Source organism: Mesocryomonas lacus (assembly GCF_055730105.2).
Genome location: NZ_JBUZWF020000004.1, coordinates 170,095 through 395,015 on the forward strand (window position 1 = coordinate 170,095; position 224,921 = coordinate 395,015).

216 protein-coding genes and 4 tRNA genes (2 of these 220 only partly in view) are annotated in these 224,921 nt (G+C 64.7%); 122 read left to right on the forward strand and 98 right to left on the reverse strand.

The genetic code is table 11. The annotated features are described in order from the left end of the window. Positions 1-1,226, reverse strand: the 5' portion of a protein-coding gene (locus tag ACZLZQ_RS15020; RefSeq protein WP_472950067.1) for a monovalent cation/H+ antiporter subunit A. It extends 1,687 nt beyond the left edge of the window; 1,226 of the gene's 2,913 nt are visible here — the first part of the coding sequence; the start codon lies at positions 1,224-1,226; its stop codon lies beyond the left edge, outside the window. 82 nt (positions 1,227-1,308) lie between these two features. Here ACZLZQ_RS15020 and ACZLZQ_RS15025 point away from each other — a divergent pair, with 82 nt between their 5' ends. Continuing rightward, the gene (locus tag ACZLZQ_RS15025) at positions 1,309-1,539 is read left to right on the forward strand and encodes a helix-turn-helix domain-containing protein (protein WP_472950068.1); all 231 of its coding nucleotides are present in this window, start codon (positions 1,309-1,311) and stop codon (positions 1,537-1,539) included. Between the two features lie 209 nt (positions 1,540-1,748). Continuing rightward, positions 1,749-2,114 (forward strand): hypothetical protein, encoded by a 366-nt coding sequence (locus tag ACZLZQ_RS15030; protein WP_472950069.1) that lies wholly within the window; start codon positions 1,749-1,751, stop codon positions 2,112-2,114. 27 nt (positions 2,115-2,141) lie between these two features. Here the strand turns inward: ACZLZQ_RS15030 and ACZLZQ_RS15035 are convergent, their stop codons facing one another. The 11 genes from ACZLZQ_RS15035 to ACZLZQ_RS15085 all read right to left on the reverse strand — a co-directional run bounded on the left by ACZLZQ_RS15035 (position 2,142) and on the right by ACZLZQ_RS15085 (position 14,257). Next, complete coding sequence (locus tag ACZLZQ_RS15035; protein WP_472950070.1) at positions 2,142-4,703, reverse strand: bifunctional diguanylate cyclase/phosphodiesterase; 2,562 nt, start codon at positions 4,701-4,703, stop codon at positions 2,142-2,144. A gap of 107 nt (positions 4,704-4,810) precedes the next feature. Continuing rightward, positions 4,811-5,479 (reverse strand): permease, encoded by a 669-nt coding sequence (locus ACZLZQ_RS15040; RefSeq protein WP_472950071.1) that lies wholly within the window; start codon positions 5,477-5,479, stop codon positions 4,811-4,813. A 378-nt stretch (positions 5,480-5,857) separates the two neighbouring features. Beyond that, complete coding sequence (locus ACZLZQ_RS15045) at positions 5,858-6,631, reverse strand: SDR family NAD(P)-dependent oxidoreductase (protein WP_472950072.1); 774 nt, start codon at positions 6,629-6,631, stop codon at positions 5,858-5,860. A 67-nt stretch (positions 6,632-6,698) separates the two neighbouring features. Next, entirely contained in the window at positions 6,699-7,463 is a 765-nt protein-coding gene (locus ACZLZQ_RS15050; protein ID WP_472950073.1) for an SDR family NAD(P)-dependent oxidoreductase, read from the reverse strand. A 60-nt stretch (positions 7,464-7,523) separates the two neighbouring features. After that, entirely contained in the window at positions 7,524-8,519 is a 996-nt protein-coding gene (locus tag ACZLZQ_RS15055; RefSeq protein ID WP_472950074.1) for a tagatose kinase, read from the reverse strand. Between the two features lie 250 nt (positions 8,520-8,769). Continuing rightward, the gene (locus tag ACZLZQ_RS15060) at positions 8,770-9,987 is read right to left on the reverse strand and encodes an ROK family transcriptional regulator (protein ID WP_472950075.1); all 1,218 of its coding nucleotides are present in this window, start codon (positions 9,985-9,987) and stop codon (positions 8,770-8,772) included. Positions 9,988-10,157: 170 nt separating this feature from the next. Then, positions 10,158-10,619 (reverse strand): heme-degrading domain-containing protein, encoded by a 462-nt coding sequence (locus ACZLZQ_RS15065; protein WP_472950076.1) that lies wholly within the window; start codon positions 10,617-10,619, stop codon positions 10,158-10,160. Positions 10,620-10,648: 29 nt separating this feature from the next. Further along, positions 10,649-11,545: an ROK family protein gene (locus tag ACZLZQ_RS15070; protein WP_472950077.1), complete on the reverse strand. Its 897-nt coding sequence runs from the start codon at positions 11,543-11,545 to the stop codon at positions 10,649-10,651. Beyond that, positions 11,542-12,348 (reverse strand): alpha/beta fold hydrolase, encoded by an 807-nt coding sequence (locus tag ACZLZQ_RS15075; protein WP_472950078.1) that lies wholly within the window; start codon positions 12,346-12,348, stop codon positions 11,542-11,544. Before ACZLZQ_RS15075 ends, ACZLZQ_RS15070 begins: the two co-directional genes overlap by 4 nt. Then, a complete protein-coding gene (locus ACZLZQ_RS15080) occupies positions 12,345-13,181 on the reverse strand; it encodes a sugar phosphate isomerase/epimerase family protein (RefSeq protein WP_472950079.1) in 837 nt (278 codons plus the stop codon). The genes ACZLZQ_RS15075 and ACZLZQ_RS15080 overlap by 4 nt, the downstream gene beginning before the upstream one ends. Further along, the gene (locus ACZLZQ_RS15085; RefSeq protein WP_472950080.1) at positions 13,181-14,257 is read right to left on the reverse strand and encodes a Gfo/Idh/MocA family protein; all 1,077 of its coding nucleotides are present in this window, start codon (positions 14,255-14,257) and stop codon (positions 13,181-13,183) included. The genes ACZLZQ_RS15080 and ACZLZQ_RS15085 overlap by 1 nt, the downstream gene beginning before the upstream one ends. A 211-nt stretch (positions 14,258-14,468) precedes the next feature. Here ACZLZQ_RS15085 and ACZLZQ_RS15090 point away from each other — a divergent pair, with 211 nt between their 5' ends. From ACZLZQ_RS15090 to ACZLZQ_RS15105, 4 genes are all read left to right on the forward strand, one after another. Beyond that, on the forward strand, positions 14,469-15,212 hold the full coding sequence (locus ACZLZQ_RS15090; RefSeq protein WP_472950081.1) for an ATP-binding cassette domain-containing protein: 744 nt from the start codon (positions 14,469-14,471) through the stop codon (positions 15,210-15,212). Positions 15,213-15,252: 40 nt separating this feature from the next. After that, a complete protein-coding gene (locus tag ACZLZQ_RS15095) occupies positions 15,253-16,227 on the forward strand; it encodes an ABC transporter permease (RefSeq protein WP_472931951.1) in 975 nt (324 codons plus the stop codon). A gap of 38 nt (positions 16,228-16,265) precedes the next feature. Then, entirely contained in the window at positions 16,266-17,276 is a 1,011-nt protein-coding gene (locus ACZLZQ_RS15100) for a sugar-binding protein (protein WP_472950082.1), read from the forward strand. Positions 17,277-17,357: 81 nt separating this feature from the next. Next, a complete protein-coding gene (locus ACZLZQ_RS15105) occupies positions 17,358-18,479 on the forward strand; it encodes a Gfo/Idh/MocA family protein (protein WP_472950083.1) in 1,122 nt (373 codons plus the stop codon). A 73-nt stretch (positions 18,480-18,552) separates the two neighbouring features. Here the strand turns inward: ACZLZQ_RS15105 and ACZLZQ_RS15110 are convergent, their stop codons facing one another. From ACZLZQ_RS15110 to ACZLZQ_RS15140, 7 genes are read right to left on the reverse strand one after another with little or no spacing between them, the layout of a single operon-like run. Further along, positions 18,553-19,629: an ABC transporter ATP-binding protein gene (locus tag ACZLZQ_RS15110; RefSeq protein WP_472950084.1), complete on the reverse strand. Its 1,077-nt coding sequence runs from the start codon at positions 19,627-19,629 to the stop codon at positions 18,553-18,555. A gap of 60 nt (positions 19,630-19,689) precedes the next feature. Then, complete coding sequence (locus tag ACZLZQ_RS15115; RefSeq protein ID WP_472950085.1) at positions 19,690-20,640, reverse strand: SIS domain-containing protein; 951 nt, start codon at positions 20,638-20,640, stop codon at positions 19,690-19,692. A 22-nt stretch (positions 20,641-20,662) separates the two neighbouring features. Further along, positions 20,663-21,505: a carbohydrate ABC transporter permease gene (locus tag ACZLZQ_RS15120; protein ID WP_472931952.1), complete on the reverse strand. Its 843-nt coding sequence runs from the start codon at positions 21,503-21,505 to the stop codon at positions 20,663-20,665. Between the two features lie 35 nt (positions 21,506-21,540). Further along, a complete protein-coding gene (locus ACZLZQ_RS15125; RefSeq protein WP_472950086.1) occupies positions 21,541-22,461 on the reverse strand; it encodes a carbohydrate ABC transporter permease in 921 nt (306 codons plus the stop codon). Between the two features lie 2 nt (positions 22,462-22,463). Next, the gene (locus tag ACZLZQ_RS15130) at positions 22,464-23,726 is read right to left on the reverse strand and encodes an extracellular solute-binding protein (RefSeq protein ID WP_472950087.1); all 1,263 of its coding nucleotides are present in this window, start codon (positions 23,724-23,726) and stop codon (positions 22,464-22,466) included. Beyond that, the gene (locus ACZLZQ_RS15135) at positions 23,723-24,700 is read right to left on the reverse strand and encodes an N-acetylglucosamine kinase (protein ID WP_472950088.1); all 978 of its coding nucleotides are present in this window, start codon (positions 24,698-24,700) and stop codon (positions 23,723-23,725) included. The genes ACZLZQ_RS15130 and ACZLZQ_RS15135 overlap by 4 nt, the downstream gene beginning before the upstream one ends. Then, on the reverse strand, positions 24,700-25,500 hold the full coding sequence (locus ACZLZQ_RS15140; RefSeq protein ID WP_472950089.1) for a DeoR/GlpR family DNA-binding transcription regulator: 801 nt from the start codon (positions 25,498-25,500) through the stop codon (positions 24,700-24,702). The genes ACZLZQ_RS15135 and ACZLZQ_RS15140 overlap by 1 nt, the downstream gene beginning before the upstream one ends. 190 nt (positions 25,501-25,690) lie before the next feature. Here ACZLZQ_RS15140 and ACZLZQ_RS15145 point away from each other — a divergent pair, with 190 nt between their 5' ends. Further along, entirely contained in the window at positions 25,691-26,971 is a 1,281-nt protein-coding gene (locus tag ACZLZQ_RS15145) for a D-tagatose-bisphosphate aldolase, class II, non-catalytic subunit (RefSeq protein ID WP_472950090.1), read from the forward strand. Between the two features lie 234 nt (positions 26,972-27,205). Here ACZLZQ_RS15145 and ACZLZQ_RS15150 read toward each other — a convergent pair. Beyond that, a tRNA-Val gene (locus tag ACZLZQ_RS15150) sits at positions 27,206-27,281 on the reverse strand. A 195-nt stretch (positions 27,282-27,476) separates the two neighbouring features. Between ACZLZQ_RS15150 and ACZLZQ_RS15155 the strand changes: the two genes are divergently transcribed. The 3 genes from ACZLZQ_RS15155 to ACZLZQ_RS15165 all read left to right on the forward strand — a co-directional run bounded on the left by ACZLZQ_RS15155 (position 27,477) and on the right by ACZLZQ_RS15165 (position 30,795). Beyond that, a tRNA-Asp gene (locus ACZLZQ_RS15155) sits at positions 27,477-27,553 on the forward strand. A gap of 661 nt (positions 27,554-28,214) precedes the next feature. Then, positions 28,215-28,688 (forward strand): MarR family winged helix-turn-helix transcriptional regulator, encoded by a 474-nt coding sequence (locus ACZLZQ_RS15160; protein ID WP_472950091.1) that lies wholly within the window; start codon positions 28,215-28,217, stop codon positions 28,686-28,688. A 553-nt stretch (positions 28,689-29,241) separates the two neighbouring features. After that, positions 29,242-30,795 (forward strand): sensor domain-containing diguanylate cyclase, encoded by a 1,554-nt coding sequence (locus ACZLZQ_RS15165; protein WP_472950092.1) that lies wholly within the window; start codon positions 29,242-29,244, stop codon positions 30,793-30,795. 82 nt (positions 30,796-30,877) lie between these two features. On the opposite strand, the gene ACZLZQ_RS15170 is transcribed toward ACZLZQ_RS15165, so the two are convergent. After that, positions 30,878-31,213: a hypothetical protein gene (locus ACZLZQ_RS15170; RefSeq protein WP_472933542.1), complete on the reverse strand. Its 336-nt coding sequence runs from the start codon at positions 31,211-31,213 to the stop codon at positions 30,878-30,880. 495 nt (positions 31,214-31,708) lie between these two features. Between ACZLZQ_RS15170 and ACZLZQ_RS15175 the strand changes: the two genes are divergently transcribed. The 25 genes from ACZLZQ_RS15175 (at position 31,709) to dnaE (ending at position 58,881) form a co-directional block, all read left to right on the forward strand. Beyond that, complete coding sequence (locus tag ACZLZQ_RS15175) at positions 31,709-32,074, forward strand: NADH-quinone oxidoreductase subunit A (RefSeq protein WP_472937884.1); 366 nt, start codon at positions 31,709-31,711, stop codon at positions 32,072-32,074. A 17-nt stretch (positions 32,075-32,091) separates the two neighbouring features. After that, positions 32,092-32,646: a NuoB/complex I 20 kDa subunit family protein gene (locus tag ACZLZQ_RS15180; RefSeq protein WP_472950093.1), complete on the forward strand. Its 555-nt coding sequence runs from the start codon at positions 32,092-32,094 to the stop codon at positions 32,644-32,646. A 48-nt stretch (positions 32,647-32,694) separates the two neighbouring features. Continuing rightward, entirely contained in the window at positions 32,695-33,288 is a 594-nt protein-coding gene (locus ACZLZQ_RS15185) for an NADH-quinone oxidoreductase subunit C (RefSeq protein ID WP_472950094.1), read from the forward strand. A 50-nt stretch (positions 33,289-33,338) separates the two neighbouring features. Then, on the forward strand, positions 33,339-34,529 hold the full coding sequence (locus ACZLZQ_RS15190; protein ID WP_472950095.1) for an NADH-quinone oxidoreductase subunit D: 1,191 nt from the start codon (positions 33,339-33,341) through the stop codon (positions 34,527-34,529). Between the two features lie 73 nt (positions 34,530-34,602). Further along, positions 34,603-35,139, forward strand: a complete 537-nt coding sequence (locus ACZLZQ_RS15195; protein ID WP_472950096.1) for a Uma2 family endonuclease — start codon at positions 34,603-34,605, stop codon at positions 35,137-35,139. A 127-nt stretch (positions 35,140-35,266) separates the two neighbouring features. Then, positions 35,267-36,307 carry an NADH-quinone oxidoreductase subunit NuoE gene (gene nuoE, locus ACZLZQ_RS15200; RefSeq protein WP_472950097.1) on the forward strand — a complete coding sequence of 347 codons (1,041 nt, stop codon included), beginning with the start codon at positions 35,267-35,269 and terminating at the stop codon, positions 36,305-36,307. A 27-nt stretch (positions 36,308-36,334) separates the two neighbouring features. Beyond that, positions 36,335-37,648 carry an NADH-quinone oxidoreductase subunit NuoF gene (gene nuoF / locus ACZLZQ_RS15205; RefSeq protein WP_472950098.1) on the forward strand — a complete coding sequence of 438 codons (1,314 nt, stop codon included), beginning with the start codon at positions 36,335-36,337 and terminating at the stop codon, positions 37,646-37,648. 2 nt (positions 37,649-37,650) lie between these two features. Then, a complete protein-coding gene (locus tag ACZLZQ_RS15210; protein WP_472950099.1) occupies positions 37,651-37,965 on the forward strand; it encodes a pentapeptide repeat-containing protein in 315 nt (104 codons plus the stop codon). 1 nt (position 37,966) lies between these two features. Further along, a complete protein-coding gene (nuoG, locus tag ACZLZQ_RS15215) occupies positions 37,967-40,042 on the forward strand; it encodes an NADH-quinone oxidoreductase subunit NuoG (protein WP_472950100.1) in 2,076 nt (691 codons plus the stop codon). Positions 40,043-40,053: 11 nt separating this feature from the next. Beyond that, the gene (gene nuoH, locus ACZLZQ_RS15220) at positions 40,054-41,103 is read left to right on the forward strand and encodes an NADH-quinone oxidoreductase subunit NuoH (protein ID WP_472950101.1); all 1,050 of its coding nucleotides are present in this window, start codon (positions 40,054-40,056) and stop codon (positions 41,101-41,103) included. Further along, positions 41,103-41,318 carry a hypothetical protein gene (locus ACZLZQ_RS15225; protein WP_472950102.1) on the forward strand — a complete coding sequence of 72 codons (216 nt, stop codon included), beginning with the start codon at positions 41,103-41,105 and terminating at the stop codon, positions 41,316-41,318. The genes nuoH and ACZLZQ_RS15225 overlap by 1 nt, the downstream gene beginning before the upstream one ends. Before the next feature lie 3 nt (positions 41,319-41,321). After that, entirely contained in the window at positions 41,322-41,813 is a 492-nt protein-coding gene (gene nuoI / locus ACZLZQ_RS15230; RefSeq protein ID WP_472933530.1) for an NADH-quinone oxidoreductase subunit NuoI, read from the forward strand. Positions 41,814-41,931: 118 nt separating this feature from the next. After that, entirely contained in the window at positions 41,932-42,546 is a 615-nt protein-coding gene (locus ACZLZQ_RS15235; protein WP_472950399.1) for an NADH-quinone oxidoreductase subunit J, read from the forward strand. 25 nt (positions 42,547-42,571) lie between these two features. After that, a complete protein-coding gene (gene nuoK, locus ACZLZQ_RS15240) occupies positions 42,572-42,880 on the forward strand; it encodes an NADH-quinone oxidoreductase subunit NuoK (RefSeq protein ID WP_472933529.1) in 309 nt (102 codons plus the stop codon). A 6-nt stretch (positions 42,881-42,886) separates the two neighbouring features. Next, positions 42,887-44,908 carry an NADH-quinone oxidoreductase subunit L gene (nuoL, locus tag ACZLZQ_RS15245; protein ID WP_472950103.1) on the forward strand — a complete coding sequence of 674 codons (2,022 nt, stop codon included), beginning with the start codon at positions 42,887-42,889 and terminating at the stop codon, positions 44,906-44,908. Further along, entirely contained in the window at positions 44,908-46,419 is a 1,512-nt protein-coding gene (locus ACZLZQ_RS15250; protein ID WP_472950104.1) for an NADH-quinone oxidoreductase subunit M, read from the forward strand. The genes nuoL and ACZLZQ_RS15250 overlap by 1 nt, the downstream gene beginning before the upstream one ends. 12 nt (positions 46,420-46,431) lie before the next feature. After that, positions 46,432-47,874: an NADH-quinone oxidoreductase subunit NuoN gene (nuoN, locus tag ACZLZQ_RS15255; RefSeq protein ID WP_472933526.1), complete on the forward strand. Its 1,443-nt coding sequence runs from the start codon at positions 46,432-46,434 to the stop codon at positions 47,872-47,874. Next, positions 47,871-48,623: a biotin--[acetyl-CoA-carboxylase] ligase gene (locus ACZLZQ_RS15260; RefSeq protein ID WP_472950400.1), complete on the forward strand. Its 753-nt coding sequence runs from the start codon at positions 47,871-47,873 to the stop codon at positions 48,621-48,623. Before nuoN ends, ACZLZQ_RS15260 begins: the two co-directional genes overlap by 4 nt. Before the next feature lie 116 nt (positions 48,624-48,739). Continuing rightward, entirely contained in the window at positions 48,740-50,398 is a 1,659-nt protein-coding gene (locus ACZLZQ_RS15265; RefSeq protein WP_472950105.1) for a ribonuclease J, read from the forward strand. Positions 50,399-50,520: 122 nt separating this feature from the next. Then, a complete protein-coding gene (gene mce, locus ACZLZQ_RS15270; protein WP_472950106.1) occupies positions 50,521-50,919 on the forward strand; it encodes a methylmalonyl-CoA epimerase in 399 nt (132 codons plus the stop codon). Between the two features lie 2 nt (positions 50,920-50,921). Beyond that, positions 50,922-51,191, forward strand: coding sequence for a DUF1467 family protein (locus ACZLZQ_RS15275; protein ID WP_472950107.1), 270 nt, complete (start codon positions 50,922-50,924; stop codon positions 51,189-51,191). A gap of 516 nt (positions 51,192-51,707) precedes the next feature. Beyond that, a complete protein-coding gene (gene proS, locus ACZLZQ_RS15280) occupies positions 51,708-53,030 on the forward strand; it encodes a proline--tRNA ligase (RefSeq protein ID WP_472950108.1) in 1,323 nt (440 codons plus the stop codon). A gap of 38 nt (positions 53,031-53,068) precedes the next feature. After that, on the forward strand, positions 53,069-54,334 hold the full coding sequence (locus ACZLZQ_RS15285) for a lipoprotein-releasing ABC transporter permease subunit (protein ID WP_472950401.1): 1,266 nt from the start codon (positions 53,069-53,071) through the stop codon (positions 54,332-54,334). Next, complete coding sequence (locus tag ACZLZQ_RS15290; protein WP_472937866.1) at positions 54,331-55,041, forward strand: ABC transporter ATP-binding protein; 711 nt, start codon at positions 54,331-54,333, stop codon at positions 55,039-55,041. Before ACZLZQ_RS15285 ends, ACZLZQ_RS15290 begins: the two co-directional genes overlap by 4 nt. Before the next feature lie 354 nt (positions 55,042-55,395). Further along, positions 55,396-58,881, forward strand: a complete 3,486-nt coding sequence (gene dnaE / locus ACZLZQ_RS15295) for a DNA polymerase III subunit alpha (RefSeq protein WP_472950109.1) — start codon at positions 55,396-55,398, stop codon at positions 58,879-58,881. Positions 58,882-58,911: 30 nt separating this feature from the next. Here the strand turns inward: dnaE and ACZLZQ_RS15300 are convergent, their stop codons facing one another. The 4 genes from ACZLZQ_RS15300 to ACZLZQ_RS15315 form a co-directional block, all read right to left on the reverse strand. After that, the gene (locus ACZLZQ_RS15300; RefSeq protein WP_472950110.1) at positions 58,912-60,285 is read right to left on the reverse strand and encodes a DNA polymerase IV; all 1,374 of its coding nucleotides are present in this window, start codon (positions 60,283-60,285) and stop codon (positions 58,912-58,914) included. A gap of 75 nt (positions 60,286-60,360) precedes the next feature. After that, a complete protein-coding gene (locus ACZLZQ_RS15305) occupies positions 60,361-60,660 on the reverse strand; it encodes a DUF1330 domain-containing protein (RefSeq protein ID WP_472950111.1) in 300 nt (99 codons plus the stop codon). An 89-nt stretch (positions 60,661-60,749) separates the two neighbouring features. Further along, entirely contained in the window at positions 60,750-61,415 is a 666-nt protein-coding gene (locus tag ACZLZQ_RS15310; protein WP_472950112.1) for a hypothetical protein, read from the reverse strand. Beyond that, positions 61,412-61,723: a DUF3572 family protein gene (locus tag ACZLZQ_RS15315; protein WP_472950113.1), complete on the reverse strand. Its 312-nt coding sequence runs from the start codon at positions 61,721-61,723 to the stop codon at positions 61,412-61,414. Before ACZLZQ_RS15315 ends, ACZLZQ_RS15310 begins: the two co-directional genes overlap by 4 nt. A gap of 128 nt (positions 61,724-61,851) precedes the next feature. On the opposite strand from ACZLZQ_RS15315, the gene ACZLZQ_RS15320 reads away from it, so the two are divergent. Both ACZLZQ_RS15320 and ACZLZQ_RS15325 read left to right on the forward strand, forming a co-directional pair. Further along, the gene (locus ACZLZQ_RS15320; protein WP_472950114.1) at positions 61,852-62,223 is read left to right on the forward strand and encodes a response regulator; all 372 of its coding nucleotides are present in this window, start codon (positions 61,852-61,854) and stop codon (positions 62,221-62,223) included. A gap of 8 nt (positions 62,224-62,231) precedes the next feature. Next, entirely contained in the window at positions 62,232-63,629 is a 1,398-nt protein-coding gene (locus ACZLZQ_RS15325) for a PleD family two-component system response regulator (RefSeq protein ID WP_472950115.1), read from the forward strand. A 464-nt stretch (positions 63,630-64,093) separates the two neighbouring features. On the opposite strand, the gene rpmG is transcribed toward ACZLZQ_RS15325, so the two are convergent. The 10 genes from rpmG to ACZLZQ_RS15375 all read right to left on the reverse strand — a co-directional run bounded on the left by rpmG (position 64,094) and on the right by ACZLZQ_RS15375 (position 76,286). Continuing rightward, the gene (gene rpmG, locus ACZLZQ_RS15330) at positions 64,094-64,261 is read right to left on the reverse strand and encodes a 50S ribosomal protein L33 (protein ID WP_472933512.1); all 168 of its coding nucleotides are present in this window, start codon (positions 64,259-64,261) and stop codon (positions 64,094-64,096) included. Between the two features lie 214 nt (positions 64,262-64,475). Further along, on the reverse strand, positions 64,476-65,675 hold the full coding sequence (locus ACZLZQ_RS15335) for an MFS transporter (RefSeq protein ID WP_472950116.1): 1,200 nt from the start codon (positions 65,673-65,675) through the stop codon (positions 64,476-64,478). Between the two features lie 5 nt (positions 65,676-65,680). Next, a complete protein-coding gene (locus ACZLZQ_RS15340; protein WP_472950117.1) occupies positions 65,681-66,268 on the reverse strand; it encodes an NUDIX domain-containing protein in 588 nt (195 codons plus the stop codon). 115 nt (positions 66,269-66,383) lie between these two features. Beyond that, positions 66,384-66,806, reverse strand: coding sequence for a DUF983 domain-containing protein (locus tag ACZLZQ_RS15345; RefSeq protein WP_472933509.1), 423 nt, complete (start codon positions 66,804-66,806; stop codon positions 66,384-66,386). Then, positions 66,803-69,073 carry a ribonuclease R gene (gene rnr, locus ACZLZQ_RS15350; protein ID WP_472950118.1) on the reverse strand — a complete coding sequence of 757 codons (2,271 nt, stop codon included), beginning with the start codon at positions 69,071-69,073 and terminating at the stop codon, positions 66,803-66,805. The genes ACZLZQ_RS15345 and rnr overlap by 4 nt, the downstream gene beginning before the upstream one ends. Positions 69,074-69,078: 5 nt before the next feature. Then, a complete protein-coding gene (gene topA / locus ACZLZQ_RS15355) occupies positions 69,079-71,883 on the reverse strand; it encodes a type I DNA topoisomerase (protein WP_472950119.1) in 2,805 nt (934 codons plus the stop codon). Positions 71,884-72,288: 405 nt separating this feature from the next. Further along, on the reverse strand, positions 72,289-73,425 hold the full coding sequence (gene dprA, locus ACZLZQ_RS15360) for a DNA-processing protein DprA (RefSeq protein ID WP_472950120.1): 1,137 nt from the start codon (positions 73,423-73,425) through the stop codon (positions 72,289-72,291). Continuing rightward, complete coding sequence (gene plsY, locus ACZLZQ_RS15365) at positions 73,422-74,027, reverse strand: glycerol-3-phosphate 1-O-acyltransferase PlsY (protein WP_472950121.1); 606 nt, start codon at positions 74,025-74,027, stop codon at positions 73,422-73,424. The genes dprA and plsY overlap by 4 nt, the downstream gene beginning before the upstream one ends. A 1-nt stretch (position 74,028) precedes the next feature. After that, the gene (locus ACZLZQ_RS15370; protein WP_472950122.1) at positions 74,029-75,336 is read right to left on the reverse strand and encodes a dihydroorotase; all 1,308 of its coding nucleotides are present in this window, start codon (positions 75,334-75,336) and stop codon (positions 74,029-74,031) included. Then, positions 75,333-76,286, reverse strand: a complete 954-nt coding sequence (locus tag ACZLZQ_RS15375; RefSeq protein ID WP_472950123.1) for an aspartate carbamoyltransferase catalytic subunit — start codon at positions 76,284-76,286, stop codon at positions 75,333-75,335. Before ACZLZQ_RS15375 ends, ACZLZQ_RS15370 begins: the two co-directional genes overlap by 4 nt. A 195-nt stretch (positions 76,287-76,481) precedes the next feature. On the opposite strand from ACZLZQ_RS15375, the gene ACZLZQ_RS15380 reads away from it, so the two are divergent. Together ACZLZQ_RS15380 and ACZLZQ_RS15385 are read left to right on the forward strand one after the other, a co-directional pair. Next, on the forward strand, positions 76,482-76,994 hold the full coding sequence (locus tag ACZLZQ_RS15380; RefSeq protein ID WP_472950124.1) for a hypothetical protein: 513 nt from the start codon (positions 76,482-76,484) through the stop codon (positions 76,992-76,994). Then, positions 76,991-77,317: a DUF6105 family protein gene (locus ACZLZQ_RS15385; RefSeq protein ID WP_472950125.1), complete on the forward strand. Its 327-nt coding sequence runs from the start codon at positions 76,991-76,993 to the stop codon at positions 77,315-77,317. Before ACZLZQ_RS15380 ends, ACZLZQ_RS15385 begins: the two co-directional genes overlap by 4 nt. Here the strand turns inward: ACZLZQ_RS15385 and ruvX are convergent. Beyond that, entirely contained in the window at positions 77,272-77,751 is a 480-nt protein-coding gene (ruvX, locus tag ACZLZQ_RS15390) for a Holliday junction resolvase RuvX (protein ID WP_472950126.1), read from the reverse strand. The two genes, ACZLZQ_RS15385 and ruvX, sit on opposite strands and share 46 nt — an antisense overlap. 142 nt (positions 77,752-77,893) lie before the next feature. Here ruvX and ACZLZQ_RS15395 point away from each other — a divergent pair, with 142 nt between their 5' ends. From ACZLZQ_RS15395 to ACZLZQ_RS15420, 6 genes are all read left to right on the forward strand, one after another. Beyond that, positions 77,894-78,595, forward strand: a complete 702-nt coding sequence (locus ACZLZQ_RS15395) for a metal-dependent hydrolase (protein WP_472950127.1) — start codon at positions 77,894-77,896, stop codon at positions 78,593-78,595. 116 nt (positions 78,596-78,711) lie between these two features. Beyond that, positions 78,712-78,999, forward strand: coding sequence for an Asp-tRNA(Asn)/Glu-tRNA(Gln) amidotransferase subunit GatC (gene gatC / locus ACZLZQ_RS15400; RefSeq protein WP_472933497.1), 288 nt, complete (start codon positions 78,712-78,714; stop codon positions 78,997-78,999). A gap of 9 nt (positions 79,000-79,008) precedes the next feature. Continuing rightward, positions 79,009-79,491 (forward strand): GNAT family N-acetyltransferase, encoded by a 483-nt coding sequence (locus ACZLZQ_RS15405; protein WP_472950128.1) that lies wholly within the window; start codon positions 79,009-79,011, stop codon positions 79,489-79,491. Between the two features lie 75 nt (positions 79,492-79,566). Further along, positions 79,567-81,048: an Asp-tRNA(Asn)/Glu-tRNA(Gln) amidotransferase subunit GatA gene (gene gatA, locus ACZLZQ_RS15410; RefSeq protein ID WP_472950129.1), complete on the forward strand. Its 1,482-nt coding sequence runs from the start codon at positions 79,567-79,569 to the stop codon at positions 81,046-81,048. Next, positions 81,042-81,647 (forward strand): TIGR00645 family protein, encoded by a 606-nt coding sequence (locus tag ACZLZQ_RS15415; RefSeq protein ID WP_472950130.1) that lies wholly within the window; start codon positions 81,042-81,044, stop codon positions 81,645-81,647. The genes gatA and ACZLZQ_RS15415 overlap by 7 nt, the downstream gene beginning before the upstream one ends. A gap of 10 nt (positions 81,648-81,657) precedes the next feature. Continuing rightward, positions 81,658-81,963: a chorismate mutase gene (locus ACZLZQ_RS15420; protein ID WP_472933494.1), complete on the forward strand. Its 306-nt coding sequence runs from the start codon at positions 81,658-81,660 to the stop codon at positions 81,961-81,963. Positions 81,964-81,979: 16 nt separating this feature from the next. Here ACZLZQ_RS15420 and ACZLZQ_RS15425 read toward each other — a convergent pair whose 3' ends face one another. Then, on the reverse strand, positions 81,980-82,567 hold the full coding sequence (locus tag ACZLZQ_RS15425) for a Uma2 family endonuclease (RefSeq protein WP_472950131.1): 588 nt from the start codon (positions 82,565-82,567) through the stop codon (positions 81,980-81,982). Positions 82,568-82,720: 153 nt separating this feature from the next. On the opposite strand from ACZLZQ_RS15425, the gene gatB reads away from it, so the two are divergent. The 3 genes from gatB to ACZLZQ_RS15440 all read left to right on the forward strand — a co-directional run bounded on the left by gatB (position 82,721) and on the right by ACZLZQ_RS15440 (position 85,327). Then, the gene (gene gatB, locus ACZLZQ_RS15430; RefSeq protein WP_472950132.1) at positions 82,721-84,217 is read left to right on the forward strand and encodes an Asp-tRNA(Asn)/Glu-tRNA(Gln) amidotransferase subunit GatB; all 1,497 of its coding nucleotides are present in this window, start codon (positions 82,721-82,723) and stop codon (positions 84,215-84,217) included. A 97-nt stretch (positions 84,218-84,314) separates the two neighbouring features. Next, positions 84,315-84,695 (forward strand): NADH:ubiquinone oxidoreductase subunit NDUFA12, encoded by a 381-nt coding sequence (locus ACZLZQ_RS15435; protein ID WP_472950133.1) that lies wholly within the window; start codon positions 84,315-84,317, stop codon positions 84,693-84,695. Between the two features lie 104 nt (positions 84,696-84,799). After that, entirely contained in the window at positions 84,800-85,327 is a 528-nt protein-coding gene (locus ACZLZQ_RS15440; protein ID WP_472950134.1) for a DUF2155 domain-containing protein, read from the forward strand. Here the strand turns inward: ACZLZQ_RS15440 and aat are convergent. The 5 genes from aat to ACZLZQ_RS15465 all read right to left on the reverse strand — a co-directional run bounded on the left by aat (position 85,267) and on the right by ACZLZQ_RS15465 (position 90,198). After that, positions 85,267-85,935 carry a leucyl/phenylalanyl-tRNA--protein transferase gene (aat, locus tag ACZLZQ_RS15445; protein ID WP_472950135.1) on the reverse strand — a complete coding sequence of 223 codons (669 nt, stop codon included), beginning with the start codon at positions 85,933-85,935 and terminating at the stop codon, positions 85,267-85,269. The two genes, ACZLZQ_RS15440 and aat, sit on opposite strands and share 61 nt — an antisense overlap. A gap of 8 nt (positions 85,936-85,943) precedes the next feature. Next, positions 85,944-87,293, reverse strand: a complete 1,350-nt coding sequence (gene accC, locus ACZLZQ_RS15450) for an acetyl-CoA carboxylase biotin carboxylase subunit (RefSeq protein ID WP_472933488.1) — start codon at positions 87,291-87,293, stop codon at positions 85,944-85,946. Positions 87,294-87,309: 16 nt separating this feature from the next. Beyond that, entirely contained in the window at positions 87,310-87,789 is a 480-nt protein-coding gene (accB, locus tag ACZLZQ_RS15455; RefSeq protein WP_472933487.1) for an acetyl-CoA carboxylase biotin carboxyl carrier protein, read from the reverse strand. 245 nt (positions 87,790-88,034) lie between these two features. Beyond that, positions 88,035-88,790, reverse strand: coding sequence for a DsbA family protein (locus ACZLZQ_RS15460; RefSeq protein WP_472950136.1), 756 nt, complete (start codon positions 88,788-88,790; stop codon positions 88,035-88,037). 40 nt (positions 88,791-88,830) lie between these two features. Beyond that, positions 88,831-90,198, reverse strand: a complete 1,368-nt coding sequence (locus tag ACZLZQ_RS15465; RefSeq protein WP_472950137.1) for a M48 family metalloprotease — start codon at positions 90,196-90,198, stop codon at positions 88,831-88,833. A gap of 224 nt (positions 90,199-90,422) precedes the next feature. Here ACZLZQ_RS15465 and ACZLZQ_RS15470 point away from each other — a divergent pair, with 224 nt between their 5' ends. Then, the gene (locus ACZLZQ_RS15470; protein ID WP_472950138.1) at positions 90,423-91,595 is read left to right on the forward strand and encodes a pyridoxal phosphate-dependent aminotransferase; all 1,173 of its coding nucleotides are present in this window, start codon (positions 90,423-90,425) and stop codon (positions 91,593-91,595) included. Between the two features lie 82 nt (positions 91,596-91,677). Here ACZLZQ_RS15470 and ACZLZQ_RS15475 read toward each other — a convergent pair whose 3' ends face one another. Next, on the reverse strand, positions 91,678-94,488 hold the full coding sequence (locus tag ACZLZQ_RS15475; protein WP_472950139.1) for an Rne/Rng family ribonuclease: 2,811 nt from the start codon (positions 94,486-94,488) through the stop codon (positions 91,678-91,680). 627 nt (positions 94,489-95,115) lie between these two features. Between ACZLZQ_RS15475 and ACZLZQ_RS15480 the strand changes: the two genes are divergently transcribed. The 3 genes from ACZLZQ_RS15480 to prfB all read left to right on the forward strand — a co-directional run bounded on the left by ACZLZQ_RS15480 (position 95,116) and on the right by prfB (position 100,264). Continuing rightward, positions 95,116-96,360 carry an N-acetylmuramoyl-L-alanine amidase gene (locus tag ACZLZQ_RS15480; protein ID WP_472950140.1) on the forward strand — a complete coding sequence of 415 codons (1,245 nt, stop codon included), beginning with the start codon at positions 95,116-95,118 and terminating at the stop codon, positions 96,358-96,360. Positions 96,361-96,579: 219 nt separating this feature from the next. Continuing rightward, entirely contained in the window at positions 96,580-99,021 is a 2,442-nt protein-coding gene (locus tag ACZLZQ_RS15485) for a penicillin-binding protein 1A (protein WP_472950141.1), read from the forward strand. Between the two features lie 114 nt (positions 99,022-99,135). Beyond that, a protein-coding gene (gene prfB / locus ACZLZQ_RS15490) for a peptide chain release factor 2 (RefSeq protein WP_472950142.1) occupies positions 99,136-100,264 on the forward strand; the annotation gives its coding sequence in 2 pieces (ribosomal slippage) (positions 99,136-99,204 and positions 99,206-100,264; 1,128 coding nt in all). A 63-nt stretch (positions 100,265-100,327) separates the two neighbouring features. Here the strand turns inward: prfB and ACZLZQ_RS15495 are convergent. After that, the gene (locus ACZLZQ_RS15495; protein ID WP_472950143.1) at positions 100,328-101,647 is read right to left on the reverse strand and encodes a peptidoglycan DD-metalloendopeptidase family protein; all 1,320 of its coding nucleotides are present in this window, start codon (positions 101,645-101,647) and stop codon (positions 100,328-100,330) included. Between the two features lie 174 nt (positions 101,648-101,821). Then, on the reverse strand, positions 101,822-102,295 hold the full coding sequence (locus tag ACZLZQ_RS15500) for a peroxiredoxin (protein ID WP_472950144.1): 474 nt from the start codon (positions 102,293-102,295) through the stop codon (positions 101,822-101,824). A gap of 295 nt (positions 102,296-102,590) precedes the next feature. Between ACZLZQ_RS15500 and ACZLZQ_RS15505 the strand changes: the two genes are divergently transcribed. After that, complete coding sequence (locus ACZLZQ_RS15505; protein ID WP_472950145.1) at positions 102,591-105,938, forward strand: AsmA family protein; 3,348 nt, start codon at positions 102,591-102,593, stop codon at positions 105,936-105,938. A gap of 46 nt (positions 105,939-105,984) precedes the next feature. On the opposite strand, the gene tyrS is transcribed toward ACZLZQ_RS15505, so the two are convergent. Further along, complete coding sequence (gene tyrS, locus ACZLZQ_RS15510) at positions 105,985-107,241, reverse strand: tyrosine--tRNA ligase (RefSeq protein WP_472950146.1); 1,257 nt, start codon at positions 107,239-107,241, stop codon at positions 105,985-105,987. Between the two features lie 92 nt (positions 107,242-107,333). On the opposite strand from tyrS, the gene ACZLZQ_RS15515 reads away from it, so the two are divergent. Then, positions 107,334-108,473 (forward strand): anhydro-N-acetylmuramic acid kinase, encoded by a 1,140-nt coding sequence (locus ACZLZQ_RS15515; RefSeq protein ID WP_472950147.1) that lies wholly within the window; start codon positions 107,334-107,336, stop codon positions 108,471-108,473. A 65-nt stretch (positions 108,474-108,538) separates the two neighbouring features. Here ACZLZQ_RS15515 and ACZLZQ_RS15520 read toward each other — a convergent pair whose 3' ends face one another. Then, on the reverse strand, positions 108,539-109,213 hold the full coding sequence (locus ACZLZQ_RS15520) for an alpha/beta hydrolase (RefSeq protein WP_472933474.1): 675 nt from the start codon (positions 109,211-109,213) through the stop codon (positions 108,539-108,541). Positions 109,214-109,423: 210 nt separating this feature from the next. Here ACZLZQ_RS15520 and ACZLZQ_RS15525 point away from each other — a divergent pair, with 210 nt between their 5' ends. The 9 genes from ACZLZQ_RS15525 (at position 109,424) to ACZLZQ_RS15565 (ending at position 117,225) form a co-directional block, all read left to right on the forward strand. Beyond that, entirely contained in the window at positions 109,424-110,611 is a 1,188-nt protein-coding gene (locus ACZLZQ_RS15525) for a cysteine desulfurase family protein (protein ID WP_472950148.1), read from the forward strand. 144 nt (positions 110,612-110,755) lie between these two features. After that, entirely contained in the window at positions 110,756-112,279 is a 1,524-nt protein-coding gene (gene sufB, locus ACZLZQ_RS15530; protein WP_472950149.1) for a Fe-S cluster assembly protein SufB, read from the forward strand. Then, the gene (locus tag ACZLZQ_RS15535; protein WP_472950150.1) at positions 112,279-112,500 is read left to right on the forward strand and encodes a hypothetical protein; all 222 of its coding nucleotides are present in this window, start codon (positions 112,279-112,281) and stop codon (positions 112,498-112,500) included. Before sufB ends, ACZLZQ_RS15535 begins: the two co-directional genes overlap by 1 nt. A 115-nt stretch (positions 112,501-112,615) precedes the next feature. Beyond that, positions 112,616-113,371, forward strand: a complete 756-nt coding sequence (gene sufC, locus ACZLZQ_RS15540) for a Fe-S cluster assembly ATPase SufC (protein WP_472950151.1) — start codon at positions 112,616-112,618, stop codon at positions 113,369-113,371. A 1-nt stretch (position 113,372) separates the two neighbouring features. Beyond that, positions 113,373-114,644, forward strand: coding sequence for a Fe-S cluster assembly protein SufD (gene sufD / locus ACZLZQ_RS15545; RefSeq protein WP_472950152.1), 1,272 nt, complete (start codon positions 113,373-113,375; stop codon positions 114,642-114,644). Positions 114,645-114,677: 33 nt separating this feature from the next. Further along, positions 114,678-115,922 carry a cysteine desulfurase gene (locus ACZLZQ_RS15550; protein WP_472950153.1) on the forward strand — a complete coding sequence of 415 codons (1,245 nt, stop codon included), beginning with the start codon at positions 114,678-114,680 and terminating at the stop codon, positions 115,920-115,922. Positions 115,923-115,996: 74 nt separating this feature from the next. Then, positions 115,997-116,347, forward strand: coding sequence for an SUF system Fe-S cluster assembly protein (locus ACZLZQ_RS15555; protein ID WP_472933566.1), 351 nt, complete (start codon positions 115,997-115,999; stop codon positions 116,345-116,347). A gap of 116 nt (positions 116,348-116,463) precedes the next feature. After that, positions 116,464-116,835 carry a Fe-S cluster assembly scaffold SufA gene (sufA, locus tag ACZLZQ_RS15560; protein ID WP_472933467.1) on the forward strand — a complete coding sequence of 124 codons (372 nt, stop codon included), beginning with the start codon at positions 116,464-116,466 and terminating at the stop codon, positions 116,833-116,835. An 18-nt stretch (positions 116,836-116,853) separates the two neighbouring features. Continuing rightward, positions 116,854-117,225: a TfoX/Sxy family protein gene (locus ACZLZQ_RS15565; RefSeq protein ID WP_472950154.1), complete on the forward strand. Its 372-nt coding sequence runs from the start codon at positions 116,854-116,856 to the stop codon at positions 117,223-117,225. 44 nt (positions 117,226-117,269) lie between these two features. Here the strand turns inward: ACZLZQ_RS15565 and ACZLZQ_RS15570 are convergent, their stop codons facing one another. The 3 genes from ACZLZQ_RS15570 to parE all read right to left on the reverse strand — a co-directional run bounded on the left by ACZLZQ_RS15570 (position 117,270) and on the right by parE (position 121,890). Beyond that, on the reverse strand, positions 117,270-118,859 hold the full coding sequence (locus ACZLZQ_RS15570; RefSeq protein WP_472950155.1) for a DEAD/DEAH box helicase: 1,590 nt from the start codon (positions 118,857-118,859) through the stop codon (positions 117,270-117,272). A 239-nt stretch (positions 118,860-119,098) separates the two neighbouring features. Next, entirely contained in the window at positions 119,099-119,707 is a 609-nt protein-coding gene (locus ACZLZQ_RS15575) for a hypothetical protein (protein WP_472950156.1), read from the reverse strand. Positions 119,708-119,838: 131 nt separating this feature from the next. After that, entirely contained in the window at positions 119,839-121,890 is a 2,052-nt protein-coding gene (gene parE / locus ACZLZQ_RS15580; protein WP_472950157.1) for a DNA topoisomerase IV subunit B, read from the reverse strand. A gap of 187 nt (positions 121,891-122,077) precedes the next feature. Between parE and ACZLZQ_RS15585 the strand changes: the two genes are divergently transcribed. Beyond that, positions 122,078-122,974 (forward strand): alpha/beta hydrolase, encoded by an 897-nt coding sequence (locus ACZLZQ_RS15585; RefSeq protein ID WP_472950158.1) that lies wholly within the window; start codon positions 122,078-122,080, stop codon positions 122,972-122,974. Positions 122,975-123,549: 575 nt separating this feature from the next. Here the strand turns inward: ACZLZQ_RS15585 and glnA are convergent. After that, positions 123,550-124,959 carry a type I glutamate--ammonia ligase gene (gene glnA / locus ACZLZQ_RS15590; protein ID WP_472950159.1) on the reverse strand — a complete coding sequence of 470 codons (1,410 nt, stop codon included), beginning with the start codon at positions 124,957-124,959 and terminating at the stop codon, positions 123,550-123,552. Positions 124,960-124,998: 39 nt separating this feature from the next. Beyond that, positions 124,999-125,337: a P-II family nitrogen regulator gene (locus ACZLZQ_RS15595; protein WP_472933460.1), complete on the reverse strand. Its 339-nt coding sequence runs from the start codon at positions 125,335-125,337 to the stop codon at positions 124,999-125,001. A 268-nt stretch (positions 125,338-125,605) separates the two neighbouring features. On the opposite strand from ACZLZQ_RS15595, the gene ACZLZQ_RS15600 reads away from it, so the two are divergent. Then, positions 125,606-127,117, forward strand: coding sequence for an NAD(P)H-hydrate dehydratase (locus ACZLZQ_RS15600; RefSeq protein ID WP_472950160.1), 1,512 nt, complete (start codon positions 125,606-125,608; stop codon positions 127,115-127,117). A gap of 13 nt (positions 127,118-127,130) precedes the next feature. Here the strand turns inward: ACZLZQ_RS15600 and ACZLZQ_RS15605 are convergent, their stop codons facing one another. The 3 genes from ACZLZQ_RS15605 to ACZLZQ_RS15615 all read right to left on the reverse strand — a co-directional run bounded on the left by ACZLZQ_RS15605 (position 127,131) and on the right by ACZLZQ_RS15615 (position 131,186). Next, complete coding sequence (locus ACZLZQ_RS15605; protein ID WP_472950161.1) at positions 127,131-127,961, reverse strand: DUF72 domain-containing protein; 831 nt, start codon at positions 127,959-127,961, stop codon at positions 127,131-127,133. 42 nt (positions 127,962-128,003) lie between these two features. Further along, a complete protein-coding gene (uvrA, locus tag ACZLZQ_RS15610; protein ID WP_472950162.1) occupies positions 128,004-130,889 on the reverse strand; it encodes an excinuclease ABC subunit UvrA in 2,886 nt (961 codons plus the stop codon). A gap of 63 nt (positions 130,890-130,952) precedes the next feature. Then, positions 130,953-131,186 carry a hypothetical protein gene (locus tag ACZLZQ_RS15615; protein ID WP_472950163.1) on the reverse strand — a complete coding sequence of 78 codons (234 nt, stop codon included), beginning with the start codon at positions 131,184-131,186 and terminating at the stop codon, positions 130,953-130,955. On the opposite strand from ACZLZQ_RS15615, the gene ssb reads away from it, so the two are divergent. Together ssb and ACZLZQ_RS15625 are read left to right on the forward strand one after the other, a co-directional pair. Next, entirely contained in the window at positions 131,185-131,739 is a 555-nt protein-coding gene (gene ssb, locus ACZLZQ_RS15620; protein ID WP_472950164.1) for a single-stranded DNA-binding protein, read from the forward strand. The two genes, ACZLZQ_RS15615 and ssb, sit on opposite strands and share 2 nt — an antisense overlap. Before the next feature lie 374 nt (positions 131,740-132,113). Continuing rightward, positions 132,114-133,256, forward strand: coding sequence for an alpha/beta hydrolase (locus ACZLZQ_RS15625; RefSeq protein WP_472950165.1), 1,143 nt, complete (start codon positions 132,114-132,116; stop codon positions 133,254-133,256). A gap of 8 nt (positions 133,257-133,264) precedes the next feature. Here ACZLZQ_RS15625 and ACZLZQ_RS15630 read toward each other — a convergent pair whose 3' ends face one another. Further along, complete coding sequence (locus ACZLZQ_RS15630) at positions 133,265-133,864, reverse strand: TetR/AcrR family transcriptional regulator (RefSeq protein WP_472950166.1); 600 nt, start codon at positions 133,862-133,864, stop codon at positions 133,265-133,267. A gap of 215 nt (positions 133,865-134,079) precedes the next feature. On the opposite strand from ACZLZQ_RS15630, the gene ACZLZQ_RS15635 reads away from it, so the two are divergent. Both ACZLZQ_RS15635 and ACZLZQ_RS15640 read left to right on the forward strand, forming a co-directional pair. Continuing rightward, complete coding sequence (locus ACZLZQ_RS15635; RefSeq protein WP_472950402.1) at positions 134,080-137,442, forward strand: acyl-[ACP]--phospholipid O-acyltransferase; 3,363 nt, start codon at positions 134,080-134,082, stop codon at positions 137,440-137,442. 327 nt (positions 137,443-137,769) lie between these two features. Then, entirely contained in the window at positions 137,770-139,794 is a 2,025-nt protein-coding gene (locus ACZLZQ_RS15640) for a PhoX family protein (protein ID WP_472933454.1), read from the forward strand. A 124-nt stretch (positions 139,795-139,918) separates the two neighbouring features. On the opposite strand, the gene ACZLZQ_RS15645 is transcribed toward ACZLZQ_RS15640, so the two are convergent. Beyond that, on the reverse strand, positions 139,919-140,785 hold the full coding sequence (locus ACZLZQ_RS15645; RefSeq protein WP_472950167.1) for an SMP-30/gluconolactonase/LRE family protein: 867 nt from the start codon (positions 140,783-140,785) through the stop codon (positions 139,919-139,921). Positions 140,786-141,467: 682 nt separating this feature from the next. Between ACZLZQ_RS15645 and gyrA the strand changes: the two genes are divergently transcribed. After that, positions 141,468-144,212, forward strand: a complete 2,745-nt coding sequence (gene gyrA, locus ACZLZQ_RS15650) for a DNA gyrase subunit A (protein ID WP_472950403.1) — start codon at positions 141,468-141,470, stop codon at positions 144,210-144,212. Positions 144,213-144,382: 170 nt separating this feature from the next. On the opposite strand, the gene ACZLZQ_RS15655 is transcribed toward gyrA, so the two are convergent. Beyond that, a complete protein-coding gene (locus ACZLZQ_RS15655; RefSeq protein ID WP_472933452.1) occupies positions 144,383-144,511 on the reverse strand; it encodes a hypothetical protein in 129 nt (42 codons plus the stop codon). Between the two features lie 185 nt (positions 144,512-144,696). Between ACZLZQ_RS15655 and coaD the strand changes: the two genes are divergently transcribed. From coaD to tgt, 5 genes are all read left to right on the forward strand, one after another. Next, positions 144,697-145,191 carry a pantetheine-phosphate adenylyltransferase gene (coaD, locus tag ACZLZQ_RS15660; protein WP_472933451.1) on the forward strand — a complete coding sequence of 165 codons (495 nt, stop codon included), beginning with the start codon at positions 144,697-144,699 and terminating at the stop codon, positions 145,189-145,191. Between the two features lie 46 nt (positions 145,192-145,237). Continuing rightward, on the forward strand, positions 145,238-145,783 hold the full coding sequence (locus tag ACZLZQ_RS15665) for a peptidylprolyl isomerase (RefSeq protein WP_472950168.1): 546 nt from the start codon (positions 145,238-145,240) through the stop codon (positions 145,781-145,783). Positions 145,784-145,927: 144 nt separating this feature from the next. Continuing rightward, on the forward strand, positions 145,928-146,398 hold the full coding sequence (locus tag ACZLZQ_RS15670) for a peptidylprolyl isomerase (RefSeq protein WP_472933449.1): 471 nt from the start codon (positions 145,928-145,930) through the stop codon (positions 146,396-146,398). A gap of 96 nt (positions 146,399-146,494) precedes the next feature. Further along, complete coding sequence (queA, locus tag ACZLZQ_RS15675) at positions 146,495-147,559, forward strand: tRNA preQ1(34) S-adenosylmethionine ribosyltransferase-isomerase QueA (RefSeq protein WP_472950169.1); 1,065 nt, start codon at positions 146,495-146,497, stop codon at positions 147,557-147,559. Further along, positions 147,556-148,686, forward strand: a complete 1,131-nt coding sequence (tgt, locus tag ACZLZQ_RS15680) for a tRNA guanosine(34) transglycosylase Tgt (protein ID WP_472950170.1) — start codon at positions 147,556-147,558, stop codon at positions 148,684-148,686. The genes queA and tgt overlap by 4 nt, the downstream gene beginning before the upstream one ends. 8 nt (positions 148,687-148,694) lie before the next feature. Here the strand turns inward: tgt and ACZLZQ_RS15685 are convergent, their stop codons facing one another. Beyond that, the gene (locus ACZLZQ_RS15685; RefSeq protein WP_472933446.1) at positions 148,695-149,114 is read right to left on the reverse strand and encodes a DUF4864 domain-containing protein; all 420 of its coding nucleotides are present in this window, start codon (positions 149,112-149,114) and stop codon (positions 148,695-148,697) included. Between the two features lie 219 nt (positions 149,115-149,333). Here ACZLZQ_RS15685 and ACZLZQ_RS15690 point away from each other — a divergent pair, with 219 nt between their 5' ends. Further along, positions 149,334-149,636, forward strand: coding sequence for a hypothetical protein (locus ACZLZQ_RS15690; RefSeq protein WP_472950171.1), 303 nt, complete (start codon positions 149,334-149,336; stop codon positions 149,634-149,636). 99 nt (positions 149,637-149,735) lie between these two features. Continuing rightward, the gene (locus ACZLZQ_RS15695) at positions 149,736-150,380 is read left to right on the forward strand and encodes a hypothetical protein (protein WP_472950172.1); all 645 of its coding nucleotides are present in this window, start codon (positions 149,736-149,738) and stop codon (positions 150,378-150,380) included. Positions 150,381-150,467: 87 nt separating this feature from the next. Here the strand turns inward: ACZLZQ_RS15695 and ACZLZQ_RS15700 are convergent, their stop codons facing one another. Continuing rightward, a complete protein-coding gene (locus tag ACZLZQ_RS15700; protein WP_472950173.1) occupies positions 150,468-150,776 on the reverse strand; it encodes a hypothetical protein in 309 nt (102 codons plus the stop codon). A gap of 529 nt (positions 150,777-151,305) precedes the next feature. On the opposite strand from ACZLZQ_RS15700, the gene ACZLZQ_RS15705 reads away from it, so the two are divergent. Continuing rightward, on the forward strand, positions 151,306-152,490 hold the full coding sequence (locus ACZLZQ_RS15705) for an OpgC family protein (protein WP_472950174.1): 1,185 nt from the start codon (positions 151,306-151,308) through the stop codon (positions 152,488-152,490). A gap of 37 nt (positions 152,491-152,527) precedes the next feature. Further along, positions 152,528-153,070: a DUF2062 domain-containing protein gene (locus tag ACZLZQ_RS15710; RefSeq protein ID WP_472950175.1), complete on the forward strand. Its 543-nt coding sequence runs from the start codon at positions 152,528-152,530 to the stop codon at positions 153,068-153,070. Positions 153,071-153,203: 133 nt separating this feature from the next. On the opposite strand, the gene ACZLZQ_RS15715 is transcribed toward ACZLZQ_RS15710, so the two are convergent. Beyond that, positions 153,204-153,713 carry a YciE/YciF ferroxidase family protein gene (locus ACZLZQ_RS15715; protein WP_472950176.1) on the reverse strand — a complete coding sequence of 170 codons (510 nt, stop codon included), beginning with the start codon at positions 153,711-153,713 and terminating at the stop codon, positions 153,204-153,206. 294 nt (positions 153,714-154,007) lie between these two features. Beyond that, a tRNA-Lys gene (locus tag ACZLZQ_RS15720) sits at positions 154,008-154,083 on the reverse strand. 201 nt (positions 154,084-154,284) lie between these two features. Between ACZLZQ_RS15720 and ACZLZQ_RS15725 the strand changes: the two genes are divergently transcribed. The 4 genes from ACZLZQ_RS15725 (at position 154,285) to ACZLZQ_RS15740 (ending at position 159,278) form a co-directional block, all read left to right on the forward strand. After that, entirely contained in the window at positions 154,285-155,040 is a 756-nt protein-coding gene (locus tag ACZLZQ_RS15725) for a cytochrome c biogenesis CcdA family protein (protein ID WP_472938146.1), read from the forward strand. A 101-nt stretch (positions 155,041-155,141) separates the two neighbouring features. Continuing rightward, positions 155,142-156,527, forward strand: a complete 1,386-nt coding sequence (glmU, locus tag ACZLZQ_RS15730) for a bifunctional UDP-N-acetylglucosamine diphosphorylase/glucosamine-1-phosphate N-acetyltransferase GlmU (protein ID WP_472950177.1) — start codon at positions 155,142-155,144, stop codon at positions 156,525-156,527. A gap of 112 nt (positions 156,528-156,639) precedes the next feature. Then, positions 156,640-158,466: a glutamine--fructose-6-phosphate transaminase (isomerizing) gene (gene glmS, locus ACZLZQ_RS15735; protein ID WP_472950178.1), complete on the forward strand. Its 1,827-nt coding sequence runs from the start codon at positions 156,640-156,642 to the stop codon at positions 158,464-158,466. 149 nt (positions 158,467-158,615) lie between these two features. Beyond that, positions 158,616-159,278: a DUF502 domain-containing protein gene (locus ACZLZQ_RS15740; RefSeq protein WP_472950179.1), complete on the forward strand. Its 663-nt coding sequence runs from the start codon at positions 158,616-158,618 to the stop codon at positions 159,276-159,278. A 233-nt stretch (positions 159,279-159,511) separates the two neighbouring features. Here ACZLZQ_RS15740 and recG read toward each other — a convergent pair whose 3' ends face one another. Next, positions 159,512-161,620 carry an ATP-dependent DNA helicase RecG gene (recG, locus tag ACZLZQ_RS15745; protein WP_472950180.1) on the reverse strand — a complete coding sequence of 703 codons (2,109 nt, stop codon included), beginning with the start codon at positions 161,618-161,620 and terminating at the stop codon, positions 159,512-159,514. A gap of 87 nt (positions 161,621-161,707) precedes the next feature. On the opposite strand from recG, the gene ACZLZQ_RS15750 reads away from it, so the two are divergent. From ACZLZQ_RS15750 to ACZLZQ_RS15760, 3 genes are all read left to right on the forward strand, one after another. Next, entirely contained in the window at positions 161,708-162,034 is a 327-nt protein-coding gene (locus ACZLZQ_RS15750) for an FAD assembly factor SdhE (protein ID WP_472937774.1), read from the forward strand. Positions 162,035-162,171: 137 nt separating this feature from the next. Next, positions 162,172-165,540 carry a transcription-repair coupling factor gene (mfd, locus tag ACZLZQ_RS15755; RefSeq protein WP_472950404.1) on the forward strand — a complete coding sequence of 1,123 codons (3,369 nt, stop codon included), beginning with the start codon at positions 162,172-162,174 and terminating at the stop codon, positions 165,538-165,540. Positions 165,541-165,621: 81 nt separating this feature from the next. Then, a complete protein-coding gene (locus tag ACZLZQ_RS15760) occupies positions 165,622-166,245 on the forward strand; it encodes a hypothetical protein (protein WP_472950181.1) in 624 nt (207 codons plus the stop codon). A gap of 15 nt (positions 166,246-166,260) precedes the next feature. Here ACZLZQ_RS15760 and ACZLZQ_RS15765 read toward each other — a convergent pair whose 3' ends face one another. Next, positions 166,261-168,102, reverse strand: a complete 1,842-nt coding sequence (locus ACZLZQ_RS15765; protein ID WP_472950182.1) for an extracellular solute-binding protein — start codon at positions 168,100-168,102, stop codon at positions 166,261-166,263. 263 nt (positions 168,103-168,365) lie between these two features. On the opposite strand from ACZLZQ_RS15765, the gene ACZLZQ_RS15770 reads away from it, so the two are divergent. Continuing rightward, entirely contained in the window at positions 168,366-168,962 is a 597-nt protein-coding gene (locus tag ACZLZQ_RS15770; RefSeq protein WP_472933561.1) for an invasion associated locus B family protein, read from the forward strand. A 72-nt stretch (positions 168,963-169,034) separates the two neighbouring features. Here ACZLZQ_RS15770 and hspQ read toward each other — a convergent pair whose 3' ends face one another. After that, a complete protein-coding gene (gene hspQ / locus ACZLZQ_RS15775; protein ID WP_472950183.1) occupies positions 169,035-169,358 on the reverse strand; it encodes a heat shock protein HspQ in 324 nt (107 codons plus the stop codon). 169 nt (positions 169,359-169,527) lie between these two features. Here hspQ and ACZLZQ_RS15780 point away from each other — a divergent pair, with 169 nt between their 5' ends. Continuing rightward, positions 169,528-170,493, forward strand: coding sequence for an AEC family transporter (locus tag ACZLZQ_RS15780; RefSeq protein ID WP_472950184.1), 966 nt, complete (start codon positions 169,528-169,530; stop codon positions 170,491-170,493). Here ACZLZQ_RS15780 and ACZLZQ_RS15785 read toward each other — a convergent pair. Next, complete coding sequence (locus tag ACZLZQ_RS15785) at positions 170,455-171,669, reverse strand: UbiH/UbiF family hydroxylase (RefSeq protein WP_472950405.1); 1,215 nt, start codon at positions 171,667-171,669, stop codon at positions 170,455-170,457. The genes ACZLZQ_RS15780 and ACZLZQ_RS15785 overlap by 39 nt on opposite strands. Before the next feature lie 155 nt (positions 171,670-171,824). On the opposite strand from ACZLZQ_RS15785, the gene pcsA reads away from it, so the two are divergent. Together pcsA and ACZLZQ_RS15795 are read left to right on the forward strand one after the other, a co-directional pair. After that, the gene (gene pcsA / locus ACZLZQ_RS15790; RefSeq protein ID WP_472933428.1) at positions 171,825-172,547 is read left to right on the forward strand and encodes a phosphatidylcholine synthase; all 723 of its coding nucleotides are present in this window, start codon (positions 171,825-171,827) and stop codon (positions 172,545-172,547) included. Positions 172,548-172,574: 27 nt separating this feature from the next. After that, on the forward strand, positions 172,575-173,549 hold the full coding sequence (locus ACZLZQ_RS15795) for a quinone oxidoreductase family protein (protein ID WP_472950185.1): 975 nt from the start codon (positions 172,575-172,577) through the stop codon (positions 173,547-173,549). Between the two features lie 89 nt (positions 173,550-173,638). Here the strand turns inward: ACZLZQ_RS15795 and ACZLZQ_RS15800 are convergent, their stop codons facing one another. The 6 genes from ACZLZQ_RS15800 to ACZLZQ_RS15825 form a co-directional block, all read right to left on the reverse strand. Continuing rightward, positions 173,639-173,794 carry a DUF1127 domain-containing protein gene (locus ACZLZQ_RS15800; RefSeq protein ID WP_472933426.1) on the reverse strand — a complete coding sequence of 52 codons (156 nt, stop codon included), beginning with the start codon at positions 173,792-173,794 and terminating at the stop codon, positions 173,639-173,641. 141 nt (positions 173,795-173,935) lie between these two features. After that, positions 173,936-175,606 (reverse strand): pilus assembly protein TadG-related protein, encoded by a 1,671-nt coding sequence (locus ACZLZQ_RS15805; protein WP_472950186.1) that lies wholly within the window; start codon positions 175,604-175,606, stop codon positions 173,936-173,938. Next, positions 175,603-176,076, reverse strand: a complete 474-nt coding sequence (locus ACZLZQ_RS15810) for a TadE/TadG family type IV pilus assembly protein (RefSeq protein WP_472950187.1) — start codon at positions 176,074-176,076, stop codon at positions 175,603-175,605. Before ACZLZQ_RS15810 ends, ACZLZQ_RS15805 begins: the two co-directional genes overlap by 4 nt. 374 nt (positions 176,077-176,450) lie before the next feature. Beyond that, complete coding sequence (locus ACZLZQ_RS15815) at positions 176,451-176,687, reverse strand: hypothetical protein (RefSeq protein ID WP_472950188.1); 237 nt, start codon at positions 176,685-176,687, stop codon at positions 176,451-176,453. 109 nt (positions 176,688-176,796) lie between these two features. Continuing rightward, positions 176,797-177,096: a YkgJ family cysteine cluster protein gene (locus ACZLZQ_RS15820; RefSeq protein ID WP_472950189.1), complete on the reverse strand. Its 300-nt coding sequence runs from the start codon at positions 177,094-177,096 to the stop codon at positions 176,797-176,799. Positions 177,097-177,185: 89 nt separating this feature from the next. Next, the gene (locus ACZLZQ_RS15825) at positions 177,186-177,377 is read right to left on the reverse strand and encodes a hypothetical protein (RefSeq protein WP_472933420.1); all 192 of its coding nucleotides are present in this window, start codon (positions 177,375-177,377) and stop codon (positions 177,186-177,188) included. A 368-nt stretch (positions 177,378-177,745) separates the two neighbouring features. Between ACZLZQ_RS15825 and ACZLZQ_RS15830 the strand changes: the two genes are divergently transcribed. Together ACZLZQ_RS15830 and ACZLZQ_RS15835 are read left to right on the forward strand one after the other, a co-directional pair. Beyond that, entirely contained in the window at positions 177,746-179,248 is a 1,503-nt protein-coding gene (locus ACZLZQ_RS15830) for an ATPase domain-containing protein (RefSeq protein ID WP_472950190.1), read from the forward strand. A gap of 70 nt (positions 179,249-179,318) precedes the next feature. Further along, positions 179,319-181,328 carry an ATP-binding protein gene (locus ACZLZQ_RS15835; protein WP_472950191.1) on the forward strand — a complete coding sequence of 670 codons (2,010 nt, stop codon included), beginning with the start codon at positions 179,319-179,321 and terminating at the stop codon, positions 181,326-181,328. A gap of 141 nt (positions 181,329-181,469) precedes the next feature. Here the strand turns inward: ACZLZQ_RS15835 and ACZLZQ_RS15840 are convergent, their stop codons facing one another. Continuing rightward, positions 181,470-183,644 carry a histidine kinase dimerization/phosphoacceptor domain -containing protein gene (locus ACZLZQ_RS15840; RefSeq protein WP_472950192.1) on the reverse strand — a complete coding sequence of 725 codons (2,175 nt, stop codon included), beginning with the start codon at positions 183,642-183,644 and terminating at the stop codon, positions 181,470-181,472. Between the two features lie 435 nt (positions 183,645-184,079). Between ACZLZQ_RS15840 and ACZLZQ_RS15845 the strand changes: the two genes are divergently transcribed. From ACZLZQ_RS15845 to ACZLZQ_RS15875, 7 genes are all read left to right on the forward strand, one after another. After that, positions 184,080-184,155 (forward strand) — tRNA-Thr (locus ACZLZQ_RS15845). Positions 184,156-184,316: 161 nt separating this feature from the next. Further along, on the forward strand, positions 184,317-185,492 hold the full coding sequence (locus tag ACZLZQ_RS15850) for a site-specific integrase (RefSeq protein WP_472950193.1): 1,176 nt from the start codon (positions 184,317-184,319) through the stop codon (positions 185,490-185,492). Positions 185,493-185,958: 466 nt separating this feature from the next. Next, positions 185,959-186,801, forward strand: coding sequence for a hypothetical protein (locus tag ACZLZQ_RS15855; RefSeq protein WP_472950194.1), 843 nt, complete (start codon positions 185,959-185,961; stop codon positions 186,799-186,801). Positions 186,802-186,870: 69 nt separating this feature from the next. Next, entirely contained in the window at positions 186,871-187,092 is a 222-nt protein-coding gene (locus ACZLZQ_RS15860) for a helix-turn-helix domain-containing protein (protein WP_472950195.1), read from the forward strand. An 83-nt stretch (positions 187,093-187,175) separates the two neighbouring features. Beyond that, complete coding sequence (locus ACZLZQ_RS15865; protein ID WP_472950196.1) at positions 187,176-187,562, forward strand: hypothetical protein; 387 nt, start codon at positions 187,176-187,178, stop codon at positions 187,560-187,562. A 1,090-nt stretch (positions 187,563-188,652) separates the two neighbouring features. Beyond that, a complete protein-coding gene (locus tag ACZLZQ_RS15870) occupies positions 188,653-188,856 on the forward strand; it encodes a hypothetical protein (RefSeq protein WP_472950197.1) in 204 nt (67 codons plus the stop codon). 116 nt (positions 188,857-188,972) lie between these two features. Beyond that, positions 188,973-189,179 carry a hypothetical protein gene (locus ACZLZQ_RS15875; RefSeq protein ID WP_472950198.1) on the forward strand — a complete coding sequence of 69 codons (207 nt, stop codon included), beginning with the start codon at positions 188,973-188,975 and terminating at the stop codon, positions 189,177-189,179. 561 nt (positions 189,180-189,740) lie between these two features. Here ACZLZQ_RS15875 and ACZLZQ_RS15880 read toward each other — a convergent pair. From ACZLZQ_RS15880 to ACZLZQ_RS15930, 11 genes are all read right to left on the reverse strand, one after another. After that, positions 189,741-189,851, reverse strand: coding sequence for a helix-turn-helix domain-containing protein (locus ACZLZQ_RS15880; protein WP_472950406.1), 111 nt, complete (start codon positions 189,849-189,851; stop codon positions 189,741-189,743). Between the two features lie 9 nt (positions 189,852-189,860). Further along, on the reverse strand, positions 189,861-190,187 hold the full coding sequence (locus tag ACZLZQ_RS15885; RefSeq protein ID WP_472950199.1) for a hypothetical protein: 327 nt from the start codon (positions 190,185-190,187) through the stop codon (positions 189,861-189,863). Positions 190,188-190,214: 27 nt separating this feature from the next. Beyond that, positions 190,215-190,670, reverse strand: coding sequence for a hypothetical protein (locus ACZLZQ_RS15890; protein ID WP_472950200.1), 456 nt, complete (start codon positions 190,668-190,670; stop codon positions 190,215-190,217). Further along, positions 190,667-191,164 carry an HNH endonuclease gene (locus ACZLZQ_RS15895; RefSeq protein WP_472950201.1) on the reverse strand — a complete coding sequence of 166 codons (498 nt, stop codon included), beginning with the start codon at positions 191,162-191,164 and terminating at the stop codon, positions 190,667-190,669. Before ACZLZQ_RS15895 ends, ACZLZQ_RS15890 begins: the two co-directional genes overlap by 4 nt. Further along, positions 191,164-191,349, reverse strand: a complete 186-nt coding sequence (locus tag ACZLZQ_RS15900; protein ID WP_472950202.1) for a hypothetical protein — start codon at positions 191,347-191,349, stop codon at positions 191,164-191,166. The genes ACZLZQ_RS15895 and ACZLZQ_RS15900 overlap by 1 nt, the downstream gene beginning before the upstream one ends. Further along, complete coding sequence (locus ACZLZQ_RS15905; protein WP_472950203.1) at positions 191,339-191,545, reverse strand: helix-turn-helix transcriptional regulator; 207 nt, start codon at positions 191,543-191,545, stop codon at positions 191,339-191,341. Before ACZLZQ_RS15905 ends, ACZLZQ_RS15900 begins: the two co-directional genes overlap by 11 nt. A 2-nt stretch (positions 191,546-191,547) precedes the next feature. After that, on the reverse strand, positions 191,548-192,510 hold the full coding sequence (locus ACZLZQ_RS15910; RefSeq protein WP_472950204.1) for a recombinase family protein: 963 nt from the start codon (positions 192,508-192,510) through the stop codon (positions 191,548-191,550). After that, positions 192,507-193,475: a YqaJ viral recombinase family nuclease gene (locus ACZLZQ_RS15915; protein ID WP_472950205.1), complete on the reverse strand. Its 969-nt coding sequence runs from the start codon at positions 193,473-193,475 to the stop codon at positions 192,507-192,509. Before ACZLZQ_RS15915 ends, ACZLZQ_RS15910 begins: the two co-directional genes overlap by 4 nt. Continuing rightward, positions 193,472-193,669 (reverse strand): hypothetical protein, encoded by a 198-nt coding sequence (locus ACZLZQ_RS15920; protein WP_472950206.1) that lies wholly within the window; start codon positions 193,667-193,669, stop codon positions 193,472-193,474. Before ACZLZQ_RS15920 ends, ACZLZQ_RS15915 begins: the two co-directional genes overlap by 4 nt. Continuing rightward, positions 193,666-193,926: a hypothetical protein gene (locus ACZLZQ_RS15925; protein ID WP_472934187.1), complete on the reverse strand. Its 261-nt coding sequence runs from the start codon at positions 193,924-193,926 to the stop codon at positions 193,666-193,668. Before ACZLZQ_RS15925 ends, ACZLZQ_RS15920 begins: the two co-directional genes overlap by 4 nt. A gap of 120 nt (positions 193,927-194,046) precedes the next feature. Then, positions 194,047-194,667, reverse strand: a complete 621-nt coding sequence (locus ACZLZQ_RS15930; RefSeq protein WP_472950207.1) for a helix-turn-helix transcriptional regulator — start codon at positions 194,665-194,667, stop codon at positions 194,047-194,049. A 352-nt stretch (positions 194,668-195,019) separates the two neighbouring features. Here ACZLZQ_RS15930 and ACZLZQ_RS15935 point away from each other — a divergent pair, with 352 nt between their 5' ends. The 5 genes from ACZLZQ_RS15935 to ACZLZQ_RS15955 all read left to right on the forward strand — a co-directional run bounded on the left by ACZLZQ_RS15935 (position 195,020) and on the right by ACZLZQ_RS15955 (position 201,537). After that, positions 195,020-196,414: a DNA-methyltransferase gene (locus ACZLZQ_RS15935; protein WP_472950208.1), complete on the forward strand. Its 1,395-nt coding sequence runs from the start codon at positions 195,020-195,022 to the stop codon at positions 196,412-196,414. Between the two features lie 2 nt (positions 196,415-196,416). After that, entirely contained in the window at positions 196,417-197,946 is a 1,530-nt protein-coding gene (locus ACZLZQ_RS15940; RefSeq protein WP_472950209.1) for a DEAD/DEAH box helicase, read from the forward strand. After that, positions 197,943-198,221, forward strand: a complete 279-nt coding sequence (locus tag ACZLZQ_RS15945) for a hypothetical protein (protein WP_472950210.1) — start codon at positions 197,943-197,945, stop codon at positions 198,219-198,221. The genes ACZLZQ_RS15940 and ACZLZQ_RS15945 overlap by 4 nt, the downstream gene beginning before the upstream one ends. After that, positions 198,218-198,652: a hypothetical protein gene (locus ACZLZQ_RS15950; protein ID WP_472950211.1), complete on the forward strand. Its 435-nt coding sequence runs from the start codon at positions 198,218-198,220 to the stop codon at positions 198,650-198,652. Before ACZLZQ_RS15945 ends, ACZLZQ_RS15950 begins: the two co-directional genes overlap by 4 nt. A 554-nt stretch (positions 198,653-199,206) precedes the next feature. Beyond that, a complete protein-coding gene (locus ACZLZQ_RS15955; RefSeq protein ID WP_472950212.1) occupies positions 199,207-201,537 on the forward strand; it encodes a toprim domain-containing protein in 2,331 nt (776 codons plus the stop codon). A 14-nt stretch (positions 201,538-201,551) separates the two neighbouring features. On the opposite strand, the gene ACZLZQ_RS15960 is transcribed toward ACZLZQ_RS15955, so the two are convergent. The 11 genes from ACZLZQ_RS15960 to ACZLZQ_RS16010 form a co-directional block, all read right to left on the reverse strand. Further along, on the reverse strand, positions 201,552-202,058 hold the full coding sequence (locus tag ACZLZQ_RS15960) for a DUF4760 domain-containing protein (RefSeq protein WP_472950213.1): 507 nt from the start codon (positions 202,056-202,058) through the stop codon (positions 201,552-201,554). Between the two features lie 276 nt (positions 202,059-202,334). Then, a complete protein-coding gene (locus ACZLZQ_RS15965; protein ID WP_472950214.1) occupies positions 202,335-202,619 on the reverse strand; it encodes an excalibur calcium-binding domain-containing protein in 285 nt (94 codons plus the stop codon). A gap of 13 nt (positions 202,620-202,632) precedes the next feature. Then, positions 202,633-203,322, reverse strand: a complete 690-nt coding sequence (locus ACZLZQ_RS15970; RefSeq protein ID WP_472950215.1) for a thermonuclease family protein — start codon at positions 203,320-203,322, stop codon at positions 202,633-202,635. 150 nt (positions 203,323-203,472) lie between these two features. Next, positions 203,473-205,119, reverse strand: coding sequence for a flagellin N-terminal helical domain-containing protein (locus tag ACZLZQ_RS15975; protein WP_472950216.1), 1,647 nt, complete (start codon positions 205,117-205,119; stop codon positions 203,473-203,475). Between the two features lie 136 nt (positions 205,120-205,255). After that, complete coding sequence (locus ACZLZQ_RS15980) at positions 205,256-206,206, reverse strand: hypothetical protein (RefSeq protein WP_472950217.1); 951 nt, start codon at positions 206,204-206,206, stop codon at positions 205,256-205,258. Between the two features lie 63 nt (positions 206,207-206,269). Continuing rightward, positions 206,270-206,614, reverse strand: coding sequence for a hypothetical protein (locus tag ACZLZQ_RS15985; protein WP_472950218.1), 345 nt, complete (start codon positions 206,612-206,614; stop codon positions 206,270-206,272). 163 nt (positions 206,615-206,777) lie between these two features. Further along, complete coding sequence (locus tag ACZLZQ_RS15990; RefSeq protein WP_472950219.1) at positions 206,778-207,032, reverse strand: hypothetical protein; 255 nt, start codon at positions 207,030-207,032, stop codon at positions 206,778-206,780. 193 nt (positions 207,033-207,225) lie between these two features. Continuing rightward, a complete protein-coding gene (locus tag ACZLZQ_RS15995; RefSeq protein ID WP_472950220.1) occupies positions 207,226-207,786 on the reverse strand; it encodes a 5' nucleotidase, NT5C type in 561 nt (186 codons plus the stop codon). A gap of 139 nt (positions 207,787-207,925) precedes the next feature. Then, a complete protein-coding gene (locus ACZLZQ_RS16000; RefSeq protein WP_472950221.1) occupies positions 207,926-208,102 on the reverse strand; it encodes a hypothetical protein in 177 nt (58 codons plus the stop codon). Between the two features lie 60 nt (positions 208,103-208,162). After that, positions 208,163-208,438: a hypothetical protein gene (locus ACZLZQ_RS16005; protein ID WP_472950222.1), complete on the reverse strand. Its 276-nt coding sequence runs from the start codon at positions 208,436-208,438 to the stop codon at positions 208,163-208,165. 44 nt (positions 208,439-208,482) lie between these two features. Next, positions 208,483-208,836 (reverse strand): hypothetical protein, encoded by a 354-nt coding sequence (locus ACZLZQ_RS16010; protein WP_472950223.1) that lies wholly within the window; start codon positions 208,834-208,836, stop codon positions 208,483-208,485. A 472-nt stretch (positions 208,837-209,308) separates the two neighbouring features. Here ACZLZQ_RS16010 and ACZLZQ_RS16015 point away from each other — a divergent pair, with 472 nt between their 5' ends. The 3 genes from ACZLZQ_RS16015 to ACZLZQ_RS16025 all read left to right on the forward strand — a co-directional run bounded on the left by ACZLZQ_RS16015 (position 209,309) and on the right by ACZLZQ_RS16025 (position 210,828). Further along, positions 209,309-209,551 carry a hypothetical protein gene (locus ACZLZQ_RS16015; protein WP_472950224.1) on the forward strand — a complete coding sequence of 81 codons (243 nt, stop codon included), beginning with the start codon at positions 209,309-209,311 and terminating at the stop codon, positions 209,549-209,551. A gap of 77 nt (positions 209,552-209,628) precedes the next feature. Further along, entirely contained in the window at positions 209,629-210,084 is a 456-nt protein-coding gene (locus tag ACZLZQ_RS16020) for a hypothetical protein (protein ID WP_472950225.1), read from the forward strand. A gap of 168 nt (positions 210,085-210,252) precedes the next feature. Next, positions 210,253-210,828 carry a hypothetical protein gene (locus tag ACZLZQ_RS16025; RefSeq protein WP_472950226.1) on the forward strand — a complete coding sequence of 192 codons (576 nt, stop codon included), beginning with the start codon at positions 210,253-210,255 and terminating at the stop codon, positions 210,826-210,828. A 417-nt stretch (positions 210,829-211,245) separates the two neighbouring features. Here the strand turns inward: ACZLZQ_RS16025 and ACZLZQ_RS16030 are convergent, their stop codons facing one another. Genes ACZLZQ_RS16030 through ACZLZQ_RS16040 form a run of 3 tightly spaced genes read right to left on the reverse strand, consistent with a single transcriptional unit; the run spans position 211,246 to position 212,341 of the window. Then, complete coding sequence (locus ACZLZQ_RS16030) at positions 211,246-211,404, reverse strand: hypothetical protein (protein WP_472950227.1); 159 nt, start codon at positions 211,402-211,404, stop codon at positions 211,246-211,248. Then, positions 211,401-211,691: a hypothetical protein gene (locus ACZLZQ_RS16035; protein WP_472950228.1), complete on the reverse strand. Its 291-nt coding sequence runs from the start codon at positions 211,689-211,691 to the stop codon at positions 211,401-211,403. Before ACZLZQ_RS16035 ends, ACZLZQ_RS16030 begins: the two co-directional genes overlap by 4 nt. Then, entirely contained in the window at positions 211,688-212,341 is a 654-nt protein-coding gene (locus ACZLZQ_RS16040) for a DUF3489 domain-containing protein (protein WP_472950229.1), read from the reverse strand. Before ACZLZQ_RS16040 ends, ACZLZQ_RS16035 begins: the two co-directional genes overlap by 4 nt. A 94-nt stretch (positions 212,342-212,435) precedes the next feature. On the opposite strand from ACZLZQ_RS16040, the gene ACZLZQ_RS16045 reads away from it, so the two are divergent. The 15 genes in view from ACZLZQ_RS16045 to ACZLZQ_RS16115 are tightly spaced (at most 24 nt apart) and all read left to right on the forward strand, a layout consistent with a single transcriptional unit that may run on beyond the window. Next, positions 212,436-212,999 (forward strand): hypothetical protein, encoded by a 564-nt coding sequence (locus ACZLZQ_RS16045; RefSeq protein ID WP_472950230.1) that lies wholly within the window; start codon positions 212,436-212,438, stop codon positions 212,997-212,999. Continuing rightward, on the forward strand, positions 212,996-215,023 hold the full coding sequence (locus tag ACZLZQ_RS16050) for a phage terminase large subunit family protein (RefSeq protein ID WP_472950231.1): 2,028 nt from the start codon (positions 212,996-212,998) through the stop codon (positions 215,021-215,023). Before ACZLZQ_RS16045 ends, ACZLZQ_RS16050 begins: the two co-directional genes overlap by 4 nt. Before the next feature lie 15 nt (positions 215,024-215,038). Further along, positions 215,039-215,254 (forward strand): phage head-tail joining protein, encoded by a 216-nt coding sequence (locus ACZLZQ_RS16055; protein WP_472950232.1) that lies wholly within the window; start codon positions 215,039-215,041, stop codon positions 215,252-215,254. Continuing rightward, positions 215,254-216,840, forward strand: coding sequence for a phage portal protein (locus ACZLZQ_RS16060; RefSeq protein WP_472950233.1), 1,587 nt, complete (start codon positions 215,254-215,256; stop codon positions 216,838-216,840). Before ACZLZQ_RS16055 ends, ACZLZQ_RS16060 begins: the two co-directional genes overlap by 1 nt. Next, entirely contained in the window at positions 216,830-218,245 is a 1,416-nt protein-coding gene (locus ACZLZQ_RS16065) for a S49 family peptidase (RefSeq protein WP_472950234.1), read from the forward strand. Before ACZLZQ_RS16060 ends, ACZLZQ_RS16065 begins: the two co-directional genes overlap by 11 nt. 22 nt (positions 218,246-218,267) lie before the next feature. Continuing rightward, a complete protein-coding gene (locus ACZLZQ_RS16070) occupies positions 218,268-218,621 on the forward strand; it encodes a head decoration protein (RefSeq protein ID WP_472950235.1) in 354 nt (117 codons plus the stop codon). A 24-nt stretch (positions 218,622-218,645) separates the two neighbouring features. Beyond that, a complete protein-coding gene (locus ACZLZQ_RS16075) occupies positions 218,646-219,728 on the forward strand; it encodes a major capsid protein (protein ID WP_472950236.1) in 1,083 nt (360 codons plus the stop codon). A gap of 18 nt (positions 219,729-219,746) precedes the next feature. Continuing rightward, complete coding sequence (locus tag ACZLZQ_RS16080; protein WP_472950237.1) at positions 219,747-220,064, forward strand: head-tail joining protein; 318 nt, start codon at positions 219,747-219,749, stop codon at positions 220,062-220,064. Continuing rightward, positions 220,064-220,666: a hypothetical protein gene (locus ACZLZQ_RS16085; RefSeq protein ID WP_472950238.1), complete on the forward strand. Its 603-nt coding sequence runs from the start codon at positions 220,064-220,066 to the stop codon at positions 220,664-220,666. The genes ACZLZQ_RS16080 and ACZLZQ_RS16085 overlap by 1 nt, the downstream gene beginning before the upstream one ends. Next, positions 220,663-221,139 (forward strand): phage baseplate assembly protein V, encoded by a 477-nt coding sequence (locus ACZLZQ_RS16090; RefSeq protein WP_472950239.1) that lies wholly within the window; start codon positions 220,663-220,665, stop codon positions 221,137-221,139. Before ACZLZQ_RS16085 ends, ACZLZQ_RS16090 begins: the two co-directional genes overlap by 4 nt. Continuing rightward, positions 221,136-221,408 (forward strand): PAAR domain-containing protein, encoded by a 273-nt coding sequence (locus ACZLZQ_RS16095; protein WP_472950240.1) that lies wholly within the window; start codon positions 221,136-221,138, stop codon positions 221,406-221,408. The genes ACZLZQ_RS16090 and ACZLZQ_RS16095 overlap by 4 nt, the downstream gene beginning before the upstream one ends. Before the next feature lie 16 nt (positions 221,409-221,424). Next, positions 221,425-221,766 (forward strand): GPW/gp25 family protein, encoded by a 342-nt coding sequence (locus ACZLZQ_RS16100; RefSeq protein WP_472950241.1) that lies wholly within the window; start codon positions 221,425-221,427, stop codon positions 221,764-221,766. Beyond that, positions 221,763-222,647, forward strand: coding sequence for a baseplate assembly protein (locus ACZLZQ_RS16105; protein ID WP_472950242.1), 885 nt, complete (start codon positions 221,763-221,765; stop codon positions 222,645-222,647). Before ACZLZQ_RS16100 ends, ACZLZQ_RS16105 begins: the two co-directional genes overlap by 4 nt. Beyond that, positions 222,644-223,279 (forward strand): phage tail protein I, encoded by a 636-nt coding sequence (locus ACZLZQ_RS16110; RefSeq protein WP_472950407.1) that lies wholly within the window; start codon positions 222,644-222,646, stop codon positions 223,277-223,279. The genes ACZLZQ_RS16105 and ACZLZQ_RS16110 overlap by 4 nt, the downstream gene beginning before the upstream one ends. Beyond that, positions 223,276-224,921 carry the 5' portion of a hypothetical protein gene (locus tag ACZLZQ_RS16115; RefSeq protein WP_472950243.1) on the forward strand. It continues 670 nt past the right edge of the window, so the window shows 1,646 of its 2,316 coding nt (coding positions 1-1,646); it begins with the start codon at positions 223,276-223,278; its stop codon lies beyond the right edge, outside the window. Before ACZLZQ_RS16110 ends, ACZLZQ_RS16115 begins: the two co-directional genes overlap by 4 nt.

Below are 224,921 nucleotides of genomic sequence, written 5' to 3' on the forward strand. Positions count from 1 at the left end.
GAGTTGGCATGCGTCTCGATCGCCTCGGCGAAGAACATTTCCTTCGACAGGAAGCCGTTCAGCAAGGGCACGCCCGCCATCGAGGCGCTGGCCACCATGGCCAGCGTCGCGGTCACCGGCATGAAGCGGAAGAGACCTCCGAGATGGCGCATGTCGCGCGTCCCCGTCTCGTGGTCGATCACCCCCGCGGCCATGAACAGCGAGGCTTTGAAGGTCGCATGGTTCATCATGTGGAAGATCGCGGCGACCGCGCCGAGCGGGCTGCCGAGGCTTAAGAGCAGCGTGATCAGGCCGAGATGGCTGATCGTCGAATAGGCGAGGAGGCCTTTGATGTCCTGCTGGAAGATGGCGAAATAGGCGCCGAGCACCATCGACATCATGCCGGCGAAACCGACGATCCAAAACCATTCATAGGTCCCGGCCAGCACCGGCCAGAAGCGCGCCATCAGGAATACGCCGGCCTTGACCATGGTCGCCGAGTGAAGGAAGGCCGACACCGGCGTCGGCGCCGCCATCGCGTTCGGCAGCCAGAACTGGAAGGGAAACTGCGCACTCTTGGTGAAGGCGCCGAGCAGCACCAGGATCAGCGTCGGCAGGTAGAGCTCGTGCGAGCGGATGAGGTTGCCCGAGGCCAGCACCACGTCGAGGTCATAGCTGCCGACGATGTGGCCGATGAGGAGGACGCCGCCGAGCAGGCAGAGGCCGCCAAAGCCGGTGACCGTCATCGCCATGCGCGCGCCATCGCGCGCACCGACGTTATGGTACCAGTAGCCGATCAGCAGGAACGAGAAGATGCTCGTCAGTTCCCAGAAGACGACGAGGAGGATCAGGTTGCCGGACAGGAGGATGCCGAGCATCGCCCCCATGAACGCCAGGAAGAAGGCGTAGAACCGGTGCACCGGATCCTCGGGCGACATGTAGTAGCGGGCGTAGACCGCGACGAGCAGGCCGATCCCGCCGACGAGGACGGAGAACAGCCAGGCGAAGCCGTCCATCCGCAGCTTGAAGTCGACGCCAAGGGTCGGGAGCCATTCGAGCCGGAAGACCGCGACCCCACCGGCGGAGACGCTGGGATAGGCGGCGATCGCCAGGACCAGCACGCCGAGGGTCGTCGCGACCGCGAGCGCTGCATGAAGGTCGCGCAGGCGCGAGGGCAGCAGCGGCATCGCGAGGCTGCCGAGGAACGGCAGTGCGATCATCCAGATGAGCAAGGCGCCCCCGGTCATGTCATCGATGATCCCCAAATCGTGTGTTTTGCTATTTCACCCAATATGGTTGATAATATCAAGGTTCAATAGGGCCAGCCGTATGCTTATTTTCCCGGAGCAATGCCGTGCCGCCCGCGGCCTGCTCAATTGGAGCCAGGAAAACCTGGCGCTCGCCGCCGGCATCTCGCGCAGCACGATCAAGGATTTCGAGGCGCAGCGGCACTGCCTGCAGCGGGCTTCCGAGAAGCTGCTGGTCGAGACGTTCGAGATCGCAGGCGTCGAACTCCTGTTCGACGAGACCGGCGGCCGCGGCGTTCGGTTCAAGCGCTGAGGGGAAGGTGGGCGGATGCCGATGCCGGAAGGCTCGGTGTCGAGTGGACCAACTAGTCAGAAAACACAGCGTGGCTTTGGCAGGACAAAGGATCCTGCTGCAGGCCTAGCGTCGGAGGGCAAGTGCCTTAAACGCCGCGTTGAGGTTTATCGCGGAGATTTGGCGGGTTGCCGATGTTCCTCTACCGCTCACGACCGGACGCCCCAGAAATGCGCAAAGCCCATCTCCTCGCTTTTTCCCTCTTCATCTCCGCGATCCCAGCAGTGGCGCAGGAAGACCGAGCCCTTTCCGGGGCGGAAGTCGCTAAAATCATCTCCGGCAATACCGTGCAGGGCAACATGGCGGCGGGCGGTCCCTACCGGGAGTTCTATCTGCCGGACGGGACGCTGCGGGGGTCGAATTATGACGGGCGCTGGAGCGTTGTCGGCGACACGCTCTGCTTCACCTATGATGCGACGACGCCCGCGCAGTGCTGGAGCGCGCGGATCAACCGGTCGAAGGAAATCTCCTGGATCAAGAACGGCATCGTCGACGGGACCGGCGTCATCCAGCCCGGCAACCCCGCCAACTTCTGAACGGGCACGGATCAGGGCGGCCTGAGATCAGGCGGCCTTGATCGCTGCGACCGAGCCCTCGACAAGGGACGCGCTCTGCAGCGCTGGCAAGGGACGGCCGAAGAAGAAACCCTGCACCTGCTGGCAGCCCTCGCGCCGCAGGAACTCGGCCTGCTCAGCGGTTTCGACGCCCTCGGCTGTGATGACCATGTTAAGGCTGTGGCCGAGCCCGATCACCGACCGAACGATCGCATTTGACTTCTCCGCCGACAGATCGGCGATGAACGATTTGTCGATCTTGATCTTGTCGAAGGGGAAGGAGTTGAGGTAGCCGAGCGAGGAGTAGCCGGTGCCGAAATCGTCCATGGCGATCCGGACGCCGAGCGCCTTCAGCCGGTTCAGCGTTTCTCGCGCTCCCGCCCCGTCGCGCAGCAGAACGCCTTCGGTGATCTCGAGTTCGAGCTGTGCGGGCGCCAGCCCGGTCTCCTCCAGGACTTGAGCGACGAGGGCGACGATGTCGCGCTGGATGAACTGCACCGGCGACAGGTTGACCGCGATCACAATGCCCGGCCATTCCGTCGCCTGGGCGCAGGCCGTGCGCAGCACCCATTCGCCGAGCGGCACGATCATCCCGGTTTCCTCGGCCAGCGGGATGAAGTCGTTTGGCGGAACGAGGCCGCGCGCCGGGTGGCGCCAGCGCACCAGCGCCTCCATTCCGAGAATGCGCTCGTCCTCCAGCGCCACCAGCGGCTGGTAGTGCAACTCGAACTGGTCGAGTTCGAGCGCCTTGCGGAAATCCTGCTCCAGCGCACGGCGGGCATCGCGGTCGAGGCCCATATGCGCCTCGTAGACCTGCGCAGTGCCGCGACCCGCTTCCTTGGCACTGTAAAGCGCAATGTCGGCATTGCGTAGGAGAAGGTCGCTGGACATAGCGCTGGCCTCGGGCATGGCGATGCCGATGCTGACGCCCAAATGGTGCTCGCGCCCCGCGATATCGTAAGGCGCCTTCAACGCAGCCTGGATCCGGCGCGACAGCGCCATGGCGTCGAGAGGCTGGGCAAAGCCTTGCTGGACGACGACGAACTCGTCGCCGCCGAGCCGCGCGACGGTGTCGTTGGCGTGGATGCAAGACTGCAGCCGCAGCGCCAACTGCTGCAGCAGGCTATCACCGGCCGCGTGTCCCTGGGTGTCGTTGACCTCCTTGAAATGGTCGAGGTCGAGGCAGAGGAGGGCGAGCTGAGTTTGCCCGAGCCTGTGGCTTTCCATCGCTCGGTCGAGGCGCTCGCGGAACAGCGCGCGGTTCGGCAGACCGGTCAGCGTGTCATGCAACGCAAGATGCTCCGCGCGCGCCTGTGCCTCGACTTCTCGGGTGATGTCGGTCGCCGTGCCGCGATAGCCCATCCACACGCCATCGTCGCGGATGATGGAGCGGGCCGAGACGCGCCCGATCCGCGGCCGACCCTCGCCGTCCTCGTAACTGTAGCGCAGATCCCGGACGCGGTGACCGGCTGACGACGAGGGAGATGGCCGCAGCCAGCCGGCCTCGGAACTATCGACTCGGAAGAAGGTCTCGAGCGGCATGCCGATCGCCGCCCGCTCGGAAAGTCCCGTTACCTCCTCGAAACGCAAGGACACGAAGACCAGCCGCAGGTCGCGGTCGCATTCCCAGATCCAGTCGGACGAGGCTTCCGCCACGTCGCGAAAGCGCGCTTCGCTCTTCTGCAAGGTTTCGGCATAGGCGTCGATCGTCCGAGCGGAAGATGTCAGCCGGTCGTTGGCACGTCTGGAGTAGCGATAGGTCAGTCCGGCCAGAACCGAGAACACCGCGAAGGCGGCTCCCATCGGCGGGAGAACGAACCCCATGAGCTGGTCGCCCGGCCGTTCCGGTATCCAGGTGACGTATCCGATGGTCCCGCCCGTCGGCGCGTGCAGCGCTAGCGACGCCCCGAGGTCGGCGCCCTCGTTCGGCCGGAGCCGGAAGCGGTTCAGCAGGTAGTCGCTGCCGATCCGGGACAGCAGCGGTCCGTTCAGCTTCTTCGAAAAAACGAGGACGGGGCCGCCGGGCATGGCAGCTGCGGTCTCCGCGCGAATGGCCGCGGCGGCTACCAGAAGAATGTCGTCGCCCGAGCGTAGGAGCCCGACCTCGGGCATGCTGCGGTCGCGCGCGCGGTCGACCAGCTCGCGCAGGCCTGCGGGGATCGCCGCGATGGCATCCAGCGCCACCGAACGGCCTTCCACCACCGCGTAGCGCGTCTTCTCGTTGTCCGACAGCACGAAGGCCATCTCGTAGCCGAGGCTGGCAAAGATGTTGGCGCCGAGATTGCCGTCGCCGGCCGCCCAGCCAAGGTCGTCGGAGTTGGCGAACCGCTCCCTAAAATCCTTGCGCTCGGTATAGTCCTTGAGGTTGCGGGCAATTTCCCGGTGCTTCACGCCGAGCGCCGTCTCGGCGAGCTTGACCGACGCCTCGATAGCGGCATGGTTCTGCCGATGGGCGCTGATCAGGACCAGCGCGGTACCGACCATCCCGGCAGCCGCCAGCATCGCCAGCAAGGTGCCCACGACCCGCCGGCTGTAGCCGCTCCCCACGAACTCACTTGCTTTGCTGCTCACCGCACGCTCCCGAACGCGCGGTGATGCTGCCAGATAGAGGTGAAACAATTGCCACCAGACCAGCTGCTAACGAGGGCCTGTCGTTTAGTTTTTGCAGCGCAACTGCGTCAGGCCGAAACGACCATCGGGGCGAGGGCCAAGGCGACGGCGATGAAGATCGCAGCCACTAGGAACAAGGTCGCCACCACCCGGGCGAGGGCGGCAAAGCATCCCATCCCGGCCCGCAGCACGAACCAGCGGACCTCGACAGCGACGTACCAGACAAGACCCGTGCCGAAGGCCAGGGCCGTCACGACGAAGGCGCTCGTCGTCGCGTAGCGAAGGCTCGTCATGGCAAGATCGAAGGACAGCGCGAAGGGGGCGGCGATGTAGCACTGGCTGTAGAAGGAAGGCCGCAAGGTCTCCCGTGTCAGCATCTGTCCGTTCCGATGGACGCGCTGTACCGCCAGCATCAGGGGAAACAGGCTGAAGGTGACCGCCCGAAACAGAAGAAGGTTGCGCTGATCGGCCATGGCGCCGGTCAGGGCGCGCTCGGGCAGGCCGAAACGCAACTCGACGAGATGCGCGATGATCAGCGTCAGGAAGAGAAAGATCGGCGGGCTGAGGGCGGCAGCAAAGCGGTTTTTCGGATCGGCGCTCAGTTCGCCCTCGGCATATTCCATCATCCGGATCGGCTGCCGGATGCATTTCCAGAACGTCAGCGGGTAGAAGAGGAGCCACGAGACGACTTCGTACAGCAGTTCCTCAATGGACTTCAGAAGGTTCATCAGGTCCATGCGCACGTCTTCCTGCTACCGCGACCACTGATGCCGGCATGCTCGTCACGCGCGTCTGCGAGCGCGGGCCATGCCTAGGCTCGGAGGCGGTAGCGTATAATCGTTGGTTTGGGAAAGACAGCAGAGGGGAGTCAGGTGAGGGTCTGCGTGCATTGGCCAGCAAGGCCGAAGGAGCCGTCAATGCCTGCCGCCCGCGCCCTCAAGCCGACCACCCTGACGCCGGCGTTTGCCAGCGCCAGCGCGGTGTTGAGCCCTCCGGGCAAGGCGACCGACGGGTTCTCTTAGACCAGACCGAGCAAGGCGGTCTGCGTCGTGATCTGACGCCCCGATCCGACGGTCTGCCGGGAAGGAGCCTGTGTGATACCGCGACGGGCCCGCCTACCAGCAGGTGAAGCCGCCATCCACCGCAACGATCGCCCCGGTCATCAGGCTCGCGGCGTCGGAGGCAAGGAAGAGCACGGCCGAGGCAACTTCATCGGGCTGGCCCATGCGGCCCATCGGCGTGTCGGCGAGCCAGCCGGGAATGCGGTCGACGTTCAGCGGATTGGCCTGCACCATCGGCGTCTCGATATAGGTCGGCGCCACGGCGTTGACGCGAACGCCATGGTGCGCCCATTCGGCGCCCATCGACTTCGTCAGATGGTGCACGGCAGCCTTGGAGACGTTGTAAGGCGTCTGCGGCTGCGGCCGGTTGGCGATCGTGCCGGACATCGAGCCGATGTTGACGATCGCCCCGCGCCTGGCGGCGATCATATGCCTGCCGAAGGCGCGCGAGCACCAGAACACGCCGTTGACGTTGACGTTCATCATCCGAAGCCAGCCGGCATCGGTGACGTCCTCGGAGGGAATGCCGCTCTCGCCGATGCCGGCATTGTTGACGAGGATGGTCGCCGGCGTGCCGCGCGCCGCCAGCATGTCGGCGATCTCCGTCATCCGCTCCGACGAGGTGACGTCACCGACGATGGCCTCGACTTTGAAACCCTTGGCCTCGAGAGCCGCCACGCCGGCGAGCCCAGCCTCTTCGGTCGGCTCGATCAGCACCAGCGTCGCACCCGCCTCGGCGAACACTTCGGCGCAGGCAAGGCCGATGCCCCGGCCGCCGCCGGTGATCACCGCGACTTCGCCGTCGACCCTGAAACGTTTCATCTGCATGTCGCTACTCCCATAACGAAATTATCGAGGCCGGACCGCCCGGGGCGGACGCCCGGCCAGATCAGCGTCAGCGCGTGGTGTAGCCGCCGTCGACGAGCAGCACCGAACCGGTGACGTAGGCCGAAGCCGGCGAGACGAGGAACAGCACGCAGTTGGCCACTTCCTCGGCGCTGCCATAACGGCCCATCGGCGTCCGGCCGCGCCAGACCGGATCCCATTCCGGATTGGTGAAGCCGCCGCGCGACATGTCGGTGTCGATATAGCCCGGCGCGACGGCGTTGACGCGGATGCCCTCGGCGGCGAACTCGCTGGCGAGGCTCTTGGTCATCATGTGCACGGCGGCCTTGGACGCATTATACATCACCTGGCGCTGCGGCATGTTGGTGGCAAAGCCCGACATCGAGCCGACGTTAAGGATCACGCCTTCACCCTGGCTCTGCATGGTCGGCAGGACCGCGCGCGAAAAGCGGAAGACCTGGGTGATGTTGGTGGCAACGAGCTCGTCGACCCGCGCATCGTCGAAATCGGTGGTGTCGCCGTGCCGGGCAATGCCGGCATTGTTGATGAGGATGTCGATGCGCCCGTATTTGTCGAGCGTGTGCTTCACCAGCCGCTCCGGCGTATCGTCGGCGGTCGCGTCGGCGGAGACGAAGTCGTATTCGTAGCCCTTCGCCTTCATCAGCGCGTCGGCTTCCGGATTGTCGCGCCGGGCGGTGAGCACGGACTTGGCGCCCGCCTCGCCGAACAGCTCGGCACAGGCAAGGCCGATGCCGCGGTTGCCGCCGGTGATCAAGGCCACCTTTCCATCGAGACGAAATTGACCGAGTGACATGGATCCCTCCCAGGTGATGTCCGTCCCGGACGGCTGTCCGGAACGCAGGTTAAGCTTCGCTTAGTCGGCGCAGGCCGTCCGGGCGATGAAATCGTCGAGCTCGGCGCGCGAGCCCGTCCCCTCCATAGGGCCGCGCACGCCGACATTGCGGGCACCGGCGGCGTTGGCGTAGTCGAGCGCTTCGGCCGGCGGGAGGCCAAGCCGCCGGCAAGCGACATAGGCCCCGCCGAAGCAGTCGCCGGCGCCGGTCGGGTCGACTTCCTCGACAGTGAAGGCTTTCGCGTCGATGCGGCTGCCGTCGGCGCCGAAGACGGTGGCGCCGTGCTCGCCGCGCTTCAGCGCAATCTCGCCGATTCCGCCGGCGAACAGCGCTGCAACGGCTTCTGCCTCGCCCTCGACGCCAGCGGCGACGTTGAGTTCCTCGCCGGACGGCAGGAGCAGGTCGGCGACGTCGATCAGCTTCTGGAAACGCAGCTGCGTCTGGCCGTGGCCGAGCAGTTCCTTGCGCAGGTTCGGGTCGAAGGACACGCTGCCGCCGCGGGCCTTGATGGTGCCGATGGCGCGCTCGGTCAATTCCCAGGCGCCGGGGATGGCGAAGGCGGTGCCCATCACATGCAGATGGCCGGCGCGCGCGAACAGCGCCAGTGCCGCCTCGGTCGGGCCGATCTCGGCCGCTGCCGAGGTGGCGATGTTGTAGACGAAGTCCCGCGCGCCATCGCCGCGGTAGCGCACGAAGGCGCTGCCGGTCGGCAGAGTCCGGCTGACGGAGATGGCGGAGATGTCGGCGCCATCAGCGCTCAGCCGCGCGATGTTGAGCCGGCCAAAATCATCGTCGCCGACGCTCGCGACGATGCCGGCCTGGCCACCGATCTTGGCGCACTGGTCGATGAAGATCGCCGGCGCACCGCTGGGATAAGGTCCGACCAGCTGCAGGGGCTCGAGGAAGCCGAGACCGGGCTCGATCGCCATGATCTCGACCAGGATTTCCCCGATCACCACCGTCGGCCCAAGCGCGTCCGGCGCCAAGAGGGAAGGGCGGGCCGCAGCGCTAGCCATCGAAGGCGGTGCTTCCGTACCAGGCGTCTTGCATGACGATCCTCCCTTGTCGGCCATTCTCTGCTGCCCCGCGACGGCGTCGGGGCAGAGCGCTGCCGTGACGAGGGTCACGGCGCGCGCAGGTGCCGCTTTTCAGTCAGGGGTAAACAACTTTGTTTTGGCGTGCAACATATTCCATGGGGACGACCAAATTCAGGATCGAAAGCTGGTCTCACTCTCGCAATTTTGCGAGCGGCACACCCGCGGTTGCCTACTCAGCCGCTTCGATTGGTGTCGCATCCTCGACGTAGCGGGCGGCCTCCACCGACAGAAAGCGCTGGTGCATCATGCAGGCCGCGCCGAAAGCGCCCCCGAAGGCCGCCTCCTGGTTGACGCTGATCTCGGGGCTGGGGAAGCTGCCTTCCTGCGCCTGCTGCATGTAGGCGGCGACGCGCTTGGCGACGAGCGGGTAGAGCGCAGCGACCGAGCCGCCCAGCACGATCCTGTCGGGGTCGATGATGCGGCAGGCCTGCACCAGGCCGAAGGCCAGCGCCTTGGCCCACTCCTCGGCGATGGCGATGGCGCGAGGCACCCGGTCGCGGACATCGGCGACCAGCTTTTCGAAGCCGGGCAAGGCGGCGGTACGCGACTCGCGGTAGGCGGCGATCAGCGTTTCGAGGCCGATCGCCTGCTCCAGCGTGCGGCCGGGCTCGCCGTCCAGCACCTTCAGATGGCCGATCTCGCCCGCCAGCCCATGCGCGCCGCGCAGTAGCACGCCGTCGACGATGATGCCGCCGCCGACGCCGCTCTCCAGCACCAGGAACAGCGTGACGCCGGATTCCGGCGCCGCACGGCCATAGGTGGCGCCGATGGCGAAGGCGTTGGCGTCGTTCTCGGCCATGACGGCGACCGGGACGGGCAAAGCCTTATCCAGAAATTCAGCGGGATAGAGGTTGCGCCAGCCGAGCAGCGGCGCGATGCGGACGAGGCCGTTCTTGTCCATCTGCCCGGGCACCGACAGGCCGACCCCCTCGCAACGTCCCCAGCGATCTGCAGGGATCATCCTCTCGGCCTGCTGCACGGCTTTAGCCACGGCCGCCTCGATACCGATCGAGGGGCCGTCCAGCGGCTCGACGCTGGAGGAGACGATCCGTGCCGCGAGATCCAGCTCGACGATGCTGATGTGCTCGACGCCGATCTCGATGCCGAGGAAGAACATTGCTTCCGGTACCAGCTGCAACAAAATGCCGGGCCGGCCGGCCCGGGCATAGCTCGGCCGCTCCACGGCAGCCTGCGCCACCTCGCGCACCAGTCCGCTCGCCGTCAGCCCGGCGATGATGTGGCCGGCGGACGAGCGGTTGAGCTTCAGCTTGCGCGCGAGCTCCGCCCGGCTGAGATGGCCGAACTGGTGCAGCGCCTGCAGGGCGGCGACCTCGTTGCTCTGCCGCACGCGGCGCGGGGAACTGGCGATCGCGGCGGGATCGGACAACGGCGTTTCCTTGACCACGGGGCGGCGCGGCGGACGGGTAGGAGGCTTCCTGCATAGAGCCGGTACCGAGAGGTCACAACCCCCGTGCCGGCGGAACGTCATGGCGACGCGCCCCGGCATGTTCAGCCGGTTGCAGGTCGGCGGCCGAGCCTTCGTTCGGCAGCTGGATGCTAGCGCTGAAATGCCTGTAGCGCCTCCACCACCAGTGCGTGGTCCTCGACGTCCGGCAAGCCGCTGACCACTGCGGCGCCGATGCAGCCGGTGCCGGTGAGGATGATCGGCACGCCGCCGCCGCTGGCGGCATAGTCGCTATCGGCCAAGCCATAGCGCTCGGCCAGCGACTTGCCCTTGAGCTCGCACAGCAGGCGCATGGCGAGCGAGGAGCGGCGAAAACGCATCACCGTGTTGCGCTTGCGGCGGATCCAGAAGGCGTTGTCCGGCGTCGCACCGGGCAAGGCGGCGGCAAACAGCACGTGCTCGGCGACACTGATCTCGACCGCGATCTTCAGCTGTCGTTCGGCCGCCTGCGTCCGGATCCATGAGCCGACCTTCCAGGCGAGATCGGCGTCAAAGGCGGAAAAGCCGAGGCTTGCCTCCTGCCGATCGACATCCTCGAGGGTCAAGACCGCCATCCGTGTCTCCGCGCTGCTCTGCCGGCCGGTCAGGCCGCCGGCGGTTCCGCCGTGCCGTCCGCATCGAGGGCAAGGGCGCCCCAGATCGCCGCCTGCCAGCCCAATCGGGTATAGACGATCTCGGGCGGCTGGACACCGGTCTCTCCCGGCAAGCAGGCGCGGATGTGATCCGCAAGGGCTGTCCGCGGGAACCCATCCATCTCGGTGACGCCGCCGCCGATCAACAGCCGGCGCGGCGAGAACAACGCGAGGGCGGTGACGATGCCCAGCGCCTGGTCGCGCACGAGCTGGTCGAGCGCTGCGCGAAAGGCCGGATCGCCGCCGCCGAGAAAAGCCTTTGCGACAGCGATGCCGGAGCTTTCGGCGAGCGCTGCGAGGGCCGCGCCGGAAGCGTGGTGCTCGAGGCTGTCCGGCCGGTTTTCCGGCATGGCAGGGCGCACCGGGATGTGGCCGATCTCCAGCGCCCAGCCGCCGCCGCGAAAAATGCCATCCCGTCCGAGATAGGCCGCGCCGATGCCGGTGCCGATGTAGACGGCGAGAACCTCCGTCTCGCCGACGACGGCGCCGGCCTTGGCTTCGCCGAGGAGCTGCAGCACGACATCGCGCTCCAGCCGCACGGGAATGCCGAGGGCGGCGGAAAGCTCCGTCGCCAGCCTGTGGCCGTCGAGCTCGGGAACATTCTTGGCGTGCAGTACGGTATCGAAGTCGTGGTCGAGGAAGCCGGGCACGGTCGCCACCACGCGGGTCGGGGCGAAGCCGGCATCCGCGCCGGCCTCGCGGATCAGGGCGGCAAGGGCGGCAGCGGGATACGGGATGCGGATCCGCATGGTCGGATAGGTCCGCGTGACATCGCTCGGTCGGCCATTCTCGGCAAAGCCGATCTTCACCGAGGTGCCGCCGATCTCGACCACCGAGAGGACGCTCACACCAGCCGCTCCAGGAAGGTGGCGAGCGCGGTCCGAAAGTCGTGGGCGTAGCGGTCTCGGTCGACCGATTTCGGCGTGATGCGGACGAGTTCGGCGCCGGGGATTAACGCCGCCAGCTTTTCGGCCATGGCTTCGGGGTGAGCGAGATCCTGGCCGTGGCCGATCACCAGCACCGGCAGGTCGATCGCGGCGATCTCCGCTTCCGTCACGCCGGGCCCGTCGGCGGCGATGGCCGACAGCAAAGCGCCGAAGGTCTTCGGCTCCGGCCGGTCGAAGAAGCCGGTGAGGCTCGCGAGATTGTCCGGCGCGAGGCGGTTTAGCTTGGCTGCCGAGTCGCTGGCGTCGAAACGCCGGCGCGCTTCCTCGGGCGTGTGCTCCTGCATCAGCGCGCCGGCGAGGGCGTAGGGCGCCATGTTCGGCGGACCGGGCTCGGCGACCCAAGCAGGGCGCGCGAGGATCAGGCCGCGCAGCCGGTCCGGCTGTCGAACGGCGAGCCGGAGCGCGATCGCCGCACCCATCGAGATGCCGCCGATCACCGCCGGCCCAAGGTTCAGACTGTCGGCGAGGGCGGCGAGGTCGTCGGCGAAGATGGCGATCGAGAAACGCTCGGCGGGGCCGAAAGGCGAACCGCCCTGGCCGCGGCATTCGAGGGTGATGCGACGCACGGCGGGTGCGGCGGGAAAGATGCCGGCCACTTGCGCCTCGTCACCGCCAAGCCCGTGCTGGAAGAGCACTGGCGGGCCGCTGCCGACGTCGCGGTAGCGCAAGGCGATACCGTCGCGTGGGAAGCTCGCAAAACTCATCGGCTGCCGCTCTCGGCCAAGACGCCGCGGAGATAAACCGCGACACCCTTCGCCTCGGCTTCCGACAGGCCATGCGTGACGAGCGGACCCGCAAAGCCCGCGCTGCGCAGCCGGGCGACGAAATGCGGGAAGTCGATGACGCCGCTGCCGGCGGCGGTGAAGTCACCTTGCGGGTCGCGGTCCTTAGCGTGGGCCATGGCGATGTCGCCGGCGAGAAGGTCGATGGCCTCGTCGACGAGGCGCCGGCGCTCAGTCGGCTCGGCGACCTCGAAGAGGTTGGCAGGGTCGAGCACGACGCGCAGCCGGCGGCTTCCCATCGCCGCGATCAGCCGCCGCGCATCGGCGGCCGAGGCGACGACATTGGCTAGCTCCGGCTCGATGCCGAGATCGACGCCGTGTGTCTCGGCGATCTCGAGGGCTTTCGCCATTTCGGTGCTGAGATCGCGCCTGGCCTCAAGCGCCGCGTTGTCGGGGTGGAAGCGCCATTGGTCTTCGGCGTCGCGGGTGCCGGTGCAGAGCGTTACCAGCCTCGTGCCCATCGCCGGGGCGGCGGCGCAGAGCACCTCCAGCCGAGCGAGCCCTTGCCGACGTACGGCGGGGTCCGGGTGGATCATGTTGTAGGTGCCGGACACCGCCTCGATGACGACGCCCGTGGCGCGCGACGCTGCGCCGATCGAGGCGGCGATCTCGGCGTCGATCGCGTCCGGCATCGAGGGGAGGCCGAGGCAGGCGAGATTGAACTGCGCGCCCGCATAGCCGGCGGCGGCAACCGCCTGCAGCGACGGCTCGGCGCCGACGGCGGCAAAGGTTTTCGCGAAAATTCCGAGCCGCATCAGACGGCTCCCGTGACGTCGGCGAGGCGGACGAGCTTGCCGCCGGCCTCGGCCGAGCGGGCGACGGCGACCATGGCCCGCACTGAGGCGAGGCCCTCGTCGATGTCGGCGCCGACCATCGGTGCGCCATCGAGGATGACGCGGGCAAAGGCCTCCACCTGGCGGCGGTAGAAATGCCCGTCGGCGCCGAGCGTCCGGTGCCAGCCGCCGTCCGCCTCGCGAAAAATGTCGACGTCGCTGCTCTTGTAGAACCAGGGATTATAGATCTTGCCGAGCACGCTGCCGTTCTCGCCGTAGATCTGGAAGCCCTCGTGCCAGTCCATGCGCACGGCGACGGTGAGGTCGAGCTGGCCGATGGTGCCGTCGGCGAAATGGGCGGTGACGAACCAGCAATGGGCGCCGAAACGCTGGGTGAGGTGGGCTTCCACCGCCTCGATCGGGCCGCCGAGATGGCGGGCGGTGTCGAGCATGTGGCAGCCATGCGCCAACATGTAGTAGCGCTTGAGGTCGGCTTTCGGATTGACCGCCGGCTTTCTGGCCTTCGCCGATGTGACGATCAGCGGCTGCACCGCGTCGGTCATCGCGTAGCGGTGGGTGTTGTCGCAGTACCAGCCCTTGTAGCCGAGCTTCTCGCCCATCTCGGCGTCGACGAAAGCCTTGGCCGTTTCGATACCGGGGTCGAAGCGCTTCATATGGCCGACCTGCAGCACTTTGCCCGAGGATTCCACCGCCGCCCTGAGGCCCTCGACCTCCTCGACCGCGACGCCGATCGGCTTCTCGCACAGGACGTGCTTGCCCGCCTCCAGCGCCATGCGCGAGGCCTCGACGTGGAAACTGTCGGCGGTCGCGATGATCACCGCGTCGACATCGGGATCCTCCAGCATGGCGCGGTAGTCGGAGAAGGCGCGGGTCGGCGCGAAGGTCGCGGCCATGCGCTCGCGCAGATCGTCGGCGACATCGCAGATCGCGTAGAGCTCAGCATTGCGGGCCTTGGTGCAGGACTCGAAGTGCGCGGCCTGGGCGATCGGTCCGCAGCCGAGAACGCCTATGCGCAGCCGCCTGTCGTCTTTGTTCATCGTCCGAATTCCTCGTTCGATCCTAAACGCACCGCAACACGAGCAGGTGAGTGCATATTTGTTTAGAGAAGCAACTAATATGCAGGTCGTTCGCCGTCAACCATTCAGCCATGCTGCGGCGCACGCATCTGCGGATGCGCTGCGAAAATTGACGCCCGCTGTTTTGTCTGGTTTGTAGAAAGAAAAGACAAATAAAGTGGGAGGGGATAACTTGGCGGTGCTGGCCAGTCTCAAGAACATCGTCATGGTTTTCGGCGCCATCCGTGCGCTGAACGACGTCTCGCTGGACATTCACCAAGGTGAGGTGCTGGGCCTGATGGGCGACAACGGCGCCGGCAAGTCGACGCTGGTGAAAACCATCGCCGGCAATTTCCAGCCGACCTCCGGCACCTTCATTATGGAGGGCAAGCAGCTTTCGCTCTCCGGCCCCGCCGATGCTCGCCGGCACGGGATCGAGGTGGTCTATCAAGACCTTGCGCTCTGCGACAACCTCACTGCCGCCGCCAACGTCTTCCTCGGCCGCGAGCTGATGAAGCAGGTCGGCCCGTTCCGGGTGCTCGACCGGCCCCGCATGAACGCCCGCTCGGCCGAGCTCTTCGCCGAGCTGAAGTCGGAGACGCGGCCGGCCGACCTCGTCAACCGCATGTCCGGCGGGCAGCGCCAGGCCGTCGCGATTGCCCGCACCCGGCTTGCCCAGTCGAAGATCGTGCTGATGGACGAGCCCACCGCGGCGATCTCGGTGCGGCAGGTGGCGGAGGTGCTGGCGCTGATCCGGCGGATGAAGGACCAGGGCCTGTCGGTGATCCTGATCAGCCACCGCATGCCGGATGTCTTCGACGTCTGCGACCGCGTCGTGGTGATGCGCCGCGGCCAGAAGGTCGCCGACAAGGCGATCGCGCAATCGAGCCCCGAAGAGGTCACCGGCCTCATCACCGGCGCCATCGCCACGGCCTGACCGCCCCCATTCGGAGCATGCAATGTCCTCTCCCAACCATATGCAGGTCGACCTCGGCGCCCCCAAGCGTTCACTGGCGAAGCGCCTCGTCGGCACGCAGGAAGCCTGGATCGCGCTGGCCATCCTGGCGCTCGGGCTCGTCGTCTCGCTGATCGCGCCGCGCTTTGCCACCTCCGGCAACCTCCTCAACGTGTTCCAGAACGCCTGCTTCATCGGCCTCATGGCGCTCGGCATGACGCCGGTGATCATCTCCGGCGGCATCGACATCTCGGTCGGCTCGATCCTTGGCCTCTGCGGCGTGACGCTCGGCATCCTCTGCAATGCCGGCTGGCCGCTCGGCGCCGCGATCCCAGCGGTGCTGCTCCTCGGCATTGCCTGCGGCATGGTCAACGGCGCCGTCATCGCCTATCTCCGGCTGCCGCCTTTCGTGGTGACGCTGGCGACGCTGTCGATCGGCCGAAGCCTTGCGCTGGTCGTCAGCAACAACGAGGTTTTCTACGAGTTCGGCACCGCCACAGACGCGCTGCTGGCGCTCGGCGGTGGGGCAACCTTTGGCCTGCCGAACGTCGTCTATGCGCTGATTCTCGGCGTCATCGTGCTGCACTTCCTGCTGACCATGACGCGCTGGGGCCGCTACATCTTCGCTGTCGGCGGCAATGAGAACGCCGCGCGCCTTTCCGGCATTCCGGTCGAGCTGATCAAAATTTCGGCCTACGCCTTTTCCGGCCTGATGGCCGCCGGCACCGCGATCTTCCTTGTCGGATGGCTGGGCGCCGTCACCAATGCCATCGGCACCGGCTACGAGCTGCAGGTCATCGCCGCGACGGTGATCGGCGGCGCCAGCCTCGTCGGCGGCTTCGGCACGGCGATCGGCGCCGGCATCGGCGCGATCCTCGTCGAGGTCATCCGCAACGCCCTCCTGATCGCGGGCGTCAATCCTTTCTGGCAGGGCACCTTCGTCGGCAGCTTCATCCTCGCCGCCGTCCTGCTCGAACGCATCCGATCCTCGCGCTGACGGGGACGGAGAAACAAACGAAACCTGGGAGAGAAACGATGTCCAAACTGAAAAGCCTGGCGACGGCGCTGTCGGTCGCCTGCGTCACCTTAAGCCTCGGCATGCCGGCCAAGGCGGCCGACCGCGAGTTCGCGCTGGTGTTCAAGGTGCTGAACAATGCCTTCAGCCCGCCGATCGACGCCGGCTGCAAGGCCGCAGCCAAAGAACTCGGCGATGTCACCTGCACATATGTCGGCCCGACCGAATACGATGAGGCGAAGCAGGTGCAGCTGGCGCAGGACATCATTACCCGCGGCGTCGCCGGCCTTGGCATTTCCGCCGGCAATCCCAAGGCGATGGCGCGTATCCTGAAGCTCGCCAAGGCCGCGAACATTCCGGTGGTGACCTTCGACACCGACGTGCTGCCGGAAGATGCAGGCCTGCGCTCCACCTATATCGGCACCGACAATTACGAGTTCGGCAAGGTCCTGGGCGAGAAGGTGCTGGAGTCGAAGAAGAAGGGCGGCACCGTCTGCATCCAGTCCGGCGCGCCGGCTTCGGAAAATCTGAAAGCCCGCATCCAGGGCATCCGCGACACGCTCGCGGGCGCTTCGAAGGACAAGCCGGTCGGCACGCTTGCCGGCGAGAACGGCTGGACCGAGCCCGCGGGCTGCCCGGTCTACAACAATGACGACATCACGCTCGCCGCCCAGCAGGTCCGCGACGTCATGACCAACAATCCCGAGCTCGACGCCTTCGTCGCCGTCGGCGGCTGGGCGCAATACGCACCGCAGGCCTATACCCAGGCGATGGAGCCGCTGAAGGCTCGGCTCGATTCGAAAGAACTCGTCGTCGTGTTCGGCGATAATTTCGGCCCGCAGTTGCCGCTGCTGGCCAAGGGCCTCAGCCACTACAATGTCGGCCAGCGCCCCTACGACATGGGTTTCCAGACCATCATGGCGCTGGACAAGCTGACCAAGGGAGAGACCTTGCCGCCGATGATCATCACCGGCACCGAGGTCTGCACGCCCGAGAACGCCCAGACCACCTGCGGCAAGTCCGGCAGCTAGCCCGGCCGACGCCGATCAGTGATCAACGCTTAAAACATCCGCGCCGCCGCGATGGCGGCGCGGGCGCAGGGAAGGAAGACCATGTCCCGACGTCTGAGGCTCGCGATGATCGGCGGCGGGCAAGGCGCCTTCTTCGGCGCCGCGCACCGGGCCGCCGCCCGGCTGACCGACCGCTTCGAACTCGTCGCCGGCGCCTTCTCGTCCGATCCCGCCCGCGGTGCGGCGAGCGCTGCAGGGCTGCATGTCGATCCGGCCCGCAGCTATGCCGATGTCCACGCGCTGTCCTCGGCGGAGGCGGCGCGGCCGGATGGTGCCGAGGTGGTGACGATCGTAACGCCCAACCATTTGCACCACGCCGCCGCCCGCGCCTGCCTGGAAGCGGGCTTGCACGTGATCTGCGACAAGCCGGTGACGACGACGCTGGCGGATGCCCTGGATCTTCAAGGGCTGGTGGAGGCGACCGGGCGGCAGTTCGGCGTCACCTATACGAATGCCGGCTACGGCCTCGTGCGCGACGCCCGTGCGATGGTGGCGGAGGGCCGTCTCGGCGCGATTCGAATCGTTCGGGTCGAATTCCCGCAGGAGTGGCTGGCCGGGCCGGTCGAGAGCGCCGGCAACAAGCAAGCGGAATGGCGCACCGATCCGGCGCGCAGCGGTGCTGGGTGCCTCGCCGACATCGGGACGCATGCCTTCCATCTCGCCGAATATGTCTCGGGCCTTCGCTGCGAGGCCTTGTGCGGCGAGGTGCGCAGCGTGGTTCCAGGACGGCGGGTCGACGACCAGGCCGACCTCCTGCTGCGCTTCGAGGGCGGCGCGACCGGCGCGCTCTGGGCGAGCCAGGTTGCGATCGGCCAGAGCGTCGGCTTGAAGCTGCAGGTCTATGGTGACCGCGGCGCGCTGCAGTGGCGGGCCTCGGAGCCGAACAGTCTTCTCCTCTCCGAACTCGACGGCAGGACGGAAGTGGTCGAGCGGTCAGGGCGCGGCACGCGGTTCCCCGGGCGGCTGCCGGCGGGCCATCCGGAAGGGTTCCTCGAGGCGCTGAGCCAGCTCTACGAGGACATGGCGGAGAAGATTTTTGCGGCGCAGGAAGGGCGGACGGCCAGGCTTGAAGCGCTGGCCTCGCCGGGAATTGTCGAGGGCGTTCGCGGGTTGAGGTTGGTCGAGGCGGCGCTGCGGTCACGGGGCGAGTGGACGTCTCTCTAACGACCGGACCGGTCGGCTCGAGGGCTCCTCGGCTCTGCAGGCTGAGCTTGGTCGGCCATCCCACGACTTTGCGTCAGAGGCGAAGCCCCGTATTGGCGTTGAAGACATGCGCTTCCCCCGGCATCGGCGTGACGAAGGCGGTGTCGCCGGGCGCGTGGCGGGCGCGGCCGTGCACAGCGATGACCGCCGCCTGGCCGGCAAGGCGGCCGTAGAGGTGGGATTCGGCGCCCGTCGGCTCGACGAGATCCACGGTGAAGGGCAGGCCGGTCGCGGCGGTCTCGGCCGAGACGAGGTCGGCGTGTTCCGGCCGGATGCCCAGCATGACGGCCGTGCCGGTGGCGGCGTCAGCCCCGCCTTCCAGCGCCAGCTGCGTCTCGCCGATCTGGACGAAGGTCCGTTCTCCGCCGCGCCCGAGAACGCCCGGCAGAAGGTTCATCGCCGGCGAGCCGATGAAGGTCGCGACAAAAAGGTTGGCGGGGCGGTCGTAGACGTCGAGCGGCGCGCCGGTCTGCTCGATCCGGCCGCCGTTCATGATGACGATGCGGTCCGACATCGTCATCGCCTCCATCTGGTCGTGCGTCACGTAGATCGACGTGGTGCCGAGCCGCTTCTGCAGCGACTTGATCTCGACCCGCATCTGCACGCGCAGTTTTGCATCGAGGTTGGACAGCGGCTCGTCGAACAGGAAGACCTGCGGCTGGCGGACGATCGCCCGGCCCATGGCGACGCGCTGTCGCTGGCCGCCGGAGAGAGCGCGGGGCAGACGGTCGAGATAAGGTCGCAGGCCGAGAAGCTCGGCCGCATCTTCCACCGCCTTGCGGGTCTCGGCCTTGGAGACGTTCCGCAGGCGAAGCGAAAAGCCCATGTTGTCGGCGACGGTGAGGTGCGGGTAGAGCGCGTAGTTCTGGAACACCATCGCGATGTCGCGGTCCTTCGGCGCGACGTCGTTGATGACGCGGCTGCCGAGCGAGACGGTGCCCTCGTCGATTTCCTCGAGGCCGGCGATCATCCGCAGAAGGGTGGACTTGCCGCAGCCGGAGGCACCGATCAGCGAGACGAACTCGCCGTCGGCGATCGACAGGCTGACGCCGTGGATCACCTTTTGGAGGCCGTAGGCCTTGCGCACGTCGCGAATTTCAACCGTCGCCATGATGCTCTTCCGCTTGTTGCAGGCGTATGCCGCGGTGTCGCGGCAAACGAAGGCTCGCCCTCAGGCGAGGACGACGACCTTCGAGAGATGGCGCGGGGCCTCGGTATCGACGCCGCGCATCTCGGCGACGCGCTCCCCGAGGATCTGCAACACCGCAAGGACCGCGAGCGCCCGGTCGGCATTGCCAGCCGGAACGTCCAGCGACAGGTCGCCAGGGCCGCCAAAGCCGAGGACGAAGGCCCCCTTCGACTGCACGTCCCGGATCACGCCGGCTTCCTCCTCGGCGGTGTCGCCATTGTAGATCGCGACGACGAAGGTCTTGTCGTCGACGAGGCTGATCGGGCCGTGCCGGTATTCCATGGGGTGGAACGACTGCGAGTAGCTGAGGCTCATCTCCTGCAGCTTCAGCGCGCCCTCGGTGGCAAGCCCGTAGAGGAGGCCGGCGCCGAGATAGACGAAGTGCGAGCGGCCCTGAATGATGCGCGCGATGTCGGCGTCGGCCTCCAGCATCAGCGCCTCGGCGGTCGCCGCGATGCCGGCATCGATCACGATGCCGGCCATTCGCAGGCCGAGGAGGAGCATGATCGAGGCCGAGGAGGTCATGACGATGCCCTCGTTCGGGTGCGTCGGCGCAAAGACCACGACCTCGGCCGCGCGGGCGATCGAGCTGTCCTTCTCGCAGGTGATGGCGATGGTCTTGATGCCGGCCATCCGACTGACCTCGACGGCCTGCACCGTCTCGCTGGATTCACCGCTGCGCGACAGAGCGATGACGGTGGGGTTCTGCCAGGCGGCGTAGTTCTGTCGGCGGCGCGCCCATTCTGCACCGGGCACGGCGATCGCCATGTGGCCGCGGCTGTTGAAGGCGGCAGCGATGCTCATCGCGAGATAATAGGACGTGCCGCAGCCGACGATGACGTTGAGGCCGTTGCCGGGGGTTGGCAAGGCGATGTCGAGAGCGCCGTTCCAGAAAGGGAACTGCTCGCGGATGACGCGTTCGGTGACGTTCATGAGATCGGTCCTTGAGGGGAAGCTATTTGCCGGCACCGGCCATCAGGCCGCTGACGAGGTATCGGTTGAGGAAGAGGACGACGAGCACCGGGGGAATGATCGCCAGGATGCCGGCAGCGTTCATCAGCCCGTAATCGACGTAGTTGCGGGTGACGAATTCGGGGATCAGCACGGTCAGCGGCTTGGTCGCCAGCGTCGGCGAGAACACCAGCGGCACCATGAACTGGCCCCAGGCGCTGAGAAACGTGAGGATCGATGCGGCGATCAGCCCGGGCGCCGCGAGCGGCAGAACGATGCGGATCAGCGTGTAGGTGCGGCCCGCGCCGTCGAGCCATGCGGCTTCCTCGAGCGACAGCGGCAGCGACTGGTAGACGCTGCGCATCAGCCACAGCGCCAGCGGCAGGAAGGCCGAGACGTAGATCAACGTGACGCCGAGATAGGTGTCGATCAGCCCGAGCGCGATCATCAGCCGGTAGAGCGGGATCATCACGGTGTAGGCGGGGATCGCCAGCGTCGCGACAACGAGGACGAAGAGCACGTCGCGGCCGGGGAAACGCAGGCGCACGAAGGCGTAGCCGGCGAAGGCAGCGAGAACGATCGTCACCACGGTCGACGCGAGCGAGGTGATGAGGCTGTTGAGGAAGGCCGCGGAGACCTGCGGCCAGATCGACTGCGTCTCGTTGCCTTGCGAGGTGCTCGTCGCCCCGAACAGTTTGGCATAGTGCTCGAAGGTGACGTTCGGCGGCCAGAAATGCGGGGTCCGCGAGACGAGGTCGGACGGCGTCGACAGGCTGGTCACTAGGGCCCAGTAGATCGGGCCGAGCGACCAGAACAGCAGCACGAGGACGGCGGCGGCGATGCCGATCTTGCCGGCGAGGCGGGAGAGGCTGCGCTGGGTCATCATTCGTACCGCGTCTCGCGGTAGACCCGCAGCACATAGATCAGCGACACCAGCAGCGAGGCGATCATCGCCAACACCGACAGCGCCATGCCGAGCGAGAATTTGAGGTTCTGGAAGGCGGACATGTAGACCTGGATGATCACCGTCCTCGTATCGAGGCTCGAGCCGGCGAGGATCCAGGCCTCGTCGAAGAGGTTGAAGGCGAACACGGTGGACTGGCTGAGCGCGATCGCGATGCCGCCGGAGATCAGCGGCAGCGTCACCATGCGGAACGCCTTGACGGGGCCGGCGCCATCGAGCTTGGCGGCCTCGTAGAGCTCCTTCGGGATGCTTTGCAGCGCGGCGAGGAGAATGATCGCCGTCAGCGGCAGCATGCGCCAGACATGGACGAGGGCGATGAGGAAGAGCGCGGTGGTGCGGTCGTTGAACCAGACCTTGTTGGTCTCGATGATCCCGAGCGTCTGCAGCACGGAGTTCAGGAGGCCGTAGCTCGGGTTGTAGATCCACAGCCAGACGAGGGCGTTGACCACCGGCGGCAGGCACCAGGGCAGGACGAGCGCGGCGAGCAGCCAGCGCCGGCCGGTCCGGATCCGGTTGAGCAGGAGCGCGGCCCCGAGGCCTCCGACCGCCTGCAAGGCGACGGCGATGACGACATAGACCAGCGTGTTGAACCAGGCCTGGCGGACATTCGCGTCGCCGGCGAGCGCGGTGTAGTTGCCGAGGCCGATGAAGGGCGTCCCTACCTTCATCGGGTCGATGCGGTAAAGGCTGTCGATCACCGTCGAGATCACGGGCAGGAAGACCAGCCCGCCCATGATCGCGATGATGGGGACGACGAAGGCGAGGCCGAGCCAGGCCTCGCCGTTCAGGCGGCGAGGCCGTCGGGTTGACGGAGGGGATGTGACGGCCTCGCCGGACATGGCTATTCCTGCGCCGTCTTGGCCGCGTCGGCGATCTGCGTGACGGCCTCGGCCACGGTGATCTGGCCCTTGGCCGCCTGGTTCAGGAAGGTGGCGACCGCGCTGGAGAATTCCGGGTACCAGCCGGGCGTGCCCTGTGCGAACAGGGGCTCGACGGTTGCGGCCTGCTGCAGGAGAACATCGCCGCTGGCGAGCTTGCCGTCGGCGTTCAGCTTTTTGAGGACGCTGGTTCGCGTCGGCAGGTTGCCGAGCTGCAGGTAGCTCTGGGTCTGGTTCTCCGGCTTCAGCAGCCAGGCGATGAAGGCCAGGCCCGCTTCCGGATCGGCAGCAGAGACCGGAATGCCGACGGCACCAGGCAGGCCGAAAGTACGCGACTTGCCGGTGACCGATGGCATCAGCGCGGCCTCGACATGCTCGGATACCTGCGACTTCGCCTTGTCGGAATAGACGGCGACGTTGCCGGCCCAGCCGGCGACGTCGAACGAGATGCGGCCACTCTTGAAGAGCTCCTGGATCTCGACGTCCTTCAAGCCGGTGGCGGCGGGGTCGATCAGCCCGGCCTTCAGCGCCTCGATCTCGAATTCCATCGCCTTGTAGCCGGCCGAGTCCGGCGCGGTGAACTGCGGCGCGAAGGACGCGTCGAACAGCTCGCCACCGAAAGCCTTGGTCAGGAGGTACCAGGCGGTAGCACTCCCTTCGGTCGCCGAGAGCGGCAGGCCGATCGGGTAATCTGCGATGCCGGCGGCCTTGATCGCCTTGGCGGCGGTCAGCAACTCGTCCGGCGTCTTCGGCGCCTCGGTGATCTTGGCGCGGGTGAGATGATCGCGGTTGAGGATCAGGATGCGAAAGTCGTTGTTGTAGGGGACGGCGAGCAGCTTGCCCTCGAACTCGAAGATCTTGGCGGTCGGCAGGTCGGCGAGGAGCGCCGGATCGACCTTGTCGGCGAGCAGCGAGTACCAGCCGGCCGAGCCGAACTGCCCGACCCAGGACCAGTCGACCTCGGTGACGTTCGCTGGGGCGGTGCCGGCGACCATCGAGGTGACGATCTTGGTGCGGATGTCGTCCCAGCCGAGCGTCTGGGTCTCGAGCGCGACGCCCGTCTCGGCGGTGAAGCGGTCGGTCATGTCCTTCGGCAGCGTCTCCCACGGGGGAAGCAAAGCGGAAATCGCCTTGCCGGACAGGGGTTTGGCATCCTGACCAAAAGCGGGAAGCGAGAAGACGAGCGGCATGGCGGTCATGGCGGCGAGAAGCGAGCGTCGGTTCATGGCATTTCCCTTTGGCTGCGGTTGCGGAGGAGAAGCGGATGGTCGTCGAGCGCTGTGGCGAGCCGGTCGATCCAGGCCTCGTCGATCGGCCAGCCGGCGCGCTGGGCGGCCCTCAGCAAGGCGCCGCCGATGGGGGGTAGACGCGGCGCAACCGGGGCGGTGCCAAGATTTTCGGTGACGGCGGCGAGGAAGGTGGGGCTAGCGAAGACGCCGCCGGCATAGCTCCAGACGAGGGGCGATGCTTCGCCGACCATGCGCCAGGCGGCGCCGGCATGGGCGGCGAGGTGCGCCGCCGCAGCCTGGATCAGGCGCAGGGCATCCGGGTCGCCGGTCTCGCAAAGCGCTGCGACGATGCGGGCAAGCGCCGCAAATCCCGCGCGGCGGCTTTCGAGGCCGGCGGCCCAGGAGAGGATCTCCTCCGGGCCGATGTCGAGGCTGTCGACGAGGGCGGCGGCGAAAGGCAAGGCATCGCTGCGGCCGTCAAAGGCGCGGGTGGCAAGGCTCAGCGCCTCGCGGCCGATCCAGAAGCCGCTGCCCTCGTCGCCGAAAGCCTCGCCCCAACCGCCGACGCGGACCTGCCGGGCCTCGGGGCCGCCGGCGCTGGCCCAGGCCATCGAGCCGGTGCCGGCGAGCAGCAGCACGCCACCGGCGCCGGCGAGAGCGCCATCGAAGGCGATGCGCACGTCGTTCTCGACCAGCGCGCCGTCGCCTGCGAGCGCTGCGACGACGCTCTTCTGATGATCGCTCTGGGCGTCGATCTCGCCATAGGACGACAGGCCGAAGACAGAAGCATCGATCTCCAGCGCGGGAGCGCGGGCGGCGACCATCATGTCGCGCAGGCGGATGCCCCAGTCGGGGTCGGCGGCCGGGTCTGTCCCGGCGCCGGTCTCGATCCAGACGATCTCGGCCTCGCGGGTGGCGAGCGCCAGCAAGGTCTTGCTGCCGCCGCCGTCGACGCCGAGGATCAGGCCCATCAGCTCGGCTCCCCGTCAGCGACCGCGGCGAGCGGAACCGATGCGACCGTGACGGCGCATTGCAGCTCGCGCAGCCGTCCCCGCCAGTCCGGCGAAAGCGCTTCGTCGGCCACGAGGTGGAGCGCGGGGCCGAGCGCGGTGACGAGATAGGTCAGGCGCTGGCCGAACTTCGTCGCATCGACAAGCAGCACGGTCTTTGCGGAACGCGCCATCATCCGCTCGTTCAGTCGTGCCTCGCTCTCGTCCAAGCTGTAGAGCCGGCCGTCACTGGCAATGGCGCCGGCGCCGAGGAAGAGCTGATCGAACCAGAGCCGGTCGATCATCGCCTCGGCCGCGGCGCCGACCATGGACGCGTTCTCGGCGCGCAGCCGTCCGCCGATCACCGTGACCGACAGGCCGGGGATCTCCATCAGCGTCTGCGCGACGACGAGTCCGTTGGTGAACACCGCGAGCGGCATCGGGTCGAGCCTTAGGCGCCGGGCCAACTGCAGCACGGTGGTGCCGGCATCGAGGAAGACCGAGCTGTGCGGCTTGATCATCTCGAAGGCGGCGTCGGCGATGGCGCGCTTGGCCGCGAGGTTTTCCTGCTCGCGCAGGGCGAAGGCAACTTCGACGCCGCTGCCGCTGGAAATGCGGGCGCCGCCATGGGTACGGGCGACGATTCCCTCGGTTTCCAGCGCCAGCAGGTCGCGGCGGATCGTGGCGAGCGAGGCGCCGACGGCATCGGCGATGTCCTGCACCGAGCTGAAGCCGTGCGAATAGAGGTGCTGGCGGATGGCCGTCAGGCGGTCGTCCTTCATCTGGCGGGTCTCCTTCCGCGGTCTCGCCACCGCTGGGGCTGTCACGGCCGCTGGCACCGTCAAAAACTCTCAGGCATCATTGATGACCGGCTAAAAGATCATCGTCAATCAGAAAAATGACGAAGCTTGATCGTTTTGATTCGCCGGGCTAGCTTCTCTGATGGATCGCGTCTGGAGGGGGAGATTGGGAATGCTGCAGGCACTGAAGGCGTTGGCGGGACGCAGCGCGGGAGAGACGGGCTGCGGTATCGTCTCCGTCTGCTCTGCGCATGAATGGGTGATCGAGGCGACGCTGCGCCATGTGATCGGCGGCGCCGGGCCTGTCCTCATCGAGGCCACTTGCAACCAGGTGAACCAGTTCGGCGGCTATACCGGCATGACGCCGGCAGATTTCCGCGCTTTCGTCGAAGGCATTGCTGCGTCGGTCAGCTTTCCGCTTGAAAGGCTGATCCTCGGCGGCGACCATCTCGGCCCCAATCCTTGGCGAGACAAGCCGGCAGAGCTCGCGATGCGGCATGCCGAGGCGATGGTCGCCGCCTATGTCGAGGCCGGTTTCGGCAAAATTCATCTGGATGCGAGCATGGGCTGCGCCGGCGAACCCGAGGCCGTGGGTGACCGCCTTGCCGCCTACCGCGCGGCGCGCCTTGCTGTCGCGGCGGAGGCGGCGGCCGACCGGTCGGGCGTCACGCCGCCGCTCTACATCATCGGCACCGAGGTGCCGACGCCCGGCGGCGCGCTGGAAGCCCTCGACCATGTTCTGCCCACCGCGCCCGGAGCAGCCCTCGAGACGCACCGCATCCATGCCGAGGCCTTTGCCGCTGCCGGTCTTTCCGACGCCTTCCACCGCGTCGTCGGCCTGGTGGTGCAACCGGGTGTCGAGTTCGGCGATGCCGACGTCCTGCATTACCGCCGCGAGCGCGCCGCCGACCTCAGCGCAGCGCTGACGCAACTCCCAGGCCTCACCTTCGAGGCGCATTCGACCGACTACCAGAGCGAAGCGGAACTGACGGCGCTCGTCGACGACGGGTTTCAGATCCTAAAGGTCGGACCATGGCTGACTTTTGCCCTGCGCGAAGCGCTGTACGGCCTCGACGCCATCGCCTGCGATCTCGGCCTGTCCCGTCCCGGCGAAGGGCTGGAATCCGCGATGGAGCAGTTGATGCTGGCGGAGCCGGCATATTGGGCGAAGTACTATGGCGGCAGCGCCGAGCTGCAGCGGGTGAAACGCCACTTCAGCTTCAGCGACCGCATCCGCTATTACTGGCCGCATCCGGAGGCGCAAGCGGCGCTGGCGGCGCTGCTCAGTCGGCTGGAGGGCGTCACCCTTCCGCTGCCCTTGATCAGCCAGCATCTCGGCCGCATCGCCGGGCGTTTCGAAACCCCCGAAGAGCCGGTGACGGCAAAGGCGCTGGTCTTCGCCTCGATCGAGCGCGTCCTCGACATTTATGCGACGGCTGTTCGCGCGAGGTGATGCAGGTCCGCGCGGCATTGATGTCGTGAATCACCCCGTGGCCCGCGGCCACTTCAGAGGTTTTTGCCGTCAGGCCGCGGACAGCGCCAAACGACTTGGGTTCTCTGTTGGGCCTAGCCGGTCAGCTCTCATCGATCGGACGTCGTGAAGAGCTTTGGGACCGGTAGTGGAAGACCAGGATCAGAATCATCGAAGGCGGGGGAGAGGGGAAACCCGCTATCCCCTGCGGGGATATGGTGGGCGATGACAGGCTCGAACTGCCGACATCCTCGGTGTAAACGAGGCGCTCTACCAACTGAGCTAATCGCCCTCTGCGAGGTGCTGCCCGCATAGGCAATTCCCGCCGAGCGCGCAAGCCGGTGCGGACGTTTTCCACACGCACATGGTGCTGTTTTTCTGTTTATTCGGAAGAATTGCGATGATCGCATGTTTCCGTTCGAACGCGCTTGACAGGGAAGGGGGGCTCTCGTAAATCACCGCCATCAGCCGCGACGAGCGGTGGAGCGCGGGTGTAGCTCAGTCGGTTAGAGTGCCGGCCTGTCACGCCGGAGGTCGCGGGTTCGAGCCCCGTCACTCGCGCCAGTTTTAACTCCTTGCTGAAAAGCATGGAATTAGAACTGAAACTCCAGATACTGAAACAGTAGTTCAACTCTACTGATCAGTCCGAGGCAGAGCCTCTTTCGATCATCTCACATTCTTTGAGGCCACCGCTCCTTACGGAGAAGGTTCTTGTCGCGTAGAATGCGCTGAGCGGACCTGGCGGTCATCTTCGATGCCCGAAACGAGTCGCGGTGAGCAGTTGGCGGCGCTTGCCGGGTCGTCTCTTTTTCCCTTTCAAGCATCGCCCGCTGCCGCCGGTCCCAACAAAACTGGTAGCCACCTAATATAGTAGCTGGCTATAAAACATGAGCTTGGTATTCGAGTTTCGTCACGGCATGATCTTCATGGTTCGGTCGGAGTCGTAATCATGACCCGGCTCCTTCTGCGTTTCCTGTCGATTGCCCGGGGTGCCACACCCTCCAAGAGCGGAAATGGCGATGTCTGACAAACTCCCCAGAGCCGGCGCTTGGCCAGGGTTGGCTTCAAATCATCCGCCAATCGGCGGAGGTTTGCATGGGTCGGCCAACTGTGCCGAGGGCGGCCAGATACAGTCTCGCGGGTCCGTGCCTTCTACGTATTGCGAATGCTTGTTAGCAAGTGCACCAACCCTTCCAGTATTCGCACCGTAGAGGTAGGATTAGAGATGAGCTTGTTTTTACCAATCAACGCTGTCGACTATTCCGCGAACGATAACCGTGACGTCAATGTCGTCTCTGCGCTGATCGCCTTGTCGAAATCCACCAGCGCCTTGCTGGCGCTCCGGCTATCGGCGATCGGGCTAAAAACTGGCCAGGATGAGGTGCTGATGGTGCTGAGCCCGGTCGAGCCGGTGGAGATCAGCACGGTCGCTGACCGGTTGTGCATCCGCGTGGCGACGGCGACGGCGGTCCTGCGCCACCTCGCGGAGAAGGGGCTTGTCCGTTACGGCGGCGGCTTGAAAGCGGAAGAACTGGTTTTTGTCACAGCCGCCGGCGCTGCGCTTCAGCACAAGATCCGGCAGGTTCACGCGCAGCTCGAGCAAGATCTGATGGCGCCCGAGGGAGTCCCCGGGCCGTTGCTGGCGGATCTCGCCAACCTGCAGAAGCGCCTCTCGAGCCTGCTCTATTCCGTCGGCTAGCCCGCTCGGCTCCCGCCTTTGACAGGCGCGGGCGCGGTCTCTGTCCATCTTCAGATGGTAGGGGCGTTAACATCCGGCTTGGGCGGTCCCATCACGGTATTCCTTTGGGCCTGGCAAAAGCCCGGCATCCATTTTGGAAAGGGATGGGTATCGATTGGGTGCCTAACTTCAGCGGGGCACTGGATGGTCAGGATGCGACAGAAGCGAAGGGCGCACCCTGCTCTGTCGGCGGAAGAACATTCCTTTGTTTCCCAGTGCTCCCTCATCCGCGAACCCCAGGGTGGGTACACGTTCCAACCCCGCCGAACGAAGCTTGACCGTGGGTGACCACTCGCACGAAGTCGACAGCCGGCAGTTGCAGGCCAACGCATAGCATCTCTCAGTAGCTAGCTATATTTTTCGAGCCGATACGTAGCCGCGTATGTGAATTTCTCGTGAGGCGAGAGATTTTCCCCGTTCATCTGTTGCCGCACGACAGTCTTCCTCATCCAACGCACGAGATGTTAAGATGAGTTCACTAGCCTCCCCGGCGGGTGAATGGATTGTTTCGACCATGGCGCATACTCTTTCCAGCCTGACGTCGCTGAAGCTTTCGCGCTGGATCAGGGTCTGCACCGGCGGACTACTCATTCTATTCGCCGCCGGCGCGTTCCTGATGGAACGGCAAGGGACTGAAGAAACGCTCCAGCATGCGGAAGATCAGTCCGAGACGATGGCGCGTTCACTTGCGCAGCATGCCGGCGATACGTTCCAGATGGCGGACCTTGCGCTCGTCTCCTTGTCCCGCATCCTCGGGACCGAGCCCCCGACGCGGTCGAAGCTGCTGTCGGTGCAAACGGATATGCGCGAACTGCTCTCGCGGGTGCCGCGTCTGCATGGTCTTGCCTATTACGAAGAATCGGGTTGGCGGCTCGCGGGCTCCGAGAAGGATGCGAGCGAGGTCGTCAACGAGTCCCGCAGCGCCTTCTTCCAGTTCCACCGCCGCCAGACGCACGCCGGATTGTTCGTCGGCCCGGCGATCCGGGAGGCCGACGGGACCTGGGTGATCACGATCAGCCGGCGCATCGCCAAGGAAGACGGCAGCTTCAACGGCGTGCTCGTTGCCACCATCGAGGCGCGCTACTTTGCCGAATTCTACCAGAGCTTCGACACCGGAATCGACGTCCGCGTCGTCATGCTGGGGTCCGATGGCGCGGTGATGGCCCGCAACCCCTACGATACCCAGCTCATCGGGAAGTCACTCGCAAACACACCTGTCGTCTTGGCGGTTCAGGCGGGCGATCGTTCCGGCGTGTTCCGCATGCCGTCGCCGCTCGACGGCGTCGAGCGTCTTTCGGCGTTCCATGTCGTCGAGGGGCTCGGGGTGACCATCGTCTACAGCCTGTCTCGCAAGACCGCGCTCGCGCCTTGGCATCAGGGAATCTACGGTCGCGCGGCGGTGTTCATTCTCCTGGCGACGGCCCTCGTGCTTGGCGGCCTGCGTCTGGCGCAGCAAGCCGAGCGACGCCATGCTTCCGAAAAGAGCCTGCTGCAGCTCTCGCTCACCGATTCCCTGACAGGTCTTCTCAATCGCCGGGGATTCGATCAGGCGATGTCGATGGCGTGGCGGCAGAGTGGCGAGGCCGGCATGCCGTTGTCGCTGCTGATGATCGACGTCGACTGCTTCAAGTCGTTCAACGACACCTATGGCCATCCCGCCGGCGATACTTGCCTGCAGCTCGTTGCCCTGTCGATCTGCAGCAACGTGCCGTTTTCGGAGGAGCGCGTTGCCCGCTATGGCGGCGAGGAGATCGTGGTCATCCTTCCCGACACCTCCGCGGCGGCGGCGGTCGCGGTGGCGGAGGCGATCCGGTCCTCGATCTCGGCGCTGAACGTCCAGCACGCCAAGTCGGCGGCGGCGAGCCACATCACCGTCAGCATCGGTTGCGCGACCGAGCGTCCGGCCGCCGATATCAGGACGGCGCCCGCCGAACTCCTCGCCGATGCCGACAGGGCTCTCTATGAGGCCAAGCTGTCCGGCCGCGACCGGGTCGTCGCCTTTGATAAGATTGAATTTGAACGGCAGCGGACAGGACCGCCGCTGCGCCTTGTCACGGCCAGCGGCTGAACGCGCTCGTCCGGGGAATGGGCTGGCGAATAGCGTCCGCTCTCATGTGACAGACGCGCTCAACCTCTTGCGGTTACCCGCGTCAGGCTGAAACGGCGTAGTAGGCCACTTCCTCCTGCCATTCTTCCTCGTACCATTCGTCGAAGCCCGTCACGAAGACGATCTCAACGCCCTGCGCGCGCAGGATATCGAGGGAGGTGACGTCGGCCGTATCGAGGAGGGGGGCGGCCATCATAGCGCAGTCGACCCGAAGGCCGGTCGCGAGAAAAGCCACAGCAGCCGCGATGCCGGGAACCGCCCCGACCAGCGTACCGCCGCTGTTCTCGATGTCCCGCGCCATGTCGGCCGCAAGGTCGAAATCGGTCTCGATGGTGAGAACGCGGCGTCCGATCAGGGACGTGGTGGCCAGACGGAACATTCATTACCTCTATAGCGGGGACCGTCCGGACTTCCGGCGACGGAAAGTGGTGAGGAGAGCGGATAAGCCGACGGTTAACGCCGACGCCCTTAGCCCCCTATGCTCAACAATCTCGTTCCGCTAGCTTTCGTGACGCTTACTTGTGTAGCAGGCTGTCGTTATTTATGTCTAAATAGCTAGCTAATTCACATCGGACGATTTGCTGTGTTGGGTTGGAATGGAATAGTTACAAAAAGGGACCGGCACTTGCGCCGACCGGTGGGCGATGCCCGCGGTCGACAACCCGCTGTGGCAGGCCCCTGCGCCTTGCTTCCGGGCGTGGAAGGGTTTAGGTCTCGCCGCATTGCGAAGAGGGCGATTTTACGAGCCTGCGACGCATTGACCCTGACGACGGCACTGTTCGCCAACCGCCTGGTTCATATATGAGATACATGTGCAGTTTGAGTGGCTTAATCGGAAACCCTCAAACTCCTTTTGCACCAAGGGTCAGCCGCGATGCCTGAGCTTCTCGCTTCCTATCTTCCGATCATCATCTTCGTCGGCGTCGCGCTGTTCATCGGTCTTGCGCTGCTGGTGTCGCCGTTCCTGGTCGCCTTCAAGGCGCCGGACGACGAGAAGCTGTCGGCGTACGAGTGCGGCTTCGACGCATTCGACGATTCGCGCATGAAATTCGATGTGCGGTTCTACCTCGTCTCGATCCTGTTCATCATCTTCGACCTCGAAGTGGCCTTCCTGTTTCCTTGGGCGGCGTCCTTCGGTGCCGTGGGTTGGTTCGGGTTCTGGTCGATGATGGTTTTCCTCGGCGTCCTGACCGTCGGCTTCATCTATGAGTGGAAGAAAGGCGCCCTCGAATGGGATTGACCGATAGAGAGACCTTCATGCGGGCTGCTGCGGTGGAAGCGGGCAGCCGGTCGTCGGCGCTCCAGGTGCCGCCAGCGCAGGACCGGTTTCTGACGGACATCAATGATGAGCTGGCCGACAAGGGCTTCCTCGTGACCTCGACGGACGATCTCATCCAGTGGGCACGCACGGGCTCGCTGATGTGGATGACGTTCGGCCTTGCCTGCTGCGCCGTCGAGATGATGCAGATGTCGATGCCGCGCTACGATGCCGAGCGCTTTGGTTTCGCGCCGCGCGCCTCACCACGGCAGTCGGACGTGATGATCGTTGCGGGCACGCTGACCAACAAGATGGCCCCGGCGCTGCGCAAGGTCTACGACCAGATGCCGGAGCCACGCTACGTCATCTCGATGGGCTCTTGCGCCAATGGCGGCGGCTACTACCATTATTCCTATTCGGTTGTTCGCGGCTGCGACCGCGTCGTACCCGTCGATATTTACGTGCCGGGCTGCCCGCCGACGGCGGAGGCGCTGCTGTATGGCGTGCTCCTGCTGCAGAAGAAGATCCGCCGAACGGGGACGATCGAGCGCTAGGCGCTCTTTCCCGTCATGGCGTCCTGAGAGAAGAGGCCCGCGCGTCCGATGAACGAACTCGCCGAACACATCAACACTTCACTCGGCGTCAAGGTCGGCGAGTCGAGCATCCGCTTCGGCGAACTGACGCTGATGGTTGATCGCGCCGATATCGTTGCGGTCCTGACCTTCCTGCGCGACGACCGCAAGGCGCAGTTCCTGAACCTTACCGACATCTGCGGCGTCGATTATCCGGAGCGCGAGCAGCGCTTCGACGTGGTCTATCACCTCTTGTCGCCGCATCTGAACCAGCGCATCCGGGTCAAGGTTCGCACCAACGAGGACGACCCGGTTCCGTCGGTGACCGGCGTCTATTCTGGCGCGGACTGGTTCGAGCGCGAAGCATACGATCTGTACGGTATCCTGTTCACGGGTCACCCTGATCTGCGCCGGATCCTGACCGACTACGGTTTCGAGGGACATCCGCTGCGCAAGGACTTCCCGCTGACCGGCTTTGTCGAAGTTCACTATGACGAAGTCCTGAAGCAGGTGGTCTACGAGCCGGTGGCGCTGCGACAGGAGTTCCGAAATTTTGACTTCCTCTCGCCATGGGAAGGCACCGAATACGTGCTGCCGGGCGATGAAAAGTCCAAGGCGAACTAAAGCGTCCGACAGGGCAGGGCAGCGACAACTGCCGAACAGGATACACAGCCATGGCTGAAATCGACGTCCGCAACTTCAACATCAACTTCGGCCCGCAGCATCCGGCGGCGCATGGCGTTCTTCGGCTCGTTCTGGAGCTCGATGGCGAGATCGTCGAGCGCGTCGATCCGCATATCGGCCTCTTGCACCGCGGCACGGAAAAGCTGATCGAGGCGAAGACCTACCTGCAGGCGATCCCCTATTTCGACCGGCTCGACTACGTCGCGCCGATGAATCAGGAACATGCCTTCTGCCTCGCGGTCGAAAAGCTGACTGAGGTAACAGTTCCGATCCGCGCGCAGCTGATCCGGGTGCTCTACTCCGAGATCGGCCGCATCCTGTCGCATCTCCTCAACGTCACCACGCAGGCGATGGACGTCGGCGCGCTTACCCCGCCACTCTGGGGTTTCGAGCAGCGCGAGAAGCTGATGGTATTCTATGAGCGGGCGTCCGGCTCGCGCATGCACGCCGCCTACTTTCGGCCGGGTGGCGTCCATCTCGATCTGCCGCCCGAACTGGTCGATGACATCGGCGCCTGGTGCGACCCGTTCCTCGCGACGCTCGACGACATCGACGAGCTTCTGACCGGCAACCGAATCTTCAAGCAGCGGAACGTCGACATCGGTGTCATCGGCATCGAGGATTGCTGGGCGCTCGGCTTCTCCGGCGTTATGGTGCGCGGGTCCGGCGCGGCTTGGGATCTGCGCAAGTCTCAGCCCTACGAGTGCTATGCCGACGTGGATTTCGACATCCCGATCGGCAAGAACGGCGACTGCTACGATCGCTATCTCATCCGCATGGTCGAGATGCGCGAATCCGTGAAGATCATGAAGCAGTGCGTCGAGCGCCTGTCGGGCAAGGAGCGGCTCGGGCCGGTGTCCTCGACCGAGGGCAAGGTCGTACCGCCAAGCCGCGGACAGATGAAGCGTTCGATGGAGGCCCTGATCCATCACTTCAAGCTGTACACCGAGGGCTTTCACGTACCGGCGGGTGAGGTTTACTGTGCCGTCGAGGCGCCGAAAGGCGAGTTCGGCGTCTACCTCGTCGCGGATGGCACGAACAAGCCGCACCGCTGCAAGATCAAGGCACCGGGCTTTGCGCATCTCCAGGCGATGGACTTCATGTGCCGCAAGCACATGCTGGCCGACGTCTCCGCCATTCTCGGCTCGCTCGACATCGTTTTTGGAGAAGTGGACCGTTAATTCGCCAGTCCTTGGCTGGCTCTGGATGTGATAAGGTGAAGGCATGAGCGCCGGAGCCGCCAGAACAGCCGCGATGAGCGCGGACGAATTCTTCACCTGGGCCGAAAGCTGGGGTGAGGGCGAACGTTATGAGCTCATCGAAGGAGCTGCCGTCCGTCTGCAGTCGGAGCGGGTCAGCCATGCCGAGCGCAAGGCGAACATCTGGCTCGCCTTGCGGCAGGCGATCCAGATGGGTGGACTCGACTGCCGCGCTTTCCCCGACGGGGTCAGCGTTAGAGTCAGCGACCGAACGGTCCGAGAGCCGGACGCTTTGGTGCAGTGCGGGTCTTATGACCCCGACAAGACTTACGCCCCGAACCCGGTCGTCGTGGTCGAGGTCGTTTCGCTCTCCAGCGTTCGGACGGATGTCGACCGAAAGCTGATCGATTACTTCTCGGTACCGTCGATCCTGCACTACCTCATCGTCTACGACGACCGGCGGGTGATCCATCACCGGCGGGACTGCGCGGACGGCGAGATCACCACCCGATTGCTCGGGGCCGGCAGCACCATTCTGCTGACGCCACCGGGCATGGAACTGACCGTCGAGAGCCTGTTCGCAGACCCGTGACGATAAGTCCGACAATTGATTTCCGATAGGCCGATGCTGCGGCTTTCGGACACTGGCCTTTTGCGGCGCGTATGTTAGAACGCGCCGCAACATCACGTTTAGAAACAAACCAAAAAGCCGAGGTCCGATGTCAGTCAGACGTCTCGCGGAAGACAGTGTCCAGCCCGCCAGCTTCGCCTTTTCGGCCGATAATTCGACCTGGGCGGAAGACACGATCCGTAAGTATCCGGAAGGGCGCCAGCAGTCCGCCGTGATTCCGCTGTTGATGCGGGCTCAGGACCAGGATGGCTGGGTCTCCAAGCCCGCGATCGAGCACATCGCCGGCATGCTGCAGATGCCGCTGATTCGGGTGCTCGAGGTCGCGACCTTCTACACTCAATTCCAGCTGAAGCCGGTGGGGACGAAGGCGCACATCCAGGTCTGCGGCACGACGCCGTGCATGCTGCGTGGCTCGGACGAGCTGAAGCGCGTCTGCCAGTCGAAGATCCACCACGACCAGTTCCATCTCAACGCTTCCGGCACGCTGTCTTGGGAAGAGGTCGAGTGCCTCGGCGCCTGCGTCAACGCGCCGATGGTCATGGTGTTCAAGGATACCTACGAGGACCTGACGCCGGAGCGGCTGGAGCAGATGATCGATGCCTTCGAGCGTGACGAGACTGTCAAGGTCGGTCCGCAGATCGATCGGCATCTGTCGGCGCCCGAGGGCGGCCTGACATCGTTGACGTCTGAGGACAAGCCAGAGGGCGAAGCGGCGACGCAGGATAGCGGCTCGCAAGAGGGTGCGTCTAGCGAGACGGTGCCTTCAAACGCAGGTCGTCCGACGACGCATGCGCCTGAGACCGATCCGAGCATCGCAGCGCCAGGCAAGGCAAACCAGAACAACGTCCCACAGTCGGTCGAGACGGCCGAGAGCATCGACCCGTCCAAGGGCGCGCACGTGCCGGGCGCCGGCCATACCGGAGGCTCCGAGGGCGGGCCGACGGGCGCGGGCGACAAGGAAGACGACGCCACCAAGGCGGCGACGACCGAGGCGTCGGATAAGGGTGGCCTGGAGCCGGGCCAGTCGGCAGCGGCACCGTTTGCGAAGAAGCGCAACGACGCCGATGCGCCGACGGAAGGCGCACGCGTCAGCGATGATGCTTCGCCGGCGCCGGAAAAGGCCAAGTGATGCGGGCGACAGGACGGGGAATCTGAGATGCTTCAGGACAAGGATCGCATCTTCACCAACATCTACGGCCTGAAGGACAAGAGCCTGCAGGGCGCGATGTCGCGCGGCCATTTCACCGATACCGCCGATTTGATCGGCAAGGGCCGCGACTGGATCATCAACGAGATGAAGGCCTCCGGCCTTCGCGGCCGTGGCGGCGCAGGCTTCCCGACCGGGCTCAAATGGTCGTTCATGCCGAAGGAGTCGGACGGTCGTCCGCACTACCTCGTGGTCAATGCGGACGAGTCCGAGCCGGGCACCTGCAAAGACCGCGACATCATGCGCAACGATCCGTTCACGCTGCTGGAGGGCTGCGTGATCGCCGGTTTCGCGATGGGCGCCCATGTCTGCTACATCTACGTCCGCGGCGAGTACGTCCGGGAGCGCGAGGCGCTGCAGCTGGCGATCGACGAGCTGTACCAGGCCGGCAAGCTCGGCAAGGATAACGGCTCCGGCTGGGACTACGACATTTACGTCCACCACGGCGCCGGCGCCTACATCTGCGGCGAGGAGACGGCGCTGCTTGAAAGCCTCGAGGGCAAAAAGGGCCAGCCGCGGCTGAAGCCGCCTTTCCCGGCCAACATGGGTCTCTACGGCTGCCCGACGACGGTCAACAACGTCGAGTCGATCGCCGTGGCTCCGACCATTCTGCGCCGCGGCGGCGCCTGGTTCGGTGCGCTCGGCCGCGCCAACAACACCGGCACCAAGCTCTTCTGCATCTCCGGTCACGTCAACAAGCCGTGCACCGTCGAGGAAGAGATGGGCATTACTTTTCGCGAGCTGATCGACACGCATTGCGGCGGCATTCGCGGCGGCTGGGACAATCTGCTTGCCGTCATTCCTGGCGGTTCCTCGGTGCCGCTCGTGCCGGCGGCCGACATCATCGACTGCAAGATGGACTTCGACGGTCTGAAGGACATCAAGACCTCGCTTGGCACCGCGGCGGTGATCGTCATGGACAAGTCGACCGACATCGTTCGCGCGATTGCCCGTCTCAGCTATTTCTACAAGCACGAGAGCTGCGGCCAGTGCACGCCGTGCCGCGAGGGCACTGGCTGGATGTGGCGGTTGATGGAGCGCATGGTCGTCGGCAATGCCGAGAAGCGCGAGATCGACATGCTGCTCGACATCACCAAGCAGGTCGAGGGTCACACCATCTGCGCGCTCGGCGATGCGGCGGCTTGGCCGATCCAGGGCCTGATGCGTCATTTCCGTGCCGAGGTGGAGCGCCGCATCGACGAGTTCTCGGCCAACAAGGCGCCGGGCGTGAATCGTCCGCTGATCCTCGAAGCGGCGGAGTAGAGATGACGGAGATCATCGGCCGCGCCGACGTTCTGACGGTCCAGAAGGCGGACATCTCGCATTCGGCGTTTTCCGACGCGGACCTGTCGGAAGCCCGCTTCGAGAACGTTGATTTGTCGGGCGCCGAGATCACCAATGCGGATCTGGCGGGCGCCTTGTTCACCGACGTCGACATGACCGAGGCCCGGTTCAAGAACGCCAACTTCACGGACGCCGCCTTCGACAACGTCAATACGGATGGCATGACGATCAACGGTATCGCCGTCGCCGAACTGTTCGCTGCGTACACCGCGGCGAAAGACCCACGAGGCAACTGACATGGCCAAACTCAGAGTCGACGGCACCGAGATCGACGTTCCCGATCACTACACGCTTTTGCAGGCGGCCGAAGAGGCCGGTGTAGAAATCCCGCGCTTCTGCTTCCACGAGCGGCTGTCGATCGCCGGCAATTGCCGCATGTGCCTGATCGAGGTGAAAGGCGGACCGCCGAAGCCGGCGGCCTCCTGCGCCATGAACGTGCGCGACCTCAGACCCGGTCCGAACGGCGAGAGCCCGGAAATCTTCACCAACACCCCGATGGTGAAGAAGGCCCGCGAGGGCGTGATGGAATTCTTGCTGATCAACCATCCGCTGGATTGCCCGATCTGCGATCAGGCCGGCGAGTGCGACCTGCAGGATCAGGCCATGGCCTTCGGCGCCGACAACTCGCGCTACCGCGAGAACAAGCGCGCCGTTGAGGACAAGTATATCGGTCCGCTGGTCAAGACGATCATGACCCGCTGCATCCACTGCACGCGCTGCGTCCGCTTCACGACCGAGGTCGCCGGCATTTCCGAGCTGGGCCTGATCGGCCGCGGCGAGGACGCCGAAATCACGACCTATCTCGAGAACGCGATGACGTCGGAGTTGCAGGGCAACGTCATCGACCTCTGCCCGGTCGGCGCGCTGACCTCGCGCCCCTACGCCTTCCAGGCGCGCCCGTGGGAGCTGACGAAGACCGAGAGCATCGACGTGATGGATGCCGTCGGCTCGGCGATCCGCGTCGACACGCGCGGACGCGAAGTCATGCGCATCCTGCCGCGCATCAACGAGTCCATCAACGAAGAGTGGATCTCCGACAAGACCCGCTTCGTCTGGGACGGCCTGCGCACCCAGCGTCTCGACAAGCCCTATGTCCGCAAGGACGGCCGCCTTGTCGCGGCCTCCTGGTCGGACGCGTTCGCCGCGATCAAGGCCAAGGTTTCCGCCGCCACCGGCACCAAGGTCGGTGCGATCGCCGGTGATCTCGCCTCGGTCGAAGACATGTGGGCGATGAAGCGGCTGATGGGCGAACTCGGCTCGTCCAGCATCGACTGCCGCCAGGATGGCGCGGCGCTCGATCCGGCCGACGGCCGGGCGTCCTACATCTTCAACACGACGATCGCCGGCATCGAGGATGCCGACGCGCTGCTGATCATTGGCGCGAATCCGCGCTACGAGGCATCCGTGCTCAACGCTCGGATTCGCAAGCGCTGGCGGATGGGCGGCTTCCCGATCGGCATGATCGGCGAAAAGATCGACCTCCGCTACGACGCCGTCTATCTCGGCGCAGGTCCGGACACGCTGTCGAACATCGAGGGCGCCAACCGCGGCTTCTACGAGGCGCTGATGGCGGCCAAGAAGCCGATGATCATTGTCGGCCAAGGCGCGCTCACCGGCAGCAACGGCGCAGCCGTGCTGGCGGCGGTGGCGGCGCTCGCCCGCGAGATCGGTGCTGTCGGAGAGGGCTGGAACGGCTTCAACGTCCTGCACAACGCGGCGTCGCGCGTCGGCGGCCTCGACATCGGCTTCGTGCCAGGCGAGGGCGGCCAGACCGCGGCCGAGATGGCGCGCGGCGGTGTCGACGTACTCTTCAACCTCGGCGCCGACGAGATCGACATCGCGGCTGGTCCCTTCGTCGTCTACATCGGCACGCATGGCGACAAGGGTGCCCACCGCGCCGATGTCATCCTGCCGGCTGCGGCCTACACCGAGAAGTCGGGGACTTGGGTCAATGTCGAGGGCAGGGCGCAGACCGGCAGCCGGGCGGCTTTCCCCCCAGGTGACGCGCGTGAAGATTGGGCGATTCTGCGGGCGCTGTCGGCGGTCATCGGCAAGACCTTGCCGTTCGACTCGCTCTCGGCACTCCGCGCCGATCTCTACGGGAGCCACGCGCACCTCCGCTCGAACGCGGTGGTCGCTGCCGATGCATCGGTCATCACGACGCTCGCTGATCGTGCCGAGACCCTGTCCGGTCCGTCCTTCGTGTCGGGCACCGGAGATTTCTATCTGACCAACCCGATCGCCCGCGCCTCCAAGGTGATGGCGGAGTGCTCGCAGCTCGCGCATGCCGAACATTTGCAAGCCGCGGAATAGGGAGAGGGACCATGACTGACTTCTTCTCCGTCTACGCCTGGCCCGCGATTGTCATCATCGCCCAGTGCCTGCTCTTCCTCGTCGTCCTGCTGGTGCTCATCGCCTACATCCTGCTTGCCGATCGCAAGATCTGGGCGGCGGTGCAGATGCGCCGCGGACCGAACGTCGTTGGCCCCTGGGGACTGTTCCAGTCCTTCGCCGATCTCCTGAAGTTCGTCCTGAAGGAGCCGGTGATCCCGGCCTCTGCCGATAAGGCAGTGTTCCTTTTGGCACCGCTCGTGGCAGTGACGCTTGCACTCGCGACCTTCGCCGTGGTGCCAGTCGCCGACGGCTGGGTGATCGCCGACATCAATATCGGCATCCTCTACATCTTCGCCATCTCCTCGCTCGAGGTGTACGGCGTGATCATGGGCGGCTGGGCCTCGAACTCCAAGTACGCCTTCCTCGGCGCGCTTCGCTCGGCCGCGCAGATGGTGTCCTACGAGGTCTCGATCGGCTTCGTCATCGTCACGGTGCTGCTCTGCGTCGGCTCGCTGAACCTTACCGACATCGTCCTCGCCCAGCGCGACGGCGTCGGCACGATGATCGGCCTGCCGAACACGTTCCTCGACTGGCACTGGCTGTCGCTGTTCCCGATGTTCATCATCTTCTTCATCTCGGCGCTCGCCGAGACGAATCGGCCGCCCTTCGATCTGCCGGAAGCGGAGTCCGAGCTCGTCGCGGGCTTCATGGTGGAGTACGGCTCGACCCCGTACATGATGTTCATGCTCGGCGAGTACGCCGCCATCACCTTGATGTGCTGCCTGACGACGATCCTCTTCCTCGGAGGCTGGCTCCCGCCTTTCGCCTTCGCGCCTTTTACCTGGGTTCCCGGCATTATCTGGTTCCTCACCAAGGTCGCGCTGGTGTTCTTCATGTTCGCCATGGTCAAGGCCTTCGTGCCGCGCTACCGCTACGACCAGCTGATGCGGCTGGGCTGGAAGGTCTTCCTGCCGATCTCGCTCGGGATGGTCGTCCTCGTCGCCTTCGTGCTGAAGCTGACGGGCTGGGGTCCGGCGTGATGACCGCCGCCATCATCGGCGCGATCGTCGGCCTTCTCGTCGGTATCGCAGACTTCGTGGTCCTCGGGGCAGCCGGCCGCGCCAATGCGCGCGCTGCCGCCTCGGGACCGCTGAAGCTGATCCGCATCATGTCGCTTTTCGTCTTCCCGATTGTCGGCTGGTTCGTCGGCCCGATCGTGGCGGAGAGCCTGTCCGCTTCAAGCCTTGGGGGCTGATCCATGACCGCCGTCACCCAGACCATCAAGTCGCTGTTTCTCGTCGAGTTCGCCAAGGCGTTCGTGATGTCGATGCGCTACTTCTTCGCGCCGAAGGCGACCATCAACTATCCCTTCGAGAAGAACCCGCAGAGCCCTCGCTTTCGTGGAGAGCATGCTCTGCGCCGCTATCCCAACGGCGAAGAGCGTTGCATTGCCTGCAAGCTCTGCGAGGCGATCTGCCCCGCGCAGGCGATCACCATCGAGGCCGGCCCGCGCCGCAACGACGGCACCCGCCGCACGGTGCGTTATGACATCGACATGGTGAAGTGCATCTACTGCGGCTTCTGCCAGGAAGCTTGCCCGGTCGACGCCATCGTCGAGGGCCCGAACTTCGAGTTCTCGACCGAGACGCGCGAAGAGCTCTACTACGACAAGGACAAGCTCCTCGCGAACGGCGATCGCTGGGAGCGGGAACTCGCACGCAATATTGCACTCGACGCGCCGTACCGCTAATCCGGGGCGGTGACGGGGAGGGCGCTTCGATCTCTCCCCGAATCCCCGACATCGACAGACACGCAAGACGGCCAGTGGCAAAAGCCTTTGGCGAACGACGACAAGGAGCCCGACGATGCTGGGCCTGCAGGCACTTTTCTTCTACGTCTTTGCCGCCGTGACCATCGGCGCCGCCATCATGGTGGTGCTGTCGCGCAATCCGGTGCACTCGGTCCTGTTTCTGATTCTGACCTTCGTCGCTGCAGCGGGGCTGTTCCTGCTGACCGGTGCAGAGTTTCTCGCGCTGATCCTGATCGTCGTCTATGTCGGCGCGGTGGCGGTGCTCTTCCTGTTCGTCGTCATGATGCTCGATGTCGACTTCGTCGCGCTGAAGCGCGGTGCCCTCGACTACGCGCCGATCGGCGCGATCATTGGCATCGTGTTGCTCGCGGAACTCGTCATCTCGGTGACCGGCAATGTCTACTCGCCGAACCTTGCCACCGCGACCGCCTACCCGACGCCGGCGCTTGCGACGACCTCGAACATTGAGGCGCTCGGCTTCATCCTCTACACACGCTACGTCTACTTCTTCCAGATCGCCGGCTTGATCCTGTTCGTCGCGATGATCGGGGCGATCGTCCTGACGCTGCGCCACAAGGTGGGCATCCGCCGCCAGTCGATCCCGGAGCAGGTGGCACGCACACCGGAAACCGCGATCGAGATCCGCAAGGTCAAGAGCGGGCAGGGCATCTGATGTCGTCGGGGCAAGGATAAAGAACATGGAAGTCAGTCTCGGCCACTACCTCACCGTCGGCGCCATCCTCTTCGTGACGGGCGTCTTTGGCATCTTCCTCAACCGGAAGAACGTCATCACCATCCTGATGTCCATCGAGCTCATCCTGCTCTCGGTGAACCTCAACCTCGTGGCGTTCTCGGCTTTCCTGAACGATCTCGTCGGTCAGGTCTTCGCGCTGTTCATTCTCACGGTCGCGGCTGCGGAAGCGGCCATCGGCCTTGCAATTCTCGTCGTCTTCTTCCGGAACCGCGGCTCGATCGCGGTCGAAGACGTCAACACGATGAAAGGCTGATCGTCGATGTATCAAGCGATCGTCCTCCTGCCGCTGGTCGGCTTCCTGATCGTCGGCCTGTTCGGCAATCAGATGGGTGCCAAGGCGTCCGAGTACACGACCTCCGGCCTTCTCATCGTTTCGGCCATCCTGTCGTGGATCGCCTTCATCTCCTTCGGCTTCGGCGAGGGCGAGACGCTGCGCGTGCCGCTGCTGCAGTTCATCCAGTCCGGCACGCTTGACGTGTCCTGGTCGCTGCGGATCGACCGGCTGACACTGGTCATGCTGGTGGTTGTGAACACGGTCTCCTCGCTCGTGCACGTCTATTCCATCGGCTACATGCACCACGACCCGCACCGGCCGCGTTTTTTCGCTTACCTGTCGCTCTTCACCTTCGCCATGCTGATGCTGGTGACGTCGAACAACCTCGTCCAGATGTTCTTCGGCTGGGAGGGCGTCGGTCTCGCCTCCTATCTGCTGATCGGTTTCTGGTACAAGAAGCCGTCCGCCTCGGCGGCGGCGATGAAGGCTTTCATCGTCAACCGCGTCGGTGATTTCGGCTTCGCGCTCGGCATCTTCGCGATCTTCGTGATGTTCGGCTCGGTCAACCTCGACACCATCTTCGCCGGCGCGGCCGATATGGCCGCACAGCTGGGTGCTGGCGCGGCGCATGGTGCGGAGGCTGCCGCCGCCACCGCCGAGCCTGCCGCCAACGCGATGTCGCATGCGATCTTTACCTTCGCCGGATACTCGCTGACCACCGGTGGTGCGATGACCGTCATCTGCCTCCTGCTGTTCATGGGCGCCATGGGCAAGTCGGCGCAGCTCGGCCTGCACACCTGGCTGCCGGACGCGATGGAAGGCCCGACCCCGGTCTCCGCGCTGATCCATGCGGCAACGATGGTCACCGCGGGCGTCTTCATGCTGGCGCGCATGTCGCCTTTGTTCGAGCTGTCGCATTCGGCGCTGACCTTCGTCACCTTCATCGGCGCGACGACGGCGTTCTTTGCGGCGACGATCGGCCTCGTGCAGAACGACATCAAGCGCGTCATCGCTTACTCCACCTGCTCGCAGCTCGGCTACATGTTCGTCGCGCTCGGCGTCGGTGCCTATGGCGCGGCGGTTTTCCACCTCTTCACGCACGCCTTCTTCAAGGCACTGCTGTTCCTCGGCGCCGGCTCGGTGATCCACGCGGTGGATGGCGAGCAGGACATGCGCCACATGGGCGGCCTTCGGAAATACATTCCGAAGACCTATTGGATGATGGTGATCGGCACGCTCGCGCTGACCGGCTTCCCGTTCACTGCCGGCTACTTCTCCAAGGACGCGATCATCGAGAGCGCCTTTGCCGGCCACAACGCCTTCGCGGGCTACGCCTTCGGCATGACGGTGATCGCCGCGCTGATGACGAGCTTCTACTCCTGGCGCCTGATTTTCCTGACCTTCCACGGCAAGCCGCGCGCCTCGCACGAGGTCATGCACCACGTGCACGAGTCGCCGATGGTCATGCTGGTGCCGTTGTTCATCCTGGCCGCCGGCGCGCTTCTGGCCGGCATCGTGTTCGAGCCGTACTTCCTCGGCGAGGGCTACAACGAGTTCTGGCGCACTGCGCTGTTCTCGGGACCGGAGAACCATATCCTGCACGACCGCCACGAGGTGCCGGGCTGGGTCATCGCGTCGCCGTTCGTCGCGATGGTCATCGGATTCGCTTTGGCCTGGCAGTTCTACATCCGCTCGCCGGGCACGCCGAAGGAGATCGCCGAGACGCACCGCGGCCTCTACGCCTTCCTCCTCAACAAGTGGTACTTCGACGAGCTCTACGACTTCCTGTTCGTCCGGACCGCCAAGCGCGTTGGCCGCTTCCTCTGGAAGACCGGTGACGTGAAGATCATCGACGGCTTCGGTCCCGATGCCATCTCCGCCCGCGTGCTCGACGTCACTGGTCGCGCGGTCAAGCTGCAGAGCGGCTACCTCTATCACTACGCCTTCGCCATGATGATCGGCGTCGCGGTCCTCGTCACCTGGATGATGGTCGGAGGAGCAAGCTGATGACCGGTTGGCCGATCCTTTCTGCTGTTACCTTCCTGCCGCTGGTCGGCGTCCTTCTGATCATGCTGGTCAAGGACGACAACGAACTCGCGCGCCGCAACGTGCGCAATATTGCGCTGATCACCAGCGTCTTCGTCTTCCTGCTGTCGCTCCTCATCTGGATCGACTTCGACAACAGCGTGACCGGCTTCCAAATGGTCGAGCAGGCGCAGTGGCTGGGCGAGGGCGGCATCAGCTATCACATGGGCATTGACGGCATCTCGATGCTGTTCGTGATCCTCACGACCTTCTTGATGCCGATCTGCATCCTTGCGAGCTGGGAGACCATCCAGACCCGTGTGAAGGAGTACATGATCGCGTTCCTCCTCCTGGAGACGCTGGTCGTCGGCGTATTCTGCGCGCTCGACATCGTCCTCTTCTACGTCTTCTTCGAAGGCTCGCTGATCCCGATGTTCCTGATCATCGGCGTCTGGGGCGGCAAGCGGCGCGTCTACGCCAGCTACAAGTTCTTCCTCTACACCTTCCTCGGTTCGGTGCTGATGCTCGTCGCCATCATGGCGATGTCCTTCACCGCTGGTACGACGCAGATCCCGGATCTCCTGGCCTACAACTTCCCGGCCTCCATGCAGACCTGGCTGTGGCTCGCCTTCTTCGCATCCTTCGCGGTGAAGATGCCGATGTGGCCGGTCCACACCTGGCTCCCGGACGCGCACGTCGAGGCGCCGACGGCAGGCTCGGTGATCCTCGCCGGCATTCTGCTGAAGCTCGGCGGCTACGGCTTCCTGCGCTTCTCGCTGCCAATGTTCCCGCTGGCATCCGCCGACTTCGCGCCGCTGGTGTTCACGCTGTCGGTGGTGGCGATCATCTACACCTCGCTGGTCGCCCTGATGCAGGACGACATCAAGAAGGTCATCGCCTATTCCTCGGTGGCGCACATGGGCTTCGTGACCATGGGCATCTTCTCCGGCAATGATCAGGGCGTGCAGGGGGCGATCTTCCAGATGCTCTCGCACGGTCTCGTCTCCGGCGCGCTCTTCCTCTGCGTCGGCGTCGTCTACGACCGCATGCACACCCGCGAGATCTCCGCCTATGGCGGCCTCGTCAGCCGCATGCCGAAATACGCGACGGTGTTCCTGATCTTCACCATGGCAAATGTGGGCTTGCCGGGCACCTCCGGCTTCGTCGGCGAGTTCCTGACCATGCTGGGCGCCTACCGCGCCAACACCTGGGTGGCGATCTTCGCGACGACGGGCGTCATCTGGTCGGCCTGCTACGCGCTGTGGCTTTATCGCCGGGTGATCTTCGGCGAACTGGTCAAGGACAACCTCAAGGACATCCTTGATCTCTCGCGCCGCGAGAAGATCCTGCTCTATCCGCTGGTGGTGCTGACGATCTTCTACGGCGTCTACCCGATGCCGGTGTTCCATGCGACCGCAGCCTCGGTCGACGCGCTGGTGTCGAACTACACCGCTGCGATCGAGGCGGCCCATTCCCTCGCGCTGGCGCAGTAGCCGGAGACGATGATGACACCCGATTTCCTCTCCGCCAGCCTGCCGATGATCGGCCCCGAGATGATCCTCGCGGTGGGTGCGATGGCTCTCCTGATGCTCGGCGTCTTCATTGGCGAGAAGAGTGCCCGGCTGATCACCAAGCTGGCCGTGGTGCTTCTCCTCGTGTCTGCGCTCTGGCTGATGTTCGTGGCGCCCAATGGCGTCGCCTTCGGCGGATCCTTCGTGCTCGATCCGTTCGCGCGGTTCATGAAGGTTCTGGTGCTCATCGGCTCGGCTGCCGCCGTGGTGATGTCGGTGGGCTTTGCCGGCAGCGACCGTCTGGACCGCTTCGAGTTCCCCGTTCTCATCGTGCTGGCCACCGTCGGCATGATGCTGATGGTCTCAGCCGGTGATCTCATCGCGCTCTACATGGGCCTCGAGCTGCAGTCGCTCGCTCTCTACGTCATCGCCGCCTTCAACCGCGACAATGTCCGCTCCACCGAGGCGGGACTGAAGTACTTCATCCTCGGCGCGCTTTCCTCGGGCATGCTGCTCTACGGCGCGTCGATGGTCTACGGCTTCACCGGCCAGATCGGCTTCCAGCAGATCGCCGCCGCCCTGTCCGCCGAGGGCCGGTCTTTCGGTCTCGTTGTCGGCCTTGTCTTCGTGATCTCGGGCCTTGCCTTCAAAATCTCGGCCGTGCCGTTCCACATGTGGACGCCGGACGTCTACGAGGGTGCGCCGACGCCGGTGACGGCGTTCTTTGCCGCGGCGCCGAAGGTCGCGGCGATGGCGCTGCTGACGCGCTTCACCGTGCAGGGTTTCGGTCCCTATACCGGTGACTGGCGACAGGTCATCGTCTTCATCTCGATCGCCTCGATGGTGTTCGGCGCCTTCGCCGCGATCGGTCAGCGCAACATCAAGCGGCTGATGGCCTATTCGTCGATCGGCCACATGGGCTATGCGCTGGTCGGCCTTGCCGCCGGCGATGCGCTCGGCGTGCGCGGCGTCGTCATCTACATGGCGACTTATATGGCAATGACCCTCGGCACGTTCGCCGTCATTCTCGCAATGCGCCGGAAGAACGGCATGGTCGAGGAGATCCAGGAACTGGCTGGCCTGTCGCGGACCAATCCGATGATGGCGCTGGGTCTCACGGCGCTCATGCTGTCGCTGGCAGGCCTTCCGCCGCTCGTCGGTTTCGTTGGCAAGTACTACGTCTTCATGGCGGCTGTCGGCGCTGGGCTGGTTCCGCTCGCGGTCATCGGCGTCGTCGCGTCGACGGTGAGCCTTTTCTACTACCTGCGCATCGTGAAGGTGATGTGGTTCGACGAGCCGGCTGAAGGCTTCGTGCCGATGACGATCGAGTTGCGCGCCGTCCTCCTGATCTCGGCACTCTTCGTCTTCCCGCTCTACATCGTCATCGGACCCTCGCTTCTCTCGGCGGCGACGGCGGCTGCGGGGACGTTCTTCTGACCCTGGCCCACCGGCCGCTTCGCCGGCGCCTCGCGCTCGACGAAGTCGGGTCGACCAACGTCATCGCCCTCGAGGCGGCGCGGTCCGGGGATCCAGGTCTCTTGTGGATCACGGCCGAACGCCAGTCGGCCGGAAAGGGCAGGCGGGCGCGCCCTTGGGTTTCCGAGCGGGGTAATCTATATACCAGCCTACTGCTGATCGATCCGGCTCAGATGGAGCATGTTTCGAACCTTCCGCTGGTCGCGGCGCTGGGTGTCCGGAACGGACTGGCATCGCTGGATAGCGGGGATCGCCGGAACATCCGGATCAAATGGCCGAATGATATCCTGATCGAAGGAAAGAAAACTGCCGGCATTCTGGTCGAAAGCGAACGCCTTTCCGATGGGCGCCTGGCGACGGTGATTGGCTGCGGTGTGAACGTCGCGAATGTTCCGGAAGGAACACCTTATCCGGTCACCGGACTGCGGCGCGAGGGGATGAGCGCCGAGGTGGCCGATGTGTTTGCCGCTGTGGCAACGGGCGTTGAGGACGCGATCGCCCTCTGGCGACGCGGATCGAATTTTGCGGCCGTCCGGCAAGCATGGATCTCCCATGCAGCCGGTATCGGCAGACCCTGCACCGTCAACCTGCCGGACCAGTCGGTTGCCGGGATCTTCGCCGATCTCGATCCGAGCGGTCGGCTGGTGTTGGACGAGGCTGACGGCAACCGCCGTCTGGTATCGGCAGGCGATGTGTTTTTGCTGGGCTGAACGCGTGCGGGCACTGCGCACCTTCGGACCAAACGACGATTGGCGCATGGCGCCCTTAAGATGAACGACCCCACTGAAACGGCGGAATCGCCTTACGAAGATGAAGTGACAAGATATTGACAGAACTGGTATTTGTGCCGCTCGGCGGCATTGGCGAAATCGGTATGAATTTCGCCTGCTACGGCTACGGTCCCGAGCATAACCGCGAATGGATCATCGTCGATTGCGGCGTCTCCTTCGCCGGACCGGATCTTCCGGGCGTCGACCTGGTGTTCCCCGACATCCGCTTCATTCAGGAGCAGCGCGGTGCCCTGAAAGGCATCGTCATCACGCACGCGCACGAAGACCATTACGGCGCGCTGATGGACCTTTGGCCGATGCTGAAGGTGCCGGTCTATGCGACGCCGTTCACCGCGGCGCTGCTGTCGGCCAAGCGCGAAGGCGAGGCGGGTGCTGCCAAGATCCCCGTCACAATCTTCAATGCCGGCGATCGCTTCAAGGTAGGCCCGTTCGACATCGAGGCAGTGAACGTCACGCACTCGATCCCGGAGCCGGTGGCGCTCGCCATCCGCACGCCGCTCGGCACCGTCGTCCACACCGGCGACTGGAAGATCGACGCGACCCCGTCGCTCGGCAAGCCGACCGACGAGAAGCGGCTGCGCGAGATCGGCGAAGAGGGCGTTCTCGCCCTCATCTGCGACTCCACCAACGCCATGCGCGAAGGTGTCTCGCCGAGCGAGAAGGACGTGGTGAAATCGCTGCGCGAGGTGATTCAGGAAGCCAGCGGCCGTGTCGCCGTGACAACCTTCTCGTCAAACGTAGGCCGAATCCGGTCGATCTCGACCGCGGCTGAAGAGGCGGGCCGACAGGTCCTGCTGCTCGGCCGTTCGATGAAGCGGGTCGCCGATGTCGCGGGGGAGCTTGGCTACCTCGAGGGTCTGCCGGAGTTCCTGGGCGAGCAGGATTTTGGCTATATCCCGCGGGAAAAGGCAGTGATCATTCTGACGGGCAGCCAGGGCGAAGCCCGCGCGGCTTTGGCCCGCCTGTCGCGCGACGAGCATCCGTCGGTCGCCTTGTCTAAGGGGGATACGGTCGTGTTCTCGTCGCGGGCCATCCCCGGCAACGAGCGGGGCATCCTTGAGATCAAGAACGCACTGATCGACCGCGGCATCCTCATCGTCGAGGACAGCGACAAGCTGGTGCATGTTTCCGGCCACCCACGCCGCAACGAACTGCGCCAGATGTATGAATGGGTGAAGCCGAAGATCGCCGTTCCGGCGCATGGTGAAGCCGCCCATCTTTCAGCGCATGCCGAGCTCGCGCGCAGCCTTGGCGTTCCCGAGGTCGTGTCGATCCGCAACGGCAAGATGGTTCGGCTCGCGCCGGGCCGGGCCGAGGTGATCGACGAGGTGCCGGTCGGTCGCATCTACAAGGACGGCAACCTGATCGGTTCGATCGAGGAGATGGGCATCGGCGAGCGCCGCCGCGTCGCCCAGGTTGGCCACGTCACGGTGCTGATCGAGCTGACCAGCAAGCTGGAACTGCGCAACGATCCCGACGTCGTCTGCCTTGGCCTGCCGAAGTTCGACGTCGCCGGCGAGGAACTAGAGGAATTGCTGATCGATGCGGTCGCCGAGGCGATCGGCAGCATTCCGCGCGGTCGTCGCAAGGACCTGGAGTTGGTGCGCGAATCGGCGCGCCGGGCAACGCGTTCGGCGGCCTATTCGCACTGGGGCAAGAAGCCGATCGTCACGGTTTTCGTGACGCAGTCGTAAAAGCCGCTAATCTTTGAAATGATGGATGCCCGGGCGCAGTGTCCGGGCATCTTGCTGTCGGCGGGGTGGTTCGATTGCCCTTGCGCTGCGGCGGGCGTGACTTGGGCGAGGGGAGAGACGCAATGCTGGGCAGGCTGAACCACGTGGCCTTGGCCGTGCCGGATCTTTCGGCCGCCATTGCGCGCTACCGCGATGCGCTTGGCGCCAGCGTCTCGGTGCCGCAGTCTCTGCCTGAGCATGGGGTGACCGTCGCCTTCGTTGACCTCGTCAACAGCCGGATCGAGCTGATGGAGCCGCTGGGCGACGCATCGCCGATCGCGGCTTTCCTCGCAAAGAATCCCCGCGGCGGGATGCACCATGTCTGCTATGAGGTGGACGATCTGGCGCGGGCGCGCGAAAGGCTGCTGGCCGAGGGTGCCAGGGTGCTGGGTGAACCGAAGATCGGTGCCCATGGCCGACCGGTGATCTTCGTCCATCCCGCCGACATGCTGGGAACGCTGATCGAACTCGAGGAGATCTGAGAATGGGCTGGCCGACCGGATTGGCGATCTACTTCATCATCTGGTGGACGGTTCTGTTCGCCATCTTGCCTATCGGTCTGCGCTCGCAGGCGGACGACAACCAGATCGTCGACGGCACGCCGGCGAGTGCGCCGACTCATTTCAGCTTTGCCCGGACGGCGCTGTGGACATCGGCGGTATCGCTGCTGGTGTTTGCGTTGTTCTACTGGGTGACCGAGGTTCTCGGCGTCGGACCCGCGAGCTTTCCAAACTTCCTGCCCGGGGCTGGTTGAAGTCGCGCCCAGCCGGCGGCAGACGACCGCTATCTCAGCTTCGCTAAAATGCGCACAAAAAAAATGCAGAGCGCGAGCCCTGCATTTCCTGAAATGACGGTCCGGATTTTCTACCAGCTACTCCGGCTGGGGCGCGAACCAAAGTTGCGCCGAAAACCACGTCCTCCCGAGACTGGACCGTGTTTAGAGCGTCTTTCCGACGTCCTTTTATGACCTGACGTTAGCGGCCTAAAAAGCGCTTGTCACGATAAATTTCAGTTTTATGACGGATGATATACACAGCTGGCGTCTGATTAAGCTTCTTCCGCCTCTTCCTTGTGCAAGGTTGCCGTGGCTTTTCAAGCGGTCAGTGGCGGGTTAAGAACCGTTTAAGAAACGGGTGGCCGGGGCGAAATGGGGACGCTGATTCCGGTTGGCACCGTCCGACATCCAGAAGTTTTCCCCTGTCGCCTTGTTCCAGCCCCATCACGGCAGCACGAGGCAGTCCTCGTCACATTCGGAAAGTGCGGTCCCAGCATGCGCATGTCGCGTTACTTCCTGCCGATCCTCAAGGAAACCCCGAAAGAGGCTGAGATCGTCTCGCACCGGCTGATGTTGCGGGCCGGCATGATCCGCCAGCAGACCGCCGGGATCTACTCCTGGCTGCCGCTTGGCAAGCGCGTGCTCGACAAGATCTGCCAGATCGTGCGCGAGGAGCAGGATCGTTCGGGCGCCGTCGAGATGCTGATGCCGACGATCCAGTCAGCCGATCTCTGGCGCGAGAGCGGTCGCTATGACGACTACGGCAAGGAGATGCTGCGGATCGAGGATCGGCAGAAGAAGGATCTGCTCTACGGTCCGACGAACGAAGAGATGATCACCGACATCTTCCGCTCGTATGTGCGGTCCTACAAGGACCTGCCGCTCAACCTCTACCACATCCAGTGGAAGTTCCGCGACGAGGTGCGGCCGCGGTTCGGCGTGATGCGCGGGCGCGAGTTCCTGATGAAGGACGCCTATTCCTTCGACGTCGACTACGACAAGGCGAAGACAGCCTATGACCGGATGTTCGTCGCGTACCTCCGCACCTTCGAGCGGCTGGGCGTCAAGGCGATCCCGATGCGCGCCGATACCGGCCCGATCGGCGGCGAGCTCAGCCACGAGTTCCTGATCCTCGCCGCGACCGGCGAGAGCGGCGTCTTCCTGCACCGCGACTATCTCGACCTTGCGCCGCCGGGCGACGGGGTGGATTTCGACGATGCCGCCGGGCTTGCCGCAGTCGTCGAGGCCTGGACGACGCCTTACGCCGCGACCGAAGACATGCACGACGCGGCGGCCTTCGAGGCCGTGCCGGAGGCGGACCGCGTCGAGGCGCGTGGGATCGAGGTCGGCCACATCTTCCACTTCGGCACCAAGTATTCCGAGCCGATGAAGGCGCTGGTGACCGGCCCGGACGGCAAAGACACGCCCGTCTTCATGGGCTCCTATGGTATTGGCCCGAGCCGTCTTGTTGCGGCAGTCATCGAGGCCAGCCATGACGAGGCCGGCATCATCTGGCCGAAGGGCGTTGCGCCGTTCGATGTCGGCGTGATCAACATGAAGCCGGGCGACGCCGACTGCGACAAGGCCTGCGAGGATCTCTACCGCGATCTCGGCGCCGCCGGTTACGACGTCCTCCTCGACGACGAGGACACGCGGGCCGGCGCGAAGTTCGCGACGATGGACCTCATCGGTCTGCCGATCCAGGTGATCGTGGGCCCGCGCGGTGCCAAGGCCGGAGAGGCGGAGATCAAGATCCGCGCCACCGGGGAGCGCTTCGCCTTGCCGCTCGCCGACGTCCTCGCCCGTATCGCCGCGTGAGCGCCTTGGCGGAGACCGAGGTGAAGGGCCCGGCGCCGATGATCGGGGCGACGAAACCCTTCGCCCGGTTCGAATGGATGATCGCCGGACGCTATCTCCGCTCGCGGCGCAAGGATGCCGGCGTCTCGGTCATCGCCGGATTCTCCTTCATCGGCATCCTCCTCGGTGTCGCGGCGCTGATCATCGTGATGTCGGTGATGAACGGCTTTCGCACGGAGTTGCTGACACGCATTCTTGGCGTCAACGGCCACGTCATTATGCGGCCGATCGATACGCCACTCAACGACTTCGCGGAGGTCACTGACCGCATCGCGAAGGTGGCGGGCGTCACGAACGCCATGCCGCTGGTGCAAGGCCAGGCGCTGGTTAGCGGCAGCGGGGCGGCGCGGTCCTTCGCGCTGGTCAAGGGCGTGCGCGGCGACGATCTGATGAAGCTCGGGCCGGTGGCGAACAACGTCATTCTCGGCACCATCGGCAATTTCGACGCCAGCGGCGGCGTCGCCATTGGCAGCCGCCTGGCGCAGACGCTCGGCCTCAACCTCGGCGACCAGATCACGCTGATCTCGCCGGACGGCGACACGACGCCGCTCGGCACCGTGCCGCGCGTCAAGGCCTATCCGGTGGTGGCGATCTTTGAGATCGGCCTGTCCGATTTCGATGCGGCCTATGTCTATATGCCGTTCCCAGAATCCCAGCTGTTCTTCAACGTCGAGGGACAGGCGCAGTCGATCGAGATCTTCGCCTCCGACCCGGACGACGTGCGCAATCTGCAAGGGCCGGTCGAGCAGGTGGCCGGGCGGCCGAACTACACGACCACCTGGCAGCAGGACAACCAGTCCTTCTTCTCGGCCCTGCAGGTCGAGCGCAACGTCATGTTCATTATCCTGACGCTGATCGTGCTGGTGGCGGCACTCAACATCATCTCCGGCCTTTTCATGCTGGTGAAGGACAAGGGCCGCGACATCGCTATTCTCCGTACCATGGGGGCGACGCGGGGCTCGGTGATGCGGGTGTTCTTCATCACCGGCGCGTCGATCGGCGTGTCGGGAACGCTCGCTGGCCTGTTCCTCGGCGTGGTCTTCTGCCTCAACATCGAGAACATCCGGCAGTTCTTCTCTTGGGTCTCAGGCCGCAGCCTGTTCGATCCCGAGTTCTACTTCCTCAGCCGGCTTCCGGCGGAGATCGACGTCAGCGAGGTGGTGCTGGTCACCGCCATGGCGCTCGGGCTCTCCTTCCTCGCGACGATCTTCCCATCCTGGAAGGCGTCGACACTCGATCCCGTCGAGGCACTGCGCTACGAATGACCGAACAGCCGCATTCCCTCCGCCTCGACAAGGTGAGCCGCCACTACGCCCAGGGCGAAGAGAAGCTCGTCATCCTCGACGCCGCCGACTTCGAGATCCAGCCGGGCGAGATGGTGGCGCTCGTCGCGCCGTCCGGCGCCGGCAAGTCGACGCTTCTGCACATTGCCGGCCTGCTCGAGCGTCCGACCGAGGGCGAGGTCTTCATCAACGGGGAGGCTTGCGGCAGCCTCGGCGACCAGCGACGCACCCAGATGCGGCGCCAGTCGATCGGCTTCGTCTACCAGTTCCACCACCTCCTGCCGGAGTTCTCGGCGTTGGAGAACGTCATGCTGCCGCAGCTGATCTGCGGCCTCGGGCACAAGGAAGCGGCCGAGCGGGCGCAGCAGCTGCTCGACTACATGCGCGTCGGCGCACGGGCCAGCCATCGTCCGGCCGAGATGTCCGGCGGTGAGCAGCAACGCGTCGCCATCGCCCGTGCGGTCGCCAACAGCCCTTATGTGCTCTTGGCCGACGAGCCGACCGGCAATCTCGACCCGACCACCGCCGGCTACGTCTTCGACGCGCTGACGGCGCTCGTGCGCCAGTCGGGCGTCGCTGCCCTCATCGCCACGCACAACCATATGCTGGCCGCCCGCATGGACCGGGCGATCACCCTGGAGGGCGGCAAGATCGTGCCCTTCGTGCTCGACGACGCGCACCGCTTCTAGTCCGCCCCTCTTTACAGTCGCGAGGACGCGTCCGCTGGACAGATTCGGCGGACGCGTCGTTGCGTCCTTAACCATGTCTCGCATGTCGAGGCCCGTCAGCTACCGGACGGACCAACACGGCTTGACTCAGCGGCCACAAAGGAACAAAAAGAGAACATAGAACAAGTAGGGAACATTCCGATGCTGCTTTTCGCCAAAGACCTCGCCTCGCTTGCTGCCATCGCCCTCTTCATCGCCAGCTTCTCCCTGATCCTCAATTCGATCTGATCCTTCGTCTGTTGATAGGCCCTGCACCGCCCTCGACAGGCCGGTGCGGGGAGACGAAGGTGCCGACCGACGGACCGGGAGAAGAACATGGGCGAGAACACCAGCGGACCATCGACCCTCAAATTCGTCCACCTGCGCAGCCATAGCGCCTTCTCCTTGCTCGAGGGCGCGCTGCGGATCGAGCAGATCGTCAAATACGCCAAGGCCGACGGCATGCCCGCCGTCGGCATTGCCGACACCAACAACCTCTTCGGCGCGCTCGAATTCTCCGAGAAGGCAGCGAAGGCGGGGATCCAGCCGATCGTCGGCTGTCAGCTCGACGTCGACTTCGACGACGCGGACCCGGAAGCCGGAAACTCGCACCGCGAGCGGGCGACCCTTGCGGCTCACGCGGCCATGGTCTTCATCGCCGCCACCGAGCGCGGCTACGAGAACCTCGTCGAACTGGTTTCGCTCGCCTACCTCGAACACGATGGAAACGTCCGTCCGCACATTCGCCTCGACTGGCTGCAGGCGCGGTCGGAGGGGCTGATCGTCCTCACCGGCGGATCGCTCGGTCCGGTGGGCGCGGCGATCCAGGCGGGCCGGGGGCAGGTGGCGCGTGAGCGTCTGGAAAGCCTCTGCGCAATCTATCCGGGCAACCTCTACGTCGAACTCCAGCGCCATGCCGGCCGTGGACGCCGCATCGAGAGCGAGATGGTGGCGCTCGCCTACGATCTCGAATTGCCGCTGGTGGCGACCAACGAGCCGTATTTTGCCTCGCCCGAGGATTTCGACGCGCATGACGCGCTGATGGCGGTGGCGAGCAACCGGCTGGTCAGCCACGAGGATCGCCGCAGGATGACGCGCGACCACTGCCTGAAGAGCCAGGCGGAGATGGCGGTCCTGTTCGCCGACCTGCCGGAAGCGCTCGAGAACACCCTCGAGATCGCCCGCCGCTGCTCGTTCCGGCCACGGACCCGCAAGCCGATCCTGCCGCGCTTCGCCGGTGCCGACGTCGACGCGGCGGAGGCCGAGGAGGCCGAAATTTTGGAACTCCGCCGTCAGGCGGAGGAGGGGCTTGAGGCCCGACTCGCGGCGCACGGTCCTTGTCCCGGGCAGACCGCCGAAGTCTACCGCGACCGGCTCGCCTTCGAGCTCGGCGTCATCGAGCGGATGAAGTTTCCCGGCTACTTCCTGATCGTTGCCGACTTCATCAAGTGGGCAAAGGCGCAAGGCATCCCCGTCGGACCCGGCCGTGGTTCTGGCGCCGGCTCGCTCGTCGCCTATTCGCTGACCATCACCGATCTCGATCCGCTGCGGTTCTCGCTGCTCTTCGAGCGCTTCCTGAACCCCGACCGCGTCTCGATGCCCGACTTCGACATCGACTTCTGCCAGGACCGTCGCGGCGAGGTGATCCGCTACGTTCAGGATAAATACGGCCGCGAGCAGGTCGGGCAGATCATCACTTTTGGAACGCTGCAGGCCCGCGCTTGCCTGCGCGACGTCGGCCGCGTGCTCGAAATGTCGTATGGCCACGTCGACAAGCTCTGCAAGATGGTGCCGGCCAACCCGGCCAATCCGGTCACGCTGGCCCAGGCGCTGATCGAGGAGCCCCGGCTGCAGGAAGAGCGCGAGAAGGAGGAGATCGTTGACCGGCTGATCACCATCGCGCTGAAGCTTGAAGGCCTCTACCGCCACGCCTCGACGCATGCCGCCGGCATCGTCATCGGCGACCGTCCGCTGTCGAAGCTCGTCCCGATGTACCGCGATCCGCGCTCCGACATGCCGGTGACGCAGTACAACATGAAATGGGTCGAGCAGGCCGGCTTGGTGAAGTTCGACTTCCTCGGCCTAAAGACGCTGACCACGCTGAAAACGGCAGTCGACCTCATCGCGCGGCGCGACGTCGCCATCGATCTCGGCAGCCTGCCGCTCGACGACAAGCTCACCTTCGACATGCTGACACGGGGCGAGACCGTCGGCGTGTTCCAGGTCGAATCGGTCGGCATGCGCAAGGCACTGATCGGCATGCGGCCCGACCAGTTCGAGGACATCATCGCGCTGGTCGCGCTGTATCGGCCGGGCCCGATGGAGAACATCCCGACCTACAACGCCCGTAAGCACGGCGAGGAGGAGGCTGACTTCATCCACCCGATGATCGAGGTGGTGCTGAAGGAGACGCAGGGCGTCATCATCTACCAGGAACAGGTGATGCAGATCGCGCAGATCCTGTCCGGCTACTCGCTCGGCGAGGCCGATCTTCTGCGCCGCGCGATGGGCAAGAAGATTCGTGCCGAGATGGACCAGCAGCGGGTGCGCTTCGTGGAGGGCGCGGTCAAGAACGGGCTGACCAAGCCACAGTCGAACATGATCTTCGACCTTCTGGCGAAGTTCGCGGACTACGGCTTCAACAAGAGCCATGCCGCCGCCTATGCGCTGGTCGCCTACCAGACGGCCTACCTGAAGGCCAACTACGCGACCGAGTTCCTCGCGGCGTCGATGACGCTCGACATTGGCAATACCGAGAAGCTGAACGATTTCCGGCTGGACGCCATGCGCCTTGGCATCGAGGTCGTGCCGCCGTCGGTCCAGACCTCGCACAAGGCCTTCGAGGTCGAGGACGGCCGCATCTTCTACTCGCTCGCCGCCATCAAGGGCGTCGGCGAGCAGGCGGTCGAGCATATCGTCGAACGCCGCAAGCAAGGCGGGCCCTACAAGAGCCTTGAGGATTTCTGCGCGCGGATCGACCCGAAGGTCGTGAACAAGCGGACGCTGGAAAGCCTCGTCGCCGCCGGTGCGCTCGATCTCTTCGGGCACGACCGGGCGCGGCTGACAGCCAACCTGGAACTGCTCTCAGGCTATGCGTTGCGCCTGCACGAGGCGCGCATTTCGGGACAGAACGACATGTTCGGCGCGGCGGCGGGCGGCGATCCCGAGCGGCTGCGGCTGAACGATGCGGCCCTGTGGACGTCGACCGAAAAACTCATGCGCGAGTTCCAGGCGATCGGCTTCTACCTCTCCGCCCATCCGCTCGATGAGTACAAGGAAACGCTGAAGCGGCTGAGGGTGCAGACCCATGCGGAGGTCGTGGCGAGCGTGCGCCGCGGTGCCGCCGCCGGCAAGCTCGCGGGCACAGTCACCTCGCGGCAGGAGCGCAAGACCAAGAGCGGTGGCAAGATCGGCATCGTCGCCTTGTCGGATCCGAGCGGCCAGTACGAGGTCGTGCTGTTTACCGAGGCGCTCGTGCAGTTTCGCGACTTCCTCGAGCCCGGCGCCTCGGTGATCCTGATGGTCGGTGCGGAAGAGAGGCCGGAAGGCATTTCGCTGCGGGCGCAGAGCGTGCAGTCGCTGGAGGACGAGGCGGTCCGCATGCAGAAGTCGCTGCGGGTCTTCATGCGCGATGCCGGGCCAATGAAGGCGTTCCGAAGCCAGTTGCAATCCGGTGGCGATTCCGAAGTTTCGGTGGTGCTGATTCGGGCAGGCGGCGAACGGGAGATCGAGATCGCTCTGCCCGGCCGCTACCGGGTCTCGCCGCAGATGGCGAGCGCGATCAAAGCGGCGCCTGGTGTTCTCGACGTCGAACTCGCCTGATTCAGAATCTGAGGCGGTGGACTCAATCTCTTAGCGTTTGGTCGGCGGCCTCTGTGCAGCCTGGCCTTTTTCGTCCTCGAGAACCCGGAGCGACGTCTCCGGCGCGTCGACAGGCTTCGCCCTGAACGTATAGCCGGTCTCGATCGCCGCGAGGCCGAACTTGGCACGGAGGCGATCGAAGGCGCCTTCGGCCTTGGCGCGCTTTTCCGCCAGCGGATCGACCAGATCAGCGGGATCGGCTAGGGCCGCCTCGGCAAAGTCGTTGCATCCGATGCCGATCAGACGGAAGCGCGTGCCGTCGAGTTCCCTTTCGATCAGCTGTCGTCCGGCCTCGAAAATCCGGTCTGCCAGACGCGTCGGGTCGGCGAGCTTGCGGCTGCGCGTGCGCGTCTTGAAGTCGGCCGTCTTCAGCTTCAGCACGATCGTCTGCGCCGCCATGTCGGTCGCCTTCAAGCGCCGCGCGACCTTCTCGCTGAGGCTGCGCAGGATCGGGATCAGGTCCTCGCGGTGTGAAAGGTCCTCGTTGAAGGTGGTTTCGGCGGAGATGCTCTTCATCTCGCCGACCGGATTGACGGCACGTGGGTCGATCCCTCGGGACAGGCGGGCGAGACGCTGGCCCATCACCCCATAGCGGCGCATCAGGACGCTTTCCTCCATCGCCTGCACCTGGCCGATGGTGCGCAGATTGTCGCGCGCCAGCGTCGCGTCGGTAGAGGCGCCGACGCCCCAGATCATCGAAATCGGCTTGTCATGCAGGAAGGAGAGCGTCTCAGCCTTCCCGATCACCGAAAAGCCCCGGGGCTTGTCGAGATCGGAGGCGATCTTGGCGAGGAACTTGTTGTGCGACAGGCCGATGGAGACGGTGATCCGCAGGTCCCGCTGGATCTCCGCGGCGAGCCGCGCGAGCGTCAAGGCCGGTGGGCGGCCGTGCAGGCGGGCCGTTCCGTTGAGGTCCATGAAGGCTTCATCGATCGACAGGGGCTCGACCAGCGGGGTGATCGACCGCATGCGCTCGCGCACCTCGCGGCCGACCTCGGCATACTTCACCATGTCCGGCCTGATGATCACGGCTTCCGGGCAGAGCTTCAGCGCCTGGAACATCGGCATGGCGGAGCGCACGCCGGTGATGCGGGCGATGTAGCAGGCGGTCGTCACCACACCGCGTCGGCCGCCGCCGATGATCACCGGCTTGTCGGCAAGATCCGGACGGTCTCGCTTCTCGACCGCGGCGTAGAAGGCGTCGCAGTCGAGATGGGCGATGGCGAGATTGAAGAGCTCGGCATGGCGGGCCACCCTTGGGCTGCCGCAAGCCTCACAGCGCCGTCCGCTTCCCCGCTGGATGGCCAGACAGTCGCGGCAAAAGGCCGGGATCGCGTCGGGGCTGGGGGACTCGCTAGTGGCCATGGCGGAGTTTATTCCCCGCGCATGGGCGTCCGCAAGCACCGACTTGACGGGCACCCGCGCCCGAACGGTGAAAGATTAGTCTTCCACATCAACGCCTTCGATGATGAAGACGCGGTAGTCAGCAGCTTTCAGCCGGTGCTGCATGGCCGCCTGATAGGCGGGGCTGCGGTACCACGCCTCTGCCGCCGCCCGGTCGGGGAAGCTGAGGATGACGCTGCCCTCGATCGGATCACCCTCAAGGACCTCGAAAGATCCGTAGAAGGCGAGCGGCGTGATCGCGTGCCCCTCCATCGCGGCGCCCGCCATTTCCCCGTAGCGCTCGAATTCGGCGGTATCGTGCATGCGCTCGCGGGTCAGGACGATGTAGGCGGTCATGTGCTTACTCCTTCGGATCAAAGGCCGGTTTCCAGCCCGCGCCTTGATCTAGCGGCGACAGGAAGCAAAGCGAGCACAGGCGCCTGTCTTCAGGGAGCCTTGCCCGCGAGCAGGCTCTCGATGAGGGCCTCCGCCTCGTTCCAGTCGGCAGCGCTCAGCGCGCCCTCGGGCAGCGGCGGAAGATGCGGGCGAAAGACCTCGTTGGCCATCAGGTGGATCAGCCGGGCACGCGGCAGGCTCCGTCCAGCGGAGACGAGATTGGGTGGCAGATCATCGGCGAAGACGATCGTCCCGGGCCAGCGCGCAGAGAGCTCCGCCAGCACGCCGCCCTTGGCGCGCTCCGTGGCGATCATCGGAAAGCCGAGGCCAGCAGCATCCAGCAGCCGCCGGCGCTGCGGATAATAGGCCGGCGTCATCGCGGTCAGGAACACGATGTCGGCCTTCTCGGACAGGCGTGCGAGCGCCGCCTGGACACCATGCACAGGCAGCTGTCGAACTTCCTGTTCCTCGTAGAGCCGAACGGTGACCTTATCCAGTTCACTGCCGCTGATGGCCGCGCCGGTCGAGAGGGAGCGTACATTGCCGGTCAGCCGGAAGCTGTCGACGTGAAGCCGCGCGCCGAACTCCTCCAGGAGCTCGCAGAAAGGAGAGATGAAGTGCAGCACCACCTCATCGATATCGAGCACGATCAGATCGGACCGGCTGACGCTGAGATCCGCGATGGCGGGTCCCGCCGTGACAAGCGCCCGGCTCACGGCGCGGCCGTGCCGAAAGACTGGCTGAGGGTCTGCCGCGCAGCCATCACAGCGGCAGGAGACAGGTCGGCGTCCGCTGCGAAGGCGAGGAGCGTCGGCTCGTGCGCCAGCATGAAATCGAGGAGGCCGGCGAAGAACGCCGGCTGGGCCGCCGCCGCCCGCAACTGGCCGACGTCGAGGCCGGAGAGGTCGAGGAAGCGATGCAGGTGCACCGGATCGCCCGCGAGGAACTCAAGCGCCTGGACGCCGATCGCCAGTGCGGCTTCCGGGCCAGGCTGTGCTGCTTGCCCTCGATCAGTTTTCAACATTCACCCGGTCCTTCAGCCTGCCCATGATCCGATTCCCAATTCTTAAATCAAATTGCGATAGGTCTCGATGAACCTGGCGCCGAAACATCGGCGAACGGGCCGCATTTTTGCAAAGTGGAGTGTCGCGGATGCCAAAGACCGTGATGATCGTTGAAGACAACGAACTGAACATGAAGCTTTTCCGCGACCTGATCGAAGCCCATGGCTACCGGACCGTTCAGACCCGCAGTGGCCTGACGGCCGTCGATCTGGCACGCCAGCACCGTCCGGATCTCATCCTGATGGACATCCAGCTACCGGAAATTTCCGGCCTCGACGTGACGAAGACGTTGAAAGCCGATCCCGAGCTGCACAAAATCCCGGTGATCGCCGTGACGGCCTTTGCCATGAAAGGCGACGAGGAGCGGATCCGGCAAGGCGGCTGCGAGGCCTACATCTCCAAGCCGATTTCCGTCACCAAGTTCATCGAGACCATCAAATCCTTCCTTGGCGACGCCTGAGAGAAACCATGACCGCGCGAATCCTGGTCGTCGACGACATCGAGGTGAACCTTCGGCTGCTGGAGGCGCGGCTTCACGCCGAGTATTTCGAGGTGATCACCGCGTCCAGTGGTGACGAGGCTCTGGCGATCTGCGCCCGCGAGACCATCGACCTCGTCCTCCTCGATGTCATGATGCCGGACATGGATGGCTATGCCGTCTGCCGCGCTCTGCGGCTGAATTCCCGCACGCAGCACTTGCCGATCGTGATGATCACCGCGCTCGACGAGGCGAGCGACCGGCTCAAGGGGCTCGAGGCCGGCGCGGACGATTTTCTGACCAAGCCGGTCCGCGATCTCCAGCTGTTCAGCCGCGTGCGCAGCCTCACCCGGCTGAAGCTCCTGACCGACGAGCTGCGGGCGCGGGCGGAGACCACGGTCGACCTGATGGCCGGGACGGACATCCTGGCGCGGATCGCCAATGGCGGATCTGGGGGGCGGGTACTGGTGTTCGGCGAGAGCGACGGCACGGCGGGCCGCGTGCGGAAATATCTGCGCAGCGACCACGAGGTGGTCGGGGTTGCCGACCCGTCGACCGTCCTCAAGGAAGAGGCGACCGGCAGCTACGACATCTTCATCATCAGTCTCTCGGCGGTTGGCTACGATCCCCTGCGGCTTTGTTCGCAGATCCGGTCGAGCGATCACCTTCGCCAGATCCCGATCCTGCTCCTCACCGATCCGGCCGACGAGGCGAGGACTGCCAAGGCGCTCGAGCTTGGCGCAAACGACTATCTGGTCCGGCCGATCGATCGGAACGAGCTTTCCGCCCGCGTTCTCACGCAGATCAAGCGGCGGCGTTACGACGAGGGCCTGCGGCAAACGCTGAAGGCGACGATCGAGATGGCGGCCATCGACCCGCTGACCGGTCTCAACAACCGTCGCTTCTTAGAGACCTATGTTCCGAGCGCCATTGCGCGCGCGCGCGCCGATGGCAAGCCGCTCGCGGTTCTGATCGCCGACATCGACCATTTCAAGCGCATCAATGACGGCTGGGGGCATGACGCCGGCGATGCCGTCCTTCGGCAGTTCGCTGCGCGGCTGAAGGAGAGCCTGCGCGCCAGCGATCTCGCTTGCCGTTTCGGCGGCGAGGAATTCGTCATCGTCATGCCGGAAGCGGACACGCGGGTGGCGTTCACCATCGCCGAAAGGCTGCGGGAGCTGGTCGCCGGGCATCCTTTCGAGATCTCGCAGGAGAAGATCACGGTCACCGTCAGCATCGGGATCGCGGTCCTCGACCAGGCGAGCGACGATCGGCAGAGGCTCCTGCAACGGGCCGATCTCGGCCTCTACGCGGCCAAGCGCGACGGCCGCAACCGGGTGATCAGCCTTGGCACCGAAGAAGAGCGACGATTGTCAACCGGCTGTTGATCCGACACTCGCCGACTGGTTGCTTTCCGCTCCGAATCGCGTGACCTTCCTCGTCGGAAGAAACGTCGCCGGCCCTTGCCGGCGCGGCTGATTCTCCCTTGGCCGGCTCAGCTTCGTCACAACCTCTGGGCTATCCATCGGGTGGTCGGTCGGCTTGCACGGCCCATGGCGGTGTCCTCGCACCGCCGCCGGAAGCCGACCGATCCGCTTCCGTCTTCAGGCAACCCAGATCCGCCTCCCAGCATGCCCGCGCAGACATCCCTGGAAATAGCCGCGTCTTCTTTCGCCACTGCGGCGGAATGTGCTTACCCCCTGACGTAAGCGCGAAAACGGGACTACCTTGCATCTGGCTCAGCGAGCGGCCGATCCGGCGGCAGTTGCCAGCAACCGTTTCAGCCCCCCAACGCAAAACGCCGCCCCGAAAGGAGCGGCGTTTTCAGTGACCGATCAATAAAGCCAATGGCTTACTTGATCTTGGTCTCCTTGAACTCGACGTGCTTGCGCACGATCGGGTCGTACTTCGTCTTCGTCATCTTGTCGGTCATCGTGCGGCTGTTCTTCGTGGTCACGTAGAACGAGCCGGTGTCAGCGGTGCTGAGCAGCTTGATCTTGATGGTGGTCGCCTTCGCCATATCCGTATTCCATTGTCTTCAGAAGGAGGTCTAGCAGGTCCCGGCCGGTCGGGGACCGTGCATGAGGCTTGCGGCAATGTCGGGTTTGACCGGGAACCCGATCCGGAAGCAGACGTGCCTCCAAGAGCGCGGCAGCCTGTCTCCAAGGCCGATCAGACGAATGTCCGCACCGACCCACTATTTCGCGCGAACACTAGCCGAGCCGCGCGCGAAGTCAAGACTGCTTCCGGTGCAGCACCAGTCGTGCCAAGGTCAGGATGACATAGGCGGCGAAGAAGAACGCCAGCGCCCAGGCAAATCCGGACGGGCCGAAGAGATCGAGCGAGCTGCCGATCGTCTGCGGTCCGATCAGCATGCCGGCGGAATAGCAGAAGATGAAGGCGGCATTCGCCGAAGCGAGCTCCGAGCCTTTGAGCTCCGAGCCGAGATGCGCGAGGCCGACCGTGTATAGCCCCGCTACCACGCCGCCCCACAGGAACAGGACGCTCGCCATCATCCACCAGCTGTTGATCAGAAGGGGAAGGCAGAGCGAGCCGACAAGGCCCACGGTCGCGAAGAACAGGAGCAGCGAACGGCGGTCCTTCACCCGGTCGCTGAACAGGCCGATCGGGATCTGCAGGAGCACGTTGCCGAGACCGATCGCGGTCAGCAGCTGGGCAGCGCTGGCCTCGGAGAAGTTCATCATCTGCCCGTAGATCGGGAACAGCGCGAAACCACCGGCCTCGACGGCGCCGAAGATCAGTACCGCGCCTGTTGCCGTCGGCACGGCGTAGAGATAGCGCCAGAACGCGCCGGGACGGTGTCCGCCGATCTGCGGTTGGCGGTTCCAAGCGAGCGCCAGCGGCAGAAGCGCGGCGAGAATCACGCCGGCGGCGATCGCGAAGGGCAATATTCCGGTCGAGCCGATCTGCGAGAACAGCCAAGGACCGAAGGCAAAGCCAAGCGATAGGAAGGTCGCGTAGATGCCAAGCATCAGGCCGCGTTTCTCAGAGGGCGCGGCCGCGCTGATCCAGAACTCGGAGAGGATGAACAGAGCGGTGATGGCAAAGTGGAACACCAGCCGCAGCGGGAACCACATCCAGAATTCGGTCAGGAAGTAGAAGGCGAAGGCCGAGGCGGAAGCCGCGACGATCGACAGCGCCATGGTCAGCCGAACGCCGACGCGCCGGGCGATGGGCGTGATCAGCGGGGCGGCGGCCAGCGAGGCGATGCCGGCGACGGCGGTGTTGGCGCCGATCATCGTCGCCGAGATGCCGCGCTGCTGCAGGATCACGCTGAGCAGCGGCAGACCAAGTCCCAGCGCGATGCCGACCGCGCTGATCGAGGCGATGGCCGCGCCGGCAGCCACCCAGTCGACGGCCTCGAGCTCCGTCTCGATGTCCTCCGAGAGGCTCGTTTTGTGTCCGTTGTCCATGGGAGTCAGATCATCTCTCGAACGGGACGGCCATGGCGCGTCCGATAGAAGGGCATCGCCCGGCTGGTATCACGCCAGCTGCCGTCGCGCAGCCTGGTATCGATATCGGCGAGGACGTGCCGGGTTATGCCGGGAAGATCAAGCGTGTCGAGCCTGTCGAGGCGAAACCAGTCGACATGATCGAACTCGTCATCGGCGCGCATAACAAAGGATTGCGGCGCAACGACGCTGTCGGCCGACACGCAGAAGAAGCGCGTGTCGAAACGACGGATGTGACCGGGCGGCGTTATGGCTCGGGCCACCGGCGCCAGACCGGAAACGTCGACGATCACATCGCCATCGACAGAGCTGCCGACGCGGACCCCGACTTCCTCGAACGTCTCGCGGACGGCGGCGCGCGCGATGGCGATAGCTCGCCGCTCGGTGAAGCCGGATGCGGTCGCGGCCATCAGACGTTCGCGCGTCGGGGCAGGGAGCGTCATGCGCCCGGATGAGCCGAAATCGCCGATCTCCACCCGGCCGCCTGGAAACACGTATTGGCCGGGCAGAAAGGCGAGCCGCGCGGCGCGGCGCCCCATCAGGAGGCGCGGCATGCCGCAACTCTCGTCGATAATGAGAAGCGTGCCGGCATCGCGTGGCCGCAGCGGCAACCGCGAGCCGGGGTTCGCAGGCGTCAAACGATCCGTATACGAGGACACCGCAGCCGACCTAGTGGTCGGCGCCATCGGGCGATTCGCCGAAACCATGCATGCGCATCGCCCATTGCAGCCCGATCGTCGCCCCCTTGAACGGGCGGAGAAGGGCAAGGCAGAGGACCAGCGTGATCGGGATCCAGATCGCAAGGTGGGCAATGAGCGACAGATCAGCCATCTGCTCGGCCGCCATGAAAAGCGCGATCACCAGATGTCCGACGACGAAAACCGTCAAGTAGGGCGGCAGATCGTCGGCGCGATGATGGGTAAATTCCTCATGGCAAACAGCGCAATGGTCGACGCTCTTGAGGTAACCGTCGAACAGTTTTCCCGTCCCGCATTTCGGGCAGCGGCAGAGAAAACCGCGTCCGATCGAACGCCACAGCATGCGGTCGCTGATATCCGGCATGCCGGTGGCCGGTGAGGCGCCGTCGGTCATCGCTTGTTCCTTCGGCCCGCGACGTTTCTGTCCGACCGACCCGGGCGGCCAGAGGCCCGAGGCCGTCCCTTGTGGAACGAGGCCGTGGAGCCCGGCAAGGGCCGCGGCTCGCTCAGCATCTCGAACCGCATCGAGCCTGCCAGCGGCACCGCCTCGGCCAGCCGGACCTCGACGGTGTCGCCGAGCCGATAGCCGGCGCCGGAGCGGCTGCCGACCAGCGAATGGCTGACTTCGTCATAGTTGAAATACTCGTTGCCGAGCGTCGAGATCGGCACGAAGCCATCGGCGCCGAAGGCAGGCAGCTGGACGAACAGGCCGGCCTTGGTCACCCCGGAGATGCGGCCGTCGAAACCTTCGCCGATCCGGTCCGCCAGATGATGGGCGATCAACCGGTCCACGGTATCGCGCTCGGCCGACATGGCGCGCCGCTCCGCGCGAGAGATTTCCTCCGCGACCTTGTCGAGCTCCAGCGATTCCTCGCGGCCGAGGCCGCCTTCGCCAAGGCCAAGCGCCGTCACCAGCGCCCGGTGGACGATGAGGTCCGCATAGCGCCGGATTGGGGAGGTGAAGTGCGCGTAGCGCATGAGGTTCAGGCCGAAATGCCCGATATTCTCCGGCGAATAGGCTGCCTGGCTCTGGGAGCGCAGCACCACCTCGTTGACGAGACTTTCGTGCTCGGTGCCCTTCACCTGGTGGAGGATGCCGTTGAAGTGGAAGGGACGCAGCGTGCCGGACCTGGCGAGGCTGATGTCCAGCGTGCGCAGAAAGTCGCGCAGCGATTCGAGCTTGGCGAGCGAGGGCGTGTCGTGCGCGCGGTAGATCAGCACCTGGCGCTTGGACTCCAGCGTCTCTGCCGCCGCGACATTGGCGAGGATCATGAACTCCTCGATCAGCCGGTGCGCGTCGAGGCGTTCGGGGATCATCACCGTCGCCACCCTGCCGTCGGCGCCGAGGATGATCTTCTTTTCCGGCAGGTCGAGATCGAGCGGCTGGCGCTTGGTCCGAGCCGTTTTCAGCAGTGCATAGGCTTCCCAGAGCGGCCGGAGCACGGTGTCGAGGATGACGGGCTCGACCGTCGTCGTCTCGCCGTCCACGGCCTTCTGTGCGACGGCATAGGCGAGCTTGGCGTGGCTGCGCATCAGGATGCGGTGGAAGGAGTGGCGTATCTTTTCGCCCGAGGCGTCGATCGTCATTCGGACCGCTATGGCCGGGCGATCCACGTCCGGCTTCAGCGAGCAGAGATCGTTCGAGATGCGCTCCGGCAGCATCGGCACGACGCGGTCGGGGAAGTAGACGGAGTTGCCGCGCAGCCGCGCCTCGGCGTCGAGCTTCGAGCCGGGCCGGACGTACCAGGAGACGTCGGCGATGGCGACGGTCAGCACCATGCCGCCGGGATTGGCCGCATCGTCGTCGCGTCGTGCATGGACGGCGTCGTCGTGGTCCTTGGCGTCGGCGGGGTCGATGGTTACCAGCGCCAGCTTCCGCCAGTCCTCGCGGTCGGTCAGCGGCACCGTCGAGGGCGCTTCTTCAGCCTCGGCGATCACCGGCTTCGGAAAGACATGCGGGATGCCGTGGACGTGCAGAGCGATGGTCGAGATCGCCTTCTCGCTGGTCAGCGAGCCGATGATCTCGGTGACCCGGCCGACCGGCAGGCCGGCGCGCGAGCGCTCGGACGGCTCGACCTCGACGAGGTCGCCGTCCTTGGCGCCGTTCGTCTGGTCGGGGCCGATGATGTATTCGAGCTGCCGGCGCTCGACCGGCTCGATCCGGCCACCGCCGCCGGGGACCTCGCGGAAGACGCCAAGGGCGATGGTCTTCTTGCGCTCGAGCACGCGGATGACCGAGGCGGTCTGTTCTTCGGGGTCGCTGCGGTCGAGTTTCGACAGGATCTGGTCGCCGATGCCGGCGACGGGTCCCTCGCGCTTCTGCCGAACGACGAAGACGGGGCGAGGGCCGTTGGCCGTCACGTCCCAGCCGAGCGGCTCGGCGAGCAGTCCGCCCTCGTCGTCGCGCCGGCGGATTTCAAGGACGGTGATGTCGGGGAGGGCGCCGGGCCTCGAGAACTGCTTGCGACCGCCCGCGAGCAGGCCATCGGCCTGCAGGTCGGCGATGATGTCCTTCAGGAGGATGCGGTCGTCGCCCTTCACCCCGAAGGCCTTGGCGAGTTCGCGCTTGCCGGCTTGATCCGGGTTCTCGGCGACGAAGCGCAGCACCGCCTCGCGCGTCAGCACCGTCCGCATGTCGAAGGGTTTGTCGCGCTTGGCCATTCCGTCTATTCCGCTGCCGGCTTGGCGGCCTTGGGCGCCTTGATCAGCGTCATCGTCGGCGCCGCCTTCACCGGCGGCGCGGCTGCGACCTCCGCCTTGGGCTTGGGCTTGGCACGCGCGCTGGTCTTGGCTGCGCCCTCGGCCGCAGGCTTCTTGGCGGCGGGCTTCTTTGCCGCCGCGGTTTTCGTCCCGGCCGCCTTGGTCGTGGCAGCCTTCGCCTTGGTGCCGTCAGCCTTCGCGCCGGCGGCCTTCTTGGCAGGGGCCTTCTTCTTCGGCGCCTTGCCAGTCTTCTCGGCCCGCTCGTTTAGAAGGACGATCGCCTCCTCCAGCGTCACGCTGGTGGGGTCCTTGCCTTTCGGCAGCGTGGCATTGACCTTGCCGGCATTGACGTAAGGCCCGAAGCGGCCCTCGCGCACGGTGATCTCACCGCCGAGGTCGGGATGCTCGCCGAGCGTCGCCAGGGCCGCAGGCTTCGCCCTTGCACTGAAGCGATCCTTCTTCTCCGCGATCACCGTCACCGCGCGGTTGATGCCGACGGTGAAGACGTCCTCGATGGTCTCGAGATTGGCGTAGGCACCATCATGCTGGAGGAATGGACCGTAGCGGCCGAGGCCAGCGAGGATCGGCTTGCCGCTTTCCGGATGCAGGCCCACCTCGCGCGGCAGGCTGAGCAGCTGCAACGCCTTGTCGAAGTCCATCTCCGCCGGCATCCAGCCCTTCGGCAAGGACGAACGCTTGGCTTCCTTGCCTTCGCCGCGCTGCACGTAGGGACCGAAACGCCCCGAGCGCAGGGTCACCGGCTCGCTGGTATCGGGGTCTACGCCGAGTTCGCGCGGCTCGTCCGAACCGCCATCCGCGGCTTCCGCCGACAGGTTGCTGCCGAGCTGCCGGGTGAAGCCGCAATCGGGATAGTTGGAGCAGCCGACGAAGGCGCCGAACTTGCCGAGCTTCAGGCTGAGCTGGCCGTTGCCGCAGCGCGGACAGGCGCGCGGATCGGTGCCGTCTTCCTTCGGCGGGAAAGCGAGCGGTGCGAGTTCAATGTTCAGCGCATCGAGAACGTCGGTGACCCGCAGCTCCTTGGTGCCGTCGACCTGGGCGGAGAAATCCTTCCAGAACTCGCGCAGCACGTCCTTCCAGGCGAGCTCGCCCGAGGAGATCCGGTCGAGCTGCTGCTCAAGATCCGCCGTAAAGTCGTATTCCACGTACTTCTCGAAGAAGTTGTGCAGGAAGGCCGTGACCAGCCGCCCCTTGGAGTCCGGGATCAGCTTGCGGTTCTCGTTGATGATGTATTCGCGGTCCTGCAAGGTCTGCAGGGTCGCGGCATAGGTCGAAGGACGGCCGATGCCGAGCTCTTCCATCTTCTTGATCAGCGAGGCCTCGGAGTAGCGCGGCGGCGGCTCGGTGAAGTGCTGCGAGGACAGAATCTCGCGCTTGTCGGCCTTCTCGTTCGCCTCGATGCGCGGCAGGCGGGCCGACTCGTCGTCGTCCTCGCCGCCTGCGGGCGCGCTGTCGTCGCTGTGCTCGACATAGGCGCCGAGGAAGCCGTCGAAGCGCACGGCCGAGCCCGTCGCCCGGAGCGTCGCGCTCTCGGCGCCGCGGCTGGCGGCGATCTCCACCGTCGTCCGCTCGATCTCGGCCGACGCCATCTGGCTGGCGATGGTCCGCTTCCAGATGAGGTCGTAGAGCCGCGCCTGGTCACGGTCGAGATACTGCTCGACGTCCTTCGGCAAGCGGAAGAACGAGGTCGGCCGGATCGCTTCGTGCGCCTCCTGGGCGTTCTTGGCCTTCGAGGTGTAGATGCGCGGCTTCTCCGGCACATACTTCTGGCCGAAGGTCTCGACGACCGCGTTGCGGGCCTCTTCGATCGCCTCGGGCGCAATCTGCACGCCGTCGGTTCGCATATAGGTGATGAGACCGACCGTCTCACCCCCGATTTCCATGCCCTCGTAGAGCTTCTGGGCGATCTGCATGGTGCGCGAGGCCGAGAATCCGAGCTTGGCGGAGGCCGCCTGCTGCAGCGTCGAAGTGGTGAAGGGCGGGCCCGGATTGCGCTTGGTCGGCTTGGCCTCAACCGAGGCGACCTTGAAGCTTGCGCCATCCAGCATGTCGCGGATGCGACCGGCGCGCTCGCTATTGTTGACCGACAGGCGCTGCAGTCTGTCGCCCTCGAAGCCGGTCAGGCGGGCGGTGAACTCGTCGCCGCGCGGTGTCGCGAGCCGCGCGGCGATGTTCCAGTACTCTTCTGGCTTGAAGCGCTCGATCTCGCTCTCGCGGTCGCTGACGAGACGCAGCGCCACCGATTGCACGCGGCCAGCCGAACGGGCACCGGGCAGCTTGCGCCACAGGACTGGCGAGAGCGTGAAACCGACGAGATAGTCGAGCGCGCGGCGGGCGAGATAGGCGTCGACCAGCGGCACGTCGATCTCGCGCGGATTGGCCATCGCGTCGAGAACGGACTTCTTGGTGATGGCGTTGAAGACGACGCGGCTGACCGGCTTCGTGCCGATGACCTTCTTGGCCTTCAGCACTTCCAGCACATGCCAGGAAATCGCCTCGCCCTCGCGATCCGGATCGGTCGCGAGAATCAGGCGGTCGGCGGTCTTCATCGCCTGGGTGATCTCAGTGAGGCGCGGTCCCGACGACTTGCCGATCTCCCAGCTCATCGAGAAGTCGTCATCGGGCAGCACCGAGCCGTCCTTCGCCGGCAGGTCTCGGACATGGCCGTAGGAGGCCAGAACCTTGAAGTTCGAGCCGAGATACTTGTTGATCGTCTTCGCTTTTGCCGGCGACTCGACGATGACCAAATCCATGTGCTGCCGGTCCTAGATTCTCGATGTCAGTGGGGGTTGCTCGGAAGGGTTGTGCGTCGCTTCAGAGCCGAACCATCTCCGCACACATGGACAGCGAAGAACGAGCGGTCAAGCCCCGCCGAGGGGGTGGACGGGAACGCTCTTGCAACCTAAGATAGTTTTGTAGAAATCATGGCAACCAGTAAGTGCTATATTGGTGCCGTCTCGCTCCCGATTGCCTGTGAGTTTCGACAAGCCGATGGATGAACCACCGCAACATCGTCCGCCCGGCGGAAACCTTCGCTACGTCAGCGATATGCTATCGCAACTAAAGGTTGTTTCGGGGCGGGAGGGTGGTCCGTTTCTCGCCTACCTCCTCGAACTGGCCCGGGCCGAGGCGATCGAGCGCCTCACAAAGGCCGGCGCTCATCCCGCCAGCGACACCCTTCCGTCGGAGTGACGCTCCAGTCGGCCCGCAAGGTCGAGTTCCAGCAGCGTCAGTTGCACCACGCCCGGCGACGCGCCGGTATGGGCGATGATGTCGTCGATCGCGATCGGCGTCATTCCCAGGGACTCGACGATACGGGCCCGGTCGGTTTCGCTCGGCACGTCCGCTGCCATCTCGCTTATCTCCTCCTCGACGAGGTCCGCACCGCCCTTTCGTATCCGCTCGTCGAAGGGCCGCAAAGCGTCGATGATGTCGGATGCGGTCGTGACGAGCAGGCTGCCGTCCTTCAGCAACTGGTTGGTGCCGGCAGCCCGCGGGTCGAGCGGCGAGCCCGGAACGGCGAACACGATGCGGCCCATCTCGGCGGCGAGCCTTGCGCTGATCAGCGAGCCGGAGCGGGTCGCGGCCTCCACGACGAGAAGGCCATGCGCGAGGCCCGCGACGATGCGGTTGCGGCGGGGAAAGTCGGCCGCCCGCGGCTCCCAGCCGAAAGGCATCTCCGACACGAGGCAGCCGCCGGAATCGACGATGCGCCGCATCAAGGGGCGGTTCTCCTTAGGATAAGGTCGGTCCAACCCACCGGCAAAGACGCCGACCGTGCCGCTGTCGAGGCTCGCCTCGTGCGCTGCCGTATCGATGCCGCGGGCGACCCCGGAGACGACGACAAAGCCCGCACGGCCGAGTTCCGCGGCGATGTGCTGGGCAAACTTGATGCCTGCAAGGGAAGCGTTGCGGGCGCCGACAATGGCGACGCTCGGGCGGTTCAGCGGCTCGGCCTTGCCCATGACGGCGATGACCGGCGGTGCGCCGTCCGCGGCGCGCAGCAGCGCGGGATAGTCGGGCTCGCCGAGGCAGACGAAGCGCGCACCGAGCCGGTCGGCCTGCGCCATTTCCGACTCGACCTCGGCAATCCCCGCGATCCTCAGCGATCGCTCCGAGCCGCCGCGTCTGGCGAGATCCGGCAGCGCCTCAAGCGCTGCATCGGCACCGCCGAAGCGGTTGATCAGCGTCCGGAAAGTGACCGGACCGACGTTTTCGCTGCGGATCAGCCGCAGCCAGGCCAGCCGCTGGGCGGGAGTCAACCGGATGCCGGACGGGGCATCCGCGCCGCTCACCCCTTGCCGCCAAGCCGGCCTTCCGTGCCAGCGATCAGCCGCTCGATATTCGGCCGGTGCTTGAGGTAGACGATCACGGTGAGGACAGCTGAGAGGATGGCGGCCGTCTTATTGCCGAGGAGGGCATAGCCGATCGGCACGACGAGCGTCGCGGCCAGAGCTGCGAGCGAAGAGAAACGAAAGGCCGCAGCCGTCGCGATCCACACAGCGGCAAAGATCAGCACGCCCACCGGGGCGAAACCGAGGAGGACGCCAATGTAGGTCGCGACGCCCTTGCCGCCCTTGAAGCGGAGCCAGACCGGGAAGAGGTGCCCGAGAAACGCCCCGACGCCTGCCGCGGCCGCCGCCAGTTCACCGAAGTGCCAGCCGATGAGGACCGGGACCGTGCCTTTCAGGAGATCACCAGCGAGGGTCAGCGCGGCCAGCAGCTTGTTGCCGGTACGCAGCGCGTTCGTCGCGCCGATATTGCCGGAGCCGATGGCCCTCAAATCGCCGAGCCCGAAGAGACGCGTCAGGATCAGGCCGAACGGAATGGTGCCGCAGAGGTAGCCGAGGAAGAACAGCCCGGCGATCACGGTGGCGCTGGCGGAATCCTGCAGCATGCTAGCCCCTGTCGTCGCCGCGTTCGTACACCGTGCGGCCTGCGACGATAGTGCGCAAGACCTTGCCCTGGAAGCGGGCGTTCTCGAAGGCCGTGTTCTTCGATTTCGAGCGGATATCGGCCTTGGAATAGATGAAGGGCGCGTCGAGATCGACGATCGCGACATCGGCGACGCTGCCCGGTCGCAGCGAGCCGCGCTCGAGCTTCAGGAGCTGCGCGGGCGCCAGCGTCAGCGCCTCGACGATCCGCATCAGCGACACTTCGCCGGAGTGGACGAGGCGCATCGCCGCCGGCAGCAAGGTCTCCAGCCCGATCGCGCCGACATCGGCCTCGGCGAAGGGATGGCGCTTGCCGTCTTCGTCATGCGGATCGTGCGAGGAGACGATGATATCGATCGTGCCGTCGGCGAGGGCCGCCACCATCGAGAGTCGGTCGTCCTCGGTCCGCAGCGGCGGCGAGAGGCGGAAATAGGTGCGGTATTCGCCGACATCGTTCTCGTTCAGCGAGAGATGGTTGATGGAGACGCCGGCGGTGGCGTGCGCGCCGCGCCGTCTTGCGGCGCGCATCACCTCGGCCGAGGTCGAGACCGAGAGCTTCGAGGCGTGGTAGCGGCAGCCCGTCAGTTCGGCCAGACGAAGGTCGCGCTCCAGCGGGATGATTTCCGCCTCGCGCGGCGCGCCGGAGAGGCCGAGCCAGGATGCGACGAGGCCCTCGGTCATCACGCCGGCGCCCGTCAGGTCGGCATCCTGCGTCTCGTGCATCACCAGCGCGTCGAAGTCGCGGGCATAGGTCATTATCCGACGCAGCAGAGCGGGATTGCGGATCGTCTTGCGGCCCTCGGTGAAGGCCCGCACGCCGGATTCGCCGAGCAGCCCGATCTCGGTCATCTCGGCGCCGGCCAGTCCACGGGTGAGGGCGGCGGCAGGAAAGACGTTGATGTCGGCAGTCTCGCGGGCGGTGCGCATGACGAATTCCGCCAGCGCCACATGGTCCACCACCGGATCGGTGTCGGGCATGGTGAGGATCGAGGTGACGCCGCCGGCGGCGGCGGCCCGGCTCACGGAGCGGATCGTCTCCCGGTGCTCGCCGCCGGGCTCGCCGATGAAGACCTGCGCGTCGATCAGTCCGGGCAGCGCGACAAGGCGCGAGCCGTCGACCACTTCGGCGCCATCCGGCACGCCCTGGCCGAGCGCATCCGGTCCGGCGGCGCTGATGCGGCCGTTCTCGATGATCAACGTCCCGACGCTATCCAACTGACGCGCGGGATCAACGATTCGGATGTTCTGATAGACGAGGGGCGAGGGGCTCATGTGTTGCTCCCGGCCATCGGCAGCAGCGCCTGGATGACCGCCATCCGCACCGCGACCCCCATCTCCACTTGCTCCTCGATGACGCTCTGCGGCCCGTCGGCAACCTCGGAGGAGATCTCGACGCCGCGGTTCATCGGGCCGGGGTGCATGACCAGCGCATCGGGCTTGGCGTAAGCGAGCTTCTCCGCGTCGAGGCCGAAATAGTGGAAGTATTCGCGGACCGACGGCACGAAGGATCCCGCCATCCGCTCGCGCTGCAGCCGCAGCATCATCACCACGTCGGCGTCCCGCAGACCCTCGCGCATGTCGTGGAAGATCTCGACGCCCATGTTGGCGATGCCCGCCGGCAGCAGCGTCGAAGGGGCGACTACCCGGACGCGGGCGCCGAGCGCATTGAGAAGGAGGATGTTGGAGCGGGCGACTCGGCTGTGCAGCACGTCGCCGCAGATCGCCACCGTCAGCCGGGCGATCTTGCCCTTGTGGCGGCGGATGGTCAGCGCGTCGAGGAGTGCCTGCGTCGGGTGCTCGTGGGCGCCGTCTCCGGCATTGACCACCGAGCAGCCGACCTTCTGTGCCAGAAGCGCCACGGCGCCGGCGGCATGGTGGCGCACCACCAGGATGTCGGGATGCATGGCGTTGAGCGTCATCGCGGTATCGACGAGCGTCTCGCCCTTCTTCACCGAAGAGTTCGACACCGACATGTTCATGACGTCGGCGCCGAGCCGCTTGCCGGCCAGCTCGAACGAGGCCTGGGTTCGGGTCGACGCCTCGAAGAACAGGTTGATCTGGGTGCGGCCCTTCAGCACCCCTTTCTTCTTGTCTTGTCGTCGCCCCACCTCGACTTCGGCTTCGGCAAGATCGAGCAATTGCTCGATCTCGTGCGGCAACAGATTCGCCATGCCGAGGAGATGGCGATGGGGAAAGACGGGAGGAGTGAAGGGCGCGCTCATGTCAGGTGCGGGCTATAGGGAAAAGCGGGGAAGGCGGCAAGCGATGCCTCCACCGGAACGCCAGAGTTCACCGATCTTGCCGGGCTTCGGCCCGGGCCAAGCCGGCCGGTTAAGCTTCTTCGGCGAATGCCGTTGCCCTCGGCTGCGCGAAAGCGGAAGATCGCTTAACGATCCGCTAACCATGATGATGGCCTCATGCGACGTCTTCCCACAACCCTCGCCTTCGGCGCCTGGATCGGCTTCCTGGCGGTCGAGGTCTTCCAGCGCGCGTCCGGACTGGGCGACATCCTGCGGTCGTCCCGTCCCGTCGTCGAGGCGACGGCCGTCCTCACGCGCATTGAGCTGCCGACCTTTCTCATGCTGCTGGCTGGAGCGCTGCTCGCGTCGGGCCTCCATTTCCTCATCGAGGAAAGGATCGACCGACGGCTTACCGGGGAACGGCTTGGAATGGTTGGGCTCGGCGTTCTGGCGCTGCTGGCGTCTGCCCCCGGCCTCGGTGCAACGGCATCCATTGGCACATCTTTCGGCTTCTGGGCGGCGCTGGCGGCGACCGTGGCATTTCTTGCCTTCGACCATTTTATCACCGACGAAGCCCCGGACGACGAGGCGGAGTTTCGCGCCGGGATCGCCGTCATCGCCGCAGCCATGGCGCAGCAGACCCGTCTTTATGCTGAGCCGGCTGGGGAACACGAGGACCGCCGCCGTTGATCCGGAAGCTCGCCCTCTGCTGGGTCTGCCCGGTCGCCGGCTTCTGGCTCTGGCACTACCTGGCCATGCTTGACATCGGGCCGGGCATCTTCTCCCGCGCCTTTCACCATTGGCTGCTGTCGGCCCTGTCTAATGTCGTCGGCGTCGAGCCCGAGCTATTCTTGCCGATGCTGGCCAAGGGCATTCTCGCCGATGCGCTGATCGTCGGCGCGGTCCTTGCCTTTGCCCGGCGTCGCAAGCTGGTGACGCATTACCGGCGCTGGCGGCTGGGCCAGTCTCAGCCGGCCATGTCGGGCCGGGAAAGCCTGTCCAACGCGCCCTGAAGAATGAAGGCGGCCGCCGCTGAGTCGATCCGCTCCGCCCGTTGTTTGCGCGAGACGTCGGCGTCAATCAGGCTCCGCTCGGCCGCGACCGTCGACAAGCGTTCGTCCCAGAAGGCGATCGGCCGCGTGTCCACGCGCAGGAGGTTGCGCACGAACGCCCGGGTCGACTGGGCACGCGGCCCTTCGGAACCATCCATGTTCAGCGGCAGCCCGATGACGATTCCGCCGCAGCGCTCCAGCTGCAGCATCTGCAGCAAAGCCTCCGCGTCGGCGGCGAACTTCTTGTTGCGCCGAATGACCTTTCGCGGGGTCGCAAACCGCAGCCCGAGATCGGAGATCGCCACGCCGATCGTCTTGGTGCCGAGATCCAGGCCGGCGACGACCGTGCCAGCCGGCAGCATCGCTTTCAGGGCGGTGATATCGACGATGCTCATACGACTTCTCCGATGACGGGCATGGCTTTGCGCCGAGCCCCCGACCGGTCTTGACGCCGCTCCAGAACCGGTCACTTACCGGCGAGATGGACCGGGTGATAGTCCCCGCCGCACCATAGCCGTCTGAGAAGCAAGGATTTCCATGAAGATCACCTATTTCGGCCATTCGGCCTTCCGGATCGAAACCGGGGCGTCGGTCATCCTCATCGACCCGTTCCTGACCGGAAACACGCACTTCAAGGGCGACATCGGCGAAGCGGCAAAAGGCGTGACGCACATCGTCCTCAGCCATGGTCATGCCGACCATGTCGGCGACACCGTCGGCCTCGCCCAGCAGCACAACGCCAAGGTCGCCGCGACCTATGAGCTGTGTCTGTGGCTGAACAAGAAGGGCGTCGCCAACATCGAGCCGTCCAACACCGGCGGAACGCTGAAGTTCGACGACTTTTCCGTCACCTTCACCCAGGCTTTCCACTCGTCCGGCCTTCTCGAGGACGACGGCACCGTGACCTATCTCGGCATGCCGAACGGCCTCGTCTTCCACTTCAACGACGGCCCGACGGTCTACCACATGGGCGACACCGACATCTTCGGCGACATGGCGTTGATCGAAGAGCTGCACCATCCCAAGATCGGCCTCGTTCCCATCGGCGATCGCTTCACCATGGGCGGCGCCGTCGCGGCACTCGCCTGCCGACGCTACTTCGATTTCGATACCATCGTCCCCATCCACTACGGCACCTTCCCGCCGCTGGATCCCGATGCGAACAAGTTCGTCGAGGCGATGGAAGGCGACGGTCGCAGAATCCGCATGCCGAACGTCGGCGAAGCCTTCGAGGTCTAACCACGAACGGTCGGGCAGGCGGGTTTCTTGCCTCGCCCGACCAGCCTCGCTATAGCCAGTCACCACGCGGTCGCCTCGGGCGGCCGCTGTCGTTTCCAGCATTTTCGGGGAATCCCATGTCCGTCGACACCGCCACAGTCCGCCGAGTCGCGCGTCTCGCGCGCATCGCCGTCAGCGAGGAGGACGTCGTCGCGATGCAAGGCGAGCTCAACGCGATCCTGGGCTTCGTCGAGCAGCTCGGCGAAGTCGACGTGTCCGGGGTCGAGCCGATGACTTCCGTCATTCCGATGGAGATGCGCAAGCGCCAGGATGTGATCGACGATGGCGGGAAGGTCGCCGACATCATGCTGAATGCCCCGGCGCACGACGAGAACTTCTTCATGGTGCCGAAGGTCGTCGAGTAGGAGCAGAGCGTGGCCATCGAGATCGCCGTGGAATCACCGCTTCAGGATGATGTCCGCCGCCTCATCGCGGCGTTGAACGCGGCGCTGCTCGAGCTGTCGCCGCCCGAGCATTGCTACCACATGACGGTCGAGGAGATGGCGGATGCCGCGACCACCGTCTGGATCGCGCGGCGCGACGGTGAAGCCGTGGGCTGTGGCGCTCTCCGGCGGATCGCCGGCGTCGACGGCCCCCGGGCCGGGGATGGCGAGGTGAAGCGGATGTACGTGCGCCCCGACCTCCAGGGTCAAGGCATTGCCGGACGGATCATCGCGGAAATCGAGGCCATGGCCCGCGCCGAAGGGCTGTCGCGGCTGGTCCTCGAGACCGGCGACAGACATCCCGCGGCCTGGCGCGTCTACGAGCGGGCCGGCTTCAGCCGCCGCGGCCCGTTTGGCGATTATCCCGACAGCGGTTTTTCGGTATTCTACGAGAAGCCGCTCGCCGCCAACTGAAACAGACCAGAATTCGCTCTCGGAAATCGATCATCCGATCCCGACAGACCTCAGATCCGACGAAACGGACCCCTTATGACCGACCTTACAGCCCTCAGCATCGCCGAAGCCCGCGACGCGCTGCACCGCAAGGCCGCGAGCGCTGTCGAACTGACGGAGGCCTATCTCGGCGCGATCGAAGCTGCCAACGGTGCGCTCAACGCCTATGTCGCGGTTACGGAAGAGCCGGCCCGCGCGATGGCCAAGGCGTCAGACGAGCGGATTGCGCGCGGCGAGGCCGGCGCGCTGGAAGGCATCCCGCTCGGCATCAAGGACCTCTTCGCCACCAAGGGGGTCCATACCCAGGCAGCGAGCCACATCCTCGACGGCTTCAAGCCGCCCTACGAATCGACGGTGACGGCCAATCTCTGGGCCGACGGTGCGGTGATGCTCGGCAAGCTGAACATGGACGAGTTCGCGATGGGCTCGTCGAACGAGACCAGCCATTACGGCGCGGTCATCAACCCGTGGCGCCGCAAGGGCTCGAACCTTGACCTCGTGCCGGGCGGCTCGTCCGGCGGTTCGGCGGCAGCTGTGGCAGCGCACCTCTGCGCGGGCGCGACGGCGACCGACACCGGCGGCTCCATCCGCCAGCCCGCCGCCTTCACCGGCACGGTCGGTATCAAGCCGACCTATGGACGCTGCTCGCGCTGGGGCACCGTCGCCTTCGCCTCCTCGCTCGACCAGGCCGGTCCGATCGCCCGCGACGTCCGTGACGCGGCGATCCTGCTGCGGTCGATGGCCTCCGTCGATCCCAAGGACACGACCTCCGTCGATCGGCCGGTGCCGGACTACGAGGCCGCCGTCGGTCGCTCGGTCAAAGGGCTGAAGATCGGCATTCCCCGCGAATATCGCGTCGAGGGCATGCCGGAGGAGATCGAGGCGGTCTGGCAGAAGGGCATCGCCTTCCTGCGCGAGGCCGGCGCCGAGATCGTCGATGTCTCGCTGCCGCACACCAAGTACGCGCTGCCGGCCTATTACATCGTCGCCCCGGCGGAGGCCTCGTCCAACCTCGCGCGCTATGACGGCGTGCGCTTCGGCTTGCGCGTTCCCGGCCGCGACATCACCGAGATGTACGAGAACACCCGCGCCGAGGGCTTTGGCCGCGAGGTCAAGCGCCGGATCATGATCGGCACCTACGTGCTCTCGGCGGGCTATTACGACGCCTATTACCTGCAGGCGCAGAAGGTGAGGACGCTGATCAAGCGCGACTTCGAGACCGTCTATGCCGACGGCATCGATGCCATCCTCGCGCCCGCGACGCCCTCGGCCGCCTTCGGCATCGCCGACGAGGACATGGCTTCCGACCCGGTCAAGATGTACCTCAACGACGTCTTCACCGTCACCGTCAACATGGCGGGCCTGCCGGCCATCGCGGTTCCCGCCGGTCTCTCCGGCGAGGGCACGCCGCTTGGTCTGCAGCTGATCGGCCGGCCTTTCGACGAGGAGACGCTGTTTGCGACGGCCTCGGTCATCGAGCAGGCGGCGGGTCGTTTCGCGCCGGCAAAGTGGTGGTAAAGGTGATCGGCGACAACGCGCCGGCGGAGGGCGCTGCGGCGCCTGGCAGCGCTCCTGCGCCGGCGGCCGCGGGGCTACCGGAGGATCGCGGTCGACGTCGCGTTATCGAGAAAAAGATCGAGCACGGCATATTTCTCAGCCGTTGGATTCTCGCGCCCTTCTACGTCGGCCTGCTGATCGCCGCTTTCGTGCTGCTGCTGCATTTCGTCATAGAGCTCGTGCACTTCGTCACCCACAGCTTCTCGGCCACGGAGACCGAGATGATCATCGGGATCTTGACGCTGGTCGATCTGACGCTGATCTGCAGCCTGGTCCTTATCGTCGTCTTCTCCGGCTACGAGAACTTCGTTTCACGCATTGATCCAGCCGAGCATCCGGGCTGGCCGGAATGGATGTCGAAGATCGACTTCGTCGGTCTGAAGCAGAAGATGATGGGGTCGATCGTGGCGATCTCCGCCGTGCAGCTGCTGAAGGCCTTCATGACCCTCGGGGAAGCCACCAATTCGACCCAGATGTCCTGGCTCGTCGGAATCCATGTCGTCTTCGTCGTGTCGGCCGTGATGCTGGCCCTCAGCGATCGCATCTCCGGCGACCACTAGGAGGCCCTTGATGAGCCAGACGCCCCGAACCGCCCCCGCCCAGTGCCAGTCGATGGCCGAGCTTCGTGCAGAGATCGACTCCCTCGACGCCGAACTGTTCGAGCGCTTCGCCGAGCGGATGACCTACATCCACCGTGCCGCCGAGCTGAAGCGCAGCGCCGGCATTCCCGCCAACGTGCCGGAGCGGGTCGACGAGGTCGTCGCCAATGCCCGCCAGCGAGCAGTTTCGCACGGCCTCGATCCCGAACTCTACGGTGCCTTCTGGCAGCAACTCGTCGCCGCCGCTATTGCGGAAGAGGAGCGGCTGGGGGTGTGAACGTCAGATCCGGCGCTCATCGGACGTTTCGGTAAATGTCCTCGAAGCGCAGTTCGGCGCCGATTCCGGGGATCGCGACTGCCGCGTCCGGCTCATCGAACAGGTCCGGCGACCCTGGCCAATCGCCCTCGGCATCGCGGCTCCAGCGCCACGCATAGCGCCTCTCCTGATCGATGATCAGATAAGTCGTCAACAGAGGCAGGGCCATGTACTCCCGCGCTTTCGGACCGAAGTCGATATGCGCGGTGCTGGGCGAAAGGATCTCGATGAGGACGACTGCAGCATCGGCCAGTCGCCCATCCAGAGCGTCCCCCAGCGGCTCGACCAGCACATCGGCATACCGAATGCTCTCCGGTCCCGTTGCGACTGCGAAATCACCCTGGTGAACAGCGTAAACGGCTCTATCCAGCTGCGTCTGCAACGCGAACGACACATTGCCAGCAATCAGCGAATGGCTACTCTTGACCCATGGCTGCAAGCTCGGAACTCCGTTTACGAGCTCAAATTTTCTGTCACGCGTTTCCGCCCAGCGAAAAAATGCCTCGACCGACATCTTGGGTGGGGCGTCGCCTGTCGGATCGATCAACCTGGATTGGAAAGTCATCTCGTCTCCAATCGGCGATATGGGTGCAAAGGAGGCCTGTCTGAGCCAGAAGGATAGCCCTTTTCCCCGCCTGATGCAGCCCCTCCTTGAACCCCCGACGCCTTTGCTCTAGCGCTTTGCCAAGCCTTGCCGACCTCTTGAAAGCTCGCCCCCATGCTCGTCGACACCCGCATTCCTGATCCGAAGAAGTTCATCGCCGGCGCCACCGGCGATTGGGAGATCATCGTCGGCCTCGAAGTCCATGCGCAGGTGCTGTCCAACGCCAAGCTGTTCTCCGGCGCCTCGACGACCTTCGGCTCGGCCCCGAACGACAATGTCAGCCTCGTCGATGCGGCGATGCCCGGCATGCTGCCGGTGATCAATGAGGAATGCGTGCGCCAGGCGATCCGCACCGGTCTCGGCCTGAAGGCGAAGATCAACCATCGCTCGGTCTTCGACCGGAAGAACTACTTTTACCCCGACCTGCCGCAAGGCTATCAGATCTCGCAGTTCAAGGATCCGATCGTCGGCGAGGGCGTCGTCCAGGTCGCTGTCGGCCCGAACAACAAGGGCGAGTTCGACGACGTCGAGATCGGCGTTGAACGCCTGCACCTCGAGCAGGATGCCGGCAAGTCGATGCACGACCAGCATCCGTCGATGTCCTATGTCGACCTCAACCGCTCGGGCGTCGCGCTGATGGAGATCGTGTCCAAGCCCGACATGCGCTCGGCCGACGAGGCGAAGGCCTATCTCACCAAGCTGCGGACCATCGTGCGCTATCTCGGCACCTGCGACGGCAACATGGACGAAGGCTCGATGCGCGCCGACGTCAACGTTTCCGTCCGCCGCCCCGGGGGCGAGTTCGGCACGCGCTGCGAGATCAAGAACGTCAACTCCATCCGCTTCGTCGGCCAGGCCATCGAGGCCGAGGCGCGGCGCCAGATCGAGATCATCGAGGACGGCGGCACGATTGACCAGGAGACGCGTCTGTTCGACCCGGTGAAGGGCGAGACGCGGGCGATGCGCTCGAAGGAAGACGCGCACGACTACCGCTACTTCCCCGACCCGGACCTGCTGCCGCTGGAGTTCGACCAAGCCTATGTCGACGCGCTGGCGAAGGATCTGCCCGAACTGCCGGACGACAAGAAGGCGCGGCTCGTCGCCGATGCCGGGCTTTCGGTCTACGACGCTTCGATCCTCGTCTCGGAGAAGGCGATCGCCGACTATTTTGAGGCCGTCGCCAAGGGGCGTGACGCCAAGCAGGCGGCGAACTGGGTCATCAACGACCTCCTGGGTGCGTTGAACAAGTCCGGCAAGGACATTGAATCGACTCCCATTTCGGCCGACCAGCTCGGCGGCATCCTCGACCTGATCCGAGCCGAGACGATCTCCGGCAAGATCGCCAAGGACCTGTTCGAGATCGTCTGGAACGAGGGCGGCGACCCCGCCGAGATCGTCGAATCGCGCGGCATGCGGCAAGTGACCGACACCTCCGCCATCGAGAAGGCGGTCGACGAGATCGTCGCCGCGAACCCGGACAAGGTCGCGCAGGCGCAGGCCAAGCCGACGCTGGCGGGCTGGTTCGTCGGCCAGGTCATGCGCGCCATGGGCGGCAAGGCCAACCCGGCGGCGGTCAACCAGATCGTCAAGGACAAGCTCGGACTGGAATAAGACGCTTTGCCGCGGTGTCCGAACCGAGGCCAGCCATATAGACTTTTCCCCTCCGCGGCAGCATAACGGCCGCAATGTCGGCAATGGACGCGATCCCATGAAGAGCACGCTGCTTCAAATCTTTACCTGGTGGCAGAGCCAGACGATCGGCACGCGCTTTCACACCTGGCGCTTCGGCAAAAAGGTGGGCGAGGACGAGGCCGGCAACGTCTACTACCAGTCTGCCGACGGCGTTCGCCGCTGGGTGATCTACAACGGTCCGGCGGAGGCGACAGCGATCGGGCCGGGCTGGCACGGCTGGATGCACCATCGCGTCGACGTGGCGCCCTCGCAGGAGAGCTACACGCCGCACGCCTGGCAGAAGCCGCACCAGCCGAACCATACCGGCACCGCTGCTGCTTATCGGCCGAAGGGCTCGCTGCTGAACACCGCCGAGCGCCCGCGGGTCACCGGCGACTACGATGCCTGGCAGCCCTGAGCCGATCCGCCACAGCAAAGTCTCATCCTCGGCTTAGAGCCGTCCGCACGGCCAATCCGGGCAGGGGCCTTCGGGCATCGGCGAACGCCGCAGGAAAACATTCGATGAAGCGACTCCTCGTTCCCATGCTGGCGGCCATGCTGACCGCCGGCACCGCCATGGCGCAGGAGGATGTGCAGCAGTACGATTTGCCGCCGCTCGATGCCCCCGCCGAGGACCTGCCGCCCGCGGGCGAACCGCTCACGGCGCCGCAGCCCGATGCGCCCGTCGAGGGTGTCCCGGCGCCAGCGCCGAAGGTCGACCGCATCAAGAACAAGGTCGCCGAGTTTTCCGGCATCGACAAGATCACCGGCCGCATTACCAGCTTCGACGTCTATATCGACGAGACCGTACAATTCGGCGCGCTGCAGGTGACCCCGCGGGTCTGCTACACCAGCCCGATCAGCGAGACGCAGAAGACGGACTCCTTCGTCGAAGTCGACGAGATCACCCTCGACCGCGAAATTCGCCGCATCTTCACCGGCTGGATGTTCTCTGACTCGCCCGGCCTGAACGCCGTCGAGCACCCGGTCTATGACGTCTGGCTGAAAGGCTGCAAGACCGACTCGACGGTGCCGGCGCCCGCCGGCTGAAACGTCGCAGTCCGCTGGATCGCCTGTTCGAGCAGCAGGTGGTAGTCGTCCCGCGAGATCTCGACGGCGCCAAATTGGGCAAGATGCCCCGTGATGAACTGAGTGTCGAGCAGGCGGTAGCCGCCGCGCCGAAGCCGGTCGACGAGATAGGCGAGCGATACCTTCGAGGCATCGGTCTTGCGCGAGAACATGCTTTCCCCGAAGAACGCTGCCCCGAGGCTGACCCCGTAGAGACCGCCGACGAGATGGCCCTCGTACCAGGCCTCGACCGAATGGGCATGGCCCTCTCGGAACAGCGACAGATAGAGTTCGCGGATCTCGGCATTGATCCAGGTCTGCTTGCGGTCCGGCGCGGGTTCGGCGCAGCCGTCGAGCACGGCCGCGAAAGCCGTGTTGACGCGCATTTCGAAAAGACCCTGGCGGATCGTCTTCCGGAGGCTTCGCGGGATGTGGAAGCCATCGAGCGGCAAGATGCCGCGCTCGGTCGGATCGACCCAGAACATCGCCGGGTCGTCCGCCGTCTCGGCCATCGGGAAGATCCCGCAGGCATAGGCCTTCAAAAGGATCGCCGGGGTGATCTCGAAGCGTTGGTTGCCCCGTCTGGCCATGTCCGCCGTCAGGCCGGCTTGTCGCCGGCCAGATACTTCTCCAGCCAATGGATGTCGTAGTCGCCGGCGGCGATGTCGGCATTGTCGACGAGGTCGCGGAACAGCGGCAGCGTCGTCTTGACGCCATCGACGACGATCTCGTCGAGCGCCCGGCGCAGCCGCATCATGCACTCCTGCCGGGTGCGGCCGGAGACGATCAGCTTGCCGATCAGGCTGTCGTAGAAGGGCGGGATCGAATAGCCCTGGTAGATGCCGCTGTCGACGCGCACGCCGAGGCCGCCGGGCGTGTGGTAATGGGTGATCGTGCCAGGCGAAGGCGCGAAGGTCTTCGGATCTTCGGCATTGATCCGGCACTCGATCGCGTGCCCGGAGAAAACGATCTCCGACTGCTTCAGCGACAGACCGAGGCCGGCGGCGACGCGGATCTGCTCGTGCACGAGATCGAGGCCGGTGATCGCCTCGGTCACGGGGTGCTCGACCTGCAGGCGCGTGTTCATCTCGATGAAGTAGAACTCGCCGTTCTCGTACAGGAACTCGATCGTGCCGGCGCCGCGATAGGAGAGCTTGGCCATCGCCTCGGCGCAGATCATGCCGATGCGGTTGCGCTGCTCGTCGGTGAGAGCGGGGGAACGGGCCTCCTCCCAGACTTTCTGGTGGCGCCGCTGCAGCGAGCAGTCGCGCTCGCCGAGATGGATGGCATTGCCCGCGCCGTCGCCGAACACCTGCACTTCGATATGGCGCGGCTTCTCAAGATATTTTTCGATGTAGACGGCATCGTCGCCGAAAGCTGAACCCGCTTCGGTCCGCGCGGTGGCGAGCGCCAGCGAGAGATCCTCTGCAGTGCGGGCGACCTTCATGCCGCGGCCGCCGCCGCCGGCAGAGGCCTTGACGATAACCGGGAAGCCGATTTCCTTGGCGATACGGGCCGCCTCGCCATCATCGGTGACGGCGCCGGGCGAGCCCGGGACGACCGGAATGCCGAGCCGCTTGGCGGTACGCTTGGCCTCGATCTTGTCGCCCATGATCCGGATGTGATCGGCGGTCGGTCCGATGAAGGTGATCTTGTGGGCGTCGAGAATGTCGGCGAAACGCGAGTTCTCGGACAGGAAGCCATAGCCGGGATGAACGGCGTCGGCACCGGTGATCTCGCAGGCCGCCAGGATCTGGGGAATGTTCAAGTAGCTGTCGCGCGAGGGCGGCGGGCCGATGCAGACGCTTTCGTCGGCAAGGCGCACGTGCATGGCGGCATTGTCGGCGGTGGAATGAACGGCGACGGTCGGGATGCCGAGTTCCTTACAGGCGCGCAGCACCCGCAAGGCGATCTCGCCGCGATTGGCGATCAGGATTTTCTTGAACATGAAAAGTCTCTCCGTCTCAGCCGATGACGACGAGAGCTTCGCCGTATTCCACCGGCTGGGCGTTGTCGACGAGGATCTTCTTGATCTTGCCGGCGCGCGGGGCGGGGATCTGGTTCATCGTCTTCATTGCTTCGATGATGAGAAGCGTCTCGCCCTCGACCACCGTCTGCCCGACCTCGATGAAGGGCTTGGCGTCCGGGCCGGAGGCGAGATAGATGGTGCCGACCATCGGCGAGGGAACGCTGCCGGCCTCGGGTCCGCTCGACGCCATGCTGACAGGAGCCGACGGAACGCCAACCTCCTGCATTGGCATCTGCCCGGCATAGGGCTGCATCTGCATCTGCGGCATGTAGTTGCCGGAGAATTCCTTCTGACGCGAGACGCGGATGCGCAGCGTGCCCTGTTCGACCTCGATCTCGGTGAGATCGGTGTCCTTCAGGATGTCGGCGAGTTCGCGCACGAGGCCGCGGTCGACGATGTTGTCTTCATTCGACATGGTTTTCTTTCCGAACTTCATGCCGCAGTTTCATCAGCGGCTGCAGGTGGCCCATCGGCCGCACGGGGAATGATCTGGCCGGGGCCATGGTTGGGTGTCGTGCCGACCATTCCGGTCGAGAAGGTCTTGCGGCATTCTTCAGACGAGGTAGAGCACAGCGAGCCATACGTCACCTCTGGAGTCGGCAGGGTATAGACTGCGCGAGAGACTTCGAAAAGCCGAAACCGTGCAGGAGCAATGGCTGTTCAGCAGCTTGTCTTGCCGCACTCCCGGACGCTGGCGATCTTGGCGGCCAGCCCGTCCGCACCGATGGCACCCGGCACGACCTCGTTCCCGATGACATAGGAAGGCGTGCCGCTGATCTTCAGAAGACCGGCAAGCCGCTCGTTGTCGGCCAGCACCGCGGTCACCTCCGGAGACTTCATCGCCTCGCGCAGCGCCGGCTCCGCGACGCCGAAGTCGGCCGCGACGGCGATCGCGCGGTCGGCATCGGCAATGCCCTTGGAGGCCAGGAGCTTCTTGTGGAAGTCTCCGTACTTGGCGGGGGCTAGGTGACGGAAGGCGGTGCTGACATGGCTCGCCGCGACAGACTGCTCGCCGAGCACCGGGATTTCCTTCAGCACGAAGCGCAGCTTCGGATCGTTCTCGACCAGCGTCTCCATGTCGCCGAGCGCATGCTTGCAGTAGCCGCAATTGTAATCGAAGAACTCGACGACGGTGACGTCGCCGCTCGGATTGCCAAGGACGGTTCCTTCCGGCGAGGCGTAGAGGCTGGATCCGGCCCCGGCGATGGCGCCCTTCTGGGCCGCCTGGTCCTCCGCGGCGCGCTTGGCCTGCAGTGCGTCCATCGCCTCCAGCAACACCTCGGGATTGCGGATGAGGTAATCGCGGACAATCCCCTCGATATCGGTCTTCTCGGCGTCGTTGAAGGCCAGCGCCGGCGGCGTGGCAGCCGCCGTCACGGCCAGAAGCGCGGCGCCGAAGAGGTATGTGCGGATCACGTGTCTTCCTTCCGGATGTCCCGCGCGAGGCGGGCAAGACTCACTTGCTGTCGATGATGTCCTGCGCCTGCAGCCAGGCGGGGGATTTCGGCTTCAGCTTCATCTGGGCACGCGCGGCGAAGATCCGCGCCTGCAATGTCGAACCGGCATGCCAGTAGCCCTCCGCCGTGGCAAGCTCGGCCAGCGGTTCTTCGCCGGTGCGGCCATAGGCCATGGCAAGAAAACGATAGGCATCGGAATTCGACGGATCGGCCTCGAGCCCGCGTTTGATAAGGCCGATCGCCTTCTTCATCTCGGCGGGATCGCCGGTCGTCACCATGGCCTTGCCGACGGACGCCTGCAGCATGCCCGAATTGGTACCGTCGAGCTTCACCGCCTTGGAGAAGGCGGCAGCGGCTTCCTTGCCGCGCCCGGCCTCTAGCAGGATTTCGCCGCGCATCTCGTGAAACCACGGGCTGTTCGGCTGCTTGGCGATCAGTTGATCGATCTTCTGCAGAGCCACCGCCGGCGCGTCGTCGAGATGGGCGGCGATGGCGTCGCCGTAGGTTGCGGGCAGGCCGCGCGGATCCTTGCGGAAGAGCCGGCGCACCGAATTGGCCCCATCGGCATAGGCGGCAATCTTGGCCCGGGCGAGGTCGTGCCGCATCTGCAGCTCCGGGCTGTCGGTCTTCTCGTAGAACGGGCTCTGCTTCGCCTGGGCCTCCAGCCGCGAGATGCGGTCGCGGGGGGCGGGGTGCGAGGTGATGTAGCGGTTCGGCGAGACGCCGGACAGAAGGTTGCTGCGCTCGAGGCCCTCGAAGCTTTCCATCAGCCCGCGGCCCGACTGGCCGGTCTTCTCGAGATAGACCAGTGCAGAACCGTCCGCGGTGATTTCCTCCGACCGCTGATAGGCCCGCAAACCGTTGACCGCCGCCGCGCCGCCGCCGGAGAGAATGCCGGTACCGGCTCGGGCGACGTTGGAATCGCCGGCGACCGCACCGGCCGCGGCAACGCCCATGCCGACAAGACTTGCGATCATCGCGATACGCTGCGCCTGTTCCATCTGCTGGCGCAAGCGCTGCTGGTGACCGCCTGCGAGATGACCGATCTCATGCGCGATCACGCCGATCAACTCGTTCGGGCGGTCGGAACCGAGGATCGTGCCCGTGTTGACGAAGATTCGCCGCCCCGACACGAAAGCGTTGAACTGCATGTTGTTGACCAGGACGACCTCGATCCCCGCCCGCGACAGGCCGGCAGCCTTCAGTAAGGGTCTTGTGTAGTCCTCGATCAGGCCCTCGATCTCGGCGTCCCGGATCACCGGCACGTTGGGGCCGGGCGAGCGGGCGGCCACTGCCGGCAGCGGCAGGACGGCGACGGCGGCCGCCAGAAGCAGCGACATCAGGCGGCGGGGGAGGCGATCGGTCATCGGCGGTCCAGCTAACCCTATGTTCCCCAGCGGCATCAGGCCTCTGGACACATCCATTTCGGCGAATATGAGGCTCGCGCAGAGCCGGTTCGAAAAATCCGGTCGCGCCGCCCTAACATCGCCCGCTTGGCGTGTCGGCGCTGCCGTCGACGCGGCGCGCCAAACCGTCTAGGCCGCATCATCGCCGGGTGACCGGCCAAGGGACAAGTCCGAGGGACATCACAATGCAGGAAGATCGCCGCCTCCGCGGCTCCGCGCGTTCGGCGGTGGAGCCGTTCCATGCCATGGACATCCTCGCCGAGGCAAACCGGATGATCGCCCGCGGCCAGAGCGTCATCTCGCTCGCCGTCGGGCAACCGGCGGCACCCGCGCCTCAGGCAGCGCTCGCCGCCGCCCGGGCGATGCTCGACCACGGCCGCATCGCCTATACCGACGCGCTCGGCCGTCAGGATCTTCGCCGCCGGATCGCGCGCTACTACACCGAGGCGCACGGCGTCGACGTTCCCATCGAGCGGATCATGATCACCACCGGCTCGTCGGCCGGTTTCAACCTCGCCTTCCTCGCCGCCTTCGACCCGGGCGAGCGCGTCGCCGTCGCCGCCCCCGGATATCCCGCCTACCGCAATATCCTGAAGGCGCTCGGCCTAGTGCCGGTGGAGATCGAGGTCGACGCCGACGACGGCTATATCCTGACCGCCGATCGCCTGGCGGCCGAGCACGCTCGCGCGCCGCTGCATGGCGTCCTCATCGCCAGCCCGGCCAACCCCACCGGCACGGTAACCCCGAGAGACGAGCTGCGGCGCCTCGTCGAGTTCGCCGACCAGGCGCGGCTGCGCTTCATTTCGGACGAGATCTACCATGGACTGGTCTACGGTGCGGGCGAGGCGACGGCGCTGGAGTTTTCGACGAGCCCGATCGTCGTCAATTCCTTCTCGAAATTCTACTGCATGACCGGCTGGCGGATCGGCTGGCTGGTGCTGCCGGAGCCGCTGGTTCGTCCGAGTGAGCGGATCGGGCAGAGCCTCTACATCTCCGCGCCGGAGCTCTCGCAGGTGGCGGCGATGGCGGCGATGGACGCGACCGCCGAGCTCGTCGCCGTGCGCCACACCTACGAGCAGAACCGCGATCTCCTGATGACGGCACTGCCGGCCCTCGGCTTCCGCGACATCGCGCCGATCGACGGCGCCTTCTACGCCTATGCGGCGATCCCAGAGGGCTATTCATCGTCGACCGCCTTTGCCCGCGAGATCCTCGAGCGCTGCCATGTGGCGATCACACCGGGCATCGACTTCGATCCGCGCCGCGGGGAGCGTTTCGTCCGGCTGTCCTATGCCTGCGACACGCCTTCGCTGGTCACGGCGCTGGACCGACTGCGCCAGCACATGCCGTCCGCCTGATCCCATACGCCGACAAGACGCAGTTCAAAGAAAAAGGGCGGGGAAATCCCCGCCCTTTTCGCATTCTGGATCGTGGTGGCTTCTAGAAGAAGCCGCGCGACCACCAGCCGGTGCGCTTCGGCTTCGCCTCGCCGGTCTCGTCTGCCGCAGGCTCGGACGGCTGGCTTGCCCCAACAGGTGCCTCGGCAGGCCGGCTCTCTTCAACGACGACGGCCGTCGGCGCCGGGGCCGACGTCTCGGTCGCGACCGGCGCGGCATCGGCAGCGGCGTGCGCGACTTCTGCTGCCGGCTCGAATGCCGCCGGCTCCGGCTGGGCGTAGACCTCCGCCGGTCTCTCGGCGTGCGTTTCCGCGGCGAGCGCCTCGACGATGTAGGAACCCGCCGGGGCGGCATCCTCGTGCACAGCGGCTGCCGGCTCTTCGAAGGCCGAGACCGGGACGGCCGCGTCTGATGGCGCGTCCTCGGTGGCGTCGACGTCCTGGGACTCGCTCTCGGCCGTCACCGTCTCCTCGCCATCGCGATTCTTGCGGCCCCCCCGACGGCCGCGACGCCGACGCTTGCGCGCCCGTGCCGCCTCGTCGTCACCCTCGTCGGTGCCGATCTCGCCAGCGACGGCCTCATCGCCTTCGCTCTCTGGCTCGGCCGATGTCTCGCTTTCGGCGACGTCCGCGTCGGAGCCCGACACTTCGAAGCCGTCCCCGGCCTCTTGGCCGTCCTCGGACGTCTGGTCGTCCGAGCCGCCACGCCGGCGCCGGCGCCGGCGCTTGCGGCGCCGCTGATCGTCACCCTTGTCGCCGCCGGCGTCATCGCCCTTTTCGTCGGACGCCTCGACCTCGGTTTCATCCGCGACAGCAAGCGCCTCGGCCTCGTCGGCGATCTCCGGCTCGACGTCGTCTTCGTCGTCATATTCCGGGAAGGCGACGGGGCTGAGAATCGGCGGCTGCGGCTCGCGGCGGACTGCTTCGGCGCCGTGCTCGATCGCGACGTGCTGGTGCCCGTGCGAATCGTCGGCCTCGATGGTGATACGGAGGCCGTGCATCGCCTCCAGTTCCTCGATCGTGCGGCGCTTCTCGTTGAGCACGTAGAGCGCCGTGGCGGTCGGCACCTTGACGATGATGTCGTGCGTCGACTGCTTCTGCACATGCTCCTCGATCGCGCGCACGACGTGCAGCGCCAGCGACGAGTTGGAGCGGATGTGGCCGACGCCGTCGCAGGTCGGGCAGACCCGCGTGGTCGACTCTAGAACGCTGGCGCGGATGCGCTGGCGGCTCATTTCCATCAGGCCGAAATGCGAGATACGGCCGACCTGGATACGGGCGCGGTCGTCCTTCAGGCAGTCCTTCATCTTCTTCTCGACGGCGCGGTTGTTGCGCTTCTCGTCCATGTCGATGAAGTCGATGACGATGAGGCCGGCGAGATCGCGCAGGCGCAGCTGGCGCGCCACTTCCTCGGCTGCCTCGAGATTGGTCTGGTAGGCGGTGTCCTCGACCGAATGCTCGCGCGTCGAGCGGCCGGAGTTGACGTCGATGGCGACCAGCGCCTCGGTCTGGTTGATGATGATGTAGCCACCGGACTTCAGCGTGACATGCGGCTGCAGCATGCGGTCGAGCTGTGCCTCGATGCCGCCGCGGGCAAAGATCGGCATGGTGTCGCGGTAGGGCTGCACGACCTTGGACTGGCCGGGCATCAGCATGCGCATGAAGTCCTTGGCCTCGCGGTAGCCGGCTTCACCGGCGACGAGAACCTGGTCGATGTCCTTGTTGTAGAGATCGCGGATCGACCGCTTGATCAGGCTGCCTTCCTCGTAGACGAGGGTCGGCGCTGCGGAGGCGAGGGTGAGGCTCCGCACGGTCTCCCACAGCCGCATCAGGTACTCGTAGTCGCGCTTGACCTCGGCCTTGGTGCGCATGGCGCCGGCGGTGCGCAGGATGATGCCCATGCCCTTCGGCACGTCCAGCTCGCGCGCCACTTCCTTCAGCCGCTTGCGGTCGGCCATGTTGGTGATCTTGCGCGAGATGCCGCCGCCCCGGGCGGTGTTCGGCATCAGCACGGAATAGCGCCCGGCGAGCGACAGGTAGGTGGTGAGCGCCGCGCCCTTGTTGCCGCGCTCTTCCTTGACGACCTGCACGAGCAGGATCTGCCGGCGCTTGATGACTTCCTGGATCTTGTACTGCTTGCGCGGCACGCGCGGCTGACGGACGGGGACTTCCTCCATCGCATCTTCGGCGCCAATCTCGTCGACGATTTCCTCATCATCGTCGGAGGAGGGCGCCTCTTCGGCGTTCGACGAACCGCGGCGCGAGCGCGAACGGCGCTGGCGCTTCTGGCCGCTGGCGGAGACTTCCGTTTCACCCTCGGTGCCCTCATCCGAGGTGTCCTCGAAACCGTCCTGATCGTCACCGATCAGCTCGGGCGCCTCGTGCTCGTCATGGGAAAGCTCGTGCGCGTCATCGCCCTCGCTGGCCTCGTCGGACGACAGCGATTCGGAGACGGTGTCACGGTCGGAGGCTTCAGCGGACCGGATCGACTTGCCGCCGCCCGGACGGCGCGGGTTGCGGCGGGGGGCGGCGAGCTTGCGCTCCTCGTCCTCTTCTTCCTCGCGAACGCGGGCGATCTCGTCTTCCATCAGCGCCTGACGGTCGGCGACGGGGATCTGGTAGTAGTCGGGGTGGATTTCGCTGAAGGCGAGGAAGCCGTGGCGGTTGCCACCGTATTCCACGAAAGCCGCCTGCAGGGACGGTTCGACGCGCGTCACCTTGGCGAGGTAAATGTTGCCCTTGATCTGCTTCTTGTGTTCGGACTCAAAATCGAATTCTTCGATCCGGCTACCCCGGACGACGACGACCCGCGTCTCTTCTGGATGAGACGCGTCGATCAGCATCTTGTTTGGCATGGCGAAGGTGCTCCCGGACATCCGCCCTGGCGCGCATGCCGGCGTCATGCGCCGAGTACGATGCGGGGGAAGGCGCGTCCGCTGAGGGCGCTCGATAGCGGCGGTGCTCTGCACGGGACGGCCGGAGCCAAGCCCGAAGGGGCTCAGTCGATGGCGTCAATATTCCGATGGAGGCTGGCGACACTACGAGGCGACCTGCAACAAATGACTGGCCACCAAGGCGGCGACCGATGGATATGGCGTTCAGGCGAACCTAATTTCGGCCCGGATGAACGGTGAAAGACAGATGTCCGGGGGAAATCCGACGGACGAAAAACATCTTCGAGGTTGGGAAACCTTGGAATTCACCGTCTCACGATCGCCACGCTCTGATCTCGACCCATGGGGGCGACCTCGACCGGCTCGCGGGCCAGAACATCGTTCCGCGGCCCTTGCGTGTCGTGGACGGGAGCTTTCAAAGGTGTGTGAGTCTTCCCGGCCTCACTTCTGCTTTTATGATGCGCGAGGCGGAGAAACAAGTGTAAAGCCCTGCACCGGCTTGCTCCAGACCGTTTAACCCACCGCTTCTCCGGTTTCGCGCAAGGAGAATACGGGGTGTTGCGGCGAAATCGCCTTTCTCGGGATGCCATGCACCAGGCAAGTCTTCTCCACCATCGGCGCCTCCTTCTGATCTGCGGGGCGATGCTCCTCCTTGTCGCAGCCGTCTTCAGCGGCCGGGCGCACGCGCAATCGGCGGCGTCGGTGGGAGGGGAGGCGGGCGACAGCGTCCTTGTCGGCCTCCGCCAGTCAGTATCGCCCAAAGGCTTCACCGCGACGCTCGATCTTCGCGGGACACCGCGCTCCAAGCTGATCCTGCTGCGCAACCCCAACCGGGTTGCAATCGACCTGTTCGATACCGTCTCGGCGCTTGAACCGGTGGAGGTCGAGAAGAATCCGCTGGTCTCGGAGATGCGACAAGGTCTCGTCGCGTCCGACCGTTTCCGCATTATCCTGACGCTGAAGCAGCCGGCATTGCCAAAGGCGTGGTTCGAGATGAAGGACGGTCACACCATCCTCAGCCTCGCCTTGACGCAGAGCGATGCGAAGAGTTTTGCAAAGGCCGTGGCGACCCAGCCCGTCGGCCACGGCCCGGATCCCGTTCCCGTGTCAGCGAGTGCTCCGGACGACGATGTGACGGTGGTGATCGATCCCGGCCACGGCGGCATCGACACCGGCGCACGCGGCCGGAACGGCACCCTCGAAAAGGACATCAACCTCCTTTTCGCCCTCGCTCTGCGCGACCGCCTGAAGTCTGAAGGTCACCTCAAGGTCATCATGACCCGTGAGGACGACCGCTTCATCTCGCTCGGCGAGCGCTCGGCGATTGCCCGCCGCGCCAAGGCGAACCTCTTCATCTCGATGCACGCTGATTCGATCCGCTATGCCGACATTCGCGGCGCCACCGTCTACACGCTGTCGGGCCGCGCCTCGGACGCTTTGTCGAGCGAAGTCGCAGAGAGCGAGAACTCCTCCGACCGCTTCGTCAATCCGGAATGGCAGAAGAACGAGCCGGAGGTCTTCGACATCCTGATCGAGCTCATGCGGCGCGAGACCGACAGCTTTTCCGAGCATTTTGCCGCCGGGCTGGTGCAGGAACTCGGCCGCCACAAGATTCGGCTGATTCGCAATCCCAAGCGCTCGGCTGGCTTTAAGGTGCTGATGGCGCCGGACGTGCCTTCGGTGCTCGTCGAGATCGGCTACCTCTCCAACATCGACGACGAGAAGCTCCTGGTCGACGAGTCCTGGCGCAAGGATACCGCCGACGCCATCGGCAGCGCCGTGGCGGACTTCTTCCGGCTGAAGCAGGCCAGCGACAAGGCGGCGCGCGACTGACGCCAAGCTGTGGGATCGCTGCCACACTGCCGCGTCAAGTCGGCGTCGGAACCCCTTATGGGTCATGCGCTTGCCGTATTTCGAGAGCATCCGCAGGACGACGGTCGCCATACCAGCTATAGCGGGTGAAACGGGGCCCGAGGGCTCGACGGGCCTTTGCCCGAAACGTAGGAGCCCAGCGGCAAGGCGGATCGGTCCGTGCGCGGGGACGGAGCTCAGATGATCAGACTGCTCGGCTATTTCTTCGGGATCGGCACGGTGATGTTCCTGATCGTGGCCGCGGGTGTCGCGCTCTACGTCCAGAACATGAGCGAGGACCTGCCGGACTATCAGGTGCTGGCCGCCTACGAGCCGAAGGTCACCACGCGCTTCCAGGCGTCCGATGGCTCGCTGATGGCCGAATACGCCAAGGAGCGCCGGCTGTTCCTGCCGATTCAGGCCATCCCCGACCGTCTGAAGAACGCCTATCTAGCCGCCGAGGACAAGAACTTCTACGAGCATCCCGGCATCGACATCCAGGGTCTCGGGCGCGCTGTACTGATGTTCGCCAAGGGCGGCCCCCGCCAGGGCGGCTCGACCATCACCCAGCAGGTGGCGAAGAACTTCCTCCTCACCAACGAGCAGTCGATCGAGCGCAAGGTCAAGGAAGCCATCCTGTCGCTGCGCATCGAACAAGCCTATTCGAAGGACCGCATTCTCGAGCTTTACCTCAACGAGATCTATCTCGGCCTCGGTTCCTACGGCGTTGCCGCAGCTTCGCTCGCCTACTTCGACAAGTCGGTGAACGAGCTGGAAATTCAGGAAGCGGCCTATCTCGCCGCTCTGCCAAAGGCCCCCAGCAATTACGACCCGTTCCGCCATCCCGACCGTGCGCTCGAGCGCCGGAACTGGGTGATCGACCAGATGGAAGCGAACGGCGTCATCACGCACGCCGAGGGCGCGGAAGCCCGCGGCAAGCCGCTCGGCATCAACCCCAAGCGTACCGGCACCTATCTCTTCGCCGGCGAGTATTTCACCGAGGAAGTCCGCCGCGAGGTCATCCAGCGCTACGGCGTGAAGGCGCTCTACGAAGGTGGCCTTTCCGTCCGCTCGACCCTCGATCCGGTGCTCCAGGTCGAAGCCCGCGGTGCCCTTCAACGTGCGCTGCTGCGCTATGACGAGGCCCGCGGCTACCGTGGCCCCGTCACCAGCATTGACATCGACGGCGACTGGGTGAAGCCGCTCGGCGCCGTGCCGGCCTTCTCCGACGTGCCGGAATGGCGCCTGGCGGTCGTGCTGTCGGCCGAGCCGGACAGCGTCAGCCTCGGCCTGCAGTCGACCCGCGCTTTGTCCGGTGCGCCCGGTCAGGACCGCGATCTCGGCACGCTGGCGCTCGCCGACATGAAGTGGGCGCTGCGGATGAACACCGCCGGCAAGACCTCGTCGGTCCGTTCGGCCGACCAGGTGCTGAAGCGCGGCGACGTGGTGTTCGTCGAGAAGAAGGCCGAAGGCGAGGGCTACCGCTTGCGCCAGCCCCCGAAGATCCAGGGCGGCCTGATCTCGATGGACCCGCACACGGGCCGCGTGCTGGCCATGGTCGGCGGCTTCTCCTACGCGCAGTCCGAGTTCAACCGCGCTACCCAGGCCTATCGCCAGCCCGGCTCGTCGTTCAAGCCGATCGTCTACTCGGCGGCGCTGGACAATTTCTACACCCCGGCCTCGGTGATCATGGACGGCCCTATCTCGATCCCCGACGGCAACGGCAACATCTGGACGCCGAAGAACTACGGCGGCGAATCGGCGGGTCCCTCGACCTTGCGCTCGGGCATCGAGCACAGCCGAAACCTGATGACGGTGCGCCTCGCCAAGGACATGGGTATGAAGCTCGTGGCCGAATATGCCGAGCGCTTCGGCGTCTACGACAAGATGGGCCAGTATTTGCCGATGGCGCTGGGCTCAGGCGAGACCACGGTGATGCGGATGGTCTCGGCCTATTCGGTCATGGCCAATGGCGGCCGCTCGATCGAGCCCTCGCTGATCGACCGGGTGCAGGACCGTTACGGCCGCACCATCTACAAGCATGACAACCGGGGCTGCGAGACCTGCAATGCGCAGACCTGGCAGGATCAGGCGGAGCCGGAACTCGTCGACAACCGCGAGCAGGTGCTCGATCCGATGACCGCCTACCAGATCACCTCGATGATGGAAGGCGTCGTCCAGCGCGGCACCGCGACCAGCGTCAAGGCCCTCGGCGTGCCGGTCGCCGGCAAGACCGGAACGACCAATGACGAGAAGGATGCCTGGTTCGTCGGCTACACCCCGGACCTCGTGACCGGCGTCTACCTCGGCTACGACAACCCGCAGCCGCTCGGCAAGGGCCAGACCGGCAGTGGCCTCGCCGCTCCCGTGTTCACCGATTTCATGAAGCAGGCGCTGGCCGGAAAGCCGGTCGCGAACTTCCGCGTGCCGGAGGGCATGACGCTGATCTCGATCAACCGGAAGACCGGCATGGCCGCCAAGGGCGAGGGGACGATCGTCGAGGCCTTCAAGCCGGGCACCGGCCCGTCCGACAGCTACCAGGTGATCGGCGACGACGAGATGGCCTATGGCTCGGCACCGGCCCCGGTCTCGCAGCAAACGCAGGACGCTATCGTCCAGGGTGGGGCCGGCGGTCTTTTCTGACCGTCGGAACCACCGCGTTACGGCGGCAAGGCGAAGGGTCCGCTGCTTTACAGCTGCCGACCCGGGTCCTATACCCGCCGCCATCCTTTCCATCCCAAGCAGCGGGGTAGCGGCATGCGTGCCGAGTTCGAAACCATGACCTCCGACATCAAGCAGGCCATAAGCCTGCTGAGGAGGCATCTTTGACTGGGACGCTTCCCTTAAGCGCCTAGAAGTCCTCAACGCGCAGTCCGAGAACCCTAACTTCTGGAACGATGCCGCCGAGGCGCAGAAGCTGATGCGCGAGCGTCAGTACATCGAGTCCTCGATCGACGGCATCAACAAGATCGAGCAGGGCCTGCAGGACAACATCGACCTCATCGCCATGGGCGAGGAGGAGAACGACTCCGCGATCATCGACGAAGCCGAAGCCGCCATTCGGGCTATCAAGGCCGATACCGACAAGCGGCAGATCGAGATGCTGCTGTCGGGCGAAGCCGACAAGTTCGACACCTATGTCGAAGTCCACTCCGGCGCCGGCGGCACCGAGAGCCAGGACTGGGCGTCGATGCTCCTGCGCATGTACATGCGCTGGGCCGAGCGCGCGGGCATGAAGGTCGAGCTGCTGGAGCAGCATTCCGGCGAAGAGGCGGGCATCAAGTCGGCGACGGTGATGTTCAAGGGGCACAACGCCTATGGCTGGATGAAGACAGAATCGGGCGTCCACCGTCTGGTCCGCATCTCGCCTTTTGACAGTCAGGCCAAGCGCCATACCTCGTTCGCGTCGGTCTGGGTCTATCCGGTCGTCGACGACACCATCGACGTCGAGATCAACGAGTCGGATTGCCGGATCGACACCTACCGCGCCTCCGGCTCGGGCGGGCAGCACGTGAACACGACCGATTCGGCCGTGCGTATCACCCATATGCCGAGCGGCATCGTGGTGCAGTGCCAGAACGAGCGCTCGCAGCACAAGAACCGCGCGACGGCCTGGGACATGCTGAGGGCGCGCCTCTACGAGGCCGAACTTCAGCGCCGTGAAGAGGTCGCGAACAAGGAGGCCGCGTCGAAGACCGACATCGGCTGGGGCCACCAGATCCGGTCCTACGTCCTGCAGCCCTATCAGATGGTCAAGGACCTCCGGACCGGCGTGCAGAGCACGGCCCCGCAGGACGTGCTCGACGGCGAGATCGACGAGTTCATGGAAGCAGCGCTCGCGCACCGCGTCCATGGCGGCAGCGTGGATGTCGCCGACGTCGACTGAGGTCGCGACGAAAACCTTTCGGCCATAGGCCGGCTGCAGATCACTGCAGCCGGCCTTTTTCGTTCAGGTGACCGCGTCGAGCTTGCGTCCGGCGCGCAGAAAGCGCGAGGGATCGATCGGGCTGCCGTCGCGCCGGACCTCGTAGTGGAGATGCGGCCCGGTGCTGCGGCCGGTCGAACCGACACGGCCGACGATGGTGCCGGCCAAGACCTTGTCGCCAACACCGACAGCAATGCTCGACAGGTGGCCGTAGCGCGTCACCATGCCGCCGCCATGGTCGATCTCGACCATGTTCCCGTAGCCGCCGTTGGAGCCGGCTTCCGTGACGGTTCCCGCCGCGGCCGCATCCACCGCCGAGCCGCTCTCGGCCACGAAGTCGATGCCGGTGTGCATGGCCGCTTCGCCGAGGAACGGGTCGCTGCGCACGCCGAAGGCCGAGCTGATCAGCTTCGACGCGACGGGCGAAGCGAGCGGCAATCTTGTCGTGCGCTGCTTCAGGAGCTGCAATTCGGTGAGCGCGCGGTCGAGTTCCTGGAAGCTTGCATCGAACAGCTGGTCGGTCGGGGCGGCAACGAAGGGACCGCCTTCGCCGCCAGCAAAGGTCGTCAGGTCCGGGACGGCAATGCCTTCCGAGCGCAGCACCGAGGCGATGTCGACCGCCTTGCCGCGTGCCTTCTCGGCCAGCGTGGTGAGGTCGGCGATCTGGGTATCCTGAACGCTGTCGATCGACTTGCCTATCTGGCGGATCAGGTCGTGCGCAATGCCGGGGACGGGTTTGGCCGCCTGAACGGCTGCATCGCGCCGGAGCCACGGCCCTGCGCCGGCGGAGCCATCGACGAGATCGAAGCGGGCGAGGGCGGCGTTCGGCGTGGACCCGAGAAAGGCCAGCGGCTTCGTTTCGGCTGCCGGCGGAGGGGAGGCAGCATCGGCAGTCGAAGGCTTCGGCTGGGGCACCGGCACTGGCGCGGGCAGTAACCCGCTGTCGCGGGCGCGGTCGAGCAATGGCTGCAGCTTGTCGTAGCGTGCGGAAAGCTCGACCTGCTGTCCGATCAGCGCATCGACCTTGCTCTCGACGATCTGCTGGTCGAGCATCTGGCGGCTGACAACGCGATCGAGCTGGGAGCGGAGGGATGCGATCCGCTCCTCATAAGATTGCTGGAGCTTCAGCTGGGTATCGCTGGCCGACGAACGGAGGTCGTTTTCCAGCAGCAGGTAGCAAGCGGTCGAGGCACAGCCGATGAAGAGGGCCATGGCGAGGGCGCCTGACATGCCGACCAACCGTGCGGACACCGTGAAATGCCGGACCTTCTCGCCCCGCGCGATGATGACGGTGTGCGGTTGCTTCTGCTGGCCAAAGGTATTCTGCAGCTGAGCCGAAGTCATGATGGGTCCCGATCAGGAGCGGCTCACCAAGCCGCGTCCTGTCGGAGTAGACCTTGTTAGGGTTAACAAAGCCTGACCGGTCGCGCGCAGCCACTTCATATCAGGCTGCAGAATTGAGCCGTAACACGTTGGGAGCGAAGAGATGATCTCTCCGAAAGCCCGGCCGAAAATTGATCAGGCCGACAGGGCGCGGGCGGCCGACAGAACCTCCTCGGCGTGACCGGGCACCTTCACCTTCGGCCAGAGACCGACGATGGTGCCAGACGCGTCGACCAGCGCGGTGGTGCGCTCGACGCCCAGGTAGGACTTTCCGTACATGCTTTTCGTCACCCAGACGCCGAAGGCCTCAAGCAGCACCTTATCCTCGTCCGAGAGGAGCCGGACGCCAAGATCGTGCTTGTCACGGAACTTGGCATGCTTCTTCACCGGATCGGGGGAGACGCCGATCACCTCGACACCCGCTGCGGCAAAATCGCTCTGCAGGCTGGTGAAGTCGATGGCCTCCTGAGTGCAGCCGGAGGTGTCATCCTTGGGATAGAAGAAGAGGACGAAGGGTTTGCCTTTCAGATCGGCCAGCGCGACCGGTGCGCCGGTGTGATCGGGCAGCTGGAAGTCGGGGCAGGGCGTTCCGATGCTGAGCTTGGACAAGATGCCATCCTTTCGGCCAATTGGATTGTGATGGGTCGCGCGGCAATACCGCAGTCGCCGACCTCAGCCTAGAGCCGTGGCCGCCATTTGGCGACCGGCGGCGCGGGCGTCGATGCCGGTGTATTGTTTGCCGAGGTCATGTCGGAGTGAGCTTCGCGTGGCAAGGATGTGTGTGCTGCTGTGGGGTGGCGATTCGCGATGGCGGTAGCCTTGGGTGGTTCGAACGCATGACGAAGACACTGACACCGCTTGGCGCGATCAACGGCGATCGCCCTGATGTCAGCGGAACTCGCGTTTGAGACGCCTCGGTCGCATCTCCTGCGCGGTTCTCAGCACCAGCATGACGTTCGGTGTCCTGGTCGGCAGCTTCGTCTTCCTGGCGCTCGGGACCGATCGGGGACAGGACCTGATTCGGCGACAGACCGAGGCGGTGGTCGCCGATGTGCTGGGTGCCGACCTCTCCGCCCAGTTCGGCGATCAGCGTATCGGCTTTGCCGATGACGGCAATCTTGCCTTGGAATGGTCGGACATCCGCCTGATGCGCACCGGCCTGCCACGGGCGCGCGTCGATTCGGTCAAGGTCGGCCTGCGGATCCTGCCGCTCCTGACTGGTCGCGTCCTGTTCAAGACGATCGAGGTTCGCGGCAGCCGGATCGACCTGACCGGCTTCCGCTCGATGCTTGGCGCAACCCGCCCGGGCGTCGGCGCTCAGTTCGCCGCGACGGCGCCGGTGCCGACGCTGCCGAAACGCTCCGCGCGTGCGTTGCAGGTGATCGAAAAGCAGCTCGGCACCCTGCAGCGGGTCGGCATCGAGCGCATCGTCCTCGGCGACATCGAGGTCATCGTGCCGCTGGGGACCGAGGGCGACACGATCACCGGGCGGCTCGAGCGCGGCAACTTCCAGCTCTCGAACAACCGGGCCCTGACCGCCACAGCCGATCTCCGGGTGCGCGGCATGTCGGTGCCGGTGACCGGGCGCGCCGACTACGATGCCAAGAGCGCCCGCTTGCAGTCGCTGCAGCTGTCGGCCGGCCCCGTTGCGCTCGGCGATCTGCTGCCCGCCGCACCCGCGAGCGACACGCTCGATATGCGCCCGATCGGCATCGAGGCACCTCTTACCGTCGCGCTGGATGTCAACACCCGCAACGAGGACGATGCGCGGGTCGCGACCCTCTCGCTCGATCTCGGTGCCGGCGATCTTCAGGCCGGTCGCGGTCACACCAGGATCGAGAAGGTGAAGGCCAAGCTCCGCTATGTCGAAGGCGAGGAGTCGGTCGAGGTCGCCGACACCCATGTCGCCTTCGACGGCATGTCGATGGGCCTCGAGGGGCGCGCAGTGGCGCTGTACGACCGTCCGATCACCAACGAATTCAACGGCTTTGGCTTTTCCCTTCAGACCCGGGACATGGCCTCGTCGATCGGCGCGACCGCTGGCAAGACGCTGGACGGCAGCCTGCTAATCGAGGGGCGCAACAACATCGCGGCGAACGAGGCCGTGCTGTCGAAATTCGCGCTGGAGACCGGAGGCGGCACCCTCAGTGGAAACGCGGCGCTGCGCTTGAGCACGCCGGACGCGCGCACGGAACTGAAACTGGCGGCCACCGACCTTCCGGCTGCGAACATCAAGGCGTTCTGGCCCTTCAACCTCGCCGTCAACACCCGCCGCTGGGTGCTCAGCCATCTCGGCGACGAGGGCACCGTGCCGAGCGGCACCATCGCCCTCGACCTCCGCCGCGATCGCCTCGGTCCGGCCTTCAAGCCCGGCAGTCACCCGACGCCGGAGGAAATGGACCTCGCCTTCGCCGTGGAGGGGGCGAGTGCCCAGACGGTCGGCGACCTGCCGCGCCTGACGGACGCCAAGGGAACGATCCACACCTCCGGCGGCGATACGCAAATTTCCGTCGCCGAGGCCAAGGTCGACGGTCTGCCGAACGTCGTCATCGCGCCCAGCAGCATCGCGTTCCTGCGCGCCGCGGAGCCGGCGCTGCAGGACATCGACGGCCAAGTCGACCTCGCTGTCAGCGGCGACGTCCCGGATCTCCTCGAGATCGCCTCACGCAAGCCGCTCGACGCGCTGCGCAGCCTGCCATTCAAGGCGACGGAAGCGACGGGCAAGGCGACCGCTACCGTCAGCCTGCCGTTCATCCTCGGCGACGACGTGCCGAAGGACCGGCAGTTCGGCGCATGGAACGTTGCCGTTTCGCTCACCGATACCGGCCTTTCAGTCCCCTTCGAGGGTCGCAAGATTGGTGGCATGACGGGTTCGGTCGATATTCGGCCGGGTGCTGCCACCGGCGAGCTGGAAGGCAAGGTTGACGACATTCCGTCCCGGATCGCCTTCACCCAGCCTTTCGGTCCGACGTCGGAAGCGAAAAGGCTTCTCGAGGTCAGCGTTTCGCTGGGCGATGACGAGACGCGGAAACTGTCGCCGCAGCTGGCCGAGATCGTCGACGGCCCGATCGAGGGAAAGCTGCTGCGAGATGGCGATTCGCCGATGAGAGGCAGTTTTAACCTCAAGGCGACGACGCTGAAGCTGCCCTGGGTCGGCTGGCGCAAGGGCAAGGGGGTCGCGGCCGCGCTCGCCTTCGATATCGTGCCCGGCGACAACGGCGTCGATCTGCAGAACGTGTCCCTGACAGGCGACGGTTTCTCTGCCGCGGGCGACGTCGCCCTGGACAAGAACGGCATCCGCAAGGCTCAACTGAGCGAAGTCGCGCTCAACGAGGGCGATGACGTGGACGTCGGCTTCGAGCGGGTCGCCAACGGGTTCAGCATCCGCGTCGACGGCAAGCGCTTCGATGCGCGGCCCTTCCTCAACGACCTCAAGGCCAATCTCGGCGCCAAGGCCGCCAACCCCACGACCGCCAGCAAGCAGCAGGTCGACATTGGCATCTCGCTCGACAAGGTCCTGGGCTTCGGCAACCAGACCATCGGCGGCTTTTCGCTGAACTATGCCGGCAGCGGCGGCAAGGTTGCGGCCCTGTCGATTTCCGGTTCGACCCGAAGCGGCGGCTTTTCCGCCGATATGTCGCCGCGCGGCGACGACCGGTCGATTGCCTTGCGCGCGCCGGATGCCGGACTGCTCGCCGCCTTCACCGGCATCTACGGCCGCATGCAAGGCGGACAGGTCGCGCTCGATCTTCTTGGCTCGACCGAAAGCGGCTACCGCGGCACGCTCAATGCCGAAAACTTCACGCTGGTGGACGAGCCGCGGCTCTCGAGCCTCGTCGGCACTTCGCCCGCGCCGAACGCCGCCAGCCTCTCGCAGGCCGTCGGCAAGAACCTCGGCACCGAGAGGGCCTATTTCGACCACGCCTCGGTCGGCATCGACTATGGCAAGAACGGGCTGCGCGTCTCGAACGGCATCATCCGCGGCCCGGTCTTCGGCTCCAGCTTCTCCGGCACGGTCTACGACTCCGCCAACCGCGTCGACGTCGTCGGCTCGTTCATGCCGGCCTATGGCGTCAACCGCATCTTCGGCGCCATCCCGCTGGTAGGCCAGATTCTCGGCAACGGTAATGAAGGCGGCCTGATCGGCATCACCTATCGCCTCGACGGGGCTTTCGCCTCGCCGAAGCTCACCGTCAACCCGATCTCGGCCATCGCCCCCGGCATCTTCCGCAGCATCTTCGCCTACCAGTAGGCGTCGTCTTCCATCATCCCGGCGCATCCGCCAGGATGGTCCAGGCTCAGCCGACGGGGCGGATGAGCACGTGCTTCTTGCGGCCGAGCGAGATCTTCACGACATCACCCGCCACGAGGTCGGCAGGGCCGACGATCCGCTTCTCGTCGGCGACGGCGGTGTCGTTGATGCGCACGGCGCCGCCCTGGACGTGGCGGCGAACCTCGCTGTTGCTGGCGGCAAGACCCGCGCGGACGTAGAGCGTCAGAAGGCCAATGCCGGCCTTGAACTCGTCCGCCGGGATCTCGACGGTCGGGAGGTTCGCTGCCAGCGCGCCTTCCTCGAAGGTCTTGCGGGCCGTCTCGGCGGACTCGAGCGCGACAGCTTCGCCGTGCAGCAGCGACGTCACGGCATTGGCCAGCAGCTTCTTCGCCTCGTTGATCTCCGAGCCACCGAGGGCTTCCAGCCGGGCGATCTCGTCCATCGGCAGCGTCGTGTAAAGTTTCAGGAAGCGACCGACATCGGCATCCTCGGTGTTGCGCCAGTACTGCCAGAACTCATAGGGGTTCAGCATGTCGGCGTTGAGCCAGACCGCGCCATTGGCCGACTTGCCCATCTTGGCGCCGGACGACGTCGTCAGCAGCGGCGAGGTCAGCGCGAACAGCTGCGGCGTGCCCATGCGATGGCCGAGGTCGAGGCCGTTGATGATGTTGCCCCACTGATCGGAGCCGCCCATCTGCAGCCGCACGCCGTAGCGCTTGTTCAGCTCGACGAAGTCGTAGGCCTGCAGGATCATGTAGTTGAATTCGAGGAAGGAAAGCGACTGCTCGCGGTCGAGGCGCAGCTTCACCGAATCGAAGGCGAGCATGCGGTTGACCGAGAAGTGGCGGCCGACGTCGCGCAGGAACTCGACGTAGTTCAGCCCGAGCAGCCAGTCGGCATTGTTAACCATGATTGCGTCAGTCGGGCCGTCGCCAAAAGCGAGGTAAGGTGTGAAGGCCTGGCGGATGCCGGCGAGATTGCTCTCGATGCCTTCCGGCGTCAGCAGCTTGCGCGCCTCGTCCTTGAACGAGGGGTCGCCGATCATGCCGGTGCCGCCGCCCATCAGCGCGATCGGCTTATGGCCGGTCTTCTGCAGCCAGTGCAGCATCATGATCTGGATCAGCGAGCCAACATGCAGGCTGGTGGCGGTCGGGTCGAAGCCGATATAGGCGCTGACGGTCTCGGTCGAAAACAGCGCATCGAGCGCCTCGTCATGCGAGGTCTGCTGGATGAAGCCGCGCTCGGACAGCGTGCGCATAAACTCGGACTTAAAGCCGGACATGGAGAATGATCCTTGACGGGGCCGGACGCATCCGGCCGATGAAGGCTGCGGTTTACCAGCATTCCCGTGGATTTAAAGAGCGAGCGACCGGATTGACCGACAGAGCCTCCCTGCGCGCCATCGGCCTGATGAGCGGAACCTCGATGGACGGAATCGACGTCGCCTTGCTGGAGACCGACGGCATCTCGTCGCCCAAGCGCGGCCCGGCACGGACCTATGGTTTCGATGAAGGCTTTCGCGGCCGTCTCGCGGCAGGGCTGGAGACGGCGAAGACGATGACCCACCGCGACGAGCGGCCGGGCGCGCTGGTCGCCCTAGAGCGGGAGATCACCGAACGCCACGCGGAGGCGCTTTGCGCCTTCGCGGCGGAGACCGGCATCGCCCTCGGCAGCGTCGACGTCATCGGCTTCCACGGGCAGACGGTGCTGCACCGGCCCGCCGAAGCGCTGACGGTGCAACTCGGTGACGGGCAGCTTCTGGCCGATGCCGTCGGCTGCCGTGTCGTTTCGGACATGCGCGCGGCCGACATGCGGGCGGGCGGGCAAGGGGCACCGCTGGTGCCGGCCTACCACGCCGCGCTCGCCGGCGCGCTGCCGGCGGCGATGCAGGCGATGCCGGTGGCCTTCGTCAACATCGGCGGCATTTCCAACATCACCTGGCTCGGCGACGCCGAGGCACCCATCGCCTTCGACAGCGGTCCCGGCAATGCGCTGCTCGACCAATGGGTAGCGCGCGAGGCCGGCATCGCCTTCGACGCAGAAGGTGCCATCGCCGCCGGGGGCGCGATCCTGCAGCCGCTGGCCGAGCGCTATCTCGGCGCTGCCTTCTTCGAGCGGCCCGCCCCCAAATCGCTCGACCGTTTCGACTTCGAGGCGCCGACTTCTGAAGACGGCACCCTCGAAGACGTCGCGCGCACGCTCTGTTTCGTCGCGGCAGAGGCGATCCTGAAGGCTGCCGACCATCTCCCGGCAGCGCCAAAACTCTGGATCATCTGCGGCGGCGGACGGCGCCATCCCGTCATCATGCAGGATCTGACGAACGGCGCGGCGCGGACCGGCGCGCGGGTCGTGTCGGCGGATGAGGCAGGGTTCGACGGCGACGCCATGGAGGCGGAGGCTTGGGCCTTCCTCGCCGTTCGTGCATTGCGCGGCCTGCCGCTGACCTGGCCGACGACGACCGGTTGCCGGGCTCCGACCACCGGTGGCGTCGTCTCGAAGCCTCAACAGAAGTAGCCTCAATAGAAAACGGCGCCCCTGGGGACGCCGTTTGTCATATCTGCAGATCCAGATGCGTTGAATTAGCGCAGGCGCTTGGGGCGCACGTCGACCAGCTCGCCGGCGAGGCGGCGGTCGAGGTAGTCGGCGCATTCCGCCATCAGCTCCTCGGAATGCTCGCCGTAGAAGTGGTTGGCGCCGGCGAGGATCTTCTGGGTGATCAGGATGCCCTTCTGCGTCTTCAGCTTCTCGACGAGGACCTGAACGTCCTTCGGCGGCGCGACCCGGTCCTTGTCGCCGTGGATGATCAGGCCGGACGAGGGGCAAGGCGCGAGGAAGGAGAAGTCGTAGGAGTTCGGCTGCGGCGAGATCGAGATGAAGCCCTCGATCTCCGGACGGCGCATCAAAAGCTGCATGCCAATCCACGAGCCGAAGGAATAGCCTGCAACCCAGCAATGCTTGGAATCGGGGTGCAGCGACTGGACCCAGTCGAGCGCTGCCGCCGCATCAGACAGCTCGCCCGACCCGTGATCGAACTCGCCCTGGCTGCGGCCGATGCCGCGAAAGTTGAAGCGCAGCGTCGTGAAGCCACGCTCTACGAACATGTAGAACAGCTGGTAGACGATCTGGTTGTTCATGGTCCCGCCGAAACGGGGATGCGGGTGCAGAATGATCGCGATCGGCGCGCTCTTTTCCTTGCCGGCCTGGTACCGGCCTTCGAGACGACCTGCCGGACCGTTGAAGATCACTTCGGGCATATGCTTATCCTATCCAGCCTGACGCGCGATCGGAGGGCGCGCCTTGACGAAGAACACGCGGCCTTTTAGGTTCTACTTTAGAACAATTCAAAACTACACGCTTCCACTGAAGGCGCTACATAGGCCATTCAGGGGTCGGAATTCAAGATTTTTGCGCTTTGCGGCGGGCAGACATAGGTTGGCTCTGTCGGAGCCGCCAACACGGATGAGATGACCGTTCGAAACCCGCGCATCTATCTCGACTACAACGCCACGGCGCCGCTGCTGCCCGAGGCGGGCGACGCCCTGGTGTCGGCTCTTTCCCTCACCGGAAATCCCTCTTCGGTCCACACAGAAGGACGAGCGTCTCGCGCCGTCGTCGAGGAAGCCCGCCGCAACGTCGCACGGATGCTGCACGCCCTGCCCGAAAACCTCGTCTTCACCAGCGGCGCGACGGAAGCGGCGAACACTTGTCTGACCGACCGCTGGCTGATCGGCGGTGCGCCGCTGGAGCTGGCAGGCCTTGCCGTCGCCGACAGCGATCACCCTGCGACCCGCGAGGGCGGGCGGTTCGATGCGGGCAAGGTGCGGCGGCTGCCGGTCGATGCGGCTGGCGTGCTGAAACCTGTCGAGTTCGACGCCTGGGTCGGCGAGAGCGACGCCCCCCGAATGCTCAGCCTGACGCTTGCCAACAGCGAAAGCGGCGTCATCCAGCCCTTGGACGAGATCGCCCGCCGCCTGGACGGCACAGGCATTCTTCTCGTCCTCGACGTCGTGCAGGCGGCGGGCCGCATCGATCTCTCGGAAGCGGCGGCCTTAGCGGATGCCTTGTTGGTGTCCGGCCACAAGCTTGGTGCCGCCAAGGGCATCGGCGCCTATGCGCTGCGCGACGGCAGCACGCGTCCGTTTGCGCTTCTGACGGGCGGCGGCCAGGAGCGCCGACACCGCGGTGGCACGGAGGCCGTTCCGCTCATCGCGAGTTTCGGCGCGGCGGCAGTCGTCGTCGAGGGACGCTGGCCTATGGCGTCCGCCAGAATGGCAGGGTTGCGCGACCGGCTTCTCGGCGCGCTTAACCGCAGCGGTCTGCGATTCGTCACTTTGGGCGCTGCTGCGACGTGTCTGCCGAACACCGTCGCCATCGCCGCTCCGGGGCTTCGCGCCGAGACGGCGCAGATCGCGCTCGATCTCGCCGGTTTCGCCGTTTCGTCCGGCTCGGCGTGCTCGTCCGGCAAGGTTGGCCCGAGCCATGTCCTCAGCGCAATGCAGGCCGGCGGGCTCGCCATCGATGCCGCTGCCGGTGCAATCCGCGTCAGCTTCGGCTACGAGACCAGTGAATTGGAGATTGATGCCGTTGCCGTCGCGCTCGTCGGCCTGCTGGAGAGGGCCGATGCTGCGTCATCGAGCCGCCACGCCGCCTGAATGAGACGAATTTACGGTCTTATTGCTTCGAAGGCTTCTAATTTGGGCCAAGAAAGACCATCTAACACCCAACGCTAACGTTGATAATGACGCTGGCAGAACCAAACCACCGGACCTTGAATCCGGCGAGGGCGGAGACATCCCATGGCTGCAGTCCAGGAAACCATCGACCAGGTCCGATTGATCGACGTCGACCAGTATAAATACGGCTTCGAGACCATCATCGAGTCCGACACGGCGCCTAAGGGCCTCGACGAGAGCACCATCGCTTTCATCTCGGCCAAGAAGGACGAGCCGCAGTGGATGCTCGACTGGCGCCTCGAGGCCTTTGAGCGGTGGAAGACGCTGGAGAGCCCAAGCTGGGCGAAGCTCGACTACCCGCCGATCGATTTCCAGGATCTGCACTACTATTCGGCGCCAAAGTCGATGTCCGGACCTGCCTCGCTCGATGAGGTCGATCCCGAACTGCTGCGCACCTATGAGAAGCTCGGCATCCCGTTGCGCGAGCAGGAAATGCTGGCCGGCGTTGTCAAGCCGGTTGCTCCGATCGAGTATGACGAGAACGGTGACGCCATCGAAAGCGTCGAGCGCCGCGTCGCCGTCGATGCCGTGTTCGATTCGGTTTCGGTCGCCACGACCTTCCAGAAGGAGCTGAAGAAGGCCGGCGTGATCTTCATGCCAATCTCGGAAGCCATCCGCGAGCATCCCGATCTCGTGAAGAAGTATCTCGGCTCGGTCGTCCCGGTGTCCGACAACTTCTTCGCGACGATGAACTCGGCCGTCTTCACCGACGGGTCCTTCGTCTACGTGCCGCCGGGCGTGCGCTGCCCGATGGAGCTGTCGACCTATTTCCGCATCAACGAGCGCAATACCGGCCAGTTCGAGCGCACGCTGATCATCGCCGACAAGGGCTCCTACGTCTCGTATCTCGAAGGCTGCACGGCACCGCAGCGCGACGAGAACCAGCTGCATGCGGCCGTGGTCGAGCTCGTCGCGCTCGAGGACGCCGAGATCAAGTACTCGACCGTCCAGAACTGGTATCCCGGCGACAAGGAAGGCAAGGGCGGCATTTACAACTTCGTTACCAAGCGGGGCGACTGCCGCGGCGACAATGCCAAGATCTCCTGGACGCAGGTCGAGACCGGCTCGGCGATCACCTGGAAGTATCCGAGCTGCATCCTGCGCGGCGACAATTCGCGTGGCGAGTTCTACTCGATCGCCGTGTCGAACGGCCGCCAGCAGATCGACTCGGGCACCAAGATGATCCATCTCGGCAAGAACACGTCGAGCCGCATCATTTCCAAGGGCATCGCTGCCGGCCAGTCGAACAACACCTATCGCGGCCAGGTGACGACGAACCGCAAGGCGTCGAACGCGCGCAACTTCACCCAGTGCGACTCGCTGCTGATTGGCGAAGAGTGCGGCGCGCACACCGTGCCCTACATCGAGGCAAAGAACGCCACCGCTCAGTTCGAGCACGAGGCGACGACCTCGAAGATTTCCGAGGACCAGCTGTTCTACTGCATGCAGCGCGGCATCCCGCAGGAGGAGGCAGTCGCGCTGATCGTTAACGGCTTCGTCCGCGACGTCATCCAGCAGCTGCCGATGGAGTTTGCCGTCGAAGCGCAGAAGCTCATTGGCATCAGCCTAGAGGGTAGCGTGGGGTAATGTCGGACGCCGCCGCCGTCCAGATCCTAGAGCTTGTGCAGCTGTTGCGCGCCGATGTGTCGGCGCTCAAGGATCAGGCTTCGACGGTGTTGTCCGATGTACTGCAGATCGGTCCGCAGTTGGCCATGGTTGCCGAGACTTCCGCTCGACATGCCATCGAAATAGCCTCGATAGCGGTTCGCCTCGATCGCATCGAAAAGCGTTTGGAACTGTGGGACTGAGGCTGGCGGACCATGTGTCCGAGGAGCCTGTACCGTCTCTGCATGCCGACCAGACCGTAAACATTGACGATGACCCGCACTACAGACGTGCGCCGTTCAAAGAGCAGAATTGACCATGCTGGAAATCAAGAACCTTCATGCCCGCGTGGCGGGCACAGATACCGAGATCCTCAAGGGGCTCGACCTCACCGTTCAGGACGGCGAAGTCGCCGCGATCATGGGGCCGAACGGCTCGGGCAAGTCGACGCTATCCTACATCCTCGCCGGTCGCTCGGACTACGAGGTGACGGACGGCGACATTCTCTACAACGGCGAGTCGATCCTCGAACTGGACCCGGCGGAGCGCGCGGCCGCCGGCGTGTTCCTTGCTTTCCAGTATCCGCTGGAGATTCCGGGCGTCGCGACCATGACCTTCCTCAAGACCGCCGTGAACGCTCAGCGCAAGGCGCGCGGCGAGGGCGAGTTGACGACACCCGACTTCATGCGCCGGGTGAAGGGCGCGGCGGAAGATCTGAAGATCGACTGGGCGATGCTGAAGCGGCCGCTCAACGTCGGCTTTTCCGGCGGCGAGAAGAAGCGCGCCGAAATCCTGCAGATGGCGCTGCTGGAGCCGAAGCTCTGCGTCATGGACGAGACCGATTCCGGCCTCGACATCGACGCGCTGAAGATCGTCTCCGACGGCGTCAACGCGCTGCGCTCGGCCGATCGCTCGTTCCTTGTCATCACGCACTACCAGCGCCTGCTCGAACACATTGTGCCGGACACGGTGCACGTCCTCTACAAGGGCCGCATTATCAAGTCGGGCGGCAAGGAACTGGCGTTGCGCCTGGAAGACCAAGGCTATGCCGAGATCATCGGCGAGGCGGCCTGAGATGACCGTTCATCAGTTGCGTCGCCTGACGCCGCCAGAGGAAGCCCTGATCGCCAATGCCGAGGCCGGTCTCGTTGACGGCGACGAGACCCGGCGCAATGCCATCGCAACGCTGCGCCGTGACGGCCTTCCGCACCGCCGCATCGAGGCCTGGCACTATACCGACCTGCGTTCGCTCGTTGGTGGCACCCAGCGCGGGCTGATCGGCAAGATCATCGACGCGGTCCTGCCTTCTTCCGAGCCGACGCTCGTCGCGCCGCTTTTGTCCGGCAGTGTTGTCGTCGACCTCGGCGCCGAGGCAGCCTTGCCGACGCACCTGCCGGAAGGCGTCACCGCGTCCCGCTCTGCGGAGACACCGGACTGGCACCAGGTGGTCAACCACCTCGACCGCGACGTCGACACGATCCGCCTCGTCAGCGCCGCTTTCGGCGCGACGGCGACGCACCTCTCGATCGCCGCCGGTTCGAATGTCGAGCAGGCGATCGAACTCCGCGCCGAGCCGCTCGACGGCGGCGACCGCGGCTACGTCCGCTGTGACGTGGGAATTGGCGCCAAGGCGCTGATCGTCGAGCGATTGTCAGCCGGTGCTGCCGGTGCCCTTTCGACGGGCGTCGCGCATCTGACGATCGGCGAGGGCGCCGAGGTGCTGTGGATCATCGATCAGGCGAAGGGCAAGGGAGAGACCCATCTCGGCCAGCTCAATGTCAGTGTCGGCAAGGATGCGCTGTTCCGGCTGTTCGTGCTCAACGCTGGCGGCGCTTTGGTGCGGATGGAAGTGCATACCGAGACGGCCGGCGAGGGCGCCGACATTCAGATGCGCGGCGTCAACCTGCTGCATGCGAACCAGCACATCGACGTCACCACGACGCTGAACCACACCGTGCCGAACACGACCTCCACGGAGACCTTCCGTAATGTCGTCACCGGCGGCCACGGCGTCTTCCAAGGCATGATCAAGGTGTCGCGTGGCGCGCAGAAGACCGATGCGCGGATGGCCTGCAACAGCCTTCTCCTCTCCGATGACGGTGACTTCTCGGCCAAGCCCGAGCTTGAGATCTTCGCCGACGACGTGCAGTGCGGCCATGGGGCGACGGCGGGCGAGATCGATGCCAACCATCTGTTCTACCTGATGTCGCGCGGCATTCCGGAGCGCGAGGCGCGGTCCTTACTCGTCAAGGCCTTCGTCAAGGAAGTCGTCGAGGAGCTCGAGCACGAGGGCGCCATCGATGCGCTCGAGGCGCGGATCGACGCCTGGCTGGCGACGGATCACTAGGAGCCGGCACACCCGGTTCGGAAGGGAAGCAGCATGAACGCGGAAAGCTCGATCAAGGCTGGCTACGACGTCGAGGCAATCCGGCGCGACTTCCCGATCCTGTCGAAACAGGTCTACGGCAAGCCGCTGGTCTATCTCGACAACGGCGCTTCTGCACAGAAGCCGAAAGCCATGCTGGACGCCATCCAGAAAGCCTATTCGGAAGACTATGCGAACGTCCATCGCGGCTTGCACTACCTGTCGAACAAAGCGACGGAAGAGTTTGAGAACGCGCGGGAAACCGTTCGCGGCTTCCTGAACGCCGGGAGTGTCGACGAGATCGTCTTCACCTCCTCGGCCACGGAGGCGATCAATCTCGTCGCCTATGGCTACGGCATGCAGGAGATCGGCGAGGGCGACGAGATCGTCCTGACGATCATGGAGCACCACTCCAACATCGTGCCCTGGCACTTCCTGCGCGAGCACCGCAGCGCCAAGCTCGTCTTCGTGCCGGTCGAGGACGACGGATCGATCTCGGTCGAAGCGTTCGAGCGCGCGATCACCCCGCGCACCAGGCTCGTCGCGATGACGCACATGTCGAACGTACTGGGTACCGTGACGCCGGTGAAGGAAGTCGTCGCCCTTGCACAGGCGCGCGGCATCCCGGTGCTGGTCGACGGCAGCCAAGCGGCAGTGCACTTGCCCGTTGACGTTCAGGATCTCGGTTGCGACTTCTACGTCGTCACCGGGCACAAGCTCTACGGCCCGACCGGCATCGGCGTGCTCTACGGCAAGGCGGCAATGCTGGAGCGGATGCGTCCCTTCAATGGTGGCGGCGAGATGATCGTCGAAGTCACGGAAGAGGGCGTGACCTACAACGCCCCGCCACATCGCTTCGAGGCGGGGACGCCGCAGATCGCGCAGGCCATCGGCCTTGCGGCATCGCTTCGCTACATGGAAGGGCTTGGGCGAGAGGCAATTCTGTCGCATGAGACCATGCTGCGGGATTACGCCACCGATCGACTGTCGGCCATCAATTCGCTGCGGATCTACGGCAGCGCGCCTGGCAAGGGCGCGATCCTGTCGTTCGATCTCGAGGGCATCCATGCCCATGACGTCTCGATGCTTATCGACCGCGAGGGCGTCGCCGTTCGTGCCGGGACGCACTGTGCCCAGCCGCTGCTAAAGCGCTTCGGGGCGACTTCGACCTGCCGCGCTTCGTTTGGCCTGTATAATACGACGGCAGAAATCGATATCCTGGCTGCGGCCCTGGAAAAGGCGAGACGATTTTTCGCTTGAAGGACAATATCATGATCGAAGATCTCAAGCTCGACACGGCAATTGCGGACGATACCGCCGAAGCCAATATCGGCATGGCATCCGGCGGGACGAAGGTCTCCGCGATTCCCGCCGACGAGTTGACCCGGATGACCGACGACATCATCGCGGCGCTGAAGACCGTGTATGATCCGGAAATTCCGGCCGACATCTACGAACTCGGCTTGATCTACAAGATCGACATCGAGGACGACCGCAGCGTCGGTGTCGAGATGACGCTGACGGCGCCGGGCTGCCCAGTGGCCGGCGAGATGCCGATCTGGGTGGAGAATGCCGTGTCCTCGGTCGGCGGCGTCTCGCACGTGACGGTGAACCTTGTCTTCGACCCGCCGTGGACACCTGACCGCATGAGCGAAGAGGCTCAGGTCGCTGTCGGTTGGTTCTGACGCAAGGCTTGCCGACGCGCGGCTGGTGCCCCGGCACTGCTTGCGCCGGGGCTGAATAAGGCCCATTTTCGGAGTGGCCATCGCTCGGCCACTTCGACTCTTGAAAGGATGCCATCATGAGCCGCTTTGCCGTGATGAACCTCACCGATGCCGCAGCGCTTCGCGTTCGCTCCATCCTCGCTGGCCGGGAAGCGCTCGGCCTGCGGATCGGCGTGAAGAAGGGCGGCTGCGCCGGGATGGAGTACACCGTCGACCTCGCCACCTCGACCAAGCCGTTCGAGGACGTCGTCGAGAAGGACGGTGCGCGCGTCTACATCGCTCCGGAAGCCGTGCTGTTCCTCCTGGGGACGGAGATGGATTACGAGGAGACGACGCTCCGGTCCGGCTTCACCTTCAAGAACCCCAACCAGACCTCCGCTTGCGGTTGTGGTGAGTCAGTTGAGCTGACGCCGGCAGATGCCTCCGTGCTGGAAGCCCGCGCCAACTAAAGCGCGGGGACGTCTCCTTTGGACCCGGAGCTGCTGCACGAACTCTTCGCAGCAATCGGTCCAATCCGGATCAGCCGACTGTTTGGCGGACAGGGGATCTACGCCGACGGCTTGATCGTCGCCATCGTGGTCGGCGGTGAGCTCATGCTGAAAGTTGACAGTGTTACCGCAGGCGAGTTTGCCGACGCCGGCAGCCGGCGATGGCACTATGCCCGCTCCGGCAAGACGCCGGTCGCAATGCCCTATTCCACCTTGCCAGACGAAGCCTTCGAGGACAGCGACAGCGCCGCCTACTGGTCGCGCCTCGCCCTTGCGGCAGCCCGCCGCGCCAGCGCCGCGAGGCCGGCGCGCGAACCTTTTCATCGCCGAACAGCCCATGAAAAAGGGTGACGCCCGCTGGGAGCATCACCCTTTCTCGTTCGACGTGATGTGAGCTAGGCTTCGCTGCTGGCCAGCATGCCCGTTTCGATCAGCATGAAAGCCGGCGTGTCGTCGCCGAAGCCGATCGGCGAGGGGCCGCCGTCATCCGACCGGCCGCGGCCGCCACGTTCGCGGTTCGGAGCGTCGCCATAGGCGTTGCCGCCCCGAGGCTGCTGCTGACGGGAAGACGCAACGGGCGCAGCAACAACCGGCACTGCCGCAGGGGCCGGCTCAACCGCACGGGGCTCCATGATCGGCGGCTGCAGGAAGACAGGCGCTTCCACCTCGACATGTGGCGCATCGACCGTCGGCGCCGACAAGACTGCCTCGAGGGGAACGTCATCCTCGGCAACGGCCTCGATGACGCGCGGCGCCCGCGGACGGCGGGTCGTCCCGCTGGCGCTCTTGCGACCGCCGGCCCGCTTCTCCGGACGCTCCTCGCTTGCCGTCTCGGCCGCGATCACGGCGGGAAGGTCGGATACGTTCCCGTCGAGCCATGGCAGTTCGAGGCCCAGCATCTTCTCGATGGCATCGAGGTGCTTCTTGTCCTTCGACGTCACCAGAGTGAAAGCCTTGCCGGAGCGACCCGCGCGACCGGTGCGGCCGATGCGGTGGACGTAGTCCTCGGCATGGATCGGGACGTCATAGTTGAAGACGTGGCTGACGGCGGGAATGTCGAGCCCGCGCGCGGCGACGTCGGACGCCACCAGCAGCTGCAGCTTGTTCTCACGGAAATTGTGCAGCATCGTCATGCGCGCCCGCTGCTCCATGTCGCCATGCAACGCGCCGGCGGAGAAGCCGTGCTTCTCGAGCGACCGGAAGAGCGAGGCCACGTCGATCTTCCGGTTGCAGAAGATGATGGCGTTGGTGATGTCGTCCTGGCTGCGCAGCAGCTTGCGGAGCGTCTCGCGCTTGGCGAAGTCCTCCTTCTGCGACGCCACGACCTTCTGCTCGACCGTCAAAGCCGCCGAAGAAGCCTTGGCTACCTCGATGCGGACCGGGTTCTGCAGGAACTGCTCGGTCAGGCGGGTGATCTCCGGCGGCATGGTCGCCGAGAAGAACAGCGTCTGCCGGGTGAACGGGATCATCTTGCAGATCCGCTCGATGTCGGGGATGAAGCCCATGTCGAGCATGCGGTCGGCTTCGTCGATGACGAGGATCTCGACGCCGGTCATCAGGAGCTTGCCGCGCTCGACATGATCGAGCAGACGACCCGGCGTCGCGATCAGCACATCGGCGCCACGGTCGATCACCTTGTCCTGCTCGCCGAAGGACATGCCGCCGATGAGGAGGGCGATGCTGACCTTCTGGTCCTTGCCGTACTTGGTGAAGGTTTCCGCCACCTGCGCAGCGAGTTCGCGCGTCGGCTCGACGATGAGAGTGCGGGGCATTCGGGCCCGGGCACGGCCTTTCTCGAGCCGTGTCAGCATAGGAAGGACGAAGGAGGCGGTCTTTCCTGTTCCGGTCTGGGCGATGCCCAGCACGTCTCGGCCTTCCAGCGCATGCGGAATAGCCTGGGCCTGGATCGGGGTCGGCTCGGTATAGCCGGCGGCTTCCACGGCAGCGAGAACCTTGGCGCTGAGGCCCAGTTCGGAAAATAGCATTGAGCTGTGTAATCTCGCGATTGACGAAGGGTGAGGTCGGACGCCTCGATCCGCCCGTGTCTAGCATGGGCGATACGGCGTAGGCTTTTTCAAGTCAACCTCCCAGCCTATATAGGAGGCCTTCCGAGGTTTCACATGCTTAAGCGGTACAACTGTTCAGATTGTCGTCCGCCGGAGACAGCATCCGACCGTTAGTCGGCGAAGGCAGCACTTGCCGAGCCTTCGCCAATTGCCGGAGTTCAGTTCGTCGAAGGACCGAAAGTGTAGGTCCGATCCTCCTGGAAGTGCAATTCGTAGGTCTCGGCAATTTCGCCGTCGCTTGGAACGATGTCGAAGAAGAGGGTCAGTCCGGTCGTGTCACCCTCGGTCGGTTCGTCCGCGCGGTAGCCGACGATGGACCCATTGACCCCTGTGACTTCCTTGATCTCGGTCGAGGTCAGAACCGTCGCCACTCCCGCGGCCTTCTCCACTTGCTGGATGAAGAAGCGATAGTTTTCCTTATCGCCAGTGCCGACCTGAACCATCGCGGTGCGCCAGACGCCGCTCTTGTCGCCGTCGATCCAAGGCCCGACCACCTGCACGTCCTCAATGCCGGTCGGCAGGCTGGCGATGGCAGCGGCCACCGCATCGTCGGCGGCAGGCAAGGGCGCAGCCGCCGTGTCAGCGGGCGCGGGTGCTGCCGGAGCGGCGGGCTCGGCAGGGGCCGCCGCTGGCGGGGTGTAAGGGGCGGGCGCTGTCGGCGCCGCCGGTGCCGGCGCGGCAGCGCCCGGTGTTTCCTGCGCCGAGGCGGCGCCAAGTCCGAGCGCGAACACTGCGATGCCAGCGAAAAGGCGGGTGCGGTGGGTCATGGTTTCATTCCCTGCTCTGGCGGCTCGTGTCCCGACGGTCGGCTTGGCGGAAAGCCTGTCGTCGATCCTATAACGGACGAGCATGTCGTTTGATGGCGTGTCCGGCACTGATTTCCAGCGCCGACGAAAGACTATACGTCGAGATCGACAGCGAAGGCAGCCCGGTCCTGGATGAACCGGAAGCGCAGGTCGGGACGGTTGCCCATCAGCGCATCCACCGCATCGGCCGTGCCGATCTCCGGCGTCTCATCAATCGCCACCTGCAGCAGCGTCCGCTTCTTCGGGTCCATCGTGGTCTCCTTCAGCTGCGACGGCAACATTTCGCCAAGGCCCTTGAAGCGGCTGACCTCGACCTTGCCCTTGCCTTTGAAGTCGCGCGCCATCAGCCGTTCGCGGTCCTTGTCATCCCGCGCATAGGCCACCTTGCCACCTTGGGCGAGACGGTAGAGCGGCGGCACGGCGAGGAAGAGGTGGCCTTGCCGGATGAGGTCGGTCATCTCCTGATAGAAGAAGGTGATGAGCAGCGAGGCGATGTGGGCGCCGTCGACGTCGGCGTCCGTCATGATGATCACGCGCTCATAGCGCAGGTCCTCTTCGCGGTAGCGCCCCTTGGTACCACAGCCAAGCGCCTGGATGAGGTCCGAAATCTGCTGGTTGGCCCCGAGCTTTTCGCGCCCGGCACTCGCGACATTCAGGATCTTGCCGCGCAGCGGCAGGATCGCCTGCCGCGCGCGGTCGCGCGCCTGCTTGGCCGAGCCGCCGGCGGAGTCGCCCTCGACGATGAAGAGCTCGGCTCCAGCGGCGCCGCTCTGCGAGCAGTCCGCGAGCTTGCCCGGCAGACGCAGCTTGCGCGTCGCGCTCTTGCGGTTGACTTCCTTCTCCTGGCGCCGCCGCAGCCGCTCGTCGGCGCGGTCGACCACCCAGTCGATCAGCTTGGCGGCGTCCTGCGGGGAGGAGGCAAGCCAGATGTCAAAACTGTCGCGCAGCGCGTTTTCGACGATGCGCTGGGCCTCCGTTGTCGCCAACCGGTCCTTCGTCTGGCCGACAAATTCCGGCTCGCGAATAAACACCGACAGCATCGCGGACGCGGTGATCATCACGTCGTCGGCGGTGATCACCGAGGCCCGCTTGTTGCCGGAGACCTCGGCAAACGCCTTCAGGCCGCGCAGCAGCACGGCGCGCAGGCCCGCCTCGTGGGCGCCGCCCTCGGGCGTCGGAATGGTGTTGCAGTAGGAGCGAACAAACCCGTCGCCGCCGGTCCAACTCACCGCCCACTCGACCGCGCCGTGGCCGGAAAGCTTCGCGGTCCGCCCGGCAAAGCTTTGCGAGGTGATCCGCTGCTCGTCGCCGAGCGAGCCCTCGAGATAGTCCTTCAGGCCGCCGGGGAAATGGAAGGTGGCGCGGGCAGGGGTCTTGCCGTCGGCGGGCAGCAGCGAGGCGTCGCAGGACCAGCGGATTTCGACCCCGCCGAAGAGGTAAGCCTTCGACCGCGCCATGGCGAAAAGGCGCGCCGGATCGAAAGCCGCCTTGGCGCCGAAGATCTGCGTGTCCGGCAGGAAGCGCACGCGGGTGCCTCGGCGGTTCTGGATTTCGCCGACCTCTTCCAGCTCGGTCACGGCGACGCCGCGCTCGTAGACCTGGCGGTAGAGCTTGCGGTTGCGGGCGACCTCCACCTCGAGGCGCGACGACAGCGCGTTGACCACCGAGACGCCGACGCCGTGCAGGCCGCCGGAGGTCTCGTAGACCTTGGAGTCGAACTTTCCGCCGGCATGCAGCGTCGTCATGATGACTTCGAGCGCCGAGCGGTTCTTGTATTTCGGGTGCGGATCGACGGGAATGCCGCGGCCATTGTCGGACACGGCGAGCATGCCGTCGGCCTCCAGCGCCACCTCGATGAAGTTCGCATGGCCGGCGACGGCCTCGTCCATCGAGTTGTCGATCACCTCGGCGAAGAGGTGGTGCATCGCCTTCTCGTCGGTACCGCCGATGTACATGCCAGGGCGGCGCCGGACCGGCTCCAGCCCTTCGAGCACCTCGATGTCGGCGGCGGTATAGTTCGATCCCGAAGTGTCGACGGCATCCGCAAAGGCCGCCCGCAAAGGGTCGACCGGCTTCGGCCGCGGCGCTGCCTTCGGCGCGCGGACCTTGGCGGCAGCGGCGCCGGAGAAGAGATCGTCGCTCATGGGGACCTGAAAGCCGCCTTGCGACGGACGTCGGGGGCGAAGGAGAATGCCATGCCTTGGAGCTACACTTTCACGAAATGTTCTTCAAGGCGATGCGGCCCACAAACGCCGAAAGAGCGGGGTTAACCAACAGGTTTTCGCCCTCGCGTGACTTGCAAAACACGCTGAACACGGCAAGGACGTTCACATGTCCGGACACGCCATCAGACGCTCCCTTCTCGCCGGCATGCTCGGTGGGCTCCTCGCCACCGCCGCGGCGGCAGGCCCTCCGCCGCTGGCGCCGTTCAAGGATGCGCTGTTCGCCTATCCGCGACTCACCGCCATCCTCGACGGCGGCGCCGAGATCGACGTCGACTATTCCGAGAAGCGCGATATCGACGACCGCGACGAGATCCCGGAGCGGCGGGTGAAGCCGGCCTATGTCGATCTCGCGCCATTGCGAAGCCAGGCGGAGAGCGTGGTTCAGACGCCCGCCGGCCCGCTGAAGATCATGACGGTCGGCGACACCAAGGCGCCGACGACGATCGTTCTCTTCGTCCACGGCCGCAATGGCGACCGCCGCCTCGGCATGAACGACCGCAGCTTCGGCGGCAATTTCAACCGGCTGAAAAACCTGATGCAGCGCGCCGGCGGCCTCTACGTCACCGCCGATGCCGGCAGCTTCTTGGGCCAGGACATGGCCCGGATCGGCGCGCTGGTCGAGGGGTTCGGCCGAGATCATCCGACCGCCACGATCGTCCTCGCCTGCGCCTCGATGGGCGCCGAGTTCTGCTGGGACCTTGCCGGCGACCCCGCCGTCATCGGCGTCGTCGACGGCCTCGTAATGCTCAGCGCCAACACCCCGCCGGCCAAGCTTGCCGCCATGCGCAAGGCGGCCGGTGCCCACCGCGTGCCGCTGGTGCTGGCACACGGCACCCGCGACAAGGTGTTCGCCTGGGACCGCGCCAAAGCCGTCTACGCGGCGCTGCGGGCGGAAAGCTACCCCGTCCGGTTCGTGTCCTTCGATAGCGGCAACCACGGGACGCCCTTGCGCATGCTGGACTGGCGCGACACGCTGAACTGGCTCTTCCAGCGGATGGACTGACTCAGACGGTTGGCGTCGATCCCCAAGGCGACGCCAGTTCTGGACACCAGTATTGCCTGCTGAGAGGCCCACGAACACCCAAAGTTCGTCATCCCGGACTTGATCCGGGATCCATGCCAAACCGTCGAACGACGCCGTGACGGTCGACATTCCCTTCCGCCGCGGACCATCCGCCTCAGTGCGGAGGAATGGATCCCGGCTCAAGGCCGGGATGACGAAATTGAGAGGTCTGCTCCCGATGGCAGGCCTCGTCACGGGCGTCCAGAATGACCTCTTCTGGCCATGACCGTTTCCCGTTCGTCATCCCGGACTTGATCCGGGATCGATTCCAAACCGTCGAACAAGGCCGGGAGGGCCGACATTCCCTTCTGCAGCGGACCATCCGCCGCGGCGCGGAGGAATGGATTCCGGCTCAAGGCCGGGATGACGAGCTGAGAGATGGACCTCCCAACGTCAAGCGTGGTCACGGCCATACAAAACCACGCCTTCTCGACACGACCGTCAGTCAAGTTTCCATCAAAAAAAAGCCCCCGCCGAAGCGGAGGCCCTCATCTTCGTCACCGCAAGCGAAAAACCTACAGCGAATAGTACATGTCGAACTCGACCGGGTGCGGGGTCATTTCGAAGCGCAGGACCTCGGCCATCTTCAGCTCGATGAAGGCGTCGATCTGGTCGTCGTCGAAGACGCCGCCGGCCTTCAGGAACTCGCGGTCGGAGTCGAGGTTTTCCATCGCTTCGCGGAGCGAGCGGCAGACGGTCGGGATCTGCTTCAACTCTTCCGGCGGCAGGTCGTAGAGATCCTTGTCCATGGCTTCGCCCGGGTGGATCTTGTTCTTGATGCCGTCGAGGCCGGCCATCAGCATGGCGGAGAAGGCGAGATACGGGTTCGCCATCGGGTCGGGGAAGCGGACCTCGACGCGCTTCGCCTTCGGCGACTGGCCGAAGGGGATGCGGCAGGAGGCCGAGCGGTTGCGCGCGGAATAGGCGAGCAGCACCGGCGCCTCGTAGCCCGGGACCAGGCGCTTGAACGAGTTGGTCGACGGGTTGGTGAAGGCGTTCAGCGCCTTCGCGTGCTTGATGATGCCGCCGATGTAGAATAGCGCCGATTCCGACAGGCCCGCATATTCATTGCCGGCGAAGGCCGGCTTGCCGCCCTTCCAGATCGACTGGTGCACGTGCATGCCCGAGCCGTTGTCGCCGAAGATCGGCTTCGGCATGAAGGTCGCGGTCTTGCCATAGGCATTGGCGACCTGGTGCGTCACGTACTTGAAGATCTGCATGTTGTCGGCGTTCTTCACGAGCGTGTCGAACTTGATGCCGAGCTCATGCTGAGCGGCCGCCACCTCGTGGTGGTGCTTCTCGACCTTGACGCCCATCTCGGCCATCACGGTCAGCATTTCCGAGCGGATGTCCTGGCAGCTGTCGATCGGCGGCACCGGGAAGTAGCCGCCCTTGACGCGCGGACGGTGGCCGAGGTTGCCGGTCTCGTACTCGGCGTCGTCGTTCGACGGAAGTTCGGTCGAGTCGAGCTTGAAGCCGGTGTTGTAGGGGTCGGCCTTGTAGCGGACGTCGTCGAAGATGAAGAACTCGGCCTCGGGGCCGAAATAGGCGGTGTCACCGACGCCGGACTGCTTCAGATAGGCCTCGGCCTTCTTGGCGGTGCCGCGCGGATCGCGGTTGTAGGATTCGCCCGAGATCGGGTCGAGGATGTCGCAGAGGAGAACCATCGTCGACTGCGCAAAGAACGGGTCCATGTGTGCCGTCTCGGGATCGGGCATCAGCACCATGTCGGACTCGTTGATCGCCTTCCAGCCACCGATCGAGGAGCCGTCGAACATCGAGCCTTCCGAGAACATGTCCTCGTCGACGATGGTCTGGTCCATGGTGACGTGCTGGAGCTTGCCCTTCGGGTCGGTGAAGCGCAGGTCGACAAACTTTACGTCGTTGTCCTTGATCTGCTTCAGAATGTCATTGGCGGTCGTCATGGCGTTCCTTCCCTAGTGAACCACGGTGTTTGGATGAAGTCAGATCGCGTCGTTGCCGGACTCGCCGGTGCGGATGCGGATCGCTTCCTCGATGTTGGAGACGAAGATCTTGCCATCGCCGATCCGGCCGGTCTGGGCGGCCTTGCGGATCGCCTCGACGGCAGCGGCAACGCCTTCGTCGGCGAGCACGATCTCGACCTTCACCTTTGGCAGGAAGTCGACGACGTATTCGGCGCCGCGGTAGAGCTCGGTGTGGCCCTTCTGGCGGCCGAAACCCTTGGCCTCGGTCACGGTGATGCCCTGGAGGCCGACTTCCTGCAGCGCTTCTTTCACCTCATCGAGCTTGAACGGCTTGATGATCGCCTCGACTTTTTTCATCGACATTCCTTCTCGACGTTGCCCTGCAAGGCGGCTGAAGCCCATCTTGCAGGGTGCAGGGGCCATGCCAGGCGGAATGGCGAGCGGACGGCGCGCTTGCGGCGCTTCCCTCGCATGGATAGGCGTTTAAGACACGGCGGGCAACCGAACCCTCGCGAGATCGCACGCGTTCTCGCCGATATGACGCCGTTCTGCGCCCGCCGTGAAACCGCCGGACGCCAAGCCGTCGCCAACCCGCCTTCCGCTTCTGCAAACGAGAGCCTGCTCCATGACCATGCCCGCCTCCGTCGCAGCGCTCGCCCTCCTCGAACCAGCGGAGATGGCTGAAGCCGATCGCCTGACGCTCGCCGGCAAGAGCGATCACCCGCTGATGGAACGAGCCGGGGCTTTTGTCGCCGCGACGATCCGCGTCCATTTTCCGGCGGCCGCCCGGATCGCGGTGCTGGCCGGGCCCGGTGCGAATGGCGGCGACGGGTTCGTCGCGGCCCGGTTGCTGGCGGAGGCAGGGCTGGAGGTCGCGCTGTTCCACCTTGCCGGCACAGCCGCGCCGGATGCCATGACGGCGGCGGCTGCCTCGGCCTTTTGCGGTCCGGTCCTGCCGCTCGACGCCTTCGCACCCGACGGGTTCGATCTCGTCGTCGATGGCCTGTTCGGCGCGGGCCTGTCGCGGCCGGTGTCGAACGCGGTCGGCGACGTGATCGACCGCGTGCGGGAAAGCGGCGTGCCGGTGGTTGCCATAGACCTTCCCTCGGGCGTCTCCGGCCTGTCCGGCGCGATCCTCGGGAAGGCGTTCGGCGCCGCGCTGACGGTCACCTTCTTCCGCCGCAAGCCCGGACATCTGCTGTATCCGGGCCGGGGTCTCTGCGGCGCAGTCGTGGTCGGGGACATCGGCATTGAGACCGGCGTGCTCGACAGCATCCGTCCGGTGACCTTTGCCAACGGCCCGGCGCTTTGGCCGCGTCTGGCGCAGGGTCCGGCTGCGGAGGGCCACAAATACGACCGCGGCCATGCCGTCGTCTTCTCCGGCGGCGCCAGCAAGACGGGGGCCGCACGCCTGTCGGCTCTCTCGGCGCTGCGGGCAGGGGCAGGGCTGGTGACGGTGTTCTCGCCAGGCTCGGCGCTGCAGGTCAACGCCGCGCACCTCACCGCCATCATGCTGCGGCGCTGCAACGACAAGGCAGAGCTCGAGACGCATCTCGAGGATCGACGCCTAAGCGTCTTGGTGCTCGGTCCGGGCTTCGGTGTGGGTGAACTTGCCCGGAACTATGCGTTCGCAATCCTGTCGGCCGGGCGCAGCTTCGTCCTCGACGCCGACGGACTGACGTCCTTCGCCAATGATCCGTCGGAGCTGTTCGATGCGATCCACGCTGCGGCCAGCGCCGTAGTTCTGACCCCGCACAGCGGCGAATTCGCAAAACTGTTTCCCGACATCGCCGCCGACGAAACGCTCGCCAAGCCCGCCAAGGCGCGGGCCGCTTCCGCGCGGTCGGGGGCGACGGTCATCCTGAAAGGCGCGGACACGGTCATCGCCGAACCGGGCGGGCGGGCCGCGATCAACGCGACGGGCACGCCCTGGCTGGCAACAGCGGGAAGCGGCGACGTGCTGGCCGGCATCACCGCCAGCCTTCTGTCGCAGCATTTTCCGCCGTTCGAGGCGGCAGCGGCGGCGGTTTGGCTGCACGGCAAGGCGGCGGAGGCCTTCGGCCCCAACCTCATCGCCGAGGATTTGCCGGGCCTTCTGCCGCAGGTCTACAGGGACCTTGCCAACGCGAAGGGCTGAGGGAAACGGACGGCTAGTCCGCGACCTTCGGCTGTGCCCAGGCCGGAACGCGCTTCTGAAACGCCATGGCCGCCTGCGGCGCCCGCACTTTGCCCTCGTGGATGAAGTAGACGAACACGTCGCGCTTCACCTTCTTCGGCGGATCATCCGGCGCGACCAGCGGCAGGTCGTCCGGCACGCCGCCGGCGGCCCAGACAGTCGCCCGCTTCGCCCAGGCGTCGAGGGCGTCTGCCGGGTACGCCGTCGGCTCGGTATCCACGCCCTTTTGTAGACGGGAATAGACGATGCTGCCGGTCACGTCGGCGATCTCCGGATAGGTCGCGTGCTCGGCATGGACGATGGCGACACCCTTCTCCCTAGCTAGAGCTATGAAGTCCGGCACCGCGAAACTGGGATGACGCACCTCCAGCACGTGCTGGAGCGGAATGCCCTCAGCCTCAGCCGGAAGAAGCGCGAGAAAGGCGCCAAAATCCTCGGCGTCGAACTGCTTGGTATTGGCGAACTGCCAAAGCAATGGACCCAGCTTATCGCCGAGCTCGGCAATGCCGGAATCGACGAAACGCTGGATCGACTCGCCGGCCTCGCCGAGGATCTTGCGGTTGGTCGCAAACCGCGGCGCCTTCAGCGCGAACACGAAGCCATCCGGCACCTCGCTCGCCCATTTAGCAAAAGTCGCGGGCGTCTGAGAGCGGTAATAGGTGCCGTTCACCTCGATCGTCGCCAGCTGCCGCGAGGCGAAGCCAAGCTCCTTGGCATGGGCGAGCTTCTCCGGGAAGAACGTCCCGCGCCAAGGCTCGAACGTCCAGCCGCCGATCCCCGCCCTGATGATGCCGCTCGCCGCCATGCCGCCCATTCCCTTACGCTGAAGACCCTGCGGCGGCCGCGGTTATTCCGCCGCCTGCTGCTTTTCGATGGAAGGGCGACGCTCCAGCAATTCCTTGAGGAACTGGCCGGTCCAGGAGCGCTCGACCTTGGCGATTTGCTCGGGCGTGCCGGTGGCGACGATCTCGCCGCCGCCATCGCCGCCCTCGGGGCCAATGTCGACGACCCAGTCGGCGGTCTTGATGACTTCGAGATTGTGCTCGATCACGACGACGCTGTTGCCTTGGTCGACCAGCTCGTGCAGCACCTCGAGCAGCTTGGCGACGTCGTGGAAGTGGAGGCCCGTCGTCGGCTCGTCGAGGATGTAGAGCGTCTTGCCCGTCGCCTTGCGCGACAGTTCCTTGGCGAGTTTTACCCGCTGCGCCTCGCCGCCGGAGAGCGTCGTCGCCTGCTGTCCGACCTTGATATAGCCGAGGCCGACGTCGAGCAGCGAGCGCAGCTTGTCGCGCACGGCCGGGACGGCGGCGAAGAAATCGACGCCTTCCTCGACCGTCATGTCGAGCACGTCGGCGATCGACTTCTCCTTGAAGGTGACGTCGAGCGTCTCGCGGTTGTAGCGCTTGCCGTGGCAGACGTCGCAGGTGACGTAGACGTCGGGCAGGAAGTGCATCTCGATCTTGATGACGCCGTCGCCCTGGCAGGCCTCGCAGCGGCCGCCCTTGACGTTGAAGGAGAAGCGCCCGGGCATGTAGCCGCGCGCCTTGGATTCCGGCAGGCCGGCGAACCAGTCGCGGATCGGGGTGAAGGCGCCGGTATAGGTGGCGGGGTTCGACCGCGGGGTGCGGCCGATCGGCGACTGGTCGATGTCGATGACCTTGTCGAGCAGCTCCAGCCCGTCGATACGCTCGTGCGGGGCCGGCACGTCGCGGGCATTGCCGATGCGCCGCGCCGCCGCCTTGAACAGCGTCTCGATGAGGAAGGTCGACTTACCGCCGCCGGACACGCCGGTGACCGCGGTGAAGAGCCCGAGCGGCACCTCCGCCGTGACGTTCTTCAGATTGTTGCCGGTGGCGCCGACGACCTTCAGCCGCTTGCCCTTGACCGGCTTGCGCCGCTTGGCCGGCACGGCGACGCCGAGTTCGCCCGACAGGTACTTGCCGGTGGTCGAGCGCGGGTGCGCCTTGATGTCTTCGGGCGTGCCATAGGCAATGATCTCGCCGCCGTGGATGCCGGCAGCCGGGCCGATGTCGACAACGAAATCCGCCTGCAGGATCGCGTCCTCGTCGTGCTCGACGACGATGACGGTGTTGCCGATGTCCCGCAGGTGCTTCAGCGTGATCAGGAGCCGCGCATTGTCGCGCTGGTGGAGACCGATCGAGGGCTCGTCCAGCACGTAGAGCACGCCGGTAAGGCCGGACCCGATCTGCGAGGCCAAACGAATACGCTGGCTCTCGCCACCGGACAGCGTGCCGGACGAGCGCGACAGGGTGAGGTAGTCGAGGCCGACATCGTTCAGGAAGCGCAGCCGATCGCGGATCTCCTTGAGGATGCGTATGGCGATCTCGTTCTGCTTTTCGTTCAGCTCGGCGGGCAGCGCCTCGAACCAGGTCAGCGCATTGCGGATCGACAGTTCGGTGACCTCGCCGACATGCTTGCCAGCGATCTTCACGGCCAGCGCCTCGGGCTTCAGCCGGTAGCCCTTGCAGGCCGGGCAAGGCGTCGCCGACATGAAGCGCTCGATCTCCTCGCGCATCCAGGCGGAGTCGGTTTCCTTCCACCGGCGCTCGAGGTTCGGGATCACGCCCTCGAAGGTCTTGGTGGTCTTGTAGGCGCGCAGGCCGTCGCTGTATTTGAACTCGATCTTGGTGTTGCCGGTGCCTTGCAGGATCGCATACTGCCCCTCGAAGGGAATGTCGGACCAGACGTCGGTGAGCTTGAACTTGAACTGCCGGCCGAGGCCTTCCAGCGTCTGCGCGTAGTAGGGCGAGGTGGACTTCGCCCACGGCGCAACGGCACCTTGCTTCAGCGTCAGGCCCTCGTGCGGCACGATGAGCTTCGGATCAATCGAGTTCTGCGAGCCGAGGCCGTCGCATTTTGGGCAGGCGCCGAACGGGTTGTTGAACGAGAACAGCCGCGGCTCGATCTCGGAAATGGTGAAGCCCGAGACGGGGCAAGCGAATTTCTCGGAGAACAGCAACTGCTTCGGCTTGCCGTTCTCGTCGAGGCCTTCGGCGAACTCGGCAACCGCGATGCCATCGGCAAGGCGCAGCGCCGTTTCCAGCGAATCCGCAAGGCGCGCGCCGATGTCGTTGCGGACCACAATGCGGTCGACCACGACGTCGATGTCGTGCTTGAACTTCTTGTCGAGCTCGGGCGCATCGGCGATGTCGTAGAACTCGCCATTGATGCGGACGCGCTGGAAACCCTTTTTCTGGAGCTCGATCAGCTCCTTCTTGAACTCGCCCTTGCGGCCGCGCACCATCGGCGCCAGCAGATAGAGGCGGGTGCCTTCCTCCTGAGCCATCACGCGGTCGACCATCTGGCTGACGGTCTGGCTCTCGATCGGCAGGCCGGTCGCCGGCGAATAGGGCACGCCGACGCGGGCGAACAGGAGGCGGAGATAGTCGTAGATCTCGGTGACCGTGCCGACCGTCGAGCGCGGGTTCTTCGACGTCGTCTTCTGCTCGATCGAGATCGCCGGCGACAGGCCGTCGATCTGGTCGACGTCCGGCTTCTGCATCATCTCCAGGAACTGCCGGGCATAGGCCGACAAGCTCTCGACATAGCGACGCTGCCCCTCGGCATAGATCGTGTCGAAGGCGAGCGACGACTTTCCGGAGCCGGACAGGCCGGTCATCACGATCAGCTTGTCGCGGGGAATGTCGATGTCGACGTTCTTGAGATTATGCTCGCGGGCACCGCGAATGGAGATCATTTTCAGTTCGGGCATCGTCCGCCGCTCAAATAGCTGGAAAGGGCGGGCGTCACTGCCGCTATGCGGCGCGCCCGAGCCTTAGATAAAATGTCCTGGCCGGATGTCGAGAAGCCGGGGACCGGAATCGGCGATATCGCGCGGCACCGCCTTGAAGAAAGAACATAGTACGAACATAAAGGGTTTGGAAAGCCCGGCGGCCGTGCCGCGGCTGTGGAAAGTCTCCAGCAGGCCGGGCGCGACGGGGGCAAATGCACTATCGTCCGCGCGAAGCTGCGGAACGGCGGCACAGATTTGGACGGAGACGAACGTCATGGCGGGTAGCGTCAACAAGGTAATTCTCGTCGGCAATCTCGGGGCCGATCCGGAAATTCGCCGGCTGAACTCCGGCGATTCCGTCGTCAACATGCGCATCGCGACGTCCGAGACCTGGCGCGACAAGTCCTCGGGCGAGCGCAAGGAAAAGACCGAGTGGCACAACGTCGTCATCTTCAACGAGAACCTCGTGAAGGTGGCCGAGCAGTACCTGAAGAAGGGCTCGACGGTCTACATCGAGGGCCAGCTGCAGACCCGTTCCTGGGAAGACCAGTCCGGCGTGAAGAAGTTCACCACGGAAGTCGTCCTCCAGCGCTTCCGCGGCGAACTGCAGATGCTGGGTGGCCGTGGCGACAATAGCGGCGGCGGCGGTGGCGGCGATGACTACGATCGTGGCGGTGGCGGTGGCGGCGGCGGCGGTGGTCGCGGCGGCCCGAGCCGGGGTGGCGGTGGCGGCTACGACCGCGGCGGCCAGGACGACCGCGGCAGCTCCGATCGCGGCGGCGGCGGCGGTGGCTCCTCGCGTGACCTCGACGACGAAATTCCGTTCTGACGCCTGTCGGCACAGCCATGCGGGGGAGGGAGCTAGGAGGCTCCCGACCCCTGTTTTGGCTCCTGCTCCGAAGGCACTATCCGGCTTCTATCACGCTACCGGGCGCGCCTGCGCTCCTCTGCCACAGGATGATCGCATTCGATCGCCACAGGCTTTAACCAACGGGTAACGGTGCCTTTGAGGGAGGGTCCGATCGTTCTCGCCTTCGTCGTCTGTCCTGGCAGGTGGTCGTGTCGCCCTGAAAGATCTTGCCCATGCAGCGTGCCGCTGAAACTCCGCCGATCCGTCGTCCCAGATTTCTGCTGATCGTCGGGCTTGCTCTTGTCGCGAGCTTCTCGAGTTGTGCGTCCCGCCCTTATGCGACATTGCAGCCGGTGGCTGGGACGGTTCCGGGGGCCCATGTCGTCGACATGCTGGTGGCCACGACGCGCGCCCGGTCCGACGTGCCGGGCGTGGTGTTTTCCGGCGAGCGGGGTGCTGGACTCACCATGGAGAACATCATCGTCTCCATTCCGCCGGATAGCGTGCGCAAACCCGGCGCAGTGATCTATCCCAAGCGCAATCCCGGCAATCCTGCCAACGAATTCGTGGCGCTGAAGGTCGAGCCGCTCGACAAGGCCGGGTCTGTCGACTGGTTTCGCCGCGTTGCCGGGCCGAAAGGCCGACTGCTGATCTTCGTGCACGGCTTCAACTCGACCTACGAGGAAGCGGTCATGCGCTTCGCCCAGATCAGTTACGACACCCGCGTGAACGCCGCGCCCGTGCTGTTCACCTGGCCGTCGAAGGGCAGCATTTTTGGCTACCTGTACGATCGCGAAAGCGCGAACTTCTCTCGCCGCGCCTTGGAATCATTGATCGAGCAAGCGGGCAAGGATCCGCGTGTCGGGGAAATCACCATCATGGCCCACTCGATGGGCAGCTGGCTGGCGATGGAAGCCTTGCAGCAAGTAGCGATCCGCCAAGGCAAGCTGCCGGAGAAGCTGCGCAACATCGTCCTTGCCTCGCCCGATCTCGACGTCGACGTCTTCCGCGAGCAGCTCGACGAGATCGGCCCCGAGCAGGCGCGCATCACCATCTTCACCTCGCAGGACGACAGGGCGCTCCTCGTCTCGCGGCGGTTGGCGGGCGGCGTCCAGCGTCTGGGATCGGTGGACCTCACGCAGCCCGACGTTCAAGCGGCTTTCGACAAGCGCGGCATCGACGTGGTGGACCTCACGCAAGTGCGGGCCGGCGATAGCCTCAACCACACCAAATTTGCCGAGAGCGCCGATGTCGTGCAGGCCATTGGGGCGCGGCTGATCGCCGGCGACAAGGTGTCGGATACGCGCCTAAGCCTCGCCGACACGATCGGAGCCACAGCCATCGGTACGGCGCAGGGCGTCGGTTCCGCCATCGGCGCGGCCGTCAGCGTGCCCGGCGCGATCGTCAGCCGGGACGAGCGGGAGCGCCTGGGGACACGTCTGGAGGATGTCGGACGCAATCTCGGCGGTTCGCTGCAGACCGCGACCGGCAACTGACGGCTGGCCTATTGGCCAAGTCCCCGGCAGAGGGCGTCGACAACCGTTTCCAGCTGACGACCCAGCTGGGCGAGCGGGACCGAGACAACGGTTTCCTGCAGCCCGATCGAGACGATGCCGTGGACCATCGAGAACATCGACAGCGCGAGTTCGGCGATGGCGTCCTCGGACCAGGACGGCAGCAGGGCGCGGAGCGGAACGATGATGCGCGCGACGAGGGCAAGATGCTCGGCGCGGTGCCATTCGGGCGCCGCCTTGCCGGAAACCGCGGCCCGTTCGAACAGCGCGGCCCAGGCATGGCGGCGGGTGTGGGCGAAGTCGAGATAGCCCCGCGCCAGCGAGACGAGCACGGCCGTCGGCGCCGCCGCATCAAGCGACAGCGCGTTCTCGGCGAGATGGGCATCGAGTTCGGCGATGGTCCGCGAATTGACGGCGACCATCACGGCATCGATGTCCTCGAAGAACGTATAGACCTGCCCGAGCGAACAGCCGGCGACGCGCGCGACATCCTTCACGCGCAGCGAGGACATCCCGCCGTTTTCGACAGCCTGCACCGCCGCATCGATAAGCCTAACCCGCAGTGCTTCGCGCTTTTCCGCGACCGTCATACCATACCCTAGTTTTTTGAACCACGTTCAATTTTGCACTTGCAGGCATCCCTGCTTCGTATAGATATGAGCTCTGTTCAATATTGAACCGTGCTCAAATATGGATAGCACCCATGATCAGCGCCATCAAGTCCGCGCTCTCGGCCGATCCCTATGACGACCTAGCCTCGATCGAGGTGACGGCGTCATTGAACCAGCCCGCCGTTCCCCAGCCGATACCAGGCTCGCTGCTCGGCTCGCGGCGTTTCCTGCCGCTCTTCATCACGCAGTTGCTTTCGGCCTTCACCGACAACTTCCTGAAGAACGCCGTCGTCCTCTTGATCCTGTTCGGACTCGCGGGAGAGGGGGGTGCTGCGCTGGTGCCGTTGGCGGGCGCTGTGTTCATCCTGCCCTTCGTGCTGCTGTCGGCGCTGGGCGGGCAGATCGCCGACCGGAACGATAAGGCGCTGGTGGCACGCTACCTGAAGCTCGCCGAGATCGGGGCGGCGACCGTGGCCGTCGCGGGGCTCTATCTTGTCTCGCTGCCACTGATGTTCGGCGCGCTGTTCGCCTTCGGCGTCGTCTCGGCGATGTTCGGTCCCGTGAAATACGGCATCCTTCCCGATCACCTCAGTCCCGAGGACCTGCCCCGCGCCAATGCCTGGATCGAGGGCGCGACCTTCTTCGCGATTTTGACGGGCACAGTCGGCGCCGGTCTTCTCTCGGGAACCGAAGCGGCGCGCAGCCTTGTCGGGCCGGCCATCGGCGTCCTCGCCATCGCCTGCTGGGCCTGCAGCTTCGCCATCCCCCGGACCGGCACCGGCGACCTGACCGCACGGCTCGACCCCAACATCTTCCGTTCGACCTGGCATGAGGTCGCGACGCTCCGGCTCGACAACCGGCTCTTCACCGTCGCCGCGATGCAGGCTTGGTTCTGGACGATCGGCGCGGTCTGCCTCTCCATTCTTCCCGTGCTCGTCCGCGACTCCTTCGGCGGCGAGCAGAGCGCCGTCACGCTGTGCCTCGCGACCTTCGCCATCGCGGTCGCGGTCGGCTCGGCGGTCGCCGCCGCCCTCGTCAAGGGACGGGTGGTCCTCCTTCCCGTGCCGCTCGGCGCACTCCTGATGGCCGGTTTCTCGGCCGATCTCGCCTGGTCCACCTGGTTCATGGACGGCACGGCCGCCACGGGATTGCTGGCGGGCGCCGGCGGCCTGCGTTCGCTCATCGATCTCGCCGGCATCGCCTTTTCCGGCGCGCTGGTGGCCGTGCCGTCGGCGGCCGCTCTCCAGGCCTGGTCGGACAGCCGTCGCCGCGCGCGTACGGTGGCGGGCTCCAACATCCTCTCCGCCGTCGGCATGGCGCTGGCCGGCATCGCCGTTGCGGCCGGACAAGCCGCAGGCCTGTCGGTCCCCGCCATCCTTGGCGTGCTCGCGGTTCTCAATCTGGTCGCGGCTGTGTTGATGTTCATTAAGCTGCCGACAAAGCCGCTCTATGATGTCGCCTCGATGTACTTCCGCGTCTTCCACCGCATGGAAGTGCGCGGCCTCGACAACGTCGCCAAGGCGGGCAGCCGCATGATCCTTGCGCCCAACCACACCTCGTTCCTCGACGGACCGCTGGCGCTCGCGCTGACCGATCTAAACCCGGTTTTTGCCGTCAACACCGAGATCGCCCAGCGCTGGTGGGCAAAGCCGTTCCTCAATGCCACCCGCGCTCTGCCGATGGACCCGACGAAGCCGATGGGAACGCGCACCCTAGTGCGGACCATCCAGGGCGATGATCCGGTCGTGATCTTTCCCGAGGGACGGATCTCTGTGACCGGTAGCCTGATGAAGGTCTATGACGGCGCGGCGATGGTGGCCGACAAGACCGGCGCAAGCGTCGTCCCCGTGCGGATCGACGGACTCGAGCGTTCGCCTTTCTCGCGGATGAAGGACACGCAGGTGCGGCGCCAGCTCTTTCCCAAGGTGGTCGTCACGGTCGGCGAGCCGCAGTCCATCAGTGTGGATCCGGCGCTGCGCGGTGCCCGCCGCCGCGCCAGTGCCGGCGCGGCGCTCTACGAGCTGATGTCGAGGACGGTCGTCGACGCCTCCGACACCGACCGCACCGTGGCTCGCGCCGTGGTGGACGCGGCGCAGAAGTTCGGCATGTCGACGAACGCCGCCGAGGATCCGCGGGCAGGGCGCATGTCCTACGGCAAGCTGCTGGTCTCTTCCGCCGTCCTCGCCCGCAAGCTCGATGCCCTGCTCAAGAAACAGTCCACCGTCGGGCTGATGCTGCCGAGCTCGATCGGCGCACTCGTGACCTTCCTGGCGCTGACCCGCTCGGGCAAGGTGCCGGCGATGGTGAACTTCACTGCGGGCGCCGCGAACGTCGCGTCCGGCATGCGGGCGTGCAAGGCCGAGACCATCCTCACCTCGAAGGCCTTCGTCGAGCAAGGCAAGCTGCAGCCGCTGGTCGAGGCCCTGTCCGCAGAGTTCAAAATTGTCTGGCTCGAGGAAGTCCGGGAAAGCATCGGCTTCCTCGACAAGCTCTCCGGCTTCCTCGGCAGAAAACGGATCGCCAGCCGGGCGAAGGCCGACGACGGCGCCGTTGTCCTGTTCACGTCGGGATCGGAAGGCAAGCCAAAGGGCGTCGTCCTCAGTCACCGCAACATGCTGGCGAATGCCGCGCAGGCGGCGGCGCGGATCTCGTTCGACCGGTCCGACAAGGTGCTGAACATCTTGCCGATGTTCCACTCTTTCGGCCTAACCGCGGCCACCATCCTGCCGCTGACGCATGGCGTACCCGTCTACTTCTACCCGTCGCCACTGCACTACCGGATCGTGCCGGAAATCGCCTACAATTCGAACTCGACCATCATGTTCGGCACCGACACCTTCCTGGCCGGCTATGCCCGCACGGCCAACGCCTACGACTTTCGCTCGATGCGCTACGTCTTCTCAGGCGCCGAGCCGGTGAAGGACTCGACGCGCAAGGTCTGGTCCGAGAAGTTCGACGTCCGGCTGCTCGAGGGCTACGGCGTGACCGAGTGCTCGCCGGTGGTGGCGCTCAACACGCCGCTGTTCAACCGGCCCGGCACGGTCGGCCAGCTGATGCCGGGCATGGAGCATCGTCTCGAGGCCGTCGATGGCGTGGAGACGGGCGGCCGGCTGCACGTCCGCGGACCCAACGTCATGCTGGGCTATCTCCGCGAGGAAAATCCGGGAGTGCTCGAGACCCTCGTCGACGGCTGGCACGATACCGGCGACGTCGTCGACATCGATGCCGAAGGCTTCGTGAAGATCCTTGGCCGCGCCAAGCGCTTTGCCAAGATTGGCGGCGAGATGGTCTCGCTGGCGGCCCTCGAGGCCCTCGCAGCGGAGTTCTGGCCCGGGGCCGCGTCGGCGGCCGCCGTGGTGAAGGACGCCAAGAAGGGCGAGGCGATCGTGCTTCTCACCGAGGCCGAAAATGCCGACCGTCTGGAGTTCGCCCGCTTCCTGAAGTCACGCAACGCCTCCGACCTGATGGCCCCTTCGAAGGTCGTCGTCGGCAAGATCCCGCTCCTCGGCACTGGCAAAATCGACTTCACCGAAGTGGGACGGCAGGTTCAGGCCTGATGCGGCTGGCGCGGTGAAGCCTTTAGGGGAAGGTGGGACGCGGGCGACGGTGACTGACGTTCCACCGAACCCGGCGGTGTCCGCGAGACAATGAAGTGCCTCCGGGCCGGAAATCGCGCCGGTACGCGAACGGCCTTTGCATCGCGGGCCGTCGTGGCGGACGATAGGGAGGCTGGATCGAAGAGGCCATAAGGGGTGGGGAGGGCCGCGATCGATGTCATGGACCTGTTATCTTTCGCTCGTATTGCTCCTTGGAATGGTTCGAAACCGGATGCCGACAGCATTTCGGATCGAGCCTGCCACATGCCGTCGAACAGGAAACGCACCATGAGCAAGCCGACCGTGCAAGGCGCCGTCTTCCGGACCAGCCAGCTGGAAGCGGAAGAGGGCGAAGGCCACAATCCGACGTCGAACCGCACCATGGGTGAGATCATCGCGGTGCGCTTCTCCCGCCGCGACTTCCTGCGCGGTTCGCTGGCCGCCACCGCGATCGCCGCGACGGTGAGCCCGCTGGCGCTGGTCGCCGCCGACGACGCACGGGCCGAGGGGGCCGGGTCCCGCTTCACCTTCAAGGAAGTCGAGGCCGGGATCGACGCCCACCACCACGTCGCCGAGGGCTACGACGCGGATATCCTCCTGCGCTGGGGCGATGGCCTCTTCGCCGACTCGCCGGCGTTCGACCCGACGAAGCAGACGGCGGAATCCCAGGCCCGTCAGTTCGGCTACAACAACGACTATGTCGGCTACATCCCGATCGACGGCTCGTCCGAGCACGGCTACCTCGTGGTGAACCACGAATACACCAACGAGCATCTGATGTTCCCCGGGATCGTCAAGATCGTCCAGTCGCCGGACGAGAAGAACCCGGGCAAGACGCTTGCCAAGATCGAGATGTCCGATCCCGACCAGAACCGCGTCGACGTCGAGATGGCGGCTCATGGCGGCACGGTGGTCGAGATCCGCAAGGCCGACGGCAAGTGGCAGGTCGTTCGGGATGGCGCCAACAACCGGCGCATCATGTCGACGACCGAGATGGCCCTCAGCGGCCCGGCCGCCGGTCACGACCGCCTGAAGACATCCGCCGATGCGACCGGCCGCAAGGTCTTCGGCACGATCAACAACTGCGCCGGCGGCGTGACGCCCTGGGGCACCTACATCATGGCCGAGGAGAACATCCACGGCTACTTCATGGGCGAACTGCCGGCGGGACATCCCGAAGCCGCCAACTACAAGCGCCTCGGTATTCCCGAGGGCACCTATGCCTGGGGCAAGTTCCACGACCGTTTCGACGTCTCGAAGGAGCCGAACGAGCCGAACCGTTTCGGCTGGGTGGTCGAGGTCGACGTCAACGATCCCAACTCCATCCCGAAGAAGCGCACGGCGCTTGGTCGCTTCAAGCATGAAGGCGCCGACAACGTCGTCAGCCGCGACGGCCGCGTCGTCTTTTATCTCGGCGACGACGAGCGCTTCGACTACGTCTACAAGTTCGTCACCGCCGGAAAGTACAATCCGGACGATCGCGCAGCGAACATGGATCTCCTCGACGAGGGAACGCTCTACGTCGCGAAGTTCGAGGATGACGGCAAGATCGCCTGGCTTTCCCTTGTCCACGGCGACGGTCCGCTGACGCCGGCGAACGGCTTCGCCAGCCAGGCCGACGTCCTGATCGAGACGCGCCGCGCCGCCGACCTTCTCGGCGCGACGCCGATGGACCGCCCGGAGGACATCGGTCCGGACGAGAAGACCGGCCGCGTCTACGTGATGCTGACGAACAATACCAAGCGCAAGGACGACCAGGTCGACGCCGCCAACCCTCGCGCCAAGAACGCGTTCGGCCACATCATCGAGATCGCTGAGGAAGGCGGGGACTTCGCCGCGACCACGGGCACGTGGGAAGTTCTGTTGAAGTGCGGCGATCCGTCGGTCGCGGCGGTCGGCGCCACCTTCTCTACCGAGACCACCAAGAACGGCTGGTTCGGCATGCCCGACAACTGCGCGATCGACACCGACGGGCGGCTGTGGGTCTCGACCGACGGCAACTCGCCGAAGGACACCGGGCGTGCGGACGGCCTCTGGGCCGTGGATACCGAGGGCGCTGCGCGTGGAACCTCGAAACTGTTCTTCCGCGTGCCGGTGGGCGCGGAAATGTGCGGCCCGCTGCTCCTGCCCGACATGCAGACGGCTTTTGTCGCCGTCCAGCATCCCGGCGACGGCGGCGAGGACTGGGACGGCTTCGGCCGGCTCTCCTACTACGAAGACCTGTCCACCCGCTGGCCGGACTTCAAGGACGACATGCCGGTTCGGCCATCGGTGCTCGCCATCACCCGGCAGGGCGGCGGCAAGATCGCCTGATCGTAACGCCCCCAGGACTTTTCAAGGCTTCCCGCACAATTGAAAGGCGGCGCTTTCGGGCGCCGCCTTTCTGTGTCGGAGCCTCCAAGGGGAGGCAGGCAGCGAAGCTTTCAGCGGCCGCAGATCATTCGAGCTGTATGGCGACGAGCTTGCCTTCGGTCGACAGCGGGACGTAGGCCACCTTGCTGGCGAAGTCGTAGGCGAGATCGGCAGCGCCCGGCGCAAAATCCATCAGCCTGTCGACCGCGCCGTTCTCGTAGATCCGGTAGAGCGGCCCCTTGACGATGTCGGTCGACAGGTAGGTTCCGTCGCCGACGATGGCGAGGCCATCGAGGAAGCCGACCGCCGTGCCGTCGCCGAGCGCATGCGGCTCCTTGTCGCTGAACGAAATCTCGACGAGATGGGTGGGCGCACCGGGCTTCCCATCCTTCGGCACCTGGCCGAGCCCCGCGACTAGAAGGCGGTCCACATCGACGGCGATGCCCTCGGGTGCGTTCAGGACGTCGCCCTGCAGCCACGGCTTGAAGCTGCCCTTCTCCAGCAGCCAGATCGTGTTGGTGGCGGTGTCGGAGACGAAGACGCGTCCGTCACGCGCCGTCGACACGTCGTGCAGAGCCACGGCACCGGGCGCTGGGTAGCGCTGGGTGATCTTGCCGGTCTCGATATCGACCGCCACCAGTTCGTCGATGTCGGCGACGTAAAGCGTTCCCTCGACCCGCCCGATACCCTTCGGCGCATTGAGGCCGGACACCCATCCTTCCTCCAGCATCTTGCCGTCCGGCGAAACCTTGGAGATCGAGCCGAGGCCGTCCTTCGCCTGCCGGTCGCCGGCCATCTCGGTGACGTAGAGAATGCCCGCGGGAAGGTCCGGTTCTACCGCAGCGGGGTTCTTCAGCCCGTCGAGCGTCCAGATCGGCTCGGCCGTCGCCGCGCCCGCCAGCGCGGTGCCCACCAGCGCGGCTAGAAGGACGGTCTTGAAAAGGCTAGGCATCGACGAGCTCCAGTCGTTGGGGTGTTGGGATGTCCGGCATGTCCGGCTTGTCTTTCAGGCGATCTTCCGTCCAGTCCTCGGTATCGGCCGATCCTTGCGCAAAGGGCAACCTGCACCGAAGCTCGGCGGAATTACGATAGGGTTCAAGATCCCGCCAAGACCTGCCGCAATGGTTTCACAGCGAAGATGGGCATCGCGTCTTTACTTGGACTGGGGAAGGACAGGGCGCTTTCTCGCGTGCGGAGGGATAGCCGTAGGCCATCGGCCACGCGGGCTCTGAACGAGCGGCGGCAAATCCAGCCGGAAGAGGTAACCTTCAAGGGCGACCGAGCCTTCCTCTTGTGTGGTATTCTGGCAATTCAGGCCGGATGCCGCCTCAATATGGGCGCCACGGGGCTGCGGGACGGGCAATACCCCCGATTTGACCGGCAAAATCACCGGATTCGCAGGCGTTTATCGCGCTTGTCCGCAGGTTTCTTTACCGGCTCAAGCAAGAGGCTGTAATCACACGAGTATTAGCACCTTGCTGCGCCGCGGCAGATTTGCCCAATGGCCAGGGGAAGCGCTATAAACGGCAACAGATTCGAGCACACATCAGGATAAAATCTTGGCAGAAGACGAGATCGCAGCAGTCCCACCGGAACGCCCTCGCGGCATCGATACCATCTCCATCGTCGAGGAAATGCAGCGATCCTATCTCGATTACGCGATGAGCGTGATCGTCAGCCGCGCCCTGCCGGACGTGCGCGACGGGTTGAAGCCGGTACACCGCCGCGTGCTCTACGCCATGCACGAGATGGGCCTCGTCTGGAACCGGCCTTTCCGAAAGTCGGCCGGTGTTGTCGGTGAAGTGATGGGTAAGTTCCACCCGCACGGCGACGCCTCGATCTATGACGCCCTCGTGCGCATGGCGCAGGAGTGGTCGCTGCGGGCGCCGCTGATCAACGGACAGGGCAATTTCGGTTCGATCGACGGCGATCCGCCGGCGGCCATGCGCTACACCGAGGCGCGGCTGCAGAAGGTGTCGGACGCGCTTCTCGCCGATATCGACAAGGAAACCGTCAACTTCCAGGAGAACTACGACGGCCGTGAGATGGAGCCGGTCGTGCTCCCCGCGCGCTTCCCGAACCTCCTCGTCAACGGCTCCGGCGGCATCGCCGTCGGCATGGCGACGAACATCCCGCCGCACAATCTCGGCGAGATCATCGACGGCTGCATGGCGATGATCGACAATCCGGCGATCACCCTGGACGAGCTGATGGAGTTCATTCCGGGGCCGGACTTCCCGACAGGCGCGCTGGTGCTCGGCCGTGCCGGCATCATGTCGGCCTACTCCACCGGTCGCGGCTCGATCCTGATGCGCGGCAAGGTGTACATCGAGCAGATCCGCGGCGAGCGCGAGGCGATCATTGTCACCGAGGTTCCGTACCAGGTGAACAAGGCCTCGATGATCGAGAAGATGGCCGAATTGGTGCGCGAGAAGCGCATCGAGGGCATTTCCGACATCCGCGACGAGAGCGACCGCGACGGTTACCGCGTCGTCGTCGAGCTGAAACGCGACGCCACCACCGACGTCGTCCTGAACCAGCTCTACCGTTTCACACCGCTGCAGACATCGTTCGGCGCCAACATGGTGGCGCTGAACGGCGGCAAGCCCGAGCAGATGACGCTGCCGGACATGCTGTCGGCCTTTATCGCCTTCCGCGAGGAAGTGGTGAACCGGCGCACCAAGTTCCTGCTGCGCAAGGCGCGCGAGCGGGCGCATGTCCTCGTCGGCCTCGCCATCGCCGTCGCCAACATCGACGAGATCATCAAGCTGATCCGCCAGGCGCCCGATCCGCAAACGGCACGCGAGCAGTTGATGGAGCGGCACTGGGAGGCGAAGGACGTTGCCCCGCTGATCCGGCTGATCGACGATCCGCGCCACCGCATCACGGAAGAGGGCACCTACCGCCTGTCAGAGACGCAGGCGCGCGCCATTCTCGACCTCCGCCTGCAGCGCCTTACCGCGCTCGGCCGGGATGAAATCGCCGACGAGCTGAACAAGATCGGCGAGGAGATTAAGGAGTACCTCCTGATCCTCTCGTCGCGCTCCCGCGTGCGCGAGATCATCAAGGAAGAGATGACCGAAGTGCGCAACGAGTTCGCGACGCCGCGGCGGACCGAGCTCACCGAGGGCGCCGCGGACATGGACGACGAGGACCTCATCCCGCGCGAGGAGATGGTCGTCACCGTCAGCCATGGTGGCTACATCAAGCGCGTGCCACTCGCGACCTACCGGGCCCAGCGCCGCGGCGGCAAGGGCCGCTCGGGCATGTCGCTGAAGGGCGATGAGGATTCGGTGACGCGGCTGTTCGTCGCCAACACCCACACGCCGATCCTGTTCTTCTCCTCGCGCGGCATCGTCTATAAGGAGAAGGTCTGGCGCCTGCCGCTGACGACGCCGCAGTCGCGCGGCAAGGCTCTCGTCAACATGCTGCCGCTGGAGAAGGACGAGCGGATCACCTCGATCATGCCGCTGCCGAACGACGAGGCGCAGGCGGGCGAGCTGAACGTGATGTTCGCGACCACCAAGGGCACCGTCCGCCGCAACAAGCTAGCCGACTTTATCCAGGTCAACCGCAACGGCAAGATCGCGATGAAGCTCGAGGATGCCGGCGACGAGATCCTCGCGGTCGCCACCTGCTCGGAGGACGACGACGTGCTGCTGATGGCCTCGTCCGGTCTCTGCATCCGCTTCCCCGCCACCGACGTCCGTGTCTTCGCCGGGCGCAACTCGATCGGCGTGCGCGGCATGGCGCTTGCGGAGGGCGACACGCTGATCTCGATGGCGATCCTGCGCCATGTCGACGCGACCCCGGCCGAGCGGTCGATCTACCAGCGCATGCGGCGCGCGGTCGATCCGGATGAGGTGGCGGTTGACGAAGTGCCCGCGGACGAGGAGGCGAGTGCCGAGGACCAGACCGCCCAGGTCGGGCCGGAGCGCTACGCTTTCCTCAACGCGCAGGAGCAGTTCATCCTGACGCTCAGCGAGTTCGGCTTCGGCAAGCGTTCCTCGTCCTACGACTTCCGCACCAGCGGGCGTGGCGGCAAGGGCATCAGGGCGACCGATATCTCCCGCACGGGCGAAATCGGCAAGCTGGTGGCTGGCTTCCCGGTCGAGACGGGGGATCAGGTGATGATGATCTCCGACCGGGGCCAGGCCATCCGCGTGCCGGTCGAGGGCATCCGCATGGCCAGCCGCGCCACCAAGGGCGTCACCATCTTCAAGACGGCGGACGGGGAGCGGATCGTTTCCGTCGAGCGCATCCCGGACCAGGGATCGGAGGTTGTCGACGAAGCTGATGCCGAGGCAGTTATCGCCGACGAGCCGCCGGCCCCGCCAACCTCGGACGTCCCGCCAGGTGACGAGCCGACAACTGAGTAACGCTAAAACCGAGGGATGATCATGGCCCGCGCTGTGCCGCGGGCCATTCCACAGCGCGAATAAAATCTGAAGGCGGTTAAGATGGTCACGAAAAAAGCCGCCCTTTCGAGCGGCTTCGACTGTCTTGGTTTACTTCTGCGGATACTGAGCGACCGTGCCCAGGGCTGCGGTCAGTTCATCGGACGATGGCGCCGCGCGACCACCTTAACCCGCGAATTCTCTGCTTCGTTGTGCAGAGCGACGGCGGTGGCGGTGCAGAGGCCGGCGGCCATGGCGAGGGCAAGCGCAAAAACCAGCATGTTACTTCTCCGATTGTCCTGGAATTAACGAAGTCTTACGCTGATCGTTCCACGACCTAGAATTTAGTGCAGAACCGAGTGTTGGGCGCTGACCTTCCGCGCTTTCCTTGTAGCGGAAAAGGCATTGAGCCTTGGTTTCGCAACATGCTGAAGAAATTACAAAAATGAAGGATGTGGCCGTCCCGATGCCGTCCCGTACCGCGCTTTACCCAGGTTCTTTCGACCCGCTGACCTTGGGGCATCTCGACCTCATCCGGCAGTCGATACGGTTGTTCGACCGTCTTGTGGTGGCGATCGGCGTCCACCCCGGCAAGCAGCCTCTCTTCAGCTTCGAGGAACGGGCAGACCTGATCCGGTCAGTGCTCGATGCCGATCCGAAGTCAGCCTGCACGGTGGACATCGTCTCCTTCGATGGCCTGGTGGTCGACCTTGCCAGCCGCGAGGCGGCGACTGCGCTGGTGCGCGGCGTGCGCGATGGGTCGGATCTCGACTACGAGATGCAGATGGCCGGCATGAACGACACGCTTGCGCCGGCGCTGGTGACGCTGTTCCTGCCGGCGCGCCCGGCATTCAGGCCCATAACCGCCACATTGGTCCGCCAGATCGCCGCCATGTCGGGCGACGTGTCGCCTTTCGTCCCGCCGGCGGTCGCCGCCGCGCTGAGGTTGAAGTTCGCCTGACGACGCTAGTTTCCACGCACCAGATCAATCATCCCGGGAAGACACCATGAAGCGCCTCGCCCAGTTCGGCCTCGCCGCCGCGATCACCCTCTCGAGCCTTGCCGGCGCGGTTTCCGCCGCCAGCGCCAAGGACACCTTGGTCATCACCACCAAGGATGGCGAGATCGACATCGCACTGCGTCCGGACATCGCGCCGAACCACGTGAAGCAGATCGAGGCGCTCGCCAAGAAGGGCTTCTACGACGGCATCGTCTTCCACCGCGTCATCGACGGCTTCATGGCCCAGACCGGCGATCCGACCGGCACCGGCGCCGGCGGCTCGGACCTGCCGGACCTGAAGGCCGAGTTCAGCAAGGAAGAGTTCAAGCGCGGCGCAGTCGGCATGGCCCGCTCGTCCAGCCCGGACTCGGCGAACTCGCAGTTCTTCATCATGCTCGACGACGGCGACTTCCTGAACGGGCAGTACACCGTGGTCGGCAACGTCACCAAGGGCATGGACGTCGTCGACAAGATCAAGAAGGGCGATGCGGCCGACAATGGTTCGGTCAGCAATCCCGACAAGATGCTGAAGGTTACCGTCAGCGACAAGTAAGGCACGGATCGTGCCGCCGGGCTTGTTTCCGGGCGGCCGATCGTCCATTTGCTGACCATCGTAATGCCGGGCGGCGCCGAGAGGCGGGTCCGGCATGCCTTTTATCCCGGGCGGCAAAACGCCGCCGCACAGAAGGAGACAAACGTGGCCTACGAAAATCCGGAAGACACGCTCGTCCTCGAGACCACCAAGGGCAAGGTCGTCATCAAGCTTCGTCCCGACCTCGCACCGGGCCACGTCGCCCGGTACAAGGAGCTGGCGCGCGAGAAGTTCTACGACGGCGTGGTGTTCCACCGCGTCATCGACGGCTTCATGGCGCAGACCGGTGATCCGACCGGCACCGGCGCCGGCGGCTCCGACAAGCCCGACCTCAAGGCCGAGTTCTCGGCCGAGCCGCACAAGCGCGGCACCGTCTCGGCGGCCCGTACCGGCAACCCGAACTCCGCCAACTCGCAGTTCTTCGTCTGCTTCGAACGCGCCCCTTGGCTCGACAAGCAGTATTCGGTCTGGGGCGAGGTGATCGAAGGCATGGATGTCATCGATCAGATCAAGAAGGGCGAGCCCGTGCGCGACCCCGACTCGATCACCACCATGCGCGTCGCCGCCGACCTCTAAGGTCTGGGCAACTTGCACGCCGTACGGCGTGACGGGTATCTCCATCCGCTCGGCCGACAAGGCCGGGCGGTTTTTTCCTTTTCAGAAGAGGGCGCCATGCGCGTCGACGCGTTCGATTTCGATCTGCCGGAGACGAGCATCGCGCTCCGTCCCGCCGTGCCCCGCGCCGCCGCACGGCTTCTCTCGGTAGAGCCTGCCGGGATGCTGGCGGACCGGACCATCGCCGACCTGCCGCAGCTTTTGCGGCGTGGCGACGTCCTCGTCTTCAACGATACCCGCGTCATCCCCGCCCGACTGACGGGCCTGCGCCACCGCGGCGACACCGCCGCCAAGGTCGAGGCGACGCTGCATATGCGCGTGGCGCCGGACCGTTGGCAGGCCTTTCTGAAGCCGGGCAAGCGCATAAATGCCGATGAGACCCTGGTGTTCGACCCCGCACCCGGCGGCCTTTCCGCTCTCCTTGCGGAGAAAGGCGAGGGCGGCGAGGCTCTTCTCGTCTTCGACCGAGGCGGCCCGGCGCTCGATGCGGCCCTGGCCGAGACCGGCATCCTGCCGCTGCCACCCTACATCGCCTCCAAGCGCCCCGTCGATGCGCAGGACACCGCCGACTATCAGACGATCTACGCCCGCGAGAACGGCGCGGTCGCCGCGCCGACGGCTGGCCTCCATTTCACGCCGGATCTTGTTGCCGCGCTGGATGAGGCTGGCGTCAGCCGCGAATACCTGACGCTGCATGTCGGGGCGGGGACGTTCCTGCCGGTGAAGGCCGACGACACCGAGGCGCACCGCATGCATGCCGAGATCGGCCGCATCGACGCCGAGACCGCCGCCCGCCTCAACGCCGCGCGGGCAAGCGGCGCACGCATCGTCGCAGTGGGCACGACGTCGCTGCGCCTCCTCGAAAGCGCGGCGACGGAGGACGGCGAGATCAGGCCCTTCGACGGCCCGACCTCGATCTTTATCACGCCCGGCTACCGGTTCCGCGCGGTCGACGTGCTGCTCACCAATTTCCATCTGCCGCGCTCGACGCTGTTCATGCTGGTCTCGGCCTTCTCCGGCCTCGACACCATGCGGGCGGCCTATGCGCATGCGATTTCCAGCGGCTATCGCTTCTATTCCTATGGCGATGCCTGCCTGCTCGAACGAAGGACCGACCGGTGAGCGATAGCTTCCAGTTCCGCCTGCTGGCCACCGACGGTCTCGCCCGCCGCGGCGAGATCACCATGCCCCGTGGCACCGTCCGCACTCCGGCCTTCATGCCGGTCGGCACCGGCGGCACGGTCAAGGCGATGTATCTCGACCAGGTGCGCGACCTCGGCTCAGACATCATTCTCGGCAATGTCTACCACCTGATGCTGCGGCCCGGCGCCGAGCGCGTGGCGCGGCAAGGCGGCCTGCACGAATTCGCCCGCTGGCCGCACCCGATCCTCACAGACTCCGGCGGCTTCCAGGTGATGTCGCTCGCGAACCTCCGAAAGCTCGACGAGACCGGCGTCACCTTCCGCTCGCACATCGACGGCTCGGCGCATGCGCTGACGCCGGAGCGTTCGATCGAGATCCAGAACCTCCTCGATTCCGACATCCAGATGCAGCTCGACGAATGCGTTCGGCTGCCCGCCGAGCGCGCCGAGATCGAGCGGGCGATGGAGATGTCGCTGCGCTGGGCCGAGCGGTCCGCCAAGGCATTCGGCACGCAGCCGGGCAAGGCGATGTTCGGCATCGTCCAGGGCGGAGACATCCCGGACCTGCGCCTGCGCTCCGCCCAGCGCCTCGCCGCCATGGACCTCAAGGGCTATGCGATGGGCGGCCTGGCGGTCGGAGAGCCGCAGCATGTGATGCTGAAGACGCTCGACGAGACGCTGCCGGCCCTGCCGCACGAGAAGCCGCGCTACCTCATGGGCGTCGGGACACCCGACGACATCGTCCAGTCCGTCGCCCGCGGCATCGACATGTTCGACTGCGTGATGCCGACCCGGGCCGGGCGCCACGGCCTCGCCTTTACCCGCTTCGGCAAGGTGAACCTGAAGAACGCCCGCCATGCCGACGATCACCGGCCGCTCGACGCTGCGTCGAACTGCCCCGCGAGCCGCGACTACAGCCGCGCTTACCTCCACCACCTCGTCAAATCCGACGAGGCGCTGGGGGCGATGCTGCTCACCTGGAACAACCTCGCCTATTACCAGAGCTTGATGGACGGCCTTCGCACGGCGATCTCAGCCGGAGGCTTCTCGGATCATGTCGCTGCGGTCAGAGAGGGCTGGATCCGCGGGGATCTCGAGAAGCTCTAGCCTTTCCGTCAGGCCGATACGTCGTTACCCTTGCGGATGGCACAGCCGGTGATCTTCAGCGATCCATCCGGCTGGCGCTCGAGCGTATAGCTTGCGACGTAGCTTTGGCCGGAACTGTCGGTGAGATAGACCTCCTGCCGAAAACCCTTGCCCTCGGCGGTCATCGTGCCGAAGACGGCGTTGCTGGAGCGGAACACCGGGGCGTAGCCGCCCTCGACCATCGCCATGAAGGCCGACTCGCTCGGAAACATCTGCTTGATGTTGGGCGCCGCGTAGGAGTAAGCCGCGCCGCCATCGCCGGCTTTGAAAGCCTGCAATTGACCTGAAATGACGGACTTGATGTCGCCGGCATCGTCCGCCCGCGCGGCCAGCGATTGGGCCGGCAGAAGCAGCGCGGCTAGGGCGAGGGCATAAAGGGTCCGTCGCATATGGCCTCCTTCCGGTCGATGGGACAGCGTCCGACGAAAGTGCTTGGCTGGCCATCCCCGGCCCATCAACTTGACGTGACGCCGCGGCCGAACAACCGCCAGCCGACCGATGGTCGGTGCGCGGTCCCGTCTCAAGAGGAGTTCAACGCCGCGCATAGGAAAATGCTCAGCATGCACTAGCTAGGTTCAAGACCGAATTCCCGGTGCAGGTGCTTTCCCATGAAGTCGACGATCCTCCTTCTCAGCCTCGGGCTCTGCTCGCTGGCGCTCTCCGGCTGCGAAACCAACAACCGTGGCGGCGCCTACGACCGCGCCATCAACGAGGGCCCGGTCGGCCGCGGCCCCATCATCGTCGACAACCGCCAGCCCGACTACCGCGACGATCGCGGTCCGCGCGGACGCTATGACGGGCGTGACGACCGAAGCGACCGCCGCGATGGCCGAAGCGACCGCTACGACCGCCGGGACGATTGCCGCAACGGCCCGAACGACGATCCGCGCTACAGCCGCTGTAACCGCTAAGCCAGCCAGCACAAACCGGTGTCATCACCGGCTTGTGCGTCGCATCGCCGAGGCGATCGTGCTCAGTCGAAGTCCTCCCAACAAAGCGAGTGGAAGACCATGTTCACTACACAGATGCGGCCGCTACGCCGCCTGCTGGCGGCTTCGGCCGTCGCAACCCTCGTCGTCGCGACCGTCGCCCCGGCCTTCGCCCAGGCGCCGCCGGCGAACGCCGTTCGCGTCCGCGGCACGATCGTTTCTCTCGACGGACCGGTCCTCAACGTGAAGTCGCGCGACGGTTCGGACGTCAAGGTCATTCTGAAGGACGGCTGGAAGGTCGGGACCGTGACGAAGGCTTCGCTCGCCGAGATCAAGGCCGGCGACTTCGTCGGCGTCGCAGCGGCACCCAAGGCTGACGGCTCGTCCGGCGCGCTGGAGGTCCTGGTATTTCCCGCCGGGATGGCCGGGACGGGCGAGGGGCACTATCCTTGGGACCTCCAGCCTAACAGCACGATGACCAATGCAACGGTCACCAATGCCGTGAGCGCGGTCGACGGTCGCAACCTGACGCTGACCTATAGCGGCGGCAATGAGAAGGCCGTGTCGGTCCCGGAGAACACACCGGTGGTGACGTTCGCACCGGCCGAAAAGGCAGATCTCGTCGCGGGCGCTACCGTCTTCATTCCGACCCAGAAGCAGGCCGACGATTCGCTTCAGGCTGCGTTCGTTGTCGTCGGCAAGAACGGTGTCGTTCCGCCGATGTAAGACTGCGACGGGAAGGCGGGCGGCAGCGATGTATTCCCGCGATCCTGAGGGAAGCACTGGCGGCATCCAAACCCCGCCGGCCTTCCCTTAGCTTTCCTCGTCGTTGAGGAACCAGTCGTCCCAGGTGGTGACGACGACCAGACGTACGCACCGGTCCTGGAGCCATTCCGGTACAAAAATGGGCGCCTGTGCCAAGGTATGAGCGTCCAGCATCACGCAGTCGATGTGTCGCGGGTATTCAAAGGCCGCGAGCATGGCCGCAATATCCTTTACTGTGGCGATCACGTCCCCGCCTGAAATTGTGACATCTCTAGCCATGCGGCTGGCCGTGTCGGCGTTACCTTCGACGATGAGAACGCGTTTGTTGCTGAGTTCCACCGAAGCAAGCCTGAACATAGCTTTATCGCTCCCGCCCCATGACGGGACGTCGGCAACCGGCGGGTCTGACGCAAGGACACCTCGACCGTCCCAGCTTTGTCCGTATCCAATCGACATGACGCAAGAAGCCACCTTTACCGCCTCACCGTCATCACCGACGACACGAAGGACCGTTTGAAGACTATATTTGCCATCACATCTATAAATTACGATTTGTCCAGTGCGGATTCATCAGATTTTATAATGAGGCAAACTTTTTAAAGCTTAACAAAACTGAGAGTGGCCACCGGAGATGTGGTTGGAAGCGAATGCTATGGCAGCAAGTAATGATGATCAATAAAGCGAAGGGTTCGGCCAGGCGCGGGACCTACGTTTTTCTTTGCTCAGGCACCTCCTGAATCTGGAGGCCTGCAAAACCGCAAGGCAAGCCTTTGTCACCGCTCGAGTGGGCAGGCCGGGTTGCCGCCACGCGGGGGGTGGGGTACTCGACCGGCCTGCCTTACGGCCGGTCACCCCTGCGCCGGTCCGCGCGAAGCAGGATGGCATGATGAAGCGACTGGATCTCATCGATGGGCTGCGGGGCTATTTCCTCGTCTTCATGCTCATCAACCACTTGGCCTTCGACGGGGGCTACTGGCTGGTAGAGATTAACCATCGCCAGCTGGCCTTTGTCGAGGACGCGCAGGGCTTCGTCTTCCTCTCGGGCCTCCTCGTCGGCATGGTCTATGCCGGCCGGATGGAGCGCAAGGGCTTCCTGACGGCAGCGCGCGGCGTCTGGTCGAGGGCAGGGGACCTCTACCGCCAGACCCTCTTCCTCCTGGCCTTTGCGATGACGATGGCGCTGCTGATCCCGGCGGCCAAGCTCGGCTGGGTTGACTGGATGGCCGACCTCGACTGGCGCAACCCTTTCCGCGCGGTGAGCGCCGCCTTGCTGCTGTTCCAGCCGACCTACATGGACATCCTGCCGCAATACATCGTCTACATGCTGATCTCGCCCTTCCTGATCCTCGCGTGCCTGAGGGGGCAGTGGCACCAGGTCCTGATCGGCTCCTTCCTGCTGTGGCTGGCGGCGCAGTTCGGGGTCCAGCGGCCGCTGACGGCCCCGCTCAACACATGGCTGGCCGGCGACACCGGACACGGCCTGCGGGTCAACTTCAACCTGATGGCCTGGCAGATCGTGTTCGTCTTCGGCCTCGTCTTCGGCGTGCTGACCGCCATGAACCGCGTCGACTGGCAAAAGGTTTTCAGGCCTGGCGACACCCTGCTGCCGATGACCGCTTTGTCGGTCTGCCTGTTTTTCCTGCCGTTCCGCTTCGCGACGGCCCACGACTATATGCCGATCGACATTCTCGGCACCTTTCAGAGCTACGAGAACCGCTCCGAGTTCGGCCTCGTCTATCTCCTGAATTTCACGGCGGTCGCGTCGGGCCTGGCTTGGCTGCTGGTGGCGGGCCCGGAACATGCTTCCACGCGCGTTCGCCGGTTCGCGGGCTTCCTGTCCTGGCTGTTCCGGCTGCCGTTCCTGCGTCTCCTCGGCCGGCACTCGCTCCAGGTCTACGTCTGGCACGTCGTCATCGTCTATCTCGTCCGCTTCGTGGACTTCGAGACCCCGCGGTTCAGCCAGTTGCTGAAAACGACGATCGCCTTGGGCTGCATCGCCCTTCTCTCGCTGCCGGCCGTCTACCGAGAGCGCGCCCGCCTCTTCGGACGGGTGGAAGGAACAGCAGCATGATCCGGGCTCAATCCCGCAAAGCCCGGCAGCGTTGCGCATGAAATGGCTGCAGCGCTTCGTCGTCTCCCGCGAGACGATCCTCGCAAGCCGCTGGATCAGCCCGTTCGCCCATCGGCTGGCGCACCCCTCCTTGTGGCACTTCAACCGGCGGTCCGTCTCCCGCGGCGTGGCGCTCGGGCTTGTCGCCGGCTTCATGATCCCGGTGGGTCAGATCATCGTCGCGGCGGTCCTGGCGCTGAGCGTTCGGGCCAACATCATCGTCGCGGCGAGCTTTACCTTCGTCACGAACCCGCTGACCTTTCCGGCGATTTATTACGCCGCCTACCGCGTCGGCAACTTTCTCCTCGGTTCGGGCGCCGGCGGCGAACTGACCGAGGATCAGGTGATGGCCATGGCGGATGATGTGGCCTTGGACGAGACAAGCTGGAGCTTTGGTGGCTTCCTGTTGCCACTGGCGATCGGGCTGTCGGTCTTTGCCGCGGTCTCCAGCATCGCGGGCTTCTTCCTTGCCCGCTTCTACTGGACCGTCCGCGTCCGCCGCCGATGGCGGCACCGGGCCCTGGTCCGCGCAGCCCGGTGAACTCGACGGTCGGTCCAGTAAAACGGGGTGAGGGCACTCGCCTCGCCCTCGGACCGAATCGATCGCGCGACGCCATAAAAAGGGCCGCGGCGAACCGCGACCCCCTTTGCAATCTCATGAAGAAGCGTAGCGCTCAGGCTGCCTTCTTGGACGCCTTCGGCTTCGCCGGGGCCGAACCGCTGGCGATCTTCGTCAGCAACTCGTCCGCCTTCTTTTCCTCCTGCAGGGTTTCGTCGAAGAGCGCGGCTGCCTCGTCATAGCCGAGCTTGGTGGCCCAGGCCTTCAACAGGCCGTAGCGGGCGATCTCGTAGTGCTCGATGGCCTGCGCGCACCCGATCAGCACGTCATCCGACGCCTCGGTCCCACCAAAATCCTCGAGGTCCGATTCCATCTCGCTGGTGATGCCGACCATCGCCTCGCAGGTCTTGGCGCGCGCCGGCTTGCCGATGATCTCGAAAGCCTGCGTCAGCCGCTCGACCTGGGCTGCCGACTCGTCGGCATGGTCGAGAAAAGCCTGCTTCAACTCGGGCGACTGTGCCGCCTTCGCCGACTTCTTCAGCGCTTTCACCGACTGCTTCTCGGCGAAGTACACATCCTTCAGCGTCTCGTAGAAAGCGTCTTCGAGCGTCTTTTCCTGGGCCATAGTCTTCTCCGATAATTGCCGCGTTCTGGCGGTCGCGGAGTTGAACCTGCGGCCTGTGCAACCGTTCCGGCGTTTGGCTGACCGCGCTAAAGCGTACGCAGACGCAAGTTACGAAGCGCTGCAAAGGCTTTGGTGGAGAAGTGGAACATTGTGGGCTGTAAGCTACGCAGACAGTCCAGACGACCCAGCAGGGCTCGATCGCTTAACACGGTAACCCTCATCATCGACCACATGCCGGGGCACCGAGCCCATGAGACGCAGATATGAAACTGGTTTCGGGAAATCAGAGCTGATTGGTGAGCGCGCCGGGGCTCGAACCCGGGACCTACAGATTAAAAGTCCGTTGCTCTACCAACTGAGCTACGCGCTCGTCCGTCGATGGCCGAGGCCGATCGCTGAATCGCGCGGAACATAGAAAGCAGAGATCGAGCGGTCAACCGCTAAAGGCGTCGACCCCCAGCCTTTTGACGAGATCACGCAGGGATGTCCCAGTTCGGTTTGCCGCTCGCGCTTTCGCCAGCTAGGAGACGGGCGAGGGGGCTGACGTCTTCGCCCGAAAGGAACCTGCGTGATCGACGATCTGTCCTATCCGACCGCTGTCCTCGCCGGCGCCCTATCCTTTCTGTCACCTTGCGTGCTGCCGCTGGTGCCGCCCTATCTCTGCTACATGGCCGGCGTCTCCATCGAGGACCTGAAGGCCGGGCCGCAGATGAAGGCGACCGGCCGCGGCTATGTCCGGGTGCTGGCGACGGCCCTGGTGTTCGTGCTCGGCTTCTCCACCGTCTTCATCCTGCTGGGCGCCGGCGCGAGTTCGGTCGGGCGTCTGCTCCGGCAGAACCTCGACTGGCTCGGCATCGTCGCGGGCATCGCCATCATCGTCATGGGCCTCAACTTCCTCGGCGTGTTCCGCATCGCCTTTCTGTCGGGCGAGAAGCGCTTCCGCTCGCCGGACAAGCCGCGCAGCGTTCTCGGCGCCTATCTGATGGGGCTTGCCTTCGCCTTCGGCTGGACGCCCTGCATCGGACCGGTGCTCGGCGCCATCCTCGGGCTTGCCGGTGCGCGCAGCACGGTGGCCGAGGGCGCGACCATGCTCGCCTTCTATTCCGCCGGCCTTGGCATTCCCTTCCTTCTGGCCGCCGCCTTCTCAGGCGTCTTCTTGCGGTGGATGGGGCGCTTCCGGCAGCATTTCGGCAAGGTCGAGAAGGTGATGGGCGGGCTCCTGGTGATCACCGGCATCCTCTTCCTGACCGGCGGCATGCAGGCGGTCTCGTTCTGGCTGCTCGACACGTTTCCAGCCCTGATGGACGTCGAACGCCTGGCGACGTGACGTTCGCCCGCCCGGCGCGGCAGCCGAGGCGCGGCATTCACCGCTTGCTCAGGAACGCCTGCTAAGGCAGGTGATCCAGGCCTCAACACCGGAAGCCCGCCATGTCCCGTTCCTGCCTCTCGATTATCCTCGCCGCAGGCGAGGGCACGCGGATGAAATCGGCGATGTCGAAGGTCCTGCACCCCGTCGCCGGTCTGCCGATGGTCTGCCATGCCGCGCTGACCGCCGCGACCGCCGGCTCCGACCGCACGGCGCTGGTGGTCGGACGCGGCGCCGAGGCGGTGCAGGCGACCGTCGCCGCAGCGCTGGCCGGCACGACCGGCCATGTCAGTTCCCACCTCCAGACCGAGCGCCTCGGCACCGGCCATGCGGTGCTCGCCGCCCGCGCCGCCATCGAGGAGGGGTATGACGACATCCTCATCCTCTTCGGCGACACGCCGCTGGTGCGGCCGGAGACGCTGTCGCTGGCCCGCGAGGCGCTGGCCGCCGGCGCCAGCGTCTGCGTCGTCGGCTTCCGGACGCCAAACCCGACCGGCTACGGCCGCCTGATCGAGGCTGGCGGCGAGCTCCTGGCGATCCGCGAGGAACGCGATGCGAGCGAGGCCGAGCGGCGGATCGACTTCTGCAATGGCGGCGTGATGGCGATCGCGGGCGAGCACGCCTTGGCGCTGCTCGGCCAGATCGGCAACGCCAATGCCAAGGGCGAATACTACCTCACTGACGTCGTCGAGATCGCCCGCGCGGAAGGGCGGAGCGTGCGGGCGATCGAGGCGGAGGCGTCAGAGGTGCTGGGCGTCAACACCCGTGTCGAGCTCGCCGCGGTCGAGACACTGTGGCAGCAGCGCCGCCGCCGCGAGGTCATGCTCTCCGGCGTCAGCCTGATCGCGCCGGAAACCGTCTTCCTCGCTTTCGACACCCAGCTTGCCGCCGACGTCCTGATCGAGCCGAACGTCGTCTTCGGCCCCTGCGTTTCCGTCGGCGCCGGTAGCGTCATCCACGCCTTCTCGCATATCGAGGGCGCCGAGATCGCCGAGAATGTCGCGATCGGCCCGTTCGCCCGGCTGCGGCCGGGGACGGAACTTGGCCAAGGCGCCAAGGTCGGCAATTTCTGCGAGACCAAGAACGCCAAGCTTGGCCAAGGCGCGAAACTCAACCATCTCAGCTACATCGGCGATGCCGAGATCGGCGCGAATGCCAATATCGGCGCCGGGACGATCACCTGCAATTACGACGGCGCGCTGAAGCATCATACCGAGATAGGCGAGGGTGCCTTTGTCGGCTCGAACTCGGCGCTGGTGGCTCCGGTGCGGATCGGCGAGGGTGCCTATATCGGCAGCGGCAGCGTCGTCACCGAGGACGTCCCGGACGGTGCGCTCGCCATCGCCCGCGGGCGCCAGGTCACGATGCCCGACCGCGGCCGGCAGATCGCCGCCCGCAATGCCGCGGCGAAGGCCGCAAAGCTCGCCAAGGCGAAGACGCCGCACTGAGCCTGTTGCCGGCGGCAATCAAACTTGTGTCGACGGCGGCGGGGCGGAACCGCTACCTCCGGTGCCAGCGGCTTTCGGCCGCAACCATTTTGCTCTTCAGGAGATGCGCTGCATGTGTGGCATCATCGGTATCGTCAGCCGTCAGCCCGTGGCCGGGCGCCTCGTCGACTCGCTGAAGCGGCTGGAATACCGCGGCTATGATTCCGCGGGCATCGCGACGCTTTCCGCCGACGGGCTCGACCGGCGGCGCGCCGAGGGCAAGCTCGCCAACCTCGAAGCGCACCTCAGGCAGAACCCGCTCGCTGGCACGATCGGCATCGGCCACACCCGCTGGGCGACGCACGGCGCTCCGACCGTGCGCAACGCCCACCCGCATGCGACGAAGACACTCGCCGTCGTCCACAACGGCATCATCGAGAATTTCCGCGAGCTGCGCGCCGATCTGGAAGCCGACGGCTACGTCTTCGAGAGCGAGACCGACACCGAGACGGTCGCCATTCTCGTCACCCGCGCCATGGATCGTGGGGCCGCCCCGCGCGAGGCCGTGAAAGCCTCGCTGCTGCAGCTGGAAGGCGCCTTCGCGCTGGCCTTCATCTTCACCGGCGAGGAGAGCCTCCTCATCGGCGCCCGCCGCGGCTCGCCGCTCGCCGTCGGCGTCGGCGAGGGCGAGATGTTCCTTGGCTCGGACGCGATCGCGCTGTCGCCCTTCACGGACAGCGTGCGCTATCTCGAGGATGGCGACTTCGTCGTGCTCGACCATGGCGGCGCCGAGATCTTCGACGTCGATGGCACGGCCGTAACGCGCCCGATCCGCCGCTCGGTCGGCAAGGCCTTCTACGTCGACAAGGGCAATCACCGCCACTTCATGCAGAAGGAGATCTACGAGCAGCCGGAGGTCATCGGCCACACGCTCGGCGCCTTCGTCGACATGACCACCGGCCGCACCCGCATCCCGGGCAGCCAGGCGCTCGATTTCGCAAATGTCCAACGCATGGCGATCTCGGCCTGCGGCACCGGCTATCTCGCCGGCCTCACCGGCCGCTATTATTTCGAGCGGCACGCCCGCATCGCCTGCGACATCGACGTCGCCTCGGAGTTCCGCTACCGCGAGAGCCCGCTCGGCGACGTCGACCTCGCGCTCTTCGTCTCGCAGTCCGGCGAGACCGCGGATACCCTGGCATCGCTGCGCTACGCCAAGCAGATGGGGCTGAAGACGGCAGCGGTCGTCAACGTTCAGGAATCCACCATCGCCCGCGAATCCGACATCGTCCTGCCGACGCTCGCGGGCCCCGAGATCGGCGTCGCCTCGACGAAGGCCTTCACCTGCCAGCTGATGGCGATGGCCGCTCTGTCGATCCGCGCCGGCGTCGACCGCGGTGTCATCTCGCCGGACGAGGAACTGGCGATGACCCGGGCGCTCGCCGAGGCGCCGCGCCTTGTGAACGAGGCGTTCAAGCTGGAGAGCCAGATCGAGGCGATCGCCCGCGAACTGTCGACGCACAAGCACGCGCTCTATCTCGGTCGCGGCTTCAGCTATCCGCTGGCGCTGGAGGGAGCGCTGAAACTTAAGGAAATCAGCTACATCCACGCGGAAGGTTATGCAGCGGGCGAACTGAAGCACGGGCCCATCGCGTTGGTCGACGAGACCATGCCGGTCATCGTCATCGCGCCACATGACCGCGCCTTCGAGAAGACTGTCTCGAACATGCAGGAGGTCGCCGCGCGCGGCGGGCGCATCATCCTCATCACCGACGAGAAGGGCGCTGCGGCTGGCGCCATGCCGTCGGCCGAGGTGATCGTCCTTCCCGACATGCCGGAAATCCTGACGCCGATCGTCTACGCCGTTCCCTTGCAGATGCTCGCCTACCACACGGCAGTGCACATGGGCACGGACGTCGATCAGCCCCGGAACCTCGCCAAATCCGTCACAGTTGAGTAGAGAACGCGGCACCTTCGCTGCGTTGCAAAAAACTCTCGGCCGTCGCGCCGTCAGCGTCGAAGCCGAGGTTTTGCCATGCTAGGCTTGGCGACGGCCGGCGATCGGCGCGACCGGTTCGCGGCGATCGCCCGCGAACGATGGAACCGATGATGACCCGCATCCGCAACTACTTCCTCACCGGGTTCATCATCTGCGCCCCGCTGGCGATCACCGCTTGGCTGACCTGGTCCTTCGTTCGCTGGGTCGATGGCTGGGTGAAACCCTACATCCCCGGCCGCTACAACCCCGACAACTACCTCGTCTTCAGCGTTCCGGGCTTCGGCCTCGTCGTCGCGCTGGTCTTGATCACCCTCGTCGGCTTCCTCACCGCCAGCTTCGTCGGCAAGACGATCGTCGGCTGGGGCGAGCGCCTGCTCGGCCGCACGCCGCTGGTGCGCACGCTCTACACCGCGTTGAAGCAGATCTTCGAGACGGTGTTCGCCAACCATTCCTCCTCGTTCAAGACGGCGGCGCTGATCGAATATCCCCGCCGCGGCATCTGGTCGATTGTGCTCATCGCCACCGAAGCGCGCGGCGAGATCGCCTCGACCCTTGCCCCCGACGGCAAGGAGATGCTCGCCGTTTTCCTGCCGCCGACGCCCAATCCCACCTCCGGCTTCCTCCTTTACGTGCCGCGCGAGGACGTGAGAATCCTCGACATGAAGGTCGAAGACGCGATGAAGCTCGTCATCTCCGCGGGCATTGTCGGGCCGGACAGCGAGCGGCCGTTGACGCAAGGCGAGGCGGCGAGACTGGCAGCGGCGAAGGCGTAGGGAGCGGCGTTGTAAGCACCCGCGTGGTCCAGAGGGCGCGACGCCGCAGCCGCCTTCTTCTGCCCCCGGGGAGAAGGTCGCGGCAGCGGGATGAGGGGAGCGCCGACGGGAAAGGCCGATGTCGACTCGCGTGGTCGATCATTCGTCGTCGGCGCTCCCCCCTCATTGGCCTGCCGGCCACTTCTCCCCAGAGGGGCGAAGAAGGCAGCGGCGCCGTCGCATCTCCTCCGAAGCTACCCCGCCCGCAGCAGCCTGATCGCGTCATCGCGCCCGAACAGGTAGAGCAGCGTGCGCAACGCTTCGCCGCGCGGCGTCTCGAGGCCGGGGTCGCGCGTGAGGACCAACCGCGCATCGTCGCGGGCGGTCTCCAGGAGGTCGGCATGCACCTCCATGCGGGCGACGCGGAAGCCCGGCAGGCCTGATTGCTTGGTGCCGAGGAGGTCGCCTTCGCCGCGCAGCTTCAGGTCTTCCTCGGCGATGCGAAAACCGTCCTCGGTCTCGCGCATCACGGCAAGCCGCGCCTTGGCCACTTCGCCGAGCGGCGCGCGGTACAGCAGCACGCAGGCAGACGCCTTGGATCCCCGGCCGACGCGGCCGCGCAGCTGGTGCAGCTGCGACAGCCCGAAGCGCTCGGCATGCTCGATGACGATGATCGAGGCGTCCGGCACGTCGACGCCGACCTCGATCACGGTGGTGGCGACGATCAGCCGAGTCTCGCCGGCCTTGAAGGCCGCCATCGCCGCGTCCTTCTCCTCGCCGTTCATCCGGCCGTGGACGAGGCCGACCTTGTCGCCGAACACCTGCTGAAGCTGGGCATGCCGCTCCTCGGCCGCCATCAGGTCGCTTTTCTCGGACTCTTCCACCAGCGGGCAGACCCAGTAGATCTTGTCGCCCTCCGCGATCGCCTTGCCGGCGCGCTCGACGATCTCGTTCAGCCTGTCCATCGGCACGGCGACGGTGGCGATAGGCTTGCGCCCGGCCGGCTTTCCCTCCAGGCGCGAGACGTCCATGTCGCCGAAGGCGGCGAGCACCAGCGTGCGCGGGATCGGGGTCGCCGTCATCACCAAGAGATCGGGCGCCTCGCCCTTGCTGGTGAGGCTGAGACGCTGGTGCACGCCGAAGCGGTGCTGCTCGTCGACCACCACGAGGCCGAGGTCGTGGTAGACCACCTTCTCCTGGAACAGCGCATGGGTGCCGACGACGATGTCGCAGCGGCCCTCGGCGATATCGGCAAGCTTCTCCGTCCGGGTGCGGCCGGTGTCGCGTCCGGTGAGCAGCACCATCTTCAGCCCCGCCGCCTTACAATAGGGCTGCAGGCCCATGGCGTGCTGGCGGGCGAGGATTTCGGTCGGCGCAAGGAAGGCCGACTGCGCGCCGGCCTCGGTCGCCGCCGCCATCGCCATCAGCGCCACCACGGTCTTGCCGGAGCCGACATCGCCTTGCAGCAGCCGCAGCATGCGGTCGTGCTCGCCCATGTCGGACCAGATCTCGTCGATCGCTTTGCGCTGACCGGATGTCAGCGTGAACGGCAAGGCGGTGAGCACCTTGTCGCTGCGGCTGCCGTCGCCGCGCATGGGACGCCCTTCCGCCTTCTTGATCTTCTGCCGCGACAGCGCCAGCGCCAGCTGGCCGGCGAGGAACTCGTCATAGGCGAGCCGTCGCCAGGCCGCACCCAGTGGATCGAGATCGAGCGCGTCGGCGGGATGATGCACCCGCTTCAGCGAATCCGCGAAAGGCTTGAACGAATGCTTCGACACGACCGTCGGCTCGATCCACTCGGCCAGCACCGGCAGTTCCTCGAGCCCCGCGGCAATCGACTTCTGCAGCACCTTGGCCGACAGTCCGGCGGTCAGCGGATAGACCGGTTCGACCAGCGGCAGGTTCTCGGCGTCGGCGATCCGGCAGACGAAGTCGGGATGCACCATGGACGGACGACCGTTGAACCAGTCGACCTTGCCCGACACCAGCATGGTCTCGCCGACCGGCAGGAGGTTCTCCATCCAGTTGGACTGGCCGCGGAAATAGGTGAGGGCGATCTCGCCGGTCTCGTCCGTCGCAAACACCCGGTAAGGCATCGAGCGGGCGTCGCGCGGCGGCGCTAGGTGCCGGTCGATCCGCACCGTCAGGGTGACAATCACGCCCTCCGGGGCAGTCGCGATCTCGCCGCGCTGGCGCCGGTCGACGAGGCCGCTCGGCAGGTGGAACAGGAGGTCGCGTACCCTCAGCGCCACGTCCGATCCGGAGGCGAGCAGCAGCGTCTTCAGCATGCCGGCGACTTTCGGCCCGACGCCGTCGAGGGTGGTAACCGGAGCGAAGAGGGGATCGAGCAAGGACGGGCGCATGGCAGCGAGGTTTATAGGGTCCGGCGGCGCTGACAAGCCGCCTGCTGCGCTATATACGGAGCACATTCTGTGAACACCGAGAACACCATGACAGGCACCAGCCGCTCCTCGATCGATCTCGACATCCGCCGCCGCAAGGCGCTGTTCCGCTCGTGGCACCGTGGCACGCGGGAGATGGACCTGGTGCTGGGCCGTTTCGCGGACGCCGAGATCGACCGCCTCGACGAGACCGAGATGGACGATTTCGAGGTGCTGATGGAAGCGATCGACCGCGACTTGTTCCAGTGGCTCACCGGCGAACAGCCGGTCCCGGCGAACTACGACACCGGCATCTTCCGGCGCATCAAGGCGTTCTACGAGATCCCAGTAGAGGACAGGCCGGGCGTCGACGGCCCGCGGACCCGCTCGCTGTGAAGGCCGAGGACCGCCTGAAGAAGGCGCTGAAGGGCCGCGACGGCCTGTCGATCGGCAATGTCATCGACGGCTACGAGCCGTTCCTCCTTGCCGAGATCGCCCGCGAGCGGGCCGGCAAGGCGCCGCTCGTTTTCGTCATGCGCAACGGCAACCGGATGGGTGAGCTGGAGGACGCGCTGCGCTTCGTCGCGCCCGACCTGCCGATCCTGTCGCTGCCGGCCTGGGACTGCCTGCCCTATGACCGCGTCGGCCCGTCCAGCGAGGCTGCCGCCATGCGCCTCTCGGCGATGACCGCGCTCGGCAACCTGCGCAAGGAGCCGCACCGCGCTCTGGTGCTGACCACCGCCAACGCGCTGCTGCAGAAGATGCCGCCGGCGCAGATCCTGGCGGACGAAACGATCTCGGCCCGCGCCAGCGGCCGCATCTCGATGGACCACATCGTCCGGGTCCTGCAGCGCGGCGGCTTCGAGCGGGTCGCGACCGTGCGCGAGCGTGGCGAGTTCGCCGTGCGCGGCGGCATTCTCGACCTCTTCGCGCCCGGCGACGACGAGCCGATCCGCCTCGATTTCTTCGGCGACACGCTGGAATCCATCCGCGCCTTCGATCCCGCCACCCAGCGCACCACCGCCCAGCGCAAGAGCTTCGAGCTCGCGCCGGTCAGCGAGGTGACGCTGAAGGACGAGACGATCAGCCGCTTCCGCACGAGCTATCTCAAGCGCTTCGGCGCGCCGTCGCGCAATGACGGCCTCTATGCCGCGATCAGTGAGGGCCGCCGCTTTTCCGGCATGGAGCACTGGCTGCCGCTGTTCTACGAGAAGCTCGACACGCTGTTCGACTACACCGCCGGCTTCCCGATGGTGCTCGATCACCTCGTGCTGGAGGCGATCGGCGAGCGTCGCACGACGATCCAGGATCATTACGAGAGCCGCCGCCGCGGGGCGGGCGAGGGGACGGCGGACGCCGTGCCGTACCACCCCGTCGAGCCCGATGATCTCTACCTCTCCGAAGACGAGCTGATGGGCGGCATCGCCAGCGCCGATCCCATCCGCCTGTCCTCCTATGCGCTGAGCGACGCGACCGGCCGGACCATCGTCAACCTCGACATCACGCGCGGCCGCAACTTTGCCGCCGAGCGGGCGGCCGGCGACGTCAACGTCTTCGAGCGGGCCGTCGAGCACATCTCAAACCTCAGGGCCTCTGGCAAGAAGGTGATCCTCGCCGCCTGGAGCGAGGGCTCGCGCGAGCGCCTGGTGCAGGTCGTCGAGGAGCAAGGCCTCGGCGGGCTGAAATTCGTCGAGACCTACGTCAAGGCGCTGGAGATCCCGAAGAACCTCGTCGCCTCGGCCGTGCTCGGCATCGAGGCCGGCTTCGAGACGGACCGCATCGCCGTTATCGGCGAGCAGGACATCCTCGGCGACCGGCTGGTCCGCCGCGCCCGGCGCAAGAAGCGCGGCGCCGACTTCATCGCCGAGGTCTCCGGCCTCGACGAGGGCGACATCGTCGTCCATGTCGACCACGGCATAGGCCGCTTCGTCGGCCTGCGCTCGATCGAGGCCGCCGGCGCGCCGCACGACTGTCTGGAGATCATGTATGCCGGCGCCGACCGGCTGTTCCTCCCCGTGGAGAACATCGAGCTCCTGTCGCGTTATGGCGGCGAGGGCTCGGAGGGCGTGCTCGACAAGCTCGGCGGGGGCGCCTGGCAGGCGCGCAAGGCCAAGCTCAAGAAGCGGCTGCTCGACATGGCGGGCGGCCTTATCCGCATCGCCGCCGAACGCCAGACCCGCGGCGCGCCCAAGCTCCTGCCGCCGGACGGGCTCTGGGGCGAGTTCGCCGCGCGCTTCCCCTACGAGGAGACAGAGGATCAGCAGAGCGCCATCGACGCCGTCGCCGACGATCTGGCCGCCGGACGCCCGATGGACCGGCTGATCTGCGGCGACGTCGGTTTCGGCAAGACCGAGGTGGCGCTGCGCGCCGCCTTCATCGCCGCGATGAACGGGCTTCAGGTCGCCGTCGTCGTGCCGACGACGCTGCTCGCTCGCCAGCATTTCAAGACCTTCTCCGAGCGCTTCCACGGCCTCCCGCTGAACATCGGTCAGGCCTCGCGTCTCGTCACCGCCAAGGATCTCGCGACCACCAAGAAGGGGTTGATCGAGGGCACGCTCGACATCGTCGTCGGCACGCACGCTTTGCTCGGCAAGGCCGTCACCTTCAAGAACCTCGGCCTCCTCATCATCGACGAGGAGCAGCACTTCGGCGTCAAGCACAAGGAGCGGCTGAAGGAGCTGAAGAGCGACGTCCACGTGCTGACGCTCTCTGCGACGCCGATCCCGCGCACTCTCCAGCTAGCCCTCACCGGCGTGCGCGAGCTGTCGCTGATCACCACCGCCCCGGTCGACCGCATGGCGGTGCGCACCTTCATCACGCCGTTCGACCCGCTGGTGGTGCGCGAGACGCTGCTGCGCGAGCGATACCGCGGCGGCCAGAGCTTCTACGTCGCGCCAAGGCTGTCGGATCTGCGGGGTATCCACGACTTCCTGTCGGAGCAGGTGCCGGAGCTGAAGGTCGCCATCGCCCATGGGCAGATGGGCGCCGGCGAGCTCGAGGACATCATGAACGCCTTCTACGAGGGCCAGTACGACGTGTTGCTGTCGACGACGATCGTCGAGTCAGGCCTCGATATTCCCTCGGCGAATACAATGATTGTACACAGGGCCGACATGTTCGGTCTCGCCCAGCTCTACCAGTTGCGCGGCCGCGTCGGCCGCTCCAAGGTCAGGGCCTACGCGCTGATGACCATTCCGGCCAACAAGACGCCGACGGCCCAGGCCGACCGGCGCCTGAAGGTTCTACAATCATTGGATACACTGGGCGCCGGCTTCCAGCTGGCCAGCCACGACCTCGACCAGCGCGGCGCCGGCAACCTCCTCGGCGACGAGCAGAGCGGCCACGTCAAGGAGGTCGGTTTCGAGCTCTACCAGCAGATGCTGGAAGAGGCGGTCGCCGAGATGAAGGGCGAGCCGGACGCGGGCGACGGCCAGTGGTCGCCGCAGATCACGCTCGGCACCGCGGTGATGATCCCAGAAGGCTACGTGCCCGATCTGCAGCTCCGCATGAGCCTCTATCGCCGCCTTGCCGACCTCGCCGACGCCCGCGAGATCGACGCTTTCGGAGCCGAGATGATCGACCGTTTTGGCCCCTTGCCGGACGAGGTGGAGCATCTTCTGAAGGTGGTGTTCATCAAGTCGCTCTGCCGCCGCGCCAACATCGCCAAGCTCGATGCCGGACCAAAAGGCCTTGTCATCCAGTTCCGCGACAAGAGCTTCTCCAATCCGGGGGCCTTGGTGCGCTACATCGGCGAGCAGGGATCGGCCGCGAAGATCCGGCCGGACCAGTCGATCGTCCTCATCCGCGACTGGCCGACGCCCGACAAGCGCCTTAACGGCGCCGCCACCATCGCCACGCAGCTGGCGCGGTTTGCAGACGAAGCGCAGAAGAAGGCGGCCTAGAGAGATCAGAAGGTATGAAAATGTTTTGCAACAGGGGCTTGAGCTAGTTTGTTGAACTGATTTGGTAGCAGAGGGGGGCGCATGAAGACGCCAAAATCGGTCCAGTCGCTGACGGATTTTGGTCGCGCGCGGCTGTCCCAATCGTTCTTCATGCGCGACTTTCTCTTCTCCGAGATCGCCGCCCTGCACGGGATCAGCAACGTGCCGGACGACCCGGATCTCGCCATCGCGGCCGGCACGCGTCTCTGCGAGGACGTGCTGGAGCCGCTGCAGGATCAGTTTGGCCGGCTGGCCATCCGGTCCTCGTTCCGGTCAGCGGACATCAACGAACTCGGCTGCCGCCTCCAGGCTGCCGGGAGGCCGGGATACAACTGCTCGGCCAATCCTAAGAATTTCGCTGGCCACATCTGGGACCGGCGCGATGCCGAGGGCTGCATGGGCGCTACCGCCTGTATCGTCGTTCCCCGCTTCTGGGACCGGTTCCAGGCGGAAGGCGACTGGCAAAAGCTCGCCTGGTGGATCCACGACCATCTGCCGTATTCGACGATGGAGTTCTTCCCGAGATATTGGGCGTTCAACCTCGGCTGGCACGAGCGGCCGGTCCGCCGGATCGACAGCTACGTCGCCCCGAGAGGCTGCCTGACCAAGCCGGGCATGCCGAACTTCGCCGGCAGCCATGCCGACGCATGGCAGGCGATCGTCTAGCGACCGAGACGTTTCCTACTTGCCCGGTTCGCGCCAGAAGCTCGGGAGGTAGTATCCGGTCAGCGGCGTCACGGCGGGATGCTGGATGAAGGCCCAGCGGCCAAGCCACTGCTCGGCGACGTAGAACAGCGGCACCACATATTGTCCGGAGATCAGCACCCGGTCGTAGGCCCGGACAGCGGCGACGAACTCTTCCCGGGTTCGCGCCTTGGTCATCGCCTCGATCAGCGCGTCGATGGCGGGATCGGCGGTGCCGGCGAAATTGAACGAGCCATTGGCATCGCGCGACGCCGATCCCCAGCGCTGACGTTGCTCGGCGCCCGGCGACAGCGACGAGGTGAACGAGGAGATCAGGACGTCGTAGTCAAAACGCTGCTTGCGCAGCTGGTACTGGGCGTCGTCGACGAGGCGCATGTCGGCCTCGACGCCGATCCGCGAGAGGGTTCGGGCATAGCCTTGCGCGATCCGCCCCTGGTCGGCGTTCTGGACCAGGATCTCGAAGGTGAGCGGCTTGCCGGCCTTGTCCACCATCCGCCCGCCGGCGAAGGTGAAGCCAGCCACCTTCAGCGCATCGACGGCCTGCTTCAGCAGCTTGCGGTCGCTGCCGGAGGCATCGCTGACCGCGGGCCGCCAGGTGCCGGCCATGACCTCGGGCGTCACGGCCTGCGGGAACGGCGCCAGAAGCGCTTTCTCGAGGCCACTGGCGGGATGCCCGACGCTCGACAGTTCCGAGTTCTCGAAGAAGCTCGTCGTTCGGCGATAGGCGCCGTAATAGAGGTTGGCGTTCGCCCATTCGAAGTCGAACAACAGGCCGAGGGCGGCCCGCACCGCTCGGTCCTCGAACAGCGGACGGCGGGTGTTGAAGAAGAAGCCGTAGGTGCCCGCCGGCTTGCCGTTGACGAATTCGTCGCGCTTCACCCGCCCATCACGCACGGCCGGGAAGTCGTATGCCGTGCGCCAGTGCAGCGGGCTGCCTTCCGGGAAGACGTAGAAAAGACCCTTCTGGAAGGCCTCGAACTGCGCGTTCGCGTCGCGGAAATACTCGATGACCACCTGGTCATAATTGTCGATCCCGCGCTTGATCGGCAGGTCCTTGGCCCAATAGTCGGGATTGCGCCGGTAGGAGATGCGCTGGCCGGGCTCGACCCTCTCGATCACATAGGGGCCCGAACCGATCACCGGCTTCAGCGTCGTCTGCTCGAACGTGGCGCGGTCGAAACCGTGCGCCGGCAGCACAGGCAGGCCGGCCAGCAGCAGCGGCAGTTCGCGGTCGGCCTTCTCGTTGAAGGTGAAGCGCACGCCGCGCTCGCCGACCTTCTCGATCTTCGCCACGCGCTGGAGCCAGGCCGTGTACTGCGGCCGGACGACGCCGATCTGCTGCATCATCTCCGTGGTGAAAAGGACGTCCTCGACCGTGACCGGGGTGCCGTCGGAGAACTTCGCCTTCGGGTTCAAGGTGAACTCGACGAAGGTGCGGGCGTCGTCCGTCTCGACGCTCTCCGCCAGCAGCCCGTAGAGCGTGAACGGCTCGTCGGGCGAACGCTGCATCAGCGGCTCGAAGACGAAGTTGCCGTATTCCTGGTCGGCCCAGATGCCGCGGGCCGTCGTGGTCGAGCCGCGCACGATGATCGGGTTGAGGTTGTCGAAGGTGCCGAAGACTCCGTAGCGCATCACGCCGCCTTTCGGCGCGTCGGCGTTGACGAAGGGCAGATGGGTGAAACCGGCCGCCAGCGCTGGCTCGCCTTGCATCGCGATCCCGTGGCGGGGCTCGGCGAGGGCGGGCAATGCAGCCACCGTCGAGAGCAAAAGGATCAGCAGTGCTTTCGCGGCAGCCGGCGCAAGCGTCCGAAAGGGCATGATGGGCAATCTCTCCGGCAGGGTTGGCGGATTCTTATCCGCTCCGGTCTGATTTGCCTATCGGCGGAATGGGATTCCTCGCCGAAGCCCTTTCGGCAAGGGTCTTTAAACGGCCTCATTTGCGCACGAGCAGCAACCCGGTTAAGGGAAGCCTTACGCCGAATGATCGACGCCGAGAGGATGCAAGGCCCGTGAAGAACCGTTTGCTGAATGTCACTGTCAACGCGCTGGCCGCAGGTGTGATCGGCATCACCACGCTGGGCATGATGGCCGGCTCCGCCGCGGCGCAGGCCGCCCCGGCTGCCCCCGCCGCCGGCAAGCCGGTCGAGACGCAGTGGTTCAAGGTCTGCTCCAAGCAAGGCGAAAACGACATCTGCAACACGCAGTTCACGCTCGTTGCCGATACCCGCCAGCTGGTCACCGCCATCAACCTGATCGACGTCAAGGGCAAGGTCACCCAGCGCGTGCTGCAGGCGGTCGTGCCGACCGGCCGCGTCATTCCGGCGGGCGTCCAGCTGCAGATCGACAAGGCCGCGCCGCAGGCGATGGGCTATTCCGTCTGCTTCCCCGACCGCTGCATCGCCGAGGCCCAACTCACCGATGCGGTCATCGCCTCGCTGAAGAAGGGCACGACGCTGACCGTCACCTCGGTCAATTTCCAGCGCCAGCCGAACCCGATCAAGATCACTCTGTCGGGCTTCTCAAAGGCCTATGATGGCGCACCGGTCGCCCAGCCCGAGCTCGCCCAGCGCCAGCAGGAGCTGAACGACGCGCTGAAGAAGCAGGCCGATGCCCGCCGCAAGAAGTTCGAGGACGCCCAGTCCGCCGCCAAGACCGGCGGTGCCGCTCCGGCGCAGTAAGCCGCAGGCCAGAATGCAAAACGGCGGCCTCGGGCCGCCGTTTTCGTCTGCTGGATCTGGTTCGGCGCCGGCTCAGTTGCGGTGGTTGCCGCGGATCCTGTAGGCGCCGTCCACTTGCCCGTCGAACACCTCGGCCACCTGCGGATGGCGCACCGGATCGCCGGTCTCGTCCGGGACGAGGTTCTGCTCCGAAACATAGGCAACGTATTCGGTTTCGGCGTTCTCGGCGAACAGGTGGTAGAAGGGCTGGTTCTTGCGCGGGCGAACCTCTTCCGGGATCGCTTGGTACCATTCCTCGGTGTTGTCGAACTCCGGGTCGACGTCGAAGATCACGCCACGGAACGGAAACACCCGATGGCGCACGACCTGGCCGATGAAAAAGCGGGCTGTCTGCATGGCGGCTTTCCTGGAAGTCTCTCAGAACCATTGAAGCGGTGCGACCAGGGGCTGGTCCGCGCCGCGTTGGCGACAGGATGCCGGATAATCATGAACGGGACCATCATGCAAATCCGGAGGACCGCCCGGGGCGGTCCCTCAACCGGCCTCCGGCCGAGCTGATCCGCCCATGCTCGCCATTATCGGGCTGATCTTTCCGTTTTTCGCGCTGATCGGGCTAGGCTTCGGTACCGGACGCATCGTTAAGCGCCCGCTCGAGGGGCTGGCCTGGCTCAACGTCTTCATCGTCTATCTCGCGCTGCCGGCGCTTTTCTTCCAGCTTCTGTCGAAAACGCCGGTCGAACAGCTCGCCAATCCCGGCTTCGTCGGCGCGACGACGCTCGCGACCTTCGTGACGTTTCTGGCCGTGTTCGCCACCGGCTATCTCAGAACCCGCGGCGACATTCCGGCCTCGACGATCCAGGGACTTGCCGGCGCCTACGGCAATATCGGCTATATGGCACCGGGGCTCGCGCTCGTGGCTTTCGGCCCCGCCGCAACCGTCCCGGTGGCGCTGGTGTTCTGCTTCGACAACACCTTGCACTTCGTGATGGCGCCGCTGTGCATGGCGCTCGGCGGCGACTCCGACCGTCCCGCGCGCGCGGTCGTCCTCGATGTCCTGACGAAGATTTTCACCCACCCCTTCATCATCGCGACGCTGGTTGGCGTTGGCGGCGCCATCCTCGGCGTCTCGCTGCCGGGGCCTCTCGACCGCCTGCTGTCGCTTCTGGCGGGGGCAGCGGCGCCCTGCGCGCTGTTCGCGATGGGCGTCACGCTGGCGCTGCGGCCGCTGAGGCGCGTGCCGCCCGAGCTCGGCTACATCCTGCCGGCCAAGCTGATCCTGCACCCGCTGCTGGTCTACGCGCTGCTCGCACTGGCCGGCGAAAGCGATCCTGTCTGGGTGAACACGGCGATGTTGCTGGCCTGCCTGCCGACCGCGACGAACGTCTTCGTCATCGCACAGCAATACGGCATCTGGACCGAACGCGCCTCGGCGGCCATTCTGGCAACGACGGTTGCCTCCGTTCTGACCGTGACCCTCGCGCTCTATGCGATCTCAACCGGTTGGTTTCCCGCCAATCCCTTCGGTTACTGATCTCGGCATCCCGAACAGGCCGGCGCCTGGTGAGACTCCCTCGCGCATCAAGAAACGCCGCAACAACGGAACTGCCGCCATGGCCGACAGGCCGAGCGTCCGAGCCGCCTGCGCCGGAAGATATCCGGCCAGCAAAGACCGGTTGAGAAGATCCACGCCGAAGGTGCGCGACGCCACGTCTCCCCGGCGCGCTGCGGCATAGCGGGCTAGTGCGCCGGCGGCGCCGGGATCATCGCGGCTGCCGGAGGCCGCGGTGACGATGGCGGCGGCATCGCGTAGGCCGAGGTTCAAGCCTTGCGCGCCGATCGGCGGGAACACATGCGCAGCCTCGCCCACCAGCGCGACCCGCTTGGCGGTCATCTGAAGCGCCGTCGCGCCGCTCAGTGGGAAACGCTGGGCCGAGCCGTCCACGGTAACCGCGCCGAGGATCGAATGCAGACGCGTCTCGATCATCTTCTGCAGTCGCTCTGGCTTCAGGTCGACGATGAGATCGGCGGCGTCAGGCGTCTCCACCCAGACGAGAGAGGACATCCGGCCGGGCAGGGGCACCTGCGTGAACGGGCCGGTCGCGGTATGGAACTCCGTGGAAATCCCCGTATGCGGGCGCTCGTGCGAAAAGTTGAGAACGATGGCGCTCTGCGGATAGGACCAGTCGCGCAAGGCGATGCCGGCCTGCTCGCGGACCATGGATTTCCGGCCATCGGCGCCGATGACGAGGCAAGCGACGACCGTCGTTCCGTCGTCGAGCGTCAGGGTCGCGCGGTCGTCGCCCGCCTCAAGCCGGCGCGCGCCGCCATCCACCAGCGTCAGCCGGTCCGCCAGTTCCTCTGCGCGGGCATGCAGGATCGCCAAGAGATCGGCGTTGAGGATGTTGTAGCCGAAGGCGTCGAGACCGATCTCTGCGGCCTCGAAGGTCAGCGTCGGCGCGCGCAGCAACCTGCCGGTATCGTCGATGATGCGCATCGTCGACATCGGCTCGCCCTTCGCGCGGACCGCATCGAGCACGCCGAGCCGCTCAAGGAAGGCGATCGACGGACCGATCAGCGCGGTCGAGCGACCATCGGGGCGCGACGGGGTCGGGGCGACGAGCACCGTGTCGATGCCCTCGGCGGCAAGGCCAATGGCCGTCGCATAGCCCGCCAGTCCGCCACCCACCACGGCAATATCGCGTTTCAGCTGCGTCAACTGTCCGTCTTTCCTGTTGCCGGGGCAGAAAACCGAGTGCCTGTCCGCCGCGTGAGCCTTGGATTCTAGAGATACGGACGATAGAGCTTATAGCAATGGGGGGAGGCGTACGCACTGGACCCTGCGACGATGGGTTTCAGGTCAGCATGGCGGCACCGGTATCAAAGTTCGAGGAGTGGCGCGGCTTTGCCGTCCACCTGCTGACGGCGAGCGGCGCCTTCTGGGCCTTTCTCTCGATCATCGCCGCGGCGGACCATCGCTGGGTGGCGATGTTCGGGTGGCTGGGGCTCGCGCTGTTCGTCGATGCGATCGACGGCCCGATGGCCCGTAAGGTCGAGATCCAGCGCGTGCTGCCGAACTGGTCCGGCGAGGTGCTCGACCAGATCATCGACTATGCGACCTACGTTATCATTCCCGCCTTCGCCCTCTATGAATCAGGCATGATCGGCGGCCTCCTGTCCTTCCTGGCAGCAGCGATGATCGTGATCTCGAGCGCGATCTACTACGCCGACACGCGGATGAAGACGACGGACTACTTCTTCCGCGGCTTTCCCGTCGCCTGGAACATGGTGGTCTTCACCTTCTTCGCGATCCAGCCGAACGAGATCACCGCCTTCGCCTTCGTCGCCTTCTGCTCGGTCGCGACCTTCCTGCCGATCAAGTTCCTGCACCCCGTCCGGGTCAAGCGCTTGCGGCCGCTGAATCTTGCCGTCTGCGCCGCCTGGGCCGGCTTCGGCTTGGCCGCGCTGTATCAGAACTTCGACCTGTCGCCCTTCGTCAAGTTCGGCGTGGTGGCGACCGGGATCTACCTCTTCTCGATCGGTGCCGTGCTGCAGGTCGTCGACATGGTCCGTCGCAGCAACCCCTGACGTTACCCGCAGACAAGGGAATATCGCATGAGCAAGGCAATGGTCGTTCGCGCCGTCGGCGGTCCCGAGGTCATGTCCTGGGAGGACCGAGACCTTGGTGCGCCCGGTCCCGGCCAGATCCTGGTGAGACAGGCGGCAGCGGGCGTCAACTTCATCGACGTCTATTTCCGGACCGGCCTCTACAAGGCTCCGTCCATGCCCTTCGTGCCGGGCAAGGAAGGCGCTGGCATGGTCGTGGCGGTCGGCGAAGGGGTGACCCGTTTCGCCCCGGGCGATCGCGTGGCGTATAATGATGCCGCCGGCAGCTATGCCGAGGAAGTGCTGGTGAAGGCCGACTCCGCGGTGACCTTGCCGGACGCGATCGACTTCGAGACGGCCGCGGCAGTGATGCTGAAAGGCATGACGGCCGAGTACCTTCTGCGCCGGACCTTCGAGGTCGGCCCCGGCACGGTGATGCTCTTCCACGCGGCAGCCGGCGGTGTCGGCCTGATCGCCGGGCAATGGGCGAGACATCTCGGCGCAACGGTGATCGGCACGGCAGGCTCGGCCGAGAAATGCGCGCTGGCGCTGGAGCACGGCTACCACCACGTGATCAACTACCGCGAGGAGGATTTTGTCGCGCGTGTGCTCGAGCTGACGGAAGGCGCCAAATGCGACGTCGTCTACGACTCGGTCGGCAAGGACACGTTTCCCGCGAGCCTCGATTGCATCAAGCGGCAAGGGCTGTGGGTGACGTTCGGTCAGTCCTCCGGCAAGCTGCCGGATGTCGACATGGCGCTTTTGAACCAGAAGGGATCGCTGTTTGCGACCCGGCCGAGCCTCTTCGGCTACACCGCGACCCGCGCAGAACTAGAACAGTCGTCCGCGGCGCTTTTCGAGGTCATCGCTTCCGGTGCCGTGAAGGTGCGGATCGACCAGACATATGCGCTTAAAGATGCCGCAGCGGCCCACCGTGCGCTCGAGGCGCGCACCACGACCGGCGCCACTGTGCTGACGATCTGAACGCTTCCACATCGGCTCTGCACCAGAAACCAAAAAACCCGCCGGTTCAAAACGAACGGCGGGTTTGCGGCGTTCAAGGGACTGAAGTTCTAGAGCTGAAGGCGACCGCGACGCACCACGAGATCGATGTCCTGGCTGGCGATGCCGATGTCGGACAGTTCGTGGCGGTCCATGCGGGCGAGGTGGCTGACGGCGATCCGGCGTTCGCGGTAGCTGCGAATGCGGTTGGCGAGAGAGGCGAACATGAGAATTCCAATGGGCTATTGCTTCTAGCCCTAGGTATGCGCTGAGACTGCCTACCGTTAGTGCACTTCGTGCACACTTGTTATGCACGCAGTGCATCTCATGTTCACACGTTTTTAACCAAACGCGGACAGCGTTGCGCCTTACCCGACGATCCTCGGTGTGTCGCAGACCACGGCGTCCACCCGCACATCGAGTTCGCCGATGCTGATGCCGGCGGTCGCCAGCGCCGACTTGATGAGGTTGTCCAACGGCATCGTCAGGCCCGCCAACAGGTCGCTGACCGAGGAGAGGAGCGGCGAAACCGGCAGGCCAATTAGGCCGACATTGACTGTGATGTTGGCCTCCTTCATCAGGGTCGACACCAGGCTGCTGGCGATCGTGTCGGTCTTGGCCGTCTTGACCGTGCCGTTTCCGATTTCAGATCCCTTGAAGACCAGAACTCTCGGTACGGTCTGTTGGATCGAGGCATAGCTGTCCCCCTTTACAGAGACGAGGGTCACCTGAACCAGCTCCGCCGGAGACAACCGGTCATGGGTGTTGGCCGCGCTCAGCGGGCCCGAGAACTGCCCGAGCGCGAGCTTGGCGACCCCCGGCATGGCCTGGACAGTCACTTGGCGCTGCGCCGGGTCGCTGGAGCATTTGACGTCGGTCACCTTCGCCGTCCCGCCGGCGATCACGAGTTCGATCGGAACGTTCAGACTGATATTGACGAGATCGAGATAGCCTGGCGTCTTCACCTCGGCCCGCATCCGAAACTGGTCGGTCTGGATTTCCGCCGAGGTCTGGCCGATCGAGGCAGACTGAGCATTCTGACTGGCCTCGCCAACCATCATCTTGACGGTGGCACTGGGAAGGCCAGGAAACGTCAGGCCGGTCGAAATGGTATTGCCGATCGTGTCCGAGCCGATCGCTGCATTCAGCATGCCGAGAACGCCGATGTTGGCATCCAGCGCCTTGTTCGGATAGTCCAGGGCCAGCTTCTGGAAGTCTTGGTCGAGCTTCAGGAATTCATCGAGCGCGACGTCGATGTTCGAAGCGCCGATCTGCTGCGAGGCCTTTCGCAGAACCGATCCGCCGACGAGGTCTCCCGTGCCGTCGAGACACGTCGACAGGATCTGCAGGAGGCGCGTCAGCTTGATCGGCCTGGAGACGACATCCCTGACCAGCGTCCCGGAAATCTGACGCCCTAGCCCATCGACCGCCAGCGCCTTCAGGAGCGTCCCGAGGTTGGGCTTAGACTGGACGAGACCCTTGTAGTCCGTCGTCGACAGCTTGAGATCGAGGCCGGTCATCGGCTTGAGAAAGGCGTTCAGCATCAGCGGGTCGGTGGCGGCGAGACGGCTGCCGGCGGCGATCGTGACGATCGGGATCACCGCGGCTTCCGAACGCGCGGAGAGATCGAGGTCCTTGATGTTGAAGATGCGGCCGAAATAGACGGGCGCCTTGATCTTGGCATCAACCCGAACGGCATTTCCGGCGGGGTTCGCGACAAAACGGTTGTCGCGATCGAGCGTCGTGCCGACGTAAGTGCCGATGGTGAGCACAAAGGTCGCATCCTTGTTGCCTGAGGCATCAAGCATGGCGCGGGCAACCTGGCTCGCGCTTTCGGGTCGGCTGGCGGCGGCTAGCGCTGCCGAATCGGCTGCCGTCTGCAGCGAACGGCGCTGGAGGTAAGCTAGGCCCATGTCGGTGGCGAAAGCGCCGGCCCCGAGCAGCACGGGGATCGTCACCGCGAAAAGCAGCGCGACAGAGGCCGAGCGATCTTTTTGGAAAGCGCTAAGGAGTTTGGCACGCGGGGCTGGCTGGGTCATGGAATGAACACCGTCGCGGAGCGGAGGATGGTCGTTGGGGGGGCCACGATATTGGTGAGGATCGTCGGCGGCTGGGGCAGGTAGGTGATGTCGTAGGAGACACTCACCATCAGCGTCGTACCGTCCTCGACCGTCTGATAGGTCAGACGCGCTGGGACGATCAGCGGATAGTTGCCGGCGGTATTGGTGATCCAGCGACCGACAAGTTCGTTGCGTTCGACCGCGTTCTTGCCGACCATGGCATAGCGCCCGGTATCGGCGGATATCTGCTGCAGGGAATTGGCGATGCCAAGGTAGACGCCGTAAAACAGGATGACCAGCATCATCAGGCAGATGACCGGGGCGATAATGGCGAACTCGACGGCGTTGCTGCCACGCCGATCTAACCAGAACGAATCCCGGGCTGCACGGCGATCCGCTGCTTTGCCCTCCATCTTTTCCGGACCCGCGACGACCATTTTCCCCGCCATGATTAGCTTACTAACTACTCGACTATTACACGTTTAGGGCGAGGAGTCGTTACGGCATGCTCGGGCGGTTCGAGTACCAAATTATATGGTTTAGAGATGGTTTAGCCCACAGACAGACGTTCATGCCCCGTTGTGATCTCGTCAGGATTCCAAACGTTTACGGCGAGGAAACTCCAGTTCATCGCGGTTTGACGCGATGAAGCTGAGTCGAGTTCCCCAGCACATGCCTTGCTGCCGGCAGAGCCATTTCTCAGTCGGGAAATCTGGGAAAGAATTCGCTGACTGGCGCGCTTGCATCCGGAAATACAGGGCTTTCGGCGCCAGGCGTGCCCCTCGATCCTGCAACCATCAGCCGCAAGCCGGCTGCGAAACTGCTAGTCCCAGTCGATATGGTGCAGGTCTTCCGCACCTTCGTAGTCCTGATCCTGCTCGTATTCCCAGCCGTCAGCCGTCCGCCGGCGCCAGTTCTGGCCTCGACCGACGCGACTCCAGCTTCCATCGCGCAACAGGACGGCGTTACCGGGATTCCACTTGTGCCAGCCACCCAGACGGGCGGCGTTGGGCTTCCCATTGATCCAACCGACCAGCGATTGCTTGACCTTGTCTAGCATGGCCGTCCGCGCACACTGCGTATGTTGCACTGCAAAAAGGCAGAATTTTTCATGCCTTTTTGTCGAGCAGGCTCTCGATTATGTCAAGCGAAGGCGGAATCTATGGCGGTCAGGCGAAGCCGAAGGCGCGGCGCGCCATCAGACAATCGTCGTCGCCGGGCATGCAGGCGCGGCAGACGTCCGGTCGGATCGGGTAGATCGTGCAGGCGGTCGCGGTTCCCACAACACCGCCCAGCGCCGAGCAGCGGACACCGTCGCAGCGCATGCCGCTGAGGTCGGCAGCGACCAGCGCTTCGGGGATCTGATCCAGCTGCCAGTCCTCTTCGAGCGAAAAGCGCGGCCAGTCCGCCGAAAACGAACAGCAGGCACCGCAGCTTTGGCAGTCGAGAAGGGTATCGGAAGAGGTCATGCCCTTGCTTAGCGCTCGGCGGACAAGCCTTCCAGCAGAAAGGCAAGGGACTGAAGACCGACGGCGAGCCGTGCAGCCCGCAGCGGTCCTCAAGCTTCCGGCGGCGCGAGCGGGTTGGTCAGGCCGAGATGGTGGCGCAGCTGATCTGCTGTTCCGGAGAAGGTCGCGCCGCGCTGCTCGGCCCGAAAGCACTTCCAGAGTCCCGTCTTCTTGTCGCGTTTCCAGCCCTTCGTCGCCACGGCCGCTTCCGCGGCGGCCTCGGCTTTGGTCTTGAATGCCATTCCCTGTCCTCCAAACGTCGCGCGGACGGCCCGCCTTTGCCGCGAGCCTCGAACGGCGGGTTCCCGGCCTCTTCAAAGACCGAACACCGATCCCGCTGCTTCGCACGTCACTATCATGAGAGCCAGCGCTTGGATGAGCACGTCATCCAACCTTTCGTGTCGCGCGGAACAGGCGCAAACCCCTCACGCGGAGCAGCAGGGAACGAACCGAGACGACGGCCCGCTGTCGAAGGCGATGGCTTTCAGCCGGCGATGATGGGCCTTGTTCCCGTACGGGATATGCTACATCACCACATGGTGTCTTCGCACCACAGGGTCCGCTCCAGAAACGACAGGCGGTCCGGAGTTCAAGGCGGGTACAGTTTTCGATGACGAATGCCACCGATCGCATTTCCTCGGGCAATGACGGGCTCGACACCATCCTCAACGGCGGCCTGCCCGCGAACAGGCTCTACCTTCTCGAGGGCGCGCCAGGGGCTGGCAAGACGACGATGGCGCTGAACTTCCTGTTCGAGGGCGTGCGACGCGGGGAAACGGGGCTCTATGTCACCTTGTCGGAAACTGCCGAAGAGCTCGGCGCGGTCGCCAAATCGCACGGCTGGGACCTCGATCAGCTCGACCTCTTCGAGCTCTCCTCTGCCAATTCGGTGCTGGGCGAAGGCCATGCGCAGTCCATCCTGCACCCTTGGGAAATGGAGCTCGGCGGTACGATCCGCCTGATCCAGGATGAGGTAGAGAAGGTTCGGCCGAGCCGCATCGTCTTCGACAGTCTCTCCGAGATGCGCCTCCTTGCGCAGGACCCACTCCGCTACCGGCGGCAGGTCCTGGCGCTCAAGCAGTTCTTCGCCGGCCGTAAGGTGACGGTGATGCTGGTCGATGATCTCACCGGCTCGAACGGCGAGCGTGACACCCAGCTGCACAGCCTCTGCCACGGCGTCGTGACGCTGGAGCGGCAGACGCTCGAATTCGGCGCGGCCCGTCGCCGTCTGCAGGTCCAGAAGCTGCGCGGCGTCGATTTTGCCGCCGGCTATCATGACTTCGTCATCCGGCCCGGCGGCATCACGGTGTTTCCGCGGCTGATCGCACCGCACCACCAGAACGCCGAGATCGGCGGCCCCGCGTCAAGTGGCGTTGCCGAACTCGACGCCTTGCTGGGCGGCGGGCCGCGTTATGGCACCAGCGTCCTGATCTCGGGACCGGCAGGGGCGGGCAAGACCAACATCGCCCTGCAATATGTCGCCGCCGCTTGTGAACGTGGCGAGCCCGCGACCATCTACCAGTTCGACGAACGGGTCGGCACGCTCCTTGCCCGCAGCGCGCAGCTCGGCCTGAAGCTGCAGACCTATATCGACGACGGCCTGCTGGTGATCAAACAGGTCAACCCGGCGGAACTGTCGCCCGGAGAGTTCGCCTGGCTGGTGCGCAGCGAGGTGGAGGAGCGCGGCAGCCGCATGCTGGTGATCGACAGCCTCAACGGCTATCTCGCCTCGATGCCGCAGGAGAAGCAGCTGCTGCTGCAGATGCACGAGATGTTGTCCTACCTGAACCAGCAGGGCGTGGTGACCTTCCTCATCAATCCGCAGCACGGCTTGCTCGGAACCATGTCGACCGGAACCCTCAACGTCTCCTACATCGCCGACACGATCGTCCTCGTCCGCTTCTTCGAGGCGGGCGGGCGCATCCGCAAGGCGATCTCGGTCCTCAAAAACCGCAGCGGTGCACACGAGGATACCATCCGGGAGTTGCGGATCGACGTCCGCGGTGTGCGCGTCGGCGAGCCGCTGGTGGAGTTCTCCGGCGTCCTGACAGGCACGCCCCAGTATATCGGCGCCGTGAACCCGCTGCTGGAAGACCGCGACATTGGGCTTTAGGACTGCCACCGAAGGCCATCGGGTACTGATCACGGCGCCGTACGGACGCGATGCGGAAAGCGTCGCGGCGTTGCTGCGCGACGAAGGTTACGAGGCGCAGGTCAAGGCGACCTTGCAGGACGTTGCGGCCGCGCTCGACGAGCACACCGGCGTCGTGCTCCTGACCGAGGAGGCCTTGCAGGCCGATCTTGCGCCTCTCAAGGCCATCCTCGAAGCGCAGCCGGAATGGTCGGACGTTCCCTTTGTCCTCCTCGCGGCCCGGCAGGGCGGACGGGTCCGAACAGCCGAGACGTTGCGCCTACGCCTGCCCGAGGTCGCGACCAACGTCATGGTTCTCGAACGGCCGCTCGGTTCGATCTCGCTCCTCAGCGCGGTCGCCTCCGCCATGCGCTCGCGGCAGAAGCAGTTCGAAATGCGGGACCGGATCCACGATCTGGCGGAGGAGCGGGCCCGGCTCTCGGCCTTGCTGGACAACCTGCCGGTCGGCGTGAACTTCGCCGATCCGAGCGGCCGGACCGTCCTGTCGAACCCGTCCTACCGGCGCTTCCTTCCCAACGGCTCGCCGAAGCCTGGCGATATCGGCGACACCCCGGAATGGCAGAGCTTCGACGTCGACGGGCGGCGCCGGACGCCGGCGGATTTCGCCGGCACACGCGCGCTGCGCGGCGAGCGGGTAGAGGGCGTCGAGGCCCTCTACCGGCTGGAAAACGACCAGGAAGTCTGGACGAGGGTCAGCGGCGTGCCGCTGCGCGACGCCAACGGCAAGATTTTCGCCGCGCTGACCGTGATCGTCGACGTCGACACGCAGAAGCGGGCACAGGAGGCGCTGCAGCGCTCGAGCGAGCAGCTGGAGGCGCAGATCCTCGAACGGACCGCCGATCTCGAGGAGGCCCTCGATCATCTCCGGGCCGAAAGCGAGGACCGCGAACGGGCTGAGACGGCCTTGCGGCAGAGCCAGAAGATGGAAGCCGTCGGCCAGCTCACCGGCGGCATCGCCCACGACTTCAACAATATGCTGGCCGGCATCGTCGGTTCGCTCGACCTGATGAAGCGGCGGCTCAGCACTGGCGAACTCGAGCGAATCCCGAAATATATTGATGCGGCGATGACATCGGCTCAGCGCGCCGCGGCGTTGACGGCACGGCTCCTCGCTTTCGGGCGACGCCAGTCGCTGGATCTGGGGCCCGTCGATGTCAACGCGGTCGTCGGCAGTCTTGACGACCTCCTGCGGCGGACGCTCGGGGAGGGGATCCAGATCTCGCTCGCCCTGTCGCCCGATCTCTGGATCAGCCGGACAGACACGAACCAGCTGGAAAACGCCCTGCTGAACCTTGCCATCAATGCCCGCGACGCTATGCCGGAAGGCGGCACGCTGACCATCGAGACCGCGAATGTCGTGCTCGACGCCAAGGCTGCGCGCCAGCACGAGGGGCTGTCGCCGGGACGGTACATCGTCATCCGGGTCCGGGACACTGGCACCGGCATGTCGGAGGGGACGCTGAAGAAGGTGTTTGAGCCTTTCTTCACCACCAAGCCGATCGGGCAAGGCACCGGCCTTGGCCTTTCCATGATCTACGGCTTCGTGAAACAGTCGGAGGGGCATGTCGACATCGCCAGCGTCGAGGGCCAAGGCACGACGATCCGGCTTTTCCTGCCGACCCAATCGACCAACGAGGTCGAGGCAGCCGACCAGACGCCGATCGCTCCGGACGGCAGGGGCGAGACCGTACTCGTCGTCGAAGACGAGCCGCTCGTCCGCATGCTGATCGTCGACGTCCTGGAAGAGCTGAACTATACGGCGCTCGAAGCGCCGAGCGGGGACGAGGCCTTGCCGATCCTGCAATCCGACCAGCGGATCGACCTTCTCGTCACCGATGTCGGCTTGCCCGGCATGAACGGTCGGCAACTGGCTGAACTCGGACGCGGCCTGCGGCCGACACTGAAGATCCTGTTCGTCACCGGCTATGCCGAGAAGGCGGCGGTGCGCAGCGAGTTCCTCGGCGAGAACATGGAGATCGTGACGAAACCCTTCGCCATGGAGGCCCTTGCCACGAAGATCCGCGAGATGATCGAACGCTAAAGCGCCTTGCGCCGGGCCGAAGGAAACAAACAGGGTATCGGCTTCGGCTCGCCGGCAGCCGAGGACAGCGCAAGTCTCCCGTCGCCGGTTAAGCAGTGACGAGGCCGGCGCCGAGAGAGGACCGTCAGCCTCCCGGCTCGTTCAAGAGACGCTCTCCTCGATCGGGGCCGACACGATCACCCTGAGACCCGGCTCATTGTCGGCATAGTCGATCGTGCCTTGCAGCCGGTCGACCATCGCCTGCATCATCCGCGTGCCAAAACCTTTCTCGGTCCGCGTCAGGCCGCTTCCTTGGTCCGCGACGATCAGGAGAAAGCGGTTCCGATACTGTTCGAGCGTGACGGCGATCTGGCCTGTACCGCCGCCATAGGCATATTTGTTGGCGTTGATTACGAGTTCCGTCAGGATCAGGCCCACGCTCACCGCCCGGTCCGAGGCGATGAGGATCGGCGCGAGATCGAAGGCCAGCTGGTCGCCGCCATCCCCGCCCATCGATAGCCGCGTGTCGACGCAAAGTTCCTCGAGATAGCGCGACAGATCGACCGTCTCGACATTGTCGTCGCGGTACAGCCGCTTGTGAACCAGCGAGACCGCCGAGAGACGCCGCTGCGCCTCATCGAGATGGCCGGTGAGGACCGGGTCCTTGATCGAGCGCGACTGCAGGCTAAGGAAAGCGGAGACCAGTTGCAGGCTGTTCTGGACGCGGTGATTGACCTCCTTGACCAGGAAATCTTTCTGCTGAAGCAGCCGCTCCTTCTCCGCCAGCGTCGCCGTCAGCTGGGTGTTCAGCTCCTGCAGGCGCCTGTTCTGGCGCGACTCGGCGACCGTCCCCTTAATGCGCTGCGCCGCCTCGACCTCGCCGAGGGTCCACGGACGGGCCAGTCCGCGCACCGTCTCGCTCCAGGCGTCGAAGGAGGCCCGCGGGTTGAGCGCTTGCCCCGGCACCTGGTCGACGGCCTTGTGCGGATTGCCGGCCCAGTTGATCACCTCGACCTGCTCGGCCCGAAACCACATGAAGACGATCGGCGTATCGCTCGACAAGGTGACCGTCAGCAACCCGCTCGCCGCTTCCCGGTAGGCAGCAGCCCGCGGAAAGATGCGCGACAGCTGGTGGGTGGCGAAAGGCTCGACGCGGGTTTCCGCCCCCAGCCATTGCGCGAGCTCGCGCACGTCCTCGGCCGGCGGACATGACCCGTAAAGATCGACTTTCGCGCCTTGCACGAGCGCGAAACCATCCGCCCCCAACATGCGCTGGATATCGCCCTGCGCGCCGGTGATGGCGTGATCGATGGCCGTCATGCGGGCGAGTCGCAGGGTAATCACGTCCTCGGCCGACCGCAGCCGGAGCCGCTCGCGATACGCCTCGGCCTCTTCCTTGGCGCGAACCTGCCGGGCCAGGCTGCCGGCGAGCATCCGGCAAGCGGTGCGGACATCGCAGGTGAGGTTCTTCGGCGTCTCGTTGTGGCAAGCGACGAGCCCCCACAGGAAGCCATCCTTGACGATCGACACCGAGGCGGAAGCCCCGACGCCCATGTTCTTCAAATACTGGACATGGATCGGCGAGACACTGCGGACCGAGACGTCGCTCATGTCGAGAGGGCCGCCGATCATCGTCGGGCGCAGCGGCGCCGGCTGGTAGCCGACGTCCGGGATCACCCGCACATGGTTTCGTACGTAGAGCGCGCGCGCCTGCTTGGGGATGTCGGAGGCAGGAAAGTGGTGGTTGAGGAAGGAATGCCGATGGGGATCGCGCGACTCGGCGACGACAACGCCGGCATCGTCGTCGAGAAAGCGGTAGATCATCACCCGGTCAAAACCGGTGAGCTGGCGGAACAGGATGGCCGCCTGGTCGCAGAGCGCGATGAGGTCAGGCGCCCGACCGAGACGGGCGCCGGCATTGTCGAGGAGCATCAGCACTGACGTCGCCGAGGGTGGCCTGGCGGGCGCCGGTTCCAGCTCGATCAGAATGCGCGCCCCGACGCGGTGGATCGTGCCGTCGAAGGTTTCGCGGCGACCTTCGATCAGGCCGTCGACGACTTGGCCGCCGGGTGCGGAAGAGACGGATGGCAAGTGGGCCGAGATATCGCGGCCCATCAGAGCCTCCAGCCGTTTGCCGCGCCAGTCAGGCGCGAGCCGGCCCTCAATGTCGCCGGCGCCATGGGTCACCACAAGGCTTGTGGCATCGACGACGAGGAGCAGGCCATGGGGCTGGATGGAGCCGGGGATATGGATGGGCTCGCGGTCGCAGATGCTGAGATCGGGTCCGAGATCGGAGGGATCGCTCGAGCTCTGGAGGCTCGCCGTCAGGTCAGTCAATCGATACCTCGTATCCCGGAATCACCGCATGTCAGGGTTGATACGCGCCCGACCCAGCCGACATCGCCGCTCTGTTTGCCAACTAAGGCGATTTTTGGATCGTAAGTCGCTATAACGCCTCGATTGACGTCACGCCATCAGATTCCATTGCGGATCAATGCCTTCTAGGCTGCATGACGCGGTATTCGGACGCCGCGGGGCGACACGGGCACCGTCAGCGAGGGTGGGCTGCCGGACGGGTAGAGGAATGACTGCGGCGGCCGCTGCCTTCAATAAACCGCCCGTCCCGACGCCAAGGCACTCGACAGCGGCACCCCACCCGCAGTATTCAAAACCCGACCACCGACCGGCGCGAACTGTCCGCCGCCCGAACGAGGTCCGTTTGCCGCCCCAACTCGGCGAACGCGGTCGTAGGCTCTGCCCGCCGATCGAGTTGCCGGCTTAGCTCAGTTGGTAGAGCACCTGATTTGTAATCAGGGGGTCGCGGGTTCGAGCCCTGCAGCCGGCACCAACAAAATCAAAGACTTAACGTTCCGCCGCCATGCCCCATTGAAGCGGCTTGGTAGCCATTTGGTAACACGAGCGACATTGGCCGCCTGTGGACGCCGCGCGAACGATGGTCGATATATGATGACAACGCATGGCAAACGTCAGCATTGCACAGGGGACAAAATGGCAACATCTACGAAGGATCGTCCAACCCGCGGTGTGCCCGGCACCGCTTGGAATGATTCGAAGACCCCCGGCCTTCGCCTTCGTCATCTCGCCACGAAGAGCGTTTGGTATCTCTCCTACCGGACGAAGGCCGGAATCCAACGCAACCAAAAACTCGCCGACGAACAGCTCCTGACGCTGACCGCGGCTCGAGAACGAGCGCGGAATGTCCTAGAGCGCGTGAGCCGAGGCGAGGATCCTGCCAATGAGCGGGCGGCGCTTGCCGCCAGAGCGACCCTTCAGGTGCTGAGGGAGCGTCACATCGCCGAGCATGCCGCAGAGAAAAACAAGCCGGTGTATCGCAAAGAGCAGGAGGCAAAGTGGGATAACGTCGTACTGCCGTGCCTCAAGCCCGACACGGCGGTTGCCGACGTAACCGACGCAGACATCGCCCGGCTGCATCACTCGCTTCGGGCGACGCCTTACGCAGCCAACCGGACCATGGCGATGTTGCATAAGGCCTTCGAACTGGCCGAGATGTGGGGCATGCGGCCGAGGAACAGTAACCCTGTCACTGTCCAACGTTACAAAGAGAAAAAGCGGACCCGGAAGCCCCACGCTGACGAAGCCATCCGACTGCTTAAGGAACTCGACAACATGCGGAACGACTCCCCGCATTTCGTCGGACTCGTTGAATTGCTGTGCTTCACCGGCGCTCGCCTAAGCGAGATCAAAGCCGCCAAATGGGAGTGGGTCCATGACGACGGGCTCCATCTTCCTGACTCAAAGACCGGCGAGAAGATCGTCCAGCTCTCGTCGCATGCACGCGAGGTTCTTGCCAGAATTCCGGTCCTACACGACAACCCCTTCATCATCATTGGCCATCGCCGAGGGCAACACCTAGTCAACGTCTCTAAGCCTTGGGCGCGCCTTATGAAGGCTGCCGGCATCAAGGAACGGCTCGTACGGCACGACCTGCGGCGGTTCTTCGCAAGCGCTGGACTGTCGAGCGGTATAAGTCTCTCGCAGGTCGGCGAGCTTCTCGGGCATATGGAGGCGAGCACAACGAAGCGTTACGCGTTCTTGCTAACTGGCGCCGCTCAGCAGGCGGCTGAAGCTACGTCCGCCAGTGTCCGGAGCATCATGACCGGCGGCGGCAAGGTTACTCACCCAGAACTGGTAAGCAACGCTTGACCTAAAGGCGACTTCACAACTTAGTGATCGAGCGGAGTTTATGTACTCCGATTGAAAATTTTTAGGCGTTTACCCGTCGTGCAACCCACGCAAGAACAGGCTAACAGTCTGTTAATCATCAGCCAAGTAGACAGACGGGCATTAGCGTTTGCATATTGCAAACTGAGGGTTTGGCTGGTAGAAATCGCTCAGTTGACTAGAGCCAAGTTTGATCGCATTCTCAGCGCGTCGGAATAAAAAGAATTCCGATGCGGGTTGAGAGCCGCACCGAACGTAGGCGCCATCGACGCGCCGGATTTTGCCCGAGCGCGTTTTTTTCGTGCCCGGCAGACAGCCGGCTTTATGGTCAGGCGCAGTGGGAGGCTTCGGCCTGCCGTGCCCTACGTCGCGGTCTCTCAACCCGCTGTAGCCTGACCGCCCATTTGAGAGTGCTCGGTCAGGTCAACCCCAACGTAGGATGACCATCATGACATCGCTTGCGCTATCCGACCTCCATCTTGTCAAAGACGAACCCCGGGTTCTCGACCTCACGCTCGCAGAGCGTTTGGGCTACGATCGCCCCCGGAACGTGCGCTTGGCCATCGAGCGGAATCGTCCTGAACTACAAGCACATGGGATTTTGCTTCAGACTGAAGCAAATTCGAAACCGGCTCGCGGGCGTCCGAGTGTTGGGTACTGGCTCAACGAACCGCAGTCGCTGCTCATCTGCATGTTTAGCCGGACGCCACAAGCCGCAGAGGTTCGCAAGCAGGTCATCGATGTCTTCATGGCATGGCGCGCCGGGCAGGGCGCTCAGACCACGGCGGTGATGCCACAGCCTGCCAGCGCTGGCGTTTTAGTCGACGAGAAGTTCCTCACCGACCTTGGCACAATCCTCAGCGTCGCCACCATCCGCCGCCCTCCGGGGTTCGAGCCGCTCGCGGCCACCATGGCGGTTTTCCAACTGCAGATGATCCTTGCCGAGGCAGTTGAGAACGGTCGCTCAGCCGTTGCGTATGACCGCCAGGGGAAGGCGGCGCTTTCGTCGATGCCAATGACCGCGCTGGCCGGGATCTACAAGCGGCAGCGCGACGCCTTCGACACGTCGCGCACGGCGCTCAACGAGAACGTTGACCCGGAAAGTGAGTGGCTACTTGAGACGGCGCAGCGAAACGCGTTCGAGTCGATCGAAGCGATCGCGGCCGAGGCTAAAACCCGGCGTCCCGACAATGAGACGGATCGCGAGGCTTGGCGCTTCGTCCTCGTCGACATGGCGGTTCTACGGGGCACGCCGATCGATGAAGTCGCGAAAATGATTGCAGCCTTCTGACGCTAGGAATGTGGCAATTCCCTCGGAGCGGATATGCGCTACGCATAGGCTGGCTATGAGGGGATTGCCGTGTCCGACGCCCGCCGTGAACTTACCTTGCTGATGAAGGCGACCCGAACGTCGCAGAAGCGCCTTGCTGACCTCCTTGGCACGGCGCCAACCACCGTCAACCGATGGGTCCGGGGCGAGCGCGAGGATGCAGTCGAGCCACCGTTCTACGCGGTCAATTTCATGCGTGCCTATATCCAGTTGCCGGACAAGACGCGGGAGCGGTTGCCACTCGCTTCATGATGCGATCAACCTCGATTGACCGACAATCAGAAAGAGAACAGAGTAGGAACATCTTGAAGGGAGTTCCTCTGTCCGAGACCGTAATGCCCGGCGCCGGCGCCGAAGCCACGACGTTCCTCATCTCCCCGCCGAGGCGCGAGGAATGGAATCAACAGACCGTGGACGAACTGTTGGCGCACCTCTCAGCCCGTCTGCCGGCGCTCACGTTTCACGTCATGCTGCATACCCCTATGGGCGATGACCATCTGTTTTCGTGTGTGCCGCTGTTGAATGGACCGAGCTACGCCAACGACGACGCGGACGGCTATATGCGGATCCTCCGGCGCCCTAGCGAAGCGACTATTGATCTTATCGTTTTGGCGCTCGACGACTTCCCGCCGCAGCCTGCAAGAGCGACCGCGAATGCCATGGCAGCGGTCGAAAGCTCGCGTCGTCTCGCTCGGCTAGGCCAACGCCGACAAGCTCATTGAGGATGATGCAGTTAAAAGGCAGGCGCCTGACCGTTACCGCGGTACTGTCTGTGAATCAGAAAACAGCTTCGGGAGCCGGCCTACGGCGAGCGTCGGAGCGTACCGCCCTTTCGCCGATCGCCACAGGCCTACTCCCGACCATAGTGGAGAACTGGCAAACTAGAAGATTGCTGTCTTTAGGGTATGTTTTGACTTTCTTACCAAAACGAGTTGCTCTGACCGTACGGCCTCAAGCGCTCGGCTAACTAAGCGGATAGCATTTGCAGTCAGCGGACGCCGGAAGCAAAGGGGCTTCCTCGGTAAGTTCAGGCGCCCTATCGAAAATGACGACACCGGTGAGGCTTCCCATCAGCGGCAGCGAATGCTTGTCTGCTCTACCTGCAATTGAGATGGTGCTACATGACGTCGAAATGCCCGAAGTGCGAAAAGCTGCTTACTCGTCTAAATTTGGAGACCGTCGACGGCAGTTCAGGTGTCGGCTCTACCGTCTGGAAAACCGTCGTACTATCCTGCCCGCTCTGCGCGACGGCGATCAGCGCTCAGATAGACCCGATCGCAATCATGGCAGAGACAGTCAAGAAGGTTGCATCCATGCTGAGGGTGCAGACGTAGCTGTCGGTAGTCCTTTAGATAGGGACAGTTAACCCGACTTCTCCACGGCGTTCACTCGAGAAAGCTGACGCCATTCATCTTCGAACGGTCTGATAGTCTCGATTGTAGCTAAGCGACCCAGACCGAGGAACGACATGGCATTAAGCCCAGCAAACCATTCAGTGGCGAAGGAGGAGCTGGCCGATGGACGGATTCTCATCAAAGTTTACGAGGGCGCCGCTCGGCCGCGGGAAATCCTGTGCCAAGATTCGGACGAGGCAGATCTGATCTATTACCGTGAATATGAGATACAGCGGAAAGCGGCCCTGTAGCGATCTTTGTCAATCCGCGGGTCATCATCGTGCTCGGCGCGGCCGGCCCGATTTGAATGTTCCGCAACCAAATCTTAAGCATAAAACGCACATCCCAGTTTTCAGCCTAACTTTAATGAGCTCACTGCGTTGGACCCTGCATGGTCGCGAAATGCGAGGGAGAACGCGTGTCCGCTTTCATGACTAAGTTGAGCTTCGCCCTGAAGGTACCCCCTGCAGTCTCTGAAACTGACCTTGGCATTATCGAAGCGATGATCGAGATCGGGGCGGACGATAAGGAGATATCCGAGCAATTTGGCTACTTGTTGCCTGTGATCAGGAAAGTGCGGATGAACCAAAACAATTCTCCCTACCGGGTCCTGGCTTCTTGAACCCCCAGTATGGTGGCAGAAGTCCTAGAAGCCGCGCAAAGCTCCTAGCTCGGAATCTAAATCACGGTCTGAACCGGTCTCAGGCTTGTTCTACGCTTCGAGGAATGAGGTGCAAAATGACCTACGATCGGTACAGCCTGGCGGAAACTGGTGATGGGACAACGTGGTCGATCATCGACCTGTTTACCGGGCATCCGGCGTTTGTTCGCGATATTGCGCTCGACCACTTGGAGATCGAGGAAGCCGACGCGCTTATCGAACTGATGAATTTCGCCGACCATCAGAAGCGCGTTCTGTACGCTGTCCGCCGCGAGCTGGAATAACCAACGGTCTAGTATCGACAACCGGATTGCAACGGACAAGTTGAAGCGCCTAAGGCGAACCGGCGACACCAATTGACCTAGTGTCTCCGGCCCTTTGTACCTGCTTCAGCGCTGACACTGGAGTACCCTTAGGCGCGGTTTTCAACCCTCGACAATCGAGCCTGCCTGAGGCTTGAGACATGCGTAAAAACGTTCTTAATCCGTTGCGAGGTGGCGCTGATCTGTCGAGCTTCGATAAAAATTAGTTTTAGCGGCCTCTCGGTAAGGCGAGTGATTTCGCGCTGTTGGAGGTCCGCTGCAGCATCGTACTTACTCTCGTTAGGAAGCAGTTGCCGACGTGCGATCTGCCGCTCTGCTTATTGGCGGCGCTCGGAAATCTTTGATCGGCCGGGAAGGGCGCATTGCCGCCATCTGTCGAGCCTAATCCAAAAATCCGGTATCCGCCCATTCTCGCTGTCGAATGCAAATAGCGCCGCTGCCGACTGCGACAGTTGGTTTACACAGAATTAAGGTCGAGCCGCGTTGATGACGAAGTCAGCTATTCTCTAACATACGATAGACCTACATGCGTGAGCAGCCGAGCTCGCGGGCAATCGCCGACGGGCCAATGCCGGCCGCATGCATCGCCTTGATGCGGTCGCGGTCAAATCGGCGTTTGCCACCCGCAGTCAGATCTAGGGCTCATTTCCTTATCTTCCTGGCGGCAATCCGGTCGAGACGCTCAATTTCCGCAACGATGAGAGCGCCGGCCTTCACCAGATCACGCCGCGGGTCGGTTGGCTTCCACCAGTGCGACAACCACGGCCAAGCCATGGGAACGCCGAGGCGCTTTCTCGCGGCGGGGTCGTCGATCGACGCGCGGTGCGCGTAAGCGGATGCGGCCAGCGCAAGTTCCCCGGCCATGTGGAAGTCGTCGTCCGCAATGCTGTGTCCCTCACCGTGGACTTGGCGATTGCGCTCCAACGCGATTTCCAGCAGCGGCGTCAGTTTATCTTTACATTCTGGCATTTTATGATCCTTTAAGGTTGCAATATGTCAACGCGGACGCCGCATGACGACCTCGAAACCGAAGGTCTCGGCAAGGGCGACGAAGTTGGAAAGGGCCGGGTCGCGCTGGCATTTCCGCCAGCCATAGAACGAAGGCAGCGATATGCCCGACCGCTCTTCCATGTCGGACAGCGACCACTGGCGAGACTTCCGAGCGTCGGCGATAATGTTGATCGCCGCCGGCACGTCCCGCATGTCCGTTTCGAAATCGGCCCGACGCATGAAGACTTCAAAGCCAAACGCCGTCGCCAGTCTGACCAGCTTCGAAAGCGACGGGTCACGGTCCTGCGTCAGCCAACCCCGATAGGAATTGAAGGACAGCCGGGCTTCCTTCACCATCTGGACCATCGAGACGCCACGCGCGCGCCGCTCGGCGTCGATGGCCGCCATAGCCTCAACCTGCCGGCGCAGGTTCACCTCTTTCGGGGCAAGGGTGGCGCTCATTGCCAACCCCGCATTTTCTCCCGAAGACGGATTTTCTCGACGGCGGATATGTCGCCGGCGATGTTGTTGCAGCGGGCGTGCGCCAGGTAGGCGTTAGAGATGTGGTTCGGCCCGCCATGCGAGATGCTGACGAGGTGCTCCACACTCGGCGCAAAGTCGGGATGCGACGACTGATCAGGGGCGACCACGTCAGCCCCGCAGAAGAAACACCCGCAGCCATCACGCGCGACGATCACAGGATACCGCTGCTTGAGCCGTGATGACCGGCGCGTTTTGGAGGTTGGCGACAGCCTCGGCGATCCGCCGTCGAGGTAGAGGTCTACAATCTCCGACAGCGGCGCCGGCCAAGTCTGTTTGCCTCGGCGGTTCTTGTGCACGACGTGAACACCGGACGACGTTCGGACCCGGAGCACCTCGTATGGATTCGTCGGGGCAAGGACTTCGGCGCCGCGACGGCCGAGCCACACCTTGAAGGCTTCGAGATCCCGCACCATCAGACGAGACCAGACTCGACGGCCATGCGGCGAGGCAGACTTAGACGGTGATAGCCGCCTGTCGCTGTGACCTCCGCATGTGCAAGGGACACGGTCGCCACCTTGCCGGTGTCGACATTCTGGACGCGGGCGACACGCTCGCCGACGTTCAGCAGCCGGACGGATAGCTCGACGCTATCGGGCATTGGACACCTTGTCGCGAGTGCCCGTGCGGACCTGCCCCCTAAGGTGAGCCTCGAGCGACTCTTGCGAGTAGAGAACCCGACCCTGCATTTTGATGTAGGCGGGGCCGATGCCTTGAGAGCGCCAGCGGGCGACGGTGGAGGAGGTGACGCGCAAATACGCGGCAGCCTCCTCCGTGATGAGGAAACGGTCCGACATCGTCAGGCCGGGCTATAGTCGTCGTCTTCGGCGTCGCCGAAGGGGACATGGTCGTCGTTGGCGTCTACATCATTGCCGTCGTCTTCAACGACTTCGGCATCCTCGACCTCGGCGTCCGGCTCGGGCTCGGCGGCAGCGGCGGCGGCCGGCTCGGGCTTCTTCTTTGGTGGCTTGTCCGCCTTCGGTTCTTCTGCCGGCTTGCCCCGCGCCATGGCGGCATGCACGCCACTTGCGCGGCCTTCCGGCTTCGGCTCGACCACGACGGGATCAGCGACGGGCGCCGCCTGGCGCGGCGTGATGTCATGGAAGTCGGAGATGTCGAGCACCTCGTCTTCCATCGGCATGCCGTTCAGGATGTGCGGCGCGTACAGCCGGCCGAAGAACGCCGCGGCACGATAGCGGATCATCAGATCCGGCATGGTGACCCATTTGGAGCCGGGCTTCGTGTACCAGCCTTCGGCAACCGCCATGGCGATGGAGACGGGCGGGCCTTCAAGGATTTCGCCGGTGCCCTTTTCGGCGGTCCAGGCGACGCATGTCATGTCCTCGACATCCGTTTTTGCCGTCACCTTCGTTCGGTTCCCCTTCGGGCCTTCCCATTTATCGAACGAGACGGACCGCTTGCCGAGCTTTTCGATGCGGAAGCGGATCGGAGCAAAAAGGCCGCAGCTATTCAGGGCGCCGATGATGAACGACGATGCCCACGACGGCCGGCCCTCGATGATGTGAAGGTTCTGCATCACGACGAGGGGCGACAGGCCCATGCGTCCGGCGGTGTCCATCGCTATGAGAGCGTTGCCGATGTTGTCGACCCCGCGGTAATTCGAGGGAACAAGGTCCGAGGATACAAGCGCTTTCGCGATGCGCTGCGCCTGTTCAAAAGACGAGGTGGATGAGAAGACCGAGAGTGCCCGGTCCGGCTGCTGAGACTGCACCGCAAGGGCGTTCGAGGACGTGTCGCTCATGTGGATTCCTTGGCTTTGGTAATGCGGACGTTGCGGAAGGACGACGCCCGTTGGGTGATGACGGCCTCGGCGCGATGGGTAGTGCCGGCCGAGACCTTCCAGCCGGTCGCGATGACGCGTTCGTGGTCGCCGATGTTCTCGATGAGTTCGGCCCGAGCGCGCTTCTTGTCTTCTTCGGCGGCCTTGAAGACGAGGCCGGCGGCGTGGTCGGCTTTGATCAGCGCCAGCAGGTGCGTGGCGACGTCCGGCTCGGCCGTATCGAGGTCGAGTTGCTTGCCAATGGTAGCGTTGCGGTAGAGCGTCCGGATGGTTTCGTAATCGGCGAGGTAGTCTGCCGGCGGCGGATCCTGCCGGGCAATGCGATCGAACAGTTCGCCGATGCGCAGCCCGATATCAGCACCGACGACCCGGTCGCGTTCCCGCCGGTAGACGAGGGTGTCGTTGCCGCCGATGAGGCCGCCGATGGCACCCCAATTGAGGTCGCAGGCCTCAAGCTGATGCTGAAGCTGGAACTCGATGTGTGCGGGGGCCTCGTCCTCCGACCAGTCATCTTTGGCGATGAACTTGTCGACGTTCTTGATCTCAAGCAGGCCGTAGCCGAGTTCCGGCTTGGCGATGTCCTCGATCACGTAGTCAGGCGAGGCACCCATATGCGGGAACTTCACCGAGCGGGCGTAGAGGAACGGATGAGCATCAACGATGCGCCACCCGTTGTCCTCGCAAATGCCCTGTGCGATTGCATTCTGCAAACGCTTTCCCCAAAGCATTCGGTCATTCTCGGTGAAGACCACCTCCACGTTGCCGGCGAGCCGATGATAGAGGTCGAACGGCGTCATGTAGGGCGAGACGCCGTAGAGGGCCGCTGCCGCCGTCGCAGTGACGTCGGGAGTGCGAAGCTTGTGCCAGGAGGCTTCCTTGCGAGGCCAGAACCACGAAGAGCCGGAGTAGATGATGCGGCGGCTCATGCAACTTGATCCGGCGAACTGGACCACTCGGAAACGAGGTCGAAGCCAGTGGCCTTACCGAAGCCCTTTCCGGTTGCGTCCCAGCTTCGGCCGTCGATGTCGAATTCGATGTAGACATTGACGGCAGGCGACTTCATCGGCCCAACCTTCGCGCCGATCGTGTCAACGTAGCATTTCCCTGCCACGATCCTCACGCCCGAGCCTCCTCAACAGCCCGCGCCCGAAGCACGTCGTCGAGGGCGACCCAACCGCCGCCGTAGCGGACTGCGATCGTTGACATTTCGTCAACGTCAAGGTCATGCGAAACGCCGTCCAACGTGACGGACGCACGGCGCACATGCACCTCGCCGTCATTATCGGGATCGTTCGGGCTTTCGTGGCCGGGCGGCGGCAGCCTTCCGTCCATGGCCGCGGTGACATCGCCGAGCAGCGTCGGCACCGTCACCGTCATATCGAAATCTCTTCGACCCATCCTCAAAACCTCCGTTGCTTTTTGTCATTTGCGTTTGCAATATGTCAACGGAAGTGGCATGTGTCAATCACGGTTGGTTAAGGAAACGATTTTATGCGGTCAGATGGGGCGAAGGCCAATAAGCGGTTGGAAGGACTCGATGTCCGCGTCGTGGATCAGCTCACCGTTGAGCGGGATGACGGTGTAAAGGTTCGGCGCGTAGCCGCGACGGGCCTTGCCGTAAATCACCTCGCCGGAACGCAAGTGGATGAGGCCTGTCCGGTCGAGCCCGCCGGCGCCGCCAGGCTCAGCTTTTCCGAAAGCCGCAATGAAGCCGTCCCAAACATCGGCCGCGGACTGCGCAGTGCGGAACTGCAAGCCCATAGCCTTCTCGGGCAGGTCCCACGGAAACTGCACGGTTGTTCCCGGCGCGCCGTCGTGGATGACGGCGCGTCCCGTGCCGTCGAGGTAGCCGATGACTTTCAGGCGACCGTACGTGCCTCCGGTGGTCTCCACGCCGGCCCGGCGAGCGATTTCGCTGATGGGCAGGTTGAACACGCGGGCAAATTCGTTGGCTTGTTCAACCCGCATGCGCCGGTGACCGTCCAGAAGAAGCGAGAGGCTCGACGGATCCGTGTTCAACAGCTTCGCCGCGGCACGCTGCGTCAGCTTCCGGTCGGCAAGCTGATCACGAAACCACTGGCTGTCGATCTTGGGCCCGGTTTGTGCGTCGTCGCTCATTTACGTCTTTCCCTCGTTTGCAAGTTGCGATCATACTAGCCAAAAATTGGCGAATTGTCACTAGTCCCTATTAGGCAGCATCCAATAACATGATTACCGAAACACCACTTGATATGACGGTTCGATTGTTGGCGAACGGCTGTCGGGCGAAGCTTGCCCGTTTGCTTGGCGTCAACCGCTCTACTGTGACCGGTTGGGGCAACGCTGAACGCCGACCTGATGGGCTCTGCGGTACGATCCCGCCGCGCTACATTCCGGCGGTCTTGAACCTTGCTGAGAGCATGGGCGTCGCCCTCGACCCGGCATCGCTTCACCCCACACGTTGACGTTTTGCAAATAAGGAGTGGATCCTATGGGTGAGCCGCGATTGTTTCTCGGCGGGCGCGTTGCGCTGCATGCCGGCGACTGCCTCGACGTGCTGCGTTTGCTGTCGGACAACAGCATCGACGCCATCAATACGGACCCGCCGTATGCGCTGACGTCAATCACTGAGCGGTTCGGTTCAGACGGTGCGGCTCCCGCGCAGTTCGGGACGGATGGCGCTTTCGCGCGGGCATCCCGCGGCTTCATGGGACGCACCTGGGACACAGGGGAGCGCGCATTCTCCGCCGAATTCTGGCGTGAATGCCTGCGCGTCCTCAAGCCTGGCGGACATCTCGTCGCGTTCTCTGGCACGCGGACCTATCACCGGATGGCGGTGGCGATCGAGGACGCGGGCTTCGACATTCGCGACCAGCTTGCCTGGGCATACGCAACAGGATTTCCGAAATCGCACAACGTCAGCAAGGCGATTGATCGCAAGGCGGGGGCTGAGCGCGAGCCTGTCGGCATCATCACTAGAGCCCCGGCGGGGAAAGACGATCCGAGCCAGAGCAAGGGCCGCAACTACCGTATGGCGGGGGAGTACGAGGCGACCCTCGCATCGACGCCAGAGGCCGTAGAATGGGAAGGCTGGCAAACCGCCCTCAAGCCTGCATGGGAGCCCATCTGCCTTGCGCGCAAGCCTGTCGAAGGGACCGTGGCCGAGAACTGCCTCAAGTGGGGAACGGGCGCTCTCAACGTCGGCGGCTGCCGCATAGGCGCCGAACAGCGCACGGCTTCCTACAGTTCGCTCAAGGCGGCCAGCAACAACCGCCTCGGCGACCCCGCAGTAAAGGAAGCCCGTCGCGGGCTGCCGCTGACCCAAGCGAACTATGTCGGCCGCTACCCTGCGAACATCTTGCATGACGGCTCGGCGGAGGTTGCCGCGTGCTTCCCCACAGTCGACGACATCTCAGCAGCGCGGTTTTTCTACTCGGCGAAGGCTGATGGCGATGACCGCCACGGCCTCAACCACCCGACGATCAAGCCTGTCGACCTCATGCGCTGGCTCGCGCGGCTGACATGCCGGAAGGGCGGCACCATCCTCGACCCGTTCGCCGGCACCGGCACGACCGCCGAGGCTGCCTATTGGGAAGGCTGCAACGCCGTCCTCGTCGAGCGCGAGGAAGAGTACCAGGCCGCAATCGCGATCCGCATGGGCCTCGTCCTCGCCGGGCCCGACGAAAAGAAGCGGGCACGGACGAAGCCTGCCGCCGCCGAAGGCCTGCCGCTTTTTGGCGGGGTCGAGGCCGAGCCGACGCCATACGCCCGCGTGCTCGGCGCCTTCGCGGACGATGCGCTAACCCCGCAGGAGCGAGGCAAGGCGGCGACTGCCCGGAAGGCGCGTGCTCGCGGCAATGACAAAACGCAATCGGACGCGGCATAGCCATGACGGTTCAGCTATACGATCATCAGAAAGCGCTGATTGGTGACGCTCGCAAGGCGCTCGCCGAGCACCGGTCCGTCCTTGTTCAGCTTCCCACCGGCGGCGGCAAAACGATCGTCGCCAGCTTCATGGCCGGCAGCGCAGCGAAGCGCGGCAAGACCGTCACCTTCGCCTGCCATCGCAAGGAACTCATCCTGCAGACGGCGAAGACCTTCGACAAGGTCGGCATTCCCTACGGCATCATCGCCGCCGGCATCACCGGGGATCGCCGGCAGCCGGTCCAGATCGCCGGCATTCCGACCCTCAACAGCCGGTTCGATCAATACAAGGCGCCGGACCTCTATGTTGTCGACGAGGCGCACCACGCCGGCGCGAAGACCTGGGCTGAGGTCATTGACGCCTACAAGGCGCAAGGCAGCTTCGTCGTTGGCCTGTCCGCCACCCCGGAGCGCCTCGACGGCACGGGGCTCGGAAGGTGGTTCAATGCGATGGTGAAAGGGCCGACGACCGCCTGGCTCATCGAGAATGGCTTCCTCTCGCCTTACCGGCTGTTTGCGCCATCCTCGCCCGACCTGACTGGCGTCAAGCGCATCGGCGGCGACTTGAACAGGAAGGAGCTGGAAGAGCGCGTCGGCACCACTGCTGTCACCGGCAACGCGGTCGAGCACTACCGCAAGCTGGCGCACGGCAAGCGGGCGATGGTGTTCTGTGTCTCCATCAAGCACAGCCTCGCGGTGGTCGAGCAGTTTCAGGCGGCCGGCTACAAGGCCGCCCACATCGACGGCGATAGCCCGGACCGCGACAAGCTCATCGCCGACTTCACCGCGGGGCGCATCGAAGTCCTGTCGTCGGTGGATCTGGTTTCGGAAGGCTTCGACCTTCCGGCGATCGAGGTGGCTATCCTGCTGAGGCCGACCGACTCGCTTGCGCTCTTCATCCAGCAGGTTGGCCGCGCGCTCCGCGTCGCGCCAGGCAAGAGCGAAGCCATCATCCTCGACCATGCCGGCAACAGCCGCGCGAAAGAGGAAGGCGGTCGAGGCCATGGCCTCCCGTGCCAGGAGCGGAACTGGACACTCAGCGGACGAGAGAAGCGGAGCCGCGGAGGCAGTTCCGATGAGCCATCGTCGCCGGCTCGCCAGTGCCCGACCTGCTACCGCGTCCATCCACCGGCGCCAGTCTGCCCGAACTGCGGCCACGATTACCCGGCCCTCGGCCGCACCGTGAAGGAACTCGCCGGCGAGCTGGCCGAAGTCGAGATCGCCGCCGCCCGCACCGCTGTCCGCCAAGACCAAGGACGAGCCCGCTCGCTGGCGGACCTTGTCCAACAGGGCAGGGCGCGCGGCATCGCCAACCCGACCAAGTGGGCCGAGCACGTCCTCAAGGGTCGAGAGGAAAAGCGCGAGAACGAAAACGCGCAGTCGCTCGAAGACCTCATCCGCATCGGCACGCTTCGCGGCCGGAAGAACCCCGCTGCCTGGGCTCAAAAGGTCTGGGATGCCCGAACCGAAACCACGCAAAGGCGCTACGCATGACCCGAAGCTATTTCGACCACGTCTCCACAGGTGAACTGGACGCCGGCACGGCGCTGACGATGAAGCTCGCGCGCGACGCCGGGCGTGAGGCCGGCCGGCATGTGCTTGCGACCGCACAGGAGCGCGCCGACAGCGCGGCATTCGGGCTGCTGGACTATCTCGCGGCGGCGCTGGTGAGGATGTACGGGCCGACCGATACGGCGGCGGTGTTTCGGCACTATTCGGAGGTCGTCGGCCGCCAGGCGGACCCGCGCCCGGCGAACGCCGCAGAATGAGCGGCACTGCCCTCATGAACCGCTGCCTGATGGCGCTCTCACGCGCCGGGGCGTCGGTGTTCCGCAACAACACCGGGCAGGGATGGGCCGGCAAATCGTTCGGCCTCACCGCCGGCGAAGTCTACCGCGCCCGAGGCGGCGAGCGTATCGTCATGGACGCCCGGCCACTCAAGGCAGGTCTTACGACCGGCTCGTCCGACATCATCGGCTTCCTCACCGTCGAGGTCACGCCGGAGATGGTCGGGACGAAGGTCGCCATGTTCGTCGCCGTCGAGGTGAAGGACGGCACCGGGCGCGCATCGGCCGACCAGTTAAACTTCGTCCGGCATGTCGAGGCCGGCGGCGGCTGCGGTGCCGTCGTGCGGTCGGAAAAGGAAGCCGTCGAGGCGATCGACGCAGCAATGATATTCCGAGGACGTGCATGTCGATGACGAAAAGCGACGGGGACATTGTCGCCGAATTCATGGATGCGATGCGGTCCATCGGCATCCGCATGGACCCTTCTGGCGGTCACCCCATCACAGACGGCGTGCTTCACCGCGCAAATTCGCTCGACCCAAAGCGGAAGGGCAAGAAGGACATCTATTACGTCCTGCACCTCGACCACCCGGCGTCCGGCCACTTCGGCGACTTCAAGCTGGGTGTCGAGGATACATGGTCGGCGAAACGCCCGACCGCGATGACGGCGGCCGAGAAGTCCATCTTTCGTGAGCGCGTCGAGCGGGAGAGGGCCGCCCGCGCCGAGGACATGCGCATCGGCAACGAGATGGCAGCCGCGGCAGCCGCTGAGCTCCTGGCGGCATCGACCAAGGCCAATCCCGAGCATCCATACCTCGCCCGCAAGGCGCTGCCGGTGTTCCCCGGCCTTCGGCAATTGAAGGAAGCCGTCCGCTATACCGTCCACGACCCGGACAAGCCGAACCGCACGGCCCGCGCCGGGACACTCATTGTCCCGATGTACTCGCCGACCGGCGCCATCGTAGGCGTGCAGACGATCGACGACGCCGGTAAGAAGCTGTTCCTGAAGGGCACGCCGAAGGCCGGCAACTATCACAGCATCGGCAAAGCGCCTGAGGCCGGCGGCCGGGTCATCATTGCCGAGGGTTACGCCACCGGCGCGCGGATCCACAGCGCCACTGGCGCCCTCGTCATCGTCGCCTTCGACTCGGGCAACCTCAAAGCCGTGGCCATAGCCATCCGCGCGAAGTACCCCGCCGCTGAGATCATCATCGCCGCCGACAACGACCGCTTCACGAAGACGCCCGTCGACAATCCTGGCCTCACCATGGCGCGCGAGGCGGCAAAGGAAATCGGCGTGCTCGTCGCCGTGCCTCACTTCGACGACGCCAGCATCGAGGCAGGTGGCGCGGCGCCGCGCGACTTCTCCGACTTCGATGACCTGTTCCGCCTGGCCGGGCTCGAGCCCGTCCGCGCGGCGCTGGCTGCTGCAGCCGCGCCGAACTTCGTCAGCTTCGAAGCGGAGAAGGCAAAACGTGCGGCATCGTCTGACGAGCCGCCGCAAGCCGAGCCAGACGATTACAATCCCGACGACCGCGACTATGGGCCTGCTGGCGGCGAGGATGATACCCCGCACCCGCTAGCGAACTTCGGCGACCCACACTTCCGTTGCCTCGGCATCGGCAAGACCACTTGCTACTATCAGCCGTCCGACGTGTCCGAGGTCATCGAGCTATCGGCCTCATCGCATAAGGCCGAGAACATGATGATCCTCGCGCCGTTGTTGTGGTGGGAGATCGAGTTTCCAGGCAAGGGCAAAGAGGGCGGCGTCGACTGGAAAGCCGCCGTCAACGCATGCATCCGGTCATGCAAGAGTCGCGGCAAGTTCGTGTCGCACAACCGCATTCGAGGCCGCGGCGCGTGGTTCGAAGGCGAGGACGCCGTGTTTCATGCCGGCGACCAGCTCGTCATCAACAACGAGCCGCGCCGGATCTCGCACCACCATAGCCGCCACGTCTACGATGCCGGCGAGCCGCTCGATGTCGACATGGACCGCCCAGCGACGCAGGAGGTCGCCCGCGAGTTCCTGTCCATCTGCAAGTCGCTGCGCTGGTCGGCGCCGCTGTCCGGATACCTCCTTGCGGGCTTCTGCGTCATGGCGCCGGTGTGCGGCTTCCTCACCTGGCGACCTCACATCTGGATCAACGGACCTGCCGGTGCCGGCAAGTCGACGGTAATGGACAAGATCGTCAAGCGCGGCCTCGGAACGTCGGCCATCAGCATCGTCGGCAACACGACCGAAGCTGGTATCCGCGGCGCGCTCGGCATGGATGCGCTGCCCGTCATCTTCGACGAGGCCGAACCGCGTGACATGCACAGTCAGGCGCGCATCCGGGCCATTCTCGACCTTGCTCGCGTTGCCGCGTCCGAGTCCGATGGCGTCATCATGAAGGGCACGTCCAGCCAAGGCACGAAGGGCTATCGAGCGCGGTCCATGTTCGTGTTCGCGTCGATCAACACACAGATCGAGGGCTATGCCGACGAGACCCGCTATACCCAGCTCACCCTTGCCAAACCCGACGCCGACACCCCGGAACAGGAGCGCGCGAACAAGGAGCACTATGCAACCTTGGTCTCTCGGATGATGACGACGATCGACGTGAACTTCGCGCGCCGCATGCTCGCTCGGACCATCCACCACCTGCCGACGCTTCGGCACAACGTCGCCATCTTCACCGAGGCAGCAGCGATGCACCTCGGCGTGCAGCGGCTTGGCGACCAGCTCGGGCCTTTGCTGGCCGGCGCATACCTACTGAACAGCGAGCGCAAGGCTACCCTTGCAGAGGCGCTCAAGTGGATATCGGCAAACGATTGGGCCGACCACAGCGCCAAGAACGCGGTCAAGGATCAGGACCGGTTCGTGCAGCACCTCTCCGGCCATCTGGTGAAGAACATGACCCCAGAGGGCGGCACATGGGAGCGGACGGTCGGCGAGCTACTCGAACTCAGCACCCATCCGCAGAGGGTGCTGATGGTCGACGATTACGGCCACGACACCTACGTCGATAACAAGGCTCGCAAGTCAGCCATCGCCGCGCTCGTTCGTCTTGGGATCAAGGTGCAGGAGCGAACCGGAGAAACGGTGGTCTACGTCTCGACGTCGGCCGAGGCACTCAAGAGCCGTGTCTTCAAGGGGACGGAATGGGCCGGGACGAACCTGCGGACCATCCTGAAGAACATCGACGGCGCCGTCGCCCACAAGGGCAACCACTACTTCATGGCGGGCGTGAATACGCCTTTTGTTGAGTTGCCGATTGAAGCGCTGATAGGGGAGAGGTCGCCTGGGGATGATATTTAGATAAGCGGAAGCTGCTATTTCCGCCACCGCTCGTAAATTGCACCGTACTCTTTGTAGCCGTTAGGATTTACAGCTTTGACACCGTCTATGAACGGCTTGATCGCCTCGTAGTCTCTAACGAATGTCGACTCGAAATAGCGGCGATAAATCGTCTCATCAAGTACGCCGACCGAAATTCCGAGCGAAATTATCTCATAGTTATTGAGAATTGACCTTACGGTTCCTGCCTCTTTCGTTTTGGCATTAGCCTTGTCTGCCAGGTCGCGCAGTTCGGTCGCGTTCTTGGAGTCGCGAAGGCTTATGAATTCTTGACGAGCCTCGATGTAATCCGAGTCCCATAACTGGCTCACGATGGTGTTAAATGTCAGGGTTTGACGAGAAATTCGGCGCTGCCAGAAAGCTCCAATCGCAGCGGCTGAAATTATCACGGCGGCGGACAGTAAAATGGCCCAGGTCGGTTGACCTGAGCCACTTGCCGCCACCTGAGCTGCTACGTCAGCAGCCGAGGGGTCTGGCGTCATTCTTAGCCGCCATCGCCTTCACGGCGGACCGGCGTGTTGAGAAGTGTCATCTGAAATTCCCTCCGTCTGTGCCAGTTTGTAGCCCACACCGGCGATAGTGGGGATAGGCAGAAAGTGTACAATCACCGCTCCGATTGCAAGACACGTTACGCGTCGACCGGCTTACAACGGCTTAATGATAGATCGCCAGTCATCTCCGGAGCTGACCCCCATTAATGACGACGGTTGCGGAGTTCTTTTGTTCCGCAAGCAGCTTAGCACCAAGCTGGGTTTTAGCTAGCAGCCGATCTGCGCTTTAATATCGTCGACCTGAGCCTTGCTGCTGCAGACGTTCTCGCACGGGATGCCATCCTTGTCCGCGTCCGCCCGGCTATAGCCGCTGCACCACAGCCGCACCGCGTCTTCGCAGGTGTCCATCGCCTTGCAGCTCCGCGCCGCAGCCATCCGCGTCAAACCCTCAAGCCGCTCGCGTCCGGACTGCGCATTTCCCACAGCGCGCACGTCGGCCGCTGCCGGTAAGGCCGCCAGACTGGCCGCCGCTACCATCAGTATCCTCAACATCTTGGTCCTCCCATTATCCGCGGACAGCCCGCCACCCTGCCGCGACAGCCTCGACCTCACTGCAAAACCACCGCTCTCCGGCGGATTGATCGATCTTTGTTTTTGGGTAAGCGCGTGAGCCAGGGAGATGGTAAATCCGGCCGTTGCCGCTGATGTTGCCCTTGATCTGACAGTTGCCGGGGCCGGCCGGCATCTTCGCCTCGGTTGCCAAGCGTTCGCCCTTGCGCCACTTGGCGGGCTCGACGAACGTCCCCTGCCACAACCCGACCTTGGCGGCGCGCGCCTCGCGCTCTTCGTCGCTATACCGACCGTCGCTATAGGCCTTGTACTCGACAGCCCATCCAGAGCGCACCAGCTCGGCATTGACGACGACGTCGCCATGGCGGCACTCGGCGACGATGCGGCCATAACGGTCGCCATCAATCTCAGTGCAGGCCAGCCGACCGTTTCTGCCGATGAGGTTCGAAAGGAAGTCCGCCGCGCGGGAGCCGCACAAGTAGCGATTGCCGGCGGCGTCGTCGCATGTCTGCTGGCCCTCAGGCGTGTCGACGCCGTACAGCCGGATGCGCTGCTTTGTACCCTCAACGGCTACCGTGTCGCCATCGACGATCGTGGCGCGACCCTCGATTGCAGAAACAGCAACGGCGCTGCCAGACAGCGCCGCCGAAAAGATGAGGATGCATGTTGTAAGTTTTGCGATCATAGGTAGCATCTGCTCAGAAGCTCTGTGATCCGTCCATGCTACTTCAGGCTGCGTACGATTCTGAACTAACTTAGGCTGGGCACAGCCATACAAACAAAAGCCCCGGCTACTCGCGTAGCCGGGGCTCAGATTTAGTGCCTTCCGTTTTTATTAGCTGCGGAAGAGCGCCAGAATGTTCTGGGTCGAGGAGTTCGCGATTGACAGCGCCTGGATGCCCAGCTGCTGCTTGGTCTGCAAAGCCTGCAGCTTCGTCGACTCTTCCGACAGGTCGGCGTCGATGAGACCGGAAACGCCCTTGTCGATGGTGTCGATAAGGGTGTCAACGAAGGTATTCTGCAGCTCGACGCGCGCCGAGACGGCACCGAGGGTCGATGCGGCCGTGGTAACGGCCGAGGCGGCGTTGCTAACGACGTTCAAGTACTTGGCGAGATCGACTTTGCTAGCGTTGGTGACATCGAGGTTCAGGATGCTGGTGCCCTTGTTCGGGGTCACCGAGCTGATGCGGATATCCGAATTCGCACCCAGAACAGTGCTGGTGAGACGGATGTTGCTACCGGCGACGTCAGCCGTCAGCGTGGTGAAGCCTGCGCCCTGAATGGCCGAATTCAGAACCGAAGCGTACTGCGAAGCGGTCGTGATGCGGCCGGCGGAGGCGGTGCCGAGAGCGGTCGTGATGGTGTCGCGATCGATCGTGATGGTCTTGGACGCGGCACCGTTCAGCTCGAGCTGGAAAGTGATCGAGTCGTTGTTGTCGAGTACGATCGGCGTCGTGCCGAAAGTGCCCGCCATGGTCGTGGTCGCGGCAGTCGCAGTGCCAACGACGCCGGTGTTCGTTGCGACGCCGGTCAGGGTCGAAGCAGTCGTCGCGCCGGTGCCGGTGAAGGTCGCAGCCGTAACGTTGACGATCGAAGTTGCACCGGTCGTGGCGCTCTTGATCGTCAGGACACCGCCGACATCGCTCGCCGTGCCGGCAGAGCCGAGACGCTGATTGATCTCGTTGGCGAGTTCGCCGATCGTGTCAAACTTGTTGGAGTCCGTGATCGTGAACGCGAAGTTCGAGCTGTCGACGGTGATCGCCAGCGCCAGTGTTTCAGCCGTTTTGTCGAAACCGGCGCCCGTGCCCGCGGTGTAGGCAAACGCCGCGGCCTGGGTCGACGTGCCGTTCGTGGCAGTGCCGGAAACCTTCGTCGCCATGGAGGCTAGGCCGCCGACGAGCGAGTTGCCGACCTTGCCAGCGTCAAGGATGCCCTCGGCGTTGGCCGAGCCGTCGATCAGCGCGAACGACTTGGTGTCAATGTCGATGGTGCCGATGGAGAAGTTGCCGGCGAGGTCGCGGCTGATCGAGGACACGACGGTCTTCTGCGCGGTGTAGCCAGACACACCGGAGTTGACCGACAGCCAGTTCTCGCCGGAGAAGCTCGACGAGGTCGCAATCGACTTCAGCTGGTTCTGCAGCTCAGTGATTTCCGACTGGATGGCAACGCGGTCGACGCCGTCCTGGGTAGCAGCGGTCAGCTTCGACTTGATTTCGTTGACGACTTCGAGGGTCTTGTTGAGGCCCTGGTAGGCGACGTCGACGGTGGCGCCGCCGAGGTTAAGGGCGTCCTTGATGGTCGAAAGCGACTTGTTGTCGGACTTCAGGGTGGTCGAGATCGACCAGTAGGCAGCGTTGTCCTTGGCTTCGCCGATCTTCAGGCCAGTGGCGACGCGGTTCTGCGACGTCTCGAGGGCGCTGTTGGTCTGCTGCAGGGTACGGAGAGCAGTGTTTGCTGCAACGTTATAGTTGATCGAGGTCATTGTTCAGTCCCAAAATTTAAGAAAACGGGACATTGCGGCCCATGCCGCGGATCAGCAGACGGTATCATATCCTTGGGTTCCGGTAGGGAAGCCACTGCTGATAGGCACAAAATGCACGACGAGAATGAATAGTTTGCTAACGCCAATTTTTTTGCGTGAGTTGGGCGACCCGTTCGGACCAACCATCGAGAAGCGCTATCTGCACGCCATCTGGGGGCGTCCCGAGGGCGCCGGTCGAAACGATTTTGACGAGCGATCGCAGCTCATCTCCACCAAGCGCCCTAAGGTTGTCTATCGCAGTCAATCGCAAGTCGTGGGGGGTAGCTTTCTTGCCGACAAGACGCTGCACAGCGTCGAAGGTTGACGAGTAGCTTAGAGGACGGTCTGGGCTGCGCTGAGGGCCAGCAGATGCAAGGACGTAGTCGGCCGGCTGATCGCGATGGATGAGATCGCCAAGTTCTTGAGCTTGAGCTATGAGGTCCAGCGCCAGCGCGGAAAGATGAACGTAGCGAGGCGGGCTTCCGGTGACCCAGAGTTTGTTGGTAACGTCGACCTCGCTCCGGAGCATGCCGATTAAGCTGCCAAGTGGTTGGAGGGTGACCCCGCTTAGCATTACCGCGAGACACGCTCCACGGTCAGCAGTCGCGGCGCCGCTCGCGGCATAGGAAAGCGTCTCCCACGTGCTTTTTAGGACAGCATCGCTCAGGGCTGAAGGCTCTTTGCCAGTGCTAGGAGCCAGAAGGCGTTTAGTGCGAACGCTTTGGATGATCCCTTGCCGGACGGCAAACTTGTCTACGTTGCTGAAGATCGTTCGCAGCCAACTCGCGGCCTTTTCGGCGCCTAAGGCTGCGGTGTCGTCGATGGCTACCTGCATATCGACCCCTGAAAGAGAGGCGAAACGACTCTCCAGATATGATTCACCAACGTATTGCTGAACCATGTTGCGCTGAGTCTTGAGGTCGGACTTGTCCTCTGGCTCGCCGCTATCCCGGTGCCCGCCTTTTTCAGCCTGGACGAAGTACCAGTTTATGATCTGGCTGACCCTAGCATCATCATTCTGCATTCTGCTGCTGGCGCCTTGCTGCATTGCTCGAAAATCCAACCTCGCATGCCAATCTAGTTCGAGGCTATCCGGTTCAAGTTGGTTCCATCATGGCGCACCGGCGGGGAGGCGCCCGGCGATCCTGGCGTTGATGACTGCGGCGCTTTCATGCCGCAGCAAGGCAGCGAACAAAATCGCATTCTCCCGGCGGACAGTATCGTATTCCGATTCCGGGCGCATACCCTGCACATTGGTTGCCGCCGCGAAGACATCCTGCATCGACCGTGCCAACCGTCGCGCCTCTCCAGCTTCGAAGCCATCGGGTGCTCGATTGTAGTCGCTCTCGGCGACGCCCATGGAGAACCTGCTGAACTGATAGGTGGAATAGGCGTTCGCGAAGGTGCTCGATGGCACCGAGATTGGCACGACAACAGCGCACATCGATATAGGCATTCTGTCCTCCTATTGCGGATCATGATCCTAAGAGAAGCATCTTTTTTGATGGAGCGCTAGGGAAAGGCCAGCGAGGATGTTCTTATTTTGTTCTCTTTACCCACCACGGCTTTGGCGTCATGCGGGGTGGATAGTTCATTATCCACAGGTTGTCCCCATCACCCTATGCCCGTCGCCGTCTGCTTGCGGCTGCGTTGCGGATATGAGCGCGAACATCTTCAATTGTCAGCGGAATTCTGCCGGCCGTCGTTTCCAGAAAGCCGACGCCATCCTCATAGGACGCGGAGACCAGCGTCGTGCCCTTCTGCCCCGCCTGGCGCCACTCGATGTTCACTGCATCGACCAGCGACTGGATGAACTTCGTCTCGGTGGGATAGGCCGACGTGAAGCGATCAGCAATCAGGACGCGCGAGAGCATTGACGTGCCTGCCGCCGAGCGGCTTCGTCTCGTATGAGCATGTCGTCGACCGCGATGACCATGGCCTCGGCATGCGACAGGCCGGCGCGGCGGTTGCGCCAGAAGCACGCCGCAGCGATCTCGTCGAGGGCGTCGAAGCCTGCTTGCTGGCGGGCTGTGAAGCGGGGGACGTGAGCGGTGAGGGGGTGGCGGGTCACTCGACGGCACAGTCGCCGAAGCCGATCGCCGTGCGCAGCCGGGCTGAGGTCTCGGCGAAGGTCTTATGCAGGATCGCAACGCCACCCTCAGCCGTCCAGGCATCGGTGTTCCGCGCGAAGTCGTCGATGAGAATGTCGCCTGGCGCATGCATGAACAGCGGCTTGCTCTTGCCGCCCATGACGGGAAGGATGACGACGTCCTTCGAAAGGTGCTCGCGGACCCATGCGCGCTTCTGGCGGGCGACGTGGGCATATGCCGATTTCGGGCAGGCCGTCAGAATGATCGGGTCGAGGTGCTCGATGGTGCGGAAGAACGCGACCGCACCGGGGCAGGGCGGCATATCGCGGAAGTAGGACGGGTGAGCGTTGATCGTCGCCCACAAAGCGTCGTCCGCCATGCCGCGATGGTCGATACCGAACGTCGCCGGGAAATGCGCATCGAAGTCGGCCATGACGCCGTCGAGGTCGAGATACAGGCGCGGCGAGGTGATGATTGCCGGCGAGCCGTTCATCTGCGCCGAGGCAGGATCATACGTGCCGATTGGAACAGTCGTCATCAGATTATCCCCTGCATAACGGCGGCCATGACGCCGAACGCGGCGCCGCCAACGAACCCAACTGCGACGCCGGCCATCAGCCGCTTCACACGCGCCACCTCAGCCCGGTCAGCGCAGTAGAGCGGTCCAGTCGCGGCGCTCACGACGGCTCACCGTGCGAAACCGCGGCGCTGAGGTCGTGGTTCAGGGCGGCGAGCGAGACGGCGCCGATGCAGGCCGCGAGGACGAACGCAGCAGCGAGGCTGCAAAGATCCTTGCGCAACTCGCGCCAGGTGAGCCGCGGCGGGGCCGGGTAAATTTCGATATGGTGACGCATGGATCAATCCGTTGATAATTTGCAAACGATAGAGGCGAACGGAAAAAGGGTGGTGACGGACTAGTCTGGGGCGAGCGCAGACAGGAGCGGGTTTTCGGCGAAGTGTTCGCGGAAGGCGCGGGCCTTGTCCTCGTCGATCGCAGCGACGATCGCGTCCGCAGTCGCTAGCTTGAGATTGCGAATGGTCATGTCGACAGTCGCCGCGGGGAACGACGCAATCTGATGGATCATCTCCCGCTCAATCTCATCGGCTTCAGCGTCCGGCTCGCGGTAGTAGAGCACCTGATGACCGTCAATTTCGAACAGCTTGGCGAACGGGGCGGGCTTGTCAGGCATGGCATATGATCCTGTGATGATTTTTTGCAAACGCTTCGGCGAAGCTATTTTGCGAAGATGATCCCTGTGACAGGGAAGGCGCCGGGCTCGTCGGCCATGCAGATGTCGAGATAGAACTCGTCGAGGCCGGTATTGCCGCGGATGTCCCGCATGTGAAAGTGCTTGATGGCCATGCCGTCAGGCAGGTGGCGGGACATGAAGTCGGTTGCCGCGACGTAGAAAACCCCGTCTGTCGCAGGATCCTGTCCGGCGGCCCGGAGCTTCTCGTCGACTGTCTCTCGAACGAAAGCCGCACCGGCATGATGGGTGGCTCGACCGTAGTGACGGAGGTCCACATGCCCATCGCAATAGACGCAGACCGGGTCGCCATCCTCGTCGATGACCTGAGTGAATTCCATCTGAGCCCTCCGTCTTGCGATGACCCAATGCTTACATCAGCTCGTTTGCGTTGTCAAATTGCAAACACAAGGGTGAACGCGACGCGACCATGCCACGGGCGGATTTCGGCCTGTTTTCGAGATAAAGAAACACAGCGCTAATAAGTACAGTTTTCCATGCACCTAAAGCACTGATTTTGTTGCTCTGTATTTGTGTATGAAACTATGGCTCAAACCGAGAGAGACAGACATGCATGCGCGCTATGCACACGGCATGCATGCGCAGACAGACGCGCTATTATTATTATTTTCCTTATGAAAAAGATAAATAAATACAGTGTCAGCGTTTCCAATGGCTTCGGTGTATGCCGAGATGTATCCGGCTCTCCAATCTGTATCTTGCGGAGCAAAAAGCCCGGAACTGCGGTGTATGTTGACAAATTAGGCCAGATAACGCATTGCAGATTTGCAAATCAGCAACAAGGATTGCGATATGGTCGAAGTGCGAAGTGACATTCCCGTGCCAGGCAGTGCCAAGCCTCGGCGTGAACCGAACGGGCCATGGCGGACGATGGCTGTTGGCGAGAGCTTTTTCATGCGCAAGGCGGTTTCAGCCATCAACGGCGTCTACGTCCGGAACCAGCGCGACGACGCTAAGCGCTACGTCTGCGAAGAGCGGGTGGAGGATGTCGACGGCGAACGGGTGAGGGGCGCACGCGTCTGGCGGACCGCATAGCGGATTTGCCATTGACGTTTCGCAAACTTCGAGCCATGTTCGACGGCAGATGGCAATCACCCCAACGGGAATCGATCATGTCCGAACAGATTATGCGCAGCGTCAACGTTGCAGTCGGTGGCAAGGCCAAGCAGTTCAGTCCCGGCGCGATCCCCGAGGGCACGTCCACGGAAGTCGTCGACCGTCTTCGTCGCGCCGGCGCCTTCGGTGAGAAGCCGATGGCATCGCAGGGCGGCGCCGGCACCCTCGAAATGTCCGGCCTCAATCCCGTTACCTCGACCGTCACCGCCGACCTCGTCTCCGGCGAGTCGAGCGACTACGCCGAAGTCCGTTCGACCGAGACCGAACGCGAGGCGGCTGCCGAAGCCGATGGCGGCGGCGAGATCGGAGCCCTTGGCAACACCGGCGAAGCTGTCGACCTCGATGCCATGACCCGTGCCGAGCTGGAAGCCCATGCCGCGTCTCATGGCATCAGCATCGAGGGCGCGAACAGCAAGGCCGACGTCCGCGCTGCGATCGACGCCGCGTCCTAATTCGCCCTAGCGGCGTCCGAAGAGTGGAGCAGAACCACTCCTTCCCGAGCGCAGGGAATAGCATCTGCAAAGCGTGACCCGAAAGGGGATGTCGGCTAGAGCCTCGCCGATGTGTCAGAAGCCCGCCCGGTTAGCGCCGAGGCGGGTTTTCTTTTAGGAGCATGGCCCATGTTTTTCATCAAGGCTCAATGGCGCGCCAAGGGGCTGCATCAGTACCTCGACCACCTTAAGGCACCACGGCTCAACCAAGCCCTGTCCAAAAGCGTCAACGACACGGCGCGGCAGGTCGAGCGCATCGCTGAGAAGATCGTTGCCTCTCGCCTCTCCTTGCAGGCAAAGCGCGTCCGCAAGGGCATCTACATCCGCCCACATTCAACGCCGAAGACACTGACGACAATCATCCGCGGATCTACGTCCGAGGTGCCGCTCAAGGTGTTCCGAGCGAAGGAGGTGCCAGGCGGCACGGTAGCGACGATATGGGGGAAGAAGCAATTCCACCCCGACGCCTTCATCTTCGGCGGCAAGGTAGGGGACCGGAAGGACATCAGCATGGGCGACAACGTCTTCGTCCGAATGGGGAAGGCGCGCCTGCCCATCCAGAAGGCCAAGGGCGCCAGCATCGGCGAGGCTATGAACGAAGGCGCTGTGTCCGCTGCAATCGAGCGGAACGCGGACAAGCTGCTGGCCGCCAACGTGCTGCGTCAGCTAGAGCGCTACACCCGCAAGGCGCGGGGCAAGTTCTAACGCCCTAAGCCTCATCTAAGTAGTCTCAAGATTAGAAATAGTATGAGGCCAAACCTTATCATCTGCTCCAGTTTTCGAGACGGCAGGATCGGTCAAGGCTAAACACGCCCAGAATGGCCGAGAGTGACCCAAAATGTGTGACATTTGGGCATCAAAAGGCAATAAAGTGTGGCTTTAGGGTGACACCACACCCCCTTTCGGGTCCTCCCCGGGGGTGGCTCCTATGCGGGGGACAAGACTGGCGCAGGCTTCCTCTAGTGACAGATAAATACAAATGCCTGCCGTTACTATGCATTGCGCGTTGTTATGCTCGAATGTCAGCGGGAATGGTTGGAGTTAGTTATTTCCAGAGAGATCAACGCTGTAAAAATCTCAAACGCCATAATTGATCTCAAGTTGATAGACGTCGGAACCTGCCTACTCTTGCGTTTTCACGGGACCGTTTTTATCGTCCTTGCGCTCGCTCTCGCGCTGGCGATCACGCTCAGCCATCGCTTCCTCTTCCCTGGCGGACTGGTATTCCGCATCCGCCCAATCGTCCCTGCTTGGATGGCCGCGGTACAGCCGGCGGTTCATGCTGGCGCCGTCAGGCTGAGGGCCAAGCGGCCCGCCTGGGTAATCCGGCAGGACGCCACGTAGCCGCCGCGCGTCAGTTCGCCTAGTTCGGCCTTGGTGATGGTCGCGCTTGCCGCATCGGTCCCGCCGCGCATCGCTTGGAAGTGTGTCCACTGCGATGGGTGACCAGACGCTGCGACGAGAGTGCCACCCGCGGTCATTTGCTTCCAGCCAAACCACTCAGGTGGCCGTTGCGATCCGAGCAACGCGAGGAAACAGGATTGATCTTTTGTCAACGTTGCAGTCATGCCGACGCCTCCGTCGCCATGACGTAGCGGGCCGGCTTGCCCTTCACCGACTGGATGTCGTGGCCGCGCTTGCGCAGCGTGCCAGCGATGTAGCCGCGAAGCGTATGCCGCTGCCAGCCGGTAGCGGTGAGGATGTCCTCGACTGTTGCGCCTCCTGGCCGCGAGACGAGCGCGACGATGATGGCAGCACGGGACGGGCCGCGCTCAGCCTTCTTGGGATCAATCTTGTTTCCCAGCCGGTCCCGCAAACCGGCTGCCTTCTCTTCCTCGACACGAGCACGACGCTCGGCCCGGCGAGCCTCGATTTCGTCAGCACTCGACCGCGTTGGCGGAATGGAGCGGACCGCCAAAACGAACTCGGCCCCGGCCAACGGCTTCGGCTTGACCGGCTTGTCGACCGGCTTTGGCCGGGCCGGGGCGATGGCTGGTTTCGGCGGCAGGCCAATGATGACAGCCTCGTTGCCGATGAAGTCCTCGACGTCGCGGATCACATCCGGGTTGACCTTGTTCGCACCGATGATCTGTACGGAAGGGTGCCAGGCACCATCGACGGCGACGGGCTCGGCAGCCTCAAGGCACCGCCACTTGAACGCGTCCGCCAGTTTGCGAGCCGCTCGCTTGGCATTGGACTTTACGGTATGCGCTTTCATCTCCATTCCTCCGATTGCAATTCGCGATCAACGATGACATTTTGCAAACGAAGGCGTATCACGCAACAACGCAGGGCGCATAGGGAAAAGATCAATGGCAGCGGCTTTGATACCGCAGGGAATGAGCGTCTACGCCTTCGCCAAATCGGTGGGCGTTGCGAAAAGCTCTATCCAAGATGCGGTGAAGAGTGGGCGCCTGGCCGACGCTGTCTTTCCCGATGGGAGTCTTGACGAAGTGCATGCGCGCGTCCTCTGGCTCGCGACGACGCAGACGTCCCGGCAGAAGTCTCCGACCCCGCGATCAAAGCTCGCGGCGGACGCCGATAGGGCTCGCGGGATTAACGACGTCAAATTCGACAAGCTCGAGGTCGAACTCGAAAGCGCCCGCCTTGACTTGGCGGAACAGAAGCGGACGTCGATCCCGTATGCCGCCGCTCGCAAGGCGCTCGCCGGGTTCATGCGTCTCTACCGTGACATTTGCCTGCAGTTCGCGGTGCGGCACGGGCCGGCCATCGCCGCCGAAATCGGATGCGAGGAAGGTCCGCTGATCGCCGCGCTGTCGGCGCATATGCGGAACGCCCTCAACGAGGCCGGGACCAATCCACGCCCGTTTCCAAGAGTGGCCGAGGTTGCGATCCCGAACGAGGGTGACGAGTGAACGCTCACGTCGTCCTGCCCCCTGGCCCGTCTATTGCGGATATGGCCGACGCTCTGAGAGCGGATTGCCTTAGCGGTTCGTTTCTCCCCGACCCGCCGCTGATGGTGTCGGCATGGGCGGACAAGAACCGCGTCTTGGCATCGGTGTCCTCGGCCGAGCCCGGCCGTTGGCGCACCAGCCGTACACCGTACCTCCGCGAGATCATGGATTGCCTCTCGGCGTATTCACCGGTCGAGGAGGTGGCGCTCATGAAGGGCGTCCAGATCGGCGCGTCCGAGAGTGCCTTCAACTTCGTCGGCTACGCCATCCACCACAATCCCGGTCCCATGATGTACGTCATGCCGACCGAAGGGATGATGAAGAAGTTTTCGAAGACACGCATTGATCCCATGATCGAAGCGTGTCCAGCGCTGCGGGAGCGCGTCAAGCCGGCCCGCGCGCGCGACAGCGACAACACCACCCTGCAGAAGGGTTTCGAGGGCGGCGTCCTCATCCTGACCGGGGCGAACTCCGGCTCCGGACTTCGCGGCCTACCTGTTGGCAAGCTGATCCTCGACGAGGTCGACGGCTATCCGGTGAGTGCCGACGATGATGGCGACCCTGTCACGCTGGCGACGGATCGAACGTCGACCTTCAAGGGCCGGAAGAAAATCTTCAAGCTCTCGACGCCGACGCTGAAAGAGACAAGCCGCATCGGCAAGGCTTACCGCGAGGGCGATCAACGCCGCTACATGGTGGCATGCGAGGGATGCGGCGCCCGGCAGCCCATCACATGGGACCGGATCAAATGGGAGCCAGGTAAGCCTGAGACGGCAATGTTCGTCTGCGCCTCGCATGATCCTGAGACGGGGGAGCTTTGCGAGCATAGGCATCCCGAGCACCGTAAGGGCGTGCTTCTGGCCGGCGGCATCTGGACGCCAACCGCTATAGCGACGCGGCCCCGGATGCGCAGCTATCACCTCAGCGCCCTCTACTCGCCCTGGTACACTTGGGCCGAGTGCGCCTTCCGGTTCATCGGCGCTAAAGATGATCCCTCACGTCTGCAGCCGTTCGTCAACAACATCCTCGGCGAGGAATGGGAGGATCTCGGCGGCGAGCGGATCGACCCCGGCTCGCTGATGGCGTTACGCGAAGATTATGCCGGCGTGCCCGACCGGGTTGCGTTGATGACCGCCGGCGTCGACGTGCAGCCGGACCGCCTTGAGGTAGAGGTCGTCGGATGGGGGCGGGACGAAGAGTCGTGGTCGATCGATTATCAAATCATTCCCGGCGATCCGAACGAGCTGGATGTCTGGGATAGCCTCGACGATTACCTTTCGCGTCGCTGGCCGCATGCGGGGTTCGAACACGGCATGCCGATTTCCGCGGTGGCGATCGACACCGGTGGCGCGAATACGCAGGCGGCATATCGGTTTGTCCGGCCGCGCGAAGGCCGGCGGATATGGGGCATCAAAGGCTACGCAGGGAAGCGGGCCGTCTGGCCAAAGAAGCCGAGCCGCAACAATAAGGGCCGGATCAACCTCTACCCAATTGGCGTCGATTCCGCGAAGGAGGTGGTTGTCGCGCGCCTGGCGAAGGTCGGGCCGGATGTATCCGGCGCCGGAGCCTGCCACTTTTCGACAGAGGTTTGGGACAAGGAAGCATTCGACCAGCTCACCGTAGAGCGACGGCGGACCCGCTATGTGAAGGGATTCCCGCTTACCGAATGGTGGAAGCCAGAGGACGCCAGAAACGAGCGGCTCGACTGTCGTGTCTATGCCTATTCCGTCCTGCAAGGGCTCATCATCATGGGGCTGAACCTCAATCGCGAGGCGACAACGGTTGCGGCGAAGGTAGTCGCTCGGACGAAGCCGCCCGCTGATGTCGAAGAAGCGCCGTCAGATGAGGCAGCCGCTCAGGCGCCGCCGCCGGCAGAGGATGCCGCGCAACATCGTGGAATCCCCGCACCCGTGCCGGATGCTAAACAGCCAAAGGCAAAGCCTCGGCCGCGGCGCCGCGTCACCGTTTCCCCTTTCATGGGCTAGGCCAAAGGAGTGGGGATGGCCGACATGACCGAACTCGAGGCGCAGCGCGCAGCTCTCAAGAAGGCAATGCGTTCGGGTGTCCTCTCGGTCGAGCATGGCGACAAGAGCGTCCGCTACCGCAGCATGAACGAACTTCGCGCTGCGCTCGCCGACCTCGATGCCGAGATCGACGCCACCACCGGCACACGCCGGAACCGCGTGTTCTACCTTTCCAATGACCGGGGGCTCTGATGGCTGAGAAGCCGCGTATTCGAGTTGCCGCCGGCTCCCGCCCGTCTGTCGGTGCCATAAGCGACCCGTTCAAGGTGCCGGGCAACGGCGCGTCCTCATTTGAGGCGGCAGGGCAGGGGCGCAGGCTTCGCGGCTTCAATCCGTCGCGAAGCCATATCAACGCCGCGCTGCAGCGGTCGGGCTCCACGCTCATCGCGCGGGCACGCTGGGTCTATGAGAATTCGGGCTATGCCGGCAACGCGGTCGACGAGTTCACGTCGGCGGCGGTTGGCGATGGCATCAAGCCGCGTCCAAGGATCAAGGATAAGGCGTTGCGTTCGGCGCTGATTGATCTGTTCTGGCGCTGGACCGAGGAAGCCGACGCCGACGGCGTCACGGACTTCTACGGCCTGCAGGAGAAGATTGCCCGCGAGGTCTATCTTGCCGGCGAGGGCTTCGTTCGCTTCCGCGCGCGCCGGCCTGGCGACATGATGACGGTGCCTTTTCAGTTGCAGTTCCTGCCTTCGGAGATGCTCGACCCGACCTTCAACGCGGTCCTCGGCAACGGCAGCTACATCCGGGCCGGCATCGAGTTTGACGCCATCGGCCGCCGTGCAGCCTATCATTTCTGGCGGAATCATCCCGGCGACGATCGACCGCTTAACGGCTCCGCGCTGCGAGACCGTGTCCGTGTGCCAGCGGTCGACGTTGCACATATCTATGATGGTCGGCAGGGCGGGCAGATCCGCGGCGTCCCGCGCATCGCGCGCGTCCTCGTTAAGCTGTTCGTGCTGGAAAGCTATGACGACGCGGAGCTTGAACGGAAGCGATCGGCCGCGCTGTTCACCGCCTTCCTGATTGGCCGCGGCGAGAACCCGCTTGGCCCGGTCAACGTCGACAGCGACGGCCTTGATATGGAGCCCGAGCCGATTGCGCCGATGCAGCCCGGCGCCATGGTTGACCTCGGCGACGACAAGGACATCAAGTTCTCGTCGCCTACAGAGGTCGGCGGCAGCTATGAAGCCTTCCAGTATCGGAACCTGACGCAGATCTGTGCTGGGCTCGGCGTGCCCTACGCATACGTCACGGGCGACGTCGCCAAGGGCAACTTTTCCAACGTCCGGACTGACATCATCCGCTTCCGCCGCCGGACTTCGCAGTGGCAGAACAACACTATGATCTTCCAGTTCTGCCGTCCTGTTTGGAAGCGGTTCGTTGAACTGGCAGTCATGGGCGGCTTCGTCGACATTCCCGACTACGCCGTCAACCCGACGCCGTATTGGGCTGTCGATTGGCTGCCGCCGCGTATGGAATGGATCGACCCTGCGAAGGACGTGAAGGCCGAGCGCGAAGCCGTGCGGGCGGGGTTTAAGACTCGGACGCAGGTCGTCGCCGAGCGCGGCTATGATCGCGAGGACGTTGATGCCGAGTTCGCCGATGAGCGTGGGCAGTCGGTCGAAGACCTCATCTTCGACAGCGACGCCGGCGCCGTCTCGGCGAACGGCTCAATGATGCCCGCCGCCGTTCCTGCGCCCGGCGCCGAGGACGAAGACGACGAAGGCGAGGACACGCCAGCCAAGACACCTGAGGAAGCCGATGCCGATTGATCTCCCGCACATCGCGTCCCGCGTCTTCGGCACGCCGCTGTTGCTGCACCGGGGCAAGCTCGACACGATCCTATCCGCCATTGGACCGCGGCTGCTTAGCGGACTGGAAGTGCCGAAGTCGGTTGAAGTCGACAGCCTACGCGATGATCGACGCAATCGGTCCGCGTTCGTTGGTTCGCGCCAGTCGTTTACCAGTGGTGGATTCTTGGCGCACAGCGGCATTGGCGTATTGCCAGTACACGGCACGTTGATGCGGCGTGGCTCTTGGCTCGACTCCGCATCCGGCATGACCAGCTACGGCGCCCTAACGGACGCCGCGACTGAAATTCTGGAAAGCCCGCAAGTCAGCGGCCTGATGCTAGAGATGGATACGCCGGGCGGCGAGGCTGGGGGCGTGTTTGACCTTGCTGACCATATTCGGAGCCTCAGCGAGTCGACTGGTAAGCCGGTGTGGGCGCATGCCAATGAATTGGCGGCGTCGGCTGGATACGCCATTGCCTCGGCAGCGTCCCGGATTTGGGTGCCTACCACCGGGGAGGTCGGCTCCATTGGTGTTGTCGCGGCGCACATCGACCAGAGCGGATACGACGCCAAGCTCGGTGTAAAATGGACGTATATCTTCTCCGGTGACCACAAAGTCGACGGCAACCCGCACGAGCCACTGACCGAACGTGCCGAAGGCGACATCAGCGACGATGTTGAGGATCTCTATGAGATGTTCATCGATCTAGTCGCGCGGAATCGTAAAATCGCGGCTGAAAAAATCCGTGCTACCAACGCGGACATCTACCGAGGGCGTCGCGCCGTCGAGTCAGGCCTAGCCGATGAAGTCGGCACCTTCGAAGACGCGATGGAAGCCTTTGCGGAACACATTGACGAATTGCAATCGTCGAGCGGCATTGATGCCAGTTCGCCGAGTGTCAGGAGAAGCCTAATGGCCGGACGCACCGCGACCACCCCGAAGCCTCGCGCAACCGAGACGCAGCCCGACGCCGATGAGACCAAGGGCGCGCCGAAGGGCGGCAAGGCCGACGAAGGTGCCGAGGGTGACAGCGGCGACAAGTCGGACGAAGCCGATGAGAGCGACGTCGAGGGCAAGGACACCCCGACCAAGGACGACAAGCCGGACGCCGCGGCAGCCGCTGGCGCGAACGAGCGGAAGCGCTGCAGCGAACTGAGTGCCATCGGCGCGCAGGCCGCCCGCATGGGCGTGAAGTTCGATGTCGGCGCCGCCATCGAGAAGGGCACCAGCCCCGATGCCGCGCGCTCGGCGGTCATGAAGGCCGCGTCCGAAAAGGACGCCGCCGAGACCACCACCCATGTCGCTCCGACCGGGAAGTCCGGCGGCGGCTCTTCGGCCGAAGGCAGTGCATCGGCTTGGAAGAAGGCAATGAAGCGCCGCTAAGCGGCAACTGAGGGACGCGCGCATGTCGCAGGTTTTGAACGAAGGCCGTCGCACCGGCGCCTACATCCGCAGCGAAGCGGAAGACTCTTCGCGGTCGCGCGAAACGGTCATCTTCGCGGCGGCTGCGGCGATCGTCGCAGGCACCGTCTGCAAGGTCTCGGGCGGCAAGTACGTCCCGATCGGCACTGATGGCGCCAGCGCCGTCGCCATCGCCTACGACAATTACAACACCGCGACCGACAAGCGCGGCGTGGCATCCGTCCGCGACATGGAAGCGAACGGCTACGAACTCGTCTGGCCTGCCGGCATCGGCGCGCCCGCCAAGGCAACCGCTATCGCTGCGCTCGCGGCGGTCGGCATCATCGTTCGCTACTGACGCGGCGCCAGGGGAACTACCACCATGCATATGGACATCTTCAACGACGATGCCTTCTCCGCGGTCAGCATGACGACCGCGTTGGAAGACTTCGACTTCAAGCCGGACCTCATCGGGTCGATGAACCTTTTCGAGGATGTCCCGATTGCCACCACGCATGTGTCGGTCGAGCGCCAAGGCAATCACCTTGCGCTCATCCCGACCACGCCCCGCGGCGCGCCCATCAACGAGGGCGTCCGCGACCGGCGCAACCTGCGCAGCTACGAGACCAGCCGCATTGCCAAGGGCATGACGATGCAGGCCTCGGAGATCCAGAACATTCGAGCGATGGGCACCGAGTCCGAAGTCGAGACCATGATCGGCTACGTCGGTCGGTACGAACAGCGGCTCGTTACCGACGTGGAAGCCACCTGGGAAAACATGATGCTCGGCGCCGTGCAGGGTGTAGTGCTCGACGCGGACGGCTCGGTCATCATCGACTGGTTTTCCGAGTTCGGCATCGCCAAGCCCGAAGAGATCGATTTCGCGCTTGGCACCGCCGGCACTGATATCGAAGGCCTCTGCCGCTCGGTCATTCGCAAGATGATCAAGGGCTCCAAGGGCTCGTTGACCGCCGGCTTCCGTATCGTCGGCCTCTGCGGCGATGTCTTCTTCGACATGCTGACGAAGCACAAGACGGTCCGCGAAACCTACCTGAACATGCAGCAGGCACAGGCGCTCAACCGCTCCTTCGGCGTGGCGACGCAGTCGGCCCTCGGCGCCGGCAGCTACGCCACATTCGAGTATGGCGGCATCCTGTTCATCAACTACCGCGGTACCGACGACTTCGACGATGCCGCTGCAGGCGCCGGTACTGCGGTGGGCACTGCCATGCTCGGCATTCCTTCGGCCAAGTGCAAGTTCTTCCCGATGAACTCCCGCGGCATCTTCCAGAAGGCGTTCGCGCCGGGCGAGGCCTGGGATTACGTGAATACCATCGGCAAGCCGCTCTACTCGCTGATGATCCGCGACGAGAAGCGGAACTTCTGGGTTCGGCCCGAGGTGTACAGCTACCCGCTCTACATCTGCAGCCGTCCCGAGATCCTCTACACGGCGCGCGCCGCCTAACTGGAAGGCTGCATCTCGATGGATTGGAACGGGCTTCTCGATGGTATGACCGCGATCGTGCGGGATACCTTCGGGGAGCCCGTTTTGTATGGGATCGAGGCCACCGGCGAGACGGTTGAAATCACCGGCATCTTCGATCCAGATTTCAAGGAGGTCGCGGCCGGCGGGACGATGCCGACGCTGTCAAAGGTGCCGATGCTAGAGGTCCGCGTCGCAGACATCGGCGTCGACCCGGTGCAGGGCGACAAGGTCACCGTGCAGGGCAAGCGCTACCTCGTCTCGGCGCCATGGCCGTCGTCGTCCGGCATGGTCAAGCTGCAGCTCCGGAAAATCTGATGCGACATCCTCGAGAGATCATCCGCGACCGGTTCGCGGCGCTTTTGTCGACGCCGACAGACAGCACGACCCCGGTCTACCCAACCGCCGCGAAGCGACGTGTCTACAACAGCCGCGACCTGCCGCTTGACGCCGAGACGATGACGCCGGCCATCCTCATCTACACGCTCAGCGAGACCCTTGACCCGGTCGAGATGATGGACGGCGGCATTCGGCGGCGGACGATGGACCTGGCGGTGCAAATCTATGAGACTGGCCTGTCGCGCGAGGGTGACCCCGGAGAGATGGACCTCGGCGCTCTTCGCGTCGATGAGATCGCGTGGACGGTCGAGAACCTCGTCTACGCCGACCCGACCTTTGGTGGCCTCGTCGAGCGCTGCACGCTGAAAGAGACATCCATTCAGGTGGCGGGCGACGCGGAGGAAACGGCGCTATGGGTCGCCGGCATGGCGTTCGAGGTCGTCTACGTTACGCATATGCGCGAGACCGAGGGCACGACGCCAACGCAAATTTTGCTCGGCTTCGACCCCGACACGGGGCCGGGCAACGAGCCAGAATATTATGAGGTCTACAACACGCCTGTCGTCGGCGATCTGCCATGACCGCCAGGCGCGACCCAGAACTCACCGAGCTCAACCGCCGCGTTGCCGGAACGGTGACGATCGGCACCGTATCGCAGGTCGACCCGAAGCTCGCGCGGTATCGTGTGAAGGCCGGCGCCTTGGAAAGCGACTGGCTCCCGATGTCGCAGCGTCGTAGCGGCAACACGAAAACCTATGAGTCCCTCGTTGTCGGCGAGCAGGTCGTCATTGCGGCGCCTTCTGGCGACCTCTCGCAGGGCGTCATCATCGGCAGCATCCCCACCGAAGAGCGGGAGATCGGTGAGGATGCCAAGGAGCATCGGACCAAGTTCGCCGATGGCGCGATCGTCGAGTACGACGACAAGGCGCACGCCTACAACATCGCGATTCCAGCCGGCGGTAAGCTGGTCATTTCGGTCGGCAGCACGAAGCTCGAGATGTCGTCGGACGGGGTGAAGCTCTACACGCCTGATTTCGAGGCGATCAAGGTATGAGCTACGGGGCAGCAGCCCGACCCATCGATACCGCCGGGGCGCCGCATATGTCCGGCGCCATCGATTGGTTCAAGGTCGAAGGCAATGAGATTGTCGTCCTTGGCGATCTCGTCACGCCACATCTGACCGCCGTGCACGCGAAGCCGCCCGCAATGGCGCAAGCCAGCCCGTGGTTCCGCGTCGGCGGCATTCCGGTCTGCCGGGCAGGACATCAGGCAGAATGCGGCCATCCCACGACAGGCCGGATGTGGTTTAAACTCAGCGAGTGAGGGAAGGAGGGGAACGATGGCGCTTGGCATAAACCGCGATACCGGACAGCCCCTTGACGGCTTCTCGCACCTTCGCCAGTCGGTCCGCGACATCCTGACGACCCGCAAGGGGACGCGGGTAATGCGACGCGACTACGGCTCCAATATACCGAACCTCGTCGACCGACCCATCGACGACGAGCTGCGCGTCGACCTCTACATCGAAACGGCGCAGGCGCTGTTCGATTATGAGCCGCGTCTTCGCGTGCTGGACGTTGACGTTTTGTCACGATCTTCGGGCCGAATTGAGCTTTCCTTAACGGCGGAATATCTGCCGGACGGCAAGGTCGTGTCGTTGGAAGGGATCATCATCCGATGAGCCTGACGACGACCATTGATCTGTCACAGCTTCCGCCGCCGGACGCCGTCGAGGCGCTCGACGTCGAGATTATCTACGCCGAGACGCTTGCCGATTTTCGCGCCCGCTATCCGGGGTTCACGGCGATCCTCGAAAGCGACATGGTCCTCAAGCTCATTGAGGCTGTGGACTATCGCGAGTTCCTGATGCGGGGTCGCGTGAACGACGCGGTCCGCGCGGTGCTGGCGCCGCTCGCGAAGGGGGCTGACCTCGACAATATCGCGGTCCGTCAGGGTGTCACACGGCTAGTTCTGACGCCGGCGACAGCCACCACCCCCGCGGTGCTGGAAAGCGACGTGAATCTTCTGCGCCGTTACCTCCTGTCATTCGATAGGGCCGCCGCGGGATCGGTCGGACGCTATCTGTACGAAGTTTTCAGCGCTTTTCCGCTCGCCGGGGACGCGGCGGTTGTTGGACGAGCGGTTCATGGGCGGAGAGGCGACACCGACATCGTCGTTTCGGGTCCTGCAGGCCGAAATCCTACCTCTGAAGAGATGACAGCGGTCCGTGCGGCTGTTTTAGCGCCGGATGTGCAGCCTGAAGCCGTCAGCGTGACTGTTTTGGCGGCCGTTCGGCGCGAATACACGATTGATCTCGTCATCGAGGTCCCGCCCGGTCCTGATGCGGCGCTCGTTCGCGTCGATAGCGGCAATCGGGTGCGGGCTGCGGCGAATGCGAGGACGAAAATCGGTGCCGAGGTGCCGGTTGGGCTCCTTGCCGGAGCTGCGTACGGGCCGAACGTCATCAAAGTCCGCGATGTGTCTCCTGTCGCCATCCCCGCTGACCCGTATACGGTGCCTGTGTGCACCGCCATTGCCGTAACCGTCGAGGTGCGGCAATGATCTCTGCTGACAAGCTTCTGCCGGCGAACTCGACGCCTACCGAGTTCGCCCTTGCCGATATCATGAGCGCGGACGTCGGTTTGCCCCTTCGCCAGATCGTCGATCCGTCTGCCTCGCCGGCTGTCTGGCTCCCGTTCCTGGCGGCTCATGAAAGCGTCGACCTCTGGTACGAAGACTGGTCGGAGGGGCGAAAGCGCTTGATGATCTTGATGGCGGCACGCCTCGCCGCCATTAAGGGCACGCGAGCCGCGGCGACCGCCTTACTGGAGTTCGTCGACACCGTCGTCGTCCACAAGCGCAGCTATCCGGCCCGCTTCCCGGTAGGGAAGATCGCCGCCGGCGTTACGCCGATACAGCACCCCAATTTTACAGCGCGCTTGCTGCTGAAGGTCGGCCTTCGTCGTTCGTCGCGCACGCTTCTGGTTGGGCGCTCGATCGCAGGCCGGTCGGCCATCCGAACCTTCAGTCGCGAGCCGATCCGTCGCGCGAAGCACGCTCTCGTCGTCTCCAAGGCGCCCGAGACCTCTTACACCGTGACGTTCGCGCATCGCATCCCCATCACGCTGGACGATGGCATCGACCTCGATGCCGGGCACCCCCTCGGCGCCTTCCGAGACAGGATCAGAATATGAGCAAGCGACTTCTCGTCGGCGAAGCTGAGTACCTTGAGCCGGTCGATTACGAGCGCGCTGGCCTTTTTCCTCAGGCTGCGCTCGATGCCGTCGTTGGCGACGTAATTGCCTATCCCGCACATTGGGCTGGCTTCACGGTCGCCCGCAAGAGTGCGCAGGAAATCACGGTTTCCCCCGGCCGGTATCTCGCCGGCTCGATGGTGTTCGAGTCCGAGCTTCAGCAGACGCTGAACCTCACAATCTATCTGCCGCTGGCGGCAAGCGACGAGAAGTGGGTTGCGCTCATCGCGCGTGACATCCTGCGCACTGTGCAGGAGGACCGCGCCTTTGAGACCAGTGAAGATCCGGAACTCAGCGTTCCCGTCTCCATCCCGACGCCGACCATCGAGGTTCGCGCCGTCGAGATGACGGTGCAGCAGGGCGTTGCCGCTCCCGGTCCCACTTTCCGCCCGACTATTGCGGAGACCGACGCCTGCATCGCCTTCGTCCGCCTAACGACGCAAGGCGTGCAGGAAATTGAGCCGGGCGAGCAATGGCGGGCCAAGAGCCTTTTTGAGGTCGAGGGGCGGGTGACGTCGCTCGAGCTTAGCTTCTCGGGTATCGTCGTCCGGACGGAAGTCCTTGAGACCGGCATGACCAACGTCAACGGCGCCATCGCCGAGCTGCGCAACGGCATGATCCGACCGGAAATCTTCCGGCAGGTCCGGCGCGATGTTGCCGCGATCCGGCGGCAGGTGAACGTCCCCGAGGGCGCGCGCTCCGACTGGTACGACCCCGGCCTCCTTCTCGACCAGTGGGACACGGCGCACGCAAGCTGGCTGGCCCGGATCGACGAGGGCATCCAGATGCCCTTCTCGACCATCCGAGAGGCGCGGCTCGAGGTTCAGAACGAGGATGACCCGCGCATCATGCTGGCCGGTCGCCGGATGGTGCCGGCTTGGGACAAGGTAAAGCGCATCGCCAACGAAGGCGGGCGGGCGACGCGGTTGATCTCGCAGCTGGTGCACAGCGACGTCGTTGCGACCAAGCGCCAGGTCAGCCGAACCAAGACGACGTACGGCCCGACCGTCAACATCTGCGAAAATGCGGCTGAGTGGTCAAAGTACGCAGCGCAATTGAATGCGAACGCCTCGTTCTCCAAGGACGGGGAGACGCTTCAGTCTCTCGGTGCCATCGCCGACAACGGCAACACCGCCAACGGCTACGTGCCGGGCCACAAATTCTATGCCGTGCGCTCGGTGAAGACCGAGAGCTACACCGAGACCTATTGGGACTACAGCACCATCACGGTGGGCCTCAATGGCTCGGTCTACGGCCAGACGTTCCTCGTCGACCAGCCGCTCATCTGCCCTTCGGTCGAGCTTGAGTTCGCCAAAATCGGCACGGATGGCGATGTGCACGTCCTGTTCTGTGGGACCGACCCCACGGGCGCTCCGATCATCACCGACGTCATCGCGCAGGCCACGCTGACTCGTGCGCAACTGAAGGTCGGTTGGAATGAGTTCGTCGCTGACCTGACGTTCTTCGCACCCGGCAAGCGGTATGCCTGGTTCGTGGTGACGACCGGCAACCATACCCTCTATGGCTCCGACGCCAATGCCTTCAGCGGTGGCACGTCGTTCCGCTTCACTGATGGCGCTTG

Coding starts and splice junctions, on each gene's coding strand:
- ACZLZQ_RS15025 (WP_472950068.1), top strand. CDS start 1,309: ATGCTTATTTTCCCGGAGCAATGCCGTGCCGCCCGCGGCCTGCTCAAT.
- ACZLZQ_RS15030 (WP_472950069.1), top strand. CDS start 1,749: ATGCGCAAAGCCCATCTCCTCGCTTTTTCCCTCTTCATCTCCGCGATC.
- ACZLZQ_RS15040 (WP_472950071.1), bottom strand. CDS start 5,479: ATGGACCTGATGAACCTTCTGAAGTCCATTGAGGAACTGCTGTACGAA.
- ACZLZQ_RS15045 (WP_472950072.1), bottom strand. CDS start 6,631: ATGCAGATGAAACGTTTCAGGGTCGACGGCGAAGTCGCGGTGATCACC.
- ACZLZQ_RS15050 (WP_472950073.1), bottom strand. CDS start 7,463: ATGTCACTCGGTCAATTTCGTCTCGATGGAAAGGTGGCCTTGATCACC.
- ACZLZQ_RS15055 (WP_472950074.1), bottom strand. CDS start 8,519: ATGGCTAGCGCTGCGGCCCGCCCTTCCCTCTTGGCGCCGGACGCGCTT.
- ACZLZQ_RS15065 (WP_472950076.1), bottom strand. CDS start 10,619: ATGGCGGTCTTGACCCTCGAGGATGTCGATCGGCAGGAGGCAAGCCTC.
- ACZLZQ_RS15075 (WP_472950078.1), bottom strand. CDS start 12,348: ATGAGTTTTGCGAGCTTCCCACGCGACGGTATCGCCTTGCGCTACCGC.
- ACZLZQ_RS15080 (WP_472950079.1), bottom strand. CDS start 13,181: ATGCGGCTCGGAATTTTCGCGAAAACCTTTGCCGCCGTCGGCGCCGAG.
- ACZLZQ_RS15085 (WP_472950080.1), bottom strand. CDS start 14,257: ATGAACAAAGACGACAGGCGGCTGCGCATAGGCGTTCTCGGCTGCGGA.
- ACZLZQ_RS15095 (WP_472931951.1), top strand. CDS start 15,253: ATGCAGGTCGACCTCGGCGCCCCCAAGCGTTCACTGGCGAAGCGCCTC.
- ACZLZQ_RS15100 (WP_472950082.1), top strand. CDS start 16,266: ATGTCCAAACTGAAAAGCCTGGCGACGGCGCTGTCGGTCGCCTGCGTC.
- ACZLZQ_RS15105 (WP_472950083.1), top strand. CDS start 17,358: ATGTCCCGACGTCTGAGGCTCGCGATGATCGGCGGCGGGCAAGGCGCC.
- ACZLZQ_RS15110 (WP_472950084.1), bottom strand. CDS start 19,629: ATGGCGACGGTTGAAATTCGCGACGTGCGCAAGGCCTACGGCCTCCAA.
- ACZLZQ_RS15115 (WP_472950085.1), bottom strand. CDS start 20,640: ATGAACGTCACCGAACGCGTCATCCGCGAGCAGTTCCCTTTCTGGAAC.
- ACZLZQ_RS15125 (WP_472950086.1), bottom strand. CDS start 22,461: ATGTCCGGCGAGGCCGTCACATCCCCTCCGTCAACCCGACGGCCTCGC.
- ACZLZQ_RS15130 (WP_472950087.1), bottom strand. CDS start 23,726: ATGAACCGACGCTCGCTTCTCGCCGCCATGACCGCCATGCCGCTCGTC.
- ACZLZQ_RS15135 (WP_472950088.1), bottom strand. CDS start 24,700: ATGGGCCTGATCCTCGGCGTCGACGGCGGCGGCAGCAAGACCTTGCTG.
- ACZLZQ_RS15140 (WP_472950089.1), bottom strand. CDS start 25,500: ATGAAGGACGACCGCCTGACGGCCATCCGCCAGCACCTCTATTCGCAC.
- ACZLZQ_RS15145 (WP_472950090.1), top strand. CDS start 25,691: ATGCTGCAGGCACTGAAGGCGTTGGCGGGACGCAGCGCGGGAGAGACG.
- ACZLZQ_RS15160 (WP_472950091.1), top strand. CDS start 28,215: ATGAGCTTGTTTTTACCAATCAACGCTGTCGACTATTCCGCGAACGAT.
- ACZLZQ_RS15165 (WP_472950092.1), top strand. CDS start 29,242: ATGGCGCATACTCTTTCCAGCCTGACGTCGCTGAAGCTTTCGCGCTGG.
- ACZLZQ_RS15170 (WP_472933542.1), bottom strand. CDS start 31,213: ATGTTCCGTCTGGCCACCACGTCCCTGATCGGACGCCGCGTTCTCACC.
- ACZLZQ_RS15175 (WP_472937884.1), top strand. CDS start 31,709: ATGCCTGAGCTTCTCGCTTCCTATCTTCCGATCATCATCTTCGTCGGC.
- ACZLZQ_RS15180 (WP_472950093.1), top strand. CDS start 32,092: ATGCGGGCTGCTGCGGTGGAAGCGGGCAGCCGGTCGTCGGCGCTCCAG.
- ACZLZQ_RS15185 (WP_472950094.1), top strand. CDS start 32,695: ATGAACGAACTCGCCGAACACATCAACACTTCACTCGGCGTCAAGGTC.
- ACZLZQ_RS15190 (WP_472950095.1), top strand. CDS start 33,339: ATGGCTGAAATCGACGTCCGCAACTTCAACATCAACTTCGGCCCGCAG.
- ACZLZQ_RS15195 (WP_472950096.1), top strand. CDS start 34,603: ATGAGCGCGGACGAATTCTTCACCTGGGCCGAAAGCTGGGGTGAGGGC.
- nuoE (WP_472950097.1), top strand. CDS start 35,267: ATGTCAGTCAGACGTCTCGCGGAAGACAGTGTCCAGCCCGCCAGCTTC.
- nuoF (WP_472950098.1), top strand. CDS start 36,335: ATGCTTCAGGACAAGGATCGCATCTTCACCAACATCTACGGCCTGAAG.
- ACZLZQ_RS15210 (WP_472950099.1), top strand. CDS start 37,651: ATGACGGAGATCATCGGCCGCGCCGACGTTCTGACGGTCCAGAAGGCG.
- nuoG (WP_472950100.1), top strand. CDS start 37,967: ATGGCCAAACTCAGAGTCGACGGCACCGAGATCGACGTTCCCGATCAC.
- nuoH (WP_472950101.1), top strand. CDS start 40,054: ATGACTGACTTCTTCTCCGTCTACGCCTGGCCCGCGATTGTCATCATC.
- ACZLZQ_RS15225 (WP_472950102.1), top strand. CDS start 41,103: ATGACCGCCGCCATCATCGGCGCGATCGTCGGCCTTCTCGTCGGTATC.
- nuoI (WP_472933530.1), top strand. CDS start 41,322: ATGACCGCCGTCACCCAGACCATCAAGTCGCTGTTTCTCGTCGAGTTC.
- nuoK (WP_472933529.1), top strand. CDS start 42,572: ATGGAAGTCAGTCTCGGCCACTACCTCACCGTCGGCGCCATCCTCTTC.
- nuoL (WP_472950103.1), top strand. CDS start 42,887: ATGTATCAAGCGATCGTCCTCCTGCCGCTGGTCGGCTTCCTGATCGTC.
- ACZLZQ_RS15250 (WP_472950104.1), top strand. CDS start 44,908: ATGACCGGTTGGCCGATCCTTTCTGCTGTTACCTTCCTGCCGCTGGTC.
- nuoN (WP_472933526.1), top strand. CDS start 46,432: ATGACACCCGATTTCCTCTCCGCCAGCCTGCCGATGATCGGCCCCGAG.
- mce (WP_472950106.1), top strand. CDS start 50,521: ATGCTGGGCAGGCTGAACCACGTGGCCTTGGCCGTGCCGGATCTTTCG.
- ACZLZQ_RS15275 (WP_472950107.1), top strand. CDS start 50,922: ATGGGCTGGCCGACCGGATTGGCGATCTACTTCATCATCTGGTGGACG.
- proS (WP_472950108.1), top strand. CDS start 51,708: ATGCGCATGTCGCGTTACTTCCTGCCGATCCTCAAGGAAACCCCGAAA.
- ACZLZQ_RS15285 (WP_472950401.1), top strand. CDS start 53,069: ATGATCGGGGCGACGAAACCCTTCGCCCGGTTCGAATGGATGATCGCC.
- ACZLZQ_RS15290 (WP_472937866.1), top strand. CDS start 54,331: ATGACCGAACAGCCGCATTCCCTCCGCCTCGACAAGGTGAGCCGCCAC.
- dnaE (WP_472950109.1), top strand. CDS start 55,396: ATGGGCGAGAACACCAGCGGACCATCGACCCTCAAATTCGTCCACCTG.
- ACZLZQ_RS15300 (WP_472950110.1), bottom strand. CDS start 60,285: ATGGCCACTAGCGAGTCCCCCAGCCCCGACGCGATCCCGGCCTTTTGC.
- ACZLZQ_RS15305 (WP_472950111.1), bottom strand. CDS start 60,660: ATGACCGCCTACATCGTCCTGACCCGCGAGCGCATGCACGATACCGCC.
- ACZLZQ_RS15315 (WP_472950113.1), bottom strand. CDS start 61,723: ATGTTGAAAACTGATCGAGGGCAAGCAGCACAGCCTGGCCCGGAAGCC.
- ACZLZQ_RS15320 (WP_472950114.1), top strand. CDS start 61,852: ATGCCAAAGACCGTGATGATCGTTGAAGACAACGAACTGAACATGAAG.
- ACZLZQ_RS15325 (WP_472950115.1), top strand. CDS start 62,232: ATGACCGCGCGAATCCTGGTCGTCGACGACATCGAGGTGAACCTTCGG.
- rpmG (WP_472933512.1), bottom strand. CDS start 64,261: ATGGCGAAGGCGACCACCATCAAGATCAAGCTGCTCAGCACCGCTGAC.
- ACZLZQ_RS15335 (WP_472950116.1), bottom strand. CDS start 65,675: ATGGACAACGGACACAAAACGAGCCTCTCGGAGGACATCGAGACGGAG.
- ACZLZQ_RS15340 (WP_472950117.1), bottom strand. CDS start 66,268: ATGCCGCGCCTCCTGATGGGGCGCCGCGCCGCGCGGCTCGCCTTTCTG.
- ACZLZQ_RS15345 (WP_472933509.1), bottom strand. CDS start 66,806: ATGACCGACGGCGCCTCACCGGCCACCGGCATGCCGGATATCAGCGAC.
- rnr (WP_472950118.1), bottom strand. CDS start 69,073: ATGGCCAAGCGCGACAAACCCTTCGACATGCGGACGGTGCTGACGCGC.
- topA (WP_472950119.1), bottom strand. CDS start 71,883: ATGGATTTGGTCATCGTCGAGTCGCCGGCAAAAGCGAAGACGATCAAC.
- plsY (WP_472950121.1), bottom strand. CDS start 74,027: ATGCTGCAGGATTCCGCCAGCGCCACCGTGATCGCCGGGCTGTTCTTC.
- ACZLZQ_RS15370 (WP_472950122.1), bottom strand. CDS start 75,336: ATGAGCCCCTCGCCCCTCGTCTATCAGAACATCCGAATCGTTGATCCC.
- ACZLZQ_RS15375 (WP_472950123.1), bottom strand. CDS start 76,286: ATGAGCGCGCCCTTCACTCCTCCCGTCTTTCCCCATCGCCATCTCCTC.
- ACZLZQ_RS15380 (WP_472950124.1), top strand. CDS start 76,482: ATGCGACGTCTTCCCACAACCCTCGCCTTCGGCGCCTGGATCGGCTTC.
- ruvX (WP_472950126.1), bottom strand. CDS start 77,751: ATGAGCATCGTCGATATCACCGCCCTGAAAGCGATGCTGCCGGCTGGC.
- ACZLZQ_RS15395 (WP_472950127.1), top strand. CDS start 77,894: ATGAAGATCACCTATTTCGGCCATTCGGCCTTCCGGATCGAAACCGGG.
- gatC (WP_472933497.1), top strand. CDS start 78,712: ATGTCCGTCGACACCGCCACAGTCCGCCGAGTCGCGCGTCTCGCGCGC.
- gatA (WP_472950129.1), top strand. CDS start 79,567: ATGACCGACCTTACAGCCCTCAGCATCGCCGAAGCCCGCGACGCGCTG.
- ACZLZQ_RS15420 (WP_472933494.1), top strand. CDS start 81,658: ATGAGCCAGACGCCCCGAACCGCCCCCGCCCAGTGCCAGTCGATGGCC.
- ACZLZQ_RS15425 (WP_472950131.1), bottom strand. CDS start 82,567: ATGACTTTCCAATCCAGGTTGATCGATCCGACAGGCGACGCCCCACCC.
- gatB (WP_472950132.1), top strand. CDS start 82,721: ATGCTCGTCGACACCCGCATTCCTGATCCGAAGAAGTTCATCGCCGGC.
- ACZLZQ_RS15435 (WP_472950133.1), top strand. CDS start 84,315: ATGAAGAGCACGCTGCTTCAAATCTTTACCTGGTGGCAGAGCCAGACG.
- ACZLZQ_RS15440 (WP_472950134.1), top strand. CDS start 84,800: ATGAAGCGACTCCTCGTTCCCATGCTGGCGGCCATGCTGACCGCCGGC.
- aat (WP_472950135.1), bottom strand. CDS start 85,935: ATGGCCAGACGGGGCAACCAACGCTTCGAGATCACCCCGGCGATCCTT.
- accC (WP_472933488.1), bottom strand. CDS start 87,293: ATGTTCAAGAAAATCCTGATCGCCAATCGCGGCGAGATCGCCTTGCGG.
- accB (WP_472933487.1), bottom strand. CDS start 87,789: ATGTCGAATGAAGACAACATCGTCGACCGCGGCCTCGTGCGCGAACTC.
- ACZLZQ_RS15465 (WP_472950137.1), bottom strand. CDS start 90,198: ATGACCGATCGCCTCCCCCGCCGCCTGATGTCGCTGCTTCTGGCGGCC.
- ACZLZQ_RS15470 (WP_472950138.1), top strand. CDS start 90,423: ATGCAGGAAGATCGCCGCCTCCGCGGCTCCGCGCGTTCGGCGGTGGAG.
- ACZLZQ_RS15475 (WP_472950139.1), bottom strand. CDS start 94,488: ATGCCAAACAAGATGCTGATCGACGCGTCTCATCCAGAAGAGACGCGG.
- ACZLZQ_RS15480 (WP_472950140.1), top strand. CDS start 95,116: ATGCACCAGGCAAGTCTTCTCCACCATCGGCGCCTCCTTCTGATCTGC.
- ACZLZQ_RS15485 (WP_472950141.1), top strand. CDS start 96,580: ATGATCAGACTGCTCGGCTATTTCTTCGGGATCGGCACGGTGATGTTC.
- ACZLZQ_RS15495 (WP_472950143.1), bottom strand. CDS start 101,647: ATGACTTCGGCTCAGCTGCAGAATACCTTTGGCCAGCAGAAGCAACCG.
- tyrS (WP_472950146.1), bottom strand. CDS start 107,241: ATGTCCGGCTTTAAGTCCGAGTTTATGCGCACGCTGTCCGAGCGCGGC.
- ACZLZQ_RS15520 (WP_472933474.1), bottom strand. CDS start 109,213: ATGCCCGAAGTGATCTTCAACGGTCCGGCAGGTCGTCTCGAAGGCCGG.
- ACZLZQ_RS15525 (WP_472950148.1), top strand. CDS start 109,424: ATGACCGTTCGAAACCCGCGCATCTATCTCGACTACAACGCCACGGCG.
- sufB (WP_472950149.1), top strand. CDS start 110,756: ATGGCTGCAGTCCAGGAAACCATCGACCAGGTCCGATTGATCGACGTC.
- ACZLZQ_RS15535 (WP_472950150.1), top strand. CDS start 112,279: ATGTCGGACGCCGCCGCCGTCCAGATCCTAGAGCTTGTGCAGCTGTTG.
- sufC (WP_472950151.1), top strand. CDS start 112,616: ATGCTGGAAATCAAGAACCTTCATGCCCGCGTGGCGGGCACAGATACC.
- sufD (WP_472950152.1), top strand. CDS start 113,373: ATGACCGTTCATCAGTTGCGTCGCCTGACGCCGCCAGAGGAAGCCCTG.
- ACZLZQ_RS15550 (WP_472950153.1), top strand. CDS start 114,678: ATGAACGCGGAAAGCTCGATCAAGGCTGGCTACGACGTCGAGGCAATC.
- ACZLZQ_RS15555 (WP_472933566.1), top strand. CDS start 115,997: ATGGCATCCGGCGGGACGAAGGTCTCCGCGATTCCCGCCGACGAGTTG.
- sufA (WP_472933467.1), top strand. CDS start 116,464: ATGAGCCGCTTTGCCGTGATGAACCTCACCGATGCCGCAGCGCTTCGC.
- ACZLZQ_RS15570 (WP_472950155.1), bottom strand. CDS start 118,859: ATGCTATTTTCCGAACTGGGCCTCAGCGCCAAGGTTCTCGCTGCCGTG.
- ACZLZQ_RS15575 (WP_472950156.1), bottom strand. CDS start 119,707: ATGACCCACCGCACCCGCCTTTTCGCTGGCATCGCAGTGTTCGCGCTC.
- parE (WP_472950157.1), bottom strand. CDS start 121,890: ATGAGCGACGATCTCTTCTCCGGCGCCGCTGCCGCCAAGGTCCGCGCG.
- ACZLZQ_RS15585 (WP_472950158.1), top strand. CDS start 122,078: ATGTCCGGACACGCCATCAGACGCTCCCTTCTCGCCGGCATGCTCGGT.
- glnA (WP_472950159.1), bottom strand. CDS start 124,959: ATGACGACCGCCAATGACATTCTGAAGCAGATCAAGGACAACGACGTA.
- ACZLZQ_RS15595 (WP_472933460.1), bottom strand. CDS start 125,337: ATGAAAAAAGTCGAGGCGATCATCAAGCCGTTCAAGCTCGATGAGGTG.
- ACZLZQ_RS15600 (WP_472950160.1), top strand. CDS start 125,606: ATGACCATGCCCGCCTCCGTCGCAGCGCTCGCCCTCCTCGAACCAGCG.
- ACZLZQ_RS15605 (WP_472950161.1), bottom strand. CDS start 127,961: ATGGCGGCGAGCGGCATCATCAGGGCGGGGATCGGCGGCTGGACGTTC.
- uvrA (WP_472950162.1), bottom strand. CDS start 130,889: ATGCCCGAACTGAAAATGATCTCCATTCGCGGTGCCCGCGAGCATAAT.
- ssb (WP_472950164.1), top strand. CDS start 131,185: ATGGCGGGTAGCGTCAACAAGGTAATTCTCGTCGGCAATCTCGGGGCC.
- ACZLZQ_RS15615 (WP_472950163.1), bottom strand. CDS start 131,186: ATGACGTTCGTCTCCGTCCAAATCTGTGCCGCCGTTCCGCAGCTTCGC.
- ACZLZQ_RS15630 (WP_472950166.1), bottom strand. CDS start 133,864: ATGACGGTCGCGGAAAAGCGCGAAGCACTGCGGGTTAGGCTTATCGAT.
- ACZLZQ_RS15640 (WP_472933454.1), top strand. CDS start 137,770: ATGAGCAAGCCGACCGTGCAAGGCGCCGTCTTCCGGACCAGCCAGCTG.
- ACZLZQ_RS15645 (WP_472950167.1), bottom strand. CDS start 140,785: ATGCCTAGCCTTTTCAAGACCGTCCTTCTAGCCGCGCTGGTGGGCACC.
- gyrA (WP_472950403.1), top strand. CDS start 141,468: ATGCAGCGATCCTATCTCGATTACGCGATGAGCGTGATCGTCAGCCGC.
- ACZLZQ_RS15655 (WP_472933452.1), bottom strand. CDS start 144,511: ATGCTGGTTTTTGCGCTTGCCCTCGCCATGGCCGCCGGCCTCTGCACC.
- coaD (WP_472933451.1), top strand. CDS start 144,697: ATGCCGTCCCGTACCGCGCTTTACCCAGGTTCTTTCGACCCGCTGACC.
- ACZLZQ_RS15665 (WP_472950168.1), top strand. CDS start 145,238: ATGAAGCGCCTCGCCCAGTTCGGCCTCGCCGCCGCGATCACCCTCTCG.
- queA (WP_472950169.1), top strand. CDS start 146,495: ATGCGCGTCGACGCGTTCGATTTCGATCTGCCGGAGACGAGCATCGCG.
- ACZLZQ_RS15685 (WP_472933446.1), bottom strand. CDS start 149,114: ATGCGACGGACCCTTTATGCCCTCGCCCTAGCCGCGCTGCTTCTGCCG.
- ACZLZQ_RS15690 (WP_472950171.1), top strand. CDS start 149,334: ATGAAGTCGACGATCCTCCTTCTCAGCCTCGGGCTCTGCTCGCTGGCG.
- ACZLZQ_RS15695 (WP_472950172.1), top strand. CDS start 149,736: ATGTTCACTACACAGATGCGGCCGCTACGCCGCCTGCTGGCGGCTTCG.
- ACZLZQ_RS15700 (WP_472950173.1), bottom strand. CDS start 150,776: ATGTTCAGGCTTGCTTCGGTGGAACTCAGCAACAAACGCGTTCTCATC.
- ACZLZQ_RS15705 (WP_472950174.1), top strand. CDS start 151,306: ATGAAGCGACTGGATCTCATCGATGGGCTGCGGGGCTATTTCCTCGTC.
- ACZLZQ_RS15710 (WP_472950175.1), top strand. CDS start 152,528: ATGAAATGGCTGCAGCGCTTCGTCGTCTCCCGCGAGACGATCCTCGCA.
- ACZLZQ_RS15715 (WP_472950176.1), bottom strand. CDS start 153,713: ATGGCCCAGGAAAAGACGCTCGAAGACGCTTTCTACGAGACGCTGAAG.
- glmU (WP_472950177.1), top strand. CDS start 155,142: ATGTCCCGTTCCTGCCTCTCGATTATCCTCGCCGCAGGCGAGGGCACG.
- glmS (WP_472950178.1), top strand. CDS start 156,640: ATGTGTGGCATCATCGGTATCGTCAGCCGTCAGCCCGTGGCCGGGCGC.
- ACZLZQ_RS15740 (WP_472950179.1), top strand. CDS start 158,616: ATGACCCGCATCCGCAACTACTTCCTCACCGGGTTCATCATCTGCGCC.
- recG (WP_472950180.1), bottom strand. CDS start 161,620: ATGCGCCCGTCCTTGCTCGATCCCCTCTTCGCTCCGGTTACCACCCTC.
- ACZLZQ_RS15750 (WP_472937774.1), top strand. CDS start 161,708: ATGACAGGCACCAGCCGCTCCTCGATCGATCTCGACATCCGCCGCCGC.
- mfd (WP_472950404.1), top strand. CDS start 162,172: ATGCGCAACGGCAACCGGATGGGTGAGCTGGAGGACGCGCTGCGCTTC.
- ACZLZQ_RS15760 (WP_472950181.1), top strand. CDS start 165,622: ATGAAGACGCCAAAATCGGTCCAGTCGCTGACGGATTTTGGTCGCGCG.
- ACZLZQ_RS15765 (WP_472950182.1), bottom strand. CDS start 168,102: ATGCCCTTTCGGACGCTTGCGCCGGCTGCCGCGAAAGCACTGCTGATC.
- ACZLZQ_RS15770 (WP_472933561.1), top strand. CDS start 168,366: ATGATGGCCGGCTCCGCCGCGGCGCAGGCCGCCCCGGCTGCCCCCGCC.
- hspQ (WP_472950183.1), bottom strand. CDS start 169,358: ATGCAGACAGCCCGCTTTTTCATCGGCCAGGTCGTGCGCCATCGGGTG.
- ACZLZQ_RS15780 (WP_472950184.1), top strand. CDS start 169,528: ATGCTCGCCATTATCGGGCTGATCTTTCCGTTTTTCGCGCTGATCGGG.
- pcsA (WP_472933428.1), top strand. CDS start 171,825: ATGGCGGCACCGGTATCAAAGTTCGAGGAGTGGCGCGGCTTTGCCGTC.
- ACZLZQ_RS15795 (WP_472950185.1), top strand. CDS start 172,575: ATGAGCAAGGCAATGGTCGTTCGCGCCGTCGGCGGTCCCGAGGTCATG.
- ACZLZQ_RS15800 (WP_472933426.1), bottom strand. CDS start 173,794: ATGTTCGCCTCTCTCGCCAACCGCATTCGCAGCTACCGCGAACGCCGG.
- ACZLZQ_RS15805 (WP_472950186.1), bottom strand. CDS start 175,606: ATGACCCAGCCAGCCCCGCGTGCCAAACTCCTTAGCGCTTTCCAAAAA.
- ACZLZQ_RS15810 (WP_472950187.1), bottom strand. CDS start 176,076: ATGGCGGGGAAAATGGTCGTCGCGGGTCCGGAAAAGATGGAGGGCAAA.
- ACZLZQ_RS15815 (WP_472950188.1), bottom strand. CDS start 176,687: ATGCTAGACAAGGTCAAGCAATCGCTGGTCGGTTGGATCAATGGGAAG.
- ACZLZQ_RS15820 (WP_472950189.1), bottom strand. CDS start 177,096: ATGACCTCTTCCGATACCCTTCTCGACTGCCAAAGCTGCGGTGCCTGC.
- ACZLZQ_RS15825 (WP_472933420.1), bottom strand. CDS start 177,377: ATGGCATTCAAGACCAAAGCCGAGGCCGCCGCGGAAGCGGCCGTGGCG.
- ACZLZQ_RS15830 (WP_472950190.1), top strand. CDS start 177,746: ATGACGAATGCCACCGATCGCATTTCCTCGGGCAATGACGGGCTCGAC.
- ACZLZQ_RS15850 (WP_472950193.1), top strand. CDS start 184,317: ATGGCAACATCTACGAAGGATCGTCCAACCCGCGGTGTGCCCGGCACC.
- ACZLZQ_RS15855 (WP_472950194.1), top strand. CDS start 185,959: ATGACATCGCTTGCGCTATCCGACCTCCATCTTGTCAAAGACGAACCC.
- ACZLZQ_RS15865 (WP_472950196.1), top strand. CDS start 187,176: ATGCCCGGCGCCGGCGCCGAAGCCACGACGTTCCTCATCTCCCCGCCG.
- ACZLZQ_RS15875 (WP_472950198.1), top strand. CDS start 188,973: ATGACCTACGATCGGTACAGCCTGGCGGAAACTGGTGATGGGACAACG.
- ACZLZQ_RS15885 (WP_472950199.1), bottom strand. CDS start 190,187: ATGCCAGAATGTAAAGATAAACTGACGCCGCTGCTGGAAATCGCGTTG.
- ACZLZQ_RS15890 (WP_472950200.1), bottom strand. CDS start 190,670: ATGAGCGCCACCCTTGCCCCGAAAGAGGTGAACCTGCGCCGGCAGGTT.
- ACZLZQ_RS15895 (WP_472950201.1), bottom strand. CDS start 191,164: ATGGTGCGGGATCTCGAAGCCTTCAAGGTGTGGCTCGGCCGTCGCGGC.
- ACZLZQ_RS15900 (WP_472950202.1), bottom strand. CDS start 191,349: ATGCCCGATAGCGTCGAGCTATCCGTCCGGCTGCTGAACGTCGGCGAG.
- ACZLZQ_RS15905 (WP_472950203.1), bottom strand. CDS start 191,545: ATGTCGGACCGTTTCCTCATCACGGAGGAGGCTGCCGCGTATTTGCGC.
- ACZLZQ_RS15910 (WP_472950204.1), bottom strand. CDS start 192,510: ATGAGCGACACGTCCTCGAACGCCCTTGCGGTGCAGTCTCAGCAGCCG.
- ACZLZQ_RS15915 (WP_472950205.1), bottom strand. CDS start 193,475: ATGAGCCGCCGCATCATCTACTCCGGCTCTTCGTGGTTCTGGCCTCGC.
- ACZLZQ_RS15925 (WP_472934187.1), bottom strand. CDS start 193,926: ATGACGGTGACGGTGCCGACGCTGCTCGGCGATGTCACCGCGGCCATG.
- ACZLZQ_RS15930 (WP_472950207.1), bottom strand. CDS start 194,667: ATGAGCGACGACGCACAAACCGGGCCCAAGATCGACAGCCAGTGGTTT.
- ACZLZQ_RS15935 (WP_472950208.1), top strand. CDS start 195,020: ATGGGTGAGCCGCGATTGTTTCTCGGCGGGCGCGTTGCGCTGCATGCC.
- ACZLZQ_RS15940 (WP_472950209.1), top strand. CDS start 196,417: ATGACGGTTCAGCTATACGATCATCAGAAAGCGCTGATTGGTGACGCT.
- ACZLZQ_RS15945 (WP_472950210.1), top strand. CDS start 197,943: ATGACCCGAAGCTATTTCGACCACGTCTCCACAGGTGAACTGGACGCC.
- ACZLZQ_RS15950 (WP_472950211.1), top strand. CDS start 198,218: ATGAGCGGCACTGCCCTCATGAACCGCTGCCTGATGGCGCTCTCACGC.
- ACZLZQ_RS15960 (WP_472950213.1), bottom strand. CDS start 202,058: ATGACGCCAGACCCCTCGGCTGCTGACGTAGCAGCTCAGGTGGCGGCA.
- ACZLZQ_RS15965 (WP_472950214.1), bottom strand. CDS start 202,619: ATGTTGAGGATACTGATGGTAGCGGCGGCCAGTCTGGCGGCCTTACCG.
- ACZLZQ_RS15970 (WP_472950215.1), bottom strand. CDS start 203,322: ATGATCGCAAAACTTACAACATGCATCCTCATCTTTTCGGCGGCGCTG.
- ACZLZQ_RS15975 (WP_472950216.1), bottom strand. CDS start 205,119: ATGACCTCGATCAACTATAACGTTGCAGCAAACACTGCTCTCCGTACC.
- ACZLZQ_RS15980 (WP_472950217.1), bottom strand. CDS start 206,206: ATGCAGCAAGGCGCCAGCAGCAGAATGCAGAATGATGATGCTAGGGTC.
- ACZLZQ_RS15985 (WP_472950218.1), bottom strand. CDS start 206,614: ATGCCTATATCGATGTGCGCTGTTGTCGTGCCAATCTCGGTGCCATCG.
- ACZLZQ_RS15990 (WP_472950219.1), bottom strand. CDS start 207,032: ATGCTCTCGCGCGTCCTGATTGCTGATCGCTTCACGTCGGCCTATCCC.
- ACZLZQ_RS15995 (WP_472950220.1), bottom strand. CDS start 207,786: ATGACGACTGTTCCAATCGGCACGTATGATCCTGCCTCGGCGCAGATG.
- ACZLZQ_RS16000 (WP_472950221.1), bottom strand. CDS start 208,102: ATGCGTCACCATATCGAAATTTACCCGGCCCCGCCGCGGCTCACCTGG.
- ACZLZQ_RS16005 (WP_472950222.1), bottom strand. CDS start 208,438: ATGCCTGACAAGCCCGCCCCGTTCGCCAAGCTGTTCGAAATTGACGGT.
- ACZLZQ_RS16010 (WP_472950223.1), bottom strand. CDS start 208,836: ATGGAATTCACTCAGGTCATCGACGAGGATGGCGACCCGGTCTGCGTC.
- ACZLZQ_RS16015 (WP_472950224.1), top strand. CDS start 209,309: ATGGTCGAAGTGCGAAGTGACATTCCCGTGCCAGGCAGTGCCAAGCCT.
- ACZLZQ_RS16020 (WP_472950225.1), top strand. CDS start 209,629: ATGTCCGAACAGATTATGCGCAGCGTCAACGTTGCAGTCGGTGGCAAG.
- ACZLZQ_RS16025 (WP_472950226.1), top strand. CDS start 210,253: ATGTTTTTCATCAAGGCTCAATGGCGCGCCAAGGGGCTGCATCAGTAC.
- ACZLZQ_RS16030 (WP_472950227.1), bottom strand. CDS start 211,404: ATGAACCGCCGGCTGTACCGCGGCCATCCAAGCAGGGACGATTGGGCG.
- ACZLZQ_RS16035 (WP_472950228.1), bottom strand. CDS start 211,691: ATGACTGCAACGTTGACAAAAGATCAATCCTGTTTCCTCGCGTTGCTC.
- ACZLZQ_RS16040 (WP_472950229.1), bottom strand. CDS start 212,341: ATGAAAGCGCATACCGTAAAGTCCAATGCCAAGCGAGCGGCTCGCAAA.
- ACZLZQ_RS16045 (WP_472950230.1), top strand. CDS start 212,436: ATGGCAGCGGCTTTGATACCGCAGGGAATGAGCGTCTACGCCTTCGCC.
- ACZLZQ_RS16055 (WP_472950232.1), top strand. CDS start 215,039: ATGGCCGACATGACCGAACTCGAGGCGCAGCGCGCAGCTCTCAAGAAG.
- ACZLZQ_RS16060 (WP_472950233.1), top strand. CDS start 215,254: ATGGCTGAGAAGCCGCGTATTCGAGTTGCCGCCGGCTCCCGCCCGTCT.
- ACZLZQ_RS16065 (WP_472950234.1), top strand. CDS start 216,830: ATGCCGATTGATCTCCCGCACATCGCGTCCCGCGTCTTCGGCACGCCG.
- ACZLZQ_RS16070 (WP_472950235.1), top strand. CDS start 218,268: ATGTCGCAGGTTTTGAACGAAGGCCGTCGCACCGGCGCCTACATCCGC.
- ACZLZQ_RS16075 (WP_472950236.1), top strand. CDS start 218,646: ATGCATATGGACATCTTCAACGACGATGCCTTCTCCGCGGTCAGCATG.
- ACZLZQ_RS16080 (WP_472950237.1), top strand. CDS start 219,747: ATGGATTGGAACGGGCTTCTCGATGGTATGACCGCGATCGTGCGGGAT.
- ACZLZQ_RS16085 (WP_472950238.1), top strand. CDS start 220,064: ATGCGACATCCTCGAGAGATCATCCGCGACCGGTTCGCGGCGCTTTTG.
- ACZLZQ_RS16090 (WP_472950239.1), top strand. CDS start 220,663: ATGACCGCCAGGCGCGACCCAGAACTCACCGAGCTCAACCGCCGCGTT.
- ACZLZQ_RS16095 (WP_472950240.1), top strand. CDS start 221,136: ATGAGCTACGGGGCAGCAGCCCGACCCATCGATACCGCCGGGGCGCCG.
- ACZLZQ_RS16100 (WP_472950241.1), top strand. CDS start 221,425: ATGGCGCTTGGCATAAACCGCGATACCGGACAGCCCCTTGACGGCTTC.
- ACZLZQ_RS16105 (WP_472950242.1), top strand. CDS start 221,763: ATGAGCCTGACGACGACCATTGATCTGTCACAGCTTCCGCCGCCGGAC.
- ACZLZQ_RS16110 (WP_472950407.1), top strand. CDS start 222,644: ATGATCTCTGCTGACAAGCTTCTGCCGGCGAACTCGACGCCTACCGAG.